We start from the raw sequence: 230686 nt of genomic DNA, 5'->3' as shown, positions 1-230686 counted from the left end.
GACTCGCATGCGCCCGGATACTGGTAATAATCCGATTTTTCAGCACATCTGCTTCACACAGTAATAAGGATGCATCACATAAACTGAAAATAGCTTTTTTGGCCTGATTGAAGGCATGGATGAACTGTAGCACCCGAACATCGTTAGAGAGAGAAACCGCAGATTCGCCCCCTGGAATCAGCAAGGCATCAAAGTCATCAATACTGATTTGTTCGATGCCACGGTCGATGGTCACGGCAGAACAGCCATGCAGCCCATAGACCACTTTGCCGGCGTTAAGTTCGATATTGCAGACGCTATGATGGGCAGCCAGCAAGGCAGCCACTGGCTCCAGATATTCTTGGTCTTCAAAATTATTTGTTATAAGTACTGCTATTCTTTTTGGCATGATTGATCCCCCCAACTCATGATTTAAATTAGACTAGCTGTTAAAGGTTGAAAAAACGTCTCTGCTTTGTAACAGAGTAGTAATTTCATGTAAAAAATCTAGGAAAATCAATATTAAATAAGAGAAATGAGCGTGAGGAGCGTGCATTTTATTGTGAAAGATATCTCAGATTTTAATAGGTCAAAAAAGACAAGTACAAAGCTATTATTTTAATTTTCTTATGCTTAAAACCGCTATATAGATTAAGAAATAGTGATATTTCATATTCATTAAAATCAGTTAAGATGGACAGGCTAAGTTTACAATTTGATAATGTAAATCAAGCCAAAATGCTGAACTAAATGTTACCAGATATGACTAAAAGCGATGAGTGGTTAAAACCAACTGTCTGTTTTTAAGACTTAATCTAGCAATGTCATATTGCGTAACATTTTAAAGCTCACTATTGTTATACTGAACAGATAAGGTTTATGAAGGGCGACATAACAATGATCAACGACGATCAAAACACCACGACTTCTCTTGATTTGGCAAAAATTCGTGAGGATATCGATTCTGTTGATCAGCAAATCCAGCAATTGATTAACCGCCGGGCACGTTTGGCTGAAGCAGTTGCAAAAGCAAAGTTTGCTTCAGAAGAAAGTCCGCTGTTTTACCGCCCAGAACGTGAAGCACAGGTGTTGCGCAATGTCATGGAGCGTAATGAAGGGCCATTGTCCGACACCACCATGGCACGTCTGTTCCGTGAAATCATGTCCGCTTGTCTTGCGCTTGAAGCTCCGCAAAGTATTGCGTTTCTAGGGCCAGTCGGAACCTATACCCATTCTGCGGTACTCAAGCACTTTGGTCATGATGCGGTGGTTCGACCTTTACCGACAATTGATGAAGTCTTCCGTGAAGTCGAGGCGGGCAGTGCCCATTATGGTTTGGTGCCGGTGGAAAATTCCTCTGAAGGTGTAGTCAATCATACCCTGGACTGTTTTAAAACTTCGAACCTGAATGTGATTGGCGAAGTTGAATTGCCGATTCATCATCAATTTCTGATTTCTGAAAATACCCGTAAAGACAGTATTAAACAGATTTATGCACATCAGCAGACTTTGGCGCAATGTCGTAAATGGCTAGACGCGCATTATCCGGGTGTAGAACGTGTGGCTTTAAATTCTAATGCTGAGGCTGCGCGCCGTATTCAAAATGAATGGCATTCTGCTGCGATTGCTTCTGAAATTGCATCAAGTATTTATAATCTTGAAATTATGCATGGCAATATTGAGGACAATCCGGAAAATACCACACGTTTCTTGGTGATTGGCCGTGAAAAAGTGCCTCAAAGTGGCAATGATAAAACCTCATTACTGATTTCTGCACATGACCGTGCTGGTGCATTGCTGGAAATTCTGGCGCCATTTGCCAAGCACAATATCAGCTTGACCAGTATTGAAACGCGTCCAGCACTTCCGGAAAAATGGGCTTATGTGTTCTTCATTGATCTTGAAGGTCATATTGAGCAGGAACATGTCAAAGCTGCAATTGCAGAAATTCGTCCTTTAGTTAAAGAAGTTCGCGTGCTCGGTTCATATCCTGCAGCTGTACTTTAAGTCAGCTATCCGTGGTCAGGGCGAGGGTGCTGACCACTGTTTTATACCTAAAATTGGAAGTCTAAAATGTCGTTTGTTCCAGCCAATTCAGGCATCTCAAAATTAAAGCCATATCAGCCAGGTAAACCGATCAGTGAGCTTGAGCGTGAGTTGGGTCTTACCGATATCGTCAAGCTGGCATCCAATGAAAACCCGCTGGGTTGTTCAGATAAAGTCAAAGAAGCAGTCGCTGCGGAAATTGCTGAAATTGGCCGTTATCCAGATGGAGGTGGCTTTATCCTGAAAGATCAGATTAAAACTCAGTTTGGTTTTAATCATGATCAGATTACGCTGGGCAATGGTTCAAACGACTTGCTAGAAATGTTTGCCCGTGCCTTCGTTTCTTCAAGCGATTCTGTGGTATATAGCCAGCACGCATTTGCGGTTTATGCACTGGTCACTCAAGCCATTAATGCACAAGCGATTGAAGTACCTGCCAAAGGTTTTTCACATGACCTTGAAGCGATGGCAGCAGCAATTCAGGACAATACCAAACTCGTCTTCATTGCCAATCCGAACAATCCGACCGGAACCTGGTTCGAAGAAGCCGAATTTGAAGCTTTCATGCAAAAAGTCCCTGCAAATGTAATTGTGGTGCTAGACGAAGCGTATGTGGAATATTTCCCGGAAAATTTCAATAGCCTGAAATTCCTGCAACAATATCCAAATCTGATTGTCAGCCGTACTTTATCGAAGTGCTATGGTCTGGCTGCACTGCGTGTCGGTTTTGCCTTGGCATCGGTTGAAGTGACCGATTATTTAAACCGTATTCGTCAGCCATTTAACGTCAATCATTTGGCCATGGTCGCTGCGGTGGCTGCACTGAAAGATGAAGACTTTATCGCGCGTTCTCGCGAAGTAAATAAAGCCGGTATGGCGCAACTTGAAGCAGGTTTTAAGGCTTTGGGTCTGAACTATGTGCCTTCTCGTGCTAACTTTATTCTGGTTGATGTACAGGCAGACCCCGCAGCAACCTTTAACGGTTTGCTGAAACAAGGGGTCATTGTACGTCCGGTCGGTATTTCCAGCCACATTCGTGTATCGATTGGTACTGAAGCAGAAAACGCGAAATTCTTAAGCGCGCTTGCTACAGTATTGGGTTTAGAGGCAAAAGCTTAATTCATGTCGCAGCCATTGTTTGAAAAAGTTGCATTTATTGGGCTTGGACTGATTGGTTCAAGTCTGGCGCGTGTCATTCAAGCCGAGCACTTGGCCAATGACATTGTGGCATCGACACGTTCGTCCAAGACTTTGGAAGATGCCAAGGCACTTGGTCTGATTTCTGCAGGCTATGCCGATCCTGTAGATGCAGTCAAAGGTGCAGATCTGATTGTTCTGGCTTTGCCGGTACGTGCCACACAAAAAGTACTTGAGCTGATTCAGCCGTATTTGACGGAAAATATCATTATTACTGATGTGGGAAGTACCAAAGGTAATGTGGTCGATGCGGCTAAAGCGGTCTTTGGTGACCAGCTTCCAGCAGGTTTTGTGCCGGGTCATCCGATTGCAGGTGCAGAGCATACCGGTGTACATGCAGGAAAAGTCGATCTATTTGCCAATCACAAGGTAATTTTGACGCCACTGCCAAGCAGTAGCGATTGGGCCGTGGAGAAGCTGATTCAACTGTGGCAAGCGGCCAAAGCCGAAGTGATTTGCATGGATGTGGACAAGCACGATGAAGTGCTGGCACATACCAGTCATCTTCCGCATCTCATGGCATTCAACTTGGTTGAACAGCTGGCCAAACGTGAAGACAACTTAGACATATTTCGTTATGCTGCCGGTGGCTTCCGCGATTTCTCGCGGATTGCCGCCAGTGATCCACAAATGTGGCATGACATCTTTTTTGCCAACAAAAAAGCAGTTCTGAATGCCGTAGATGGCTTTGAACAGCAGCTCGCGATTATTCGCAAATTGATCGAAGATGAAGATTCCCAAGCATTGATGGGCTTATTGGGTCATGCGCAGGCAGCTCGCCAGCATTTCAACCATATGCTCGCCAAGAAACCTTTCATGGAGAAAAATAAAGTGACACAACAATTTACCATTCAGCCGGGTGCCAAGACATTTCAAGGTAAATTTACCGTGCCAGGTGACAAATCTGTGTCACATCGCTCGATCATGTTTGGTGCCATCGCTGAAGGTACAACACATGTGACTGGTTTCCTTGAAGGTGAAGATGCACTGGCAACTTTGCAGGCTTTTCGTGATATGGGCGTCAGCATCGAAGGCCCTAAAAATGGTGAAGTCACCATTCATGGCGTCGGTATGCATGGTCTTAAAGCGCCACAGTCTGCCATTTATATGGGCAACTCAGGTACTTCAATGCGTTTGCTGTCCGGTATGCTGGCAGCGCAGAAATTTGATTCAGTGATGACCGGTGATGCATCCCTATCTAAACGCCCAATGGAACGTATTGCCAAGCCTTTACGTGAAATGGGTGCACTGATTCAGACCACGGGTGAACGTGGAACTCCGCCTGTCTCGATTACAGGCAACCAGCAACTACAAGGCATTCAGTACGATTTGCCAATGGCATCAGCGCAGGTAAAATCAGGTATTTTGCTGGCGGGCCTATGGGCAAATGGCGAAACCGCAGTGACTGAACCTGAACCAACCCGTGACCATACTGAGCGTATGTTGCGTGCATTTGGTTATGAGGTGAAAACCGAAGGCAATCGTATTTCATTACAAGGTGGTGGAAAGCTGGTCGGAACCAATATCCAGGTGCCATCTGATATTTCTTCTGCGGCCTTCTTTATGGTCGGCGCTGCGATTACTGAAAATTCGGATGTGACCTTAGAGGCTGTTGGTATCAACCCGACCCGTACTGGCGTGATCGAAATCCTGAAACAGATGGGTGCGGACATTACCGTTGAAAATGAACGCATTGCTGGCGGTGAACCGATTGCAGATATCCGTATTCGTGGTACGCGTACGCTTAAAGGCATTCATATGCCTGAAGATCAGGTGCCATTGGCGATTGATGAATTCCCGGCGCTGTTTATTGCTGCTGCCTGTGCCGAAGGTCAGACGATTTTGACCGGTGCTGCCGAGCTTCGCGTAAAAGAATCGGACCGTATTCAGGTGATGGCAGATGGCCTGCAAACCATGGGCATTGACTGTACCCCAACTGAAGATGGCATTATTATCGAAGGGAAGGGCAAATCAGGTGACTGGTCGCCAATCTTTACCGGTGGTGAAATTGAATCGCATCATGATCATCGCATTGCAATGAGTTTTTCGATTGCCGGTTTACGTAATTCGGAGCAGATCAAGATTGTCGGTACGGAAACGGTAGCCACCAGTTTCCCGACCTTTACAGAACTGACCTCAATTGCAGGTTTGCCTATTCAAGTTTCAGAATAATTTTTAAAATTATGTGAAACAGCCAAGCTTTTGCTTGGCTGTTTTGTTTATATTGCTTATGCTAAACCCATACAAGAAAAAAGCCATTAGGATGTAGCGATGCGAAAATTAAAATTCATGGCCAATACACAAAGCCAGCAACCCCGGGATGGTCAGGAAACCCAGGAATATGTAGCGCATTTTCTTGCCGAAACATTAGGTAAACATGGCTTTCAGACCTTAAGTCAAAGTGGTGCTCAGGTTGCGGTGAGCGTGGATGAACATGCATTGCCCTTATCTGTGAGTTGTGAAACCAGAGATGAACAAGGGCATCTGGTCTGTGAAATTGCCTCATATCCTGAAGAAGAACAGGACTGGCTGGATCGTATCACCGAAAGAAGTTTGCTTAATCAGCTTGCACAGGCAGTGGAAACCTCTCTAAAAGAGCAGGAAAGCTTTAGCGAGTTTGAATGGAAGAACTAATTCATAACTCCACTATAATTTGATCTCAACGCCAAAGTGAGTGTCTGATACTCAGCTATTTTCGTGCATCAGATGCATGAGAAGCTTATGCCGCGATTATCCCAAGTCTGATGCCCTTTATGACATGGGGGCTGCTAGAATCTGAACAAGCATTTGCAACAGGATGGCAAAAATGGCTAGAGAATATGGCAGCTCATGAAGAATATGTGTTTTTGACAGCCATGCGGAAAGTCTGGAATTTATGGGGCTTTGTGGTTTAGATCGTTTAATGGATGAAGTGCCACAGCTTGGAATTTGGATCAAGGAAAGCCCGCATGGTCATAAATATGGTTGTGAAGCGGTTGATGCTCTGGTTGGTTATGCCCTTGATGACTTAAATCGTCAGCGATTGATTTATCCTGTAGCCGAAGAAAATTGGGCGAGTCGAAAAGTCATTGAACGTTTGGGTGGAAAGATTGTTGATGTTGATATAGTACAACAAGCTAAATGTCGGGCAATGATTTATCACTTAGCTGAAAAACTGCTGTGAGAAGCATAAAAAAACCCATCATCTGACGGGTTTTATTATTTAGCCAAGCGCTAAGTAGCGGGTCATTGCAATCCGCAATTGCTTTAAATAGCCAGTAAAGAAATGATTGGCACCAGGCAATACGGTCACTAAATGACGCTGTGGTTTTGCCCATTCAATCATATCCGACAGCAGGGTTACTTCATCACCCTCACCATGAATGAACAGAATATCACCTTTAATTGCTGGCGTAACATAATGGCGAATACCGGCAACTGTTGCAGTTGGCAGTCCACATAAAATAGTTTGTTTGGGTTGCAGTTCTACAGGTAAGGCTGCATAGCTCTTTGCCATGACATGCGCACCAAAACTAAAGCCGCCCGCATAAAAAGACAGCCCAATATGCTGACTGCGAGCAAACCGAATGATTTCTAATACATCATCCGTCTCACCGAAGCCCTCGTCGTGTATACCTTCACTTTGACCAGAACCGCGAAAACTCGGACGATACACAACACAGCCACGTTCCATATACATTTGTGCCAATAGAACGGGAACCTTGTGTTGGGGCGTACCACCTTGCAAGGGATGGGGGTGACAAACTACCGCGAATCCTTTCACTTCACCCTGAGGATAATCCACAAAAACTTCAATCTGACCCGCAGGTCCTTGAAGGAAAATTTGCTCGGACATATAAATACCGATGATTAACAGGAGAATCGCGCATTTTAACGATTATGGTGAATAAAAACATGAATTGGAATTAAAATAAGCAGACTGATATAGTTTGATTAATCATTTTTTGACCAGGTTGCCATGCTCGCTTTAATTTCTCCAGCCAAAACGCTCGATTACGATACCCCATTACCCACTGACCAATTTACTCAAGCCAGATTATTAGAACATTCGCAGGATTTGATCAAAGCTTGTCGCACACTTTCTGCAACAGAAATTTCCAGTTTGATGAGTGTCAGTGAAAAAATTGCCAATTTAAATACAGCACGTTTCCAGGACTGGCAACCAGATTTTAATTTAGCCAATGCACGTCAGGCTATTTTTGCCTTTAAAGGAGATGTCTATACCGGTCTGGATGCTTATAGCTTAAAGCAGGAAGATCTGCACTTTGCACAACAGCATTTGCGTATGTTGTCTGGTTTATATGGGCTTTTGCGTCCCTTGGATCTGATGATGCCCTATCGTCTGGAAATGGGAACCAAATTGGCCAATTCTCGCGGGCATAACTTATACGACTTCTGGGCACATCACATCACTGATCTGATCAATCAAGATTTAGCAGCAGCCCAGTCTGAGATCTTGGTGAATATTGCTTCTGATGAATATTATAAATCGGTGAACGAGCGCAAAATTCAGGCAGAGATTATTAAGCCAGTATTTCTGGATCAGAAAAATGGCAAATATAAAGTGATTAGTTTCTATGCTAAAAAAGCACGTGGTTTGATGGCACGTTTTATTGTTGAAAATAGAATTGAACGTGCCGAAGAACTCAAAGCATTCAATACCGATGGCTATTATTTTGATGCCGATAGTTCACTTAAAGGTGAATTGGTATTTAAACGTGATGAACAAATCAGTGCATAAATAACGTTATTCCGCTACCGCATAGAATAATTGGTTTCTAGGCGGTATTGGGAGCTATGAGTATTGAAATTTTATTTATCCAGCTTTAATCGTTTTTTAAATATTGAGTGCCAGGGGAGTTGATTGGCTGCACTTCGGTACAAATATGGTTTTTAGCGTCTTTCCCAAATTTTAAGTTAGATAAAAAATTAGAATTATCGCTGAACTCATTGAAATAATGCGTAAAATCTCATCTATTGAATTGTTTTTTACAGAAAATTGAAACTGATATTTCTGGGAAAAGCTGAATAAAATAGCTCAAGTTAATATATTTTAAATCAGGGAATTTTCATTAATTTTTATATTTTTCTTTCCAATAGAAATTTTTATTTAAATAAATAAGTATTTAATATTCAAATATTTAATTTATTAACTTTGGGGAGTATTTAGCGCAAGAGATTTTTTGAGAAAGAATGAAAAATTAATTAAGTAATAATAAATAAAACGATAGAAAAATATCGCTAAACGGTTTAAGAAGTGCATTCTATCGGGTTAAATGTAAAGTAAGTCACAAGTTTATTAGGTTTTTTGTTAGCATAATTGCACAGTGTTACAAAGCAGAATAATAAAAATGAAAATACATGCTATTCCTGTTTTTGTGTTAATGGTCAGTGTATTAGGATTCTGCGTGCATAAACAGGCAGAAATCAGAAAATACGAAAAAATCCGTCATGTCTTGAATGAAGCGCGTGACTCCAGCAAATTGTTAGACTCTAATCGGCATCGACATTAACACATGCATCAATTTTCTTTTTTTTCAATTTAGCGTAATTAATAAAATTAACTCAATAATAAATATAATAAAATATTAAAAATATTCGAATTAAATAGATTGATTTTAAATAAAGTATAAAATCAAAGAAGCAATCAGAAATCAATGTGTTATAATTTGCCACCTATAAAGATGAAGCAAACTTCATCTTTCTAAGCATTTGATTTATATCATTAAATAGAGCTGCATAAAAGTTATGCAGCTTTTTTGTTTAGATTTTTTGGGGTTTTTATAGCATAGCCCTGGGGCTGTAAGCTGTTCAAACATTTGAACCCGTCAAATGGCTATACTGGCATATTCGTTGCTAACACATCCTCAAAATAAATGAATTTTTTGTGAAATTTCATTTATTTGACGGCGTGCTTGAAGCATAAAGTTTACTCAATAGGGGCTAGGTCATGACGACTCCTAATCCATCTTCAGAAAATATGCTTGAACGTCTGTTTAAACTGAGTGAAAACAAAACCAGTTTCCGTACAGAAGTTCTGGCTGGTGTAACTACATTCTTAACCATGTGTTACATCATTATTGTCAATCCAATGATCTTGTCCGAAACAGGGATGGATCATGGGGCTGTCTTTGTAGCAACCTGTCTTGCAGCTGCGATTGGCTGTTTAGTCATGGGCCTGATTGCGAATTATCCAATTGCGCTGGCGCCAGGCATGGGCTTAAATGCCTTCTTTACCTATTCTGTATGTCTGGGAATGGGGGTGCCTTGGCAAACCGCCTTGGGTGCAGTTTTTGTTTCAGGTCTGGTCTTTATTGCCATTAGCCTGTTTAAAATACGTGAAGCCATTGTCAATGCAATTCCAATGTCGCTCAAGCTCGCGATTGGTGGTGGTATTGGCTTGTTCCTGGCATTGGTGGCACTGAAAAATGCCGGAATTATTGTGGATAATCCAGCCACACTGGTGGGCTTGGGTGATCTGAAACAACCTTCTGTATTATTAGCACTTTTTGGCTTTTTGTTGGTTGTGGTAATGCACCAGTTTAAAGTCCGTGGTGCAATTATCATCAGTATTCTGGTGGTGACTGCCATTGCAACGGCACTAGGTTATAACGAATTCCAAGGTGTAGTGGGTCATATTCCATCGCTGGCTCCAACATTCATGCAAATGGATTTTGAAGGCCTCTTTACTGCCAGTTTAATTGGGGTGATTTTTGTTTTCTTCCTGGTCGATCTGTTTGACTCTACCGGGACGTTGGTCGGTGTTTCGCATCGTGCAGGTCTGTTAAAAGACGGGAAATTACCACGTTTGAAGAAAGCCTTATTTGCTGACTCATCAGCGATTGTTGCTGGTGCGGCACTGGGTACTTCTTCAACTACGCCTTATATTGAATCTTCTGCGGGTGTGGCAGCAGGTGGTCGTACCGGTCTAACCGCCGTGGTGGTTGGATTACTATTTATTGCCTGTTTATTCCTGGCACCGCTTGCACAATCAGTTCCGAGTTTTGCCACTGCGCCAGCATTGTTATTTGTTGGTGTGTTGATGATTCAGGGTATCGTCCATATTGACTGGGAAGATATTACTGAGGCAGTACCGGCATTTTTAACCATCGTATTTATGCCATTTACCTATTCGATTGCGGATGGTATTGCGATGGGCTTTATCAGCTATGCACTGATCAAGTTGTTGACTGGTAAGGCTGCGACTGTACCGTATATGGTCTGGATTATTGCTGTTCTATGGACGCTTAAATTCGCACTGTTTGGTGGCTAATTTTTCTACATTCAGAAAGGGTGTAAACTGAGTTTGCGCCCTTTTTTATTATTTAAAGGTTTCACGAGGAGAAGTGATGAACCGTCTTGAGTTGATTCGCGCTTTGCCAAAAGCCGAGCTTCATGTTCATATTGAAGGCACTTTTGAGCCTGAGCTAATGTTTGCAATCGCTCAGCGTAATCAGATTGCCATCCCGTATAAATCTGTCGAGGAAGTTAAGCAGGCTTATAATTTCCATAATCTTCAGTCCTTCCTGGATATTTATTATGCCGGGGCCAATGTACTGATCCATGAACAGGACTTTTATGACCTGGCTTGGGCCTATTTTGAAAAATGTGCCGAAGACAATGTGGTGCATACAGAAATGTTCTTCGATCCGCAAACGCATACCGACCGTGGAATTGCTTTTGCGACCGTCATCAATGGCCTGCAAAAAGCCTGCGATGATGCCAAGGCCAAGCTTGGAATCAGCTCACATTTGATCATGTGTTTCCTGCGTCATTTAAGTGAAGAGGCGGCCTTTGAAACGCTGGAGCAGGCATTGCCCTATAAAGACCAGATTATTGCGATTGGTCTGGATTCAAGTGAAGTCGGGCATCCACCTTCTAAATTTGAACGTGTCTTTGCCAAAGCGCGTGAAGTAGGGTTTTTGGTCGTAGCACATGCGGGCGAAGAAGGCCCGGCAGAATATGTCTGGGAAGCTCTGGATTTACTGAAAGTTAATCGTATTGATCATGGGGTGCGTTCAGAAGAAGATTCTGAGTTAATGCAACGGTTGATTCGCGAAAAAATGCCCTTAACGGTGTGCCCGCTGTCAAATCTGAAGCTTTGTGTGGTCGAGGATATGCAGCAGCATAATATCCGTCGTCTCTTGCAGCAGGGTGTCCATGTTACAGTCAACTCAGATGATCCATCCTATTTTGGTGGCTATATGAATGACAACTTTATTGCCATTGCTGAAGCGCTAGACTTGAGTAACGAGGAATTAAAGCAGTTGGCAACGCACTCCTTTGAAGCGTCGTTTATTCCAGAGGCTGAAAAAGAGAAATGGATCAACCAGATCCGTGCCTTGGTTTAAGTTTTTACAAAAGGCAGAGTTCGCTCTGCCTTTATCATTTTTATAGGCCAATATGAAATTGAAAAGTTTACTTCTGATCCTCAGCATATTGTTGATTTCTGCCTGTTCTAGTGCGGATATGACATTGACACAACGTACTTTAAAACCTTTGATTGAATATCAATGCAGTAAAGAGCTGCAAAATTCCAAAGTTTGGAAAGTTTCGACCTACTTAATGCAGGACACCAGTAAAGTTGAACTTGAGAAAAATGTGTGTTCATGTGTAGGTGAGCATGCGTTAAAAGATGTGCCTGCCAAAACTTTGTTAAAAGCCACAGTTGATGAAGCAGCCAAAAAAGAACTGACGCAAAAAGCGATTGCAAACAGTCTCAGAAGTTGTCTCAAGGAATTTATTTAATGAAACAGCCTGCAAGCACAGACTGGGAACATTATTTAGCCCATATTAATGGTCTAACTATTTATCCTGTTGGGTCATACTTTTTAATACATGATCTTTATCGATAAAATGATGTTTAAAGGCTGCGGCAATATGGCCAACCAGTAGAATGCCGACTGCCCAGGAAAGCCAGATATGCAAGGGCTTAACAATAGCGGTCACAGCCGAGTTTTCGGCAATGAGGGGTGGCAGGTTAAATAAATACAGCACCGGTGCTGGATAACCCAAACTCCAACTATACAAACAACCTGTAAGGGGTAGGGCAATCAGCATGAAATACAGCGCCAGATGACCAGCATGTGCCAACGTTTTCATCCGCGGTGACATACTCTCAGGCAGTGACGGCGCCGGATGGGTATAGCGCCAGAAAATTCGAACAACGAGCAGGAAAATAATGGTGGTTGCAATATTTTTATGCAGTGAAATCACATCACCCTTAAAGCTGCCATCAACGTCATAACTTAAAAAATTACCACTATAAAAACCGATGAGCCAGGCCGCAATAAAAATAACCGCCATGATCCAATGCAGCCATTGCGCTGTTCGTGTGTAATACAGTGATTTATTCATCTAGATATTCCGTTGCTTTTCAATAAGGCCGAACCTTAGCAAAGGATGAATCAATTCAGCAATTCCAAATCTGCAACGCTATGGTGGCTTTCATGCAACATCTATTAAATTGGTTGGCTGTAGATTAAACATGCTTAGTGATTTTTAGATTTCTTATTCAGGTGAATTTCGGCACAATAGCGACAGTCTTCATCTATGAATGAAAATAAGGAATATATCTGTGAAAAAATTATTGGCTGTACTTGCGCCACTGACTCTGGTTTTATCAGCGTGTACAGCGACAGGCACTTCTGAGGCGCCAAGTACCACTCAACAACTGGGCGGCACTGCGCTTAAAATCGCGATCAATGCAAAATGCACTACTGAACTGAATAATATTCCAGCGTGGCAAACGGCAACACGTCTAATGACCACAACACAAAAGCAAAATATCCAGTCTGAAATTTGTGGCTGTGTCAGCGAAAAAGCACCGCAAAATGTGACAGCGGTTGATTTGGCGACTGCTGCGATTGATCCGGTGGCACGTACCACAATCGTGGGCAATGTGGTTGCAAAAACCATTAACGCTTGTGTGGCTGAAGCTGTAAACTAAGCCAGGATTAAATTGAAATAGGCTGACAGGTTCAGCCTATTTTTTATGGGAAATGACATGAAAATTGCTGGTGTAGATGAAGCAGGGCGTGGACCGCTGGTCGGTTCAGTGGTGGCGGCCGCGGTAATTTTAGATCCAAATAACCCGATTGAAGGTTTAAATGACTCTAAAAAACTGACTGAAAAGAAACGTGAAAAACTTTTTATCGAAATTCAGGAAAAAGCGCTGGCTTGGGCAATTGCTGAGGCGTCAGCAGCAGAAATTGATGAGCATAATATTCTGCAGGCATCCTTACTGGCAATGCGCCGTGCTGTAGAAGCTTTAGCGATTCAACCTGAGCATGTGCTGGTCGATGGCAATAAAGTCCCTCAGGGGCTAACGATGAGCTGTGACGCGATCATTGGGGGCGATGCTTTGCATGCAGAAATTTCTGCTGCCAGTATTCTGGCCAAAGTTACCCGTGATCATCAAATGATTGAGATGGATCTAAAGCATCCACAATTTGGTTTTGCCAAGCACAAGGGCTATCCAACCAAAGCACATTTTGAAGCGATTGCCTTGCATGGGGTGATTGATGAGCACCGTCGTAGTTTTGGGCCGGTAAAAAAGGTAGTTGCAGCATTGCTGGAACAGCAGGGCGCAGAACTTTAATTCTTATTTAATTTAAAGGTTCTGAATATTGAAATGTGTATTCATTAAAGTATAGATCAATTAAAAGCGGCTTCAAAGCCGCTTTATGATTTACACAAAAATTAACGGTTAAAGTTATTTTGTGTTTGGTTTTCATCTTCATACGAAGGTTGGAAATCCTGATCGATATGCTGAAGATGTTCATGCATTGCACGTTCATGCTGGATACGCTGGTAAATCTCTTCACGGTGCACAGAGACTTCTTTCGGAGCATTGACCCCAATACGAACCTGATTACCTTTTACACCAAGCACAGTCACGCTGACTTGGTCTCCAATCATTAAAGTTTCCCCGACACGTCGAGTCAAAATCAGCATGTTTCTCTCCTTGCAAAATGCAAAACCTGCAATCTATTGAATATAAAACAAAAACACAACCAAAAATTAAAAAATAAAATCTGGATAGAAATTCTGTCATCTGGGTGAAAGATTTTAATCTATCTCAGTTTTTTAAAAATCCTCAGGCTTAATATAACAGAGCCACTATAAAAAAAACTATAGTGGCTCTGAATTTTTGTAGAGATTTATAGAATACTGTCAAACAATGACAATATTTTGTCATTCCTCTTAAGCGCGTACGCTTGATTCACCTTGTTCGCGGTCTAGACCGAAGGCGGTATGCAGTGAACGAACTGCAAGTTCCAGATAGTTTTCTTCAATAATCACTGAAATTTTGATTTCAGAAGTAGAGATCATCAGGATGTTAATACCTTCAGCTGCCAGTGCGGTAAACATTTTGCTTGCAACACCTGCATGTGAACGCATGCCTACACCGACGATAGAAACTTTGACGATATCTGAACGGGTAGCGACTTCACGTGCACCAATTTCCTGAGCGGTTGCTTCGAGAATGGCTTTGGCCTTGTTCAATTCGCTGCGGTTGACTGTAAAAGTAAAATCAGTCGTACCATCTTCTTCAACGTTCTGGATAATCATATCCACTTCAACATTGGCATCACCAATCGGGCACAAAATTTTAGAGGCGATGCCCGGTTCATCAGGTACACCTAAAATCGTTAATTTTGCTTCGTCACGGTTAAATGCGATACCGGAGATAATTGGCTGTTCCATATTGTCTTCCAATTCAGTCGTAATAAGTGTACCCACGTTTTGCTTAAATTCTTCGTCGAATGCGCCATCATTGTCATTGTCGAAGCTGGATAATACGCGTAAAGGTACTTGATATTTACCGGCAAATTCAACTGCACGAATTTGCAGGACTTTTGAACCCAGTGACGCCATTTCAAGCATTTCTTCAAAGGAAATACGGTCAACTTTCTTGGCTTTGGGTGCAACACGTGGATCAGTGGTATATACGCCATCAACGTCTGTATAAATCTGGCATTCATCGGCTTTTAGTGCAGCAGCAATCGCGACACCTGAAGTATCAGAACCGCCGCGGCCTAAAGTGGTGGTATTGCCATGCTCGTCAAAACCCTGGAAACCTGCAACTACAAGTACACGGCCAGCATCCAGATTCGAGTTCAGGACTTCAGTATCAATTGATTCGATACGTGCCTTATTGAATGAGCTGTCGGTTTTCATGCCAACCTGGCGACCTGTCAGTGATTTTGCTTCAACGCCAATAGAGTTGAGCGCCATCGCTAACATAGAAATCGTAACCTGCTCACCCGTAGAGACCATCTGGTCTAGTTCACGTGGGTCAGGGGTTTCGGTAATGGCTTTCGCGAGAGCAAGCAGACGATTGGTTTCGCCACTCATCGCTGATACAACCACAACCACCTTGTGGCCATGGTCATGCCAGCGTTTCACACGACGAGCAACATTTAAAATGCGCTCGGGAGTACCCATAGAGGTACCGCCATATTTTTGAACGATTAGTGCCATAGTTGTTCCATATAAGCCATGACCCTGATAGTCCTATCAGGGTCAGTTACACAAAATTGAAGTTTTATTTTGCTGCCAGCCAGGCAGTTAAATCTGCCATCACCGGAGCAAACTTCTCGTTAAGTGGCGCGCCACCTTGTGCCAAGTCAGGTTTACCACCACCTTTACCACCCAGCTCGGTTGCCAGATGTTTGATGATGTCACCCGCTTTTATAGATGCAGTAAAGTCTTTTGCTACAGATGCGATCAAGCTCACCTTGTCACCCTCTACACCTGCAAGCACAATGACTGCATTTTCTAATTTTGATTTCACACCGTCATGCAGGTTGCGTAGTGCTTTCGCATCCATATTTTCAACGGTTGTAATCAAGGTTGCACGACCTGCAATGGTTTGAACTTGGCTTAGAAGTTCACCGGCTTGCAGGCTAGCAAGTTTCTGATTCAGTTGTTCGATCTGTTTTTGCAAGCTCGATGCAGTATCAACTAACGCTTCAACTTTTTCTAAAGTCTGGTCTTTTTGCGCTTTGAGCAAACCGTTAATCGTATTGATGTCACGATCGGCTTTTTGTGCAACTTCAACTGCTTTGGTGCCTGTCACTGCTTCAATACGACGTATACCTGCTGCAACACCACCTTCAGAAGTGATCTTGAACAGACCGATGTCACCGGTACGTTTTACGTGAATACCACCGCAAAGCTCGATGGAGAAATTTTTCTCTTCAATCACTGAACCCATCGACAATACACGGACTTCGTCACCGTATTTTTCGCCGAACAGCATCATCGCGCCTTTGGCTTTGGCAGATTCAATATCCAGCAGTTCAGTAGACACCGCAGTATTGGCAATTACTTCAGTATTGACCAGACGTTCAATTTCTTGCAGCTGTTCAAAGCTAACCGGTTGATCATTGGCAAAGTCAAAACGTAACACATCAGATGCGACCAATGAACCCTTTTGTTGTACATGTGAGCCCAGAATTTGACGCAGCGCAGCATGTAACAAGTGAGTCGCAGAGTGGTTGCGCGCAGTTGCTGCACGGATGTCTGCTTTCACAGTCGCTTCAACAGATTGGGTTGCTTTTAAGCTACCCATGGTCACGATGCCTTGGTGTACAAATGCACCACCAGATTTTTTCGTGTCCTGAACTTCGAAAATCCCGGTATCGTTTTTGAAAATCCCTGTATCACCGATTTGACCACCGCTTTCTGCATAGAAAGGAGTCTGGTTGAGTACGATTAAAGCTTCGTCGCCTTCAACGACTTCATCTACTTGCTCGCCATCTTTATAGATTGCGATGATTTGGCCTTCGCCTGCAGTTGCATCATAACCATCAAATTGAGTTTCGCCTTCAACTTTGACAACACTGTTGTAGTCGATTGCGAATTTGCCTGCATCACGCGCACGTTGACGCTGTGCTGCCATTTCAACTTCAAAGCCAGCTTCATCAATCGTTAATTCACGTTCACGTGCGATATCCGCAGTTAAGTCCGTCGGGAAACCGTAAGTATCGTAAAGTTTGAAAACCACTTCACCCGGAATCACAGAACCTTTTAACTGTGCCAATTCGCCTTCAAGCAATTTCAAACCTTGCTCAAGTGTTTTGGCAAATTGTTCTTCTTCTTTGAGCAGTTGAGCTTCGATACGTGCTTGTTGTGCTGCAAGTTCTGGATATGCTTCGCCCATCACTTCAATAAGCGGCTGCAACATTTTATGGAAGAATGAACCGGTCGCACCCAGTTTGTTACCGTGACGCACTGCACGGCGGATGATACGACGCAGTACATAACCACGACCTTCATTTGAAGGATTTACGCCATCAGCAATCAGGAATGAACATGAACGTGCATGGTCAGCAACCACTTTAAGTGAAGCAGGGTATTGTACAGGTGTGCCTTTTTCAGCCGCTTCAGCTTCAAGTGCAGTAGTATCCAGACCAATGATCTCAGCCGCAGCTTTAAGTAAATGCTGGAATAAATCAATTTCGTAGTTTGAGTTGACATGCTGTAAAACTGCAGAAATACGCTCAAGACCCATACCAGTATCTACAGAAGGCGCTGGAAGCGGATGAAGTACGCCATCACTCGTGCGGTTAAACTGCATGAAAACGTTGTTCCAGATTTCAATGAAACGGTCGCCATCTTCTTCAGGTGTGCCCGGCAGGCCACCCCAGATGTGATCGCCATGGTCAAAGAAAATTTCAGAACATGGACCGCAAGGACCGGTGTCGCCCATCGCCCAGAAGTTATCTGATGCGTATTGACCACCTTTGTTGTCACCAATACGGATAATGCGAGATGCATCTAGGCCGATTTCTTTGTTCCAGATGTCGAATGCTTCGTCATCGGTATGATAAACAGTGGCATAAAGCTTATCTTTAGGTAGCGCTAACCAGTCATCGCCCGTCAAAAAATCCCAGGCAAATTTGATCGCATCACGTTTGAAGTAATCACCAAATGAAAAGTTACCTAACATTTCAAAGAAGGTATGGTGACGCGCGGTATAACCGACATTATCCAAGTCGTTGTGTTTACCACCTGCACGTACGCATTTTTGTGATGATACGGCACGGACATAATCGCGTTTTTCTAGACCTAAGAAGCAATCTTTAAACTGGTTCATACCCGCATTGGTGAACAGTAAAGTTGGATCATTGGCGGGTACTAGTGAACTCGACGCGACACGTGTATGCCCTTGCGATTCAAAGTAACGCAAAAATGCTTCACGAATTTCAGCTGATGTCATAAAACGAGTACTCACAACCAAGTCACTCCATAATTTCCGATTTGGCTAAAACACCACAGTCTGACAAGCACATGAGAGCTCTGCTGCAATGCGGGGCTTAAAAATTTAAAACGCCAAATTATAACGGAAAAAGCGGTATGCACCAATCATTTTAAAACCAATTGCCAAGGAATTATTGACTCGGGTTTAGTGCTGAATTCATAAAATGAATTTTCTATTCAGAACAATTCGGTTATATCCATCTATTTACACAGCATCAGAATTTTAAAAGATCTGAATACTGGGCGATGTATCAGAAATAAAATAATCGAAAATCAATATTTTCACTGAAGTTTTTCATGTACTGCGCAAGAAATCCTTTAACATAGAGGAGTTTTAAAATAGGCATATAAAAGGTTGAGTCATGCAACGAGTGGCAATCAATGGATTTGGGCGTATTGGACGTAATGTATTGCGTGCCTGGTTTGAAAATCCGAAAGATTTTAAATTTGAAATCGTTGCCATTAACGATATTGCTGATGTTGAAACCTTAATTCATCTGTTTAAATATGACTCAACCCATGGCCGTTTTCCGGGACAGGTAGACGTCAGCTATGATGCCGAACATATTTATCTGCATCTCAGCTATCAGGATGCCAGCTTAAAAGTTCAGGTTTTGTGTGAAGCCAACCCGGCGCAGCTTCCCTGGCAAAAACTTGAAATAGATGTGGTGCTGGAATGTACCGGGCTGTTCCGTTCCCGTGCAGCTGCGACCCAGCATATTGAGGCAGGGGCGAAACGGGTGATTATTGGCGCAGCACCCTTTGATACTGTCGATGCTGCGATTGTGTATGGTGTCAATCATCACGAAGTTAAAGCCACCGACCAGATCATTTCCAGTGTGTCCTGTACCACTCAGGCCCTAGTACCGCTGGTCAAAATCCTCGATGATGCTTTTGGCATCAGCAGTGCGTTAATGACCGAAATCCATGCGGTGACCGCAGATCAATCTGTGCTGGATCAGGCGCATCGCGATCTGCGTCGTGCACGGGCAGCAGGACACAATATTATTCCCACCACATCCAGTGCGCTGGGTGCATTAAAGCGGGTTATGCCAAAAATGGAAGATCGGATTGACGGTTATTCAATTCGGGTGCCGACCATTAATGTCGCAGCAATTGACCTGACCTTTGTTTCCCAGTCACCGATTACCGATCATAAACTGAATGAAGTGTTAATTAAGGCGGCGCGACAGGATTTTGCCGAAATCATGTCAGTGACGGATGAACCTTTGGTGTCGAGTGATTTTAATCATTCCCCTTATTCCTTGATCGTTGACCTGACCCAAACCCTAGTGGTGGGACAACAGGCCAAGGTCTTTGCCTGGTATGACAATGAATGGGGTTATGCCAACCGCTTGCTGGATTTATGTGAATCTTTTCATTAAGTTTGACTTTGCTAAGCCTGAAAAGTGCCGATATACGGTGCTTTTTTTGCTTTAAACATTCTTGATATGCGTTGTTTTAATAGAATTTGCGCGTAATTGATCGAAAAGCAGCGCGAGTGTTTGAATTATTTGCATCATCTGCATGATTTTTCGTTAAGATAAAGCCAATAAAATGAAATAAGAGCAAGCATATGATGGTGGTTTGGGGATTTATTATACTGCTCACATTGGCAGTGATTTTTCTAATCTGGCTGCAGTTCAATCAGAATGATGGTTCAGGTGTCATGGAGGGCGTGCCGGTAGAAGAGAAAGTCGCGCATCTGGAAGAAAATTTAAAAAAGACCCTGGAAATCATGCAGGACTTGGCTAAAAAAATGCATGTACAGCAGGAAGTGCTGGATCAGACTACAACCAAACTGCAGCAGGTCGAGTTGCAAAATGCAGAGCTGGTCAGCCTGCTCACCAAGGTCGTAGACCCACAGAAATAAACAGAATCCCTTTAGAAATCATATAAAGGATTCTGTTTGAGGGCTAGACAAGAAAAGTTCTTAAGACGGCTGCAGACACCATGCTGATGGCAACTGTGGGGAGCAAGCCAAAACGCGTAGCGGCAAACAGGGTTAAAGCCAAAGCGATCAGATCTGCAGGGTTGTCGCGTACAAAATACGGTGCGATGACTGAAATCAGGACACAGCCGGGCACAACGTCCATGATTTTACGCTGACGTTGTGTCAGCGTTTTATTTTTTAATAAGACATAGCCCAGAATCCGGGTCAGATAGGTGGTTGCCGCAATCAGCAGGATGGCCAGTAATGTACTCATCTCAATCATGCTTCCTCCTCACCAATCAAGAAAAAAGCAGACACAATGCCGGCTAGGGCACCTATCGGCACATACCAGCCAGCAGGCAAATATAAATAAGCCAGGGCAGCACAGATCAGGCTTACTAGCCATGGCCGGGCTGCACTCAAGCCTTTCCACATGCTTCGCATCAACACCAGAAATACAGCAGGAAAGGCCATATCAAAGCCCCAGCGGTTGATATCGCCTAAAACAGGTCCAAGCATCGCGCCCAGTGTGGTAAAACCGACCCACATCAGATAAAGACAGAAACATAAACCGGCATAGTAGGGCATGCTAAAAGCAGCCCGATAACCCCACTGCGCCTGTTTTCTTTGCGCATCCGCCAGACTTAAGGCCCAGCTTTCATCAACCATAAAAAACAGGGCCGGCAATACTTTGCGATTCGGGAGATGTTTTAAATACGGGACTAGGCTGGCACCCATCAGCAAATGCCGGCTATTCACCAAAAAGGTAATAAATAGCAGCATGAATAAATTGGGTGGACTGGTCCAGACTTCCAGAATGGCAAATTCAGAACCGCCGGCAAAATTGAGTCCAGTCAGCAAAGGCACTTCCAGCACACTGAAATTTTTCTGAATCGCAGTCGCACCTAGCACCAAAGCAAAGGGAATAATTCCTAAAAGCATAGGAATAGAATCTTTCATGCCGCGCTGAAATTCGCTGAAATCTGTATGTGCGAGCGCGGGCGTGCTGCTTTGTCTGAGCAAAAGCATGTCAGTGACCTGAGGACTTCAATATTGAACCGTATTTTATAGCGATAATCGGGCTATTTGCTGTTGTAGTGCATGCAATTTAAATTTGATTTGGAATTAAATTGCGCTAAATTGGCTTAAAGGGGTTTTAAATACTAAAGTAACAAGATGGATCAAATTGATAAACGCATTTTGCATGAACTGCAAAAGAACGGAAAATTGCAAAATAATGAACTGGCTCAATTAATTGGCTTGTCGCCGTCCCCCTGTTTAAGAAGAGTCAAGCAACTGGAAGATGATGGGGTCATTGAACAGTATGTCGCCTTACTCAATCCGCAAAAAGTCAATCTGGCGATGAGTGTATTTGCACGGGTTTGGCTTAAATCTCAAGAAGCCGCCGTGGTCGATCAATTTGTTGAAGCCATCAAGGAGATGCCGGAAGTGGTGGAATGCCAGTTAATGGCGGGAGATTGTGATTTCTTTTTAAGAATTGTGGTGGCTGATCTGGATGCCTATCGTAAATTTCAGATTCATCATTTGACTCAAATTCCCTGCATCCAAAGTGTAAAAACTGAAATTCCATTGCAAACGGTAAAAAGTACCACCGCATTGCCATTGGTCTAAAATGATTTTTTGTTTATAGCGCGTGTTGGTCATACACGATAAAACGCTGATAGTTGACGCAATTGTGGCTCATTGCATAAGAGAGTAAAAATTATAAAATTTTGCGATGCACAGCCAAAACTATCGTGCTAGACTAGGAGGAATCGGGTGTGCTCCCGATTTTTTTATGCGGATTCGTTCCGCGCTGACAAGAATTTAGGTTTACAACATGCCCATTTCAGAGACATGGTTATTACCTGATGGTGTAGCTGATGTATTACCAGAACAAGCGCAAGTCATTGAAAGTTTGCGCCGTAAATCACTGGATTTCCTTGCATCTCGAGGTTATCAGTTGGTGTACACGCCATTCATTGAATACATCGAATCTCTCTCTTCTCTCTCAGAATCGAATCAAGATTTAGACTTAGCCACTTTTAAAGTCATCGATCAGCTTTCTGGTCGTTTGCTTGGTGTGCGTGCCGATATGACACCACAAGTGGCGCGTATTGATGCACATGTACATCCAGTGGAAGGTGTGGCGCGTTACTGCTATGCAGGTACCGTTCTGCATACCAAACCACGCGGTTTTAATACCTCGCGTGCGCCTTTGCAGTTAGGCGCCGAACTGTTTGGTTCAGACAGCATCGATGCCGATGTAGAAATGGTCGATTTAATGATCAGTCTGATTCAGGAAACAGGTCTGGCAGACGGAATCCATCTGGACTTAGGTCATGTCGGCTTATTCCGCAGTCTGGTGGCTCAAGCAGGTTTGAACAAAGTTGCTGAACGTAAACTGTCTGATTTATACCAACGTAAGGCCTTGCCAGAGTTGGAAGAATTTACGGCAGAACTGAAATTTGGTCAGGACTTTTATGCACTGGGCCGCTATGCCAGCGATCTGGACGCATTACAGGCAAATTTAAGTGCTGAAGTGTTGGCGAATCCAGCCTTCAAGCAAGCTTTTGATGCCTTACAAATTACCAAAGATCAAGTTCAAGCCCGTTGGCCAAACTTGAGTATTGGGATTGATGTGGTTGAATTGCGTTCATACCATTATCATACTGGTCTGATGTATGCAGTCTATGCACCGAATCGTGCAGCAGCACTGGCACAAGGCGGTCGTTATGATGGCATTGGTGAACATTTCGGTCGTGCGCGTCCTGCCACAGGTTTCTCTTGTGACTTATATGCGTTAAGCGCAGGTCAGTTTGACGCTGTACACGTGGTAGTTGCACCTAAAGGTGTCGATGCAGAACTTCTGAATGCGATTCAGAGTATTCGAGCACAAGGCTTAAGTGTAATTCAGTTACTCGGTAATGATGATTTAAACTCAATTCCATATGCGACGCACCAGCTGGTGAACGTCGATGGCGAGTGGACAGTCAAAACGATTTAAATTGCTTGGCTCAGTGTTCATGTCACTGAGCGGGGCTTTCAACTTTAACAGCATGATGCAATGAGGCTATTATGGGCAAGAATGTTGTGGTACTTGGTACCCAATGGGGCGACGAAGGTAAAGGTAAAATCGTCGACCTGCTCACAGATCAAGCGGCAGCGGTCGTTCGTTATCAAGGCGGACATAACGCAGGTCACACTCTGGTGGTGGGTGGTAAGAAAACTGTCTTACACCTCATTCCATCTGGTATTTTACGTGAAAACGTATTGTGCTTAATTGGTAACGGTGTTGTTCTTTCTCCTGAAGCGCTCATCAAAGAGATGGACATTCTTGAAAAAGAAGGCGTTCCTGTTAAAGAGCGTTTACGTATTTCTCCAAACTGTCCACTGATCCTTCCAAACCACATCGCACTGGACCAAGCACGTGAGAAAAAACGTGGTAATGCGAAGATTGGTACAACAGGTCGTGGTATCGGTCCTGCATACGAAGACAAAGTGGCGCGTCGTGCAGTTCGTGTTGCTGACCTGGTACGTGGTGGTGAACATCTTACAGCTCAGCTGACTGAACTTCTGGACTACCATAACTTCCAGTTAACTCAATACTACGGTGTTGAAGCAGTTAAACTGGAAGATGTGCTGGCACTGTGTGACGAATGGCGTAAGGTTGTTGCTCCACTGGTTGTGGACGTAACTACTGAGTTGCATAACTACCGTAAAAACGGTGACAACATCATGTTCGAAGGTGCGCAAGGTTCACTTCTTGACGTTGACCACGGTACATATCCGTATGTAACTTCTTCGAATACAACTGCTGGTGGCGTAAGCTCTGGTTCAGGTCTGGGTCCTTTGCACCTTGACTATGTACTGGGTATTACTAAAGCGTACACAACCCGTGTAGGTGCAGGTCCATTCCCAACTGAGTTGGTGTATGACGCTGCAAATGACACAGGTGATGCGATTGGTAAACACCTCGGTACGATTGGTAATGAATTTGGTGCCTCTACTGGCCGTCAACGTCGTTGTGGCTGGTTCGATGCTGAAATTCTACGCCGTTCAGTCGATGTAAACTCACTTTCTGGTATTTGCCTGACTAAACTTGACGTTCTAGACGGTTTGGAAGAAGTGAAAATCTGTGTAGGCTATGAAGCTGCAGATTCTGGTTGTGTCGGTTCTTCTGATGCGCTTGCATTCGAAACTTTAAAACCAATTTACGAAACAATGCCAGGTTGGTCTGAGTCAACTTTCGGTGCAAAATCGCTGGATCAGTTGCCACAAGCTGCATTGAACTATGTAAAACGTCTTGAGCAACTGATTGAATGTCCAATCGACATCATTTCAACGGGTCCAGACCGTGAAGAAACTATCGTTCTTCGCCACCCGTTTGATGCTTGATCTTCATTTGATTAAAGCTTGAATGATAAAACCCATCTCCGGATGGGTTTTTTATATCCAAAAACTATAAATTTGGCTCAAGACTAAAGTTGCATCGGTGCTGTGACAAAATGTGCTTTAACATAGCCATATATAAAGAAAGAAAAAATGAGCGAAAGGATGCAAAAAAATATATCGGCGACCATGTTTTATTCATTGTTGTTCGCCATGGGCGGGGCACCCACCATCGCTATGATGATTATTCGCGCGCAAACTCAAAATCCTGAGATTATTTATAATGCACTGGTCGGCCTGAGTGTCATTATTGCCTGTGTGCTGGTGCCTGTTATTTTATTGCAAAACGCCTATTTATTTTTTAAACGTAAAGATGAAATTCTGGAACAAAAAATAAAACCCTTAAGCCAGGTTTATCTGGGCTTGAACATTATCTGTCTGATTTATTGGTTGGCGATACAGTACTTGGCTTAAAAATTACAGAATTTATAAGAAGATGGAGTAATTAAGCGTTTAGCTCCTGTATGCTTTCACTTATAATTTTTACAATGTAAATTAAGCTTGGGCTAAGGTAGAGTTGATTATAATGAAGAATAAATTTTTATTGGGTATGGCGGCTGCCGCAGCCGTGACATTGTCGGGTTGTACCACTATTGCGGATATTGCCGGGGCTGATTCTGCGACCTTAAATGCATCTGCGACACAAAGCTATAATGCTATGGTGACTGATGCCAGAAATAAAGGTCAACTGGACACCAGTTCAGCGACCTATAAACGTATTAATACCGTATTTAACCGTTTAAAGCCGATTGCGAACCAAATGAACCAGACTGGTACAGCATTCCAGTGGCAATTGGCTGTGCTCAAGTCCGATCAGGTTAATGCCTTTGTTGCACCGGGTGGTAAAGTGGTATTTTATACCGGTATTGTGAATAAGCTGAATCTGACCGATGCTGAAATTGCAGCAATTATGGGTCATGAAATGGTGCATGCCTTAGAAGAGCATTCTAAGCAGAAAATTGGTGCTCAGGCGCTCACCGACCTGGCTTTAGGCATTGGTCTGAATGCAGCTGGTGTAGGCCAGGGTGGCGCAGCAGCAGCGCAATTAGGAAGTCAGATCGGGATTGGCCTGCCATACTCGCGTAATCTGGAAAGCCGTGCTGACCAGGGTGGCTTGATGCTGATGGCACGTGCAGGTTATAACCCGAATGCAGCGATTACCTTGTGGGAAAAAATGAACAAACTCGGTGGCAGCAATGGCGCAACCTTCCTGTCTACGCATCCATCGAACAGCCAGCGTATTGGACAAATGCGTCAACAGTTACCAGCAGCCATGCAGATTTATAATCAACGCAAATAATCCAGCGATTATTCTCTAAAGGGATCTCTTGATCGGATTGAAACAGCAGGGCTATGGTCCTGCTTTTTTATTCTCCATTTTAAAATGAATATTTTGGCGGCAATAAAAAAGGCAAAGTTTTCACTTTGCCTTTTTTACACTCGATCAGAAGATCTTAGTGCTGGTGACCACCTGCACCGTGTACATGACCGTGATCTAATTCTTCTTGAGAAGCTTCACGAATCGATACAATTTCAACTTCGAAAGTCAGGTCTTGACCAGCAAGCGGGAAGTTCGCATCTACAACAACATTGTCGCCTTCAACTGCTTTAACAGTTACGATTTGCACGCCGTCATCAGTTTGAGCTTGGAACTGCATACCTGCTTGAATGTTGTCTACGCCTTGGAACATTTGCGCAGGAACTTCTTGTACGAGGTCAGGGTTATATTCGCCATAACCTTCAGCAGCAGGAACATTAACAGTGAATTTTTCACCCACAGTTTTGCCTTCTAACGCGTTTTCTAAACCTGGGATGATGTTACCTGCACCGTGCAAATAGGCAAGTGGTTCACCTTGAGATTGGTCGAGAGTTTCACCCTCTGCGTTAGTCAATGTGTAGTGGAAAGAAACCACGAGGTTATTTGCAATAGCAGTCATGTGAATTGATCCATTCAATTTTTTAAGGGTACATCATAAAGTGAAATTGCATTTTTGTAGACTAAAATTAGCAAAAAAACGCAATTTGACAATTTTATTGACGATTTTTTCATTGATTGGGCCAAATTCTGGAATTTCAATGCAATTTCAGCTTTGGAGAGATTTTTCGTGTAACTAAATCTTTTGCAGTCAAAATACCGGCATGGGCATAACCATGAATGGCCGCCTGATGAATCCGGTATAAAGAGACATACATTGTTTTGGCGACAAAGCCTTGCACATTGACCTGACCCAGCAATTCCCCCACAGCTTTATTCTGACTTAAGGAAATCAGGGAGCCCTTGTCAGAAAATTTAAACATCGGCAAATAGCTATCTCCATTGACATGGGCTTTTAAAGCATTGGCCAGAAAGCTGGCTTGCTGGCTGGCCACTTGAGCACGCGGCCCTAATACCGGTTGATCTGCCGCAGGCTGGCAATGCGCACAATCACCAAATGCAAAAATACTTGGATCAGATTTGGTTTGCAGCGTGGCATAAACTTTGAGCCGATGAATATGGTCTTTTTCTATATCGTCGAGTTGTGCCAAGACTTCCGGTGCTTTGATCCCTGCAGCCCAGACTTTGATTTCAGCATCCAGACTGGAACCATCGGCAAAATAAATCTTGTCTTCATCGACCTTGGCCACTCGATGACTGGTCAAGACTTCAATACCGAACTGTTCTAACTGTTTCATGGTATTTGCAGCAACTTTAGGCGAGAGTGCAGTCAGAATACGATCCGCGGCTTCAATCAAGGTGATTTTGACTTTGTTGGGATCGACCTTGTTTAAGCCATATTGAAAGAAATTCTGTTTGGCTTCTACCAGCTCCGCTGCCAGTTCTACCCCAGTCGCACCGGCACCAATAATAGCAATATTCAGCTCACGACTTGAAGTCTCATGTTGAGCATTTAAATACAGGTGCAGCAGATCCTGCTGAAAGATATCTGCCTGCTGACGGCTGTCGAGAAAATGACAGAACTGTTTGACCCCTTCGGTATTAAAGTCATTTGAGGTTGAACCTAAAGCCAGTACCAGTGTGTCATAGCCAATACGCTGATTTTTCTTGAGCTCACTCTTTTTAGAGAAATATTCTGTTTCGACGATGATCTGTTTCGCTTCGCGATCCAGACTGGTGAATGTCCCCAAAACAAATTCATAATGATGCGCGGCAGAATGGGCAAAATAATTGGTTTCTTGCTGATGTGGATTTAAGGTACCTGCGGCGACTTCATGTAGCAGCGGTTTCCAGAGATGTGTCAGTTTTTGATCAATCAAAATAATCTGGGCTTTGCCGTTTTTACCCAGGCTATCACCCAGTTGTGTCGCCAGTTCCAGACCACCAGCGCCACCACCCACAATCACAATTTTATGTACTGTCATGCGTTCTTAACCTGTTTATTTTTTTAATAAAAATAAGAGAAATAGAGAGAAAATATACTATGGCATGTGCTAAATCGCGTCTTGATTAAAATTGTTATACACATTACAAAACGTAGCAATTCTGTGAGAGCGGGTAATAATTGCTGCGTTCCGGGCAGGGTGCCTCATTTGGGATAGATCATGAATCAGCTAGAAGGTTATATCAACGCTTCTAGCTTAAAGAATTACTTGATATTGAGAGGATTATTGATCTAGAGGATACAGTTTTACGCCGGGTGTTGAGTCTGAAAAGAAACTGAATAAACCTTGCAGCCAGCTAAAGAACTTCTGCAACGGGTTGGCTTCTTCAATTTCGACATGATCTTCAATTTGAATGGTGCGAATTAACTGATTATTTTGATAAATCTGAATCGTGGCCAAAGGTATCATGCTGGCTAAAGGCGCAATGAGTTCAGATGCCTTCATTTCAACATTGATATGGGTCTGGGTTTCCTGAAGTGGCTCGATACTTTTTAAAGCGCCATCACCTGTATTTAGCATGACGCGCTGATGGGCCTGATCAAACTGATTCAGGTCAATGCTATAGCTCTGATCATAAAGCGAGGTAGTAATAATCTGCGGCTGCTTGGTTTGCACTTTAAACATTTTTAAAGTGGATTTAATCACAGGCAACTCAGCCAACAGTTGCTGATCTTTGATCGCGACTTCATTGCGGGTATAGGTATAAGCCAGATTCATCAGTTTATGCGATATCTCAGCGCGCTTTGTGGCGCTTTTAGTGCCTAGCACTACCACAATCAGACGGCGCTTCGGCATTTCAAAGTCTGCTGTAACACGATTGGCTGTCAGCGCCAGGTTATAACCGGCCGCACGGGTAAAACCGGTTTTTAAACCATCTACGCTTGGGTCGACCTGAAGTACACGGTTGGTGGCACGATGAAAATGCTGGTTATAAGTGAAACTTGGCTGTTTGGAATAATACAGATAATCCGGGGTCTCATTTACCACCGCCATAGAGAGTCGGGCCAAATCGGCAGCAGTCGAATAATGCTCGGGCATGGTAATGCCGGCCGGATTCTGGAAATTGCTATGCTGCATGCCCAGTGCTTTGGCTTCCTGATTCATCCGTTCTACAAACTGGGGAACACTCCCCGAGATTTTCTCAGCCAGCGTCAACGCTGCATCATTGGCAGACATGATAATCAAACCCGCCAGAAGCTGATCGACTGTAATCAGATCACCTTCTTTCAGATACATCTGTGACTCATCCCACATGACATTTTTAACCACAGATGTGGCAGTTAAAACTTCATTTTTATCTAATTTTCCGGCCTCAATTTCCTTTAAGGCAATATAAGCCACCATCATTTTGGTCAGCGAAGCCGGCGCACGTTGCACATCGGCATTGTGTTCTGCAATAACTTGACCAGACTGTGAATCCAGAATAGTCCAGGCTTCAGCTTCAACGCTTTCAGGCAGAATATTGAGTAAGGCAGCATGTGAAAATGCAGAAATAAATAAGCTGAATACCGCAATCAGTGAGATGATGTATTTCAAGGATGTTCCTTAATAACCCGTCGGGCGTTGAACGATTAAATTTTCAGGCATGCTATGCCTTTTTTATACAGATAGCTAGTCGTAAATGTAGACAAATAAGACAGCTAAACCATCTTGGCTTAAAAAATGCTAAGCTAAGCTATACCTCATTTATTTTCATTTTATATCGCCCATTATGTTGCATTATCAAATCGAATTTGACGATTATCGTCAGCACCTTATTCACGTGACTGTTCGCTTTCTGGCAGACCCGACGCAGATCTTATCATTACCGACCTGGATTCCGGGAAGTTATTTGATTCGAGAGTTTTCCAAACACATTGAGGCGGTCAAAGCTTATGATGAAGATGGACGTCAACTGCAAATCCAGAAATTTGAAAAGAACAAATGGCGTTTATTCAATACCGATCATGAGCTGATTACGGTTGAATATGATGTCTATGCCTACGACCTGTCTGTTCGTGGTGCATATGTGGATCAAAACCGTCTCTATGTCAACCCGGCCTGTGCATGCTTGGGGCTAGAAGGTCAGGAAAATAAAGAGATTGAATTAGAAATCTTCCTGCCAGATGAGTTAAAGCATTTCCAACTGGCAACCGGCATGCAATCCAAAAGTCTGGTCAAGGGCCGTTTCACCCTGAAAGCCAAAAACTATGCTGAATTGATTGATGCACCGTTTGAACTGGCAGAGCAAACCCGTTTCAGTTTTGAAGCGAATGGTATTCCGCATGAGTTTGTGGTGTCCGGCAAGCATGCGATGAATGCAGCACGTATGCAGCAGGACATTGAGAAAATCTGTAGCACAGAAATCTCCATGTTCGGTTCAGCGCCATTTGCTGACTATACTTTTATGACCATGGCAACCGGAAATAGTTATGGTGGTCTGGAACATCCAAACTCGACCAGCCTGATTTCACCGCGCGATGACTTGCCGAAGGCCAATGAGCCTGAAGAACCTTCCAAAGATTATCAGCGTTTCCTCGGCCTATGTAGCCATGAATATTTCCATTCTTGGTTGGTGAAATTTATTCGCCCTGAAAATTTTGTCAATTATGATTTGAACCGTGAAGGCTATACGTCTTTGCTGTGGATCTTTGAAGGCTTCACTTCTTATTATGATGATTTGATTTTGCTACGCAGTGGCGTGATTAACCAGGAATCATATATTGCTTTATTAAAAGCGCAGATTGATCGTTACTTGCAGAATCCGGGTCGTGCGATTCAGTCGGTGTCTGAATCCAGTTTTGATGCCTGGGTGAAATTCTACCGTCAGGATGAAAACTCGAATAATGCCGGCACCAGCTATTACAACAAAGGTTGTTTGGTTGCATTGTGCCTAGACTTAGGTTTGCGTTTACGCGGTTCAAGTCTGGATGCCTTGATGCGCCGTTTGTATGAAAATGCACAAAAGGGTGTTCAGGTACATGAGCGGACGATCTTTGAATTATGCAAAGAGCTGACCGGTGATGATTGGTCAGAGCAGATTAATCACTTGATTAATACCACAGATGAATTGCCACTGGATCAGTTATTGCCTGAGTTTGGTATCGGTTATAACCTGAAAAATGACAAGTCATTGCCTTTCGGTTTAAAACTGGTAGATAAGCCGGAAGGTGTACTGGTTCAGTCGGCGCGTCGTGATAGTACTGCTGTAGTAGCTGGCCTTTCTGCCAATGATGTGATTATTGCAGTTGATGGTTTAAAAGCAACGATGAAGTTAATGGAAAGTTATGCAAAACAGGAAGGTGTTTATACCATGCATGCTTTTCGTCGTGACGAGCTGATGAGCTTTGACGTTCAGGCAGCTGGTTCTGAACTGACCGAAGTTGAACTGAAAATTGAAGATCAAGCCAAAGCTGAAAAGTGGTTGAAAGCTTAATTAAATTTCAAACTTTAAAAACCGATGCTTAGGCATCGGTTTTTTATTGCATCAAGTTTTGAAAATTATCTGATGATCAGTCGAGACGTACCGCGGAACTCTGCCACAATTTGATCATACTGATTTATCACCTGAATATCGTAAATTCCGCTACGGCCACTGCTGGCCCTATGTTCTGCTACAGCAGTCAATGTATCGCCAAGAACTGCCGGTTTTAAGTAATGAATTCCACAATGCTGACCAACAGCCGGATGTTCACCTGTATTACAGGCAATGGCAAATGCCGCATCTGCAAGCGCGAAAATCACTGCGCCGTTACAGGTCTGGTGACCCTGTAAATGTTGTTCAGTGACTTTCAGCGAAATTTTTGCGTGATTGTGACTATAAGCAACAAGGTGTGCACCAAGATGCTGGATTAATCGATCCTGATTAAACATCTGGTTGACTTGCTGATCCATTGCAAAGCTCCTTGTTTGAGATACGTTTTATTTTTAAATTCATTTAATATGAGTCATGAATAGCATTTCAGCATAATAATAACAAGTAAAAGAATAAGGCCCAATAAGATGGGCCTTAAGTGAAAGAGCTTAGTTACCGCGATAAGTCGAATAACCATAAGAGCTCAATAACAGTGGAATATGATAATGCTCTAAAGCACCATCAATCATAAAGACCACCGGTACTTCAGGGAAGAATGTCCGCTGATTATTGGCCTTAAACCAGTCACCCGTTTTAAAGGTCACTTTATAAATACCCTTTTGCAGATTGGTATCTTTTGGATATAGCTCTTTAATACGGCCATTTTGATCTGTTTCAGCTTCATTCAGCTTGACCCATTTCTCACCTTGCTGTGCTTCCAAAGTAACTGCAATATTTGCGGAAGGTAAACCTGTTTCCTGATTCAGAACATGCACACTAAGTGGATTCTGTGCAAAGGAAAGCGTGGCTGCGGTGCTCGCAAGGGTTGCTAGCAGGATTTTTTTCATGTTGTATTCCTCAGTAGATAGAATAAAAGAAACCAATAAGACTTATTTAAATAGATTAAAGCTGTTTTAAAGTGCTTTGAATGCCGCTATTGGCACATTGATGATCCTGTTCCGAACCGCCTGCACCCGCAACACCTACAGCACCTAAAATATGATTCTGGTACATAACAGGTACACCGCCGCCGAGTAATAGCAGTTCAGGTAGGCTATTCAGGTTCTGTGCGTCCGGATTGTTCTGGGCATTGCGCATAAAATCCAGCGTGCTGGTTTTCGTTGAATACGCGGTAAAGGCTTTGCGTTCTGCTGCGATCAGGTTGTGAATGCCGACAGATTCATGGCGCTGACTAGCCAGCAGATTACCACCCTGATCCAGAACCACGACTGCTGCGGGCTTGGCCTGTTTCTGGCAGGCCAACATGACATTGCTGGCCATAAGCTTTGCTGCTTCTAGCGACATGACTGGTGCTGTTTTTAATTCTGCATGTGCCAGTGAGCTGAGTAGTAATGAGCTACTGAACAAGGCTAGGGTTGTTTTGGCGATTGAATTTTTCATACTTGTCATTCATGCAATTGAATACTGTTGCTATTGTAGAAAGAAATACGCCAGTGCAGCATGACAATCAGATTACCAATTTGTAATCTAGGCATAGCTAAAAACAGCTAAACTACTGACATGCATATTTTAATTGTAGAAGATGAAGTCAAGATTGCTGAATATCTGGCAAAAGGACTGAGTGAGTCAGGTTATAGCACGGCCATTGCTGAAAATGGCGTGTTGGCATTGGCCTGTTTGCAGCAACAGTCATTTGATCTGGTACTGCTGGATGTAATGCTGCCAGATCTGGACGGCTGGCAGGTGCTGAAAACCTTGCGAACTTTTAGCCAGATTCCGGTATTGATGCTCACTGCACGCGATCATGTGCTGGATCGGGTGAAAGGCCTGGAGCTTGGCGCCGATGATTATCTGACCAAACCTTTTTCTTATATTGAGTTACTGGCCCGGATCAAAAGTCTGTTGCGCCGTGTGCCGCGACTGGAGCAGGAGGCCTATCAGGTTGCAGGTCTGGTATTGAACCGCCTAAAGCATGAAGTATATCGTAATGAACAAAAGATCGAATTAAGCCAGAAAGAATTTGCGCTGTTGCAACTGTTGATGGAGCATCAGGGGCAGGTGATGACCCGGAGCCAGATTGCCTCCATGGTCTGGAATATCAATTTTAATACCGATACCAATGTGGTGGATGTGGCCATTCGCAGGCTGCGGAGCAAAATTGATGATCATTACACGCCAAAACTGATTCATACCGTACGCGGTATGGGTTATAAACTTGATGAATACCCATGAACAATCCTATCTTATTACCGCTGGCAACACGCTTGAGTATTGCGTTTGCATTGGTGTCCTGCGTGGTTTTTTTGAGTGTGGCGTTACTGTCTTATCAAAATATGCAACAGATGATTCAGGCTCAGCAGGATCAGGCACTGGCTGCACGTATTTCCCGAATTGAAATATTTCTTGAAGATGCCCAGAGTTTCGAGCTTTTGGTTCAGCATCCCAAATTATATGAAAACATGCTGGGGCAAGAAGATAATCTACTGCTGCTGCAACATCAGAATAATCGCTTGATTGAAATCAATCCTTTGCAGATTCATATTCCGGCATTGCACTATACCTCTGCCTTACAGTTTCAGAATAATCAGGCTGAACAGCCTTCGACACGACTGGCTTTTAAACAGGTGCAGTTTGATGGTCGCAGTTATCAGCTGGTGGCTGGCAAGCAGCTGGCAGAGGGACAAAGGATACTGGCAAACTATTTATCAAAACTGGTGCTCTATAGTCTGCTTGGCATACTGCTCTCGACCTTGATGGCCTGGCTGGCAGGACGCTATATTCTCAAGTCCATGCGCCAGTTGATGCTGGCTACAGCACAGGTCAATATTCAGCAGCCCAATCAGCACATCGATGTTCAGAGTAATACGCTTGAGGTTCAAGAGCTGCGTCAGGCCATGAACGATATGCTCGCTAATATTCAGGCTGCGTATCAGCAGCTGGCACGTTTTTCTGAGGATATTTCACACGAACTTCGCACCCCATTAAACAATTTAATCGGGCAGACACAGATTCTGTTATCGCGGTCGCGCGAACCTGCTGAACTGGAAAATCTGCTCTATTCCAACTTGGAAGAATACGAACGCCTGAGCCAGATGATTGAAAGTATGCTGTTTATCGCCCGGGTAGAACATGGCGGATATGCGATTGAAAAACAGCATTTCAATCTAAATGACATGCTGCAAGAATTGCTTGAGTACTTCAGCTTTCTGGCCGAAGAGAAGCAGATGCATTTAAAAGTGGATGTTCCGCCAGATTTAAGTCTGACAGCCAGCACCGTATTGTTACAGCGCGCAGTCGCCAATCTGATCAGCAATGCCATTACTTATGGTCAGCCTGGGAGTGAGATTATTGTGTCTGCACAGCGACTCAACCACAGGATTAAAATATCAGTGTTGACGCCAGAAGTCTGGATTGCAGAGCAGCACCATCCGCATTTATTTGAGCGTTTTTATCAGATCGATGACAGCCGGCACGAAAAAGCCCAGACGGGTGGTCTGGGCCTTGCCATTGTACAGTCGATCATGCAGCTCCATCAGGGGCAGACAACTGTAGAAAATACACCGTCTGGCGTGATCTTTAGCCTGTCCCTACCTGATGAGCAGACTGGGTTTTAACCACGACCGCGTCCACGAGGTGCTTTGGTATTTGGACGAGTTGTACCATTGGTACGACGTTTCGGCTTTTCGCTTTCGTCCATTTGCCAGATACGTTTGGTACCTGATTTTTTCACTGAACCATCTTTGTTCTTGCGAACCATTGGCTTACCACCCGTACCACCCGGTTTTTTCACATAAGAACGTGAACGGTATGGCTCTTCAGCAGGAACATTCTGGAAGTCTGGGTAAAGTAAAGGTTCAATTTCCTTGGTTTCACCCGGTTTAATATCCATACGTACAAGGTCAATATCACCAATTTTAGTACGGATTAAACGCAGTGTAGGGAAGCCCACCGCAGAGGTCATACGACGAACCTGACGGTTACGGCCTTCACAAATTGAAATCTCAACCCAAGACGTTGGGACAGATGCACGGAAACGTACAGGAGGATTACGCTCCCACAACCATTCCGGTTCAGATACTTTTTCAGCTTTGGCTGGAAGGGTCATGCCATCTTTAAGTTCCACACCTTTACGAAGCTGCTCAAGTGCTTCTTCGGTGACATCACCATCAACCTGCACCATATAGGTTTTAAACTTTTTATTGGCAGGATTGGTGATGTACTGGTTCAGACCACCGTGATCTGTTAAAAAAACCAGACCTTCTGAGTCCATGTCCAGACGACCAGCAAGACGTAAATCTTTGTCGTCGATGAAATCAGCCATGGTTTGGTGTTTTTCATCTGGGCGGAATTGGGAGAGGACGTCATAGGGTTTGTTTAAAATGACGATTTTCATAGGAAATAACTTCTATAATTACATAAACTTAAAAAATGTAGAGGCTTATTTTAAAGGGAAATTTGGTTATTTCCCGTATAAATCTCAAAAACAACGAATCTGGATTAGAATATTATGCGTTAAGAACAGTTGAAAGTATTGCCTAATTGGCAATTATTTTTAGGTTTGTCAGTAGCATTCGGAAAAATATGAAGAATAGAATATCAAAAGATCGTAGTACCTGCGGATGGTGCCAAATTACCGTTAATGCAGACCTGTCACTCAACCTAGCAAATAATCCAATTGTCCCATGTATCAAAGGGAATGAAATTGGTGCTGATATTACACCAACAATACAGGCTGTGGTAGATGTTACAGTTTAAAAGTATAGAGTAGTAAGCCCTCAAATGCTTGGATCAGATAGATATCGAATCTGTCAGAAGTAAAAAAGGTTATTAAGTTAATCAAAGAGAAAAAATGGACATGACTAGAATCACCTTGAACTAAATTGTGCGTTAAACATGAACTACTAGAAAGAAGTCCTGACCTGATCATAAAGAAGATTTTAGCTATAAAAATAGCCAAAGAGCGAACATTCACGCAGTCTTGCGCTGGAGGTCAAGCGCAAGACTGCGAGCTTTTTTTGAATTTGATCATCCTACTATTGCAGATATACTTAACTCATTAAAGCCTGATTCTCCTAATTAAAACCTATATTAATCGCAGGTTTCTCAGGGGGATTAAATTTTCTTAAATTCTGATTGATAAACGCCCAAAAGTTAAAATGAGTATCAAGCTGCAACTTTGCGTAAAGATTGTAGTGAGCCAGAACAGGATTTGTTCTGAGTTGAATCACTTAGCCAACCTATTATTACATTGACGTATTTGGATACAGCTCGATGATTGGCATATTTTCCAAAAACGTTAGAGTGATCAATGGAACTTCCAGTGATAGAGACGTTTCTCCGAAGGAGTACATAATATGGCCAAATCTAAAGCGAAACATAAGCAGGTCCAACAAAAGGACAAGCAGGACAGCGCTCAGAATGAAGAGCAACAACAGCAACAGCAACAACCAGCCAAACCCTCCCGTGCAAAAAAACGTAAGTAATTCCTAGCTACCTTCCATAACAACGCCCTTACATAAGGGCGTTGTTATATCATTGATTTTATAAAAATATCATTCAAAAAATTACAAGATTACGACTTTAAATTGTGCTGTTCTGCTTAAGATAAAAACCATCTTTCTAAAATAAATGCGAATAATATTGGTGAAATTTTTTCGGATTTTAAGCTTAATTTTATCTGTATGCTTTGTCTTGACCGCCTGTCAGCCACCACCTTCAGGTGAAGCAGCAGGATGGAAAAGTCCTTATCTTTATTGGCAACTGAAAAAGACTCAATTAGAAGCACCGTTACAGATTCCGGTCGAAGGTATTACAGTCCGTCAAATTAATGATACGTGGGGAGCCGCGCGCAGTGCAGGCCGTAAACATGAAGGGACAGATATTTTTGCTCGACGTGGCACACCTGTCTTAAGTGCCACCCAAGGGATTGTACGTAAAATTGGCACCAATAATCTGGGTGGGAAAGTTATCTGGGTGACAGGGCCTGATATGAGTCAGCATTACTATGCGCATCTGAATGATTATGCTGAGCATATTCAGGAAGGCGACTGGGTGGAAGCGGGCGAAGTGATTGCCTATGTCGGCAATACTGGAAATGCCAAAAATACTCCGCCACATCTACATTACGGGATTTATCTGAGCGGGCAAGGGGCGACCAATCCATATCCTTATTTCGTGCCTTCTCCTTGAGCAGAAACTGGATGGGAGTGTGTTTCAGGAGTGAATCTGGCAGGACGGGTACACCAGAATAATTGCAATGTTCCTAATAAAAGAACAAATGCAGCTAATATGAACTGTTGATGATAGCTTAAGCCAAAATATTGCAGCGCACTAAAACTGAGTCCGCCAATCAGCTGAACAGAGGCGAAACACAAGGTGGCAATGCTCCAGAGTTTTTTATACGCCAGCCCATACAGTTGTAAAATGGTATAAGAGGTCAGGAAGACCACAGCAGGGTTTAGCATGCCGGTCAAAAAGGAAGAGCTCAACGTGAGCAATGCTTGGGTCTCTAGAGTCGCAATAAAAATAGCCACAATATAAAGACTATAAAGAATTTTCAGGGCAGCAAAATTACCGAATTTTCTGGCCAGTGCATAAGCACTGAAGGCGCCTAAAGCACTACCAAATCCATAAAGAATCCAATTGAAGTTAATCCAGAACAAGCTCAATTCCAACTGCTGGCTTAAATAATCAATCCAGAAGAGCGAATGCGGTATATAAGCAAAGGCGCTACACGCGTAGACAGCCAGTAAGCTATAAAAGACGCTATTCAAAGATATCTTGGAGGTAGTCGAAGGTGCTTGTACGGACAAATAAGGCTTAAATTTTTGGATAAGTCCACTTAAACATAGACAAATGAGCAGGGCAAAGCCACATAAGGTCAGCCAGGCAGTCTGTATGGAAATCTGATCCAGATAAGGCAGAAACAGGGTTGCAATTAATACACCTAATCCGATTCCGCTAAAACCGATAAAGTTGATTTTAAGACGATCCTGAAGCTCACAGCACTGCGCGACTACACTCGGCGATAAGATCATCATCAGCCCACCGCTGATTCCTGAAATCACGCGCCAGACGATATACCAAACTTCAGAGAAACCAGAAAATGCACAGCACATCAGACTGAACATCCCGGCAAAAGCTGAAATTTGAATATACCTGCTCATACTGCGGTCTTGAGGCAGACGCATGGCGGTATAGGCACCGATTAAATAGCCCAGTAAATTGGCACTGCCCAAAAGCCCGGCAAAATCTGTACTCCAGCCAAAGGCTTCTCGTGTGCCGGGTAACAGCGCAGTATAAGAGAAACGAAGAATGCCAATCCCCAAGCACATACTAAGGCAGAGAAACAGGCTGAGTTTAATTGTGTGTGAGGACATCCGTGTACTCATAAAGTTTTATATTTGGTTAAAAAATAACATGAATCTTCGTGATTAAGGAGAAATCACTTGATAAGAAACCGTTGAGTGCAGAAATTTGCTCAAAGAAACCGGTATGATTTTTAAGATTTCATCAGTCAAAAGCCTGAATTTTTTCAGAGAAATAAAAAACCGCGTATCAACGCGGTTTTTTATATTGTCTATTTCAAGAATTAACGCATCTTGGCCAGGAAACGGCCAACACGGGTAATGGCTTCACGCAGTTCATTTTCAGCTGGCAGGAACACTACACGGAAATGATCCGGTGTCGGCCAGTTAAAGCCTGTCCCTTGAACCAAGAGTACTTTCTCTGCACGTAACAAATCCAGCATCAGTTTTTCATCATCCTGAATTGGATACACATTCGGATCCAGTTTCGGGAAGCAGTACATTGCGCCTTCAGGTTTAACACAAGACACACCTGGAATCTCGTTCAGCATTTCCCAGGCAATATTGCGCTGTTCATATAAGCGGCCACCTGGGCGAATCAGGTCATTAATCGACTGATAACCGCCCAGTGCAGTCTGAATTGCATATTGTGCCTGATGGTTGGCACACAGACGCATCGATGCAAGCATATCCAGACCTTCGATATAGTCTGCTGCACGTGCTTTATTGCCGGTAATGGCCATCCAGCCGGAACGGAAACCAGCAATACGATAGGCTTTAGATAAACCGTTAAACGAAACACAGAGCTGATCGCCAGCCAGAGCTGCTACAGCAACATGCTCAATCCCATCGTAAATAATTTTGTCGTAGATTTCGTCAGCAAATAAAATCAGGTCATATTTCTTGGCCAAGTCGACGATTTGTTGCAACACATGACGTGGGTAAACCGAACCGGTCGGGTTATTCGGGTTGATAATCACAATACCGCGGGTATTTGGCGTGATTTTGCTTTCCATATCAGCAATATCTGGATACCAGTGATTTTCTTCATCACATTTATAATGGATCGCAGTACCGCCAGACAGATTCACTGCTGCCGTCCAGAGTGGATAATCTGGCATTGGAATCAGCATTTCATCGCCATCATCCAGCAGACCCTGCATGGCCATAACAATCAGTTCAGACACACCATTGCCGATATAAACGTCATTGACGTGCATATCCAGAATGCCTTTTTGCTGATAATACTGACAGATCGCCTTACGCGCCGGGAAAATCCCTTTGGAATCCGTGTAGCCAATCGCATTTGGCAGGTTTAAAGCCACATCGTTGATAATTTCTTGTGGGGCTTCAAAACCGAATGGGGCAGGATTGCCAATATTTAATTTGATAATTTTGTGACCGGCTTCTTCCATCTCGATGGCCGCTCGTAACACAGGTCCGCGAATGTCGTAGCATACATGCTCGAGCTTAGATGATTTCTTGATCTCGCGAGGGGTTTGGAAAGTGTTCGGCATTTTGATGTTCTCGGAAGGAGTGGAGGTCACTTTTGCATAACGATATAAATAACTTTTAAATGTCTCAGTTGTGACTAGATCGAGATGATGTTCATCTCTGAGTAAAGCAACAATTCTTTCATGGGTAAATCCTAGCTGTTGATACTGTTTAATCACAGGTAACAGATTTTTAAAAATCACGCTCTTTTTTTGCGACATTTTTTAATCCTGAGCAAGAATATGACTAAGCTTAACACTAAATTTGCTCACAAAAAAGCATTTAGTACATAAGTTGCTTACTTTGTTTTTGCATATTTGCTTACTTTTTGCTTTTTTGGCTATTATAGGTCTTTTGTAAATTGTTAAATAAACACTAGAATTTTTAAATTGAATCACGTAAATATAGGATTATCCTATTTTAAATAGCAAGATAAAAAGGTACGCAATCATGGGAAAACTCAATAAAACAGACAGAGAATGGCAAAGAGAGTTATCACCTGAAGAGTTCCGTATTACACGCCAAAAGGGAACCGAACCCGCATTTACCGGGAAATACTGGAATACCAAACAAGATGGTGTTTACGTATGTCGCTGTTGTGGTGAACCTTTATTTACTTCAGAAACCAAATTTGACAGTGGTTGTGGCTGGCCAAGCTTTTACCGTCCCCTGAGCAGTTCAGTCATAGAAGAATTACCTGATACTTCACACGGGATGGTCAGAACTGAAATTGTTTGTCATCATTGTGACGCACATTTAGGGCATGTTTTCCCTGATGGTCCAGAACCGACGGGCTTACGTTATTGTGTAAACTCGGCTTCTTTAGAATTAGAAACACAAGAAAAAAATGATGAGGAAACCTATCCATGACCAGCATTTATCAGTTTGAAGCTGAATTGTTAGATGGTAAAAGCAAACAGCTTGCAGATTATGAAGGCAAGGTACTTTTAATCGTGAATACAGCAAGTAAATGTGGCTTTACCCCACAATTCTCAGGATTAGAGAAGCTTTACGAGAAATATAAAGATCAAGGTCTGGAGGTCTTAGGATTTCCATGCAACCAGTTTGGCGGTCAGGATCCAGGTTCCAATGAACAGATTGGTGAGTTTTGCCAGAAAAATTACGGGGTATCTTTCCCGATGTTTTCCAAAGTGGATGTTAAAGGCCCTGAAGCGCATGCCATCTTCCGTTATTTGACCAATAATTCCAAAGGTATTTTAGGAAATGGGATTAAATGGAACTTTACCAAGTTTCTGATTGGACGTGATGGTAAGGTTTTGAACCGTTTTGCACCGACGACCAAGCCTGAAGATCTTGAAGTTGAAATCGAAAAAGTACTCTAAACTTTATTTTGAGACATGAAAGAATTTTTGAGTGCTGGATTAAAATTGATCGTATTGCATTTTTATAAAAAACCACTGTATTTACAGTGGTTTTTTTGATTATGACTTAAGTCTAGAGAATCGCTTTTAGACGTTGAATGACTTGTTCACATTGTGCCAGATCAGCAACCAGAGCTAAACGTACATGATTTTCACCCGGATTACCTTGTTGCGTATCACGAGACAGATAACGGCCCGGCAGAACTTTAATATGGGCTTTTTCCATCAGCATTTTGGCAAAGGCTTCATCATTGTCGACTTTGAGCCAGTAGTAGAAACCGGCATCCGGTTTTTTCAGTGGCAGCAGGTGACCGAGTTCTTGCTGGAACAAATCAAATTTGGCGCGGTATTGCACCCGGTTGTCTTCCACATGGGCTTCATCGTTCCAGGCAGCAATAGAAGCCAGTTGGTGCTGTACCGGCATCGCTGCACCGTGATAAGTACGATACTGCAAATACGGTTTTAGCAAAGTTGCGTCACCGGCGACAAAACCTGAACGCATGCCCGGCAGATTGGAGCGTTTAGACAGCGAGTGAAATACCACACAGTTTTTATAGTCATCACGACCGATTTCAGCACAGACTTCCAGTAAACCCGCGGGTGCCTGATCAAACCACAATTCCGAATAGCATTCATCTGAAGCAATGACAAAGTTGTATTGATCTGACAGCGCAATCAGCTTTTTAAACTGTTCTTTAGACAGCACCGCACCCGTTGGATTGCCCGGCGTGCAGATAAATAATAATGCGGTTTTTTCCCAGACTTCTGCTGGAACGGCATCAAAGTCACCGAGGTAATTATTTTCCTCAGTACAGTTGATGAAATAAGGTTTGGCACCTGCGAGCAGCGTCGCACCTTCATAAATCTGGTAGAACGGGTTCGGCATCACCACATAAGGTGCCTCTTCTCGGTTCACCAAGGCTTGTACAAAAGAGAAAATTGCTTCACGTGTACCGGAAACGGGCAGGATATTGCTGTCTGCACTGATGCTATTCAGCTTAAAGCGGCGGCTTAACCAGTTGGCAATACTTTCACGTAGTTCGGGAAGACCTTTACTGTTGGGATAAGTCGATAAATGTTTAAAGTTATCAATAATCGCCTGTTTCACAAATTCCGGTGCAGGATGCTTTGGTTCGCCAATCGACAGGGGAATTAATGGCATATTTGCAGGCTGGATATCCGCAAAAAGCCGATTTAACTTTTCAAAGGGATAAGGGTGCAATAAAGACAAGCTAGAGTTCATGAAATGTGTTACCGAGCAGAGTGTTAGTGTTGACCGCTGACCTGATGTGAAGCCTCATCCAGGGCAGCTTTGAGTGCAGCTGCAAATTCTTGAGACTCAGTCGGGCTCATCGGGATGCCATTTTTTTTGGTGACAAAGAAAATATCTTCAGCACGTTCGCCAAGTGTGGCAATTTTGGCAGAGTGGATATCCAGCCCTTGCATCATAAATAAACCGCCAATTTTGGCAAGTAAACCAGGATGATCCAGAGTCGCAATTTCGACCATATTCTGATCCAGAGCCGCATTCATCGTAATATCGACTGTATTTTCAATATCGAAATGACGGAGTTGACGCGGAATGCGGCGTTGCATCAGACCCGGATATTCATCTGAATGGCTCAAAGCGTCTTTCAGGGCTTCAATGACGGTGGCTTCCCGTTCAGGGTCGGTGAGTAAGGTACCAAAGCGATCCAGCACCACATAGGTATCCAGACTAAAAGCTTTGGTCGCGGTAATAATCCGCGCATCTTGAACATCCAGATTCATACGATCCAGAATGGCAACTGTGGTCGCAAACAGGTTCGGTTTATCCTGAGTATAAATAAAGATCTGTACCGCATCCTGAGCATATTTTCGATGCGCCCGCATCAGCACCAAAGGCGCAGGATTATCGCCATGTTGTAAAATGGCGCGGGTATGCCAGGCAATTTCATCCGCGGTTTCTTTCAGGAAATAATCATCACCCAGTTCCTGCCAGACTTTTTCAACATCATAGAGCGAGAAATGCTCGACCAGACGTTCACTGGCTTCAAACTTGGTGTCTTCAATCAGCATCTGATAATCGACCGGACGGCCGAGACCAGAACGGATCACATCACGCGCCTGCGTATAGAGCTGACGCATCAAGGATGCGCGCCAGGTATTCCAGAGCTTGGGATTGGTGGCATTGATATCCGCAACTGTCAGGGTATACAGATAGTCCAGATGCTCCATATCGCCCATTTTTTCTGCGAATTCTTTGACCACATCCGGGTCGGAAATATCTTTTTTCTGCGCAGTCACAGACATCACCAGATGATTCTGGATCAGCCAGGCCACCAGATTACTTTCGCGTTCGGTAAAGCCATGGCTACGGCAGAATTTAATGGCATCGGCTGCTCCAAGCTCACTATGATCACCGCCACGACCTTTGGCAATATCATGAAAAAGAGCTGCCAGATATACAATGTCACGACGGGTCAGGCGCTGGAACACTGAACTGACCACAGGAAATTCCTTGGCAAATTCAGGTGCTTTAAAGCGATTTAAATTGCGTAGCAACAATAAGGTATGTGCATCGACCGTATAGATATGGAACAGGTCATATTGCATTAGGCCCAGAATTTGCCCAAAGGCCGGGATGTAATTACCCAGTACGCCATAACGCTTCATCGTCACCAGGGTGTCGTAGAGTCGAGGCGGTGAGCGGATAATCGCCATAAACAGCGCCTGATGCACCGGATTATCACGAAAATCCTGATCAATGCGTTTTCCTGCCAAGGTCAGCAGGCGTAAGGTACGCGCACGAATGCCCTGAATTTCAGGACGATTGGCCAACAGGTAGAAAATTTCCAGAATCGCGCTTGGATTTTCCGAGAAAATCTTGTGATGCTGAACTGCTAACTTGCCATCGACCAGTTTGAAATTTTCATTAATTTCCTCAATCTGGCGTTCATATTGCGGTAAACGTGGGGTAATCACAGATTCATTGAAGTAGGCCAACAGCATTTCATTGAGTGTAGAGACTTGCTGTGCGCTGCGATAATAGCGCTTCATAAACTGTTCGATCGGATAGTTCGGATGATGCGCCTCATCACGCACATAGCCGAATTTAGCCGCAATATCACGCTGATAATCGAACAATAAGCGGTTTTCGTCACGCTTGGTCAGGCGGTGCAGGTGATGGCGAATCTCCCAGAGAAAACTTTCAGCTTCTTCGAGCACACCCAGTTCAAATTCTGAAATAAAACCCAGATGTACCAGATCATAAATCCGGTTGACGCGGAAATGTCGTTTGGCAATCCAGCCGATCTGGTTGATGTCGCGGATACCGCCCGGTGCATTTTTAATATCCGGTTCCAGATTGCTTTCGGTATTGTTGTGCTGAGCATAGCGTTTATGCTGCTCATCCATTTTGGCATCAAAGAAGGTTTTATCGGTCCAGGTGCGTGACACGATGCGCCGTGGCCATTTGCACAGGTTCTCATTGCCAATAATCAGGCGTGCTTCGATTAGCGTAGTGGCAACGGTGAGATCACTACTGGCCTGACTGACACAATCATTGATGGTACGCACGCTGATCCCCGGTTTGAAATTACCGACATCCCAGAGTAATGAAATGAAGGTAGAAATCAGCTGTTCCTGCTCTGGACTAATCTCGTCTTCTGACAGGATCATGAGGTCGACATCAGAATAAGGCAGCATTTCACGGCGACCATAACCTCCGACAGCAAACAGGGCCAAATCGGTTTGATCCAGTTCGGCATATTTCCAGAGAAATTGCAGTGCTTCATCAATCAGATTGGAACGTGCCAGAATAATATCCCGAATCGACTGTCCATTTTCAAAACTCTCCTGTAGCTGATTTTCGACATCACTACGCCATTGATTGATGGCTTTAATGTCATGGTTACTTTTAATGTAATTCAGCAGAGGTAAGGTATTGATCATGAACAGTGGTCCGTTGGTATTTCAGCTTAGTTTTGATTAATGCTAACTTGATTTGCGACCTGAAGTGCCAGTTCGCGTGCCTGTTCAATGCTTTCAGCACGTGCAGTCGCAACGCCCATGCGACGCCGTTCGAAGCCTTCAGGTTTGCCAAACAGGCGCAAATCAGTATTGCCGTCTGCTAAAGCAAGATTCAGGCCAGAAAATGAAAGATTACGATCATCTACCCCGGCATAAATCACCGCGCTGGCAGCCACACTATGCCGTGTGGTATTGACCGGCAGGCCTAAAATCGCACGTGCATGCAATTCAAATTCGCTTTGGAATTGAGAGGCAAGTGTTACCAGTCCGGTATCGTGTGGACGAGGAGAAACCTCACTAAACCATACTTGGTCGCCTTTGATAAAGAGTTCTACACCAAAGATTCCGCAACCCCCCAGTGCTGTGGTGACTTTGTGGGCAATGCGTTTAGATTCCTCTAGCGCTGCCGGAGTCATCGGCTGAGGTTGCCAGCTTTCGACATAATCGCCCGAGTCCTGACGATGTCCGATCGGATCGCAATAAGAGGCTTCGATCTCGCCGGTTGCCGGATTTTTTGCACGAACAGTCAATAAGGTAATTTCAAAATCAAAGTCAATTTGCGATTCGACAATCACCGTACCCTGATTGACGCGTCCACCAGTTTGCGCATATTCCCAAGCCGCGTCTACCTCTGCAAAGCTTTTTACCCGAGACTGGCCTTTGCCAGAAGAGGACATGACCGGCTTGACAAAGTTTGGATAGCCGACATCATCACAGGCAGCACGGAAGGACTCTAAAGTGTCAGCAAATCGGTACGCTGAAGTTGGCAGCCCCAGTTCTTCTGCGGCCAGACGGCGAATGCCTTCGCGGTTCATGGTCAGATTGACTGCTTTAGCCGAAGGAATGACGGTCGCAATATTTTGTTCTTCAACGTCAACCAGTACTTGTGTGGCAATGGCTTCAATTTCAGGAACGATTAAATGCGGCTGGATTTGATGGATCAATTGTTTTAATTCTTCAGCATCGGCCATATTCAAGGTATAGGAATAATGCGCGACTTGCATGGCAGGTGCATGCTCATAACGGTCAGCAGCATGAACTTCGACCCCAAGACGTTGTAGTGAAATCACCACTTCCTTGCCCAGTTCACCAGAACCCAATAATAGAACTTTATAGGCAGAAGCTTGCAGGGGAGTACCAATAGTCACGCTCATGTGTGTCATCCATGCTTGATTTTATGGACTTTTAGCATAGCAGAACTGAGCCGGCAGTTAAGCCAAGATTCATACAAAATTGTGATATTGTCCAACAGTTTTATTTATAAAGTTTTTCTGGAGGTAAGTAAGGCGTAATTGTCATGTCACTGATCTGTCAGACTGATTTGAAGACGGTATATCCTGTTTTGGCAATAGCTTTTTTCTATCTACAACTGGTCGAGTATTAAAAAAGTATAAAAGAATACGGAAATGATTTTATTTGAGCTTTTTCTTTCAGGAAAAATAATAGGGATCAGCTAATTATTTTTATATAATAAAGACCTATACTATTCCATAAGCATAAGTCTTTATCTTGATTGATCAGTCAGTTCAAGCTTAAAACGTCATCGGCACATAAGTATAAACCAGACCATAGGTCAGTGCTGCGGTCAGGGTCGCCATCACGATGCGTTTGAATTTAAAGTAAAGCGCAGTGAGTACGATAAATCCGACCAGCATCGCAATACTTTTATTCGGTGTTGCTAATAATGGCGGTAAGGTAGCAACTACCAGCATGGAGCTGATTGCCGCAATGCCGATTGAACCCAAGGCAATTTTTAGCCACAATGCTCCGCGTTTTTGTGAGCCTTGCTGAAATTTCTGAATCACAAAAAAAGGCCCGAAGCGTGAGACGAAATTGGCGATCCCGACGACAATGCCGACCAGAATAATCTCTAGATTCATGCTTGATCTCCTGCATGTTCAGGATCTGGCTGTTTTAAGATATAGTGCTTGAACAGGCCGGCAAAAATACCAGAACTGATGCCAATGAAAATCGCGGCAGACAGATCAATAAAGTAACAGGCCACAGCAGAAACCAGAATGGTGACAGCCACAACAAAAGTATGTTTCTTCTCAAAAGCAGCCAATAGGAAACTCAGGAACAGCGCAGGTAACAGGAAGTCTAGAGCCGCTTGCAAGAATTGCGGCAGATTGCTGACCTGATCGGCAAATAAACCACCGAGAAAAGATCCCAATGCCCAGGACATCCAGCTAAACAGGCTTAAACCCAGCATCCAGGATTCAGACCATTCCTGACGCCGTTGCGAGAGCTTGATCATGCCGGAAGCAAAAACCTCATCGGTCAGACCCCAAGACCAGATCGCAGTTTTCTTTAAATTCAGCCGGTCTTGAATCAGGTTTTGCAGCGCAGGGCCATAGAGCAAATGCCGAATGTCTAGGGCAATCACCGTTAATGCCGTCATCCAGATAGATGTGCCACTGCCTAAAAGTGCGACCACAAGGAACTGGCTGGCACCTGCATACATCGAGCAGGAAAGAAACAGCGCTTCCCAAGCCGTAAAGCCAAACTGAGTGGCTGAAACGCCAAAAGCAAACGACACTGGTAAATAAGTGAAGATGATCGCTTGGCTATCTTTTGCACCTTGCCAGAAGCCAGCAGGTTGCGTAGCGAGTTGATTCTGTTCAGACACGACACACCTTGAAGGAGAGTTGAACGATGGGTCAAATGAAGATTGTGTATTCTACGTGAATTTAATAGCATAGTGCCGAAATGTTTAAATTGGCGAGCCTGATATGTGGATGTTCAAGACACGTACGATGCTGACAGCTGCTTTAATGAGCACTGCATTGTTGTTACAAGCGTGTGGGAATGACAGTCAATCGACTGATAAGCCAGAAATTAAACCGGCACCTAAACTGACTAATGATGCGACCACCTATGCCAATGCGGCATGGCAACTGATCAATAAAGTCGATCCACTGGTTTATAATAAAGAAGTGGATCAGCTGGAAACCCAGGTGCGTCAACCGGCACGTAAGCTGAGCACAGACTGGCGTATTAATGTCAAAATGACCGATTCGGTGACTGAAGGTAAATATGCTCTGTGTCGTAAAGCCTTAACCAGTCTGGAAATCTGGGCGCGTACCGTGATCGACAATGGCAGCAGTCTGGAACAAAAGCAGGCGGATTATGAGCGGGATAAACTGCAATGTCAGAATGCGATTGATAATCCTGAATTGGGAAATACTGATCCCAAACAAAAAGGCACCGCGATTGCTAATATGCAATAAACCTTTAGCCATTTAGTTATAAGCATAAAAGCCAGTCATTCAGACTGGCTTTTTTAGGATGAGACAACAGCAAGACTCTAAAAAGAGGGTATCCACACATGTTCTAATAAAATCACAAATACACCACAGATCAGGAGTGTGCTGCCAATTATGCGCTTAATCAGAATAGGTGTAGACATGGTCGATCTCCTTAAATATTTAAAGCTAAAGCGTGTTCAATGCTTCCAGATAACGACGATTCACTTCTTGCCAGTTCACGACATTAAAAAAAGCCGAGATATATTCCGGACGACGGTTTTGATAGTGCAAATAATAGGAATGTTCCCAGACATCCAGACCTAAAATGGGAATATTGCCATACATCAGTGGAGAGTCCTGATTGACGCTGCTTTCTACAATAAGTGTTTGATCTGGCGCAACACTCAGCCAGGCCCAACCGCTACCAAAACGGCTCAGTGCTGCCTGGGTAAAGGTGTCTTTAAATGCCTCGAATCCGCCTAATTCATGTTCAATGGCCTTTGCAATTTCAGCTTCTGGATGGCCGCCACCGTCTGGACTCATGACTGTCCAGAACAGGGAGTGATTGGCATGTCCACCGGCATTATTGATCACGTTCTGTTTTAATTGCTGCGGTACTTCATTGAATTTGCTAATTAAGGCTTCGACCGATAAATCTTCCCATTCGGTTCCTGCGATCCCTGCATTGATATTATTAATATAGGTTTGATGATGCTTGCTATGATGAATTTCCATGGTCTTGCTATCGATATGAGGCTCTAGGGCATCATAGGGATATGGCAGTACAGGCAGGGTATAGCTCATGGTCAGGATTCCTTTGCTAGAATGAAGTCATGTTATTTTTCATTAGATTTAACATACGCCTGAATTTAATATTTTTATATGAGAATAATTATCATTATTGTTAATATGTGTGAATTATGCGTTGCCTGTAAGTTTTCTACGCTCGGTCATCTTATTTCCTAGGCCATAAAAAAGCCCCAGATGGAGCTTTTTCATACAGTAAATACTTAGACGTTAAAACGGAAATGTAAAACGTCGCCATCCTGAACGATATAGGTTTTACCTTCTAGACGCCATTTACCGGCTTCTTTTGCACCCGCTTCGCCGTTGTACTGCACGAAATCATCATAAGCAATACATTCTGCACGGATAAAGCCTTTTTCAAAGTCGGTATGAATTACACCAGCGGCTTGCGGTGCAGTTGCACCAATTTTCACAGTCCAGGCACGAACTTCCTGTACACCTGCGGTGAAGTAAGTTTGTAAGCCAAGTAGTGAATAACCTGCACGAATCACCACGTTTAAACCAGGTTCTTCCATGCCCATCGCTTCCAGGAATTCAGCACGGTCTTCATCTTCAAGCAATGAAATTTCCGCTTCAATCTGGTTGCAAAGAGGTACGACAATTGCATTCTCTTCAGCAGCCAATTTTCTCACTGCATCCAAATGCGGGTTATTTTCAAAACCATCTTCAGCAACGTTGGCAATATACATGGTTGGTTTAAGCGTCATTAAGCCAAAGCCACGTACCAGTTTACGTTCGTCATCATCCAGATCCGCTGCGCGAGCCGGTTTGCCTTCATCGAGTAAAGGCTGGATTTTTTCCAATACTGCTTTAGTAGCAATTGCTTCTTTGTCACCACCTTTGGCAGATTTAGTCAAACGGGTAATCGCTTTCGCCACCGCGTCGAGATCTGCAAGCGCGAGTTCTGTATTAATCGTGGCGATATCATCCAGTGGATCAATACGACCATTCACATGAATGACGTTTTCATCTTCAAAACAACGTACCACGTGAGCGATTGCATCAGTTTCGCGGATGTTGGCCAGGAACTGGTTACCTAAGCCTTCACCTTTAGAAGCACCAGCGACCAGACCTGCGATGTCCACAAATTCCATAGACGTTGGAATCACGCGCTGCGGTTTAACAATTGCTGTCAATTTGTCTAAACGTGGGTCAGGAACAGGCACGATGCCGGTATTTGGTTCAATGGTACAGAACGGGAAGTTTTCTGCAGCAATAGCAGCTTTGGTTAAAGCATTGAAAAGTGTAGATTTGCCAACGTTCGGCAAGCCGACAATACCGCAATTAAAACCCATGAAATAACTCACAAAAGCGTTATATAAAAATTGCCCCCGATTTTACATGAAAGCACGGCTAAAGTCAGGTCATGCACTTGTGGTTTATTGCAATCAAATGCTTCTTATAACTTAAAAGCTCCGCTGAGCTTTCCCGGATTTATTATGAGTCCGCCGAATATAGAGGAATAATCAGCCAGTATTGTACTTTTGGATAAAAATCACATTGTTTTTCTAAAATTGAGTGACTAAAGTATCTGAATAAAACAGCGGCCTATACGCCCTGATCCAATAACGATAAACATGGAGCATGCATGCGAACTTTATACCAGTTTCCTTTATCTCACTTTTGCGAAAAAGCACGTTGGATGCTGGACCATAAAGAGCTGTACTATGTTGCTCACAACCTGATTCCCGGCGTACATCGGGCTTTTGCCCGACTGAAAACAGGACAGAATCGTCTGCCTATTTTGCGCGATCAGGACAAATGGATTGCAGATTCAACCCAGATTGCGCTTTATCTGGATGATACTTATCCAGAACATCGTTTATTGTATGCTGAAGGACATTTTCGAAATAAAGCCTTAGAAATTAATGAAATTACTCTGGAGCTGGGTCGTCATGTCCGCCGCTGGATGTTATCTCAAGCGCTGACTTCCGATCATGAATCTCTCGATATTTTAATTGGTGAGCAGGGCTATTTGCGCCAGTTTGAAAAATTTTCTAAACCTTTATTAAAAGCGATGGTCGCCAAAGGTTATGCATTGAATGAGGAAACTGTGGCGGAATCCAAACAGCATATTGATGTCACTGTACAGCAACTCAATCAGATGCTGGTTAGTCAAGGTGGACATTATTTTGTCGGAAATCGTTTAGGTCTGGCGGATATTGCTGTCTGTTCTATGCTTGCTCCATTATTGGCGATTCCGGGGACGCCATGGGAAAAAGAAAATTTTGAAACCTTGTCCGAAGAATATCGTGATTATCAGCAGCATTTAAATGCGTTGCCTCTGGGTGAATATATTTGTCGTATTTACCGAACCGAACGCAATGCGCGAGTAGACTGGCGTGGTGTATAAGCTTCAAGGCAAATCCTAAAATTAAAAACGCGCATTTGCGCGTTTTTAATGAGATGATGATTAACCCCAAGGATTATTTGGGTCGATATCAATATTTTTACTAAAGTGATTGAACAGTGAACCAAAATCAAAGCTGGATGAACCACCACCACTGCTGATATTTTGAATCGTATCTTGAATGTCAGGCAGAATAGCAGACAAGTCAATATTGGAATCTGTGGCACCCACATCTTGGACCAGATCACCTGGATCGGGTAATTCAATCGAAGAGCTATTATCAATCAATTGCCCAATGCCTCCGGCAATGCTCCCTGGATCAAACCCGTTTGAAGCAGAGGAAATTCCTTCGATCAGAGTACCCAGATCCAGATCACTATCTAGATTGAGATGACCCAATAATCCTCCTAAATCTATGCCATTTGAGCCATTCGCGATCAGGCCGCTGAGTAAATCGGTAAAGCCATCGAGATCAAAATCCCCCGCTGCATTCTCACCGACAAAACCGCTAATTAAATCTGTGATAGCACCGATATCAAAATCATTGCCTGTATTGCCGCCGATTAAACCGCCGATCAGATCTGCAATCGCGCCGATGTCGATATCACCTAGTGCACCAGACCCACCAATCAGACCACCAACCAGCTGAACGATTTGTGCAATATCAATCTCGCCATTACTGCCGATGAGGTTGCTGACCAGATCTGCAATCGCAGCAATGTCGATGTTGCTTGAACCACCGATGAGACCACTCACCAGTTGGGCAATTTGTGCAATATCAATCTCGCCATTACCGCCGATGAGGTTGCTGACCAGATCTGCAATCGCAGCAATGTCGATGTTGCTTGAACCACCGATGAGACCACTCACCAGTTGGGCAATTTGCGCAATATCAATCTCGCCATTACCACTGATGAGGTTACTGAACAGATCTGCAATTGCAGCAATGTCGATGTTGCTTGAACCACCAGAACCGCAGATTATACCACCAACCAACTGAACGATTTGTGCAATGTCAATCTCGCCATTGCCAGCAATCAGGTTACTGACCAGATCTGCAATCGCAGCAATGTCGATATTACCTAAACCACCAGAACCGCCGATCAGGCCGCTGACCAGCTGAGCGATTTGTGCAATATCGATCTCGCCATTACCGCCGATGAGACCGCCGACGAGTTTGGAAATAGCACCAATATCCAGATTGCTGCTATTGTTCGCCATTAGGCCATTCAATAAATTGGTGATCTGGCCAATATTAAACTGCCCCCATTGGATTGGGTTAAGCTGCTGATCAGACTCTGAATATCTAACTTCGAAGCATTTGAACCAGACAACTGAATTAATAAATTGCTCAGATTTGCGCTGTTCAGACTATGTCCAGAGAGAAGGCTGTTTAATAATGAGCTCACGGAAGGTTGTGAATTAGAGCTGTTTAGACTGCCAATGAGATTGCTAAGCGTACCTGAGGCTGTTCCAGCGAATAAGCCACCTAACAGGCTTTTAGTTTGTGTTTCAGCCGTTAAGACAGGACTCACCTTGGTTTTAATCAAACTTAAAATTTTAGAAGCCATGAGCATTCCTTATTTAATATTTTTGAAAAATGCTATTTTTATTTTTAGTGCGGCTTTGTTTTAATCTATTTCTATACACTTGTAAAAGATAAGTGGCTGAACTGTGCGGGTACTTGAAGGTCTGGCTTATATTTTACTGGACTAATTAAACTTAAACTATTAAAAAATAAATAATTAATAGAAATTACCATTGGTCATTTTTTAGAATTATATGATTAACGGTTATCTGGTTCAGGATTGAAAGTTACTTTATAAAATGGCAGAAGATTTGGAAAATATTTTCAGAATATGAAAGCTTTGTGAAAAATAAATAAATATTGTATAACAGGGAGAGCGCAATATTTTGCTATTTTTATTGATTATTAAGAAAGAGTATAAAAATGGAACTGGATCGTTTCGATAAACATATTCTAGAAATATTGACCCATGAGGATGTCAATCTGAATGAACTGTCAGAGCGGGTAAATTTATCTGTGAGTTCAGTCCATCGCCGGATCAAACACTTGATCGATCACAATATTATCAGTGGCTTAAAGCGTGAAATTAATTATCAGAAATTAGGTTTCACGCTGCATGTACTGTTACAGGTGTCGCTAAGTAAACATGATAGTGATACTTTTGCTAAATTTCTGGAAGAACTGGAAAGTATTCCCGAAGTGATTAATGCCTTTTTGGTCACCGGCCAGTCTGCGGATTTTATTGTCGAAGTAGTGGCGCGAGATATGGAAAATTATAGTGAAATTTTACTCAAGCGTATTGGGAAAATTGAGCATGTGGTTGCACTGCATTCGAGCTTTGTCATTAAAGAATATAATGTCTTTAACTGTAGCGGACTACTCAATAAAGTTTGATCCTAGGCGAGAGTAGTAGACAACTATAAAAAACGCACCCAAGGGTGCGTTTTTAGTTTTGATCAAGCTTAAGCGTCTAATTGCGCCATCACTTCATCAGTAAACTCTACGTTGGTATATACGTTTTGAACATCATCTAAATCTTCAAACATATCGATCATTTTCAAAATCATTTTGGCTTGATCAACATCTGTAATTTCAGCTTTGGTTGAAGGGCTCATCACCACTTCAGCATTGTCAGACTTCAGACCTGCTGCAGTGAGCGCATCCTGTACATCACCAAAGCTTTCAGGCGTGGTAATTACCAGAATTTCATCTTCAGCAATTTCAATATCTTCCGCGCCTGCTTCCAAAGCTACTTCCATGATTTGATCTTCTAAAGAAACATCTTCAAAAGTGATCTCGCCACGTTTGGTAAACAGATAAGCCACTGAACCGGCAGTACCTAAGTTACCATTGGTTTTTGAGAAGCAATGGCGAACATCAGGAACAGTACGATTCAGGTTGTCTGTCATGGTCTCTACCAGAACAGCAACACCACCTACACCATAACCTTCATAGGTCACTTCTTTCAGGTCGTCGTTATCTTCGCCACCCGCACCACGTTGAATGGCACGGTTGATCACATCACGTGTCATATTTACAGATAATGCTTTTTCAACCACCGCACGCAGACGAGGGTTGCTACCTGCATCTGGACCACCGAGTTTTGCCGCAGTGGTTAATTCACGAATATATTTGGTAAAAAGCTTACCACGACTCGCATCTTGTTTTGCTTTACGATGCTTAATATTGGCCCACTTGGAATGACCCGCCATGCGAACTTTGCTCCTTGTAGATTGGCTGTATGCCTATCAGAATGCCGAAATTCTACCATAAGCTTTTTTTTAAAAAAAAGTGTCTGGATTTGAGATTTCAGGATAAAACAAAAAAATTGTATTAAATTGATAGAAAAGGGGAATGCTATAGTGCAGTTTTTGATTTTATTTTTCAAATTTATACAAATGCTTTAGGAGGACATGAACAGCAAAGGATCTGTTCATGTCGAGCACTGTTACTGAGCTTATTCCGGAATGACAATATCCAGATCCACTTTATCTTTATAGAGCTGTTTGATTAAGGCCAGATCTTGAGCCAGATCTGTTGGATAGATTTTGCCTAAAATGCCACCTTGTTTGGTTCTGGAATTGGCATATAGCAACACAATCGGCACATTGGCAGCTTTGGCAATATGCCAGAAGCCGGTACGGATCGGTTTACGTGCTTCACCTTGCTTGGCACGTGTCGCTTCTGGTGCAATCACCAGATTAAACTTTTCATTATTCTGAAAATGCTCCACCATCTGGGTCACGATATCTTTATTGGCCTTGCGGTCAACAGGAATACCGCCGACAGCTTTTAATAGCGGTTTGAAAGGTCCTTTAAATAGTTCTTTTTTGATTAAGGTATGAATTTTAAGATCATAAATCTGGAAGAGGGCAATCGACAGCACTGCATCCATCATTGAAGTATGTTCAAAGCCAATAATGACCTGTTTGTCTTCGAGTACATCTGGTTCGACATGATATTGCCAACCCGCAAGTTTAAATGCAGATTCGCCAATGAATTTATTTAGCATAAGCACAGATTAAGTAAAAGCCATATGTGGAGAATTGCATAATTTCTTCTTGTTCGACCATTCAGTCAATAGGCTGGCAAATAAAACGTGTAAATAATGTAGAAATCTATAATTTCTTGATCTTTTTAAACTGAAATATTAAGAGCTAAAATGTATAAATAAAAAAATATTGATATTAAAAAAGTATTATTAGATATAAAAAAAGTCTTAAAATGGTGAAAAAATGACTATCCAGAGCAAAGTTTAGTTATTAGACTTTTGTCGAAGAAGAGAAGGGGTGTTAATCCTTTCTATTTTGTTGTTCTTTCTACTCTGAGATTGAAAACTATGACATACATTACAGCCTTTGTAGTCTCTTTATTGATTTTAGTGCTTATAATTGTATGGTCTTTCATCGAAATTAAGCAGGATTTGAGTAAAGAAAAGGAAATGAAGTCTCAATTCTAATTTTTCTTTATTGTACAGCTCATATCCTTTTCCATCATTTTTAATATTTTATCAAATATTTTTTGATACTTTATAAATATACTGAGACGTCAAATCTATCAAATATATGCCTTATTCTATGAGGTTGACGTCAATATTTCAGGCTAGGCTGCCTTAAATTGATCTGTATATACCCCATTTTTCTGCATGTCTTTAGACTGAAGTCTTAAAGAACTAGAATTTCTGTCGAATCAAGTCATGATGATTGCTGTCTAAGTGTTCAAGTGGTTATAAAAGTACTTGTCTTTCAAAAAAATCTTAGCTAGTATTCATGACGCTTGAACTTATTGATAAATAAAGTTTTCAGCATGTAGGGCCTATAGCTCAGTTGGTTAGAGCAGCGGACTCATAATCCGTTGGTCGACAGTTCAAGTCTGTCTGGGCCCACCAAATTTTATATTTATATAGCTTTATATAAGATCTAAACCCTTAATTCTAAAAGAGTTAAGGGTTTTTTATTGCTTTGTTTAAACTTATATAACTTCGTATGGGAACACGCTCTGTGTATCCTTGTTTGTATCCTAAATTTAAAATATAACTCAGGGATACACCAAGGAAAAAATCACTGGAGATTCCATAAGTTATGAATGTTTTTGATGTTAATACTCACGATGATATTCGTCTAAGATCTGTATCGCAGAATACAAAGGTTCGCCGAAAAAAAAGTGTTGAAGAAATTTATAAAACACTTAAACCCAAAGCGAAAGAATATCGTGAGCCTACTGATATTCCAGGTTTGTATTGTAGGGTTAAACCGAATGGCAAAAAACATTGGCAATATCGATATAAGAATGATCAAGGAAAATGGGCATGGATAGGATTAGGTAGTTATCCATCTGTAAGTTATGCGCAAGCACGTGAAAAAGCAGAGGCCATGACGCTAGGTGAAATACTAATTCAAACACAGGTTGAGATTAAGAAAATTCAGCTTGAGGAGGAAAAGGCTTTATTCTCGCATCTTATTTATGAGTGGTTAGAGCGAAAAAAGCAGACTTGGGCTGCTGATACTTATAAAAAGGAAAAACAATCGGTTGAACGACATTTAATTCCTGTCTTTGGACATCGACCATATAAATCAATTACACCAGCAGAATGGTTGGAGTTTTTTACTAACAAGCAAATGAATGAAGGAATTTATAACAGAATTGAAAAGCTTATTTCATGTTGCTCAGGTGCTTATGGTTTAGCAAAATTTAAAAAAGGTATTTTATATAATCCATTGGAAGGGATTGGTGATTATTTAGCGAAAGGGGAATCTCAAAGTATGAAGCATGTAGCTATTCAACAGCTTCCAGAAATGATTTCATTAATTCGAAATTCCTCATCCAGACCGATTGCAATAGGCTTAGAACTTTTAATACATATGTTTCCTCGTCCAGGGGAATTGCGACAGGCGAAATGGGAGCAATTTGATTTTGATGAGGCGGTGTGGATACGTCCCTCAAATATAATGAAAAAAGGTATCGAACATGGGATTCCTTTGTCCAAGCATGTCATTAAATTATTGATGGAGCTAAAGAAAATTTCACCTGAAAGTGAATACTTATTCCCAAGTCGCGATAGCATTAATAAGCCAATTTCGAATTTAACATTTAATGCGGCATTGAATCGATTAGGTTATCGAGGAAAACAAAATCCACATGGATTTAGACATATTGCATCCTCCAATTTGAATAAACGCTATAGTGACAAATGGCAGGTGATCGAATCAGCATTGGCTCATTTAAAAACTGGGGTCAAGGGAGCATATGATAAAGAGGCACACTTAGAAGAACGATATGAAATCATGGAGTGGTGGAGTGGTTATATTGAGTCTTTACTTAAGCATTAACACAAAAACGTGATCACTTTTTTTGTGTTTTAGGACGGATGGGATTTGAATTATTTTTTTTTGATAGCATGGTTTCTCTATTATTAAACGAGGATCCTCAATTGGATCATTTTAGAGCACATACATCACATACTCGTCGTAGTATTGTACGTACTGTTAAAAATTTTGATGATTTAGATATACCAGTGGTTTGTCACAATATGAAGCCATTTCGCTTAAAATACAACCAAGTTTGTGAGTTGCTTAATGTAACACGAGATTGCTTACGTAAAATCATCGAAAATGATCTTTCATTTCCAAGACCATTGAAAGAATGTAGTACTCGTCAAGCAGCAGTATATTTTGATACAGCTGAAATTGAAGAGTGGTATAAAACTTACAAAGCTAAATGTAGGAGTGAATAATCACTATTTAAACAACCATCTAGGCAATACTAGATCATCAATTCCACATAGCAAACACACAATGTGTTTATATCCATTTCGGGGCTATGCAAAAAAACCACGTTAGGTGGTTTTTTAATTTTCAAGTCGTCAGATTTTATATGCTGGGTCGAATCTAATTATGACCTAAAGAAATAACGAATTTCTCAATCATTCTCCGCTCTACCTCAGGTAATTTTTGCAGGGTGCTCACAAGGGGATCAACACCTAACGCACTCATATCTTCACTTCGTCCTAGGATGTAGTCTGCTGATATATTAAGTACGACAATGAGCTTATAAAAATTTTCTAAAGAAGGTTTACGTGAGCCCGACTCAAAATGCGCAATAGAGGTTACGGGTATTCCCGTTTTTTCCGCCAGTTCTTGCTGTGTCAGCTTTCGTAGCTTTCTGACTTCTTTCAATCGAATCTTAAATTCATTCGAGTCTAATTCAAGTGTCATTATTACCGCCAAATAGACAATAAAAACTTGACGTTTTAGTCATGTTTTTATATAAATATAGATATAGTTTAGATGTTTACTTGTTAAACGAGAAGCAACTAAATCATTACTTGATAAAAATCTAAATCAATTGAAGGCCAAACGATCATGATGGATTATTCTTCGAGTCGAATTGTGACATCGATGCATCCTAGTATTCGCCATCTCAATATTCGCAATGTAGCTAAAATTGTAGCCTCAAAAATTATTTGTAATACGCAATTACAGTTGCAATATAATCCTGACTTTTGTCGGCAACTGGGCGTATCAACCTATCTCAACACGCACATAGGATTAGCTTATTTCATTGATGATCGCTATTTTGACCATTATGGTTTACAACCAGAAAACTTAATAAATTTTTCAGATGTCTATGCTCAATTGTTGCATGACTTTTATGAGTTTTCAGGTTATCAGCCAGATCAGCTATGATCTAGGTTGCGACGGCGTACACAGGATCAGTAAAACCAACATGCAATAGCGTAAGACGGTTAGTGCTTTTCCATTGTTTTGGGATACTAGCTCAAACTTAAAAGAATTATTTAGACTGCTGTTCATGCTGCAAGATAGAAATTTAAACTGCAGTCGTTCCATGAGCTTTTCCTCAGAGATTTCAGAAGATATAGCAATCTGCCAATATTTTTCTGGAAATAAAGAATAAATTCCTGTCAAAAATCGATTTGCTAGCCTTATATCAGCACTATTAAAGATTAATCCAGCATGTGAAATGTTGGCTTTCATTTCAAAAATATGTAGTGCATTTAAGATGTTTGCATCATCACTTTTCAATTTATTAAGCCGTTTAAAAAAATACTCTAAGACTATTTTTTCTTCCTTGGTTTCAATATGTGGAAGTATGCGTTGTGATTTATCAGCATCAATAATGAAGCGAGGTCGGTTCTTGCGATTTTTGAGTTGTTTGAGCTTAAGTATATTTTGTTGCCACAGCATGAGTGTCTTAATTGGAAAGTCATACTTTTGAGACAGAAGCTCAGGTGTATAAGATTGATCTAATGCTTTGAGTATTTTTATGATCAGTGCAGACGGATATTCTGATCGAGCAGTACCATAGATGCAATCATCAGTAGGTTTTTGCTGAATTTCTTTTTTATTGATTGGCATACTTGATTGTTTATCTATGCCTAATGGTATTACATGAGTCGCTTGAAGCATTTGAGTGTCAAAACTGCTGAGGTGGATCTCTTGAGCATGTTTCAACGGCGTTATTAAAGTTGGACAGATTTTTTGAATAATTTGGGTGGAAAGCATCAGATCAAATTGACGTAATTGAAAACCTGCCATCACATAGCTGAGATGGATATAGCTTCGGAAGGTCTCGTTTGGTTCAATATGACCGAGCAGGTGCGCAATTAAATACCAGCTGTCTTGTGGTGCTTTAGAGCGTAATAGATGACTTCTGATGAGGTTGTAATGATCGTTTGAATAGTCCGTGAATGCAACTACAAACTCGTAGTCCATAGTCAAAATTATAGCGAGGTTATTCGCTGCAGTATGCCGTAAAGAATGAAAAGAATAACGATGACCAGGCAATATTGCATCTAGGATGCGTTGAAAAGGAAGTGTCACCATATTAGGTTTAAGGCGTTCAGTACTGTTCCACATCGTGAACAAGTATTGACTGGGCCTATAAGCACGGCGCCGTACTTGACAGTAATGTTGAAATTTAAGATGCTCCTCTTGAGTTAGTAGAATTTGAACGTTGAGATTGCGTTCAGCACTATCTGTTTTAAGTAAATGTTGTTGATGCTTTGCACGATATGGACGTATCCAAATTGAACTGGCTTGAATACCTTCAACATCCTTGATTCGCATGCCGAGTATTTCATTAATCCGCATGCCCGTACGAAACGCTATCGTATATACGATACTGAGCATTTCTAAATCATGGGCTGTATAGCTTGGGCTTTTATAGTATTCAAGTCGCGCAAGCATCTGTTGGAATATTTTTGCAGAGATGATTTCGGCTTTCGGTGAGCTTAAATGAAACCTTTCATTCTGCATTGGGAACACATCAGCATCAAATATGACACGCTGAAAGTGATGAAAACGTTTTAAGAGATCAAATTTTTGTGATTTAGATTTACCGACGCCGTTTAACATACGCTTGTAGATCACTTCTAGGTGATCATTGAGATTGCATTCTTCTATAAAATCGGTGCTATGTAATAACCATGACTCGGCAAGTTTAGTGTAATAACTATAGATTGAAGAATGACGAATCTTCTGCTGATGATTGATATAGAGTAAGTACTTGTTTTGATCGAGCTGATAAAGCTCTGTGATTTGCTTAATATCTTCTGTAGTCGGACGAAATAAGCTAAATAGCCAAAGCCCAAGCCGTTTCGCATTTTCTGGAAGATAGGCATGTTGGCTGTGCAGCAGGTTACATAGATCCGAGGTAGTCTTATGCCTATTTTTAAAGAACGTCAAAATTTGTTTATGCAAAGCAGTAAGTGCCTCAAGAGGATCTTCAGTGTGTAATTTTTCCTCTTTTACTCTGTTGTTGATATTTTGGGGCTGTGGTTCTTCAGTTTGATCGGAGTGGTCAAGTATTAGCTGAGGTGAGAGATAGCGTTTAAAAGCACTTGGACTTAAGCCACAGCTTTCTATTTCTTCAGTTAAACACTGTGCAAGCGCAGGGCTTAATTTGACCTTGTCTAGTTGCATAAATGAATGACTGGAGGTTTGTAAAAGCTGATTAAATTTCTTCTGGTTAAAAGAAAGCTCTAAGGCATTAAAAACGTAACGGATATAAGTGTAACAATCGTGTTGGATATCTATTAATTGTGTCTTAAATCGAGTAATCCAGAGCTGTGTTAGCCGGTCTGGTACAAAATTTCGAGATTTCCTTAAGGTTTGTTTAGGATCATATAAATCACCATATTGCGGCGATTGAGGTTCTAAGAATAGAAGCGGAAGTTGTAAGGTCTGAAGATGGTAGATTGCTTCATCAGATTTGAGATGTTCAAGTAAAGCATTCAAGCTTGAATGATGTGAAAGTCCGCCGTACAGGATTGCACTTATAAGAAGATTGCCAACAATTTCATCATCCGAAAAATATTCTACAGTATGCCAATAACGCCAGAGTCGCTCTTTTAAATATGTGAGATATTTCGAATTCTCTAACCAAGATTCATTAAAGAGTAAAGAGGCTCGTTGAATAGAAGCGAGGTGCTGCGTAGGCAGTGGTAAGTCTGCATCATTGGTGCGATTGTATTGAATGATGTGTTTGCGGAAGTGCTGATAAAAGCTCTTTTTTAAAGAAAAGCTTACTTTTTGTTGCTCTAAGTGCTGAATCACTTGGTTATAGAGATCTGGGAAATTTTGTGATTGTTGTGCCTGTTGTAATTTTTCTTGGGAGAGAAACTCCTCAATAATCAATTGAATATGTAAGCGCTCTTTCATTTGTTTTTTATTTCTATCTTTAGCACGGCGCTCATGTGCATAATGTTTTTGTTTAAGCATGTTCATACATCCCATCAATTTGGTAAGCGTGCTGCATATCGTTGAGGCAGTTGGCGAGTTCTTTATATTGTTGAAGCGAAAGACTTGAGAATTTTTGCCCCATTTCTTGTTGGTTTTGCTCATGCCCAAACAAAGCCAGAATGAAGTTTTCATCTGCTTTTTCGGTGAGATATGCACGAGCTGTGTGCCTAAGCCAATTGGCATGATCAAGTTGCATAATACGAGTGAAACTGTTGACTAAATGAGGGCTGAGGGCTTGCCATTGACCATGTTGATAGACACTGAGAAGGGGTCTTTTACTGCTTAAAATTTCTTGAATATACGGTTGATGCTCTGGGTGTAGTTGTTTAAATTCATTTAAGTAGGTAATGAATAAGCGGATTTCCTTCACAACAAAATCACATAATGGGATTAAACGCCCATCATCCGTTCTTGAGTGAATTTCTTTATCAGAAATCCAAAGCCACTGTTGTTTTAAATCGAAATTTTTTAAGAAACCCGGGAACTCGCTGACAGGTCGAGCAGCACTGAACAATAATAAAATATGCCACAGCCAGACATTGTAATGATTGAACATCTCAAGCATTTGCCCATGGTGTTTAGCTTGAATAATCTGATGTTGTAAATATGCAAATATCGCCGTCACTGTTGCAGGTTTCGGCGCTTTACAGCTACCAAATCTTTCTCGATCATCATCAATGACATGGATTTCTTTTGCTAAATCATTTGATAGTTGTTGTACTGTACCCTGATAGCTTTGCTGCAAACGGTAGATTGGATACGAACAATATGAAATAGAAACTGATCGATTTGCATCGATGCCTGTAAGAATGTCGGCTAGTTGTTCATTTTGAGTGTAATGGTAAATACAGTGATGTAATAAAACACTTATTTTTTTAGTTGATAACGACGGAATGAAGAGTTCTTCACGGCATTTTTTTAATGCATGTGCGACCTGTTCTTGCTTCACTGTTGGCGGTTGTCTTAAACCCTCTACCAGCTCTTTTACTAAAGGCAAATCGAAATGGGTCACCTGATTAAGCAATTGGTCTTTGTATTCAAAAGCAGAGTCCTCAAACAGTGTGAATTTGGAACGTAGAAAATATTGATCGTTTTCAAAAATGACCTTCTGTCGTTTATTGAGTGCATAGCGTTGTCTGGATTGTAGATATAGCCATTGCTCAATAGGAACACCACTCAAGAAACTGAGTAAGATAAAAAGATATGCTTTGTTTTTTTCTGGATGATTTAAATAGAGTTGATGACAATGTTGTACAAGTAAGCTCAGGCTATTGAAGTCTGGATAATGCTTGCTACACATAAAATCATGCTGCTGTCTAATAATGTGTTGTTGTGTGAGCTGGCTAATTTTATGTTGTAAAAAACTAGATTGGCTTGTTAATGGCGATACCTGTGCTGTATTGATGGAGTATTGCTGATTTGGCTGTTCATCCTGTAATTTCTCGTAATATAGAGCAGGATCTTCCTTTTGTAGTATGTCTTGTGGGCAGCATAAAATTGCGCCGTACTCATCTAGATAATGTGGTTCATCTATGTGTTTGGGCGGTGCTGAATAATTTTTTTTAGGTTTCAGTGCCAACACATAATCATAAAAACGCCGTAGATCAAGAATCAATAAATATTGAAAACGGTTCAGATTAGAATTGGTTTCTAAGCTGCGTAAGCTCTTTACAAACTCAGCTAATGGTGTTTTATCGCTAGGAAGTTGTTGCCATAGCCATAAATATTTTTGTTGAGACTTACTGAGCTGTGTTGCTTGCTGCGATGCAGCATAAGCTTCATTTGCTAACCTAAATCGATCAAGTACTTTAATAATCGTTGTTTGATGGTCTTTTTTACCTGCATTTGGAATAGATTTAAGAATGCAGACAGCATGTAAATTGTGGACTGACCATCGCTGTATAACAGAATGCTGGGAGTGCTGTTGTACTGAATAAATATACGCACAAATAGGATGTGCTGAAACAGAAGGTGGAGCAGGTAGAAACAGTGATTGGTGATTCTGCTCTATCTCATTATCGAGCTTTAATAACTGCTTCAGTTCAGGAATATCAACTGTGCGATTTAGGTATTGCTCAAGTACTTCAGCATAATGATCGTGTATGAACTCTTGCTCTAAAAGGCGCTGAATTAATTGCTTAGCCTGCATGTTGCGCTCTCCAAAAAAGGTTTGGGCTCGGTTCAGAATGTTTGAGTGCTTCGCATTTTTCAGTGAGTTGCTGGATTTTTTCGGTGTAACTAGAATGGATTTTTTTTTGTTGATACAAGAGCTGATTACGACTACAGTCGATAAGTTTTGCGAGCAAATCGAGCGATAACTCACACCGTGGTTTTTCATGATGAAGAGCGTTTAAATCGTAAATTGCTTGTTTTGAGAGTGATGTATTGAGTGCACTTAATAAGCTATTTGGTTGGATAAGGTTAATCTTAATTTTAAGCTCAGTGATTAATTTGAATAAGTGCCAGCTCAATTGATATTCAAGCTTGGGTAAATCAATGTCGGTGAGCACAACGTAGCTTGCGTCTATACGCAGATTTTGCTTTTTGGAGGCGTATACAAGCAGAAAGTTATCTAATACACAGAATTCACTCCCTGAAATTGTTGAGAGACAAAGTAACTTGATATCTGGCTGAATAATTGAAGGCAGCCGTGCCGCCCTAAATATTTGTGCATAGCAATTGTAAATTCCACTTAAAGGTGGATATGGAGCAAGGATGACCTGATGTGAGTCAAACTTTGCTTTAGCGTTTTTCTTCTGACCTGATTGTTTAGATGCCATATTCATGCTCCTTATTTTTTTAATGTATATAGAGACATGCTTAAAAAGTTAATTTCAAAAAAAAGATCAAGAAAATGGTTATAAATGTGGGTGGTTTTTGATGAATTTGAATTCTTTTTAAACTAGGCTAAGGGTTTGCTTAGATAGATTTTTTTATTTAAGTTATTGATTCTTTGTTTTTGAATGTGGCTGGTTTAACTGTGTTTTGTATTTTTCTTATTTTATTTATACGGAAGAACGGCCAAGATTGCGTCCATCGGAAACTGATGATGGGACGTTCATTATGTTCAGTTTTAGCTAGGGTAAATGCGCATTTAGTTAGGCATAGATATTAACAAAGAACTGGCAACTAACATGAGAGCTGTGCCATATTTGGATCTAAAGATTTTGGTATTTTGACTAGGTTTTTATATGACGGTGGCACAACACATAGCTAGATGAGGATAATAAATAATGAATTATTCTGAAAATGATAGTCCGATATATATTGCGTCAGTAATAGGTGAGCGCTTAAAACGCATCCGATTGAATCAAGATATGACACAAGCGGAGATTGCTAATAAAGCTTGGATTAGTCGGAGAGCTGTCCTTAATGCGGAGAAAGGCGACGTTCGACTAGTAGAGCTGATCGCTATTTTAGGTGCGCTCAATATGTTGGGTAATCTAGATCAATTGATACCTGAAGTATCATTTTCACCGATACAGTTGCTTAAGCTCAAAGGTAAAGTTCGCAAAAAAGCCTCAGGTAATAATAAACGAACTCAAAAACTGGTTATAAAGACCGCAAAGCCAGAATTAGATTGGTGATATACCTTCACGATAAAGAGCTTGATAGGTTTGAGGGAGTACCAAAATGGTATGGACAGACGTGAAGGGCTTACTAGAACAAACTTTTAATGATCGGTGTATTTTATATCAACCTTCAATCTGCCCCATTGCTCATTATTGAGCATAAAGCTAAAAATTTCTTTATTTTCAATAATACTTAAAAAACTCATAGGCATACTAATTAATATTCTTTTGTACAGTCTATCTCTAGCAAAACATGTTGTAAATCAGGCACAATGAAACTATAAATTTCAAGTTTTTATAGCCTGAGTGCTAGCGGTATTTTTTAATGACAAATAATAATTTTTCACAAGTAGCAGCTTTTATCTGGTCGGTTGCCGATCTTCTGCGTGGTGACTTCAAACAATCGCAATATGGTCGTGTGATTTTACCGTTTACGCTGTTGCGCCGTTTAGAGTGTGTACTTGAAGTCAGTAAGGCAGATGTATTAGCAGCCAATGAAAAAGTGAAACTCATGCCACTGCCAGAGGAAGCTAAAGAAAAGATGCTGCTGAAGGCAACCAATGGCCTGTCATTTTTCAATACCTCAGAGCTGGATTTAGGCAGCCTGGGTCAAAAAGACATCCGTTCAAACCTCAATACTTATATTCAAAACTTCTCCAAAGATGCACGTGAAATCTTTGAACACTTCAAGTTCGATGAATTTATTGGTCTCCTGGATGATGCCAACTTGCTTTACAAAGTCGTTCAATATTTTTCAGACCCTAAAATTGATCTCAGTCCAAAAAATATATCTAACCATGAAATGGGCTTGGTGTTTGAAGAACTGATCCGCCGTTTTGCCGAAGGTTCAAATGAAACCGCAGGGGAACATTTTACCCCGCGTGACATCGTTCGTTTAACCACAGGCCTGGTATTCAGCAAGGATGATGACGTTCTGAATGGTGACGGTATCATCCGCACAATTTATGACCCGACGGCGGGTACGGGTGGATTTTTATCATCAGGTTCGGAATATGTGTATGAGCATAATCCTGATGCGGTGATGCGGGTTTTTGGTCAGGAGTTAAACCCAGAGTCTTATGCGATCTGTAAAGCAGACATGCTGATCAAAGGTCAGGACGTGCGTAACATCAAACTCGGCAATACGCTGTCCAATGACCAGTTAGCGTATGAGAAGTTTGACTACATGCTATCGAATCCGCCATTTGGGGTGGACTGGAAGAAGATCGAATCAGATATTAAAGACGAGCATGAGCAAAAAGGCTTTGAAGGTCGTTTTGGTGCAGGCTTGCCACGTGTGTCTGATGGATCTTTGCTGTTCCTGATGCACCTGATTAGCAAGATGCGTGATACTGACAGCAATGGTCAGGGTAGTCGTATCGGCATTATTCTGAATGGTTCGCCTTTGTTTACCGGAAGTGCAGGTAGTGGTGAAAGTGAAATCCGCCGTTATATCTTAGAAGCCGATTTGTTAGAAGCGATTATCGCGCTACCAACCGACATGTTCTATAACACTGGTATTGCGACCTATGTGTGGGTACTGAGCAATAAGAAAGATGCTGAGCGTAAAGACAAAGTGCATTTGATTAATGCTACTAGCCTCAGTTCAAAAATGCGTAAATCTTTAGGCTCGAAGCGTAATTATTTAACCGATGAAGAAATCCGTACTATTACCCAAAACTACGGCGCATTTGAAGCGGTAGATACCTTAGCCCATGATGGTGAAAGTGATCAGAAAAAGCCTTTCTCAAGCAAAATCTTTAACAGTTACGAGTTTGGCTACCGCCGTGTGACCATCGAGCGTCCTTTGCGTTTATCGGCTCAGGTGAGTGACGACGCCGTCGCATCCTTACGTTTTGCCCCGAAGCCATTTAATGCGGTGATGCAAAAAGTGTATGCGCAATACGCTACGGACTGGACAGAAGACACTTATGGTCAGCTTGACGAGTTTGACGTGGAAATCCGTGCGCTGATTAAAGCTGAATTTAGCGAGCTGAAAGAAAAAGATATCAAGACCGTGCTTGAGCCAAAATTGTGGTTGGAACAGCGTAACTTATTAAACAAAGCGAAATGTTTACAAGCGAAGATCGGCACGGCGCAGTTTGATGACTTTAATGCTTTTGATGACGTACTCAAGCAAGCTTTAAAAGATGCCAATGTGAAACTTGAAACTAAAGAAAAGAAGCAATTCATTGATGCCATCACCTGGAAGAATGCCGATGCTGAGCCAGTGATCAATAAAGTGGTGAAAGGTGCAGAAAATCCGCTGTATGGTCAGTTTAGTTATAAAGGCAAAGTGGTTGAGTTTGTGCAGGATGGTGATTTGCGTGATGCGGAAAACATTGCGCTTGACCCAAGCCAAAGCACCAGCGATTTAATCGAGTCTTACTTTAAGCGTGAAGTACAACCGCATGTGCATGATGCGTGGATTAATGCCGATAAGCGTGATGCACAAGATGGCGAGATTGGTATTGTGGGTTATGAGATTCCGTTTAACCGTCATTTTTATGTGTATGAGCCACCACGTGATTTAACCGAGATTGATGCGGATTTAGATGCGGTGAGTCGTGAAATTATGGCACTTCTTCAAGAGGTGCATTCTTAATGGCAAAGTATCAAAAATATGCTGAGTATAAAGATTCAGGTATTGAATGGTTGGGTGAAATTCCTAGTCATTGGACAGCAACAGCTTTAAAACGATATTCAAGAATTACGGATGGGAGTCATCATTCTCCAAAAATTGAAATTGAAGGATTTCCATTTGTATCCGTTACTGATGTAGGCATTAATAATATTAATTTTTTTGATGCAAAGAAAATTACAGAAACTGACTATTTAAGGTTGGTCAAAGAAGGGTGTAAGCCTGCTGTAAATGATGTGTTATTGACTAAAGATGGAACAATTGGTCGTGCCTGTATTGTCACAGAAGATATGCCTGACTTTGTTATTTTGTCGTCTTTAGGCTTAATTACTCCAAATAAAGAAATTAGTAGTCATTTTCTTTACTATTATCTAGTGTCGGGTATTAATGTAGATCAAATGAATAGTGTTATTCATGGTTCTGCATTAAAACGTATGACAATCAATAAAATAAATGACTTAATTCTTACTTTTCCTGATTTTTACGAACAAGAAAAAATAGCCTCTTTCCTCGACCATGAAACCGCAAAAATTGATACCTTAATTGCTAAACAAGAAAAGCTGATTGAACTGCTAAAAGAAAAGCGTCAAGCAGTGATTAGCCATGCAGTCACCAAAGGTTTAAATCCTGATGTAAAACTGAAAGATTCAGGCGTGGAATGGTTGGGGCAAGTGCCTGAGCATTGGGGTGTTTCAAGACTTAAAAATATTATTCGTTCTTTAGAATCAGGTTGTAGTGTAAATGCTGCTGATATTCCTGCTCAAAGTAATGAATTAGGGGTATTGAAGACTAGTTGTGTTTATACTCGTAGTTTCCGAATCGAGGAAAATAAGACAGTAGTCCCTGAAGATATTCATCGTGTGAAATGTAAAGTCCGTAAAGGGGCGATTATTATCAGTCGTATGAATACACCTGAATTAGTTGGAGCTAGTGCATTAGTAAAAGTCGAGGCTGATAATATCTACTTGCCAGATAGACTCTGGCAAACAATATTTTTTGAAAATATTGATATAGATGCTGAGTATTTATCTCATTTTATGACTGTTCAAGGGTTTAGGGATCAGATTGCTTTAGGGGCTGAAGGTGCCAGTAGCAGTATGCAGAATATTGCAAAAGAAGATTATCTAAATATAAATTGTTTAGTACCTCCTTTAGAAGAACAAATTCAAATTCGAGCCTTTATTGAACAGAAACTTGCAGTATTGAGTAACTTAAATATGAAAGCTCAAGAAGCAGTGGAACGACTTAAAGAACGCCGTACAGCCCTTATTTCATCTGCGGTGACAGGCAAGATTGACGTTCGTAATTGGCAACATCCCAATGAGGCTAAAACGGAGTTTAGCGCATGAATATTCTCAGTTGCCTCAAACAAATGTGGAATCAAGCAGATACAAAAAATCATTGCATAAATAATTGCAATGATTCACTATATGCTCAACAACACCCGACAAGGCTAGGCAAGCAATTGCATCCTCAAACTGTCGGGTTACTTGTTTCTGGAGCCCTAAAAAATATAACAATCAGGGCAGCGATCTATGAAATCTTTTAACAAGCCTGCCAAAACCTTTGCTGAACAAATTGAGCTATTAAAAGCTCGAGGTATGCAATTTGCCAATGAGCAAGATGCACAATTTTACCTGGAGCAAATCAATTATTATCGCTTAGGTGCCTACTGGCTTCCGTTTGAATACACCCATTCACCACATTGCTTTAAACCAGATACCAGTTTTGAACAGGTGTTAGCGCTGTATGTATTTGATCGTGAATTAAGGTTACTCATCCTGGATGCCATAGAACGCCTGGAAGTTGCCGTTCGCACCCGTTTTGCCTATGAACTGGCACATCGGCATGGTTGTCACGCCTATCTGCAAGGGCAGTACTTTAAACCCGCCTTTAGATGGCAAAGCTTACTCGAATCACTGAAAACTGAAGTGTCCCGCGCAGATGAAGTCTTTATAGAACACTATAAACGTACCTATGATGATCCTGAATTACCACCGATTTGGGCCACCTGCGAAGTCATGAGTTTTGGGCAACTGTCCAAATGGTATCAGCTCTTGGCACCGATTCAGACACGTAAAGCCATTTCCAGTCATTTCGATTGCGATGAAAAACAGTTTGAAGGCTTATTACAGCATTTTGTCTACTTAAGAAATACCTGTGCTCATCATTCAAGACTATGGAACCGCAAATTCACCAAAACCATTGCCAAGCCGCGCAGTAAGCCGATGGGGCTTCGGGTGCAATGCAATTTTGAAAATACCAACGCATCAGATCGAAAAATTTATAACAGTCTGGTATTTCTACTCTATTTCATGGACAAAATCGCCCCGCAGCATACATGGCGTAAACGTCTGGTTGATCTGCTTTTGACACATCACAACATATCAAAAACAGCGATGGGCTTCCCTGAAGATTGGCAAAGCTATCCAGTTTGGCAAATAGAACAGTAATAAAGAAATTTGAGTATTTAGGGGTAGGGGAAACATGAGATCGGATGCAACTTTAGAAACTATTTTCCAGCAAGATATTATTGCGCAAATGCAAAGCCATGGTTGGCTTGTTGGTTCAGGTATAGGCTACAACCGTGAAAAAGCGTTGTATGAACAGGATGTTTTAGGCTTTGTGCAAAAGACCCAAGACAAAGAGTGGCAGAAGTTTAAAAACATCTTTCCCAATGATACCGAACGCCATTTTTTAGATACCGTGGTGGCTCAGCTTAAAAAAGCTGACATCAATGCCACCGATGTCGAATCTCGCAGCTATGGCACATTGGGCGTATTACGGCATGGTATCCGTACCCGTGGGGTACGTTTTTCATTTTGCCAGTTTAAACCTGAACATGGCTTAAACCCTGAACTGAATCAACGCTATCAGCAAAACATTTGCCGTGTGGTGCCTGAACTGGTATATAGCCCATACGCCAGCAAAGCCGAACTAGAGGCAACAGGCAAACAAGCTAAGAAATGGCGGATCGATCTGGTCCTGTTTATCAATGGCTTTCCTGTGGCAACCATGGAGCTGAAATCCGAGTTTAAGCAAGCTGTGCAAAATGCCATGACACAGTATAGAAAGACTCGCTTACCCAAAGACCCTGAAACCAACAAGCCTGAACCCTTGCTCATGTTTAAACGTGGGGCATTGGTACACTTTGCCGTGAGTCAGTATGAAGTCTATATGGCGACGCATTTGAATGGTGATAGCACCTATTTCCTGCCATTTAACAAAGGCACCAAAGAGCAGGGTGCAGGCAATGACATTCCTGAAGATGTGAATGAATATGCCACAGGCTATTTATGGAATGAAGTCTTAACCCCAGATAGCTTGCTGAATATTTTGGGTAACTTCATTCATTTACAGATTGAAGAAAAGGAAGACTGGGAAGGGCGCAAATACAAAAAGGAAAGTCTGATCTTCCCCCGTTATCACCAATGGAAAGTGGTGAATAACCTAGTTCAAGATTCATTGGCAGAAGGCACAGGGCAAAAATACCTGATTCAGCACAGTGCCGGTTCGGGTAAATCCAACTCGATTGCATGGACGGCGCATCAGCTTTCCAGTCTCTACGATGCTAATAATAAAAAGATGTTTGATTCTGTGATTGTGGTGACAGACCGAACCATTTTAGATGCGCAACTACAAGACACCATTTATCAGTTTGAACATGCAGATGGCGTCGTGGGACGGATTAACAACAAGGAAGGCGATGGCTCCAAATCGGAGAAACTGGCAAAAGCCTTGGAAATGGCGCAGCCGATTATCATCGTCACCATTCAGACTTTCCCGTTCGTACTGCGTGCCATTGAAAACAGCACCAGTTTAAAAGAACGTAAATACGCCGTCATTGCCGATGAAGCCCATTCATCGCAAAGCGGTTCCACGGCGCGTCAGCTCAAAGAAACTTTGATGATTGAAGAGCGTGGAGAAGATGAGCAGCTTTCTTCGGAAGATGTACTCGATGCGGTGATGGCATCACGTAAGGGCAGTGCAAACCTAAGCTTCTATGCCTTTACCGCAACCCCAAAGGATAAAACCTTACAACTGTTTGGACGCTTGCCCGATCCAAGCATGCCGCCGTCTAAAACCAATATTCCTGTGGCATATCATGTCTATTCGATGCGTCAAGCGATTGAAGAAGGATTTATTCTGGATGTGCTGAAAAACTACACCAACTATAAAGTCATTTATAAGCTCAAGCAGAAGATCGAAGAAAAAGATGCTCAGGTCGATGCCAAGAAAGCCAAGACCAAGCTGAATCAGTGGGTACGCTTACACGATCATAATATCTCGCAAAAAGTGCATATCATCATTGAGCATTTCAAGAAGAATATTATGGGCTTACTCGGTGGACAAGCCAAAGCCATGGTGGTGACCAGTTCTCGTAAAGAAGCGGTACGTTATAAACAGGCCTTTGATAAATACATTGCTGAACAGAACTATGCCAACATTCAAGCCATGGTGGCATTCTCAGGCGATGTAGAATTTAATGCCAATGATGCAGACAGTAGCCATCTGTTAGGTCAAAAATTTACTGAAAGCAATATGAACCCAAACTTGAAAGGTCGTGAGATGCGTAAGGCATTCGACAGCGATGACTTTCAGGTGATGATTGTGGCGAATAAGTTCCAGACCGGCTTTGACCAGCCGAAATTGTGTGCCATGTACGTGGATAAAAAACTCGGTGGGGTGGAGTGTGTACAGACCTTATCACGCTTAAACCGTACCTATCCTGCGAAATCTGAAACAGGCACCTTTGTGCTCGACTTCTTTAACGATCCACAAGACATTCTTGATGCTTTCCAACCGTATTATCAAACGGCGGAACTGGCGGATGTATCCAATCCCGATCAGGTTTATGATCTGTTTGAAAAGCTGAAAGCCTCAGGTATTTTCCTCTGGACTGAGGTAGAACAGTTCGTTGAGGCCTTCTACAGCAAAAATAAATCCAGTGCAGCCCTCGCAAACATCTGTAAGCCCGCTTTACAACGCTGGCAGCATCGCTACACGACAGCCATGAATGATTATGATGTCACCAAGAGCCGTTTAGAACGCTGTAAACAGACAGCTGACGCCGTACTGATAGCTAATGCTGAAAACGAATTTGCAGAAGCGAAGAAAGCCCGTGATGCTTTGGAAATCTTCAAAAAGGACTTGGGTAGCTTTACCCGGTTCTATGAATTTATGTCTCAAATCGTAGAATATGACGATCAAGAACTTGAGAAGCTCAGTCTTTTTGCACGTAACTTACGCCCAATGCTGCGTGAACAAGCTACGGATGAAGATGAGATTGATCTGAGCAATGTGGCGATGAGCCATTACCGCTTGTCTAAGTTACGTCAACAGGATATTCAGCTTAAAGCAGACAGTACTGAGCATAAATTGGAGCCTGGGAATGATTTGGGTACAGCCAAGGCGAAAGACAAGAAGGAAGACTTCCTGTCGGTGATCTTAAGCCGCGTGAATGAGATCTTTATCACGGATAAGCTGACTGATAAAGACATGATTAATTATGTTCATACCGTGGCAGATAAGATGTCTGAAAACGTGCGGATGATGAAGCAGATTCAAAATAACACCCGTGAGCAGGCGATGCTCGGTGAGTTTGATACGGCGCTTGATGACGCCGTATTGGATAGCAATGATGCACATACTGAGCAAATGACACAGCTGATGAGTGATCCTGCGAAGATGAAGCAGTTTGCACATATTATTTATGATGTGTTGGTCAATAGAGATCATCAATAGTAAGTTCAAAGTTAAATTTTAAATGGTCATTTTTGCAGACTTATTAATTCTGAAGTAATTTAGGGGTGTTATGGCATATTTCTTGGGTTTTTTATATCTAGCGGCATATATAGTGATTTACTTGTCATTGTTATTGCTACCTTATTATGTTGCTTATTCTATTATTGAACCTCATAGCTTTTTGGGAGTAGTGGGCGTATTTATTTTAGGTTCTGTCATTGTACCTTTAACTTTAGGGTTGGCATTTTTAGTATTTGGAAGTTTTTTTGTTGCTTTTGATAAATTTAAAGAAAAAATAGCTCAAAAACCTCAATCGCAACCTTTGTCTCCATACCGTAGTGAAAGTTTATCTAGTAATGACAGTTCACCGCTAGATGTAACTCCAAAACCTAAAAAAAGAAGAGTGAAGGAAGCTATATTTTTTACAATTTTGGGGCTCGGTGTCATAGGGACAATATTGTTTGTAGCTGCTAATAATGGGGGTGGTAGCACGGAAGAGGCTAGTGCTGATTATGATACGGCTTCCTATGAAGAATCTGCAGATAATACTTCAACACCTTATCTTTACACCGATACATCTAATGATGAAGTCACTGATTCTTATTTAACTGATAGTACGATTACAGATAATTATAGCTATATGAGTGATGCTGTAGATGAATTTTTAGAGATACTGTCAGATTCTGGAATTTCTGGAGTGGCTAGAAGTGTTCGTGATTGTTATGTAAATACAGAAATTGATAATCTCTACTGCCTTTATCTAGATAATACTGCACGACTCATGGATGATGCTGTTTCTAAGCAGATGGGTTTTAATCGGAATGAATATTTAAAAGAGGATAGAGTTCAAGCACGAAATCAAAAGTATTATTATATTCCTACTAACACACGTCACTTGGCATTTAATCATCAAAAAATAATTGAACCCCAATTAATCGGCCTACTTCAGAGGAAAATACAAGAGAAAAATTATTTACCTCAAAATGAGAGTGATGCATCTACAACAAATTCAGACTTATATTCGAATAATAATTCTGATGGTTCGCGTTTAGGTGTCGAGATGAGCCAAGATTTTAATAACAATACCAACAACGATATACCTGAAGAGCTAGAGTCGGATTTGATAGCCAATGATAGTGAAACTGGGACAGAAGAGAGTAATGAAATAGAGGTTGATTATGAGTAGAGTATTTCTAGCATTAATACTATGTAGTGTTTGTTCTGTTCAAGCATCAGAGTGGGAATATTTAGGTGAAACTAATGAATTTAAATATGAGTTGGATAAGCAGACTATTAGAAAGGTAGCAACGGGTTATTCGACAGTTGGTAATAATGTGACTCAGTTTTGGGTTAAAAAGGTAGTTATTAATGATCTATCAAAAGATGGGTTAGGAATTGGAGAGGTGGTCCCACTTGTTTGAATTCGCCGTGATATTGATATTCCGCTCTAGTTAAGCCACCTTGTTTTGTTGGGGTAGCTGATCATAGTAAAATTCATTTGGTGTCATTTTGTCTAGACTCGAATGAGGTCGTTTAAAATTATAAAACTCAAAATATGCACTCAATTGCTTTTTCGCATCTGTGACACTGCTATAAGCTTTGAGATACACCTCTTCATATTTAACGCTCCGCCATAATCGTTCAACCATCACATTATCAACCCATCGACCTTTACCATCCATACTGATTTGAATGCCATTTGATTTCAATACATCAATAAATGCATCACTGGTGAACTGACTGCCTTGGTCTGTATTAAATATTTCAGGTGATCCATATTTTTCAATCGCTTCATTTAAAGCCGAAATACAAAAATCCACCTCCATACTAATCGATACCCTATGTGCAAGTACCTTGCGGCTATGCCAATCAATCACAGCACATAAATAAACAAAGCCTTTTGCCATAGGGATATAGGAGTTGTTCAAATTTCCGGATCCATCTCTATACGAATAATTATCTTTCAATCTTTGCGCTATTTCTTTATATTTATGAAGTTTTGCCTAACTATATAAATATTGAGGGATTTTTGTGAAACATTTTTTTCTTATACTAACTTTTGGGTTGTTAATCACTACACTTTCAGGATGTGCAACATCTCGTGGACTTATCCAAGTTCCAACCCCTAATCAAGTTTCTACACAAGAGGTCAGTAATTCTAAAAAAGTGATTATTGCACTTGTTGAAGATGAAAGGTCTTTTCAAGATAAACCACCAACTGCTGATATCCCATCTTTAAAAGATGGTTTAGCAAAGGCTACGGCTGAAGAAAAAGCAAAAGCTGTAGCTCGAAAGCGTAACGGTTATGGAAAAGCTTTAGGTGATATTCTTTTAGAGAAAGAAACGGTTTCTGAATTATTAAAGAAACGTACAACTCTAGCACTTAAGAAATCAGGCTATGAAGTTCTTGAAGATAATGCTGCCAATCGGGCGAACGCAGACCTAGTTTTGAATATTAAAATTAATAAATTCTGGTCTTGGTTCCAGCCAGGATTTGCATCTATTAAAATCCATTCTGAAATTGATACCGATATCATCAATACGAAGAAATCGCCAGCTGAACCTATTCACGTTTACAGCAAAGTTGTTAGATCAGCACAGGTAGCCAATGGTACAAAATGGATTGAAAATATTGATAATGTTTTGAATGACTATGAAGCTAAATTAATTTCATCTTTGCCTAAAGTAACCCCCTAATAAATCATTTTAAATCCAAGTTATAGACTCTTAGAATAAAGCTCTTTTAGAAGAGCTTTATCATTTTATCTATCTGTTAGATTTACCAGCCTACATTCAACTTCACATAGGCTTTGTTGCACAAACCTATCTGTAAAGGCTTTTTCAGCAATATAATTTTCAAATGAAGAAGCTTACACAAAAAATCTACCACATAACCAATTGGTCAGCATATAACCGAGCACTCTTTAATCGTGGGAATATTGCCATTTGGTTCGATCCAAAAACACAATGGTATGCAGAACCGCAAGGCAAACAAGGTCGAAATAAAACTGGTGGTGTTTCAAAAAGTATGTTGGCGTTAAACAAATCCGTTATTAAGGTAAAAGAAAGTCAAATCAAAGGCTTTAAAATGATTTTCGAGCTTTTTAGAAAAGTTGCAACTTCTCCTAAATCCACGCCTGATTCGATGACGAATTCTGCAATTGTTACCTTCAATACCGACGGGGCTTTGTTGCATAAATATGTAAGCATCTGATTTAAATAAATTTAATTTTGGATCAAAAAATAATCAAAACTTTTAAAATCATATAGTTATGAAATCTTTGTGCAACAAAGCCTTTTTGAAAACAACGTAGTTTTGTTATTTTTTGTGAAAAACTTGACTCGGTGTTATAATTACGCACCTGATAATTGTCAATTTTTTAAATACTGATCATGATGATGCAACTCCACGTATCCCGCTTAAATCTAAGTTCGATTGATCAAGAGTTATCAGCTATACAACACATTCCTGCGATGCAACGCCGGCGCTTATCTCGTCTGGCAAAGCTGGCTTTGAATAGTGTCCTACAAGCTTTAGATGCCTGCAATGTCGATTCTATTGTTTGGGTATCGCAATATGGCGATGAAGCCAAAACGCTGAATATATTAGAAGATGTCTTGAGAAATCAAACGCCTTCACCGACACAGTTTTCAACCTCGGTTCATAATGCAATTTCAGGTTTGTACTCTATTTTATGTCAGGATGCGACAACTGCGACCAGTTTGGCAGGCTCGTGGAATGACGGGTTGATTGAAGCTTACGCGTGGTTAAAAACACAGCCCGAAGCCCGTCAGGTTTTGCTGGTGTATTATGATGATGCGCTACCTGAAATTTATATCGAGCATCATCCATTTTCTGCTTTTGCGATGGCAGCAATGATTTCATTAGCGCCTGCAAATTTGATACTTACGCCAAAGCATACGAATGCAACGCCAGCCTATCAGCAAGCTTTAGCATTTAACACGTTTTGGACTAATCCTGAGCAAACTGAATCTGAAGCGTGGACGAAATGCTGAAATTAAATCGAATCAAGCAAAAAGCCAACTATGCATGGCGCGTTGGAGTGACAGGATTTAGCTTTGCCAGCTTTGCCTTAGGCGGCGTGGCGATTGGTAGTTTGATTGCACCAATGGTCAAGTTGAGTTCACAAGACCCTGAAGTTCGCAAGCAACGCTCTCAAAAAGTCATTAAGCACAGTTTCAAAGGTTTTACCGAGATGATGGTAAAACTGGGCATTATGACCTATACGGTTGAAGGTTTAGATAAGCTACAGTACAGCCAACAAGAGCTGGTGATTGCCAACCATCCGACATTGATTGACGTGGTGGTTTTAATTGGTTTAATGGAAAAGGCGAATTGCGTTGTGAAACAGGCGCTGTGGTCTAATCCATTTACTAAAGGTCCTGTACAAAGCGCAGGCTATATTTTAAATGCAGGTTCCGAGCAGTTTATTCAGGACTGTGTACATAAATTACAACAAGACCATGCTGCCTCGTTGCTCATCTTTCCTGAAGGAACAAGAACGGCCAAAGGTGAGAAGTTGAATGAGTTTCAGCGTGGCGCAGCCAATATTGCACTAAGAGTAGGGGTGCCGATTCGCCCTGTGCTAATTAGCTGTACGCCCTCGACACTCACAAAAAACGAAAAATGGTATCACATTCCAGAACAGCCTTTTCATATCCATGTAAAAGTCTTGGATGCGATCCGTGTGGAAGACGTATTGGATGACGTAACGGTTAATCCAAAAAATGTACGTCAATTAAATCAACAATTACAGTGGTTTTTTAACCAAGAGTTATCCCTAAATGACTAATCTTGCTGATGAATTAAAGCAAATGATTATTGATGTCCTTGCCCTTGAAGACATCAGTATTGAAGACATTAATACAGATGCGCCTTTGTTTGGCGATGGTCTGGGTTTGGACTCGATTGATGCCCTTGAATTAGGCTTGGCATTGAAAAAACGTTATGGCATTCATTTGAATGCAGAGTCTGCAGAAACCAAAGAACATTTTAAATCAATTCAAAGCTTAGTGGCTTTGGTTGAAGCACAGAAAACAGTATAAGAGGTTGCTATGCTTGCACAAGAAACCGTGTTAGAAAAATTACGTGAATGGATGGAAGAGCTGTTTGAAATTGCGCCTGAAGATGTGCAATTAGAGTCAAACCTAGCTTCAGACCTCGATGTTGATAGTATTGATGCCATTGATTTGGTCGTAAAAATTAAAGAGTTAACAGGCAAACAAGTCAACCCTGAAGACTTTAAAAATGTGCGCACCGTAGAAGATGTGGTGGTCGTCATTCAAAACATGTCAGTTGCATGAACGACATCTTAAAAGGGGTAGCAGGGATCGGATTGATCCTCTATCCTTTTTTTGTTGCTTATGCTTTGGCACATGGACAGTATGTCTGGGTCAGTGCTGTATTGATTGCCCTGGGCATTTTACGTCTCTTGAGTAAGGGTAATGCCCTACTGTGGCCATTGACATGTTTTGCCATTTTATGTGGCGGGCTGAGTTTGATTTTAAAAGATCATGCGTGGCTTAAACTCTATCCTGTCTTTATGAGTCTTGGGGCGCTGTTTATTTTTGCCAGCACCTTGGTTCGACCGCCTTCAATGATTGAACGTTTTGCGCGTTTGGCAGAGCCTAATCTGCCCGAAGAAGGAGTAGAATGGACCCGTCAAGTGACCAAAGTTTGGTGTGGTTTTTTTTGCATCAATGCGGTCATTGCCCTGATCACTGTTTTCTTTGCACCGATGAAGATTTGGGTGCTGTATAACGGTTTGATCTCTTATGTCTTGATGGGTGGACTGTTACTGGGTGAGTTTGTGTTGCGTAAACGCCAGCAACGACTGCATCAGGTACAGAAATAACAGCATTTCCGTCAGGGCAACTGAAACAGTGGCCTCGAACTATAGCGATTAGAAATACGGTTTTTAAAAACAAATTTTATGTCTTGTCATTTTCAACACCATCTCCATTCATCGCGTTCCTTGTGTATTCAGGCGGACTCAAGTTTGGTTTCCTTTCACACTTTTTGGTTGGATGTAGCTGAGCAGGCTACGCAAATTCAGCAGTTGGAACAGCCAGTATGGGCGCTTTGGGAACAAGACAGTTATGAGTTTTTGGTATTGTTGTTTGCAGCCTTGCAAGCAGGTAAGCAAGTGCTGTTGCCGCCGCATCGGGTCAGTGACTTAGAAAAAGAATTGGCTGAACAGCAGATTTATTTTTTACAACGTTTGCCGTCGACAGCATCGTCAATCTTTGAGCTTCAATTTGATGCAGTCTTTCTCAATCAGGCACAGCTGTATTTCTATACTTCGGGTTCAACAGGGCAACCGAAAAAGATTCCGCGCACCTTGCAACAATTGTTCAATGAAGTCTGTGGTTTGGAAGCCAGTTTTGATTTGCCTGAGCAGGCAGTTGCGATTGCCACGGTGAGTCATCAACATATTTATGGTTTGTTGTTTAAGTTGTTGTGGCCCTTAGCCAGTGGACGTAGTTTCTACCAAAAACAACTGGCTTTCCCTGAAGATGTGGTCGATCTTCAAAAGAAAATTGCCCATTTGCAACTGCCCAATTACCTGATTTCAAGTCCTGCATTGTTGAAGCGCTGGACCACAGATGTAGTGTTGCAAGACTGCCATCGGGTCTATTCCTCTGGTGGAAAGTTGGATGCAGGCGTACGTCCTTTGCTGAACCGTCCCATTACCGAAGTGTTTGGTAGTTCTGAAACAGGCGGGATTGCTCACCGTCAGGCGGATGATGCACTATGGACACCCTTTGTCAATGTCGAAATTAACTGCGCCGAGCAGCAAGAGTTAGCCGTTAAAACCAACCATGCCTATAGCGAGGATTGGATTCTGACGGGAGATAAAGTGCAGGTTATGGATGCAGATAATCCCAAAAGTTCGTTTCAGTTGTTGGGGCGTTTGGACCGCATTGTCAAACTCGAAGAAAAGCGGTTAAGTCTCGATGCGATTGAAGCAAAAATCGCTGAATTGGTCGAAATACAACAATGTCATGTCCTAATTCACGAAAAAGAACATCGTCAGATTTTGGCGGTGGTAGCTGTGCTGACAGAGGATGCTAGGGCGCTACTCATTGAAAAGGGCAAAGCTTCCTTTACCGCAAAGCTGAAAAAACAATTACAACAGAAACTGGAAAGTATTGCGATTCCGCGGCAGTGGCGGTTCTTAACGCAAATGCCACAAAATGCACAATCGAAGCTGAACAAACAGTATTTAAAATCACTCTTTCTGCCGATGACCTTGCCTGTGGTATTGACACAGCAGTCTCAGGATATGCAGATCAGTTATGCTTTGGAGTTTGTGCCTGAGCTGGAATGCTTTAAAGGGCATTTTCCGAACTTCCCGATTTATCCGGGTGTAGGGCAAATTGGATTTATTCAACATTTTGCCAAACAAAATTGGGCAGATTTACTGTGGTGTAATGGTTTTGAGCAGTTAAAATTTCAGGGACTGATCCAGCCCTATCAAGCGGTGGAACTGGTGCTCAGCCGTAAAGCGCATAAGCTCAGCTTTGAGCTGAAAAATCATGACAAAATATTGGCATCAGGACGTTTGCTGTTTGCTGTCCCTACAGACGTTTAAGCCGAGAGATAAAAATGAAATACTGCTTTGTGATTCCTGTGTATAATCATCCACATTATTTGGCTGAGTTACTATCACATTTAAGCGCTTTTGAGTTACCGATCATTATGGTGAACGATGGCAGTAATGCTGCTTGTACGGCGGTGTTACATCAGCTCGCGCATGATTACCCAAGGGTCGATTTGGTTGAACATACCCATAATCAGGGTAAGGGACAAGCAGTGATCACAGGTCTTAAACATGCCTTTGAATGTGGTTATAGCCATGCTTTGCAACTGGATGCCGATGGACAACATGACTGGCCGGATGTGCAACGCTTTTTAGACACCTCTATCCAGCACCCCGAAGCCATGATTATTGGTCAGCCGATCTTTGATGCGACTGTTCCGAAAAAACGTCTCTATGGCCGTTATGCAACACATATTTGGGTGTGGATTAACAGTCTGTCTTTTGATATTAAAGACAGCATGTGTGGCTTTCGGGTTTATCCTTTGGCGCAGACGGTGAACATTCTAAACACAGCTAAGTTTCAACCGCGGATGGGCTTTGACTCGGAAATTTTGGTGCGTTTGAAATGGGAAAATGTACCGTTTATCAATCTGCCTACGCATGTGATTTACCCTGAAGGCGGCATTTCACATTTTGATGTTTGGCGTGACAATTTGGGCATGGCACGCGCGCATAGTCGCTTATTGGGTGGCATGCTGCTGCGGTTCCCCAAGCTGATTTATCAGAAAGTCAAAGGCTAAGGCGGTCAGAGAAGCATATGCAGAAATGGAGCGCCGTGAAAGAGCGGGGTGGGATGTTACCGCTGATGCTGATGCTGGGTTTCTACCGTTTAGGTGGGCGCTGGCTGTGCCGAGTCATCTTATACTTTGTGATTTTATGGTATTGGCTTTTTTCCAATACTGCGCGTCAGGCTTCCCTGTTGTACTTAAAAAAACTGCATCATTTTGCAGGTGCACAGTCGCCATTTCAGACTGAGCCACAGCTGTGGTACAGCTATACGCATTTGATGCAATTTGGCGAATGTATTTTAGATAAAATTGAGGGCTGGCTCGGGCATATTCCTGAGCAGAACTTAAAGCTACATGGTCATGCGCACTTTCGTTCGCACTATCAAAAAGGTGCGGTGATTGTGGTGTCACACTTTGGCAATATTGAATTGTTACGTGCCATCAAAGCAGAGCATCCGCAGAAAATTAATGTGTTGGTCTATCAAAAGCATGCCACCAAGTTCAATGCATTTTTGAAAAAACTGAATGAACATGCCGATGTCAATTTGGTTTCGGTGGACGAGTTAGGAATCGAAACAGCACTGATTTTGCAGGATAAATTGGATCAAGGTGAATGGGTGATTGTGGCAGCAGACCGCGTACCCGTGCAGTCAGATCGGGTACAATCGGTTGCTTTTTTAGGAGAGCAAGCGCTGTGGCCGCAAGGCGCTTGGATCTTGGCCAGCTTATTGAAAGCTCCTGTGTTGGCAGTGTTTTGCTATCGAGTTGATACACATTTTGAAGTGCATATTCATCAAGTGGCGGAGCAGTTGAACTGGCCGCGTAAAGAGCGTTTACAGGCCATGCAACAGACCACAAGACAGTATGTGCAACTGTTGGAACAGCATTGCATACGAGCGCCCTATCAATGGTTTAATTTTTACAATTTTTGGAATAAAGGATAAGTCTTGTGTTAATTGTTGGGGAAAGTCCGCTCAGTATTGAAGATGTTGTGGCTGTAGCGCGTAAAGAAAAACAGGTGGCATTGCCTGCATCTGCTGAATGGACAGCATTGATTCAACGCGGCGCAGATTTCCTCGATCAGCTGTTGCAAGACGAAGGCGTCATTTATGGGGTGACCACGGGTTATGGCGACTCGTGCTTAGTCGGAATTCCAGCCCACCAAGTGCATGAGCTGCCGCTGCATTTGTCGCGTTTTCATGGTTGTGGCATGGGGCAAAACTTAGACCTGATTACGGCGCGTGCTGTCGTGGTGGTGCGTTTATGTTCTTTGGCACGTGGCTATTCGGGTGTCTCTCATGCCTTATTGCAGCGTTTGGTCTGGATGCTGAATGAAGATGTGACGCCTGTGATTCCCTCGGAAGGTTCGGTTGGTGCCAGTGGGGATCTGACGCCTTTGTCTTATATCGCTGGGGCCTTGGTTGGTGAGCGCGATGTGTACTATCAAGGTCAGATCGTGCCGATTGCGCAAGTGTATGCCGAAAAAGGTGTGCAGCCTTTGGTGATGCGTCCTAAAGAAGGCTTAGCCCTGATGAATGGTACAGCGGTCATGACCGCGATTGCCTGCCTGAATTATAAAAAAGCCGAACAGATTTCTTTTGCCAGTACTTTGATTACTGCACTGAATGTTTTGGCTTTAGAAGGGAATCCAAGCCATTTTGATGAAGTGCTGTTTGCGCAAAAACCACATCGGGGACAGCAACATATTGCAGCGCAGTTACGCGACTGGTTAAACAGTGAAGTACAAACCGAACACCAAAGTTCACGCTTGCAAGACCGTTATTCATTGCGCTGTGCACCGCATGTGATCGGGGTGTTTGAAGACTCTAAACTGTGGCTGCGTCAGTTTATTGAAAATGAGCTGAACTCAAGTAATGACAATCCATTGATTGACCCAGTGAACCTACGGGTACTGCATGGCGGACATTTCTATGGCGGACATATTGCCCAAGCCATGGACAGCCTGAAAATTATGATTGCGAATATTGCTGACCTGATGGATCGTCAGTTGGCACAGTTGGTGGACTATAAAATGAACAATGGTTTACCGCGTAATTTAACTGGTTCAAGTCCTGAGCGGTTACCGCTGAATCATGGCTTTAAAGCGGTGCAAATCGGGGTTTCGGCATGGACGGCAGAAGCCTTGAAACAGACACTCGCTGCGTCGATTTTCTCACGTTCAACCGAATGTCATAATCAAGACAAAGTCAGCATGGGTACCATTGCCGCACGTGATGCTAGCCGTGTCATTACTCTGACCGAACAAGTGATTGCAGCACTCAGTTGTGCAGCAGTTCAAGCAGTTAAACTTAAAGGTGTAGATACAGAACTCAGCCCTGTTTTAACAGCATTTCAACACTGGGTGCTTCAGAGCTTCACCTACGTAGCGGAAGATCGTCCTTTGCAACAAGAGCTTCAAACGCTGGTCAATCGTTTTGAGCATTTAGAACTGTTAGACAGCATTGCTGTTCAATATTCATAGGAAATGAGCATGTATGCTGATGTAATTATTGAAGTGCCTTTTCATGACGTCGACACCATGCATGTGGTGTGGCATGGGCATTATTTAAAATATTTTGAAATTGCACGTTGCAAACTGTTAGATCAATTTCACTATAACTATAACCAAATGCGCGACTCGGGCTATGCATGGCCTGTCATTGAAAGCTATGTGCGCTATGTACAAGGCATCGAATTTGAACAGAAAATTCGTGTGCGCGCTGTTTTGAAAGAATGGGAAAATCGCTTGAAAATTGAATATCTGATTTTTGATGCGGTCACGGGTAGAAAGTTGACCAAGGGCTTTACTTCGCAAGTGGCAGTTCATATTGAAAAACGTGAAATGTGTTTTCAATCTCCACAGGTGTTGTTGGATTGTTTAAATGCATGGCCTGAGTTTAAGGCGGAGTAATGCAAGCATGATTCGATACAAATTCTCTAAGATGATTTTCGTTGCGTGTACAGCCAGTGTGATGACTTTGCTTGCTCCCACAGCGAATGCACAAAATACTGAATTGAAGCAGGTGTTTGCTCAGCTTGGTGCAACGCCTGTGGTGCGTGCCCAATTTGAGCAGCAGAAAAAACTGGCAGCATTGAATAAAACCTATGTGTCCAAAGGTACTGTGCTGTTCAGCAAAAACCAAGGCGTGCTGTGGCAGATTCAAAGTCCAGTCAAAGCCGATTTGGTGGTGACACCGCGTAAGTTGGTACAAAAGACGCAGCGTACGTCCAGTCAAATTGAAGTTGATAAGACTCCCTATGGCTCTGTAGCAACGATGTTTTTACAGTTGATGTCGGGCAATGAAGCGGCGCTCGCTAAAAACTTCAACGTGGTGTCTGCCAACTACAGCCCGACGCAGTGGAATGTCAGCTTAACGCCGAAAAGCAATCTATTTAAAAAGCTTTTTGTCCAAGTCGATGCGCACGGGCAGCGTTATGTGGACCGTATCACGATTTTGGAACAAGCCAATAACCGCACCATCATTCGTTTTAGCCAGCAAACGGCTCAACCTCAAACTTTAACGGCTGCGGAAAATGCGCTTTTCCAATTGGCAAAATAAATTTAGCGCCCTGTGGCTGTTGGTGCTGTGTGTCATTGCTTTGGCATTGGGCATGGCTTGGCTGAATAAAGGCATTAAGATTGAGACTAATATTTTTGCTTTGCTGCCTGAGGCCCATCAAGATGCACATTTGGAACAAGCACAGCAATATGTCAGTCAGCAGTTAAATGACAAAGTTTTTGTGGTGTTGGATGCCAAAACTGATCAGCAACTTGAACAGGCAACGCAAGCACTCAAGACTCAAGCCGACCAAAGTCAGCTGTTTTTACCTGTGCGTCCACAGCTTGATCCTGATCAATTTGCCCAAGCGCTGTATCAACACAAGGCCGGGCTATTATCTAAGACCGATCAGCAGATTGTGCAAGGGCAAGATGATGTTGCTTTGATGGAGCAGGGCTTATTGCAACTGATGAGTCCGGGCATGCCGATTACGGCTGAAATGCTCAAGCAAGATCCTTTGCTGTTGTTTCCGCGCTATGCAGTGGGGTTAGGTGCTTTACAAAGCAATGCCGATATCAATTTAGAGCAGGGCTTTGCCACAATTCGTGATGCGCAAGGCATCTCACGCCTGATGGTGCTTCAGCTCAATAACAGCCCTTATAATATTGCCTACCAAGAGCAGACCGCTGCGTTTATCCAAAATATCAATCAGCAGCTCAACCAGTTGCAAGTTAAACAGTACTGGACAGGTACGCTGCTGTTTGCACAGTTCGGCACTAACTCTGCCAAAGAGGAAATCTCCACCATTGGCGTGGGTTCGACCATCGGGATTTTGCTTCTAGTCTGGTTTGGCTTCCGTTCGATACGACCGATGCTGACGGAAATGGTTGCAGTCGGCACAGGCAGCTTAGTGGCCTTTGCGGTGACCTATTGGGTTTTTGGTGAAATTCACCTGATGACACTGGTCTTTGGCGCCAGTCTGATTGGGGTCTGTGTCGATTTTTCATTTTACTTTATGGCCATGCAGTCTCAGCACCGACAGATTGATGGATTTGCTGTTTTAAAACCATTATTGCCGAGTTTATTTGTGGGGCTAATGACCACGCTGTTGGCCTATGTGGTGCTGAGTTTTACCCCATTTCCGGGTTTTAAACAAATTGCAGTCTTTTCCATGGTTGGACTGAGTGTCGCATGGGTGACCAGTATTTTACTGCTACCACGTTTGCCTGCGCTGAATGCGGAACCTGCGATACGTGCACTGGGCTTTATTGGCAAAGCACGCAGTTATGTGCAGAGTCGAAATACACTGCGTTATGGCATGATTGCACTAATTGTACTGGTGACAGGCAGCAGCCTCGCCTTCCTGAAAAGCAATGATGACATCCGCAATTTGCAAAGTATGGATGCCACCTTAAAGCAGGGAGATCAATATATTCGTTCACGTTTTATGCAACAGCAAAGCAGCGAATATTTTGTGGTACAGGGCAGAACCCCAGTAGAGTTAGAACAGTATGAGCAGCAACTACTTGCAGAGCTTACGCCCTTGCAACAGGCTGGAAAGGTAGATGCTGTGCAGGCTTTAGGGCAGTGGATTCCCTCGCTTGAGCAGCAAAAACACAATATTGCGATGTTACAGGCGATTCCTCAATCCGCTTTGGTGAAATATGCGCAAGCACTGCAGCTCAATACAGCCGATGTTTTAAACTGGCAAGCCCATTTAAAAGACCAACCATTGCTGACCGAAGCCGTCTTTAAAGATCATCCTCTGCATTTTTTGCAGATGAGTCCGACACAACGTTTGGTGATGCTGCAAAATGTGCATGATGTACGCGCTGTGCAGCAGCTGGAAAATGAACATGTACAACTGTTACGCCCAGTGCATCAACTGTCTGAGCTATTTAAACAGCATCGTGTGCAAGCACAGTGGCTATTGCTGAGTGCTTTGCTGATTTTAGCCATTGGCTTAGGGGTACTTTATGGCAAAAAATCCATTCTGCCTTTGGTGTTGCCTGTCAGTATGGCCTTAATGACCACGTTTGCGATTCAAGCCTGGCTCGGTGTTGAGATTAATTTATTCAGCATTATGGGTACCTTCCTGATCATTGGAATTGGAGTGGACTATGCGATTTTCTACCGCCACGGACATGATCACCCGCAGGTGGTGGGTATGGCTTTGTTCCTGTGCATGATGTCGACGTTCTTTAGTTTTGGTTTGCTGTCCTTTAGTCATACTTATGCTATTCACAGTTTTGGCTTAACGGTGTTGCTGGGCGTTATTTTTTCATTTATTTATGCCACACTTTTTACATCCTCCGATGCAAAACATGGGGTGGTTCAACAATATCAGCCAAAGAGTACAGTGCAATGAGCACCATGCAACAGACAGATGTTTTAATTATTGGGGCGGGACCATCAGGTAGCTCTGCCGCGGCTTTGCTGCGTCAAAAAGGCCATCAGGTCACAGTCATCGAAAAGCAGTATTTTCCACGCTTTTCCATCGGTGAGTCTTTATTGCCGCAGTGTATGGTGTTTTTAGAAGAAGCGGGTTTGTTGGAGACAGTGCGTGCCCATGCCGATGAATATGCCTTTCAGTTTAAAAATGGCGCGGCTTTTTTAAGAGGTACGCAGCGCAGTTTTTATGACTTTACCCAAAAGTTTAGTGAAGGCCCGGGGACCACATGGCAGGTACGACGCGCCAACTTTGACCAACTTTTGGCACAGCAAGCCGAAAAAATGGGCGCGGACATCCGTTTTGGCCATGAAGTTTTGACGGTCGATGTTGCATCTACACAGCCGATTTTGACGGTCAAAGATGCGCAAGGCGACAGCTATCAAATTCAAGGCAAGTTCCTCTTGGATGCCAGCGGTTTTGGCCGCATTTTGCCAAAGTTTCTCGACTTAGAAAGCCCGTCGGACTTTCCTGTACGCCGTGCAGTCTTTACCCATATTGAAGATGGTTTGTTGGATGACCCTGAGTTTGACCGTGAGAAAATTTTAATTACCGTGCATGAAAAAGACCACCGTGCGTGGTATTGGCTGATTCCCTTTGCCGATGGGCGCTCTTCATTTGGTATTGTGGCGGAGCAGGATTTCTTTGAAAAATACGGTTATGACGGCAGTCCGGACTATGACTTAGAAGCCTTGCAGAAACGTATTTTGGCCGATGATGCCAGCTTGTCGCATGTGCTGCGTCACGCCAAACATGATACTCCTGTACGTACTTTGGTGGGCTACTCTGCCGATGTGAAACACTTGGCATCTGAAAACTATGCACTGCTGGGCAATGCTGGCGAGTTCTTGGACCCTGTCTTTTCTTCAGGGGTCACCATTGCCTTAAAATCTTCCAGTCTAGCAGTGCCATTGGTCGAGCAAGTGTTGCAAGGTCAGACGGTAGACTGGATGGGGCAATATGAAAAGCCGCTCCGTAAAGGCATTCAAGTGTTCCGTGCCTATGTCGAATCATGGTATTCAGGTGAGTTTCAGGATGTGATATTTTCGACTCAGCAGGATGAAAAAATTCGCCTTATGATTGCATCTTTACTGGCAGGTTATGCATGGGATACGAGCAACCCGATTCATCGCAATGCCAAGCAACGTTTGAGCACTTTGGCCGAATATTGCCGAGAAGAACAACCTGAAAAAGAGTCGCTGACCGATGAAACTTAAGCTGCGTTTAAAGACCGTCAGTTGGGTTTTAGCCAGTGCGCTGCTCTGTAGTGCCTGCCAAAGCTGGATCCCCAAAGCGCAAGGGCTGGCGACTCCGCAGTGGGCTGCGCAGAATTACCAGCGCCAAGACCAAATTGAAGTACAGTGGAAAACCCAGAGTTTCAGTTTTTTACTGTACCAGCAGCAACGAGGGCAGTCGCTTGATATGCTGGTGCTCAGCCTCACCGGACAGCAGTTGTTTAAGCTCAGTTTTGATGGCCAAAAGGTAGACGTTGAACAGCGGATTGATCCAATGAAACGGTTGCCTTTTGATTATGTGGTGCGCGATATTCTGTATGCAACTTATCCAAATTTTGCTGCATTACATGCTGCTCAAAATGCTGTCGTACAGAAAGACGATACCATTTATATGCAGCAGCAGCCCGTGTTGAAAATTCAGCAAAATGAGGGGGCAATTGAGCTAGATAATCTGCAAGTGCCTTATCAGATGGTGATCAGCGCGGTGAGCAATACGTTGGAAGATGATCAAGGTGACCATCATGACTAAAAATCTACAGCATGTTTCAGCCGTTGGTATTCAGTTCAGTGCGGCGCTGTCGGCTTTGGGACACAATACTGCTGAGCTTCAACATGCCTTAACCAACACCAAAAATACCTTATCCCAACGAGAGGATCTGATCGCGGGGCGTACAGTATGGGTCGGTGCATCGGATCAAGCCTTGCTTCAAGCAGTGCCTGAAAGCTTGAGTGGTGCAGATTCACGGAATCTACGCTTTGCCCTGACGGCTTTGGCGCACATTGAAACTGAAATTCATGCTTATACAGCACAGTTTGCTAAACAACGTCTTGCTGTGATTATCGGCACGTCAACCTCAGGCATCGCGGATAATGAGCCTGTTTTAAAAGTCCAGTTTCAACAGTCTGTACCGCAGTTTGTACAGCACCAAAAGCAAGAAATGGGCAGTTTAGCGAAAGCCTTACAACAGTATTTGGGCTGGGAAGGGCCTGCCTATACCATTTCTACCGCTTGTTCCTCGGCAGCTAAAGCGCTGGCGGCGGGGCAACGTCTGCTCAATGCCGATTTGGCCGATGCTGTCTTAGTGGGTGGAGTCGATACCCTCTGCAAGCTGACCTTAAATGGTTTTGATAGTTTAGAAAGCTTATCGAGCGGAATTTGTCAGCCCTGTGGTGCCAACCGTGACGGTATCAATATTGGTGAAGCCGCAGGACTGTTTTTACTCTCTAAAGCGCCTGCCCCTGTGATGTTACTGTCGAGCGGCGAGTCAATGGATGCATGGCATATTTCAGCACCACATCCAGAAGGGAAAGGGGCTGCGGAGGCGATGCAAAAAGCTTTAGACGCTGCACAGCTGCAAGCAAGCGATATTGGATATTTGAACTTACATGGAACTTCTACACCGCAAAATGATGCGATGGAAATTAAGGCGGTACAGACCGTTTTCTCAGATGCAGCTGTGGCCTTGAGCAGCACCAAACATAAAACGGGACATTGTCTAGGGGCAGCGGGTGCAATCGAAGCCTTTATTTGCCAGCAGGTTTTATTAGATCAATCCTGGTTGCCGCTGCATCATGCAGGTGAATTGGATGAAACTTTGGCTAAGCAAAATTATGTGCTTACACCGCATTTGAATACACCGATTCGCTATGCGATGAGTAATTCTTTTGCTTTCGGTGGCAGCAATATCAGTTTAATTTTCGGGACGGCTTTGCCATGATGGATGCAGTACAGTTTATTCCACATGAAAAACCAATGGTTTTCGTGAGCCATTTGATTGAAGCCAATGATGAATTTGCTATTGCAGAACTTCACATCACACCTGATTTGATGTTTTGTGAGCCAGAAGGCTTGCCCACATGGAGCAGCATTGAGTTGATGGCGCAGACCATTAGTGCCTATGCCGGTTATAAAGGACAAACTCAGGGCTTGCCACCGAAAATTGGCTTTTTATTGGGAACGCGTAAAATGCAGTTGCCTTGTGCTTATTTTAGTTTGGGCACAACCGTACGTATTCGAGTAGAACAAAGTTATCTGCACGAAGGTCTGGGGCAGTTTAATTGTGAAATTGAATATCAAGAACATCGGTTCAGCGCCATGTTGAGCGTATTTGAGCCTGAAAATATGAATGAAATCATTGGAAAATTAGTGTGAACAGAAGAGTTTTAGTCACGGGTTCGAGTCGTGGAATAGGTAAAGCGATTGCTTTGGAGTTGGCAAAGGCAGGCTTTGATGTCACGGTCCATGCTCGTTCAAGACAGTCTGAGGCCGAAGCGGTGACTCAGGAAATTCAAGCGCTTGGACAGGCCAGCCATGTACTGATGTTCGATGTGAATGAGCGTGAAAATATTGCCGCTATTTTAGAGCAAGATATAGCACAGCATGGTGCTTATTACGGCGCTGTGTTGAATGCAGGATTAACCCGTGATGGTGCTTTCCCCGCACTGACTGATGAAGACTGGGATGACGTGGTCTCGACCTCTCTGAACGGTTTTTATAATGTGCTGAAACCCTTGATGATGCCGATGATTCGCTTGAAAAAGGGCGGACGTATTGTGACCTTGTCTTCAGTGTCTGGAATCATGGGTAATCGTGGTCAGGTGAACTATAGTGCTGCCAAAGCAGGCTTGATTGGTGCGACCAAAGCATTGGCACTGGAATTGGCCAAACGCAAAATCACGGTGAATTGTGTGGCTCCGGGCTTGATTGAAACAGAAATGGTCACCGAAGAAGTGAAAGAACACGCCTTGAAAATGATCCCGATGCAACGCATGGGGCAGGTGGAAGAAGTCGCCAAAGCGGTGAAGTTTTTATGCAGTGATGATGCCAGTTATATCACCCGCCAAGTGATTTCAGTCAATGGAGGCTTGATCTAATGAAACGTGTTGTTGTGACAGGCATGTCTGGGATTACCTCTTTGGGGGAAACCGCAGAGCAAATTTTTGAGCAGTTTGCACAAGGGAAAAGCGGTATTCGCTATATGCCTGACTGGGAAATTTATCCTGATTTACGCAGTAAATTGGCTGGTCCAGTAGAGTCATTTACTGTACCGAAGCACTTTAACCGTAAGGTGACCCGTGGCATGGGGCGTGTTGCTTTAATGTCTGCTGTATGTGCTGAAAAAGCATTGGAAGATGCAGGTTTACTACATGCGGATATCTTAAAAAGTGGCGATGCAGGCGTGGCTTTTGGTTCCTCTGCAGGTAGTGTCGATGCCGTACGTGAGTTTGGCGCCATGCTGATTGAGCACAATATGAGCCAACTCAATGCCACGACCTACATTCGTATGATGTCGCATACCAGTGCAGTCAATATGACCGTGTATTTCGGCCTAAAAGGTTTAACGCTGCCGACCTCAAGTGCCTGTACTTCGGGTTCCATGGCAATTGGTCAGGCTTATGAAGCGATCAAATATGGTAAACAAACCGTGATGATTGCAGGTGGGGCAGAAGAGCTCAGTGCAGCAGGTTCAGCCGTGTTCGATGTGCTGTTGGCGACCAGTGTGCAAAATGACCATCCAGAGACAACCCCGCGTCCGTTTGATGCAAACCGGGATGGTTTGGTGGTCGGTGAAGGCGCAGGTTGTTTGATTTTAGAAGAATATGAACATGCTCAAGCACGCGGGGCGACCATTTATGCCGAGATCGTTGGTTATGGCAGTAATACCGATGGTCAGCATGTAACTCGACCTGATTCTGAAATGATGGGACGTTGTATGCAGTTGGCACTGAAAGATGCACAGCTTACTGCCGCGGATATTGATTATGTCAATGCACATGGTACTTCGACCGATCAGGGGGATATTGCCGAATCACAAGCCACTGCACGGATCTTGGGTAAAAAACCGATTAGCTCATTAAAAAGTTATTTTGGGCATACGCTGGGGGCGTGCGGCGCCATTGAGGCATGGCTGAGCATTGAAATGATGCGACGCAATCAGTTGGTGCCTACGCTGAATTTAGATCAGATTGACAGCGCTTGTGGTGATCTGGATTATATTGTTTCAGACATGCGTTCAGCAGAAACGCAAATGATGATGAGCAACAATTTTGCTTTTGGGGGGATTAATACCTCCTTGATTTTTAAACGTGTCTAATAAGATAAGGGTAGAACAATGTTATTCAAAAAAATCTGTGCAGTCGCTGTGTTGTCTTTAGGTGCGATTGCATCAGCTCAAGCTGCAGACAGAATGTATGATTTTAAGTTTCAAGAAGCTGTAAACCGTGCTGTTGCAGATGGGGTACTCGATGGTTCAGTGAAGTTTTATTTGGCTGGAACCAAGTCGGGCGGCAAGGTGATTGAAAAGGGCTTAGTGACCAATAAAAAGACCAATGGTTTTGCCAAATCTGCGGAAACTTCATGTGATCATGTACTTCGTTCAGCATTGATTCAATTCCAAAATACTGCCAAAGCCAATGGTGCAAATGCTGTGACTAATCTGGTGAGTTTCTATAAGTCGAATGAAACACGGAGTACCACCACCTACCAATGCGCGAAAGGCACAGCTATGGCGGGTGTGGCGTTGAAAGGGGATTTGGTAAAATTCTAATGTGATCTAGTGGGCTGGGTCTTTCTATAAACAAGAGAAAGACCTTATCTGACTGGATAGGTCGCTGCGGTGTGGAACTGGAACCTCTGGCCAATGCTTTAAAAGAGGTGGTGCTGCAACAGCATGTGCTTGCATGCAGTTGAAACACCGGTCACCATCATTCGGATGGGTGTGAATGATAAAAAAACGAAGAAAGGTTATGTTTGGGCTTATGCAACAACCCAATATAATCTAATTCAAGTCGCGATTTATGACTTTTAGGATAGCCGTTCTGGCCAGCATGCTGAAGAGTTCCTGAATGGCTGGCAGGGCCATCTGGTCTGTGATGATTACAGTGGTTATAAAGCACGCTTTAAATCAGGCCAGGTCATTGAGACGGGCTGCATGGCCCATGCGCGTCGTAAATTCCATGAACTGCATGTGACTGGGAAAAGTCAGGTCGCTGAACAGGCATTAGTGCTGATTCAGAAACTGTATGCGATAGAAGCCGAACTCAGGAAAAAGACCGATGGTACAGCAGAACAGCGCAGCGAATATCGACAACAGCACAGTCAAGCGGTGATGCAACAACTGTATGAATGGCTCAACCAACATTATCTGACGGTGCCATCGAGTTCTCCCACCGCTAAGGCGATCAATTACACTTTGAAGCGTTGGCCAGCTTTAAGCCGCTATCTGGATGATGGCAATTTGCCTATAGACAATAATTGGATTGAGGTGCGACACGAAGTCGCTTAATGAAGTTATTCCCCCTGCGGGAACCACCCGTGTCACCGGGTGAATCTAGATGGCTGAATAAAGAGTGCCTTCGACAATGTAACGAGGCACCGCAAGGTGCGGGGTATCAATCGTGAGAGGCATACCCTTCTGGCAGCCATAGCCGGACAAGGGCTAGATAATCGGTATGGTGAACACATGTGAATCTGCGTAACGATCGTTAAGTTGAACGAGCGGAAACACCACCCAAAAATTAGGTAAAATGATACTTTCGCAAGAGGTCTAATGATTTGCTCATCTGCACAGGAGATCTCATCGACAGAGGTACTGAAAATTTAGAATGTCTTTCATTACTCGATCAAAAATGGTTTTTGACTGTGCGCGGTAATCATGAAGAAATGTGTATTCGAGGACAGCATGATCCTAAAATGAAAGATATGCATGCAATGAATGGGGGAGCATGGTTTTATAGACAATTTCAAAAGACACGACAGCGAATTATTGATTAGTTAGCAAAGTTACCATTGGTGATTGAAGTTGAGCTGAAAAATAAAAAGGTAGGTATTGTTCATGCTGATATTGATATTCATGATTGGAATGCCTTTAAGCACGATATTGCACAAGGTGACTACAAGATTTTAGGTGTCAGTTCTGCTTATACGAACGCGCTGTGGGGGAGAGGACGAATTCGTCAGCATTCCGCTCACTATGATGTTGTCGAAAATATTGATGAAATATATTTAGGTCATACCATTGTAAAAGAGCATACTCAAATCGATAATTGCCATTATATTGATGTTGGTTCCTTTTTTACCAAAAAACTTTGTATTGTAAAAATCCAATGAATCTGACGATGTGGTAGGGGAGTTTGGTGGTGAAAAAAGTTCGATTGATCAAAAAATAAACACTTGAATCATGTATCCTAGCTTGTATCCTGTAATTTTTTAATATTAATTAGTGTAATAAAAACAATAGGGTAGGAGAGTGTTGTTGTCCGTCTGGGCCCACCAAATTTTATATTTATATAGCTTTATATAAGATCTAAACCCTTAACTCTAAAAGAGTTAAGGGTTTTTGTATGTCTTAAGAATACTCAGGTAGACTCGTAGAAAAACACCCTATTCGTATCCTTGTTTGTATCATAAATTTAAAATATAACTCAGGATACAGGAGCCTAGTTTAATCTAGGAAAATCATAATTTTATTGCTAAATCTAAATTGCTCACAGATACCCAATTTGCAGTGTTAAAACCTAAAGAATTAGAGTATAGGGTTTCGGATATTATGGGTTTGTATTTAAAAGTCGTTGTAACAGGTAAAAATCATGGCAGTTGCGGTTTAAGAATACACTTGGTAAATGGACATAGCTTGGGACTTATCCAGTAATCTCAGTCAGAGAAGCATGTTCAATGGCCATTAAGTATTAAAATGGTGAACTCATTTTAAAAACTAAAAATGAGAAGTTATTGAAAGCTCAACAAAAAGAGAACCTATTGTTTGGTAATTTACTGATTAAATGGATGAAGACAAAGCAAGCTGTATGAACTGATAAAACTTATAAGAAAGAGTATCAGTCGATAGAAAAGCATATATTGCCAGTATTTTGTTATCGTCTATTCAAAGACATACCTGCTTCGGAGTGGAAAGGATTTTTCCAATAAAAACAATTAAATGAGCAGATATTCAATCGATTTGAAAAACTAATTTCGTATTGTCGTAATGCTTATGATTTTACCATTGACGATAATTTAACTATTACACTTAAATAAAAATTAGGCAATATTTGCATCAACTTATAAAAAAGAGGTCTGGCTTCAATAGATGAGTTTTATGAGCCATTCTTGAGGATTTTTTATCTAGAAGAATTTTACCTCAGGAAAAAAGTTTATATTTATGAATGGACTGTGATGCACTTCAAAAAAATATCAGGAAATAAGATGAAAAGTAGATGAAATGCATTTTACAACTGAGAAAATTATGCTAATAAATAAGAGATGATTTTTTAGTCAGAAATCATGATGTTTCAGGAAGGAATATCTTAAGAAGCGTATTAAAAAAATGATTAAACAGGAGTTTCAAGATGCTTCAGCTATTAAGAAAATTATTTTGCTTGCATATCTATGAGTACGAGCAAATGCAGGAAATCGGGGAACACAGGGAGTGTCGTAAGTGTGGGATCAATAAGGACTGATGTTTTACAAAAAAAAGTGAGCGAGGGCTCACTTTTTTTATGCTTATACTTGGCTAATTTCCGTTAAAATTAGAGTGAAATTCCAAGCTGATGATCGGGCATATGAGCAAAAATTTTCATGCAGATACCTATATCGTAGACAGCAATCTGGCAGATACGCTGCATTGGCTTAGTCTGCATCAAGACAGTTATGAGTCTTTTAGCTATGATGCAATCACTCAGGAGTTGGTGGTGCATCATGCCAATGGAATGGATCAAATCAGAGTTGGAGATTATCTGAATGCCCGCTATGGCATACTGATTACTGCACATAACTTTTCAGCGACTTAATTCACTCCTATTGTTTAGCCTGCCATCGCATCGGTCGCCAATGCACGTACACTTGGTTTAGGCTGCTCTGCAACCAGACCTAATTTCTCAAATAGCTGCTGGTCACGACCTTGGGCAGTATTTGGGGTGGTCAAAAGTTTTTCACCCGAGAAAATGGAATTGGCACCGGCCATAAATGCCAGAGCCTGATCTGAATCGGTTAACGATTCACGGCCCGCAGAGAGGCGGATGTAGCTTTTTGGCATCAAGAGGCGCGCCACTGCAATGGTACGAATCCATTCAATGACATCCAGTTTTTCTACATCTGCCATTGGTGTGCCTTCAATTGGAACCAGCATATTGATCGGTACAGATTCAGGGTGAATGACCAGCGTGGCAAGTTCATATAATAAACCAATCCGGTCATTACGGCTTTCGCCCAGTCCGACAATACCGCCACTACATACTTTTAAACCGGCTTGACGCACATGATCCAAAGTATCGAGACGGTCATCAAAGCTTCGGGTACTGATGATATGTGAATAATATTCACGAGAAGTATCCAGATTGTGGTTGTAATAATCCAGACCGGCATCTTTCAAACGTTCTGCTTGGGATGCATTCAACATGCCCAGTGTCATACAGGTTTCCAGACCGAGTGCTTTAACTTCCTGCACCATTTCCAGAACATAAGGCATATCGCGCTCATGCGGGTTACGCCATGCAGCGCCCATACAGAAACGAGAGCTTCCAGAAGCCAGTGCCTGTTTAGCCTCCTGAATGACTTTATCGACCGCGATACGTTTTTCAGCTTCTAGCTTGGAATCATAATGCGCAGATTGTGAACAGTATTTGCAGTCTTCAGGGCATTTGCCTGTTTTGATCGAGAGGAGGGTGCTGACCTGAACTGTATTGGCATTGAAGTGCTCACGATGAACCTGTTGCGCCTGAAACAATAAATCCATTAAAGGCTGCTGATACAGTGCCTGTATTTCTTCACGTGACCAATCATTGCGTACTGCATTACTCGTGTTCATATATCTGTCCTTGTTTGTGCTTATTTATCATTCACCTCATCTTAATAAAAATGTGTGTCTGCCTCACTAGCAAAATATGACCTTCTATAACAAACAAAGCCCACACGGGGTGGACTTTGTCATTATACCTGAAATTTTTTATTCACGATGACCCCCATGAATATTCTGATTTTGCAGATCGTCACGATGCTGCTTGTTCAGCACTCGTTCATCCTGCTCATGCTGATTGTTCTTAGGAGAATCGATTGGCCCATGTTGGGGCTGCTGCTGTTGTTGCTTCTGCTGTTTAAGCTGATCTAGCTGTTCGTGCTGTTGCTGTTTTTTATCTTGCTCTTGCATCTTCAATCCCTCTCGTCATTTTTTCATCTCTTTCTTTATGACATAAAGTGATCAAATATTGTGTAAGCCTTATAAGAGATCGAGTGAGCCGAAGTAATAAATTGAAAATTTATGCTGTTTTGGTCAACTGTTCCTGAATCGCCCAATCAATATGCACCTGCACAATTTCGTCATGTAATGCCCGTTGATGTTGTAAAGCGTAAACAATCTTTTCATCAAAAGGTGCATTGCCCAGACCAATTGCGATATTGCGCATGAAGCTTTGATAACCTGTACGGCGCATTGGACTGCCTTCGGTCGCACTTAAAAAGGTGGTTTCATCCCATTGCCATAAATCTAGCAAGCTGACCTGATCCAGACCATGTCGTGGATGAAAATCTTCTACCGGGGTGATTTGGGCAAAACTGTTCCAAGGACAAATTAGCTGGCAATCGTCACAACCAAAAACCCGGTTACCAATTCCGCGGCGCAAATCTTCTGGAATAATACCTTTATATTCAATGGTTAAGTAAGCTATACATCGCCGTGCATCCAGCATATAGGGCTCGACAATGGCCTGAGTTGGACAGATGTCGATACAGGCCGTACAGGAACCACAATGTTTACTGGCAGGCGCATCAAAAGGGAGGTCCAGAGAAGTAAATAGCTCTCCAAGCACAAAGAAAGAACCAGACTTTTTATGAATCAGCAGGGTATGTTTACCTGTCCAGCCCATGCCAGCACTTTCAGCCAGTGATTTTTCAAAAATGGGTGCAGAATCGGCAAAAGGGCGTGATTCAAAATCGCCAACTTTTTCTCGGATTTTTGTCGCCAAGGTTTTTAGCCGACCGCGCATGATCTTGTGATAATCCCGGCCACGGGCATAACGCGCAATAATCGCGGAATTGGGTGCATACGGAACGTAACGTGGCTTTGGAGTCTCGACCAGATAATCCATACGCACGCAGATAATGCTGCGCGTGCCGGGGACAAGTAAGGCAGGATTGGCACGTTTTTCCAGATTATCTTCCAGAAATTTCATGTCGCCATGATAGCCACGATCCAGATATTCCTGTAAGCGCGCTAATTCTGCTTGAGCATCTGGTTTGGCAATGACACAATCAGAAAACCCCAATTCTAGCGCCTGCGCTTTAATCCAGGCTTTTAGCTCGGCTGGATCTTGTTGATAGACTTGAATTTGTGCGTAAGAATCGGGAGTTGTCATAAACCAAAGACAGGGAATAAAAAATGCAGCAACAAGTTTACCATAGCCCTGTTTATCATAGCCAAAGTATTCAAGCATGGGAGCAGCGTTGGTTTCAGCAGCAAAATAGTTCCTATGGTTTGATGCAGCAGGTGGCTTGGTCAGTCACACAGCGTCTGAGCGTGCTATTTAAAGAAAAAAATATACAGAAAATAGCGGTGTGTTGTGGTCAGGGCAATAATGCTGGTGATGGTTATCTGATTGCAAAATATTTAAAACAGGCCGGTTTCGATGTAGATATTTATGCGGCTGAAAAAGGTCAATCAGTGGACTTGGCCAAAGCTTGGCAAGAAGCGCTGGATGCTGGATTGAAAGTAGGGCCGCATTTTCAGTTTAAGCATGAATATGACGCTTATATCGATGCCTTATTTGGCATTGGTTTAAATCGTGAGCTGGATGCGAACTGGCAATCCATCATCCAATTGATCAATGACCAGAAAGGTCTCAAAATCGCGGTTGATATACCGAGTGGACTGCATGCCAATACCGGTCAGCCTTTGCCTATTGCGGTTAAAGCGGATTTTACGTATACGGTTTTGGGCTTAAAGGCAGGACTGTTTACCGGACAAGCTAAGGAATATGCCGCTAAGGTTGAACTGATTTCTGCCATTCCAGTTGATGCCGAACTGCAACCAGTTGCCAAACTTTCCTCACAGCAGATTAAATTACCGAAACGTGAAGCCTTTGGTCATAAAGGCAGTTATGGTCATGTGCTGGTGGTGGGGGGGCATGCTGAAATGGGCGGAGCAGTGATTATGGCAGCAGAAGCGGCATTTGCTGCCGGAGCAGGTAAGGTCACCATTGTCTGTGATGCGAAACACCATACCGCCATTTTGTCTCGTGCGCCGAATATTATGCTGCGTGATATTAATGCTCTCAACATAGAGCAGCGCACAGCCTTAATTCAGCAGGTCGATGCAGTCTGTTTTGGTATGGGCTTGGGACGTGATCAATGGGCAAAAGACCAATATCAGGCATGGTTTAATCTCATTCAAAATTCAGACTTAGACATTGTTTTAGATGCAGATGCATTGTGGTTTTTAGCCAAACAGCCGCAACAATTAAATTCTAAAACTTACACTACACCGCATCCGGGTGAAGCGGCAACTTTACTTGATTGTAAAACCTTGGACATTGAAACAGATCGGATTCAAGCGATTCATGCCTTAAGGCAGAAGTATGGCGGGCAATGGGTGCTAAAAGGTTCAGGCAGTCTGATTCTGGAACAACAGCTGTATATTTGCACTGCCGGGAATGCGGGTATGGGAACAGGCGGCATGGGGGATGTGCTGGCCGGGATGATTGCCAGTCTAAAGGCACAATTTGCTCAATCGATTCATTTGCATGAAATTGTGACGCTGCATGCACTGGCAGGGGATGAACTGGCCAAAAACGGCGAACGTGGTTTGCAGGCGCAGGACATGAAACATGCAATTTATCAGGTGGTTAATCGTGAAGGCGGCTAATCTGTCTGCAATCAAGCTGAAAATTTCAGGCCAAGTGCAAGGTGTGGGTTAGCGCTACTGGTTTGCTGAGCAGGCTGTGGCACTCGATTTAAAAGGCTAGGTGAAAAATTTAAGTAGTGGCGAAGTTGAGGCTGTTATTGTTGGCGCAGATTCACCGCTTCAGGAAATGATTGCACGAAGTTGGCAAAGGGCCTGCTTCTGCAATCGGACAAGCAATTATTCCAGAGCATCTGCAATCCGACTTAGGTATTCAAGGCTTTAAAATACGGCGCTAAACATTAACGACGACGGCTGCTGACCCGACTGCGGCCACGTGCCATGCCGCCCAAAGCATTGAGTACCGCCATTTTACTCATACTACCTGAGGCATGTGCATGACAAATGGCAGCCGCCAGTGCATCGGCGGCATCCTGTTGCGGTTTGATGCTGAGTTTTAAAATATTCATCACCATCATCTGTACCTGCTCTTTATCGGCAGCGCCATAACCCACTACAGACTGCTTGATCTGGCGCGCCGTATATTCAGCAACTTTTAAATCCAGATTGACCAGCGCGGCAACAGCAGCACCACGGGCCTGACCCAGTTTCAAGGCAGAGTCCGGGTTTTGTGCCATAAAGACCTGTTCTACCGCGGCTTCTGTTGGGCCATAAAATTTTACAATCCGCTCTACACCGGCAAAAATTCGTTTTAAACGTTCAGGCATTTCCGTGGTTTCTGTGCGGATCGTACCGGCATCGACAAAAGTCAGTTTGGAGCCGTCTTTTTCGATAATTCCGTAACCGGTTAAACGAGAACCGGGGTCAATCCCAATAATTAATGACATGCCTGCACTTTAAAAATAGAATAATGCCCATATTGTTACATAAGCGTATCAAAAAAGCTTGATCCTGATGAAGCAGTTGATTACATCATCCTATTATTTATTTTACTGAGATTAGATTAATTTTCATGAAATTATTTCTTATTATCCTTGCAGGCTTAATCCTAGAAGTATTTGTCTGGATTGGCGTGGGTGACCTCGTCGGGAGCATGTGGTACGTATTTTTCTGGTTTGTCGCTGCATTTTTTATTGGTATGAACCTGATCCGTAAATATTCGGCCGGTGTGATGCCACAGATGCAGCAAATGCAAATGGGGCAGATGAATGCAGATCCTGCATTAACAGGAAATTTACCTAAAATTTTAGCAGGCTTCTTCCTGCTTCTTCCTGGCTTAATTAGCGATGTACTGGCGGTATTAATGCTGATTCCAGCCGTGCAGCAGGTATTTAAAGCTGCCATGATGAAGGCGATGATGAAACGTCAGCAGGCCATGATGGAAAAAATGATGGGTGGCATGATGGGCGATATGGGGGGGGCGCAAGGCCAGAACCCCTTTGCCGAGATGATGCGTCAAATGCAGGATATGCAAAACCAGCAAGCAGGTCGTGGTGATTCAACCATCATTGATGGTGAAGCGCGTGAAGTGAAGCCTGAAGCGAAAAAAATTGAAATGAAAGATATCAATCCAAAATAAGATATCCATCTGCAAAGTTCAAAAGGTTGTATTTAAACCGAATCTGATGATTCGGTTTTTTATTGGAATATTCTCATTAGTTTGAACAAACGTTATAATCATTTTTTATAATTTAACGCTATTTTAATGTCTCTGCTTTTTACCATCTGCCTTCTACATTTTGTTGCTCAACTAAGTCCTGGCCCTGATATTCTACTGATCGCCAAAAGTGCTGCATCTACCACACGCCAAAATGCCCTGAAAATTATTGCAGGTATTTCGGCCGGTATTATCGTGTGGGTGGTACTGACACTGGCCGGATTTACCGTTTTAATCGAGCAATTTCCATGGGTCCAGCAGGTCTTGATGCTGCTCGGTGGAATATTTCTGGCAAAAATGGGCTGGACAATGCTCAAGGGTGGTGTGCGCAGTTTTAGGAATAAACATCAGCCCGAAGATGATTCCAATGAACTGGCACAACCCGAAAATTACTTTATGTTGGGTCTATGGACCAACCTCTCTAATCCTAAAACGCTGATCTATTTTAGCAGCGTATTTTCACTGGCACTGAGTTCATCAGCCTCGGAATATCTGAAAGCACAACTCGCGGTGATTATTCCCTTGCAGACTTTTATAACTTTCGCTTTACTCATGTTGCTGATTTCACAGCCGAAAATTAAAGCTCTGTATCAGCGTTCAGGGAGTTATATTGATATCGTTTCAGGCGGGCTATTTTTACTCTTTGCGTTATGGTTATGGTATGACGCGCTTATTTTGATGAATTAACTGGATGATCATCCAAAGTGGATTCGGTGGGTTTAAGTGAAGAAGACACTAAATTTTCTTGTGTTTTAATCGCTGTTTGATAGCGGTTGGGTCTTAAGCTGGTTTCGGTATTTTCAGAACCCTGATAGCTAAGGCTACGGTTGGCACGCTCGCGTAATCCACCTTTTTTAATTAACTGAACCATTGCATATCTCCCATTCCAAGAATTGCTATTGTAAATCAAATCTGGCAGCTATGAAGCTGTTTTTCTGCATAGCGATATTGGTATTAAAGCACCATAAAAAAAGACCTGTTTTTCGGAACAGGTCTCTCAATCAGAGCTAAATAAAATTAACGAAGGCCTTTATTTTCTTCTTGTAAAACATCGAGTATAGAGTGTTGTACGGGAACTTCTTGTTGTTGTGATTGCACATAGACGTGCACCACTTTAAATACGATCGCTGTAGCAAGACAGGCCACCAGACACAAAATCCAGAAGCCAAAAGGACTGCGAATATGATGCGAACCGCAATCTGGACATGATTTTTCTGTAGATTCCACTACTTTTTCGCAGCAGGCACATTGATATTGGTAGTGCATTGTTCTTCTCCCAGGATGTTATCCTTTTTTATTCTTCGATCATGAAAGATGATTTATCACCCTATCATAGGAGAGCTTTCACAGGCTTGCAATACGAGATTATCGACAGTTACAGACCATCTATACAGAATCAAAATTAATGACATGCTTATGGCAAGATTAGCAAGAAGATGAATGGACGCAGTGCTTATAAAATATACTGAATCTAAACCGGTAGTTATTGAAAAATAAAGCCCGCTTCAAGCGGGCTTTATTAGGGTTTTGTTAAGGATTACTGACCTGAACGGATGATATAATCAAATGCAGACAGTGATGCTTTCGCACCTTCACCGGTCGCGATGATGATCTGCTTATACGGAACAGTGGTACAGTCACCGGCAGCAAATACACCTTTCACATTGGTTTCGTTACGCTCATTAATCAGGATCTCGCCACGATTTGACAATTCAACCGCTGTTGCTTTTAAGAAATCGGTATTCGGCAACAAACCAATCTGTACGAAGATACCAGCCAATTCAACACTGTACTCTTCATCTGTTACACGGTCTTTGTATTTCAGTGCAGTCACTTGTGAACCGTCACCCACCACTTCAGTCGACAAGGCATTTTTAATCACCGTGGTGTTTGGCAAGCTTGTTAATTTGTCTTGCAATACCTGATCCGCACGAAGCTTGCTATCAAACTCAACCAAAGTCACATGCTCTACAATCCCTGCAAGATCAATCGCAGCTTCAACACCAGAGTTACCCCCACCGATTACCGCAACACGTTTGCCTTTGAACAATGGACCATCACAGTGTGGGCAGTAGGCCACACCACGGGTTTTGTATTCCTGCTCACCCGGAACGTTCATTTCTCTCCAGCGTGCACCTGTAGACAGGATGACGGTTTTCGATTCAAGTTTGGCACCATTCTCTAAAGTGACTTCTACCAGACCATTCGTTGTTTCATCTGCACCTTTGATGTTAGATACACGTTGCAGGTTCATGATGTCAACACCGTATTCTCGTACGTGTGCTTCCATTTCAGCAGCAAACTTAGGTCCTTGGGTTTTTTGAATCGAGGTATAGTTTTCGATGTCCATGGTGTCCATGACCTGACCGCCCATGCGCTCAGCTACGATACCGGTTTTAATGCCTTTACGTGCAGCATAGATCGCAGAGGTATTCCCGGCGGGGCCACCACCAATCACCAGTACATCAAAAGCGTCTTTGGCATTGAGCTTTTCAGCCTCTTTTGCTGCAGAGTTGGTGTCCAGTTTTGCCACGATTTCTTCCAAAGTCATACGACCTTGACCGATATGCTGGTTGTCCTGGAACACCATTGGAACTGCCATGATTTTGCGTTCTTCCACTTCATCCTGGAAGAAGGCCCCATCAATCATGGTGGCTGTTGTGCCCGGGTTGTAAATTGCAATCAGGTTTAAGGCTTGAACCACATCCGGACAGTTATGGCAGCTGAGTGATACAAATACATCAAAATCAGATTTGATTCCTAAGCCTTTAATCGACTCTAAAACTTCAGCAGATACTTTCGGTGCATAACCAGAGCTTTGCAGTAAAGCCAGAATCAGTGAGGTGAATTCATGCCCCATTGGCAGACCTGCAAAGTAGACCCGTGGCTCTTCACCTGCTTTGGCAATACCAAAGCTTGGAGCACGTTGGTTTGTACCGTCAAAGCGTGCAGTGACTAAATCAGATAATGCAGCCACTTCCTCAACCAGTTCTTTGATTTTTGCAGATTTGTCGGAATCATTTAAAGTCGCAACCAGTTCAATCGGGCTTTCCAGACGTTCGAGTAGTGTTTTTAATTGGGCTGAAGTATTTTGGTCTAACATTGCTAAGCTCCAAAGGAATAAATATTTATTTGATAAAGCGATATTAGTGCATAAATCAAAATAGGTGAAACAGTTTGTTTTTATAGTATCGATCGGAATTACTGATTTATTGAAAAATGTATCATTAATTTCAGATTTTTATATGGCGTTAGAATAAGAATTTTCAAGTAATTTAACTTGATATTTGCTTAATCCAGTTAGTATTAGGCATCTATAACAGGAGGGCTGAATCATGGAATTACAGCGCGGAATTTATCAGCATTATAAAGGGCAGCTTTATCAGGTATTACATGTCGCCACGCACAGTGAAACTGAAGAAAAGCTGGTGGTTTATCAATGTCTCTATGGGGATTATTCGATTTGGGTGCGCCCTTTAACAATGTTCACTGAAACCATTACCACCAACGATGATCGTGAAGTGGAACGCTTTAAATTAATTCAGGCGCTTTAAGCTAAAAGGCTCAGGGAGGGGCTATGCTAAATCCAGATGAATTTGAAAAATTCATGCATAAATTATATGAAAAATTTCATATGCATGATCTCAAGCAGACAGATCGACTGCAACGATATCGCAATATAGAACCAGAATCAGGTCGATTTTTATCCATGTTGATTCGTGCCCAGCAAGCCAAAGATATTTTGGAAATCGGTACATCCACAGGCTATTCGACTTTATGGTTAGCTGAAGCTGCTCAGCATACCCAAGCAGTGATAACCACACTGGAAATAGATAAAGCACGTGTCACTCAAGCGAAACACTATGCAAATACATTGGGTTTTGAACATCTTATTGATTTTAAAGTGATGGATGCGCAGCAATATCTAGAAGCTTCACAGCAACAGTTTGATTTTATTTTACTGGATGCAGAGCGCGATGCCTATCTAGGCTATTGGAAGCATTTGGCTCGATTACTCAAGCCAAAAGATGGGATACTTCTGGTGGATAATGTCATTTCACATGCAGCAGAAGTGGAAGAGTTTATTCAGCTGATTCAGCAAGATCAGCGTTTTATCATCAGCACTGTACCGGTCGGTGCGGGTCTGCTGATGGTCGGATATCGTGAATCGCATGAGTTTTAATCCATGCAGACTTTATTGAAATGTAAATTATATTCAAGATATTTATGTACGAAAGCAGCTTTATCTTCACGTCTGAGCAGGTTGTCATAAATAAATTCAGGTACAGGATGATAGAGCTCTGTATGGCCATTACTATAAACGATTTTCAGGTGGCGGCTTGAGGGATTATATTTCCATGAAATCACTGTAAGCAGTTTTTGCATATGCGTTCCTCCACTGAATATTTATTTTCTTATCATTTGAACTTATGCCATGCCGTGCTGTAGATGTATAGCTATATTGTAAGAATGGGCAGAGGATTGTAAGAAAATAGCTGCAGCGAGAAATTGAAACTTATTTAGCGCAGTTTGATAGATCGCAAAGAAATAGACGATTCAAGCAATTTCGGGATAAATACACACACTCAATCTGCGTGTAAACACTACTTCTAAAATAAATCAAATCAAAAGTTATAAAAAACCACGCTAAAGAGCGTGGTTTTTTTGAGTCAGTTTAATCTAATTAAAATTAGATTTTACCCACTAGGTCGATTGAAGGAGCAAGAGTTGCATCGCCTTCTTTCCATTTAGCTGGGCAAACTTCGCCTGGGTGAGCATGTACATACTGAGCTGCTTTAACTTTACGAAGAAGTTCTTGAGCATCACGACCGATACCACCGGCGTTGATTTCAACGATTTGGATTTTACCTTCTGGATCGATGACGAAAGTACCACGATCAGCAAGGCCGTCAGCTTCGATTAATACGTCAAAGTTTTTAGCAAGCGTCCAGTTTGCATCACCAACCATTACATACTGGATTTTTTTGATTTCTTCTGAAGAATCGTGCCAAGCTTTGTGTGTGAAATGTGTGTCAGTAGAAACTGAGTAGATTTCAACGCCTAATTTTTGGAATTCAGCGTAGTTGTCAGCAAGGTCACCCAGTTCAGTTGGGCAAACGAAAGTGAAGTCAGCTGGGTAGAAGAATACTACAGACCATTTGCCTTTAAGGTCAGCTTCAGTTACTTCAATAAATTGGCCATTTTGGAATGCAGTTGCTTTAAATGGTTTAACTTCAGTATTAATTAAGCTCATCATTGTCTCCATGATTGAGGTTTGTTTTGAATTTCAATTAGCTTATAGAAATTTACTTTATTGGTGAAATGGTATTTTTACATTACAAAAATCGGAAAAACCGAATCATATAAAAATTCTCCATTTTCACAAAATAGCTTTGTTCATTGAGCAGCATCAAGATGATGGCTTCATGACAAAATTATCTCTTTTTCCTCGTGCTAACAAACATGATGCTGAAACTGAAAAATTCAAGGGCAGATCAGGAAAAAAATCCTATTTCCCTCAAAATACTCTCGATATCAATTTGAAAATTAGGCTTATGCTTAAACTTAATCATGTGGACAGGTGATAGTAGCGGGATAATTTGCTCGATTTGCTACGCCGAATTAAGGGAAATGAGACGAGTAAAGCCAATTTGTCCGGCACTTAACAGAACTACGACTATCTGAAAGCCAATGAACCAAGTAAAATAAACTTTTCCGGTTTTTTGATGTGGGTGTTTTCTCTGTGCAGAGTCATTTAAATGTAGATCAATGGATAATGGCGCGTGACCGTCACCGTTTAAATCGACTGAAGAAGGGGAAAGATGCCAATGCCAAGCAGTATCAGGAACTATTTGAAAAATCCAATCTGAAAGTGCGGCAACGGCTGGAACGTCTTCCAGACATCAAGCTGAATCAAGATTTGCCCGTTACCCAATACGCTGACAAGCTGATAGCCGCGATTCAAAGACATCAGGTGATTATTGTGGCTGGCGAAACCGGTTCTGGTAAAACCACACAATTACCGCAAATTGCCATGCTGGCTGGACGCGGCCTGACTGGTCTGATTGGACATACCCAGCCACGCCGACTGGCGGCTCGAAGCGTATCACAGCGTATTGCTGAAGAAGTTGGCGAAAAACTCGGGGAATCAATTTCCTTTAAAGTGCGTTTTACTGAACAGGGTTCCCAAGATTCAATTGTACGCTTGATGACTGACGGTATTCTGCTTGCCGAACTGACGCATGACCGCTACCTAAGCAAATATGACACCATTATTATTGATGAAGCACATGAACGTTCGCTGAATATCGACTTCATTATGGGCTATCTGAAGCAGTTACTGCCGCGTCGTCCAGACCTGAAAGTCATCATTACGTCTGCCACACTGGATGTAAACCGTTTTAGTAATTACTTTAATGGTGCACCCATTTTTGAAGTAGAAGGCCGTAGTTTCCCGGTTGAACTGCGTTATCGCCCGATCTCGGAAATGAGCATTGGCGGCAGCGATGATGATGAATTTGATGACTTCGAAGAAAACTTGCCGCGTGCTGTGGTTAAAGCGGTAGAAGAATGTTTTCAGGATGCACAAGAAAAAGGCCATCCCGAACATGCCGATATCCTGATTTTTGCCAGTACAGAACAGGAAATTCGCGAGCTACAGGAAACCCTGATCAAGCATGGACCACGGCATACTGAAGTCTTAACCTTATTTGCCCGTTTAGCCTTGGCAGAGCAGCAAAAAATCTTTAATCCTTCCGGTGGTGGGCGACGTATTATTATTGCCACCAACGTCGCGGAAACAGCGTTGACTGTACCGAATATTCGTTATGTAATTGATAGTGGTTTTGCGCGTATTTCACGTTATAACTATCGTTCACGGGTGCAGCGCCTGCCGATTGAAGCCGTTTCTCAGGCTGCAGCCAATCAGCGTAAAGGTCGTTGTGGTCGTATTGCGCCCGGTGTTTGTATCCGCCTGTATTCAGAAGACGACTTTCTGAGCCGTCCGGAATTTACTGAACCTGAAATCAAGCGTACCAATCTGGCATCGGTGATTTTGCAGATGCAGAGTCTGGGTTTAGGTTCGCTGGAGGACTTCGATTTTATCGAACCACCGGATCACCGTCTGGTGAATGATGGCCGTAAGTTGCTGATTGAGTTGGGGGCAATGGCCGAGAAAAATTCTCCTAAAACTGAAGATGATCAAGCAAATCCCTCTAAATCTCCCTTTGAGAAAGGGAGACTTCAAAGCAGTGGATTAACCAAAATCGGTCAGCAAATGGCAAAAATGCCGATTGACCCACGTCTGGCCCGTATGATTTTGGGTGGCGCACATTTTGGTGTTTTAAACGAAGTCTTGATTATTGTTGCGGCGCTCGCGGTGCAAGATCCGCGTGAACGTCCTGCAGACAAACAAATGCAGGCCGACCAGAAACATGCCTTGTTCCGTGAAGCTGATTCTGACTTTTTGTTCTATATAAAACTCTGGGAAACATTGCACGGCAATCGCGAAAGTATGAGTGAGAATAAACGCCGTACATTTGCGCGGAATCATTTCTTGAGCTGGCTGCGTTTACGTGAATGGAAAAAAACCCATGAACAACTGGTGGACTTGGCTCAAGGTCTAAAACTGTCATTTAATGACAAAGCTGCCAGTTATGAAAATCTGCATCGTGCATTACTCACCGGCTTATTGTCGTTTATTGCCAACAAGACCGATGAACGTAATGTGTTTATGGCGGTACGTCAGCAGAAAGCCCGGATTTTCCCGGCATCGACTTTGCATAAGAGCAATACGCCGTGGGTCATGGCTTTTGAGATGGTGGAAACCTCGCAAGTGTATTTACGCACTCTGGCCAAGATTGAACCGGAATGGATACTGCTAGCCGCCCGCGATCTGCTCAAGCATCATTATTTTGAACCGCACTGGTCGAAAAAAGCCGGTGTGGTGAACGCTTATGACCAGATTTCATTATTTGGTCTGATCATTGAGCCAAAACGAGCAATCAATTATGAAAAAGTCGATCAGGCTGCGGCGCATGAAATTTTCTTACGCGATGCTTTAACTACGGGTCATCTCGGTATTAGTCCACCATTTTTAAAGCATAACTTGCTTAAACTGGAAGAAGTCGAACGGGTTGAGGATAAATTGCGTCGTCGTGATCTGGTGGTAGACGAAGAAACCATTTACCAGTTCTATGCATCTAAAGTGCCAGCTGAAGTGGCCAGCCGCCGTACTTTTGAAGATTGGCGGGCTACGGTTGAGCCTCAGCAGCCACGTTATTTATTTGTTGATGATGATGCATTATGGCTGAATGACCGTCCAACCACACAGCAATTTCCTGACTATTTACGTAATGGTGAACTTCGTCTGGCAGCGACCTATCGCTTTGACCCGAGTCATGATGAAGATGGCGCGACAGTTAAAATTCCACTGCAAGCCTTGGCTCAGGTAGATGAATCAATCTGGTCCTGGGGAATTCCAGGCTGGCGTCTGGACCTGATTGAAGCATTGCTAAAAGGCTTGCCGAAGGACAAGCGCCGTAATCTGGTGCCAATTCCAGATACTGCACGAAAACTCATGGCAAAAGTCGATGTACAGGATCTGCAGAAACATATCTTTGGTTTCCTGGCGTTCCAGTTACGTGGCGATCAAATCACTGAGAAAGATTTCAGCTTTGACCGGGTCGAACAGTATCTGTTACCGTTTATTAAAGTCACTGATGAAAAAGGTCGTGTCATTGAACAGGGTCGTGATTTGTCAGAGCTGAAAGCACGTTGCCGGGCTGAAACCCATAGTCCGGTCAAGCAGCTGAAAGGTGAATTTAAAACCTTCCCGGAAAGTTTTGTGTTTGAAGCCTCACAAAAAGTCACGGGTGTCGTGGTCAAGCAGTATCAGGCGCTGGTGCCGACCAAAGCCTTTGCTGCACTGGAGCAAAAAGATGAGTCGGGCGTGGTGATTCAGACCTTTAACGATCAGGCGGAAGCGATCAAAAAACATCGTGAAGGGGTGATCCGACTGGTACATATGCAACTGGGAGACCTGATTCGCCAGTTAAAAAAACAGATATCCAAACCTTTGGCACTGGCTTATTCGCCACTCGGTGACAAGGCCCACCTAGAACAAATGTTAGTTTATGCCACACTACAAATGTCCATGAATGAGCTACCTGTCAATGCGCAAGAGTTCCAAAAACTGGTTGAAGATGTAAAAAAATCTTTCTTAAGTCATGGGCAAGTTACCCTGAAAGAGATCACAGATATTTATATCCAGTGGCAGGAAATCCGCCGGAAATTATTGGTTTTAGACCATTCTGTGTTTGAGAAAAATATCAATGATATTGAAGATCAACTTGATTTAATGAGTCTTTCTGACTTTGTATATCGTAAACCATCCGATGTATGGATCGAATTTCCACGTTATTTGAAAGCCTTGATCTTGCGTTTAGACCGCTTGCCCAATAATCTACAAAGGGACAATTCCGCCATTGACCAAATTGATCAATGGATGGAAAAATTGTTCAAGTTTAAAGATGACCCTCGTCTGAAAGAATTGTACTTCATGGTCGAGGAGTTAAGAATCTCATTGTTTTCACAACCGATGAAAACAAAAGCACCCGTGTCTCCAACTCGCTTGCAAAAAGTATGGGATCGTCTTGGAATCAGTTAAGATATAGGTAATTCAGAGAAGGAGTTTTACATGGGCATCCGCATTACGGGTACTGGCTTGTTCCATCCGGAAAATGTCATCACCAATGAAGAATTAGTTGAAAGTTTAAATGCTTATGTGGAACTGTTTAATCACGAAAATGCGGACAAAATCGCTGCAGGCGAAATTGAAGCGCGTCGTGGTTCTAGTGCAGAATTTATTGAAAAGGCATCTGGTGTCCAACGCCGTTATGTTGCGGAAAAAAGCGGTATTCTAGATCCGAAACGTTTACGTCCGAATTTACCTGAACGTGCAGATGATGAAATTTCACTGCAAGCAGAATGGGGTGTAATCGCAGCCAAGCAGGCGATGGAAAATGCAGGCGTAACTGCTGAAGATATTGATATCGTGATTTTGTCATGCTCGAATTTGCAACGTGCTTATCCTGCCGTTGCCATCGAGATTCAAACCGCTTTAGGAATTAAAGGCTATGCCTATGACATGAATGTAGCCTGCTCGGCAGCAACATTTGGTCTGAAACAGGCCTATGATGCGATTAAGGCTGGTGCGCGTCGTGTGTTATTGGTTAATGTGGAAATTACCTCTGCACATACCGATTTTCGTTCACGTGACTGTCACTTTATTTTTGGTGATGTGGCAACCGCTTCAATTATTGAAAACACTGAAAGCAAAACCGGTTTTGAAATTCTGGATTCCGAGTTGTTCACCCAGTTTTCGAATAACATCCGCAATAACTTTGGTTTCTTGAATACCTCTGAAAATGCCGACATTGATGACAAGCGTTTCCGTCAGGATGGCCGTAAGGTCTTTAAAGAAGTCTGCCCACTGGTTGCGAAAATGATTACAGCGCAACTGGAGAAGAATCAGATTGCACCGACTGGCGTGAAACGCTTCTGGCTCCATCAAGCCAATGCCAGTATGAATGAACTGATCCTGAAACTGGTGGTTGGCAAAGAAAATGCCAAACCTGGTCTGGTGCCGATGATTCTGAACGAGTTTGCCAATACTTCTTCTGCAGGCGTGATCATTGCATTACACCGCACTGCCCATGAAGTGGAAGATGGTGAATACGGCGTACTTTGTTCATTCGGTGCTGGTTATTCAGTGGGTTCGATTCTGGTTCAAAAACGTGTGGCATGATCCGCAATAAATAGAGAGTAGACAGATTGCAGGCCAAGCATGACGGGCAGTGGATCAGGCGTTTAAGTGCCTTCTCCAAGTTATATTTTACCCCGACATTTTTAGGGGCTGAGTATATGGATGCCAGTCGACCTGCAATGTATGTCGGTAATCATTCCATGTATGGCATCTTTGATGCGCCGATGCTGATTGATTACCTCTACAACGAACATAAGGTGGCTGTGGTCAGTATTGCAGATCATAGCCATTTTTATGTGCCGCTGTGGCGTGAAGCCGTGAAAAAGTTTGGTGCCATTGATGGAACACAAGCCTATGTGCGTGCTGCAATGCAGCAAGGCTATTCCATTCTGGTCTTTCCGGGTGGCGGTCGTGAAGTGCTCAAACGTCAGGGTGAGCAGTATCAGCTGATCTGGAAGCAGCGTTACGGCTTTTTAAAGCTGGCGCAAGAATTCAACTATGATCTTGTCCCTTTTGCCGCTCTCGGTGCGGATGAGGTCTATGAGATTGGCTTTAATGCCAATAAGATTATCCAGCATAAGTATTTTCAAACACTACTTAAAATACCACAACTCAATAAATTACTACGTCAGGGCGATGTGATTCCTTCTCTGCCCAAACACCTGTTGCCAAAACGCTTGCCCTTTTATTTTCAGTTTATGCCACGACTATCGATTGCTCAGGTGCAGACGCAAGAAGAGCTGGTTGAGTTTCGGCATAGCTTGCAACAGCATATTTATACGGGGTTGGCAGCGCTCACTGTGCAGCGTCAGCAAGACCAGCAGGCAACCGAATCCTCGTTGTAAATCCAAGTTGTGACATATTGAGATGCGCTATATTTAGAAGTCATCCTGCAGTGCTGTTTTATTGTGCGAGTACTGCCATAATGTATGGTCAAATAGTCACTGATCGATGATCGAGGGCTCAACATGATTCAATATAAAAATAAAATAAATAGGTGCGTATATGGAACAGGGTGGTTGGGTAGCGCCGTTAAAATTGCTGGCACAACAATGTTTGCGGATTTCTCCGGAGTTGAACCAGCTTTATCTGGATCAGATGGCGATGATTGGTCATCTGACTGCACAAAATCTATTAAAAATTCAGCAGGGTCAATACCGGATTGAATTGCTGGACGGGTTGTTCTATATCCAGTTTTATACTGCATATGCACTGGACTCCGGAACTGCACCCGTTTTGGTCGAGAGTCATTTTTATTTTCAGCAATACAAAGCAGAAGCGCTAGAAGAATTTTTTTTACAGGATATCTATTTCCTGACTGGGGACTTGAAACCGCAGCATTCGCTGTATTTACGTGACAAAGCCAAGCAATTACGCAAACTGATTCTGAACCAGGTCTATGAGGCGGTAAATGGCCCAGCACGGGTATTGGCATTCCTGCAACAGATGTCGGTGGTTCAAGCTGAGATTATTGATCATCATTTAATAGAGGCCGGGTTGTATACAACACCAGTCATGCAAAACGTTGTTCTGGACGAACAGGATATTCCCCCGCAAATTCTTGAAAGCTTGCAACAGGCTTTTTCTTTGGCATTTCTACAGCAGGATGAGTTCCTGTCCATCCAGTCCTTAATGGACACTCTGGATGAATTCTGTTTTAGTGCCGCACAGTTTTTGCATCCGGCGACGTTTCGGATTATGTCCTTGTCTTTTGAAGAGCGTTTTAATTTACATGAACTGAATGATCACAGCGATGATATTCGGCTGTTGTATCGACATGCCGAGGAGCAGAGCCACCTGCTCGGTTTTGTCCGTTTGATGAACCGTGAGGTCTGGCATCGCGATGACTTATTAGCCAAACGAAATTTTCTGGAAAATCATCCCTATTTATGGCAAAAAAAGGTGGCCCGATTACCACTATTTGACTGTCATCGTGCAGTGAACTGGATTTTCAGGCAACCAGCCGAAGTACTGGACTGGATCAGTAGCAATATTCAGCACAGCAGCGTGCGGGTGGCAGTGACGGCCTTAAGTTTTGTAGACAGCCATCATATTCATCCGCAGATTATTCTGGCGACCTTACAATATTTTCAATATGTCTCAGCGCGACTGTTTATTCATAGCATGCATGAATATGCAATCCAGCATGACTGGTTTCAACATCAGCATAATCAGGCGGTGGTCTTAAAAGGCACACGCCAATCGATGGATGATCAGCGGATTGCCATCACTCCCTCGATTCTGTATCTGGACGAATGGATAGAACTGCTGCGTAACGTGGTCAAAATGGATGATCAGATCACCAAGAAAGTCTATTTGCAACTGAGCCGGGTGATGCAGGCATATATGCAGCATCTATATAAAATTACCACACATCTTCCAGAAGAAGTCTTGACCTATATTCAGCCTCAAAGCCAGCAGAATCGGGATTTCTATCATGTGTTGCAGCGCTATCGGATTCCTTTTGTCGAATTTAGACAGCTGTTTTATTTACACAGTGGACATGTGCGTGAGTCTGTATTTGACAGTTATGTGCGTGACTATCTGGTGGAATATTTTTCCAGTCATAACGAGATTCCGAAAAACCTCAGCTGGAGTGGATTATTCGCTCAGGCCGTGATCTGGCATGATCAGATTCAGAAGCAGGAAATGATGGCCAAGCTGAAAAAAGAGTTTGCGCTCGTAACTTGGTCACCTTTGACGCAGGCCTCATTTTTATTATATTTCAACTGGCGTTTTGAGGAGCTTAAAAATCTGGATCGTATTCTGGAAGAATCCAAGGTTTTCAGGAACTGTCTGGCTGCCAGTTATGCCCAGCAGATTATTGAAGGGCAATATGTGGCCTTTCGCATGTCGCATCCGGATGTGCGTTTACCTTTAATTCTGGGCTGTCGAATCGTCAATGGGCAAGTGATCTTCGATCAGTTGGAATATCCGAACAATCAAAAGGCAGAAGCTGAATATAGCAATATCGCGATGCATTTTATCAACTGGCTCAACTTGCAGGCTTAAGTGCAAGATTAAGTGGTTTTCCGCCATGACGCTTAACTTTTCTGCCAAAAATCGTTAGGCTATAACCGTTCTTTCACGGTATTGCTCTTATGAAACAGGAAACTGCCCTTAAGTTACTCAAAGCAGGAGAAAATGTCTTTTTAACCGGTTCTGCGGGTGCAGGAAAAACCTATACGCTGAATCAATATATTAATTATTTAAAAGCGCGTAAAGTCGCCGTCGCGATTACGGCATCGACCGGTATTGCAGCCACGCATATGAATGGTATGACCATTCATACCTGGGCCGGCATTGGGATTAAAGACTTTTTGTCCGAAGATGACTTAAAGCGCATGAAAGAGCGTAAATACTTAAAAGAACATCTGGAAAATGCCCAAGTTCTGATTATTGATGAAATTTCCATGCTGCATGCCAAGCAGCTGAATCTGGTCAATCAGGTGCTGAAATATTTTAAGGACAGTGATGAAGCCTTTGGCGGTATTCAGGTAATTGTGGCCGGGGATTTTTTCCAGTTGCCGCCAGTCGGTAAGAATGACGAGCGTAATCGCGATAAATTCTGCTTTATGTCGGAAGCCTGGGTAGAAGCCAAGTTTCGGGTCTGTTATCTGACCGAGCAGCATCGTCAGGGCAATGATTATCTGAATGACATCCTGAATGCGATCCGTGCGCAGGCGATTAGCCATGAACATCGCACGGCTTTACAGGCAACCCGACATCAAGAAATCGGCGATACCTATACGCGTCTGTATACCCATAATATGGATGTGGATAGTCTTAACTTTAAACATCTGAATGAAATTGACAATGATCCGCGCCAGTTTGATGCCCAGTGTGATGGCAATGAAAAGCTGATTGAAACTTTAAAATCTTCAGTACGTGCACCAGAAGCCTTAACCTTGAAAAAGCATGCCAAAGTCATGTTTGTAAAAAATAACTTTGATATGGGCTATATCAACGGCAGTCTGGGTGAAGTGATCAGTTTTGAAGAAGACGATGAATATGGTGTGCTGCCCAAAGTAAAACTGACCGATGGCACGACCTTGGTGGTGGAGCCGGAAACCTGGTCGGTAGACAATGAAGCTGGTAAGACTATTGCCAGTTTCCAGCAAATTCCTTTACGCTTGGCCTGGGCGATTACCATTCATAAATCTCAAGGGATGACCTTGGAAGCAGCAGAAATTGATCTGAGTCATACTTTCGAGAAAGGTCAAGGTTATGTGGCGCTGTCACGGTTGAAAAGCTTAAATGGCTTACGTTTAAAAGGCTTTAATGAGCAGGCTTTGGAACTTGACAGTTTAGCGATTAAAGCTGATCGTCGTTTTCAGGAACTTTCTGATGAAGCCGAAGCGAATTTTGAAAATGTCGATTTGACTGCGCAGCATAAAGCCTTTATTCGTCACTGCGGTGGCACATTGAATGAAGCAGAAATCCAGCGCAATGAAAAGAAAATTTCCAAGAGTGGCACGAAGCAGAGTTATGCCACTGCCACACTGGATGAAACCCGAGCACTGTTTGAAGAAGGCTATGAAGTTGCGGATATCGCGACTGAACGTGGTCTGACGCCAGCGACAATCATTAATCATCTAGGCCGTTTACACAAAGAGCAGGGACTGGATATTTCGGTGGCTCATCCGGGTGAGGAAGTGGTGGAGCAGGTGCGTAAAATTTATAAACGCTTAACCAAACGTCAAAGTGCTGAGCATTTTAATGATGATGGCTCGATTAAGTTGCGCCCGATTGTAGAACTCACCACGCCTAAAATGGCCTATGACCAAGTCCGTCTGGCACTGTTATTTGTAGAGTAATCCCCGAAATGATCCTTCAGAACTTTTAAGATGCATAGTTTATTCGTATACGGCACGCTTCGTCCGCAGCAACCCAATGCCCATGTCATGGAGCGGATTGGGGGAAGCTGGAAAGCCGCTTATATCCGTGGGCATTTGCAACAGCGTGGCTGGGGGGCTGAATTTGGTAGCCCGGGCATTCAGCTCAGTGATTCGGGCGAGACTGTTCACGGTTATGTATTTATATCTGAGCATCTTCCCCAATATTGGGAAGAGCTGGATGCGTTTGAAGGTGATGAATATCAACGGATTCCGGTTAAAGTGTATTTGGAAAACGGCGAGATGATAGAAAGTTTGGTTTATGCCTTAAAAGATTAGGCTCGGATTTGTCATGCAGTAAATTTCAAATTTTTATCAGGTCACAGCTTGTTAAAGATCATTCTATTTTTTTGTATCGCTTTTATTTTAGCTTGGAAAGCTTACAACCAAGATGAATCTTCCGTTGATCTGATGACATATCCTGAGCAAGCTTGAAACACTGCTTTAAAGCTTGGTGCAAGGTAATCAATAGATGACCTGCATATTATAGGTCATGTGATGTATTTTTGTTATAGGTCATGTGATGTGTTTTTGAGAAATCTTTGCATACTGGTGATGCGTGCTGATGATTTGAATCTATTGTGTACCAATCAATAAAGATAAAATCCCGGCTGCAATCAGCGGCCCAACAGGTACGCCGCGTAACACCGCCACACCTGCTACAGTACCAATCAATAAGCCCGCGACAATATCCGGTTGATTCGACATCAGTTTCACACCGCGGCCACCGAGCCAAGCCACAAAAACACCAATGGCAATGGCCAGTAAAGATTTCCAGCTGAGAAATGACTTGAGAATACTTTCTCCGGCAATTTTGCCACTCGCAATCGGTGCCAATACCCCGATGGTTAAAATAATAATTCCAATATTCAAACCATGTTGTTGTATATAAGGCAACAGGTCGTGTAGCGGGGTAATTTTAAGAACAATCAGTACCGCTGCAGCGATGGTGACAGCACTATTGTGACTGAATATACCACAGGCCAGTAATACCAAAAGAACCATCAAATTTAAATCGAGTTGTGACATGGGCGGGAGAGGAAACATGGAAAATGCCACCATTGTAGAGCGTTTCAGCTGGTGATACGAAGAAAATAAGCGAAGCAATCAATTTAGGTGTGTTTCAGGATAGAATGCACAACTCTTCACGCGATACAGGTTTAAGCAGATGCTATTGGAAAAAATGTTGCAGTCACAAGGTTTCGGTTCCCGCAAGCATTGTCAGCAATTGATTAAAAATGGTGCTGTTTCTATCCAGAATGAAGTGATTGATCATCCTAAACATAAACTGGATTTGAATGATTTAGACTTCGAGGTCTATGGCAAGGCCCATCGCTATCGAGAGAAAGTCTATATCGCTTTAAACAAACCGCAGGACTATGAGTGTTCGCATCAGGCCACGCATCATTTTAGTGTGTTTGATCTGTTTGATGAGATGCTGCTGAATCGTGGCATTCAATGCGTGGGTCGTCTGGATCAGGACACCACCGGACTGTTATTGTTGACTGATGATGGCCAGTTTCTGCAAGCGTTAACACATCCGAAAAAACATGTGGCCAAAGTTTATCAAATGCAAACGGCAGATCCAGTCACTGATGCTCAGCTACAGCAACTGGAACAAGGCGTTGAGCTACGCAATGAAAAAGGTATTTTTGCAGCCACTGAAGTGATACGTCTGTCTGAAAGCCGTCTGCAAATGAGCATTCATCAAGGGGTATATCATCAGGTGAAACGCATGCTGGCAGCCGTCGGAAATAAAGTCGAGCAATTGCATCGTGCTCAAATTGGTGCTTTGGCTCTGCCTGAGCTGGCTGAAGGAGAATGGATCTATTTAAATGCAGAACAGGTGGCTTTGGCAAAATTCCGTTCAGAAGAATAATTGAGTTATTCTTCTCAAGTTTATTTGAACGATCAGATTTTATCTCAGGAAACAATGATAGGTCTGAAACTCATTATCCTTAATAAATCCCATAGATTCATACAATTCATGCGATTGGTAATTGTTCTTTTGGGTTTCCAGGGTAATTCTTAAGGCCTGTTCATGTTTGGCAAATAAAATTGCGGTATCAATCAGTTGTCTGGCTGCACCCTGACGCCGAAATATCGGGGTGATATAGACATCATCCAGAATATAATAGGTCGAGCAGGCCACCGAAGAAAAACCCAGATACAGGATAATAAAGCCGGTAAAAGTATCATCTTTGGTATTAATGAAAATGACGGTCTGTCCATCTTCAAAACGTTGTTTTAAAAATTGGTAGGAGAGTTCGGGGTTAGAGGAGGTGCCATAAAATTGTCGATATTCATCGAATAATATCGCAAGCTGATTCAGGTCTGCTGATTGAGCGCGTCGTACGAGCATTGCATCCTCCATGCTAATTTTTTATTCATTATCAGCATCAAGCATAGCGAAGTTTTTCAGTGGCCGGCTTTAGAAATTGTTCGGAAATGCAACAATGTTAAATTTTGTCGCTTTCACCTAAAATGGCATTCAGTTCTTCAAATAAATCCAGATGATCATCATCGAGCTGGATTTCCTGATCATCCAGAGAATTGAGTGTTGAATTTGGCAAGCTGCTTTGCCCATTCTGGATCTCATTTTGCTTCAGTTTGCGCAGTCGGATCAGTTGTTCCAGATTAATATTCTGGTTTTCAATCGAGAAGGGGATCGATTTGGTAATCACCACCTGTTTGAAAAAAAGACGCACGGCCTGAGCTGGCGTAATCCCCAATTGCTTAAATACCGCAAAGGCTTGTTTCTTCTCTTGCGAGTCCAAGCGAATTTGATAAACTTCAGTTTTTCTCATAATATTTTTAAAGCTTTAAATTACTTAACTTTTCGCCTTTATTCTAATCAATTACGTTTGAAATTCAATCTTAAAGCGACCGATTTTAGAAAATAATCTGTAATGACAAGCGATTTACAGTGTCAATTCAAGTCTGGAGCTGAAATTCATGCTTTTCTGCGTGATCGGATCGATGAATTGAATATGTTGGGCCAATAAGCTTAAAGGGGCAGAAAAATCATCTTCGGCTTTGTGCGCTATCCGTGGATAAAACGGATCATTCTGAATTGGAATACCGAGATGATTCAAGTGCACGCGTAATTGGTGCTGTTTGCCAGTGTGTGGTTTCAGTTCATATTTGGCCCATTCTTTATTATGTTCTAACAGCTGGATTGCCGTTTCGCTATTGGCTTCGCCGTTGACCACCTGCATGGTATAGAAGGGCTGACCTTTTTCCATTCTTAATCGTGTGATCAATGGAAATTCTAAATCAGCCTTGTATGCTGCAATCGCATGGTAGGTCTTCTGCACTTGCCGTGTGGCAAACATCTGTTGATACAGGCCACGAGATTCTACATATTTTGAAATGAGAACCACGCCGGCCGTTTCACGGTCTAGCCGGTGAATCGGTGTTAAATGTTCATTGCCTGTTTGTTTTTTGAGACGAACCAGCAAGGTTTCCTGTACATACTGACCGGTCGGACTCATGGTCAAAAAGTGCGGTTTATCGATCACCATGAAATGCTCATTTTCAAATAAAATCTGATGTTGAAAAGGAACATGCACTTCATGTGCCAAAAATCGATAATAAAAACAATGACTATTGGCCTGAAATGGACTTTCTGTGCTTAATTGATGGCCCTGCGCATCATAGACCAGACCTTTGGCGAAACGGGCTTGCCATTCATCTGCTGCGATATGCGCAAATTGCGTGCATAAATAAGCAAAAACTGTCGGGGGTGCATCTAGACTATCCTGCAAGAACACTTTACTGGCACTGACCCCATTTAACATGGGCGGATTAAACTCAACAGTCGGATGCATGGCAGGCAGATCAACCTCTCAGAAACAGAAATGGTGAAAAAATATAGTTTCTCACACAGGTGAATAGGCTTTTAAAGCGTGGCGATGCTATCATATTTATTCTTTTGCATCATGTCGTGAGTAATATGCCTTATTCATTTAATGTCACTTTAAATCATGAAGACGATACCCAGAAACTGGCCAAGGTTCTGGCCGAAAATTTCCCTGCGGGAGTCGTATATCTGATCGGTGATTTGGGGGCAGGAAAAACGACCTTAACGCGCTATTATTTGCAACAGCTGGGTCATCAAGGTTCGGTGAAAAGTCCGACTTATACGCTGGTCGAACCGTATCAGATCAATGGGCAGGATATTTTTCACTTTGACCTGTACCGTCTGAATGACCCCTATGAACTCGAATTGATGGGAATCCGGGATTATCTGGAAACTCCGAATGCGCTATTTTTATTTGAATGGCCCTCCAAAGGTGGCGATGAAATTCCGCAAGCTGACCTGATTATTGAAATTTTAAAATCTGAAGATGAACTGACCCGTACTGCAAGCCTGATTTCCTCTAATCTTGCTTTGCGAGAGGCTTTGGAGCGTCAATTTTCACATGTCGAATGATTTAAGCCTACGCCGTATCCGTGCCCTTGATCCTGCGCTGGCCAACCAGATTGCTGCAGGTGAGGTGATTGAACGTCCGGCATCCGTGGTCAAGGAATTACTGGAAAACTCGATTGATGCGGGTGCGACCGAGCTGATCATCCGGGTGGAACAGGGTGGCAGTACCTTAATTGAAATTATGGATAACGGCCGTGGTATTCATGCTGAAGATCTGGCATTGGCCGTCATGCGTCATGCCACCAGCAAAATCCAGAGTGCCGATGAGCTGTATGCGATCAGCAGTTTAGGCTTTCGTGGAGAAGCGCTGGCATCGATTGCAGCAGTCTCACGCCTGACCATGATCAGCAGTCAAAATGAGGATGGCATTGGTTATCAGGTAGAAGTAAACGGTACGGCTTTTGATCATCAGCAGATTCAAGCGGTCGCGGCTTCGAAAGGGACGCATATCCGGGTTCAGGATTTATTTTTTAATGTGCCTGCGCGGCGTAAATTCTTAAAGAAACCGGGCACTGAATTTGGCCACATTGAAGAAATTGTACGCCGTATGGCACTGACGCATTTTGATATCCGGTTTGTGCTGGAACATAATGAAAGCATCAAGCTGAATTTACCCGTGGCGGACAGCGGTGCTTTACGTTTCCAGCGGGTACAGCAGTTATTGGGTCGTCAGTTCACTGAAAATGCTTATTGGATCGATGCTGACAGTATAAACATGCGTTTATCAGGCTGGCTTGGTCATCCCTCAGATGCGCGTGCACAGGCCGACTTGCAATATGTCTATGTCAATGGCCGGATTGTCAAAGACAAAACCATTTCTCATGCCTTGCGGATGGCTTATGATGGCATTTTGCATGGCCATCAACATGCGGCTTATTTGCTGTTTTTAGAAGTTGATCCTGAAAATGTTGATGTCAATGTCCATCCCACTAAGCATGAAATTCGCTTTCTGAATCAGCGTGAAGTACATGAGTTTGTGCGGCATTATGCCAAAGACACTCTGGCACAATTCCAGACGGCAACTGCGGATTTAGCAACTGCGATGAAAGTTGATGATGAATCTGTTGCACTTGTACCGCAACCGCGTTATCAGGAACAGTTTAGCCTGCACCAGACTGCGCATGCGCAGCAGCAATTATCCTCTAACCTACCTGTAGCTGCTAAAGATGAAAATGAGGCATCGGATGTCCTGACCGACTTTGAATCTTCGCGGCCGCAAACGGTACATTATGCGCGAGACTATAATGCGTCTTATGCAGGCTCGCAGCAGCTGAATAATGCCCTGCAAAGCTATCTGGCACCGCTGCGTGATCAAGCGTCTGCCTATGAGCCACAAGTTGCAGAGCAAGCCTTGCAAGGTCATATACAGGCCAAAGTCGATGAACATCCACTCGGGATTGCGATTGCCCAGTTACATGGGATTTATATTCTGGCACAAAATACCGAAGGGCTGATCATTGTGGATATGCATGCAGCACATGAGCGGATTGTCTTGCAGCAAATGAAATCGGCTTGGGATAAACCTGAATTCTGGACATCACAGCAATTGCTGATTCCCAAAGTGGTCAACATCACTCGAATGCAGGCGATGCGGGTCGAAGAACTCAAAGAGCAGTTAATGCGTTTGGGGCTTGAAATTGACCAGTATGGTGATGAACAGGTGATTGTGCGTGGCGTACCTGCCATTTTGCACAAAGCAGATTTTGATGCACTGATTCCCGAGCTGTTAAATGATCTGGATCCGAATGATCAGATACAGGGTCTATTGCAGAAACGTGACCAGATTCTGGCAGGTATGGCCTGTCATGGTGCAGTACGTGCGCATCGCATTTTAAGCCTGTCTGAAATGAATGCTTTACTGCGTCAGATGGAACACACTGAATTTGCCAGTCAATGTAATCATGGCCGTCCGACTTGGCGCGCTTTTCCATTGAATCAACTAGACAAACTTTTTGCTCGAGGAGAGTAGTTTTACATGTCCAATCAATTGCCGGTCATCAATTTAATGGGGCCAACTGCAAGTGGTAAAACCGCTTTGGCATGTGAACTGTATGAGCAGGGGAAATTCGAGCTGATTTCGGTCGATTCTGCGCTGGTTTATCGGGAAATGGATATTGGTACAGCCAAGCCTTCTAAAGAGGAACTGGCGCGCTATCCGCACCATCTGATCGATATTATCAGTCCACTCGAAGTCTATTCTGCGGCAAACTTTGTTGAAGATGCTTGCCGGTTAATTGATGATATTCATGCACGTGGTAAAACACCGATATTGGTGGGTGGAACCATGCTGTATTTTAAAGCCTTACTTGAGGGGTTGTCAGATAATCTGCCCAGTGCCGACTATACGATTCGTGCTGAAATTGAAGCCAAAGGCGAGCGAGAAGGTTGGGAGGCTGTTTATGCAGAATTAAGTGCCGTAGATCCCGTTGCTGCGGAGAAATTCAAGGTTAGTGACAAGCAGCGTATTATTCGTGCCTTAGAAGTGTTTAAACTGACCGGTGAGCCGATTACAAAACTACAGGCAGAGCAACCTAAAAACTTACCATATCGTTACAGTTTTTATAACTATGCACTTATGCCAGATCGGTTAGAATTACACGGGCGTATTGAACAACGTCTGCAAATGATGTGGAAAAACGGTTTTTTAAATGAAGTTGTTAGTTTAATTGAAAAATACGATTTTAATGAAAATCTACCTTCTATGCGTTCGGTAGGTTACCGTCAAGCTATAGAATTCTTAAAAAATGTTGACAAAACCAATGAAAAGCAACAGGAAATGGAGGATAAAGCTTTATTTGCGACACGACAACTTGCAAAACGTCAATATACGTGGCTGAGGTCTTTGCAAGAAAAGCATAAATTTACAACATATTTTACGCTACAGCAGGCTCAACAAGACTTGCGAAACTGTCACGGATAAAGCAAAATTTAGGGACTATCTTTTTTATAATTTTTAATTGAAAAATAGAGATAGTTTTTGCGCTGATTTTTAATTTTTTTTTGGAGTTATAACATGTCTAAAGGTCAAACTTTACAAGATCCATTCTTGAATTCTCTCCGTAAGGAACGTATCCCAGTATCTATCTTCCTGGTAAACGGTATTAAATTACAAGGTCATATCGAGTCTTTCGACCAATACGTGGTTTTATTAAAAAATACAGTAAGCCAAATGGTTTATAAGCATGCAATTTCAACTGTAGTGCCTGCACGTAATCCTCGTCCTGCTGGTGCGCCTGCTGGTCCACAAGGTGCTGGCTTTGGCGGTCAAGGTGCTACTGGTGGTTTCGGTGGCGGTCAAGGCGCTGGCTTCGGTGGTCAAGGTGGCTTCGGTGGCGGTCAAGGTGCTGGTTTTGGTGGTCAAGGTGGCTTCGGTGGCGGTCAAGGCGCTGGCTTTGGTGGTCAAGGTGGTGGCTTTGGTGGTCAAGGCGGCTTCGGTGGCGGTCAAGGTGCTGGCTTCGGTGGTCAAGGTGGCTTTGGTGGTCAAGGCGCTGGCTTTGACAACGATACTAAATTTGAAGATACTCAAGACGACGAAAATAATCGTTAATCGAGTCTGAAAATTAAAAAAACCTCTCATCGAGAGGTTTTTTTATGCCTGTAAGTTTTGCATGGATAAAAATTAAAAAGCCAGCAATCTAGCGCTGGCTTTTTAAAATGGATCTGGGCTTAACGATTACGTTTAGGATCCAGTTGTGGATCTTTGATTTCTACATAGGCATTGCTACGTGTTTCACGTAACCAGCTGTCCAGCTCAGCATCAAACTGACGTTCACCAAGTAATTGACGGGCCATACGTTCTTGATATTCCTCTGTCATATCCTGTTGACGTGTTTCGCTGACTTGCAGGATATGCCAGCCAAACTGGGATTGAAACGGTTTACTGAACTGCCCCACTGGGGTGCTTTTCATTTGCTGTTCAAACTCAGGCACCATTACCCCAGGGCTTACCCAGCCAAGACTGCCACCATCACGTGCTGAACCGGTATCATTGGAGAAGGTTGAAGCTAAAACAGTAAAATCTTCGCCTTGTTGCAGGCGGCTATATAAACTGTCAATCATCTGTTTGGCATTTTCCGGACTGACTACTTCAGAGGGTTGAATCAGGATGTGACGGGTCAAGTATTGAGGAACCAGGGCTTTTTGTTCGCCACCTTTACGTTCTAGTAGCTTGAGTACATGTACCCCATCAGCAACCGGAATGAGTTCAGAGGTTTGACCTGGCTGTAGGGTCGTGACACGTGCAGCCAGTTCTGCCGGAATTTCTGACAGGCTTCTCACGCCCATGTCAGCAGCTTCGACTTTAACGCCGCCAGTGCTGTATTTTTTGCTGATCGCCTGAATATCATTGCTGTTATTCAGCTCTTGCTTTACCTGTGTAGCAATCTGTTCAGCATTTTCGCCGCTTACACGTAAATGCAGCACATGTACCTGACTGCCGAGTAAAGCCTGACCTTGCGGGGTATTTAGGAAGTTTTTAACATCCTGGTCTGTGATTTGAATCCTTGAAGTCACGACTTGTTGACGTAAACGATTCAGCGCTAAATCTTCCGCAATACGGTTGCGTAAAGAAGCATAGGTATTGGGCGCCATGGCATCCAGTTTTTGCTGAAAAGCTTCCAGACTGGTTGAGCCCGAATCGCGTGCAACTTTCAGTACTGCGTCATTCAGGGATTTTTCATCGGGACGAATATTGTAGCGTTTAACTTGTTCAAGTTGTGCCTGACGAATAATGAGCTGCTCTAAGGCTTGTTGCTCAAGAAATTGTTGGGGTGGAACTGTCTGATTTTGCTTTTGCAGCTGATGAGAAATCTCGGCCACACCTTGAGCCAGATCACTACGCAGAATGATACTATTGTCGACCACAGCTACAACTTCATCTTTAGGTTGGGCAACAGCAAACGTCGTCATCGCTGAAGAAAGGCATAGCGCAAGTGCAGTCGCTTTAAAAATTTGTTTTAACTGTTTTGTCTTCATTAACGTTCTGTCCAAGTTTGATTGATATTGTTAAAACCTAGAATGCGATTTTCTAGTAATGAGGTGAGTTTGCTGCTTAACCCACCTAAGCCTTTCAGGCTGACCTCGGCCATAATTGCGCGTTTGGCTTTGACGTTTGAATCATTAACGTCGTCTAAGTCATTGTAATATGAACGACCATATACAGAAACTCCCCAACAGCATGACTCATAGTTGACCCCAAGTAAATATTCTCGTGCGACACTATTGTCGAGGTCAAACTGCGCATGTCCTACCAGACGCCAGTTGTTGGCAAGCGGCTGAATAAAGGAGCCGACGATATGATCATAACGGTCTTGACGGTTCGGAATGTCTTTACGATAGAAATAGCCGACGTTGTATAGATTGCCCTGATCGCCAGTATAATAAACCTGCACATCACGCTGCGCATTTTGACCATTCGACATCCAGCTGGAGTTTAAATTGACATGGACATTATTCGATAGCTGACTGGTGAGCTGAATGACAGGCCCTGTATGGCTTTCACGGTCATATTTGTCTGCATCCTGTTCCAGTGTGACACGGCGATCTTCAAAGAAGAAACTTTGACCGACACTCGCACGTAGGCGTTCCAGACCTTCTTCATTAAACAGGCTATAACTCAGGCCTAAAGAGGCAAAGTTGTTGTCTTCCAGGCGGTCGTTGCCATAGAAGCGACGTGCACTGAAAAGCTGATCATAATTAATCGAAGCGACGACTGAGTCAAAGTTAGGTTGATTCTGCTGGTTTTCATAAGGTGAATAGGCATAGAACAGACGAGGCGTTAAGGTCTGTAAATAGGTGCCTTCTTTTTCGAAAATTAAGCCGGTGTCCAGCGTGAATTGTGGCACCACAATGGACTGGCTTTCACTAGAACCACCACGGTCTCGGGTTTTCTCATCATAGAAGGTATTGATGTTGCGTACAGATGCTTCCGGAATAAAAAACGACCACGGGTTATAGTGATTATAACGCACCGAAAAGTCGTTATAGATGCGGGTGCCACTTGGTTGATAAATCTTGTCATTATTTTGAGGGATATCAGCAAAATTTCTCAGGTCCTTCTGGAAATAAGCAGTATCGTTATTAAACTCAAGCTGTAATCCGAGTGGATTGCCAGTTTTATAATTGACTAAAAGCTGCGGCAAACGTGCATAAGGACGATCTTCATCCAGTACAGTGGGATCGAGTGTCTGGAAATCTTCGACTTTGAATTGTGCCTTTAAGCCGGGAATACCATTTTTATAATTGACTTCCCAGGCGCGGCGCAGGTTCAAGTCAGTTTTTGAGTTCGGGTTATTGTCCAGGTCGGCAAAGTAATCTTTGTCTGAGGCGTAATTATATTCCAGATTGGTCGAGAACTGATCGTTGATCTGCCAATTATGCAAGTAATGTAAGCTTTTACGATCCTCATTATCATAACTTTCATCCGAAGGTAGATAGCCACCCCAGATACGACCTTCACCATAATTTTCTGTCAAATAACGGAACTCGCCATCTAGCATGGCACCACGATCACCAATATAGCGCGGAGTGAGGGTAGCATCGTACTGTGGAGCCAAATTCAGATAAACAGGAACACCGAGTTCAAGTCCGCCATCATTGGTAAAACCAAAAGTTGGCGTCAGAATGCCAGTAGTACGGCGGTCATCAATCGGGAAGTTGAAATAAGGGATTGCCAATACCGGAACGTCTTTGACATACAGTTTGGTATTGCGGGTTTCACCGCGTCCGGTTTCCTGATTCAGCTTGATCTTTTCTGCCTGTATTTTCCAGGTCGGCTTTTGCTCAGGCGGGCAGGTAGAGTAAGTGGCATTTTCCAGTTCTACCGTCTCGGTCGAGGTTCTGGCGATCTTTTCTGCCCGACCATGCGCATGTTGCTGCTCTGCAATATAGAAACTGTTGTTTAAATCGCCCTGTTGGGTTTTTAAATTATAATTAATATCATCACTTTGTGAGATCAGACCGCCTTGTGCTAACTGTACCCGACCTTCTGCTTTGGCATAGGTCTGGGTTTGATCAATCGTTACGCGTTCAGCACGAATCTGGCGACCTTGCTGGTCAATGATGACATTGCCTTCTAAATAAGAGTCACCTGCTGGATTGTAGTGACCATAATCTGCAGTAATGGTGGATGTAGCCTGATCTGGCGCAACGGTTGCTGCATCTGGAGCAATCGGGGTCACCCAGGTGCCTTCACAATAAGTTGAACTTAAGTATTTTTCCTGCCGCTGCTGTGCCTCAGCTGAGGATTTGTCGACATAGTATTGCGAAAAGAATGCTTCACCTGGATAGGTCTCATTTATGCGCTGTTTGAGTTGTTCTGCATTTACATCGGACGAGACATTTGATGCAGCATAGCCGGAGGCTGAGCTGCCACATAAAAGGGTTAAGATCGCAGTCGCTAGAGGGTTGATTTTAAAGTGATGCTTCATTTGTCTCATTAACCAATCATGCTTTTATCGCAATTAATTATTGTCGCATCATAGAGAAAAAGTTGATAAGTAGCTACACTTAGCACTTTAAAAACTCAGCCTGTATTAGAATTAATTGCAAATGAATACACAACGCGAACAATTGATACAATCTTGGATTGCCTCTGTACTCGGTTCAGATCAATTTGAAACTCATTTTTTAGCAGGTGATGCCAGCTTCCGTCGTTATGCACGAATCAAACTGAATAATAAAACATTTATGCTGATGGATGCACCACCAGAAAAAGAAGATTGTGTGCCTTTTGTGACGATTGATGAATTTTTTGATGCGCATGGCGTGCGTGTTCCGCATATTGTCGCCAAAGATCTGGAAAATGGTTTTTTGCTGCTCGAAGATTTTGGCGATGTCCTGCTTTCCAATCTGCTGAATGAAGAGACGGTGGATGCTTATTATGAGCAAAGCTTTAAGCAGCTGATTCAACTGCAATCAATTGCTGGAGAAGGACATTTTCCGGAATACTCTTATGAAAAACTGATCTCGGAAATGCAGCTGCTGACTGACTGGATGTTACCAGCGTTAAAGGTTCAACTGACTGAATCAGAAAGCGCCTTGATCAAACGCACTTTTGCGATTTTGGCGAATGCCGCATTGGCACAGCCACAGGTGATCGTGCATCGGGATTTCCATAGTCGTAACTTGATGAAAATCGACAATGAAACCGAACTCGGTGTGATTGATTTTCAGGATGCTGTGATTGGTGCGGATACTTATGACTTGATCTCGATTACCCGTGATGCCTATGTACAGTGGAATGCCGATCGTGTGTATCGCTGGTTCAAAAACTTTTATGACTTGTTGCCAGCATCTGCTAAAGAAGAGCGTGACTTTGAACAGTTTAAAAAAGACGCCGACATGATGGCGATTCAGCGTCATATCAAGATTTTAGGTATTTTTGTGCGTCTGTTTGAACGTGATGGCAAGTCAGGTTATCTCAAGGACTTACCACGTGTGATGTGGTATCTGCTTGAAGAATCTAAGGCTTATGCAGAACTAGAGCCATTCATGCAGTTTATGCGTGACAGAGTGATGCCTGCATTTGAAGCTAAATATGGCTCATATGAGGTGGCTGCCTGAATGAAAGCGATGATTTTGGCCGCAGGACTCGGTAATCGTATGCGGCCGCTAACGCTGCATACGCCAAAGCCTTTGCTGGAAGTTGGGGGCAAGCCCTTAATTGTCTGGCATATAGAGAAACTGGCTGCGATCGGTGTTACTGAAATTGTCATCAATACGGCTTGGCTCGGTGAAAAACTCGCAGAAGCTTTGGGCGATGGTTCACGATTTGGCATTAAGATCCTTTGGTCACATGAGGGTGAAGGTCTGGAAACCGCTGGTGGAATCATTAATGCCTTGCCGCTACTCGGTGATGAACCTTTTATTCTGTTAAATGGTGATGTCTGGACCACGATGGATTTTGCACCTTTACTGGATATTGATCTAAAGGATAATTTGGCGCATCTCGTACTTGTGCAGAACCCTGAACAACACCCAGAGGGTGATTTCACGCTTGCAGAAGGTAAAGCTTATACCTTTGATCAGCAAGTCGGAGGTGAGAACCTGACTTTTAGTGGTGTATCCGTACTTGATCCGAAGATGTTCCAAGTCTTAGAGACTGGCAAACGTCCTTTGGCTCCGTTGCTAAAAGCAGCAATGCAGAATCAGCAGGTTGCAGCTTCTAAACTGGCAGGCATTTGGGTTGACGTAGGAACCCCAGAGCGTTTAACGGCACTGGATACGGCGATCCGTGAAGGGAAGTTTGCTTAAGTGAATATTCGCTAAGCACTGCCTACTGTGCCAATATAGAGAAAACGGTATACTTCCACCTAACTTTTTCGAGCGTAGATTGTTTATGCACATGTTTTTTCAAGAACTAAAGCAGGGTAGCCAGGCTTTGGGTTTAGAGCTATCTGATGAAGCTTTAAATTTATTACTCAAGTATCAGGACGCTTTGGTGCTGTGGAACAAAGCATATAATTTAACTGCAATCCGTGATCCGAAAGAAATGCTGGTCAAGCATCTGCTGGACAGTCTCAGCATTCTAAAAGATCTGCCAGCGGGCCGTCTGCTCGATATCGGTACGGGTGGCGGTATGCCAGGTATGATCATTGCTTTATGTCAGCCTGAGCGTGAATGTGTATTACTCGATTCAAACGGTAAAAAAATTCGTTTCCTGAAGCAGTTTATTGCCGATCTGAAACTTAAAAATGTCATTGCGGTGCAAACGCGTGTAGAAAATGAAGACAGCATTAACGAGCTGGGTCAATTCGATGTGATTACCAGTCGTGCATTTGCATCTCTGACTGACTTTGTGGATGCCTCTAAACCGTATATGCATGAACAGACCATTATTGCCTCGATGAAAGGCTTAATTCCTGAAGATGAAGTCACTGCTTTAAAAAATGAATTTAGTTGTGAGATTATTGAACTTAAAGTTCCGCGCTTAGACGAACAGCGTCATTTACTGCTATTAAAACGTATTTAAGAATTTTAAAGGGATTGGGGGCAACATGGCACAAATTATTGCGATTGCAAACCAAAAAGGTGGTGTTGGTAAAACCACAACCGCAGTAAATTTGGCAGCATCTTTAGCTGTGTTAAAAAAACGCGTTTTGCTGGTCGATATGGATTCGCAAGGCAATGCAACCATGGGGTCGGGCATTCAAAAGAATGACTTGCTCTATTCGGTCACCGATGTATTGCTGGGTGAAGTGCCGATTGAAACGGCGATCGCCAAGGCAGAAGTCGGTTATAAGGTTCTGGGTGCCAACCGTGATCTGGCTGGGGTTGAGCTGGCAATTGCAGATCAAGAAGGACGTGAATTCATCTTGCGTGATGCATTGCAAGAAGTCGAAAAGTCATTTGATTATATTATTGTTGATTGTGCGCCAAGTCTGAGCCTGATTACAGTGAATGCTTTGGCAGCGGTTGATGGTGTGCTGATTCCGATGCAGTGTGAATATTATGCACTGGAAGGTCTGGCTGATTTGACCCAGACCATTGATCGGATTCAGCAAGCATTGAATCCAGACCTGCAAATTGTTGGTGTATTACGTACCATGTATGATGCGCGTAATGCCTTGACCCGTGATGTCTCTGAAGAATTAGAACAATATTTCGGTAAAAAACTGTATGACACCGTGATTCCACGCAATATTCGTTTGGCCGAAGCGCCAGCACATGGTTTGCCGGTGATTTATTTTGAGAAAAGTTCAAAGGGTGCAGTTGCTTACTTAAATCTGGCAGCTGAAGTATTAAAGAAAAGCAAAGTGAAAAAAGGAAGTAAAGCATGACCGTCAAGAAACGTGGACTCGCCAAAGGTCGTGGCTTGGATGCCTTGCTAGGTTCAATTCAAAAAGAAAAATTACAGATGGAAGCTCAAGGTCTTGATCATGGTCAGCTCAAACAGATCGATGTGAACCTGCTCAAGCGTGGTGAATACCAGCCGCGCCGTTATATCAACGAGCAAGACTTGCAAGAGCTGGCGGCATCGATTGAAAAACACGGCATTATGCAGCCGATTGTGATTCGTCCGGTCGATGACGAACGCTATCCTTATGAAATTATTGCCGGTGAACGTCGTTGGCGTGCAGCGCAGTTGGCGGGTCTGACTGAAATTCCTGCGATTGTGCGCGAACTTCAGGATCAGGTCGCGATTGCATTGGCTCTGATTGAAAACATCCAACGTCAGGATCTGAATCCGATTGATCAGGCCATGGCTCTGCAACGTTTCCATGAAGAATTTGGTTTAAGCCATCAGGAAATTGCAGACACAGTCGGCAAGGCACGTACTACGGTCAGTAACTTACTTCGCCTGCTCAGTCTGGCTGAAGAAGTGAAAGACTTTATGCAGCAAGGCCTGCTGGATATGGGGCATGCACGTGCGATTCTAACGCTGAAGGCAAAAGACCAGCTCAAAGTCGCTGATATCGTGATTGAAAAAAGTCTATCTGTTCGTCAAACCGAGCAGTTAGTCCGTGATTTTAATGCACCTAAACAAGAAAAAGTAAAACAAGCGCTTGCACCGGATATTCAGCAATTGACCCAGCGCCTTTCAGAGCGTTTCAGTGCTGATGTGAAAATTGACTATAACAAACAAGGTAAAGGAAAATTAGTCATTAGTTATCATTCTTTAGAAGAGCTGGATGGCATTCTTTCTATTTTAGAAGATGAATAATTTATATATTTTTTTTATTGGGGAATAAATTAGATGTGGGAATTGGTTAAAGCGGGTGGCTGGCTCATGCTGCCACTGGTCTTGTGTTCTATCTTTATGCTGGCGATTTCGATCGAGCGCCTGATTCGCCTGAAAAAGAAAGCGGTACTTCCGTCTACACTTCTGATGAGTCCAGTGCAAAATGCATCACAAGTCATGCAAAAAATTCAACAAAGTACAGAATTGAAGCACAGTACTTTAGGCCGGGTATTTGCAGCAGGCTATGCCAGCAAGCCTCAGGGCGAACAGTATGCCCGTGCACAAATGGAAGTGATGGCATCGCAGGAAATTGGTTATCTGGAAAAGAATATTAACTTTCTGGGAACCTTAAGTGCTGTGGCGCCATTGCTGGGTTTGTTGGGGACTGTGCTTGGGATTATCGAATCTTTTCTGATGATCGATGTGGGGACTGGGAGTGATCCGGTATTGATGATGCCAGGTATTTCCAAAGCCTTGATTACCACAGCAGCCGGGATGCTGATTGCGATTCCGGCACTTTTTGCCCATCGTTACTTCCAGCGACTGGTTCAGGAATATGTGGCGGAGCTTGAACAGCAGGCGACCTTGTTTCATGCGGATCTTTTTTATCGCAATATTGCAGATATAGACCAAGATATGCAAAAAGCCAGCTAGGAGGCGGATGATGAAATTCAAACGCAACCAGGTTGAAGATGTGCATATTAATCTGACCCCTATGATTGATTGTCTGCTGTTTATTCTGGTCTTTTTACTGTTATCGACAACATTTAGCCAAATGAGCCGTATGAACTTGACCTTACCAGATGCGCAGGGTGTTCCGCCTAAAAGTTATGATCAGAAAGTTGAAGTGATTGTGGATGCCAATGGTCATTATGCAGTCAATGGTCAATCCTTGGCCAGTAAAGAAGTCGCAGATTTAAATACTGCAATTAAACAGATTTCTAATGAACGCCGTGATTTAATGTTCGTCATTGCCGCTGACGCGAAAGCCAGCCATCAGGACGTGATTCGCGTTATGGATGTGGCCGGGCAGCTCGGCTTTGTCAATATTAATATCAGTACCAAAGTACCTACCCGAGGTTATTAGTGAAGCACGATTTTAAGGTCTATCTTCGCCTTTTAAGTTATTTAAAACCCTTTTGGGGCATCGGATTGCTTGTCCTGCTCGGTTTTTCTATTAATGCGGCTACAGAAGTTTCTGTGGCTAAATTACTGGAATATATTATTGAGGCCATTCAAGACAAAGACCAGAGTTTCACTTCGCTTTTCCCGTTTTTAGTGGTTGTCCTGATGTTCTTTCGTGGGCTGGGATTATTCATGGGGGGGTATTTTACTGCGGTGATTTCCCGTAATCTGGTGTTCAATATCCGTCAGGAAGTTTTTGCAAAACTGCTGCGTTTACCGTCTCAGTATTATCTGGACAATACCAGCGGGCATATTACTGCCAAGATCATGTATAACGTGGAACAACTGACCGCTGCCTCAACAGAAGCGTTAAGAACCCTGTTGCAACAAGGTTTGATTACGATTGCGCTATTAGGCTATCTGCTATATAGCAACTGGCGTCTGACCATGTGTATCCTGATTTTTGCACCCGTTATTGGCTTTGTGATCAGTAAGGCGGCTAGACGGATGCGTAAACTGTCACAGCAAGTGCAAGACACCATGGGGGATGTCAACCATGTGGTTCAGGAAACGGTCAATGCCAACCTGATCGTCAAGGGTTTTGGCGGCCAAAGTTATGAGCAGGAACGCTTTAAACAGAACTCGCTGGAAAACTTGCGTCGTGGCTTGAAAATGGTCGCTGTGCAGCAGTTGAACAGTCCTGTGGTTCAGCTGATCATGTCTATTTCACTCAGTATTGTCATGTTTATTGCCTTGCGTCCACAGATCCTTGGCGATACCTCTGCCGGTGAATTTGTGGCTTATATTACGGCTGCGGGCATGTTGGCAAGACCGATCAAAGCTTTAACAGATATCAACGAAAAAATTCAACGGGGTATGGCCGCAGCGCATTCGGTATTTGAATTGCTGGACATGCCCGAAGAAAAAAATACCGGGACTTTAAGCGATAGCTTAAAAGGTAATATTCAGTTTAAAGATGTCAACCTGTTTTATGATGATGGTCATCATGCCATTCGTGATTTTAATTTAGAGGTAAAAGCTGGTGAAACGGTTGCTCTGGTTGGGCGTTCCGGTGCCGGTAAAAGCTCACTGGTGAACCTGCTGGTACGTTATCAGGATACAAGTTCAGGTCAGCTTCTACTGGATCAGAAACCGATTGAGGACTTTGAGCTGACTGCCTTGCGTACCCAGATTGCGATGGTGAATCAGCAAGTGGTGCTGTTTAATCGGACTGTGCGGGAAAATATTGCCTATGGTCAGCTCGAAGGTGCGACTGATGAAGACATTATTGCAGCAGCAAAAGCCGCTTATGCACATGATTTTATTATGGCTCTGCCAAAAGGTTATGATACCCAACTGGGTGCTCAAGGTTTAAATCTGTCTGGTGGTCAGCGTCAGCGCATCGCGATTGCACGTGCGATTTTGAAAAATGCCTCTATTCTGATTCTGGATGAAGCAACCAGTGCCCTGGATAATGAATCCGAATACTTTATTCAGCGTGCCTTTGATCAGGCCATGCAAGATCGTACAACCATTGTGATTGCACACCGTTTATCGACGATTGAAAATGCGGATCGTATTGTGGTCATGGATCAGGGGTGTATTGTCGAGCAAGGGACTCATGCAGAACTGATTGCATTGCATGGGGCTTATTATCAGCTGCATCAACGTAATTTTGAGGAACAATAAGTTATGGCATTGGCGCAAATCATTCAGGATGCTTGGAATGCACAGGCAAAGTGGCTGATGGTGCTGCGTCCTTTGTCATGCTTGTATCGTTTAGGTTTTGTCAGCAATCGCTGGCTGTACCACAAAGGGATCAAGACAAGCTATAGTGCTCCGGTTCCGGTCATGGTGATTGGCAATATCACTGTCGGTGGTAGTGGTAAAACCCCTTTACTGATTCATCTGGTTGATTATTTAACTCAACAAGGTGTAAAAGTTGGGGTTATTAGTCGTGGTTATGGCGGCAAAGGTCCATTTCCGGCTTATGTGGATTTTAATACCTTGCCTGAGGTCGTCGGTGATGAGCCTGCCTTGATTGTACAGGCGACGGGCGTGCCGATGGCCGTAGGGCCAAACCGGCAAAAAAGTATTGAACTGTTACTGCAAAGACATCAGCTGGATCTGATTATTTGTGATGATGGTTTGCAGCACTGGGCTTTAAATCGTCAGATTGAATGGATTGTACTGGACAATAATCGCGGTCTGGGCAACCAAAAACTGCTTCCGGAAGGCTATCTGCGTGAACCGGTGACACGCTTGGAAACTGGAACGGTAATTGAGCATTCGGCAAGTCCAAGTTCTGAGCTGCATATGCATCTGGCTGCATCACAGCCCTATCTGCTCAATCAAGACAACAATAAAATCTTCGACCCTCAGTCGGCTTTTTATGCAGTGGTGGGAATCGGTTTTCCGCAGCGCTTTTACCAGACCCTGAAAAATCTGGGCATAGAACAATTCCAGTGTCATGAATTTCCCGATCATCATGATTATGACATTGAAGATCTACAGTTTGATGATGCCAATCCGATCATTACCACGGAAAAAGACGCAGTCAAGATTATGGCATTACTGAAACAATATCCCGATTTTAAGCAGGATATCTGGGTGGTGCCAGTCGATGCAGTATTATCGCCAGCCTGCTATACGGTCTTGCAGCAACAGTTACAACAATACGGTATTCAAATTTCTTAAGGCTTATTCAGTATGAAACACATTGTTATTCCTGCACGTTTTGCCAGTTCACGTTTGCCGGGTAAACCCTTGCTGGACATTCATGGTCGTCCCATGATTCTGCGTGTGGTGGATCAAGCCAAAAAAGTACAAGGTTTTGATGATTTGTGTGTGGCGACCGATGATCAGCGTATTGCTGAGGTTTGTCGTGCCGAAGGTGTTGATGTGGTGATTACTTCGGTGGATCATCCTTCTGGGACAGACCGCCTCAGTGAAGTAGCGCGGATCAAAGGCTGGGACAGTCACGATATTATTGTCAATGTGCAGGGTGATGAGCCTTTATTGCCGGCACAACTGGTGAAACAGGTGGCACAACTTCTAGAAGATCAACCGGATTCTTCGATGTCGACGCTATGTGAGCCGATTCATCAACTAGACGAATTTAAGCGTGACAGCATTGTTAAAGTGGTGATGTCCAAACATAATCAAGCTTTGTATTTTAGCCGTGCCACCATTCCTTATGACCGTGATGGCGCGAAACTGGCTGAAGCAAAACTGCATAATCAGGCCTATCGTCATTTAGGTTTATATGCTTACCGTGTAAAACTGCTTCAAGAATATGTCACTTGGGAGATGGGGGGTCTGGAAAAACTGGAATCCCTAGAGCAATTGCGGGTACTGGAAAATGGTCACCGTATTGCGATTGCCGTGGCTGAAGCCAATTTGCCACCGGGTGTGGATACTCAAGAAGATCTGGATCGATTGAATCAAATGGATCTTTCTCATTTTGCTTAAGAAGAGTTGAATACATGCCTTTTGATGTCAATGCACAGATTTATCCATGGCAGCAACAGGTTTGGGAAACGCTGACCGGACGTTTTCCCAAGCTTGGGCATGGTTTATTGTTTTATGGCAAAAAAGGCTGTGGCAAGGAGGCATTTAGCCAGCAGTTTCTGGCTTGGGTCTTGTGTCTGAATCGGCAGTCTTCTGGTGCATGTGGCGAATGTGGCAGTTGCCAATGGCTCAAGGCTGATACGCATCCCAATTATGTGCATATCAGCACCGACGAAGACAATAAAAAACAGAATGCCAAAATCAAGATTGAAAAGATTCGTGATCTGTTGCCTTTTGTGCAGCAGACCGTCGATGGCTGGCGAGTGATTGTAATTGAACCTGCGGAAGCCTTAAATATCTCCTCTGCTAATGCATTATTGAAAACGCTAGAAGAACCCGGTGACAATACGGTCATTATTTTGCTGGCAGATCATTATTTAAAATTGCCTGCAACGATACGGAGTCGCTTGCAGCATTTTGCCTTAGACCGGATTTCTGCAGAACAATTTAGTGATTATGTTCAGGCACAGTTGCCGGATGCAGGTTCTAGCCAGCAACAGTTATTGATGAACCTGTCCAATCAGATGCCCTTACAAGCACTCGAGGTTGCACAAAGTGCCTGGCTGCCACTGCGTCAGGAATTCCTGCAAGACTGGCAAAAACTGGTGATGCAAAAAAATATGCCGCTTGCAATTGCGACCAAATGGAACAAAAGCCTGAGCTTTGGTGAATTTGCTCCCATGTTTGAATACTTGTTGTCCGATTTAATTTGTGTCAAGCTCAATCAAACGGTGAAAAACATTGATCTTGAGTTTAATGTGCTTGCCGAACAATATTCATTAGCAGCACTTTTTAAAATTTATGAAGATTTTCAGCGTTCCAAGCAATATCTCGAGCAGAATGTTCAAAGCAATCTGGTGATCGATGAGCTGTTTATCAAGCTGATGAATCTTTAATTAAGGGGAAATCACATGCAACCACGTATGGGCGGTATTATTCAGGCCAATATTCCTGACATTGAAACACTGTTTGCCAGCTATATGCCTTATGTTGTGGGTGGTGGGCTTTTTATTCCTTCCAAGCAGCCGGTCAAACTGGGCGAAGAAGTTTTTGTATTGACCACTTTGCCTGACCAGACCCAGAAAATTCCTTTAACTGGTAAAGTCATCTGGGTCTCGCAAAAGCAGAATGGCATCAAGCCACAAGGCTTTGGCATCCAGTTAAGCGGTGAAAAGGGTGTTTATTTCAAAAATGAAGCAGATCGTCTGGTTGCAGGTCTTAAATCTGAAGGGCGTAAAAGTTACACTATGTAGTTCATTTAGCTGTGGTAGGAACGCATTGTGTTTGTAGATACTCATTGTCATTTAACGATGCTGGATTTAACGCCGTATAACGGTGATCTGGATCAGGCACTCGCACAGGCCCGTGAAGCGGGTGTATCCAGATTCATGAGTATCTCGGTCGATCTGGATGATCATATCGCGCTGGCGAAAATTGCCGCGCGTCACCCGGATGTCGGTTATACCGTCGGGGTACATCCTTGCGAAGATGCTGCAACTATGGCGCGTGCCACGACTGAATATCTGGTCGAGCTGGCACAACCAGAAAAAGTCTGGGCGCTCGGTGAAACCGGTCTGGATTATTATCACAGTACAGATTTTGTCGAAGAACAAAAAGCCTGCTTTGCCCGTCATATCCATGCTTCGCAAATCACTAAGAAACCGGTGGTGGTACATACCCGTGCTGCCAAGCATGATACCGTGGATATTATCCGTGCGGAAAAATCCACGCATGGCATCTTGCATTGCTTTACTGAAGATTGGGAAACTGCCAAATCGGTTTTAGACTGCGGTTATTATGTCTCATTTTCCGGGATTATCTCGTTTAAAAATGCCCAGGATCTGCGTGATGTGGCCAAACAGGTTCCGCTGGATCGTGTACTGATTGAAACCGATAGTCCTTATCTTGCGCCGATGCCATATCGTGGTAAATCTAACGAACCTAAATACGTTCCTTATGTAGCCAAAGCGCTTTGTGATGTATATGATAAGTCGCTAGAAGAAATGGCTTCTATCACAAAGCAGAACTTTGAAAATCTTCTAAATTTAAAGTAAATAAAGTTATATAAAGTACAAGAGAGTTTATAGGGTGAAGATGGATCGTCAGGCTCAGTTTCGAGCAAGAGAAACCTTGATTTTTCAAGTCGCAGAGCAGCTCCTGCTGGAAAATGGTGAAGCAGGAATGACGCTAGATGCGCTTGCTGCTGAACTTGATCTGGCCAAAGGGACACTCTATAAACATTTTCAGAGTAAAGATGAACTGTATATGTTGCTGATTATCCGTAATGAGCGCATGTTGCTGGAAATGATTCAGGATAGTGATAAAGCTTTTCCTGAACATCTGGCCTTCTTTATGTTGCACCATTTACATCATCCAGAACGTACGGTGCTGTTCCATCAGATTGAAGAACGTCTGTCAACGACTGGCGTGGGAATTCAGCATCTATTCAGTGAACTGTATCAGGTACGCAAACAGCGTTTACGCCTGATCATCCGCATGACAGAAACTTATCTGGTTTCAATTCATAGCCGCATGTCGGTGCGTGACTATCTGGCGTCGATCTGGTCACTGACCCATGGCGCCGCTGCAATTCTCAATTCCAGTTTTTATCAGCGTTATCTGGGTTCACGCGATACCTTGCGCGTGGCCTATATCGATCAAGCACTGGCTTTGCCAAAGCAGGTGCATTCTGCCGAGCAGTTTGCCTAAGGTTAGAGCTTAGTATGATCAGATCATCTCACAGCGCAGTTCGTGGCTTTACCCTCATCGAATTGATGGTGGTGATTGTGATTATGGGAATCATGGCCTCACTGGTATTGCTGAATACCAGTGGTGTCGATCAGCGTAAGGCCATGCAGGCACGCGAGATTTTGTTATTAGACTTGCAGCGGGTCATGCGTGAGGCGAATGACCAGTCCAGGATACTGGCGCTTGATATGCAACCCGCGACCGATGTCTCGCCATTTCGTTATGGGATTGTAGAATATCGTTCAGCAGCGCAGACTGAACAGAACCTGCAAAATGAAAAATGGCAGAGTTATACAGAATTTAAATTACGTAAGCTGCCGGATCATGTGTCTTTTCGGATTCAGGGGCTAGAACAACAGCGTTATGCCCGTGCGCAAAATCGTGATCTGACGCAGGTGAATTCTCCTCAATTGATCTGGCTGGGGAATGGTGAGGTCAAGCCGGTACGGATTCAGTTCTTTTTAGAAGATCGCGAAGTCGGCTCTGCGATTGAGGTGGATCATCTGGGTAAAATCAATGAAATCTAGATCTTTCAAGCAAAGTGTGTGCTCCAGGCTGATCAAACCATTTAAATCGAGTGCTGATCGATTGCATTGTGGGCACTTAGAGCAGAGCTCTTCGTCTTGCGCAGCGGTGAAACAGCATTTCACTCATCGCAGCTCAGGCTTTACCTTGCTGGAAGTTATGGTTGCACTGGCAATTTTCGCCACCGCAGCCATGACGCTGACCAAAGTCGCGATGCAATATACCCAGTCAACCTCGAATGCCATTCTGCGCACCAAAGCACAGTTTGTTGCCCTGAACGAAGTGGCTCAAATGGAAATCAATCAGCAATGGATGGATGGTACGGCCTCCAAACAGCTGACCCAGCAAGGCGAAACCTGGCAAATTGACAAGCGCAGTGAACCGACGATCAGTCCCAATGTGCAGCGTATTGAACTACAGGTCAGTCTGGTCAATCAGGAGACTGGTCAAGTTGCATCCGGGATCAGCAGCTTGATGTTCTTTAATCATCGCATGAACAATACGCCATGAAGCCTAAAGGATTTACCCTGGTCGAATTATTGGTTGCCATTGCAATCTTTGCGGTACTGTCTGCTTTGGGCTGGAAAGTTTTTGATTATATTGTCAAAACCAAAGATCAAAATGCAGTACATGAACAGCGTCTAGGTCAGCTACAGGAAACCTATCAGCAAATTTTACGGGATACGGTACAGGCAGTCCCTTTAACGGCCAATATCAATAGTGATATTCAACCGGCTCTGGTTTTGCAAAATGGCCGTTTTAATTTTAGTAAAACTGGCGTGACTGATCCTCTGGAGGAGGGTATTTCGCCAGATGAACGCATTGAATATCAGTATCGGGCCGATGAACAAAAACTGTATCGACTGAAATATCGCAACCTGAATCAGACCGGTCGTGATCAACCTGAATCCAGTATTTTATTATCGGACGTTGAGCAATTTCAGGTTGTGGTGCTGAATCCAAATGAACTCACACAGTGGCCTGATTCTTCTATGGATTTAAATCAGCTAGAGCAGAAACAGCGCTTGCCCAAAGGCATTAAAATCAATTTAACCGTGAATGGCGTCAGCTATGAGTGGCTGTTTAGTTTATTAAATACGGACTTTTTGCTTGATAATCAGAATACAGGTCAACCCGGCTAAGAATCATAAAAAATGAAAATGAATAAACAGAGGCTGAAGCAGCAGCAGGGCATTGCACTGATTACCATTCTGGTGATGGTGGCATTGGCGACTATTCTGGCAGCCACGATTGCCCAGCGTCAGGCTGCAACTGCTGAAAGTACCGCCTATCTGATGCGGCAAAATCAGTCGCTGATGTATGCCAAAAGTGCCGAAGCCTTTTTTTCTGAATTACTGGTGGATGATGCTGAAAATGCCGCAGAGGTTGATCATCTACAGGAAACCTGGGCGCAGCCGATGCCGGCTTTTCCGGTCGATGACGGCTATGTTTCCGGAATCATCCAGGATGAATCGGGCAAGTTTAATTTAAATAGCCTGATCACTGCTGAAGATAGCGTCAATGAAAATGCCAAAGCATGGTTCGAGCTGATTTTAAAACGTGCAGGTTTGCCAGCGCAGCTCAGTGAAGCCGTAATTGACTGGCAGGATGAAAACGAGCTGGTGAGTGGAGGTATGGGTGCCGAATCTAATTATTATCAAGGCTTACCGAATGCCGCTTTACCACCGAATGCAAAATTTCATAGCGTAGAGGAATTAAAGCTGGTACGTGGTTTTGAAGAAAATAAGTACAAACGGATAGCACCTTATCTGAGTGCTGCACCGATGCAGGAAAGTCCGGTCAATATTAATACAGCATCTGCTTTTCTGTTGGCCAGTATGGATGAAAAACTGGATGTGAATGCAATACAACAATTGCTGGATCAGCGACAGGCCAATTTGGAACACTTTTCTAATGTGTCTGAGTTATGGTCACTCGAACCGTTTGCGCAAGTCGATGCTGCCAAGCGTAATCTGTTTAATAGCTTGCTCGGAGTGCAATCCAATTATTTTAAAGCTCAGATCGAAGTGGTCTTGAGTGAACGCAAGCGCCAGTTCAGTAGTGATCTGGTTCGTCAGGACAAACAGGTATATGTGGCTTATCGCAGTATGGCACCCTTTTAGTCAGGGCTTATTCAGTTATACTGTCAGTCTAAATCTGAACAGCAGCTTGATCCCTTTTCCCTATCAGGCTGAACAGCAAAATTAATCCTCAAAGCTGTAGTTTTGCTTTATAATCAAAATCAATTCACCTATTTTTTGACGACATTACGGCATATGTTAATTCGTAAGTTATTTAAGTTTGAGAATGCTCATATTGTGCGTAACTGCACGTCAGATCGCTGTAAGCGTTCGATCCATGGCCATAGTTATAAAGTCGAGCTACTGTTAAAAGCCTCGAAATTAGATCATGGGCAAATGGTCTATGACTTTGGTCTGCTTAAAGGTGTGATTAAGGATTTCTTTGATTCTTTCGATCATGCGATCTGTTTCTGGCAAAATGACGACCCGGAATATATTCAGGCTTGCAAAACTTTCAGTGCGCGATGGGTGTCGTTACCGGTATCACCATCGGCAGAGCAGTTTTCACGTATCTTTTTCTTTCTGGCGCAACAAGTGCTGGCATCGACCGTGACTCAAAATGGCGAAGGTGATGTCGAAGTCTATTCTGTGATTATGCATGAAACCGATACCGGTTATGCACAAAGCTTTTTAGAAGATATTCAAAATGAACAGATGGGCATTCTGAGTCTGGATCAAATTGAGTTTTCTGAACAGGTGCAAGCTGAATGGACCGATCCGGACATGTTGAACAAGCTGAAACAGGGCACAGCATTTCATAACCCGACTGTAGATTTACAGGTACAGATTTAAAGTCTGCGTGACTTGAAATCCATTGACATAGATTTAGGATTGAAGAATGTCTTTAAATGAACAGCAACTGGCCAAACTGAATAAGGTTCAGTTGGATGAAAGCTGGAAATATGGATTGAGTGAGTTTTTACTCAGTCCGAAAATGGACGAATTAAAAGCTTTTCTGATTGAAGAAAAAAAAGCAGATAAAACAATTTATCCTCCCAATCATCTGATTTTTAATGCCTTGAATACCACGCCGCTCGATCGGGTTAAAGTGGTCATTTTAGGGCAAGATCCTTATCATGGCCCGAATCAGGCGCATGGATTAAGCTTTTCGGTGCAAAAAGGGGTTGCATTGCCGCCATCTTTGCGTAATATTTTTCACGAGTTACATGCGGATGTCGGGGTTGAACGACCAAAGCATGGTGACTTGACGCATTGGGCGGAGCAGGGTGTGCTTCTGTTAAATGCAGTACTGACCGTAGAAGCAGGTCAGCCGACTTCGCATCAAAAGCGCGGTTGGGAAGAATTCACCGATCACGTCATTGATGTTTTAAATGAGCAGCGTGAACATATTGTCTTTATTCTTTGGGGCGCATACGCACAGCGTAAAGGACAGCGCATCAATCAGGACAAGCATCTTGTGTTAAAGGCCGCACATCCATCGCCTTTGGCCGCAAACCGTGGTGGTTTTTTTGGTTGTAAAGTATTTTCAAAATCGAATAACTATCTCAAACAACATGGCATTGAGCCTATAGATTGGCAGCTGGACGCATGACATATTCTCCCCTTAATAAAACTTATCATCCGGATTTGATCGTTGAAGAAGCGCATAATGGCTGGCGTATCGTTCGTTTAAATCGTCCAAAGTCTTTGCATGCTCTGGATGAATCGATTGCTTCTGCACTTTTGGAAGTATTTCAGGATTTTCATACGGATGACAGCGTAAAAGCGATCTGGTTAGATTCAACCACACCGAAAGCATTCTGTGCCGGCGGCGATGTGCGTAAATTACGTCAACTGGTCATTAACGATGAAGTGGCGGCTGCCAATAAGTTTTTTGAACAGGAATATGCGCTGGATCTGTTATTGCATAATTATGCCAAACCGGTTTTGGTCTGGGGTGAAGGTTATGTGATGGGTGGGGGCCTTGGTCTGTTTATGGCGGCACCTTTCCGTTTAGTGACGCCGTATTCGCGTTTGGCGATGCCTGAAATCAATATCGGTTTATATCCCGATGTGGGTGCAACTCGCTTCCTGGCCGATCGGGGCGCGATTGGTTTATTTACCGGCTTGACCGGTTCAATCATGACCGCTGCAGGCGCTTATGGGATTGGCTGGGCAACACATATTTGTGATGCACAGCGTGATTCAGTTTTAGATAAAGTGATTAATATTGACTGGGATCATTATCCTGCCGGTGACTTCCGTGCCATTGATGACACTTTAAATAGTATGCATCGTCCGGTAGGGCCAGGACCACTGCAAAACTCTCTGGATGTGATTCATAGTGTTTGTCGTGGTGTCAACTTCGAGCATGATTATGAATCGATTATCGGTCTGAGTGATGCGCGCAGTGACTGGTTGCGTCAAGCCAGTGAAAATCTGCAAAAAGGTTCACCAACTACAGCTGCATTGACCTGGTTGCTCTGGCAATGGGGTAAACAGGTACATTCCTGGAATGAAATTTTTGAACTGGAAACCCAGATTTCTGACTGGAAAATCCGTCATCATGATTTCGTTGAGGGGGTACGCGCGCGTCTGGTGGATAAAGACCTTTCTCCTGCATGGAAAAAGGGTGCAGATATGAGCTTAAAAGGTATTTTGTCTGCAAACCCTCCGGTGACCAATATTGAAAGCTGGAATGCCTTGTTAAAACAGTATGGTGTGATTTAAGTCTTACATGTCCGAAACACAATTGAGTCATGAATACTGGATGCAGCTTGCCTATGCGCAGGCTGCACTTGCTGCCGCACAGGGCGAAATTCCGGTGGGTGCGATTATTGTTAGTCAGAATCAGATCATTGGTCAGGGCTTTAATGCGCCGATTTCCTTAAATGATCCGACCGCGCATGCCGAGATTGTGGCGCTGCGTGATGCCTGTCAAAATATCCAGAATTATCGACTACCTGACGATGCAGTGCTGTATGTAACCCTTGAGCCGTGCACCATGTGTGTTGGTGCTTTGGTACATTCACGGGTTTCACGGGTAGTATTTGGCGCATTTGAAGCGAAAGCGGGTTCACTGGTCAGTGCACGTCAATTATTTGAAACGGGCTATTATAATCATGTATTTTCCTTTGAAGCAGGCTGCATGCAGCAGCAATGCTCCGAACAGCTTAGTGCATTTTTCAAGTTGCGTCGTGAGCAGAAGCGGCAACTCAGGTTACAAGAAAAATTATTAAATACGCAGAAATAAATCTACTTTATCGCTAAAATTCCTTAGTTTCGAATCTATAATTTCAGGAAAAATAATGCATAGCATTCAAGTAAAAAAAGAATTTCCGGCATCGATTGATGAAGTCTTTGATTTAATGTCTAAGCATGCCACCTATAATATTGCCTTTGCGCCGATGCAGGTTGAACGAATCAAGGATTCTGCAGATGCTGAACATCCGGATGGACTAGGTTCGGTACGTGCTATGGGGGTGGGGCCGCTCAAGCCGCTGAAAGAACAGATTACATTGTTTGAGCCGAATGCTCGTATTGAATATCAGATTATTAAAAATCCATTGATCAAGCATCATCTGGGGATTATCGAATTTGAAGCGCTGGCCGATGATAAAACCCTGGTCACCTATACGATTGAATTACAGGCGCGTGCGCCTTTTGTGAGTAAATTAATTCTTGCACAGTTACAGGCAGCGATTAAACTAGGCCTGACGAAACTCGCAAAATCTGTTTAAACAACAACGGGAAAGCAATGACAGTTCAAATTATTACCATTGATGGTCCAAGTGGGTCTGGCAAAGGCACGTTGGCAGCAAAACTGGCTGCACATTATCAGTTTCACTTATTGGATTCTGGCGCGCTCTACCGACTTTTGGGTTTGTCATTGCATCACCATGATTTACTGGATTTAATGGATATTAAGTTGCCAGAATGCGTACAAATCGCAACAAATCTGGATATCCAGTTTGTCAGTAGCGAAACCGGGGTGCAGGTATACTTGGATGGCGAAGATGTTTCCCAGACCATTCGAACTGAACGCGTCGGAGAATTTGCTTCAAAAGTTGCTGCAATTCCTGAGCTTAGAATGGCAATGGTTTCACGTCAACATGCTTTTGCACAGGCACCTGGTCTGGTGGCAGATGGCCGCGATATGGCCACAAGTATCTTCCCGCAAGCTCAGGCTAAAATATATTTGACTGCATCGGCTGAATCGCGCGCGCAAAGACGTGTAAAGCAGTTGCAGGGTATGGGGCTGGATGTTAAAATAAACGATATTTTAGCTAATATCATCGCGCGTGATAAACGAGATATGGAACGCACTGTCGCTCCACTCAAGCCTGCCGACGATGCTTACATTATCGATAGTTCAAATTTGAACATTGATGAGGTATTCCAGTTGATGACCACTTATGTGGACCAGCAGTTAGCCAATTAACCTGATTTTATCAGCAAACGCATAGCTTGATCAGTTTTATATGGACTATGTAGATGCTTAATTAAACCGGCCTTGTCTGATCCAAGACCGCTGACTTTATCGGAAATATCATGACCGAATCTTTTGCAGCCCTCTTTGAAGCAAGTGAATTAAACCTCAACGTTGAAAAGGGTGCAGTTATCCAGGGCGTTGTAGTAAGCATTGACTCTGATTGGGTAACTGTTGACACTGGCCTTAAATCTGAAGGCGTTGTTGACCGTGCTGAGTTCTTAAATGAACAGCGCGAACTTGAAGTTCAAGTTGGCGACACTGTAGACGTAGTTGTTGAAGCGCTTGACAACGGTATGGGTCAAACTGTTCTTTCTCGCGAAAAAGCTAAACGCGCTGAGACTTGGACTAAACTTGAAAAAATCTTTGAAGACGGCGAAATCGTTACTGGTGTTATCTCTGGTAAAGTTAAAGGCGGTTTCACTGTTGACATCGGTCCAGTACGTGCGTTCCTTCCAGGTTCTTTAGTTGATACTCGTCCTATTCGTGATACGACTCACCTAGAAGGCAAAGAGTTAGAATTTAAAGTAATCAAACTTGACGCTAAACGTAACAACGTTGTTGTTTCACGTCGTGCTGTTATGGAAGCTGAATCTTCAGCTGACCGTGAAGCTCTTCTTGCTCAGCTTGAAGAAGGTCAAACTGTTACTGGTACGATCAAAAACCTTACTGACTACGGTGCATTCGTTGACCTTGGCGGTATTGACGGTCTTCTTCACATCACTGATATGGCTTGGAAACGCATCAAGCATCCTTCAGAAGTTGTTGAAGTGGGTCAAGAAGTTACTGTTAAAGTACTTAAGTTCGACCGCGAGCGTAACCGTGTTTCTCTAGGTCTTAAACAACTTGGCGAAGATCCATGGTTAGCGATCATGAACCGTTACCCTAAAGGTTCAATCGTTAAAGCGCGCGTAACTAACCTGACTGACTACGGTTGTTTCGCTGAAATTGCTGAAGGCGTTGAAGGTTTAGTACACGTTTCAGAAATGGATCACACGAACAAAAACATCCACCCATCTAAAGTTGTTCAGATCGGTGATGAAGTTGATGTTATGGTTCTTGAAGTTGATGAAGAGCGTCGTCGTATTTCTCTTGGTATCAAACAAACTCGTGCTAACCCATGGGAAGAGTTTGCTAAAGACCACGACAAAGGCGAAAAAGTTTCTGGTACGATCAAATCTATCACTGACTTTGGTATCTTCATCGGTTTACCAGGCGGTATCGACGGTCTAGTTCACTTGTCTGATATTTCTTGGAACGAACAAGGCGAAGAAGCGATTCGTCGTTACAAGAAAGGCGACACTGTTGAAGCGGTTATCCTTTCTGTAGACGCTGAAGGCAACCGTATCAGCCTTGGCATCAAGCAAATGAACAACGATCCGTTCAATGACTTCCTTGCTGCTAACGAACGCGGTGCGTTGGTTAAAGGTACTGTAACTGCAGTTGATGCGAAAGGCGCGACTGTTAAGTTGGCTGACGAAGTTGAAGCGACTCTGAAAGCATCTGAAATCAACCGCGATCGCGTTGAAGATGCAACTAAGTTCCTTGAAGTTGGTCAAGAAGTGGAAGCGAAGATCATCAACGTTGATCGTAAATCTCGCGCAATCAACTTGTCTATCAAAGCGAAAGACGAAGCTGAAGAGAAAGAAGCAGTTGCTAACTTGAAAACAGCGCCAGCTGCTGGTCAAGACAATGGTCCTAAGACGATTGGTGACCTGATCAAAGCTCAAATGGGCAACTAAGTAGACGTTTGAATTGTATTGTTAATGTAAGTTAACTAATACTTTTTATACAAATACTGTAAACGGTAGCGTAGTATTTAATTATTGCGCTACCGTTTTGTATTTAAACAGGTTATTATCGGGAAATAGATCCCAAGTAGCTTGATAATTAAAGAGGTCGCAGATGACTACTGAAGCACTTAATAAGTCTGACTTAATAGAGCGCATTGCATTAAAAAATCCGCATTTGGCCGAGCCTTTAGTGGAAGAAGCGGTTAAAATTATGATTGATCAAATGATAGAAGCTTTATCATCTGACAATCGTATCGAGATTCGCGGATTTGGTAGTTTTGCATTGCATCATCGTGAGCCACGCGTGGGTCGTAACCCTAAAACTGGTAAATCTGTAGAAGTGGCTGCAAAAGCAGTTCCGCACTTTAAGCCAGGTAAGGCCCTTCGGGATGCTGTAAACGAATCTGCAAATAAATAATTGTAAATATTTACGGGGTGTTCATGCGTTACGTTCTGGTCGTTCTTTTATTGGTGCTGTTTGGCTATTCATTGGCTTTGGTTTTGCAAAATGGTACCGAATTGTCCGTGGACTTGTTATTTACTCAAGTTCCTGCAATGCGTCTAGGATTATTGCTGCTCCTTACCCTATCTCTAGGCGTCGTGTTAGGCCTGTTATTGGGCGTTCAAATCTTCCGGGTTTTCCAGACCAATTGGGAAATCAAGCGATTACGTAAAGACATTGAACATCTGCGTAAGGAACAGTTGAATACAGCCAAGTTAATGGCCGCTGAAGCAGCAGCCCATACCCGGCATGAAAAAACTGTATTAGATATTACCAATGAAAATCAAAGCCCATTATAATGGGCTTATTTTTTGCCTATTTGAAGGGATAATCTCTTGAGTATCATTGTTGCACTAGATGCCAAAAGCCAATTTGATGCCTTAGCCATTGCAGAACAGCTAGATCCTGCCTTGTGTCGACTAAAAGTGGGCAAAGAGTTATTTACCCATGAAGGTCCAATCATTGTCAGAGCACTTCAAGACAAAGGTTTTGATGTATTTCTGGATCTGAAATTTCATGATATTCCAAATACGACTGCACAGGCAGTCTGCGCGGCAGCTGATTTGGGTGTATGGATGGTGAATGTACATGCATCTGGTGGCCGAAAAATGATGGAAACCTGTGTGGAGCGTTTACAAGCAGGCAACTATAAAACTCAACTCATTGCTGTGACAGTGCTGACTTCAATGGGTCGTGAAGACCTCAAAGATATTGGTCTGGATATTGAGCCAAATGAGCATGTCAAGCGTCTGGCTCAACTGACCAAAAACAGTGGCCTGGACGGGGTGGTGTGTTCAGCTCAAGAAGCAAAAATGTTACGTGAAACATTAGGCCAAGACTTTGCTTTGGTAACACCCGGTATTCGTCCTGAAGGCTCAAATGCCGATGATCAGAAGCGTATTGTGACACCGAAACAGGCGATGCTGGACGGCTCGACTCATTTGGTGATTGGCCGTCCTATTACCCAGTCTAAGAATATGCGTCAGACTTTAAAAGATATTTTGGCAACGCTTTAATATGGTTTGAATGACAAAAAGCCTTTCAGTCGAAAGGCTTTTTTTATATATTGAAAAAAATGGTTATAAAATAAAAAGGAAAAATGATGACTTCATCTGAACCACAATTAGAAAAAGAACAGAATGACGTGATTCAAAATGTTCAACAGGCGGAACAGCTTAAGCAACAAGAACAGCAACAACAGCAGGCAAGCTCAGCAGATTGGACAGCAGGGATCGATGTGGTCAGTTTGGCATCTGATGCCATCAGCCTTGCTTCGGATGTTATTGAAACAGTAGGCGATGCCTTAAGTGATATTGATTTAAGTTTTTAGTCAGCCCTTCTTGCTTGTGCTTCGTTTTAAAATCCTGCTTTAGAACTTAGTCAGGAAGGAGAGTTCCTCTTTAGAAAAGAGAGATTTAGGGAGATTGAGAAAGCAATAAAGCAATTAAATCGCTGCCAGTACACTCACCATGACTGGTGCTAACAGTGACAAAATAAATCCACTGACCATAGCATGCGGAATAAAATCGTGACCGCAAGCCTGCTTAACCATCGGTAAAGTCACATCCATTGCAGTTGCACCTGCTGCGGAAATGGCAGATCTCGGGTATCTCCAGCCCATACAATACATCAGTAAGATGGCAAAAATTTCTCTAAACAGGTCATTCATTAGTGCAATGCTGCCGAGTTCTGCATTTCGAAGCTCGGTCACGACAACGCCTGACATTGAGTAAAATCCATAGCCTTGTGACAGCATGATCAAATCTTTCAGGCCAATCTGTGTGTTCCAGAATGAATACAGCATAACTGCGAATAATGAACCGAAGATACAACCGATCGGAACCAGAAGAATTTTGATATTTAACCAAGAACGATCCAGTGGCGAATAAGCCAGATCTAAACCAATGAAAAACATAAATACCAGTAACAAATGCCAGGTGCTAATGTGTAAGGACAGATCAAACAGACTCAAGCCAGCATGTAAAAAGTATCCGCCTGCGAGTGCCAAAAAAGCATAACTCATATTCACTAAGGATTTAATTACCAGATCAAGGGATACTCTGCCTGAACTGGGAAGAAAACCAGCCCACTTGAACAGCAAATAGCAAATAGCAAAAGCACCGAGTGATGTCAGAAAGGCAATGCTGATGGATGTACTCAGAATCTGTAGGGGATGCTGTAATTCATCCACAAGCTGTGAGAATTCAAAGGAAATCGCAATCAGTAACACATAGCTAAAATAAGGTAAGAGCTTGAAACAGATTTTAATCATCGATACTGGAATCCGTTTCGCCAAAGCAAAACCGAGTGCCAAACAGAGAAGAAGCTGAAAGATGAGCCAAAGCGATTGCATAAGTTTAATAGATTGAAAAAATTATCTTTAAATTATGCCATCGCTTGATGCTAGATGGTGAAAAGCTTTTAGCTAACTTTATTGAATAATCGATAATCTGCGGTATTGGGTTTCTTGGTTTTCAGCCAGTATTTCCAGGTATAAGTCGGCCATAGGGCAAAATTCTTGCCACCTTCCTGCTGATACCAGCTTACACAGCCAGATTGCCATACGGTCTGTTCAAACATATGTTGCACCTGCTGATTAAATGTATCTTGCGCCTGCTCTTTGACCATAATGGCATCGCTATGTGATTGATCGACCCGCTGCATGAGCTGCAAGATATAGTCAACTTGTGCCTCAATCATAAAAATCACAGAGTTGTGTGCCAATAGGGTATTTGGGCCCAGTAATTGAAACAGGTTTGGGAAACCTTTCATGCAAATTCCATAATAACTTTCAGCCCCCTGTTTCCAGACCTCATTGAGCTGTAGATTATCCAGCCCAGTACATTGAAAATTCTTCATATAGATGCGTGGATCGGTAATGAACCCGGTGCCATAAATCAGACAGTCAATTGGCCGCTCCTGACCATCTTGGGTAATGATGCTATTTTCAGTGAGTTCCTGAATCTTTTCAGTCACCAGTTCTACATTCCTGCGGTTAAAAGTCGGGAAATAGCTATTGGAAACCAGAATACGTTTACAACCCATGATGTAATCCGGAGTGAGTTTTTGAGCTAACTCAGGATCTTTAATCTGGTATTTGATGAACAGTTCTGCCAGTTTCTGGGTGTATTTCATGATGCCGGGTTTAACGATGGGGATGACCCGCGATTCATTTGGCCAATATAAGCGGGCACGGTGCAGTTTTCGGAACCAGTCATATTTTTCAAATAGTGTCTTTTCGAGAGGGTGATAGACACGTTCATCGCGAGGAATGATCCAGGCTGCAGTACGTTGCATGACATAGAGTTGTTTGCATTGTGGGGCAATTTCCGGAACATATTGAATGGCGCTGCCACCTGTGCCAATCGATGCGACATTTTTGCCATTTAAATCATAAGCATGATCCCATTGTGCAGAATGAAAGACTTTCCCTTGAAACTTCTCAATACCGGGGATAGGTGGAATCTGGGGAATATGTAAAGGCCCTGAAGCAAATATGACAAATTGGGCTTCCAGGATACTTTGATCTTGTAACTGCAATTGCCACAGACAGCGCTCTGCCTGGTAATGCGCTGAAAGGACTTCAGTATTTAAGCGGCAGAACGCACGCAGCTTATAATCGTTTACCAGATCCTGAATATAGGAAAATATCTCGGGTGCTTCGGCATAGCGTTTTGACCAGTTACTTTTCGGAGCGAATGAGAGGGAATATAAATGTGACTGCACATCACAGGCTGCGCCAGGGTACTGGTTGTCTCGCCAGGTTCCACCAAATTCATGGCCTTTTTCCAGCAGAATAAAATCATGGATGCCTTGCTGCTGTAAACGTATTGCCATGGCAATACCGCCAAAACCGGCGCCAATAATGGCGACTTTGGTAAAGGGTGGCGAGCGGGTGGCACTTGTATTTTCCAGCATCATTGCATTCCTTGCTTATTTTAATAAGAGATTATTATCATCATTCACTGATAAAAGATTAGACCTAAAATTGATCTAAACGGCAATAGCAGTACACTTATTTTTATAGTACAACTAAGACTATCACATTGTATTTGTATGGTTATGAAACGTTCTGTTCTCAGTCTAATGTATTTGATTCAAGGGATGCGCAAGGCGGGCATAGACGTCGATCAGAAGCTGCAAAACATTGGACTGCGTGTCGATGCCTTTGATCCTGGCTCGATTATTCATCCGAGTTTGGAACATGATGTACTTAAGGTGGTAGGGCAGGAAATCGAAGCTGAGCAGGGATTATTGATTGGCCAGCATTATGCATTGGCAGGTTATGGTCCGTTGTTGATGTTACTGGTTACCAGTCCGACGGTACGTGATGCGCTGCATCAGGTGATCCGCTTTCAACAGTTGACGCATTTGACAGGACAATTGGGTTTGCAACAAAGCGAGCATCATAGCGCGCTGTGTTATCGACCGAAAAATCTGGAAGATGGTTTGGGTGTGTTGCTGGCACAGGCGGAGATTTCGGGAACTTTCAAGTTTATCCGTGATATTTACAAAATGATGGGCCTGTCCAAACCTGATTTACGGATCGAGTTACCATTTGCCCATCCGCAAGAGCCGAATACCTTAAAGGTCTATCATGATTATTATGGGACACAGGTTCAGTTCGATGCACCAAGTGCGGCATTCTGGTTTGATGAAGCAGTTCTGGATATTAAAATTCCGTCTGCGGATACGGTGACCTTTGCGCTGTATGAAGCCAAGTGTTTTGCTGAACTGCAACGTTTGCAACAGGATGAGCAGACACCGACAGTGGTGCAGCGCGTTCAGGATTATCTGGAAATACAAAGTGGTTTGATGCCGAGCATGGCCGAAACTGCGCAGGCGCTAAATATTCCGGAGCGAACCTTGCGGCATCAGTTACAGCAGTGTGATACCAGTTATAAACAGATTCGCGAAGATATTATTAAAGATAAGGCTTTGCGATTGATTGAATATAAACAGTATTCAATTGAAATGATTGCAGAGTTGTTGGGCTATTCCGAGCCGGCTGCTTTTAACCATGCCTTTAAACGCTGGTTTGGGCAAAGCCCTCGGCAATATGTAAAATAGCCTAAGCCTGTTTATGCCAAAGTGTTATAGTGTGTTGATTAAACTCCGCTATAATTAAATTGATCCCAAATAGTACGAAACTCTATGTCCGATTTTAATTCACAGCACAGCACCGCCTTTAGTCCGATTTCTCCTGCAGAACGTTATGCACAAGCAATATCTTCGGGACAGTTTATGCCTGATGATGCACAGGCAATGGCAGTACATGAACTGAATCGTGTCTGGCTGGAATTGATTCAGCGTTTTAAGGCCTCGAAAAAAGCCTTTCGCCGTTTTCGCCGTCAGACTTCTCCCAATGGCGTGTATATGTGGGGTGGTGTGGGTCGTGGCAAAACCTGGTTAATGGATCAGTTTTATGATTCGATTCCATTTCGCCGTAAAACCCGGATGCATTTTCACCACTTTATGCAGCATGTGCATCGTGAATTAAATAAGCTCTCTGGGCAGCGTAATCCGCTGGATCTGGTCGCGGATCAGATTTATAAAGACGCGGTGATTATCTGTTTCGATGAGTTCTTTGTATCCAATGTCACCGATGCCATGATTCTGAGTGATCTGTTCCAGAAACTATTTGAACGCGGGATTACTTTGGTTGCAACTTCGAACATTGCCCCAGATGGTTTGTATAAAAACGGGATTCATCGTGACCGTTTCCTGCCGACGATTGAACTGGTCAAGAAAAACTGTGTGGTGTTAAACGTCGATGCCGGCGTCGATTACCGTTTACGCGTATTAAAACAGGCGCAGTTATTCAAATTCCCATTAACCCATGATCATAAAAACTGGATTGCGCAACGTTTCAGCGCTTTGACTCAGACGCAAACCTGCTCTGAAGAGCCGATTATCATCAATAACCGTATTGTGGAAACTGTGTCACATACCGAAGATGTATTGTGGTGCGAGTTTTCTGAGCTGTGTCTAAAACCACGTAGCCCGGCTGACTTTATTGAAATTGCCAATATTTATAATACGGTTTTAGTCAGTAATGTGCCGCACCTGACCGATTTCCTCAATGATGGGACGCGCCGTTTTATTTATCTGGTCGATGAGTTCTATGACCGTGGTGTCAAACTGTTATTGACCTCGGAAGACAATATTATTGATATTTACCAAGGTGAAAAACTGGTCTTTGAAATTGAACGGACGCGTTCACGTTTACTGGAAATGCAGTCGGATGAATATCTGAATTCTGAACATCGTCAGATTCAGAAAACTATCTCGAGTGAGTAGGAAGCAGAATAAAAGCGCTGGTCATTGACTGGCGCTTTTTTATAAAAATAAGCAGGTAATTGATCGACAACTAGGGCCAAACATGGCTTAATCTTGATCTAAATATGATCGTGTATAACTAGAATGCATAATTTTTACTCGAAAATCTGAACTTAAGTCTAATTTCTACATTTCGAAAACTTTATACACTGTCATTAGGGTATTTAGCAGAATGATATCTCAATGCGGCTGAGCGACGTCTGATATGTTTATGAGGGTACTCATATTATGAAAAATGCTCAGTATTTAGCAATTTGATAATACTATTCAGCTAGATTTTAATCGGTATACTAGAATCTCTTGTATAAAAAGTAGCAATATCAGGAAAGACAATGACTGCACGTATTCAAAAAGGCAAGTTAGCGATTGCTAAAGAACTTTACGATTTTATCGAAAATGAAGCACTACCAGGTTCTGGTTTGGATAGTGAAACTTACTGGAAAAACTTTGAACAAGTCGTTGTTGATCTTAGCCCTAAAAATAAAGCACTTTTGGCTAAGCGTGATGACATTCAAGCGAAAATCGATGAATGGCACCGCAATAACACATTTGAATTACAAGCTTACAAAGCTTTCTTGACTGAAATTGGCTACTTGTTACCAGAAGTAGAAGATTTTCAAATCAGCACTGAAAATGTAGACGAAGAAATTGCCGTATTGGCCGGCCCACAGCTGGTGGTACCGGTACGTAATGCACGTTACTGCCTCAACGCAGCCAACGCACGTTGGGGTTCTCTCTACGATGCACTTTATGGTTTCGACGTGATCTCTGAAGAAGATGGTGCGGAAAAAGGTAAAGGCTATAACCCGAAACGTGGTGAGAAAGTTGTCGCATTTGCGAAAAACTTCCTTGACGAAACTTTCCCATTGGCACAAGGTTCGCACGCAGACGCAACTCAATATGCAGTTGATGGCAACGCACTGGTTGTAACATTAAAAGATGGTTCTACAACGACTGTTGCGGATAGCGCTAAATTTGTTGGCTTCAATGGCGAAGCGTCAGCACCGACTGAAATCGTATTTAAAAATAACGGTCTGCACGTTATTGTGCAAATTGATGCAACGAGCCCGATTGGCCAGACTGATGCCGCTGGCGTAAAAGACGTAGTTCTTGAAGCTGCGGTTACCACCATTCAGGATTTGGAAGACTCGATTGCAGCGGTTGATGCTGAAGAAAAAGTGGAAGGCTATCGTAACTGGTTAGGTCTGATGAAAGGCACTTTAGAAGAGTCCATTCAGAAAAATGGTAAAACAGTTACCCGTACACTGAATGCAGACCGTACTTTCAAAAATGTGGAAGGTGGTGAAACCAAGGTTCATGGTCGTTCATTGATGTTGCTGCGTAATGTCGGTCATTTGATGACAAACCCTGCCATTTTGGTCGATGGTGCAGAGATTTTTGAGGGCATCATGGATGCCTTGATTACACCATTGTTGTCTTTTGCCGACATCAAAGGTGAAAATACCATCAAGAACTCGCGTCAAGGTTCAATGTATATCGTTAAACCAAAAATGCATGGTCCTGAAGAAGTGGCATTTGCCGTTGAATTGTTTGAACGTGCGGAACAGGTACTGGGTTTGCCTGCAAAAACTTTAAAAATCGGGATTATGGATGAAGAGCGCCGTACTTCTGTAAACCTGAAGAACTGTATTGCACAAGCCAAAGACCGTACTATTTTCATCAATACAGGCTTCATGGACCGTACCGGTGACGAAATCCATACCTTTATGGAAGCAGGCCCATTCGTACGTAAAGGCGAAGTCAAAGGTCAGATCTGGTTCCCGGCTTATGAAAACCGTAACGTGATGATCGGTCTGCAAGCAGGTTTACGTGGCAAAGCGCAAATCGGTAAAGGCATGTGGCCAAAACCAGACATGTTGCTCGACATGTATAAAACCAAAACTGAACATCCGGAAGCAGGTGCGAGCTGTGCATGGGTGCCATCACCAACAGGTGCGGTAATTCACGCGATTCACTATCATCAGATTAATGTTGCGGATCGTCAGCAAGAGTTATTGGCAACTGAAGCCTTGTCACTAGATGACTTGTTAACGCCACCATTAGCAACAGACACTAACTGGTCTGAAGAAGAGAAAACCAAAGAACTTGAAAATAACTGTCAGGGGATCTTGGGCTATGTAGTTCGCTGGGTAGACTTAGGTGTAGGTTGTTCTAAAGTACTCGACATCAACGATGTCGGTTTAATGGAAGACCGTGCGACTTTACGTATCTCTTCGCAGCACGTGGCGAACTGGTTGCGTCATGGTGTGGTAAGCCATGAGCAAGTAGAAGAAGTGATGCAGCGTATGGCGAAAATTGTAGATCAGCAAAATGCCAATGATCCGTTGTATACGCCAATGTCTGCAGACTTTGCCAACAATATTGCATTCCAGGCAGCGTCTGACCTGATCTTTAAAGGTGGTGAACAGCCATCAGGTTATACCGAGCCACTTTTACATGCAGCACGTTTAAAGTTAAAAGGTTATACAGGTGACTAATCCCGTCTAACTTAAAAAAGTCTCTTCGGAGGCTTTTTTATTGTCTAATGGTAAGCGGCTGTCTTTCTGACTAGAAATTTTTCAGCTGAACTCTTAAAGTGGAGCAAAGCTTGCGAGGAACAATAAAATGATGACGGTATATCAGGACTTAGACCAGCAGTTTATTCATGGTCAGTGGCAACATGGAACTTCAACCAAAATCATAAAAAATATCAATCCTTTTACCCAAACCGAAATTATGAGTCTTGCAGCTGCCAGCTCTGTCGATGTAGACAGTGCGTATACGGCAGCAGAACAGGCTTTTCAACAGGGTGTTTTGAATTCCATTGGAGTCCGTAAAACAGTATTGCAAAATTTAATTAATATTATTCAGCAGCGCCGTGCAGAAATCATTGACTGGCTGATTATTGAATCAGGCAGTACGCGCATTAAAGCCGGCCTTGAAATGGATGCTGCCTTGGGGATTATTCAGGAAAGTCTGGCATTTCCAGATCAGCTGAAAACTGAACAGCTCGAAAGCAAAGATCCAGTACGGAAAAGTTTGGTCTTGTGTAAACCTTTAGGCGTGATTGCAGTCATCAGTCCATGGAACTTTCCATTTCATCTGTCCTTGCGTTCAGTGGCGACAGCGATTGCCTGTGGCAATACGGTTGTCTTGAAACCAGCCAGTGATACGCCGGTGACTGGCGGTACATTAATCGGGAAATTATTTGAAGAAGCCGGTTTGCCTCCAAGTGCATTGAATATTGTTGCCGGTGCTGGCAGTGAAATCGGGGATTATTTTGTCGAGCATTCAGTGCCGAAAATGATTTCATTTACCGGCTCGACTGAAGTGGGGAAAAGTGTCGGCAGTAAAGCTCTGGCCAGTTCCAGAATCAAACGTTTGGCACTGGAACTGGGCGGCAATGCACCCTTGGTGATTCTGGATGATGCCGACCTTGATCTGGCGGTTGAACTGACCTTGATGGGGCGTTTTATGCATCAGGGACAAATTTGCATGAGTACCAATCGGGTCATTGTCGATGTATCTATTCATGATGCTTATGTGGATAAGCTTCTGGATCGGGTCAAAATGATTCCAGTGGGCGATCCGAATCTGGAAGATACCATCATCGGGCCGATCATTAATCGGAGTCAGGTCAAAAAGCATCAACAGATCATTCAGACAGGCAGCGAGCAGGGCGCACAGCTGGTATATGAGGGCGGAATTGAAGGAAATCTGGTCTATCCGCATATTTTCATTAACGTCGCAGCCGATTCTGATTTAGCACAACAAGAAAGCTTCGGTCCGATTTTACCGATCTTAAAAGCACGTGATGAGGCCCATGCTTTAAATCTGGCCAATGCAACAGAGTTCGGTTTGTCCAGTGCAGTCTGTACATCAAATATCGAACGCGGCAGCGCTTTTGCGGCACAACTGGATATTGGCATGACCCATATTAACGGGATCAGTGTTGCAGATCAGTCTAATGCACCCTTTGGCGGCGAGAAAAACTCAGGACTCGGACGTTTTAATGGTCGCTGGATTTTTGAGGAGTTTACCCGGACACACTGGTTGACCATACCGAATTCATGATACTCAAATCTATATCAATATTACAGGTTTGGCTCAAACATCAGGTTATAATCGAGTGGTCGAATGATTTACATTAATCCGCCATGTGTGCCAACTTTAAACCTTTAAGCTTAGAACAATTGCATAATCTGGGGTTGCCCGAAATTCCCTTTGAATATCCGGAAGAGGTCTATCCCAATTATGCTACACCGCTGTTATTTCATTCAGCTCAAGGACTGGAATGGCGGTCGGTAAATTTTGGCCTGATTCCAAAATGGGCAGAAGATAAAAGTATAGCTACCAAGACCTATAACGCCAGAAATGAAACTTTATTGCAAAAGCCAACCTTTACTGAAGCCACTGCCAAATGTCATTTTGGGGTCATTCCTGTTGCCGAGTTTTATGAGTCCAAATATTTTGACAATAAACCACAGCGTTGGGGTATAAGACGTCAAGATGGTCAGGCGACTTTTATTGCGGCAGTATATGAGATTACACGAGTACAAGGGGAAATTGTACGATCTGCCAGCATGATCACCATGGATGCCATTGACCATCCGATGATGAAAGAATTTCATGAGCCTGGAAATATCAAACGTTCGGTGATCGTAATTCCACATGAGCGACTACAAGAATGGCTGACACTGAGTCATCCGGATATTCGGAGTTTTTTACACGGCTTTCCGGAAGAAGAGTTTGAATGTTCACATGTCCCCAAAGAAAAAATCAAAAAAGCCAGCCCACAACTGAACTTTTTTGATTCTTAGAAAGCTCCGGTGAATTATTTATTATTGAAAGTATGCCAATTCGCCAGCGTCTATTTAAAAATAAAAAGTAGGGCTTTTAACGAGCCAGGTTTTTAAAAATATGACGTAAACTTTCCATGGTTTTTTCAATTTGCAAAGGCGTCAAGCCTTCAAATGACTGCTCTAGTACTATATTGGTCAGATCATTGATCTTATGTGTCATTTGCATGCCTTTTTCGGTCAAAAATACCCGGGTAATTCGTGCATCATCTTCACATGAATAAGTCTCAACCAGACCCTCATCTTTTAAGCGATAAACAATTTTAGTGGTGGTCGACATTTTAGATACGACCATCTCTGATAAGTCGGATACACTCGCATACGGTTTGGATTTTAAGGCAAGAAGGATACGGCGGCGCGAATTGTCGACACCATATTTTTTAAGTGCGTGATCGACATTAAGTACATATTGAGCATGAACCTGAGTAACCCAATAATAGGGAAAGTTTTCTAAATTAAATTCTTCCGTACACGGTAAAAATTTTGCATATTTCTTAGTCATGAAATGTTCCTTGTATTTATTTTTCTAGGGCCCGTCCATTTTATGAAAAAGTTTATGCATGTTTCAACCTTTATTTTAAAAATGTTAAAGAGATTGCACTTTTTAGTTTTTCTTAATAGCCCCAGAAGTCGAGCAGTTCTGCATATGCGCTGATTCAGGACAGAGAATGGCCATTTTAAATCGGATGAAAGGCAATAATATTTTGTGTAAAATTAATACTTAATTGTATATTTCTGAGGCGGAATCATTTTCCGCAATGGTTTGTCATTCGACAGCATGATTCGCTTATCGGCCAAAATGCAATCACTCTGATTTTAATCAACCAGACAATTTTGCTGATGGATCTATGCAGTTATGCGGAGGAATTTCCCCATCAAAAAATTCAAGCCCTATTTTAACTGATTGCTTTTTTAATCGGTATATATTTGATGGCTGAATTTTTAGTTCACTTTAAAAGTGGTTGAGCTAATGAATGGTAATTACTGCATATTTTTAATTAAAGTAAAATAATTTGTGAAGAAAAAATTAAGTTTAATGCGTTTTATACACACTGATTAATGAAAAAAGTCTAAGGAAAATCATAATCATGTAATTTTTTTATAAATTAATACATTACAAAATACTCAGTTTATGCATAATGGAATGGTCTTAAGTTACATAGGTTAAATTTAATGGATCCCTCGCCGTGCGTTGATCTTCCATCTCTATTTCTAGCTTACTCGAACGGGGTAGTTCTCTAATGGAATTTTTATTAGATCCCGGAATTTGGGTAGGTTTAATTACTCTTATTATTCTTGAAATCGTTTTAGGTATTGATAACCTAGTCTTTATTGCCATTCTGGCTGAAAAACTTCCTCCTGAACAACGTGATAAAGCTCGTGTCATCGGTCTTTCACTCGCATTATTGATGCGTCTGGGCCTGTTGTTTGCCATTGCTTGGCTGGTCACTTTGACTCAGCCGTTGATCACCCTGTTTGACTGGACCTTCTCCGGTCGGGACTTGATCTTGTTATTTGGTGGCTTGTTCTTGGTGTATAAGGCCGTCACAGAGTTACATGAAAAGATAGAAGGTAAGCCTGAAGTCAAATTGACCACTAAGGTGGTTTATGCAAGTTTCACTGCTGTTGTTGCCCAAATTGTTGTTTTAGATGCTGTATTCTCTTTAGATTCAGTGATTACTGCAATTGGTATGGTCGACAATATTTACGTCATGATGGCTGCAATGATTGTTGCGATGGGTGTAATGCTACTGGCATCGAAACCATTGACCAGTTTTGTAAACCGTCATCCAACTGTGGTGATTCTGTGTCTAAGCTTCCTGCTTTTGATTGGTATCAGTCTGATTGCAGAAGGTTTTGGTTTCCATATTCCAAAAGGCTATATCTATTCAGGTATTGGTGTCGCGATCTTGATCGAAGCGTTCAACCAGTTCGGCCAGCGTAATGCAGCAAAGCATGAATCTAAGATTCCTTTGCGTCATCGTACGGCTGATTCTATTTTGAAGTTAATGGGCGGCAAGCTGGAAACCACTGATACTGACAAAAATGAAGCTCAAGAAGCCTTTGCAGATGAAGAACGTTACATGATTGGCGGGGTATTGACCCTTGCAGAGCGTTCAGTCGCTTCGATCATGACACCGCGCAGTCAGATTTCATGGGTCGATCTAGAGGATAGCCCGGAACAGATCCGTGAAAGAATTCTATCTGTTCCCCACAGCCTGTTTCCGGTATGTCGTGGCAGCCTGGATAAGGTGATTAGCATCGTACGTGCCAAGGAATTACTGGATGTGCTGGAAGAACCGGAAGAGTTAAAAGCCCTGATCAAACGCCATCGTCCAATTTATATCTTTGAAAAGATGAAAGTTATTGATGCGATCAATACTTTGCGTACATCTAAAGGCTCTTTGGTCTTGGTGAGCGACGAGTTTGGTAATGTACAGGGTTTGATCTCACCACTAGATGTATTTGAAGCCATTGCCGGTGAGTTCCCGGATGCAGACGAACAACTTGATTTGGTCAGAATTGACGATTCCCACTGGATCGCTTCAGGTATGCTGGATCTGTATCAGCTTGAGCTTGAACTCGGCATGATTGATCTGATTGATGAAGATGCTGGTTATATCAGTGTTGCGGGTCTGATTCTGGATAAAACCAACAGTGTGGTCGAAGTCGGTACTGAATTGGATTATCAAGGTGTACAGTTCAAAGTCACTGAAATTGAAAGCAATCGTATCAAATCAGTTAGTATTCATTACGCGGCTTAAACGCCTGTTTTAAACACTTGCTTTGTTCAAATCTTGAAGGTCAGTTGCTCTAGTGGCAGCTGACTTTTTTTAATGCATCTTTTCTCAATTGTCCTTATTAAAACAAAGTGAGGTCATTGTTCAGACAGATTTTTTATCATTCGATGCAGACTATCACTCAAGTTGGATATTGAGCTGAATGGCTTGATATTGCACTAGAGTTTTAAGTCTAAAAGCAAGATTCGTAATGCAGCATAAGCAGAATCACATACTGGATATTGATCAATAGAGCCTGTTAATTAAAGCTTAAAAGTAACATTCAAATCCTGCTGAATAATTAAATTATAATTCACATGATTTCAGCTGGGATCATGTGAAAACAGATCAAACAAAAGTTTGATTCCTTTGGTGGAAATCGGTAGTTAAGTTACATTAAGTTATATGAAGCCTACTCAGTTAACCACCGATCATGCTCAAAATAGTTTCAGCGTAGGATTCAGAAGCAACCTATCTCTTCAGAAATTAGTAGAAGATGTGAGCGATGTACAGCTAAAAGTGGGGTGTCAGGTCTATGCAAACCTGCAAACACCCCTTAAAGCTGCTAGCAAACTAAACTGCTCCCGGCAAAATTTGAAAGTTGGCGTATTGTCGAATGCTTTCAGTATTAAGTTGATGGACTTCATCCAGAAAAGCCACATTAAAACGGCCAAGCTGTGGCGCACGTTCAAAAGCCCGTTGACCTGCAATTGCAAAATGCACATGTGCAGCGAGTGCCGCGATTGCGGGAGAACTTACAGCACTATAGGCTGCAATCAGTGCACCAAGTGCACAACCGGTGGCCGTGACTCGCGGTTGTAAATATGATCCGCCTGATACTTGTATTACCGGATAATCTCTGGAAATGATGTAATCAGATTCACCGGAAATCGCGACACAGTCACAATGCGCCAATAAGCTTTGTGCCTGTAAATAAACATCGGCACTATTGATGGTACTGTCCACACCTTTGGATTCGATCCGCTTGCCGGCCAAAGCACCAATTTCAGAGGCATTGCCCCGTAAAATTGTCGGATGGGAATTGAGTAACTGATCTACCGTATTCGAGCGCCAATGCAGTACCGTTCCATAACCAACCGGATCCAGTACCCATGGTTTTTTCAGACGATGTGCCGTTTCCGCAGCAATGTGCATGGCCTGTACTTGTTCGGTGGTCGGTGTACCCAGATTGAGATTGATCGCAGCTGCAATTTTGGCAAAACTTTCGGCCTCAAAAGGATTATCGATCATGGCGGGGGAAGCATTGGCAGCCAGCACCACATTGGCCACATAATTACTGGCCACGGCATTGGTCATGATATGCACCAATGACTGATGTTGCTGTAACTTTAACCATGCCTCGCAGATTTGATCCAGAAGCGTGTGCTGTAGTGCTTGCGTAGAAGTATTCATAATGATCATCTGTCAAAAAGTAATCTAAGTCGTATCTTCGCTCAGCGGGTAAAATAATGGTCCTGATGCTTACAGCTACGGCAGAACAGGCTGACATAGTCACTGGCATCATAATCCACCGAAAGCTCCTGTGAACCGCAGTGCATACAACGTTTCTGCGAATAAAATTTCAGGCGCGGTTCAATTTTATGCCATGAGCGCCAGACCGGCTGAAAGAAAATATTCTCATCATAACCCAGGAAGCGATAAAACAGGATTTCACTCATCTTGCTGAAGGCCAGTTGTGGCGGGCGTGGCAGGGTAGAGGTTTCCCATTTTTCCGTGACAGAACGTTCCCGATACTGTTGTAAGGTTTTTTTCAGCAGATTGGTATTAATAAAATTTTCATTGCGTGGCTTAAGCGCTTTTTGCTTATATAGATATTCCAGGGCGGTCTGTACCAGATAATAAATCTGTCCCACTGCCAAGACATCTAAAAGGCGATAGCAAAAGGTCTGAAAGCTCTGATTTCCGGCAATCTGCACATTCCAGCTACGACAGTAAAATTGCGCAAACTGAATGATCTCCTCATATAGCAGACAATACAGGGCATCTTTGACTTCATCTGCACTTTTAAAGGGCACACCTTGACTCAGGTTCTGATAAAACCAGTTGCGTAGTTGCTGGGTAATGCTGAACAGGCTCGGTTCAGAATAGCCATCCAGACGTACATTAATATAATAGTGCTGATTTTCCTGTTGAACATCTTTGGGAATTAAAATCTGTTCTCTGAGCATATTTTTGATCAGACCATGTTGAAACAGATAGTTCGGACTGATGGAAAAATAGCGAATATGATGCCAGTCGATATATTCGCGGTGCTGGCTATATTCCTGTACTTGTTCATCTAAAATCGAAAGTAAAAACAGTTTATTGATAAAACTGAGCTGATTGAGCTCAGGAACCGGCCGGTCCTGTTTTTTATGATAGAGACGATTTTCCTGTAAACGGACTTCCTTGAGCATGCGTTTACGCTGCGCCAGACATCGTTCACAATAACAATTGTGCTTTTGATCAGAATAAAGCTGATGCTGGCAATGGCTGCATTCATGATAGCTCAGTTCCTGATCATATTGCTCTGCCTCAATCCAATACATCGATGCCTTACACAGCGGGCAGTGGGTACTTTCATCAAGCTGTTTTTGCAGAACACTGAATACCATGGTCGCGGGCAACTCTAGAATGGACGGGCATTTGATTATACACGGCTGATGAGATGCAAACGTAGTGGACGGGTGCAATTTTTCTAAATCAAAAATAGTCATCCAAACAGGAGAAGAGCTACCGAAGTAGCTCTGATTTTAAAAACATGAAATAACGGGTTTTAGACTGGGCAGGGTAATGTGTCGTCCTCCTCGCCGCGATGTTTAGCATGAATTAAGGCCTGAACCTTTTTAGAGGGCACTTTTTTGGCACCGAGTGCATCGTAGGTGTTGAGAATGGCAGTTACTTCATGGGCCTGAAGCGGAATTCCTTCACAGCTCATCAACAGTGCAATCACTTTATGGTCAATATTGGCCTGATCCAGGGTCTGCAAAGTTTTGATATTTTCGATCCGTACAACATGCTGTTTTAAATACATGGCTCACCTCATCATCGTTATCATTATTCTTTCATTGGAAGTGTGGAAAAACACAGTTTAACTGTAGCAAGAAGTGTGCTCATTTTTTAATCAGCATTTATGCGGTACTCTGCAAATAAAATTATATATTTTTAAATCAGTAATTTATTAAAATGTAAGAAATTATGATCCTGACTATTTTTATGGCATAGATATTTCTTATGTAGAGCCGGGTGCTGCTCAATTAGGCAGAATGCATTGAAAGTGGTGCACGAAATGCCCATATTAGATCTAACAATACAAATGCACAGACAGCGTTTCAAACTTGGCGTATGATTTTGACATGAACAATGTCGAACACGATAAAAGATTAGGACAGGACATGAATATTGCGGCAAACCCGGTGATCGAAGCGGATCAAACCATTTATTTAAAAGACTATCAAAAACCTTCCTTTGTTGTTGATTCCATCGACCTGAATATTCAAGTCTACAGTGACCACAGTCTGGTCAGCAGCAAGCTGGAGATGCAGCGTCAGACTGCTGGCGATCTGGTTTTGCTTGGCCGCGATCTGGAACTGCAATCGATCCGGTTAAATGGTCAAACCCTGAATGCAACTGACTACAGTCTTGATGCTGAACAACTGGTCATTGCCAATGCGCCTGATCAAGTGTCGCTTGAAATTGTGGTTAAAATCCATCCTGAAAGTAATACTATGCTGGAAGGTTTATATCAGGCCAGTTCAGATCTGTTTGTGACCCAAAATGAACCAGAAGGGTTCCGTAAAATTACTTTCTATCCAGACCGTCCGGATGTGTTGTCGGTCTTTACCACACGTGTAGAGGCAGACAAGAAATATCCGGTCTTGCTCGCAAATGGTAACCTGCTAGAAACCGGTGAAGTGGATGAAAATCGTCACTATGCCGTGTGGCAGGATCCGACCAAGAAACCGAGCTATTTGTTCGCCTGTGTCATTGGTGACTTGGCAGTGATGAAAGATTCCTATGTCACATCGGAAGGCCGCAATGTAGCTCTGGAAATCTACGCAGAAGAAAAAGATATTCCAAAATGCAAGATCGCCATGGAAGCGCTCAAACATTCTATGCGCTGGGATGAAGAGCATTATGGTCTGCCTTATGATCTGGATAATTACATGATTGTGGCAACCAGTGCATTCAACATGGGTGCCATGGAAAATAAAGGTCTGAATATCTTCAATACTTCATGCGTGCTAGCCGATGAAGAGTACACCACTGATGCCGCCATCATGCGGGTGCAGTCAGTCATTGCGCATGAATATTTTCATAACTGGACCGGTAACCGGATTACCTGTCGTGACTGGTTCCAGCTGTGTTTGAAAGAAGGCCTGACTGTATTCCGTGACCAATCTTTCTCGGAAGATTTACAGTCGGCTGCGGTACAACGTATTGATGATGTAGCAGTTCTGAAAGCACATCAGTTCCCGGAAGATTCAGGGCCGCTATCACATCCGCCGCGTCCAGATCATTTTGTAGAAATTAACAACTTCTATACTGCCACTGTTTATGAAAAAGGGGCTGAAATTAACCGCATGATGGCGACCTTGCTCGGTAAGGAAAAATTCCGTCAAGGAACCGATGAGTATTTCCGCCGTCATGATGGTCAGGCGGTAACGGTGGAAGACTGGGTATCTGCACTCACCGCAGGTTCAGGGGTGGATCTATCCAACTTCCTGACCTGGTATAACCAGCCGGGTACGCCTAAACTTGAAGCAAAAGCTGAATATGATATAGAGACACAAATTTATCGTCTCAGCTTGAAGCAAAGCCTGAAAACCCATGCCAAATATCCGAATCTGAAAGCGGTACCTATTCCAGTGGCTTTGGCGCTGTTTGATGCCGAAACCGGTGAGCAGTTGAAGCTAAACTCTGAAGCACTCTTTGAAAATGGCGTGAAAGATGGGGTGTATCTGTTTGATCAGGAACAAGCCACGATTGAATTTAGTGGGGTAACAGCAAAACCGGTGGTATCCTTGCTGCGTAATTTTTCTGCGCCAGTCAATCTGGACTTTGACTATTCAGAACAAGAATTGGCCTTCCTGCTGCAATATGAGACCAATGGTTTTAACCAGTGGCAAGCCACTCAAACGTTATTAGAGCGTATCTTGCTGGATGATCAGCCTGCGGATATTTATATCGCGGCGATGTTGAATACCTTGCCGGGTGTGATTGAAAAAGATCCGCTGTTGGCATCACGTCTGTTTGATGTGCCGTCTGAAGGTTATTTGGGCAGCCGTATTGATCAGGACTATAATCCGGTCATGATTCAGGAAAAGCGTGAGGCTTTGCTGCATACGCTGGCACGTGCCTTTGGTGAAACAGCCAAAGAGACGTATCTTGATCTGGATCCTGATCTGCAATCTGAATTCTCGCAAGCGATGGGTGTACGTGCTTTAAGAAACATCATGTTGACGATGATCGCCCGTCAGGGAGATACATCTGCCTTTGATTTGGCTTATGAGCAATATCACACAGGTAATATGTCTGAACGTTTGGGCGCCCTGAAAGTTCTGGTCTGGAACGATGCACCACAAGCAGAAGAAGCTTTGGCAGACTTTTATAGCCGCTTTGAAGACGAGGCTCTGTCTTTAGATCAATGGTTTATGGTGCAGGCAGCGCATCCAAAAGCAACCGATGCAACCATTGCCTATCTGACCCAGCATCCTGATTATGATCTGGCTGTACCAAACCGGATCCGTGCTGTGAGCGGCGGTCTGAATGCCAATCCGGTGAATACCTGGAGCTTTGGTGTGCAGCATTTTATTGGTCTGGCGAAATATCTAGATCAGAAAAACCCAATTGTGGGCTCACGTCTGCTGCAAGTATTGTCACGCTGGTACACCCTTGCTGAGCCGCAACGCAGTGAAGTCAAGGCGCAACTTGAAGTATTGAAGCCACTGGTCAAATCTAAAAATGTGTCTGAGACATTAAATAGTATGCTAAGTATATAAAATTCAGTCTCTATCAAAAAACCGGATCATCAAGATCCGGTTTTTTATCTGTTTTGATTTTAAATGGCCGGTTTAGATACATTTGAAATACGCTGATGCACTATGTGGCAACCAAAGCGTGTACAGTATTGCTATACGGACAAGAGTACTGATTTATTAAGCTGTAAGCAGGGTAAAAGGATCTTAGAGATCCACTTACTGGAGGTCATTTAAGATATGTTAGTGAAAATTGAAGATGGTTTTTATTTAAATAGCCAGCATATTATTGCCGTACATGTCAGCAAGAATCCTGAAAATGGCTTACTTGAAATCTCGATTCAATATACACCTCATTCTGTTCAGCAGGTCGGGGAATACAAGAAAGTATTTCAAAGCCAGCTTGATGCAGAAATCTTCTTGAGTGAGCTGAATCAAAAGCTTCGCTAAAAGCCTGCTCAGCTCAGGCTTTCATCAATACCTGTTATTGTCTGACCACCAGTACTGGAATATCAGCAAGTGCCAGCACATTTTGCGCCACACTGCCCAGCATGAGTTTTTGCAAACCTTTACGGCCATGTGAACCCATAATAATGACATCAGTCGGTGATTCATTTGCAGCCTGTAAGATTCCTTCTGAAGGTGCCATACCATGCAGGATTTTTGTCGTGACCTGTATGCCTTCACGAACAAAGCTCTGTTTCAGGTCATTTAAGCGATCAAGCGCATTTTGTTCTGCATGCATAAAGTAATCTGTGACTGCTGGAGCAACTTTATAAAAATCTACGCCCTTAAAAGGGTCAACCGCAATGACACTGAGTAAGGTGACATGGCTATGAAATACTTTGGCCAGTTCGAGGGCATGTTCTGCGGCAGCATAGGAAATCGAGGACTCATCGAGTGCTACGAGAAGATGATCATAATTATTCATGGTGCTTCCTGATATTTATTATTGCAGTAAGGAGAATAGGGGTTAGGTGGGTGAATCTCCATAACGTACGGTTTGGTTTGAAATCAAATATAGAAAACCGAGTAATGCGCACCTTGAAGATGCGCAAAGCTTTGATTATTTTTTCACGATCAGAACCGGAATTTCACTGGCACCTAAAACATCCTGTGCAAAGCTGCCCAGAATCATTTTCTGGAAGCCTTTACGGCCATGAGAACCCATAACAATCAGATCTGCTTTTACTTCATCAGCAGTTTTGGCAATGTGTTCGGCATTGACCAGACCTGTGACGATCCGTGACTGAGCTTCAATACCTTCAGTCGCTGCAATCGCAGTGGCTTCTTTCAGGGCATTTTTGGCATTGGCATGTGCCTGTACAAAATATTCCTTCATGATAGATGAGCTGTAATAGAAATCAGCTTCAGTAAAAGGATCTTCTGCAATCAGGCTGATCAGGGAAAGCTGGCCACCAAATGCTTTGGCAATTTTTGCAGCATGTCGTACTGCGGAAAAAGAAATTTCTGAGCCGTCTACCGGAACTAAAATATGCTGATAGGCCATGATTTTTTTACTCCAAATGTTTATTGTTCGCTTCTGATTCATTGATAGCACAGTGACTCTACAGGTGCAATTGCAAAACCTAAAAAAATGAAAAAACTCATTAAATTACAACTATTATTCACATAAAACTGTAAAGAAATGGGCAAATAAATCCGAGCAAAAAACTGGGGATTTTCACCTCTGCTGCCAGAACGAACTGGATTAAGTTTTTGGTTTTTGAGCATTTCAGTTAAACTGCCTGCGCTTGATTTTTATCAATATAGGGAAATTGAAATTGTGAGATATATCGCGGTAAATCTTGTGCTGGTCAGCTCGATGATGTTAGCGGGCTGTCAGAATACCGTACAAAATAGCAGGCTAATTGCCAGTGCCTTCAATATGACTACGGGCCTACAACAAAAAGTGATGGATCGTTATGCCCCTAAAACTGTTCGGGTACAAAACAATATTGTGTACCAGCCGCTACAAGATTTAAGCTTCGATCTGTATCAACCGCAAAATATTCAGAATCTAGGCCCGAGACCGACCATTGTCTGGATTCATGGCGGTGGCTGGATTTCAGGTTCCAAGGCACATGCCCGCGGCTATTTTAAGCTATTGGCGGCGCAAGGCTATAACGTGATTTCTGTACAATATCAGTTTGCGCCTCAGGTGACTTATCCGAGTCAACTTCAGCAAATCAATCAGGCGTTGGCATTTATCAACACGCATGCCGAGAACTACTACATTGATGCAGCACAACTGTATTTAGCCGGAGATTCTGCCGGTGCCAATCTGGCCAGTCATTATGCCGCATTGTTGACCAATCCAGAGTTTTCACAACAATCCAATTTCAGTCCAAATATTCAACCAATGCAGCTCAAAGGCTTGATTTTGCATTGTGGTATTTATGATCTACAGGCCTTTGTGCAAAAAGCACCGGCTGAAATCAAAATGGTCGAATGGGGCGTTTATAATCTGGTACAGGCCTATACGGGCGACCAGAAAGATGATGTCGAATTTTTAAAGCAGATTTCCCCGATCCAGCATATTTCAAATGCTTATCCGCCGGTGTTCATCAGTGGCGGTAATAAAGACTTTCTGACCGATACTCAATCCTTACCTTTTGTAGAGACACTCAAGGCCCGGAATATTGCAGTGACCGAGGTATTTTATCCGGAATCTAAAGCCTGGCTGATTCATGAATACCAGTTTTTTATGGGCAAAAAAGAGAGTCAGCAAACCTTTATTCGCACCCTTGATTTTCTGCACCAGCATTCATTGTAAAATAAGCATTATTTAAAGTTTAATTTTCTATTTTAATTGGCTTGTTATTCAAAGCATGAACACTGAAATTTTGGAGATGGAAAAATGAATCCTGTATCGTGGGCCTACCTGTTACTGGCACTGGCGATTGTCGCCGAAGTCACAGGCTCTACATTTTTAGTAAAATCTGAAGGCTTTAGCAAATTATGGCCGTCTTTGGCAGTCGTGGTTTTATTCTGTATTGCATTTTATTTATTGTCCCAAGTGATTAAAGTCATTCCATTGGGAATCGCTTATGCCATCTGGGCCGGTGTGGGAATTGTTCTGACTGCAATTGTGGGCTATGTACTTTTCAAGCAGACGCTCGATGTGCCTGCACTTATTGGCATTGCACTGATTATTTCCGGTGTACTCGTCATCAACCTTTTTTCCCAGACCGCAGGACATTCATAAAAGGCAGACATGATCGCTGCCCTTATTTGTCATTTTATTCTAATGATCAGTCATCAATTTTAAGTGACTTGAGGCTTGAGCTTAAATAGAAAATAAACCATTAATCCCAGTAATAGGCCCCAAAAGGCTGAACCAATCCCGAAAAACTGAATATTGGATGCGCTGAATAAAAAGGTCATCAGTGCCGCTTCACGTTCATGGCTTTGCTGAAAAGCCAGCGCGATGTTATGCCCAATGGTGCCGAATAAGGCAATTCCGGCCAGAATAGTAATCAGGATTGCTGGAAATGCCATCAGGACACTGGTCAAGGTCGCTGCAAATAGTCCCATCAAAATATAAAACAGCCCACAACTCATGCCAGCAATATAGCGTTTCTGTGGGTCGGGATGAGCTTGAGTATCCAGACTCACTGCCGCACTGATCGCAGCAAGATTGACACTAAAGCAGCCAAAAGGTGCCAGTATCGCCTGACTTATACCGGTCCAGCCTAAAATACCGTTTACCTTGGGTGGATAGCCATAGCTTTTAATTACTGCCAGTCCGGGTAGATATTGCGAAGCCAGATTGATCACCAACAGTGGTAAAGCCAGCCCTAGAACAGCTTGTAGACTAAATTCAGGTTGGATCCAGACCGGCTGGGCCATACTCCAGTTTAAACTCGGGATTGTAAAATCGATAAAGAAAGGGCAGAGCGCAATTGCGGTAAATACGGTAATCACGATGCTATAGCGTGTGCTGATTTTTTTTGAGATCAGATAAATGGCCAGGACACTGAGTACAAATTTCCAGGACTGTTGCAGGCTACCAAATACTGAAATACCAAATTTTAGCAATACTCCAGCCAGCATGGCACTGGTTAAACTTTGTGGAATAAAATGAAAAATACGCTCAAAAATTCCTAAGAATCCCAGCGCAGCAGTCAACAGTCCACAAATCAGAAACGCACCAATCGCTTCACCGAGGCTGTAATGACCCGCAGACGCAATGATCAAAGCTAGTCCCGCCGTTGACCAGGCAGTAGAAACAGGATACTGATATTTCCAGGACAGCCACACACCAGAGATACCTATGCCGATTCCCAGTGCCCATAACCAGGAACTGATTTGTGCCGCATTGGCACCTAAGCTTTGTGCAGCTTCAATCACCAGTACAGCAGAAACACTAATGCCAATCAGGCAGGTAATCAGGCCGGCAATGACCGCAGTAAGAGACAGATCTTGTAATAGTTTTGGCATCGTCCATGACACAATTTTAAAAAGCGTTTAAATCATACGCTTTTCACGTATTTAGACAATATCTGTTTCAAGCTTTTATAAGGTAGAGCTGGCTAGCTTCATCCCAAAACCACAGAATAAAATGCCGACTATGGCCACACAACTGGCTGTCAGTTTGTAATGCTGGTTGAAATAGGAGGCCAGTTTTACCCCTGAGAAAATCAGAATGGACAGATAGGTCATGCTAATCAATTGCAAGATCAAAGCCAATAGAATGAAAGTCAATGCCGGATAAGGATAGCGAGGATCAACAAATTGCACAAAAAATGACAGATAAAACAGAATCGCTTTTGGATTTAAAATACTGATGGTCAATGCAGTACGAAATGGCTGAATAGACGAAGCTTTAGCATCAGCCGCATTCATCTGCGGAATCGTCACTTTTTCTGTTGGAAGAATGGTTTTATAGGCGGCAATTAATAACTTCATCCCCAGATAACTCAGGTAGATGGCGCCGATAATCTTCAAAGTAATAAACAGGATTGGAAAAGCATGCAATAAAGATGCAGCCCCCAAAGCAGTACATAAAATCAGAATCATGTCACCGGTATACACTCCCAGAGCACCTAAATAACCTGTCTTGATACCAAAACGTGAGGCAATGGACATGACATAAAGGGAATTGGGGCCGGGCAAGAGCACAATTAAGGTGGTACCAATGATAAAGGTACTGAGATCTGTAATACCAAACACGAAGAATTCGCACAAGAAAAAGCCGATGCGGCATTATAGCAACATCGGCTGGTAAAATTTCTAAGATTTTAGCTTAGCTTTCAACGGGATTGAGAAAGGTTTGACCTAATAGCGCAGCCAGTTGCTCACGCGCTTTGATGAAACCCTGAATACCGCCTTGTAACAGTTCACTGGCCATTTGATCCTGCTTCAGCTGTTCCAGAAATGCTGCCTGACTGATCGGACTCAGTTCACCCTGCACAGTAATAGCTGTCGCTGAAAGTTGCGGCTGAACTTTACGTTGATCATGGTTCAGTTCTGCCAGTAGATTTGGTGCAACGGTAAGAAGGTCACAACCGCTCAAGCCCAAGACCTGATCGATACTGCGGAAGCTGGCGCCCATAATTTCGGTTTGAATGCCATGGGCTTTATAAAACTCATAAATACTTTTAACCGATAACACGCCAGGATCTTTTTCGATTGGATAAGCATCCACACCTTCAGCCTTCTTGTACCAGTCCAGAATCCGGCCAACAAAAGGTGAAATTAAAGTAACTTTGGCATCAGCGCAGGCATGGGCCTGATGCTGGCCAAATAACAGGGTCAGGTTGGTATGAATGCCTTGTTCTTCTAAGGTTCTTGCGGCCTGAATGCCTTCCCAGGTTGATGCAATCTTGATCAGGATGCGATCGGAGTCAATCCCATACTGCGCATATAGTGCCAGTAACTCTTTGGCTTTTGCGATGGTGGCAGCAGTATCAAAAGACAGGGACGCATCGACTTCAGTCGAAACACGCCCTTCAATTAATTTCAAGATTTCAACGCCGAATTTGACGGTCAAAATATCAATGGTACGTTCAATTAGGGCATCATCCGCATAGCCTTCCTGCTGCGCCTGCTGATAGGCCGCTTCAATCAGGGCCTTGTTCTCAACTTGACTGGCCGCTGCTGTAATCAGTGATGGATTGGTGGTTGCATCCAGAGGACGAAATTTTTCAATTGCGCTCAAGTCACTGCTATCCGCCACAATTGTGGTCAAGTTTTTTAATTGGTCTAATGCGGTTAATGTCATTACGATCTAGTTCTATGGTTATTGCTTATGCATACTTTTATATCATAAACCCTGTATTTACCAAGTAGACTGAAGTGGTGTTTCTGTGATTATTTGCTACTTTTACGCTGATTTCGCAGATGATTAATCAAAAAATGAGCAGCTGTGCCCAAGTTGCTTTCCCGACTCCAGACCAGATCGATAAAATATTCAAACTTTGGGGTGAAATCGAGCAGATTCAGCACTTGCAGATTTTGCTGTAAATTCGGCTGTTTTTTTAGCATTTCCTGCGGGAGAACACCCCAACCCAAACCCTGTTGAATCATGCTACAGGCAGAATGATGATTGTCAGTGCGCCAGTAATGACGGGAATATAATAATTCAGGTTTAATATTACGGTCACGGCTCGCCACCACAATTTGACGGCTATTTAGAATCTGTTCAAAGCTGACCTGATCGTATTGACTCAGTACATGCTGCTTGGCTGCGACAGGAATCAAGACTTCACGCTTTAATTCCACAAACTGTTCACGTGCATCGAGTTGTTCCCGCTCAAACATTAATGCCAGTTGTGCGCTACCATCCAAGAGCATCTGTTGCGCATCTTCCTGAGGTGCACCAAAGACATTAATCTGAAGCTCGGGAAATTGCTGTTCCACCAGAACGACATAATCAGTCCAGCGCGTATGCAGTAATTCAGAAACGATGACGATATTCAGTTCAGACTCCAGGCCTGAACTTAGGGCAAGCGCATGCTGTTTCCACTGATTCATTTCGATTAACAGCTGTTCTGTTCTTTCATACAGTGTCTGTGCCTGCTCCGTTGGCACAGGTTCACGCCCAATACGCTGGAACAGTTGCAGATTCAGATCAATTTCTAAATTCGCAATTGACATGCTAATGGCAGAGGGAACTTTTCCCAATTTTCGTGCAGCTGCAGAGAATGAACCGGTTTCCATCACAGTTTTAAATACAGTGAGTTGTTCCTGATTAATATTCATGTAATCTTATCTATCAATTTTATTGAAATATTCTAACTCGATTAATCAGTTTAAAGAACATAATATGCGCGATTATTGATAAAAAACCGAGTAATGAAAATGTTGATTTCCAAAAGACGACTTGTGCATGCGCTTAGCTATGAAGTCATCCTGTTGGTGATCATTGCGATAGCTTTGAGTCTTATTTTTAATATGCCGCTAGAAGTCACAGGTGCACTGGGAATTGTGATGGCCGTGACCTCTGTCATCTGGAATATGCTGTTTAATCATTATTTCGAAAAATTTGAAGCGAAACGTCAACTGAAACGAACGATTCGAGTGCGTATTTTACATGCGATTGGCTTTGAAGGTGGTTTAATGCTCGCCACCATTCCAATGGTGGCCTATGCGATGAACATGGGACTATGGCAGGCGATTGTGCTCGATTTTAGCCTGACCTTGTGTATTCTGGTATATACCTTCATTTTTCAGTGGTGTTATGATTCGATAGAAGAAATGCTTGGATATCAGCCTGAGCATCGAAAAATATAATAAGAAAAGCATAGAAAAAAATAAAGCACAGCTAATGTTACTTGTGCTTTATGTGGGGAATCTAGTAAACAGCAGTATTTCTTTGACACATAGCACACTTATTCGACTTTATATTCATCTTAAACCCCTTTATAAGAGCAGAAGTTTTTATGCATTTGCATCTAAGGGGAATTATGAAGTTAAAATATAGCTTGTTGAGTTTAAGCATTGCCTTACTCATGACTGCTTGTGGCGGCGGTGGTGGTGAGAATGACAGCCATGCATCTAAGCCTGGGTCAGGTACGGTTGGCTCTAATCCATCAACAGGAAATAATGCTCAATTTACCAAAATTTCAGAATTTAAAGTCTTGGATGTGGGTTCGGAACTTACTGCTCAAGATTTCGGTTTAAGTACATGGAATCCTACAGCCCTGGTACGAACTGGTGATGTATTGTATATCGCCAATAGCCAATCAGAATCAAAAATTTTACGTTATGATTTAAAACAAAAACGTGCGCTGAGTGCAATTGACCCATTAAAAATTGAAGGCTTAGCAAAAAAATGGGACAGTCTTGCAGATATCGAAATCCATGCAGAACGCTTATATGTGGCCAGTTATGGTTCTAACCGTGTCGATATTCTAGATATTTCACAGCCTCAACCGAGCTTTGTGATGGCGCTAGGAACTGGCGTTTGGTGGGGCGATACAGTGAACCATGCTTTAGTTCACAGTAATGCTGTTACCGCAGATGACCGCTATATCTATGTCCCCGATATCGAAGGTCGTATTAATGTCTGGCGTCAAAGCGATGCTATTGCACAAAACCATTTAAAAGCGAAAAAGTTTGCTCGGCTCAGTCTTCCTGATTGTGGTCGTAACTGTAATGCACGTATGGAAGTCATGCGAGATCATCTGTATACCAGCCTTCCAAACGGTAAAACTTATGTGCATGACATTAACCAAATTCGTGAAAATGACACTCACATTGCACCTATTTTGACAGAGTCAAATCTTGCGACCCTTTTACACCGTCATGATGACGGTACTGTGTATACCGCAAGGAATGATGGTTCGATAGCAACATATCCTACTCAGGAATTTGGCTTAAAATCAATTCTGCCAAAGCACAATATCGACCAATTCAAAAAATATATCCTGAAAGGGCAAGCTGAAAGCAGTCATATCGAAAGAGCAGGTGATGTTGCGGTGTATGGCCAACAGTTGATTCATTTGTCTAATCAAAGGGTTAAGCTCTTGCCAATGGTCACATTACAGCAAAATAAGACCAAACAGCTGAGTTCTGCATTATTGTTGACTGAATCTAAAGCACAAAATCAAACACTTGTATTGCAAGATGGTGAATCTTGGGAGGCGCTGACCAATAGTGCTGAACGTCATGTGTATATGAATCGGATTTTATCGGCAGAGCTGAGTAGCAACGCTTTAACGCTTAAAAGTTATAGCGCTGTTCCTGTTCGAAATTTACAAATTCGCGCCAAAATCCGTCATTCAGATGATTGGGTTATACTTGCAGATTTAGATGAGCTTACGCCATTTTCCACTGCAAAATTTAATATTAAATTGAATGATCAATCCCGCTTCCCGCTTGCAGATGGCAGTGGTTCAATTCAGTTGGCAGGTTTAAGTCAGACCACGCTGATACCAAGTGATATTTTCGATTTACATGTGACTTCTGAAACAGACGAGCATGTGAAAAAGCTCAATAAAATTCAGGCAAAATGGAAAATCTATTTTGGTAAATATGACGAACCAGGCAAATGGTGTCGAGTAACGCCTGTCTATGCGCGTGAATGGGTCATCATGATGACGAACTTAGCATACATGCTCAGTACCCCTGAATTTGAAAACCTCTGGTTTAATCATAAAGCAGTGATGGGCCATGATTTCTTTGGTAATGCAGGTCAAGTCGATGGGCCAAACGGTATTTATATGCCTGAAGACTATGTTCGTATCTACAAAGAGATTTTAAATCGTAACGAGATTAATCTTGGTATTACCAATATGGGGGGGGGCTTGGTGGCGGTGCCGTGCTAGGTGTCGATACTTGGCTATTCTATGGTCACTATCGTTTATCAGGTTTTCGTATTATTGCGCATGAATTTGGACATCATTGGGGGGGACATAATAGCGCATGGGCGATGTCATCACATGGCTTCGAACCGATGGTGGATTGGTTGAACTTCTACTTCCAGCGCCGTCCTGGTTCACTGCCTTATATGGACCCAAATGTTAACACATTCCACCTCACTCCCGATGCAGCGCTGTGCCAGGGGGTTAATCAAAACATTGTGAGGGGGGTAGCATCAACAGCACCTTGGAATAAAGTTGACGAATACTTTAAAAATAATCCAATGCCAATACAGTAGGTAAAAGGTATAAAAAAGCTCCTCAATCGAGGAGCTTTTTTGAATCAAGGTAGCAGCTTATTTTTCGATAATCGCTGTAACGCCCTGACCACCGGCAGCACAGATCGATACCAGTACACGACCTGAACCTTTTTGAGCAATCAGTTTGGCTGCCGTCGCAATAATACGACCACCAGTTGCTGCAAAGGGATGACCGGCTGCAAGTGATGAGCCTTTCACGTTCAGTTTTGCACGGTCAATTGAACCGAGTGGCGCATCCAGACCTAAACGCTCTTTACAGAATGCTGGATCTTCCCATGCCTTTAAAGTAGACAGCACTTGAGAAGCAAATGCTTCATGAATTTCATAATAGTCGAAGTCCTGAAGTTTTAGGCCGGCACGTTCCAGCATGCGAGGAACAGCATAAGCAGGTGCCATCAATAAACCTTCTTTCTTCTCGACGAAATCAACTGCTGCAGTTTCCTGAAAAGTCAGATAAGCCAAAACTTCATGACCATTGGCTTTTGCCCATTCTTCAGACGCTAGCAGAACGCAAGAAGCACCATCTGTCAGTGGGGTAGAGTTACCCGCAGTCATGGTACGCGCATCGCCCTTACCAAACGCAGGTTTAAGCTTCGCCAGTTTCTCGACTGAAGAATCAGCACGCAGGTTATTGTCACGCTCTAAACCCAGGAATGGCGTGATCAGATCATCAAAGAAACCTTCTTCATAAGCTGCTGCCATTTTCTGGTGTGAAGATGCAGCAAGTTCATCTTGCGCTTCACGGGAAATACCCCATTCCAGTGTGGTAATCGCCTGATGATCACCCATAGACAAGCCAGTACGTGGCTCACCATTTTTAGGTGCGTCCATCAATTCTTTGACATTAATTTTGGTCAAGGCTTTTAAACGGTCTTTGGCAGTTTTGGCAATGTTCAATTCAAGCAGCGCTTTACGCAAGCCGTCACCCAATGCAATGGGCGCATCAGAGGTGGTATCTACACCACCGGCGATTCCTACTTCAATTTGGCCCAGTGCAATCTTGTTTGCCACTAAAAATGCAGCTTGTAAACCCGTACCACACGCCTGCTGGATATCATAAGCTGGGGTTTCTGGTGCCAGTGCCGTATCCAGAACACATTCACGAGTCAGGTTAAAGTCACGGCTATGCTTCAGGACAGCACCTGCAACCACTTCACCGACACGTTGACCTTGCAGATTAAAGCGCTCTACCAGACCATTTAATGCTGCGGTCAGCATGTCCGAGTTAGAGGCAGTAAAATAGGCACCATTCGAACGTGCAAATGGAATACGGTTGCCACCAAGAATAGCAACGCGGCGAACTGTGTTTTGGCTCATATTATTATCCTGTTGAACAGAAGGCTGTGTTTTTGAAACTGAATCTGTTTGAGTTGATGTCGTCTGACTGCTACTGCTCGCTGTACGACGGGTACGCGGAGTTTTAGCCGGACTTTTAGCTGCAGCAGCGGCTGTATCCGTGTTTTTAGTGCTACGCTTAGCACGCGTTGATGATTTTGACACAGCTGGAGATGCGGAATTCTCGACTGCTGGATTTTCTTGAGTTGTTTTGCTCATAAGGCTTTTCCAAGCAAATTGATCGTCTTCTTGTGGCTTACATTAGCATAGATGAGTATATGCTGTATTGACTACAATGACATTGCAGACTGCGCTCAGGTCAAGTCATCTGCCAGATATCTCAAGTATGATTGGGTAGAATCTGGTAGATCTATTGCAATATAAGTATCTGGCATTATATTGAAGTTAAAGGATAACTTTAGATCGATCAAAAATTAATTTGTATGAGAGATAATAAACATGACTGATCAGTACCAAAATTTCGCAAAATCTCCTATTGGTAAATTTGTCATTAAAAATCTGGGCCTGCCATCCCCAATTTCCCTAGACCGTTTCGAGTCTGCAACGCCAGTGGTAAAAGGCGCTGTGTTATTCGGTGCTGCACCTGCGAGTGTATTGACCGGTTCTATTGCTCAGGTGCTGGCAAATATTCATGCCAATAGCTATGCAGGCAATAATGCGGAACTGCAACAGGCAGCGGCGAAATCGGGTCTGAACCTGAATGCATTTAATACTGGCGATAAAGAATCCAAGTTTAAAGTGGTTATTTTTGATGCTTCTGGTATTGAAAATTCAGAGCAGTTGAAATCACTTTATGAATTCTTTAATCCGATTGCGCGTCAGATTCAAAGTTCTGGTCGTGTGGTCGTGATCGGCACAACACCTGAATCTGCAAAATCTGTGAGTCAGGCCATTGCACAACGTGCGCTCGAAGGTTTTGTCAAATCTGTGGGCAAAGAATTTAAAAAGGGTATTGCAGCCAACCTGATTTATGTCGATGCAGGTGCCGAAGCCAATCTTGAGTCTGTGCTACGTTTTGCAATTTCTCCACGCTCTGCCTATGTGTCTGGTCAGGTTATTCGTGTATCGGCAGCAGCACAAGTAGACTTGGACTGGAGTAAGCCACTGGCAGGAAAAACGGCAGTAGTAACTGGAGCAAGCCGTGGTATTGGTGAGGCGATTGCTCATGTGCTGGCACGTGATGGCGCACATGTGATTTGTCTGGATGTCCCACAACAGCAGGCGGATCTGGATCGTGTCGCTGGTGAAATTGGCGGCTCTACACTAGCGATTGACATTACTGCAGCCGATGCGGGTGAGAAAATCAAACAGGCGGCAGCGGCGCAGGGTGGTCTGGATATTATCGTGCATAATGCCGGGATTACCCGCGACAAGACTTTGGCCAATATGAAGCCTGAGCTTTGGGATCTGGTCATTAACATCAACCTGTCAGCAATTGAACGCGTCAATGATTACTTGCTCTGCAACGATGGTCTAAATGCAAATGGCCGTATTATCTGTGTATCTTCTATTTCAGGTATTGCAGGTAATCTGGGTCAAACCAACTATGCAGCCTCTAAAGCAGGTGTGATTGGTGTGGTGAAATTCACAGCACCGACATTAAAAAATGGTATAACCATTAATGCTGTGGCACCGGGTTTTATTGAAACGCAAATGACAGCAGCAATTCCATTTGCCATCCGTGAAGCTGGACGCCGTATGAATTCCATGAGTCAGGGTGGTCATCCTGTTGATGTGGCAGAAGCGATTGCGATGTTTGCCTCGACTGCCTCTTCAGGTTTGAATGGCAATGTGGTGCGTGTGTGTGGTCAGAGCCTGTTAGGGGCTTAATTTAGAATCCCCCTAAATCCCTCTTTGCAAAAGAGGGGACTACTCCTCCCTTTGTTAAAGGGAGGTTGGGAGGGATTTATTTAAAAAGATATTCTTCCTTCTTTTAAAAAGAAGGACGTCATAAAGATAAATATTCCAAAGGTTCAGTATGAATACTCGCCATTTTAGTCAACTTCCAAAACCTTATTTAGCCTATCCAAAAGTGATTCAGGGCTTGATTTTAAAAAAGCCAAAAGCTGAAAAAGTTCTACCGCAAGTTGAATATGTGGTGGATTCATTCAAGGTCGATCAAAAGCATCTGAAAGCCTATAATGAAGTTTGTGGTTTTAAAAATAATGGCTATATTCCAGCCATTTATCTAACAGTTCTTTCACAAAGCCTGCAAATGCATATGATGACGGCTGAAGCTTTTCCTTTTCCGGTTCTCGGTCTGGTGCATATCCGCAATCAGGTCAAACAGTATCGTAAAATCGGAGTCAATGAATCTCTCACATTGTCTTGCAAGTTTGGTGAATTGCAGCCGCATGATAAAGGTGTACAGTTTGATTTCATCACCACAGTAAAAGTCGGTGATGAAGTGGTGGTGGAAGCCTTGACCACTTATCTGTCCCGTCAAAAGAGTAAAGGCAAAGCTGCAGCCAAAATCGTCGAAAACAAGACACCCGATTATGAGCTGAATGCTGAATGGGAAATTCTAGAAAATACGGGTCGCCGTTATGCCATGACATCCGGCGACTTTAACCTGATTCATATTCATGCCCTAATGGCTAAGGCATTCGGATTTAAACAGGCGATTGCGCATGGTATGTGGACCAAGGCTAAAGCTTTGTCCAGCCTGGCATTGCCCGATGCCTATGAAGCAGATGTCTGGTTTAAACTGCCCTTATATCTGCCTTCCAAAGTGCAGTTCTTAACCGCGAAAGCAGCTAATGATACGGAAATCCTGATTCGTAATAGCAAAAATCAGAAGCCGCATGTCACAGGAACTGTGACCGCAATTTAAAGTACGATAAAAGCCTGAACCTGATTTAGGCTTTTTTGTTTTTAAGAAATCAATATTCTATGGATAGAATGATGCAGCCACTCAAAGATTATTTATTTGCGGATACAGCCCATTACCAAGGAACGGTAAATGAAAATTTCCGTGACCTTGCCCGTCAGTTTAGTCGCCTACAGCATGCTCGCACAGAGCAGGGTGGTGCGGCACTTGTTGTCTATTTTCAGGGACAAAAAGTCGTCGATATTTATACCGGGAAAAAATCGGAATCTGAGGCTTGGCAAACCGATACCATGTCGCTGTGTTATTCGACGGGCAAAGGTGTGCTGGCGACACTGGTACATATTCTGGCCAGTCAGGGCCTGGTTGATTATGACCAGCCTGTTGCAGAATATTGGCCTGAATTTGCGCAAAACGGTAAAGAAAATATTACTCTGGCGCATATGCTGAGTCATCAAAGCGGATTGTTTGATATCCGTAATATCATTGCCGACGCCACTGAAATGGCCGACTGGCCGCAGATGCTAGACCGAATTGCCGCGGCTGAACCACGTTTTCAAGTTGCAACAGATGCGGCCTATCAACCGCTGACCTTTGGCTGGCAGGTCGGTGGTGCATTAGAAAAAGCGACAGCTAAAACTTTAACTGAACTGATGCAGGCATATCTGGTTCAGCCTTTGATGTTGAATGGTGCTTATTTCAGTGTGCCGACCAATGAATTAGCTCGGGTAGCACTGCCGATTTTTAAAGCTAAAGCAGCCAAGTCTCAATCGCAGCCTGCGAAAAAAACAGGATCAAGAAAACCGAATCTGATGGAGCGGGCTTTGATTTGGAGTGGACAAGATCCGCAGGATTTTCAGGATGCGATGATTCCCAAAGGAATGAGGAATTTCAGTTTCTTTAGTGAGCAAGGCCTGCAAGCAATCATTCCATCCGCCAATGGAGTATTTACCGCAGAGAGTCTGGCAAAAATTTATGCCATGCTGGCCAACCGCGGCGAATGGCAAGGACAGCAATTGATCTCGCCTGAAGTTTTTCAGCGTCTCAGTCAGATTCAATGCAAAAAACGCGATCGAGTCATGCCTTTGCCGATGCACTGGCGATTGGGTTATCATCGGGTGCTTACTTTAGGTAAAGCTTCGCAAGGTTTTGGTCATATGGGCTTTAATGGTTCGGGAGCCTGGTGTGACCCTGAGCGCAATTTAAGTTTTGCCTATACCCATAATTTCCCGACAGGTTCATTGACCGGAGATTATCGTCTGTGGGGTTTGACACAGGAAACCTTACGCTGTGCTGATGCCGTCCTGACTGGACGTAAAGGTTGGCGCTAAATATCCCTGATTGGGGAGTTTAGTAAAGTCCTTAAAATATGTTATTTTGGCGTGACTCCCAGTCTGTGGTATGAAGTGATGAAAAAAGTGCTGATGATTCCTCTGGTCGCAAGCAGTGCCTTGTTTGGCTGCCAGGATCAAAACCAATCGACGGCAAATACTGCTATTGAGGCTAAAGCTCAGATTCCTGCCTGGGTCGGGAATTATCAGGGCACCACACCCTGTATGGGATGTTTTTCAAGTTGTGACGATTGTCCGGGTATGGCTGTTGCTTTGAGCTTGCATGATGATCGGACTTTTACGTTATCACGTGAAAGCTTGAGTGGGCATAACCCGATTGAAACCATTACTGGGCCGATTCGTTTTCAGGATGATACGCAACAAAAGATTGAACTGCTGAATGTCGATACCCGCAATCTGGTTTATGTGGATCTGAAAAAGCAGGTTCTGGAAATTCGTGAAGATCAAACAGGCAAACGCTACCAGATGCAAAGTGACTTTATCCTGTTTGAATCGGTCTGATTTTAAGAAAATATATGTTTTATATCCCTTTTTCAATGATTTTGATCAAGAGGTTTTTATTGTTTATAAACCGGCATTCATTTCACTATTTACTAAAAAAACAGTATGCTTAGACCTGTAAAAAGGAGCATACATGTATCAAGTACTTGCGCGAAAATACCGTCCTCGTAATTTTAATGAATTGGTGGGGCAAAACCATGTTTCACGTGCTTTAACCAGCGCGCTCGAACGTGGCCGTTTGCACCATGCCTATTTGTTTACAGGAACGCGTGGTGTCGGAAAAACCACGATTGCACGTATTTTGGCGAAGTGCTTGAACTGTGAGACCGGTATCACCTCGACACCGTGTGAAGTCTGTGCGACTTGTAGCGCCGTCAACGAAGGACGCTTTATCGATTTGATCGAAATCGATGCAGCCTCACGCACCAAGGTTGAAGATACTCGCGAGCTGCTCGACAATGTGCCTTATGCACCGACCCAAGGTCGTTTTAAAGTTTACCTGATTGATGAAGTGCACATGCTGTCCACGCATTCTTTCAATGCTTTATTAAAGACTCTGGAAGAGCCACCTGCGCACGTCAAGTTCCTGTTTGCTACGACCGACCCACAAAAGCTGCCAATTACAGTAATTTCACGCTGTTTGCAGTTTACTTTGCGCCCATTGGCTGTTGATGAAATTACCGAGCATCTGGCCCAGATTTTAGGCCAAGAAAGTATTCAGTCGGATCAGGATGCCATCTGGCAAATTGCCGAATCTGCTCAAGGTTCTTTGCGTGATGCCTTGTCTCTGACCGATCAGGCGATTGCCTATGGTCAGGGTGCGATTCAGCATCAGGATGTCAAAGACATGCTGGGCTTGATTGACCGGACCATTATTTATGATCTGATTCTGGCGATTCACCAGAACCAGAAAGCACAGGTCAGTCAGTTGTTGCTGCAATTCCGTCAGCAGGCTTTGGATGTGTCACTGGTTTTAGATCAGTTAATTTCGACTTTGCATGAACTGGCTTTATTACAATATCTGCCAGATTTAAGTCTGAAATATAGTGCTGAAATCAATCAAAAGATTATGCAATTATCCGGTTTGATTTCGGCGCAGGATTTGCAACTGTATTATCAAGTCGCATGTAAAGGACGCGCTGATTTACAGTTGGCGGTGACTCAGGAACAAGGTTTTGAGATGACGGTGCTACGCTTATTGGCATTCCGTCCCTTACAGCCAAGCGAGGTTCCAGTCGTTCATGAAGCCGCAACTCAACCAATAGCAGCTTCTCCTACACGTCTACAACAGCCCATTCAGACACAATTGCAGTCTGAAACAGTCACAGCAAAAACATTTGAAGCGGAACCGACCTTCGATGATTTCTCTCTGGACGATGAGACGGATGAGGAAGCTTATACGCCATCAATGCCTGAACCATCTTCAGATGATTTTCTCCATGAAGAAAAGTCCACTAATGATCATGCACTTGAGCCTGTTCAACAGGGAGTAATTCAGACAGCGATTGAGGAAGTACAGTCTAGTGATCAGATCGTTTTTGATCCAAATGACGACAAAGGCCTGTTTGGTTTTGATGAAATCGAGAGTAGCGTAGAAGCACCGGCGACAAGCAGCAGCTCGGATGATTTCCTGCTTGAAGAGTTTATTCCTGTAGATGCTGTTACTCATGTCGAAGCAGCACAAGAAATATCTGCTGATGAGGAATTTAGTCTTGCCTCACCGGAATTGGAACTTTCACAGGAAACGATTGCTCAGCCTGTGATTGAAGAAGTCGCTCCGATTCAGACTGCGCTACCGGATGACATTTCCCAAGATTTAAATACGCAGAATCTGATGCCACAGGATATTTTAAAAATCCCTAAGCAAATGTTAGAGGGTGAGTGGAGCGTCGAAAAATGGGAATACTGGTTCCGTAACAGCCAGCTTTCTCCAGCAGTGCAGGAACTGGCACAGTATGGTGTCATGAGCGGACAGATTAATGGCCAATCCGTTTTTCATATCCCTGAGCAATACCAGCAACTTTTGACACAACTGCAACATACTCTGGAAGCTGCTTTACAACAGCAGTGGCCGCAAACTCATTTCCAGGTGAAATTTGAAAGTGTGGACCAGCTAACACCCTATACCATGCAGCATCAGCGGAAGGCTCGTGCCTTTAAACGCGCTGAAGAGCTGTTACAGGCTGAACCTGCGGTACGTGACCTGTTGCAGCAGTTCGATGGTGAATTGCAAAATATTCAGCTGAAATAGACTGGATTTTAAGGCACAACAAATCGAGATAAGGCATCCCGCATTGCGGCTGAAATCGGGGTGCTTTTTCGTGTCTCACGATCGACAAATACATGAACAAAATTACCCTGAGCTGCAGCTGTATCCGAATTGCGTTTAAAAATGGCCAGATCGTAGCTCAGTGATGAATTTCCCATGCTTTCAATGGCCACGCCCACTTCAATAATTTCCGGATAAGACAGTTCCTGATTAAACTGGCAGTTGGAGCTGACCACCAGCCCAATCATCGGAGAGTATTTCGGATCAAAGGCCGCTTCCTGAATCAGCAGGGCATTGGCTGCGGTGTCAAAATAACTGTAATAAGTCACATTGTTGACGTGGCCATACAGGTCATTGTCTGCCCAGCGGGTCTGAATGGGCAAGAAAAAGGCATAGTGTTCGCGTTGTTTGATCGTGGCTTTCATCAGGATTCTCTCTCAGCTAGACAAGGCTTAGTGTGGAAATAGATTTAGGCATAAATCGCCTGGTAAATCTGGTAAGCGTCATCCAACTTGAGTTCGCGTGGATTGTTCTGCAACAGCCGGCTTTGTTGCATGGCATCTTCTGCCATAACCATCAACATCTGTTCTGGTACATTTAACTGCTTTAATTTTAAGGTTAAGCCGCTCTGTATCAGATGATTATTAAAATGATCAATAAACAGATCGGTCAGTCCATCATGACAACCTTTACTGTGGGGATCTAACCAGGTCATCAATTCGGCATAGAGCTGTTTGGCTACAGGTGCATTAAATTTTAAGACTTCGGTCAGCACCAAAGCATTGCTATGTCCATGCGACAGATGAAAATGCCCACCGAGTGGATAAGCCAGCGCATGCACGGCGGCAACCGGTGCGTTGGCAAAGGCTTGTCCGGCCAGCATGGAACCGACCAGCATATTTTGACGGGCATCTAGATCATGACCATCTTGCAGAACACGTTGCAAATTGGCATTCAATAATCTTAAAGCCTGTTTGGCCAGCATATCCGAATAAGGATTTTTCTTGTGTTTTGAGGTATAGGCTTCAATGGCATGTACCATGGCATCGATTCCGGTGGCAGCGGTAATCTGTGCCGGCAAATTCCGAGTGAAAGTCGCATCCAGAATAGCAATATCGGCATAGAGAATAGGCGCGACAATGCCGCTTTTGGTGGTTTCACCTGTAGTAACAATCGAAATTGGTGTGACTTCGGAGCCCGTTCCGGCTGTGGTGGGAACCAGAATTAGAGCTAAACGTGGCCCGGTGGCATTATCGACGCCATACAGATCGGAAAGCGTCTGATGCTGCTCAGGATGCGCCAAAATCGCAATCAGCTTGGCCACATCCATCGAGCTGCCACCACCAAAGCCTAGCACCACATCAATCTTTTCCTGCTTTGCAAAAGCTGCTGCTTCAAGCACTACGTTATCGGGCGGGTCAGCCTGAACATCTGAGTAAATCACATAATCCAGACCGGCAGATTCAATAATATCCAGAATCGGCAGATGTAATTGCTGCTTCAGCATACCCGGGTCAGTCACCAGTAGAAGACGTTGATAACGGCCATTTTTTAGAATTTTAAATAATTCCTGAATCGTGCCTAGTCCGGCAATGATATTGGGGACGGTTTGAAACTGAAAACGATTCATGGCGATATCCTTGATTTTTTTATTGCAAATACGAGATTATTCTATGGTTGTGAGATAGGAATCAGTATATAAATAACTTAACATAAGAATCCTTAAAATAAAGTAGCTCTGAGGTTGTTTATGTCATCCAGAACGCCATACAAGGTGTTATGTGTTTGTTTGGGAAATATTTGCCGCTCTCCCACGGCAGAGGTGGTACTCAGACATTATTGTGATGAACAGCAACTGAATATTGTGGTCGATTCTGCTGGAACCAGTAATTATCATCCGGGCAAGGCCCCAGACCTGCGTAGCCAGCAGCATGCACTGAAACGTGGCTATGATCTGTCAACGCTTCGCGCACGTCAGCTGACCACGCATGATTTTATTGATTATGATCTGATTCTGGCAATGGATCTGGAAAACCTATCTAATATCCAGAATATACAGCGTCTGGCCGAAACTGAGTTCGGTCATTTACGTGCACGCGTTGCATTGATGAGTGAGCATGATCAGGATTATCCACAACAGGCCTTGCCCGATCCTTATTATGGCGAAGCGGATGGTTTTGAACGGGTGCTCGATCAGTGTGAGTCCAGCAGTCAGGCATGGGTTGAAATTTTCAAACAGAATGTACACAAGGTTTAAGCAATGCAGATTCAAACTCAGGTTCAACTTAAACCCTTTAATACCCTAAATTTAGAAGCCGTTGCTTCACACTATGCCCATATTCAATCGACCGATGATCTGCTGGTGGCACTGGATTTTGCTGAACAGCAACAGTTAAATGTGCTGATTCTGTCAGGTGGCAGCAATATGTTGTTGCCTGAACAGATTCACGCACTGGTTTTGCATATCGATATTCAGAGCATTGAGATGCTGGATGGCGATGATCAGTCGCAACGTTTACGCGTGGGCGGCGGGCAGGGCTGGCATGACTTCGTGCTCTGGACTACAGCACAAGGTCTGTATGGTTTACAAAATCTGGCCCTGATTCCTGGGCGTGTTGGTGCATCGCCGGTACAGAATATTGGCGCCTATGGCGTCGAAGTTGGCGAGTTTATCGATTCGGTTGCAGTCTATGATCGTCAGCTCAAACAGTTTGGCTCGATTAGCGCAGCAGATTGCCAGTTTGCCTATCGACATAGTATTTTTAAAGATGAGCCAAACCGTTATGTGATTACCCATGTGACTTTTAAATTACTGAAACAGCCAGATTTGAAACTGAATTACGGTGACTTAAAGACAGCCGTCGGTGATACGCTTACAGCAGAAAACCTGCAACAGCAAGTGATTCAGATCCGTCAAAGCAAATTACCTGATCCGCAAGAATTTCCCAATGTGGGGAGTTTTTTTAAAAATCCGCTGGTAGATCAGCCGGTCTTTGACCAGATTGCGGCATCTTTCCCGAATTTACCCCATTACCAGCAAGCCAATACTCAAGTTAAACTGGCGGCAGGCTGGCTGATTGATCAGGCTGGCTGGAAGGGCAAACAGTTGGGGTCTGTCGGCATGTTTCATAAACAGGCGCTGGTCTTGGTGAATTATGGTCAGGCCTCTCTTACCGATGTGCGTAAAACTTATCGTGCAGTACAGCAGTCGGTCTGGGAAAAATTCAAGCTGCTGCTGGAACCAGAACCTGTATTGTTTGACCAAAATGGATTGATCCGTTCTCATCAGGATGAAAAATGATATGAATAAAACCCACTGGATGGTACGTTTGCTACAAGTGGTCACTGGACTGTTTGTACTATTCGGCTGTCTACTGGTGTTGGTTTATACCCCTTTTTACTCGCAAATGATCGTCAAGGGCTTAAACCAGTTTGTATCTTTAGAACTTAATGAAGTAGCAGCGCAAAGCCAGAAAATGGCAGCATTGAGCGAGCATGAAAATCTGGAACCTGGCTCCGATTTATGGATTGCCCGTCAGGCATATTTAAAGGTCATGGAAAAGGATATCCAACAAAACAATTCTGCCAACCTGATTCTGATTCAGGCACGTTATAAAGCGCTGCAACAGGTCATTGAAGAACATCAGCGTGAGCAGCAAAGTCAAAAGGCAGAGCAAAGTCCGCCTGCTCAAGTTCCATTATTATATTCACAAGTACCGACAGAGCCGGTTGATCCGACTGCAAATGTTCGGAAGTTGCTGGACTGGGACAGCAATGAAAACAAAGAACGTATTGAACAATATATTGAGTTCCTGAGTACGCATCCTATAGAACAAGAAGAGGCCAGCTCGGTACAAGAAACCGCTGAAGAGGAAATTCAGCAGGACCTGGCTTTACTACAAGATCAGCAACAAGTGAAACCGGCGAATAGCTCCCAGCCTTATGCCATTGTGGTGTTGGGTGGCGGTTTAACGCTAGATGAAAAGGGTGAAGAGATTGTGGTCAATCACTATACGCGTTTACGTCTGGAAACCACGCTGGCGGTAGAAAAACATTATCAGTTACCGATTGTGCTGAGTGGTGTAGAAGCGCCGTATATGCAGCGCTGGTTGAAAAACCACGATGTTGATGCCAAATTGCTGGAAGATCGCAGCATGAATACCTGTGAAAATACCCGTTTCAGTTCATTATTATTACAAAAGAAAGGTGGAGCACCGACTGTGATTCTGATTACGGATCGTTATCATATGCCACGGACCCGCCGTTTATTTGCTTTAAATGGCATACAAACCATTCCGGTAGAGGCACCGATGCCGAAGCCTTTGACACGATGGCGTCCAAGTGCGCAAAATTATGATCATAGTCGTCGTGCCAATTATGAAATGTTGGCGACCATGCGCGATATGTGGTTTGGATCTAGTGACTGTCGGGAGGTGCCATAATGTCTGATATCCCATTTTTAAATCCCACGATCCTGAAGCAACTTGATTTACCCATCCCAAGCCGGGATATAACGCCACAACTCTTGCCGCCGTTAAACCTGAATCGTAGTGATGAGCCGCCAATTGATCTGCAATCCTATCGCAAGCTGTATGGCTTTGATTTATTGGACTGCAAACACTGGCAAGGCTATGTACAGATGCCATTGTTTAAATTGCATGTACAGGTATTTGAGCCAAACCTGGAAAATACCCGCTTTGACAAGATTCAGGGCACTGCTTTCTTGCTGCATGGTTATCTGGAACATAGCGGGATTTATCAGCCGATTGTCAAAGAGCTGCTGGAGCAAGGTTTTAGTGTGCTGACCTATGATCTGCCCGGACATGGTCTGAGTGATGGTTCACCTGCCAGCATTCAGAATTTTGATCATTATCAGCAGGTTTTGCATGCCGTACATCGCTATGTACAACATGCCTCGCAATTGCCCAAACCTTGGGTCGGCATTGGACAGAGTACCGGTGGTGCAATCTGGATGCATCACTTACTCGAATTTGCACAGCGCCGCGAAAATCCTTTTGTAGAACGGGTTTTGCTGTTATCGCCGCTGATTCGTCCTGCGAAAACAGCCTGGTGGCATAACTCGGTCGGGCTGGGCATTATTAGCCGGATCAAGCGTGAAGTTCCCCGGCATTTCAGACGCAATAACCATAATCCGGAGTTTCTGCGTTTTATCCGGCTTAAAGATCCGTTACAGCCGCGGATGATGGGTATGGACTGGATTCTGGCGATGTCGCGCTGGATGCTGGAAATGGAAGCGCGTCCGGCCTGTCGTATTCCGGTCTGGCTGGCACAGGGTGCACAGGATCAGACCGTAGACTGGCGCTATAATATCGAATTTATCCGACGTAAATTCCGTCTCCAGACCTTACTGATGCTGGAAGAAGGTTCGCATCAACTGATCAATGAACGCGCGGATATTCGTGCTGCATTGACCGGCTTGATTCCTGCCTTTCTACATGCACAGGGCAGTAAAACCTATTATTGATCTACAATTCAATGTGAAAAAAGGCGTTTGATTAAACGCCTTTTCTAATTTAACTGTATTGAGTTAAAATTTATCCAGTTTAGCCAGGTTCCACATCCGGAAGTAGAAGTTCTCCTCATCCTTATTTTCACAGGATAATAATTCTCCCTCTTTCAACCAAAAATGAATCTGCGCAAAGTTCTTTATTTCGTGATTATTCACACGTTGCGCCAGATGATGTGCCTTAATCGCCGAAGGGTGTTTCAGGCCTGCTGAAGCAATCAATTCAGACAAGGCGTGTAAGGTATTTTTATGATAATGAAACACGCGTTCTGCTTTGGTGGGCACATGTAAGGCCTTTTGACGATCTTTATCCTGTGTGGTGACACCGACAGGACACTGGTTGGTATGACAGCTTTGAGCCTGAATACAGCCGACGGCAAACATAAAACCACGTGCCGAATTCACCCAATCTGCCCCAATCGCGAGCGTGCTGGCAATATCAAATGCACTAATAATTTTACCACTTGCACCAATTTTGATTTTATCTCTTAAACCTGCACCAACAAGGGTATTATGCACAAATAGTAAACCTTCTCTTAGGGGTGCACCGACAAAGTCGATTAACTCAATGGGTGCAGCGCCCGTTCCACCTTCAGAGCCATCGACGACGATGAAATCGGGATAAATCTGGGTGTGCAGCATGGCTTTGACCATACTCATAAACTGCCAGGGCTGCCCCAGACATAGCTTGAATCCGACCGGTTTTCCGTTGGAAAGTTCACGTAATCGTTGGATGAAATTCATCATTTCAATCGGGGTGCTAAAGGCGGGATGACTAGAGGGTGATACGCAATCATGTTCACGGCTGATGCCCCGGATTTGGGCAATTTCTTCCGAGATCTTGCTTTTAGGTAAAATACCGCCATGTCCGGGTTTAGCCCCTTGTGATAACTTGATTTCAATCATTTTTACTTGCGGTAATTTGGCTTGTGCCGCAAAGCGTTCCGGATCAAACTGTCCATCTAAGGTACGGCAGCCAAAATAACCACTGCCAATTTCCCAGACCAGATCGCCCCCATATTCAAGATGATAGGGGCTGATACTGCCTTCACCGGTATCATGGAAAAAATCACCTTTTTGAGCGCCGAGATTCAGCGCACGGATTGCATTGGCACTCATACTGCCAAAGCTCATGGCTGAAATATTTAAAATGGAAGCAGAGAAGGGCTGTGTACATTGCTCATTGCCGATCAGGATACGGAAAGTTTGTGGATCGGCCACCTTACATGGCGTCAAAGAGTGACTGACAAATCTATAATTGTCTTCATAGACATTGAGAATTGAACCGAAAGGTTTATCTGAATTTTCATTTTTCGCCCGCTGGTACACCAGACTACGTTGCATACGGGAAAAGGGCAGTGCATCGCGGTCGGCTTCAATAAAATATTGACGAATCTCCGGACGAAATTCTTCGAAGATAAAGCGGAAATGTCCCATGATGGGGTAGTTTTTCAGAATAGAATGCTTGTTTTGCAGTACATCATACAAACCCAACAGGCTCAGGAGTATACTCAGAATCCACAGGGTATTCACCAAAGTTTGCGGCATAAAATAATAGATATAACGCGGCGAATAACCGATATGGAATGTGGTAAAAATCACTGCAATCAGAATGCAGGCAAACCAGACTGAATGGCGAGAAAAGAAAGTATTGAGCAGCTTGTGCCGTACTAATTGAGCAGGGTTAGCCATTGTAAAATTAAGTCCCTATTTCTACTTCTATAGGGCTTTATGATGTGCAGAGCCAGGTATCTTATGCAAGCATAGAATTGTTATTCAATTTTATAAACTTGCCAAAAATCATACCCAGACAGGCAATCAATCAGTAGCAATTGCAGATAAATTTTGCGGAAAAATTCCTATAGAAAAAATATGCAAAGCACATATATTCTATTTATTTCACAGGCAGAGTGAATGCTTTTATAGTCGATTTATCACCCATACAGGAGTTATAAACCATGACAAAAAAATCCATTCGCTTTAATAATGCCGAACTGGCTTGCTCATGTCTCAGTTCTGTTTAAATATTGAGGTTTCATCCAATCTGCATTTCGGGGTATTAGAGAAAAGCAGGTTGGTACAGCGGTAGACCACCAGAACAATCATAAAAATACAAGCATAATTCTCCAATCCCCAATCTGGGGATTTTTTTATTCTGGAATTACTAAAGCTGAATGAAATCCATTTGGTTAAGGGTTTTCCTCATCCATCTGGCTAACTGCATTGGACACCATACTGGGTTCAATATGTTTAATCTTTTTACCAAAGCTGCGCAGCCACCACACCAGTTGTGAAGTAAAAGGAACCGTCGCACTAATCAGCGACATACCATTGTCCAGTTTTTCAATCTTCTGATCTTTACTGAGCTGACTTTCCTCAAAATAATGTGCATCCGATTCCGACATGCTCAGTTTTAGCATGACATTTTCAGTAGGGTGATTGAAGTCCACCCGGAAGCCCAATGCACCAGAATCGATATAGTCATCAATATCAAAATTCACCGGATGCAGGGCACGTGAATTGAGAACCACTGCCGATTTAAAACGGTGCAGGGCAAAGGTCTGAATATCAGATTTGTCATGACGGGTACAGACCAGATAAATGATGGAGCCTTTTTGCACCAAAGCCAGTGGATTGAGGATATAAGTCTTTTCTTCGCTGTTGTGACCGCGGCCCTGATAGACACATTCCAGCTGTTTGTCCTGCAATAAGCCTTCATATACCGCCTGCTGTGCAGTCTTATCCACGAAAGGTGGAATGAGCGGTTGGGTGGCTGGCACAATCCGTACCCGATTGATCCATTGGCGGACATTGTTTTGCGAGGACAGACTGCGGCGTGCCAGATCAAACCAGGGATTCATTTCTTCAATCAGGCTCGGTGGCAACAAATGTTTTAAATGTTCTTCGACCATCATAAAGGTGACCGCCTGTGAACTGGTCATATGCGGCAAGCTTTGCAGCGGTGCATCTGAGCGCCAACGCCAGCCTTGTGGTGTGGTCTTGCTGCTTTCGATTGGAAAGCGCTGCGCAATCTGGTTCAGGTCACGCTGAATGGTACGCAGGCTGATATCAATTCCTTCGCGATTCAAGATTTCCTGTAATTCACGTGTTCCCATCCATTTGCCGGTAGAAAGACGCGACAAGATTTGCCATTGGCGATACAGGCTATTCGAGGTTTCTTTTTCTTGTGCTGACATAATTTATTTTGCTGGCGATAAAGAGGATGGGATTTAGGCTTAGACTAACACAATAAAAAAACTCTCATTTTTTCGCAAGTCTTTCTGCGCAACAATTGTCCTACAAACTAAAAACAACTTGGTAAGAAATGGCATTGAGTTCAGGGCGCATTTATTAGATTAATGGTAGTTGCAATATAGGTTCAATGGCATGGATATTGCTTTGATTTAATTATAATAGATGATAAGACGAGGTTTGTATGCTTAAAGGAAATCGGGATACAAATGTAATTGAAAAAATTGATAATTTTAGTTCCCCAAATCTTGGGAAAAATTTTATAGAGGCTAAAACAGCAACGGTATCTACTACAACGAATCCACAACTTTTACTGCAGCAGTTATCTTCAAAGTTCTTTAATGAAATGCAGGATGAACATGTGTTGTCCAGTCAGGCTGGTCAAAGACTGGAAGAATGGTTATCACAACATACGCTGGATGAACTCAATGCACTGAATCAGGTAGCAAAAGAACATTTTTTACATCACGGTATTACCTTTACCGTTTATGGCGATGAAGAAGGCGTAGAACGCACCATTCCCTACGATATCATTCCGCGAGTCATAGACCGGAAGCAGTGGAATATGGTGGCTTTAGGCTCGGCACAACGGATACGGGCGCTAAATTTATTCTTACATGATATTTATCATCAACAGGACATTTTAAAAGCCAATATTATTCCTGAGTTGCAGATTTTAACTCATGAGGCCTATCAGCCGCATATGTATCAACATAGCTTGAAAGGCGGGATTTATAGCCAGATTAGCGGGATCGATGTGATCCGTGATTCCAAGGGCGAGTTTTATGTCTTAGAAGATAATCTCAGAACGCCATCTGGTGTTTCTTATATGCTGGAATGCCGCAAGATCAGTGAAAAACTGATGCCGAAAGTATTCGAGCAGTCCAAGATTGCCGGAATCGAGCAATATCCACGATTATTGAAAGAAATCCTGATCGAAAATGCCTACGTCGACAAGCCATTTGTCGTGGTATTAACTCCAGGACGTTTTAATAGCGCTTACTATGAACATGCTTTCCTTGCAAGAGAGATGGATGTGCCATTGGTAACATCACGTGACCTTTTTGTTGATGACTCGAAGGTTTATGTAAAAACCATACGTGGTCGCCAACGAGTCGATGTTATTTATAGACGGGTCGATGATGCGTTTCTTGATCCCTTATGCTTTAAACCGGATAGCACTTTGGGTGTTGCTGGCTTGATGTCGGCTTATTTGCAAAATAATGTCGTGATTGCCAATGCGCCGGGAACCGGTGTGGCAGATGACAAATCGGTTTATCCATATGTCGACAAAATGATTCGTTTTTATTTGGGCGAGCAGCCAATTCTAAAAAATGTTCCGACTTATCAATGTCGTAATTCTGAAGAATTAGACTATGTCGTGGCTCATTTGGATCAGCTGGTGGTGAAAGAAGCGCAGGGTTCGGGCGGTTATGGCATGCTCATTGGACCACAAGCGTCTAAACAGCAAATTGAAACTTTCAGGGAGAAAATTTTAGCTGCGCCGCATTTATATATTGCGCAGCCAACTTTGGACTTATCGGTTAGTCCGACTTTGACCAATTTTGGTATTGCTGAACGTCATATCGACTTACGCCCATTTGTATTAAGTTCGCCTTATCGTACTGAAATCGTACAGGGTGGCTTGACACGTGTGGCGATGCAACCCGGCTCACTGGTGGTGAATTCATCACAAGGTGGCGGTATCAAAGATACCTGGGTAGTCGACAATTTACATTCATAAGATTCCAAAGAAGGAAAATGTCATGGTTTTGCTGAATAGCAATGCGCAACATATTTTTTGGTTAGGGCGTTATTTATCTCGCACTCATTTTTTATGTGCGCGCTTTCCATTTTTAGAAGACGAAGCGGCAGTGGCATATGCCCATGCTTTCTGTTTACCTGCCTTTGATGCCAGTTCCTTAAATGAGCTGGTACTTGATCCTACGCAAGTGGCGTCTTTTAGCCAGCAGTTTAAAGTGGCCAAAGACAATATTCAGGAATTGCGTGGGGTGCTGTCTGCTTCAGGCTATGCAGAACTGATGAAACTGATCAAAACCGCAGACAAAAATGCCGGTTATATCTGTGAAGTGATAACGGAATGTGAAGATATTCTGGAAGCCGAATCTTCCGATATCTTCCTGTTTTTCAGTTTAGGGCAATGTGTCGAACAGCTCGATCACCAGTTACGCCTGGGTGAAGAAACCAGTACTACACTGTGCAAGATTGATTATGTGGTCAGAATTCTCGTAGAAATGGGCTGGGATGATCTGGAACAGTACTGGGAGCAGTTACGTACAGAGCCGAATCGAATCCAGTTCTATCAGTTTAGCGACCATATTCATCAACTGTTTGAGGCAGATGTATGAAATTGATGGTGAATCACCAAACGCACTATATGTACACGGCCGAGGTAAGGAACAGTATTCAGTACATTAAAATGATGCCTTCGAGCAATGCGCATCAGCGGGTTCATTCTTGGGATATCAGTGTACCGGGTAATAAAGAAATCCGGAAAGATGCATTTCATAATCTGTGGATGACCTGTAGCCAGCGGGAGCCTTATCATTCCCTGACCATCATGGCGCAAGGGATTGTTGAGCTGAATCCTGCGCATCAGAGTGGACTGAATGATTTAATCAATCCCAATCTTTTTCTACAGCCGACCGAATCAACACAATGTAATGCAGCAATGAAAGATTTTGCACAACGTCATGTTCCTGCATTAACCCGTCAGCATTTGATCGGACTGGCGCAGGCCTTGCTGGAACATGTGCCTTATATTTCCAACAGTACTTCAGTGCAAGGCTCTGCAATAGATGCCTTTGAGTCCAGACAGGGCGTCTGTCAGGACCATAGTCATATTTTTATTGCCATGTGCAAATATCTAGGTTTGCCTGCACGCTATGTTTCTGGTTATTTATATGCACAAAATGCTTCGCATCTGGCCAGTCACGCTTGGGCAGAGGTGTTTGTAGACCAGACATGGTATTGTTTTGATGTCAGTAATCTGTTGTTTACTCCAAGTTCGCATGTTTATGTGGCGATTGGACGGGATTATTGGGATGTGGCACCGGTACGCGGTGTTAGAGAAAAGGGCGGTGTGGAATCCATGCATTCCATCGTTCAAGTGCTAGGATGTTAATAAGGACGAATGAATGACGTATTGTTGTGCACTACGTTTAGAGCAAGGTATGCTTTTTATCAGTGATACCCGGACCAATGCCGGAGTAGATCACATTTCTGTATTTCGAAAGTTGTATACCTTTGGTATTCCTGGGGAACGTATGATCGTCATACAGGCATCCGGAAACCTGGCAACCACACAAGCCGTAATTGGTCATATCAAAAATCAGCTCGAACTGAAGCAGGAACCCAATATCTTGAGTCTGCACACCATGTTTGATGTTGCTGAGCTGGTGGGAAGTATGCTGAAAAAAGTGATTGCGAATGTTACGAGCGATATTTCGGAACAAAGCAATTACTATTGTAATCTGCTGGTCGGTGGACAACTTAAAGATCAGGATATGCAGCTTTATCATGTCTATCCGCAAGGGAACTTTATCTGTGCCACACGCGATACGCCGTATTTCCAGATTGGTGAAAGTAAATATGGCAAGCCGATCCTGGATCGTGCGCTGACTTATGATATGCCGCTGGATGAAGCTTTGCGCTGTTCCCTGATTTCATTTGCATCGACCCTACGTTCCAATGTATCGGTCGGTATGCCACTCGATGTGCTGGTCTATAAAAAAGACAGTCTGATCATGCCACGAGGCAAGCGTATTGCCGAAGATGATGAATATTTCACGTCGATCAGCCGGCAATGGTCAGACACCTTGAAAAAAGGACTGGCAGCGCTACCTGTTCCATCGAATGAATATTTTCTGTAAAAGGTATTCTGGTCCAGTTTTTTCGCGTACAGTATGAACTTCTGTGCACCCGCATAATAAAAATAGATAAGTTAGCGCATGTACCAATTTTGTTACGCCAGTAAAAGTACGTCTTCTAAAGTTGATTTGCTTGAAGATCTGACCAATATCCTGAAAGAAGCACGTGATTTTAATCATCGCTATCAAGTCACAGGCGTGCTGTATTTTGCCGATGGTTATTTTTTTCAATGTCTGGAAGGTGAGTGTTTAACCTTAAAAAGTCTGCTGCTCGAGAGACTCAGTAAAGATCCTCGCCATCATGATATTAAATTGTTTGAGACCAAGGAAATCGAATATCCGAGTTTCCCCGACTGGTCGATGAAGTATATTTCTAAACGCAGTCAAATCCAGCAATTCTGTCAGGACATGGGATTTAATGACTTTAATCCTTTTGCCTTTCAGCAACATCATGTCGATGCTTTATTAGAGCAATTGAGTTTAGAGCAGGCTGAAGAACAAAAATCAGCTTAAATAAAAAGCCCAACTTCTACTGGACTTTTTTGGCTCTGAGGATCAACTCAAATAACTTTACGTAGCGGACGATGACTGAGTCTGCATAACAGTTCATAACCAATGGTGCCATTGGCTTCAGCAACATCATCGACCAAACGGGTATTCCCCCAAAGTTCGACTTGAGTACCAGGTTTTACCTGCACAGCAGTTACATCAATCGCGATCATATCCATTGCTACACGACCAATGACACGCGTTTGCTGGCCATTAATCGCCACATAGTTCTGTTTCGGGAAAGCACGAGGGTAGCCATCACCATAGCCAATTGAAACAATCGCAAGTGTCATGTCTTGCTCAGCTGTAAATGTTGAACCATAACCGACATGCTCACCTGCCTTGATATGGTTAAGTGCAATCACTTCGGCAGTAAAGGTCATGACTGGTTTTAAATCCAGATCATGCACATCACGATCTGCAAATGGAGTCGCGCCATAAAGCATGATCCCGGGACGGACAAAATCAAAATGCAATTCTGGATATTTATAAATGGCTGCTGAATTACAGCATGAACCCATCAATGGTGCGCAGTCATTTTTAATTTCTAAGAATTGACGGATTTGTTCATCATTCAGCGGGTGATCAGCATCGGCATTGGCAAAATGCATCGCCAAAACACAAGTAAAACCTTCAGCTTTGAGTTGATTGATCACGTCTTTAATTACATCAATTTTAAAGCCAAGACGGTTCATCCCGCTATTCAGCTTGACCCAGACTTTCAGGTCTTTGGCGATATAAGCATCTTTATGTGCCAAGAGCCAATCGACCTGTGCCTGCTGATGCACAATCACTTCAATATTCTGATCAATCACGATTGGCATTTCGTCTGCAACAAAAACACCTTCGATGAGCGTGATCGGCTGTTGATAACCCAGTTCACGAATTTCCAGGGCTTCTTGTAAGCATGCGACACCAAAAGCATCGCTTGCACTTAAGGCTGCCAGGCAGTCTTTAACTCCATGTCCGTAAGCATTGGCTTTGACCATACTGACGATTTTAGCGGTTGGGGCAAGTTGTTTGACACGGTTTAAATTATATTGCAGTGCTGCACTGTCAATATAAACTGTAGCTTGGCGCACCCTAAATTACTCCTGGAGGGACGATGGAAATCTGATGATTGAGCTTGTTTACTCTTCATCATCATACTGAGCATAAAACTCAGGTGAGAGATTACTAAAACGGGTATATTGACCTTCGAAAGCCAGACGTACCGTACCAATCGGGCCGTTACGCTGCTTACCAATAATAATTTCAGCAGTGCCGGCTTCCTTTGATTCCTTGTTATAAACCTCGTCGCGGTAAATGAACATGATCAAATCGGCATCCTGCTCGATTGCACCGGATTCACGTAAATCGGACATCACCGGGCGTTTATTGGGGCGGTTTTCCAGGGCGCGGTTTAACTGGGAAAGTGCAATCACAGGGCACTGCATTTCTTTGGCTAAGGCTTTTAAACTTCGTGAAATTTCCGAGATCTCGCCGACACGGTTGTCGCCCATACCGGGTACTTTCATCAACTGAAGATAATCGACCATGATACAGCCGAGTTTGCCACCATGCATTTTGGCAATACGACGGGCACGGGAACGTAATTCAGTTGGTGGCAGGGCAGAGGAATCATCGATATACAGGTTTTTTTCCTGTAAATGCACAATGGTACTGGTCACTTTTGACCACTCATCGCTGTCCATTTTGCCTGAACGCAAATGCCCCTGATGCACACGGCCAAATGACGAAATCAAACGCATGGCAATCGAATCCGCTGGCATCTCCATAGAATAGACCAGCGCCGGCAGGTTGTTATTAAATAAAACGCTTTCGACCAGATTCATGGCAAAAGTGGTTTTACCCATGGACGGACGCGCTGCGACAATAATCAGGTCGCCGGATTGCATGCCTGAGGTTTTATTATCCAGTTCCACAAAACCTGTGGTTAAACCGGTAATGCTACCTTCCATTTGTGATAATTCATTCAATTTATCAAAAACATCGGCAACGACAGAGTTAATCGGTTTAGGCCCTTGCGCCTTGGCATTGTTATTATGTTGTTCTGCAATCGAGAAAATATTGGTTTCAGCCAAGTCCAAAATTTCACTGACGGTACGGCCTTTGGTGTCATAGGCATTTTGTAAAATTTCAGAGCTGACTTTAATCATGTTGCGCAGGGTCGAGAATTCTTTAATTTTGCCTGCATAGGTTTCCAGGTTGTAGAAACTCGATGGCGAGTCTGCCATGAGCTGCATCAGATATTCTTCACCGCCAATCGCATCCAGTAAATTCTGCTTGATCAGCCAGTCATGCACCAGTACCGCATCATAAGGTGAGTTTTCTTTAGAGAGCTGATCAATGGCGCGGAAAATATATTTATGTCGGGTCGCATAAAAATCATTTTCAGTCAGCACATCACCGACCTGTTCAAAAGATTCGGCAACGGTCATTAATGCAGCAAGTACGGCTTGTTCAATCGCTAAATTGTGCGGTGGAGTACGAAATTCCTTGAGATTGCTGTTCTCAGTACTGATTTCGATATTAGCGCTGGTCGGCTTTTTGCTGGCATTCGCCTGTGACATATAAATCCCTGATTTTAAATACAATGGTTAAACATTATCGGAGATGAATAGCTTTTATTCACTACGACATGAAATCATACGCGTTCTGAAATCAAATGCGAAGGGTAAATTTTCATTTGTATGGGTAATAAAATAATTTTTAAGCAGGAGATACCTGTCATTTTTTTATAGATAAAAAAAGAGCATGCTTTCGCATGCTCTTTTTGAGGCGAGAAATTACTCAGCTACGATAGTAACCAGAACTTCTGCAGTAACATCATGGTGCAATTGGATTGCGATGTTAAATTCGCCAGTGTGACGAAGTGCGCCATTTGGAAGACGTACTTCTGCACGGTCTACTTCTAGACCAGCATTTGTCAACGCGTCAGCGATGTCACGAGTACCGATAGAACCGAATAGTTTACCTTCGTCACCAGCTTTCGCAGTGATTACGATATTTACTTCGTTCAATTGGTCAGCACGTGCTTGAGCAGCAGCTAAAACATCAGCTTCAGCTTTCTCAAGTTCAGCACGACGAGCTTCAAAAGCAGCAGTGTTTGATTCTGTTGCAGCAACTGCCATACCTTGTGGGATAAGGAAGTTACGGCCATAACCAGCTTTAACTGATACTTTATCGCCTAGTTTACCTAGGTTTTTAATGCGTTGTAATAAGATAATATCCACAGCTCAACCTCACTTATGATTGTCAGTGTAAGGGATCAAAGACAAGAAGCGAGCTTGTTTAATAGCTAGCGCCAATTGACGTTGGTAACGAGCTTTAGTACCTGTAATACGGCTAGGAACAATCTTGCCGTTTTCAGTGATGTACTGTTTTAAAGTGTCGATATCTTTGTAGTCGATGTACGTAACGTTCTCAGCTGTAAAGCGGCAGAACTTGCGACGACGGTAAAAACGTGCCATGTTATGTTCTCCTTAAGCTTCAGCAGAGTCTTGAGCGTGTTGTGCTTCTTCACGTTGAGCTTTACGCGCACGTTTTTCTTCAGCACTTTTCGCCAATAGTGACTCTTCAGTGATTGCGTTTTCACGACGGATGATAAGGCTACGAATGATTGCATCGTTATAACGGAACAATTCTTCAAGCTCATCAAGAGTAGTCTGACCACACTCAACATTCATAAGAATGTAGTGAGCTTTGTGGATCTTGTTGATTGGGTAAGCCAATTGACGACGGCCCCAGTCTTCAAGACGGTGGATTTGACCTTCAGCTTCTTTGATGTGAGTTAGGTAGCGTTCTACCATACCAACGACTTGATCGCTTTGATCAGGGTGTACTAAAAGTACGATTTCGTAATGACGCATTGTCAGCTCCTTACGGTTTGGACAGCCCCAATTTAAGTAAATTGAAGCAAGGAGTCACAACCAAGGTTGTGTCGCAGTGTTTGCGAGCCAAGAATTTTAGAGGGTTTAGGTTTAAAATACAAGTCATAGCTTTGAAATAGCTAAATTCAAATATTAAGTTATATTTATTCTTTTGTGTTTATTGAAGTTTTTTTGTGGGAACAATTATTTATAGTGATACTATTCACATAATTTTATTTCCTTTCCCTCTGTCATGTTAGATTTTCTTGATGTTTTTTCCAAAATTTTTCATTTCCTTGCAATTGTAGTTATTGTTGTTTTCTTTATTTATTTTATTCGTTTAGATCGCTTGCATGAAAAAGCTAATCCTGCTTACCCAAGTTTACTGATTACAATAGGGATTGGCTTTACCTTCTTTGGTGTTGCTTTGGGGCTTGCGGGCTTTGACACAGAGGATCCAACGGGAAGTCTATCGACTCTAGTAAATGGTATTAAAACTGCATTTTGGGGGTCATTTGCAGGTATTCTTGCTTCAATTTTAATTAAATTTCATGCACTTATTAAGTTTAAAGAAAATGATACTGATTTACAGGCAGATAAGCAGGTGCAGCAGTTTTATGAAGAGCATCAAATTTTAGCAAAGCAGAGCCAATTTTTAGAAAAAATTTATACTGATAATCAAAATCATCATCAGAATTTAGTAAAAGCCATTGAAAATTTTGGCCTAAATTTAGATAAAAATAATAAAAATAATATGCAAGAAATGCTTCAATCGATCAGTAGTAGTTTAGGTGGTATTGAGCAAATTCAACGCAGTACACAAGGTTATATTGCAGGTGAAATCGCAGAATTAAGAAACGAATTTGTTTCGTTTGCACAAAAGCAAGCAGAACAGACCACTGATATTTTCATTAAGGCCCTGGAACAAGCAATTCAACGTTTCAATGAAAATTTAACAGATAGTTTGGGTGAAAACTTTAAGCAACTTAATCAATCTGTAAACCGTTTAGTAGATTGGCAGGAGCAATACGCATCTCACGTAGAACAACAGACCACAAATTATGAGGGAATGTTGTCTCAGATTGAACAGGTGAAAAATGATTTTTCAACTGTGTTGCATAATGTGGATGGTTTTAAGCAAATTATTTTACAAGTAGAGCAAGCCATTCAATCCATTGATCATACCAACTATGAGTTTAACAACCGTATTGAGCATTTCTATGGCGCTTTGGATGCAAAACTTGTAGAGGTTGATCAAACGCGTCAATTGTTTGCAGAGAGTTTTAACAAGACTGAATCGCAAATGGATAAAATCAATCAACTGACCGAAACGATCTTTACTGAAATTCATGACTATTTGGAGTCTAGTCATGCGCGTGCGCTACAGATACAAACAACGTCTGCACAGCAAGCTGAACAAATGCAAAAGCAAATGAAGCAATCATTTGAACAGACGCAGCAGCAATTAAGCGATGGTTTAAGCACGATTGAAACTCAATTGCAGCAGACATTGAATCAGTCATTGATCACACTCGCTCAGCAATTAGGTGCACTTTCAACCAAGTTTGCACAAGATTATGAGCCAATTACAGAAAATTTAAAAAATATTATCGACTCGATTGATCAGGGAGTGAGATCTTAATGTTGCCCTTTATGCGTCAGCGTGCAACGAATTCTGATCAATGGATTAGTTTAAGCGATATTATGACTGCACTGATGATGGTGTTTTTGCTTATTAGTGTCATTTACATGATACGTGTTAAAGAATCAGTCGATATCCCACGAATTTTTAAGGCGGATGAACAACAATTACATTCGCAATTAGAGCAAAAGCTACAAAGTAAATTGACCAAGTGGGGTGCAACTCTAAGTCCTGACTTAACAGTGCGCTTTAATAATGAGGAAATTCTTTTTAAGGCAGGTTCAGCAGATTTAAGTGCTGAATTTAAGCAGGCACTGAATGAATATTTCCCTATTTATATTCGTTCGGTGATGCAAGATCGTTTTGTTGATAATATTAAAGAAATTCGTATTGAAGGGCATACGTCAAGTTTCTGGGCAAAAGGTGTTGGTGAGGAAGAGGCTTATATTCGTAACATGCAGCTTTCTCAAACACGTGCACAAAATACCTTAATTTATTTACTACAAAGTTCATTATTAACAACGGTAGAAAAAGCGTGGTTAAAACGTAAATTCAGAGCAATTGGATTTTCTTCGGCTGCACCTTTAGGTAAAAATGGGCAACCTGCGAGTGGCTCTAATAGAGAGCATTACGGTGCATCACAACGTGTAGAATTTAGAGTGGTGACAACCGCTGAAGATAGAATTCGTGCTGTTGCCTATGGTGATTCAAATGCAGCTCGTTGATTTTTTAACTAGTGACTTCTTAAATGAATTAAGAAGTCAAATGAAAGCAAAGCTTTTAGATATTACTGATTTACCCTTTCGCAATGGTATTACCTACGCAGATTTATATGATTTGCATGAAGGTGTCGAGGTTGATATTGGTGATATTACAAGCTCTCCTTCGGGTTTGCTTTATTATAAAGGCGTGATGGTTTCTCTGAATATTCAGGATGCTTTTCAGGGAAATAAGCAAGAAGAGAGTCTGCCTAAATTACACATTTGTCATTGTCATAAGCTCAAAGAAATGAAGGCTGCTGGGCGTATACAGCGTTATGTGTGTTCAGCACGCACAGATAAAATTCGTAAAATTCGCTTTATTTCAAATTATACAAACCAAATTAAAAGTGGTGAGTATGATTTGGATGTCTGTAAATACTGTCTAAGTCAATTAAAGTTAAACGGCTATAAAACTTCGATGACACCGATGGAAAAAAACCAGATATCCAAAAAATTAGACTTAAGTGATTTTTATCTCAAGTTTGAGCCACAATTTTATCAGGCGATGATTCAAGTGTTATATACAGACCAAAATGATATTGTAGTTAATCAATATCAAATGGACTGGAAGTATATTTCCTATAAATACAGAAAATCGAAACAATGGCGCTGTGAAGCATGTACAAAAGATTGTACTCACGATCATGCAAATTTACATACGCATCATATTAATGGTAATAAAGCCGATAACCGTTTAATCAATTTGAGTGCTTTGTGTTATGACTGCCATGCGATGCAACCGATGCATGAACATATGAGACGTTGATTCTGAAATAAAAAAAGATAGAGACGAACTCTCTATCTTTTTAAAAAAATACTATCTGTGTAGATGGCGCAGTTGAAGTAAAGCTAAATACAATACTGATCACGGTAATCAGGATGACAGAGAACAGAAAATATTTCTTTGCCCAAAGCTGATCATTTTCAGCTTTAAATCCAATGACACCGATATACAACCAGTAAATGCACAATAGATTTAAAATGACTGCATACAACCAATTGGCATAGCCATATACAAATAATGCATTCATGGTCAGGGTGAATAACACCACATACAAAAGTGATTCGATCTTGGTACGATGAATCGAGCGCGCCACAGGCAAAATGGGAATGCCTGCATTTTTGTAATCATCAAAGCGGTAAACCGCAATTGCCCATGAGTGAGGCATTTGCCACAACGCATAACCTAAAAAGATCAGTAATGCACCCAGGTCAAATTGATTGGCCACAGCGGTATAGCCAATGACAGGCGGAGCTGCACCAGAAATACTGCCGACTACAGTTTGATGAATTGTGGTTCGTTTTGTCCATAGGCTGTAGAAACCAACATATACAACAAAACCAATCACCGCGAAAAGAAAAGCGTACGCATTTACCCAGAACCATAAAATGCTAAAACCAATGAGGCCTAAGACCAGAGCAAAAGCCAGGGCAACAGGTTCAGAGATGGTTTTGATGACCAGAGCACGATTTTGTGTGCGCTGCATTTTTTGGTCGATGTCCTGGTCAATCACGTTGTTGACCACACATCCTGATGCTACGACAAGCGTAGTACCGAGAAGGGTAATAAGCAGGAGAAGGAAATCTACAGAACCTTGAGTGGCTACGAAGTAGCCACCCAAAGTGGTAACAAAGTTACCGAAGAGAATTCCTGGCTTAGTCAGGAATAAATACTTTTTCAACATGACGACCAGTTTAGATCATCATGTTGTAGTGTAGGTAATTCATGATCCATACAGAACCTACTAAAAGAATAGCGATGGTTAAGATGGTATACACGAACGCAATCACGTTCCAGCGTTGCTCTGAAGAAGAGTTCATATGCAGGAAGTAAATTAACTGCACAAGAATCTGAGCAACCGCAGTAATCGCAATTACTGCAATCAAGATACCGCGTTCAAAACCGCCTGCCATCACCATACCGAATGGAATTACGGTAAGGATGACAGAAAGTACGAAGCCAATTGTATATTGCTTAACGTTACCGTGTGATGCACCAGCTGAGTTGTGATCGTGACTCATTACAGAACTCCCATCAAGTAAACTACGCTGAATACACAGATCCAAACGATGTCAAGGAAGTGCCAGAACAAGCTTAGGCAAGCTAGACGACGCGTGTTTGCAAGAGTCAAACCATATTTCTTGATTTGAACCATTAACACGATCATCCAGACTAGACCAGAAGTTACGTGAATACCGTGCGTACCTACCAAGGTAAAGAACGCAGATAAGAACGCACTTGTGCTTGGACCGTGACCCGCATGAACTAAGTGATTGAACTCATATAGTTCCATGCCGATGAAGATAGCACCGAATACCCAAGTAATCGCTAACCAAGTCAGTACTTTTGCAACGTCTTTTTTGTATGCAGCAAGAACTGCAAAACCAAAGGTTACAGAAGAGATCAAGAGAGCGAAGGTTTCAGTCAGAACGAAACCTAAAGAGTCGCCAAACAGGTCTCTCGCACTTGGAGTACCCACAGGAATGTGGCTACTTAAAACAGCGAACGCAATGAAGAGTGTACCGAACAGGACAAGGTCACTCATCAAGTAAGTCCAGAAACCAAAGACGGTGATGTCAGTATCATCGTGATGATGCTCATCGTGTCCGTGGTTATCGTGATGAAGTACTTCAGCCATTGTCTTAGTCCTTCTTCAAGTGTTTTTCAAGAATCGCATAGCGTTCGTTTTCAATACGCTCAACTTCAGTAGCAGGAACATAGTAATCCACTTTCTTGGTGAAAGAAGACACGATGAAGCTAATGATAGAAGCAATGAACGTAACAACTACTAACCACCAGATGTGCCAGATTAAACCGAAGCCCATTACAGTGATGAACATCGCGATAACGAAACCAGCAGCACGATTCGTTGGCATATGGATATCTTCATACTTCGTTGGTTTTGCATACGCAACACCATTTTCTTTCTCAACCCAGAAAGTATCAATACCATTGATCTTTGGAAGATGAGCAAAGTTATAGAACGGAGCAGGAGAAGATGTCGACCATTCAAGCGTACGACCATCCCATGGATCGCCAGTCAAATCTAGACGTTGGTCACGTTGTAGGAAACCAACCACAATTTGCATCACGAAACATACAATACCAAGTGCAATCAGAACTGCACCAAACATTGCAATATTTACATACGGATCCCAGTCTGGGTTGTCAAATGTATTCAAACGACGAGTCATACCCATGAAACCAAGGATATAAAGTGGCATGAATGCAAAGTAGAAACCGAAGAACCAGAACCAGAACGCTGCTTTACCCCAAGTTTCATTCAGTCTCCAACCGAACATTTTCGGCCAGTAGAAGATGATACCTGCGAACATCGCGAATACTACACCACCAATAATTACGTTATGGAAGTGAGCAATCAGGAATAAAGAGTTGTGTACCAGGAAGTCCGCTGGTGGAACTGCCATCAATACACCTGTTAAACCACCGATACCGAAAGTCACAAGGAAACCAAGTGTCCATAGCATTGGGGTAGTGTAAACAATACGACCCTTGTACATGGTGAACAACCAAGAGAAGATCTTCACACCTGTAGGAATCGCAATAATCATGGTCATGATACCGAAGAACGCGTTAACGTTGGCACCTGCACCCATAGTAAAGAAGTGGTGAACCCATACAACGAATGACAATACTGTGATTGCTACTGTTGCATACACCATGGATTTGTAACCGAACAATGCTTTGCGCGAGTAAGTCGCAACAACTTCTGAGTAAATACCAAATGCTGGTAATACCAAGATATACACTTCTGGGTGACCCCAAGTCCAAATCAGGTTTACATACAACATTGGGCTACCACCCAGGTCATTTGTAAAGAAGTGGAAATCGAAGTAACGGTCAAGCGTTAGCATTGCAATTGTTGCAGTCAACACCGGGAAAGCAGCAATAATCAATACCGCTGTACATAAAGATGTCCAGGTAAAGATTGGCATTTCCATGAGTTTCATGCCAGGCGCACGCATTTTGATGATGGTAACAAAGAAGTTAACACCCGTTAATAGCGTACCTAGACCTGAAATTTGCAGTGCCCAGATGTAGTAGTCCATACCTACGCCTGGAGAATATTCGATACCTGACAGTGGAGGGTATGCCATCCAGCCTGTTGCAGCGAATTCACCTAACGCAAGTGAAACCATCATCAGACCCGCAGCGCCGGCAAATAACCAGAAGCTGAGTGAGTTCAATAATGGGAATGCAACGTCACGTGCACCGATTTGAAGCGGCACAGAGATGTTCATTAAACCAACTACAAGACCCATTGCCACGAAGAAGATCATGATCACGCCATGCGCGGTAAAGATCTGGTCGTAATGCTCAGGGTGTAAATAACCTTCGCCGCCACCTTTTGCAAGGAACTGCTGAAGACGCATCATGATCGCATCGGCGAAACCACGCACCAGCATGATCACAGATACGAAGATATACATGATACCAATTTTTTTATGGTCTACAGATGTGAACCATTCGTTCCACAAGTAGCCCCATTTTTTGAAGTAGGTAATACCAGCAACAACTGCGATAGCACCCAAGATCATCATTGCAACAGTTGCCAATACGATTGGATCGTAAGGAATTGCATCTGGACCTAACTTACCTAAGAAGCTCATGTCTTATTCTCCTTGAGAAGCAGTCGCATGTTCACCTGCTACATGAGCTTCAGAAGCAGATGCTTCCTGAGCAACAGCATCAGTCGCTGCAGCTTCTACAGGAGCTGTATGATCAGCACCGTGGTAGTTACTCATATAGTTGTGAATCACAGATTCAAACAAACCAGACTCGACAGAAGAATAATAAGTCACAGGATGTGGCTGAGTCTTATATGGGCCTTCTGCTTGTGCAGTTTCAGCAAGTCGTTTCTCTAAATCTGTTCTTGCATTACGAACCATTGCATCAATTTGTTTTTGTGAACGGTTGCCGTCACGTAAGGTCGCAAATTCAGCTTGGTCTAAAACAGTTTTTTGAACTGCAACAGGATTTACTGAAGTACCATTACCTGATTGAACTGCAGCAACCCATTCAGCGAATTGAGCATCAGTCACAGAATGTGCACGGAAGCGCATTTGTGAGAAGCCATAGCCTGAATAGTTTGAAGAGAAACCACGATAACCTTCAGCTGGACTCGTTTCATCAGCTAAGAAGTTAAGGTGAGTTTGCATGCCTGCCATTGCATAAATCTGACCACTTAACGCCGGGATGAAGAAAGAGTTCATCGTGAAGTTAGACGTGATACGAAGGCTTACCGGAGTTTTCTCTGGGAAACGCAATTCGTTAATTGTTGCAATGTTTTGCTCAGGATAGATGAAGATCCATTTAAATTGTTCAGCAATAACTTGAACAGTTAATGGTGCTTTATCTGCTTCAATTGGACGGTATGGGTCATACTTGTGGGAACCCCACCAAGTTAACCAAGCTAAAATACCAATAATAATGACAGGAATACCCCATACCACAATTTCAATCGCAGTAGAGTGTGTCCATGTAGGTTTATAGTCTGCGTCTTTATTCGATGCACGATATTTCCAACCGAACCATAATGCCATGATGATTGATGGAATAACCACCAACAGCATTAAGTAAATCGCAGTCATCATCAGGTTACTTTGACCTGCTGCAACTGGACCTTTAGAGTTCAGAAGTACCATATCACCACCACACCCGGTCAAGAGTGCAGTCATCGCAGATAAAGACAATACAGCTAAAATCGTTTGTCTCATTTTACAACCTCGGTGAAGAGTCCCATTCCCTAATTTAATATGGGATAGCGATTAAAGTGCACATGACGAAAAAGGCTGATTTTTACAAAACATCCTATTAATCATAATACACCGCTACGTTGTAGGGCATTATGCCTGAGATTGACGAACTAAGCTATATCTAAAGCCGCTTTAAATGCCTGTAATAAAAACCGATTTTGTTGCTCGGGATTTAGGAATATTTATAGGAATTTTATTTCAATTTCAAAGTTATGTAAGAAAGAATGGGATGAATATCATCCCATTTTAAGTGATTCAAAATTATTGTTTTACCACTTGAGTTTTTGCCAGTTTGTCGTGCAGGGTCTGACGTTTTTTGCCCAATCCGAAGGCCCAGTCAATCATTAAACTCAAGGGCATGAAGATGATATTCAGAAATATAAAGAATACGCTGCGAATGGTGAAGGCACGTAATAAGCTAACTTTCTCACCAGATTCAGCATCTACAATTTTGATTTTCGTCATTTTTTTGCCAATACTTTGCCCGGATTTGGCAATAAGATAGGCTTGAATCACCAGCATGATCAGTAAATAGACCGCAGTTGCAATCCAGGCTTGTTGAGAAAACATCTCAAACATCTGGGTTTGCAGTTGCTGCGCCATGGCAGGATCAGCATCACTGTTGAGTATCACATTCATGAACTCTTGGTTCAATTCTGCAAAGCGGACTTCCTGTTCAGGGGTGAAGAATCCAGTCAGAATAAAAGTCGCTGGTAACCAGAGTAACACGTCTACAATTTTGGCCAGAATACGGCTGGGAATACTGGCAAGTGTATTTTTTTGCGTAGTTGCTTGGGCGCGTGGTTGCGTACCAGACGCTGTTGCAGACGGAGTGTTCTGGAAAGGCGTGTCAGGTGTTGCGTTCGGTGCGACATAACCCTCAGGTTGATATACCGATTTTCCCTGGGTAAGCTCACCTAAAGCTTTCCACTCTGCCATGCCTTGATGCCATGCCAAATCAGTTAGCATGACTTGCTGATTGGCAAGCATTTGATTTAATTGCTCGAGCGTATATGGACCAGCTTGTTGATTGTTTCGTGCCAAGTAAATCTGCATATAGACTGAATCTCAATATATAAATTTGAACTGATAATAGGTTGAATTAAGATTGTATTGAATTCTATTTTGAAAACAAACACCATCTTATCGTTAAGATTATAGATAAATTGAGTATTTTCAATCCTATTTATGAAGAAAATGCTTCAAATCAAAAACAGTGTAACAAGGATCGGGTGGTTTGAGTGCATCATTCAACATATCCGATTCGCTTTAATTATTGCCCTTTAAAAATGATTTTACTGTTGGCATTTGTTTGTCATTACAATTTGAATGTGGAGAAACAAAATACAAAAACTTATATTTTTAAAACTTTCAGAAGAGCGTTTTGAAATATAAAAGAATATTCATCCCATAAAAAAAAGACCCTGCGAAAGGGTCTTTTTTTATTTAAAATCTATTATGCAGTTGCCACTTTTTCTTTAGCCAGGAAGAACCAGGTATCCAGGACTGAATCCGGGTTTAAAGATACAGACTCAATGCCTTGTTCCATGAGCCATTTCGCAAGATCAGGATGGTCTGAAGGACCTTGACCACAAATACCCACGTATTTGCCTGCACGGTGACATGCCTGGATTGCAAGGGCAAGAAGCGCTTTTACAGCAGGGTCACGTTCGTCGAACAAGTGCGATACGATACCAGAGTCACGGTCTAGACCAAGCGTTAGCTGGGTCAGGTCGTTTGAACCGATAGAGAAACCATCGAAGTGTTCAAGGAATTGATCGGCCAACAATGCGTTGGTTGGTAATTCACACATCATGATCACTTTAAGACCATTTTCACCACGTTTAAGACCGTTCAATTCCAATAACTCGATCACACGTTTTGCTTCAGCCACAGTACGCACAAATGGAATCATGATCTGTACGTTGGTTAAGCCCATTTCATCACGAACTTTTTTCAATGCACGGCATTCAAGCTCGAAGCAGTCACGGAAGTTGTCAGACACGTAGCGGCTTGCACCACGGAAGCCCAGCATCGGGTTCTCTTCTTCTGGCTCGTACAACTTACCGCCGATCAAGTTTGCGTATTCATTTGACTTAAAGTCAGACATACGCACGATCACTGGTTTATCTGCAAATGCAGCAGCAAGAGTAGAGATACCTTCAACCAGTTTTTCTACATAGAACTCGATTGGAGAAGCATAACCAGCAGTACGCGCCATCACAGCAGCACGTGTTTCACGTGGCAAGCTGTCAATATTCAACAATGCTTTAGGATGCACACCGATCATACGGTTGATGATGAATTCTAAACGTGCAAGACCAATCCCTTCGTTTGGAATTTGCGCGAAGTCGAATGCACGATCCGGGTTACCGACGTTCATCATGACTTTGAACGGAAGAGCAGGCATTGATTCGATCGAGTTGGTTTGGATTTCGAAATCCAGCGCACCTTCATAGATGAAGCCCGTATCACCTTCAGCGCAAGACACAGTCACTTCCTGACCGTCAACCAGTACTTCAGTGGCATTACCACAGCCTACAATCGCAGGAACACCAAGTTCACGTGCAATGATTGCAGCATGACAGGTACGACCACCACGGTTGGTAATAATCGCAGCAGCACGTTTCATCACTGGTTCCCAATCCGGGTCAGTCATGTCAGATACCAGCACGTCACCGTCTTGTACTTTGTCCATTTCTTTGATTGAAGTCACGATACGGACTTTACCAGAACCGATACGTTGACCGATTGAGCGACCTTCACAGATCACAGTACCACGTTGTTTGAGGAGATAGCGCTCCATGGTGCCGACATTTTCACGGCTTTTTACTGTTTCAGGGCGTGCCTGAACGATGTAGATTTTTCCATCATCGCCATCTTTTGCCCACTCGATGTCCATTGGAGAACCGTAGTGGTTTTCAATGATCAGTGCTTGTTTGGCAAGTTCTTGGAGTTCTTGGTCGTTTAGAGCGAACTGTTGACGCTCAGCTTTTTCTACATCTACGACAACCACTGATTTACCTGCAGAAGCTTCTTCACCATAAATCATCTTCTGGTGTTTAGAACCCAAGTTGCGGCGTAAAATCGCGTGTCGGCCTGCATTTAACAGCGGTTTAGAAATATAGAATTCGTCAGGGTTGACTGCACCTTGAACGACCATTTCACCCAAACCATAAGACGCGGTAATAAACACTGCATCACGGAAGCCTGATTCAGTGTCCAGGGTAAACATCACACCTGCAGCACCCGTTTCAGAGCGAACCATACGTTGGATCCCTGCTGAAAGGGCAACCACGTCATGCGCGAAGTTTTGATGGACACGATAAGAAATTGCGCGGTCATTATATAAAGATGCAAAAACTTCTTTGATCGCGATAAGCACGTTATCAATACCGCGAATATTCAAGAAAGTTTCTTGCTGTCCAGCAAAAGAAGCATCTGGTAAATCTTCTGCTGTCGCTGATGAACGAACGGCAACCGCGATATCAGGGTTGCCGTTAGAAAGTTCTGCAAATGCTGTACGAACTTCTTGTTCTAATTCAGAGGTAAGTGGAGTATCCACAATCCATTGGCGGATTTTTGCACCGGTTTCAGCAAGAGCATTCACATCATCCACATTCAGTGCTGCAAGCTCTGCATTAATTTTAGCGTTTAGGCCACTTTGCTCGAGAAATTCACGATATGCTTCAGCTGTAGTTGCAAAGCCACCTGGCACCGATACACCAGCATTGGATAAGTGGCTGATCATTTCGCCCAAGGATGAGTTTTTCCCACCCACGAGTTCAACGTCGTGCTTCCCTAATTTTTCCAGACCAATTACGCGCGCTTCCAAAGTTGTTACTCCACTTTTGCAGTATTAATCACTATCTTGGCATGAGAGTATAGCAAATCATCTAGGTTTTTGATTTTACTAAGCGACAGTCATGTAAGATCGGTTTACTATAAAGATTATATAGCACTAAGACAAATGGTGGAGGAGAATTTTAATGTCAGAAGGTAAACAAATTCAGCGTAGTGTTTTCTTTATCTCGGATGGCACGGCAATTACCGCTGAAACGCTTGGACACTCACTATTAGCGCAGTTTCCAAATGTAAAGTTTGACATTCATATTATCCCTTATATTAGCTCTGAAGAAGCCGCAACCAGTGTGGTTGCAGAGATCAATGCGCGTGCTCTGCAAGACGGTGAAAAACCACTGGTTTTTGATACTTTAGTCGACCCTTATGTGCGGGAGATTATTAATACCGCAAATGCCGTAAATCTTGATGTATTTGAAGGACTTATCAGTAAGTTATCGGATGAGTTGCAGGTGTTGCCTACAACTTTAGTCGGTCAAACCCATGCGGTGACTGATACTGCCTCCTATAAAGCCCGTATCGATGCGGTACATTTTGCCTTGGACAATGATGATGGCGCGCGTACGCGTCATTATGATAAAGCCGATCTGATTCTGATTGGGGTGTCGCGTTCGGGTAAAACACCTACCTCCATTTATTTGTCTTTGCAATTTGGTATTCGGGTGGCCAACTATCCACTAACAGAAGAAGATCTGGACGATAATCGCTTGCCAGCGGTACTGCGTCCGCATAAAAACAAGCTGTTTGGTCTGATGATTGATGCAGACCGTCTCGTCGCGATTCGCACTGAACGTAAGGCCAATAGTCGTTATGCCAGCTTTAGCCAGTGCCAGATGGAGCTGCGTGCCATTGAAGGAATCTACATTTCGGAAGGAATCAAGTACCTGAATGTCTCTGAAATGTCGATTGAAGAAATCTCGACACGTGTCTTGCAAATGACGGGTTTAAAACGTCGAATTGGCTAAAAAGCCAAACAGAGCCAAACTTTGATTTGGCTCTGTTTTATAGCTAAAAAATACCAATAAGTGCTTATTTATAGAAATAATATATGATTTTTATAAATTTAAAAAATATCAAGTATCATAATTAAAAATACAAAAGAGCGTTATTTAATCAATTTGTTGAATAAGTACACTATTAATCCTGGGTGTAGAGTTCTAGATTTCATCAATTTTTCATGTTGAGTTGCCAACGTAGCTTATTCTTCTGCTAAATAAGTATGAATAATAATATCGACCTGATGCTGATCTCCATTGATACAGCAAATACTGTTTTCAGTAATTTTTAGGATTGGCCAGGTAATCAGCTGACAATTTTCCCGCTGTAGCGCGGCATAATAATGATCTGACTTGAGATAGGTGTTAGGAGAAGATGCAAGATTTGGCATTAACTGGCGTCTTAGCCACAGGTTTTGTACCTGATTTTCCAGAAATCTGAGGGAAAGCAGACTCTTAATCCGGTTGTTAAATAGACGACGATTTTTACCAATTAAAGGATGATTAATAATGCGTTGCAGAATGCGGTCTGAACCTGGCAGCACAAAAGCAGGATTAATCTGAAAAACTTTCACCGAACCGGCATGCTGGCTAATTTTATCCAGCTGGGTAACGGTAAACTGGTCTGTGCCAATAATTGCAATATCTTTGTTTGAATAATCCAGTTTCATAAGCTCGGAAGAAGCGATATTTATTCCGGTAAACAGCTGGAAATGTTCGGGATGATTTTCAAAAATGCCAGCGTGTAGATCTTGCTTGGTGGCCATTAGACTTCCTTGAATTTATTTAATAATTGATTTTCTTTGTCCTAGATATAAACAAAAACCAGAAGCAGGGTAAAGGAGAAAATTTAACTTAGACAGTCATCTATTTGACAGAAATACAGCGGCTTATTTTTTTCTAAGTCAGGGGAGATAAATATGATTAAAAAGCGGTGGTGTTAAGTAAGAGAGAAGAATGAATAGAAAAAGTTTGGATGAAGGCGTTAAACAGGTTGTTGCTATTTTATTTGAAAGTTATACAACATCTACCCATTGCTGAGAATAGGTAGATGTCGCTTTCATTTATTGCCCGTTTTTAAGCTGCATCAACAGCTCAAAGTTATGCAGACGCTTGTCAGTGTCATAGATGTCACAAGTGAAGATAAACTCATCAACATCATATCTGGCTAAAAGTGATTCCAGCCCAGCTTTCACAGTTGCTTTGGAGCCGACCTGTGCCATGGCAAAGAAATTATCGACTGACATTTTTTCCGCAGGTGACCATAGACCGTCCATTGAATCTATCGGCGCTTTCAGTTTTAAGGTCTGACCACGAATCAATGACAAAACCCGCTGATAGGCACTGGTCGCCAGATATTCTGCTTCTTCATCGCTATCTGCCACACAGGTCGGTACACCCATTGAAACATAAGGTCGATCCAAGTATTCGGAAGGCTCGAAGTTTTCACGATACAGCTGAATCGCCTGACCGAGCATACGCGGGGCAAAATGTGAAGCAAAAGAATAAGGCAGGCCAAGTTTTGCTGCAAGTTGTGCACTGAACAGACTCGATCCGAGTAGCCAGACCGGAACATGCGTGCTTTGACCGGGAGTCGCAACAATACGCTGATTCGGCTCTGGATCTTTAAAATATTGCAAAATTTCCAGAATATCTTGCGGGAACTGATCTTCAGTTTCCTGACGGCCACGGCGCAGGGCACGCATGGTCATCTGGTCAGTTCCAGGAGCACGGCCCAGACCGAGTTCAACACGATCTGGATATAAGGTCGCTAAAGTTCCGAATTGCTCAGCCACCACCAGCGGCGCATGATTCGGGAGCATAATCCCGCCTGAGCCTAAAGTTAAGCTTTTGGTGTTCGCCAGTAAATAGCCTAAAAGAACGGCTGTGGCTGAACTGGCAATGCCATCCATATTGTGATGTTCTGCCAGCCACATTCGGCTATAACCCAGTTGTTCTGCTGCCTGGGCAAGCTCCAGCGCGTGGTTCAGCGCGAATTGAATAGTCTTATCGTCACGAACAGGAACCAGTTCGAGGATAGAGAACCGGGTATCGTTAAGTGTACGCATCGTATTACTCTTAAATAGACATGACTAAAAGCATACGACTTTGCATTGTATTTGTATATCGAAAAAAATCGATATAAGTGTAAACGAAAATAACAGGCAAAAAAATAAGCATCCGAAGATGCTTATTTAAGGAGGGAAGCTTAGAGAGTGCAGCCTTAACGACGACGGTTGTTGTAACGATAGTCATTCGTGCGGTAGTTTTTTGAACTGTAGCGACGGTCATAGCGGTCATCATAACGGCGATCCTCACTGACTTTTTTACCCAGTGCTGAACCACCCGCAGAACCTAGTGCTGCACCGATATAACCGCCATTGGTACCCGCCATGTTTCGGCCGACTGCATAACCCGCACCACCACCGAGGGCACCACCGATAATCGCACCATTACGGTCACGTTTGTTTGCCGCAACAGCTGCACCAGCACCACCACCAATCGCAGAACCGATGGTTGCACCGGTTGTACCACCCATTTTATTACCCACGGCTGCACCAACCACACCACCAAGTGCTGAAGCTAAAGCTGTATTGGTGGTATTACCGGCATTGGCTGCTGTCATACCCATGGCTGAGGTTGCTACAACAGCGATCATTAGAGATTTATAGTTCATGAGTACACCTTTTCGTATATCTAGCTGTATTTGTTGATAAGATCAATTTAATCTAGCAAGCGTCAAACAGCATGAAGGCCGTGTTGACGAATTGTGATTTTTATCTCCTTAATTTATTCATGATTTTGAGTGAATAATTTTATGTATTACATGAATTTGACTGTGTTTGAAAAGCATAAAAAAAGCACCCGAAGGTGCTCTTAATGACGAATGTCTGAGGTCTAACGCATTGATCAGTTATAACGGTAATGACGTTTTTTCTTGTAGTGGCGTGATTTGGCTTTTTCTGCAGTTTTGTCTTTGGAAATCTTGTTACCTAATGCAGCACCACCGGCAGCACCCAAGGCTGAACCGATATAACCGCCATTGCTGCCGCCCATGTTTTTACCTACGGTGTAACCTGCACCGCCACCCAAAGCACCACCGATTGCAGATTCAGTACGGTTCTTTTTGCTACTTGCCACTGCTGCGCCGCCTGCACCACCTAAGGCTGCGCCAAGTGTAGCACCAGTATTGCCGCCCATGTTTTTACCTAGGGCTGTACCTGCAACACTACCTAAGGCACTTGCTGCTGCAACACGTGCTGTACTGTCTGCATGTGCATTTACCGCCATCATTGAACCAGCAGCTAAAACTGTACTCATTAAAAGTGCGTTGAGTTTCATGTCATCACTCCGTGTCCATTAACAGGACTGTATTTATTTCGATGTGGAAAATGTAACAAATCATGCCCAGAATAATATGAAGATGTTTCTCCATAATTTACTGCTTTATTTGATGAATTGTAAAATCTGCAAGAAATAAGCATAAGATCGATTATAAAAAAGGCAATTCCACTATTTTTAATCTTATTTGTTAACAAATGCTGCCGAGAGAGAATGATAGCGGCGTGGACTTACTCAATAATGATGTTCATTAGAAGCCAGAATCGTTAAACTAGGCGCAATTTTTTGATTTCGCTGTGCTAAATCGGTTTTTAGTTGCAGCCTATGTTTTGAGATTTTTTAAAAAATGAAAGAATCGTTACGTTTACGATTAGACCAACTCTCTGACCGCCACGAAGAGCTGACAGCATTATTGGCTGATATAGAAGTAATTTCAGACAATAAACGTTTTCGTCAGCTGTCGCGTGAGCATAATGACCTGACAGAAATCACCAGCGTTTGGAGCAAGTACAGACAGGCTGAAGAAGATATTGAAACAGCTCAGGCCATGTTGTCGGACCCGGACTTTAAGGAAATGGCACAAGAGGAAATCAAAGAAAATAAAGCTTTGATTGAAGCGCTTGAATCAGACCTGAATATTCTGATGATTCCAAAAGATCCAAATGATGCCAACTCTGCTTATCTGGAAATTCGTGCCGGAACCGGCGGCGATGAAGCAGCGATTTTCTCGGGTGATCTGTATCGCATGTATAGTAAATATGCAGAAAATCAAGGCTGGCGTATTGAAATCCTGTCAGAAAATGAAGGTGAACACGGCGGTTATAAAGAAGTGATTTGCCTGATCAATGGTGACGGTGTATATGGTCGCTTGAAGTTTGAGAGTGGTGCGCATCGTGTACAACGTGTGCCAGCAACCGAATCGCAAGGTCGTGTACATACGTCTGCTTGTACCGTTGCGATCTTACCGGAAGTCGATGTCGATACTTCGGTAGAAATCAATTCCTCGGATTTGCGGATTGATACTTACCGTGCCTCAGGTGCTGGTGGTCAGCATATTAACAAAACTGATTCTGCGGTACGTATTACCCATTTACCGACAGGCACGGTAGTGGAGTGTCAGGATGAACGTTCGCAACACAAAAACAAAGCCAAAGCGATGGCACTTTTGGTGTCTCGTTTAGAAAATGCCAAACGGGCTGCTGCCGATGCTGCAACCTCTGAAATGCGTCGTGATCTGGTTGGTTCAGGGGATCGTTCAGAACGTATTCGTACCTATAATTACCCTCAAGGTCGTATGACCGACCACCGCATTAACCTGACTTTATACAAGCTGGATGCGGTAATGGAAGGTGATTTGACCGAATTGCTGGACAGCCTGCATCGCGAATATCAGGCCGATCAGTTGGCCATGCTTGCACAGCAGAATGGTGGATAATGAATATTTTACAAGCGCTGGCTTTACGCGGTGAAGCTGAAAGTTATGAGCGTCAGGAAAATGCCTGGTTGCTGGAACACATCACCAAGATTGATTCATTTGATCTGTTGATGAAAAAAGATCAGGAATTGACGCCTGAGCAGGAACAAGCTTATAAGGATGGTCTGGCACGAATTGCTGCCGGTGAACCTTTGGCTTATGTCACCGGTTCACAACCATTCTGGACTTTGGATCTGAAAGTCAGCAAAGATACGTTGGTGCCGCGTCCTGATACTGAAGTGCTGGTTGAAACCGTGTTAAAGTTAGATTTGCCTGAAGATGCCCGTGTGGTAGATTTGGGTACAGGCACAGGTGCAATTGCCTTATCGCTTGCATCGGAGCGTCCTGAATGGGTGATTGTTGCATCAGATATTTATGCGCCTACGCTTGAAGTAGCCAAATATAATGCAGAACAACATGATATTGAGAATGTAGAATTCGTTCTGGGTTCGTGGTTGAAACCATTTGGCCGTCAGTTCTTTGATGTGATTGCTTCAAATCCGCCGTATATCGATCCGGATGATGCGCATATGCAGCATCTGGCGACCGAGCCGCAACGTGCACTGGTTGCGGATAAAAAGGGCTTGGCTGATTTGGAAGACATTATTATTCAGGCCAAAAAGCATTTAACCGTCAATGGCTGGGTGGTGCTTGAGCATGGTTATGATCAGGCTGATGCCGTGCAGCATCTATTTAAGCAGGCCGGTTATAAAAAGGTCCGTACCGTAAAAGATTATGGCGGTAATGATCGGGTGACTTTGGGTCAGTGGCCGCATTAATTTTTAATCCTTCTTTATGAAAAGAGCGACCGATTTGGTCGCTTTTTTAGTTGCCTTTCACTTTATTTGCTTTTAATCACATCACGCCAACGTAGTAATCGAGTTTCCAGTATTTTCATTAGCTTATCTGTAATTTTTCCTAAAATTGCCAATAAAATAATCGCAATAATCACGATATCGGGTCTGGATGTTTCCCGGCCATCACTGAGTAAATAGCCGATACCTTGTGTTGCTGCAATCAGTTCTGCAGCAATCATAAACATCCAGGACAGACTTAAGCTATTCCTTAAACCTGTCAGTATGCCCGGGGACGCAGCCGGCAAAACAATTTGCTGAATCTGCTGCCAGTATTTCAGACGATACACTCGTGCTACTTCAATCAGTTTACGATCGACGCCCTGAATGGCCGCCACAGTATTGGTATAGGTGGGAAAGAAAGCACCAATCGCAATTAAGGTAATTTTTGAGGCTTCATCAATCCCCAACCAAAGCAGTAGCAGGGGAATCCAGGCCAAACTTGGAATCGATTTAATTGCAGAGAAGGAGGGTTCCAGAAACTCTTCTGCCTGTTTATTCAGACCCACGAAAATGGCAAAGATTAATCCTAGACCACTCCCGATCGCAAAGCCCCAAATTACCCGCCAGGTACTGACTCCGATATGTTGCCATAAATCGCCTTCTACCAGTTCAGCCAAAGACTGAAGCAGACTACTCGGTGCAGGCAACAGATAAGGTTCAATAACACCGCTGCGAACCAGTAATTCACATAGAACGATTAAAATGACAGGGAGTGCCAGACCTTTCAGCATCGAAAGACTGCGCGACAGAAAAATCGACTTGTGGGCTTGATGCTGCACGAGTTGTTCCGAGATGCTTTTAGGTAAAGCCATTATTTGCTCACAACCTTTTGTGCATATTTTGTCTCAAGCAGCTGGGACACCACTTGATTGACATTGGTGCCTTTACGCACCAGATTTTCTTCGGTCAGAATCGTGCCAGTTTTTTGTAAGGCCTTAATATGTTTGGTATTAGGGATATTTTGATCAAGATTGGTGCGGCTGAGCTGCAGTTTGGCAACGTTTAATGGCAGTTTTGTTTCACGTGCCAAAAGTTCAGCCAGTTTGTCCGGATTGGCTTTGGCCCATTGGCGTGCCTGTTCATAGGCTTTAAGCACGGCTTCAATTGCTTCCGGGCTTTGTTTGGCAAAGTTTTCCTTTACACTTAAAACGCTATAAGAATTAAAGCCCACATTGCGATATAGCAGTTTGGCACCTGACTGTACTTGTGCAGAGGCCATTAGTGGATCTAAGCCAGCCCAGGCATCGATCTGTTTACGTTCTAGTGCGGTTTTACCATCCGGATGCTGTAAATGTACCAGTTGAACATCACCTTTACTGAGGCCGACAGTATCCAGAGCTTGCAAAGTGAACAGGAATGGATCGGTACCTTTGGTTGCTGCAATTTTTTTACCTTTTAGGTCTTTCAGGGATTTTATCGGCGAGTCTTTTGCAACGACCAGTGCAGTCCACTCTGGTTGGCTTTGTACATATACAGTTTTAATCGGGCTGCCATTGGCACGACTGAGGACGGCAGCCAAACCTGCAGTCGAAGCAAAATCGACACTGCCACTGTTTAAATACTCTAGAGAACGATTACTGCCTTGGCTAAATACCCATTTGATTTGTGTTTTCGGAAGTGCTTTTTCTAAAAGTTTTTGCTCTTTTAGCACCAGACTGGTCGGAGCATAATAAGCATAATCCAGTTTTAGCTCTGCCGGAATGGCTGCGAACGTTATACCACTGATCAGGGAAGAAGAAACTGTCAGTACCACCAATCTTGTGGAGATCAATATTTTTTTCATGCTTATCTCAAAGTCATCATAATGAATTTTTCGACATAAATAGCGGGTGTTGAGTGAAGATGCAAAAGAGAAAAACAGATAAGAAAATCAAAAAATAAAATATTTAAAAAATCTTATTTAAGTGTTTGAAATTATAAAAAAATTAGTAGGGTTACTAACTAAGGAAAACTTATATGAAATTCTTTAAAATCTAGCATCAAACCGAATAAGCTGAATTTTATGTAAAACAAGGCAATAAATATAGAAAATAAATTGCATCAAGATAAACGCCACTCTCAACTTTTAATTAAGTTTTCCAACTGTAAAGGAGGACTACCTAATTGAGAATTTAAAACGACTGAAATTGTATGTGAAAGAATTTTTCGAGTGATACGATGAGATAAATGCCATAGATCTCTAGCCCTGACTTTTTGTATATTAAACTGCGCTGTTAGTTGTCCTATAACTGTTTCAATTTTCCTTCGGGCATTCATTAGTATTCTCATAGCTTCTTTCGGTCGATGATCAACCATATTTTTTCTAAATGGTGTTTGTAAGTCAACAGACTGTAAATCATAATATTTTTTTAGTTCAGGTCTTAAATACCCTTTATCAGCACCAAGCAAACCATGAATATTCTGTGTAATTTCAGGTGCAACATCTCGTTCATCGCAGTTTGCTGGAGCAAAAGTATAATCTGTAATCATTCCTGGGAAATTAATCACAATATGTCCTTTAAAACCATAATATTTTTCTTGTTTAGCTGCACAATAACTGAAGCCAGCATCGGTTTTAAAATTTCTATATTTTTTTGCTCGAGCATAGCGACAAACAGGAATAGGAAAACCATCAATAAAATGAATATTATCGTGCATAAAAGTTTTTCTAATCTTGGTCATAATTTGCTGATTGACTTGCCATAAATTTGCATAGTGTTTACAGAAATTAGGATAAGAACCTAATTTTGGAAACCAGTCCAAGTAATTGTGTTTAAAATATTTCCAGATATTTTTATCAGAATCCAATCCTAAAAATTCACCTACAATTTGTATAGTCATTATTTCAATATCGGTTAAAGCTGGAGGAAATCCTCTCGTTCTTAATGGCTTTGTGACGATAAGTGAATAGCAAGAATCTATGAATAAATACACAGAAATGATAAATTCGTAAATGGACATAACACGAGGTAGTTTTCTTGGTCGAAATCTAAATTGTGTTATGTCCTTTTTATTTCAATAGTCTAGAAAGTTGAAATTCGCGTAAGATAAATGAATAAGTATAAAAAAAGCGATACATCTGCATCGCTTTTTTGGGGTTGGTTCAATTTAGACCGGATAGTCTTGCAGGCAGTCATAGACTTCGACTTGATCTAAGCCACCGGTTTCCATTGCCAGACAAAGCGCTACAACTTTCACGGTATCTGCCAAGTATTGTTCATCTTTGAGCGCAATACCTTGTTGCAGGGCGACAATGCGATCTGCCGGAATTTCTAAGGCTGCGGCAGTTTCAGTTGCATCAACACGGTTAAAGAACTGAACCACAACATCTTTAAGCGCTGAGTCAGAGGCACTTAAAATAGCTTGATTAAGCTGTTCAGAGATTTGATCAGCTGAATGAACTAAAGCATTGGCGAAGTTTTGAACAAGATTCTGTTCAAGAACATCAGTCATCTTTAACATGAAAATACCTTCAACTTAGGAGAAAATTTGGGAGTACAGCCAATAGCAAAGTGCTATAAATTGAGTGAAAAATAATCTATTCTCAGTCGAATTGCAAAGCTTTCTGGATGACTGTGTAGTCCTGCTAATATATGCTGCAGGGCTTGAAATTTATAATCACAGTAAAAATATGAACTTAAGTTTCAATAAAATTTTATTAATATTTTTTAAGTATTAGTTTATATAAATTATATGCCAATCTCAACTTAAAATGAGTTTTTCGAGTTGAATTGGCGAATGGCCAAGCTTTTTATTCAAAACAACGCAGACGGTGTGTGACAGAATCTTTCTGATAAAGCGATGTGATAAATGCCATAAATCTTTTGCTCTTACTTTTTGGATATTAAAGCGATCTACCAACTGGCCAATGACGGTCT

The 230686-nt window shown here is 43.0% G+C and carries 219 protein-coding genes, 1 tRNA gene and 9 pseudogenes (1 of these 229 cut by a window edge); 143 read left to right on the top strand and 86 right to left on the bottom strand.

The annotated features are described in order from the left end of the window. A protein-coding gene (locus FTT73_RS02675; protein ID WP_100355680.1) for a DJ-1/PfpI family protein crosses the window boundary here: on the bottom strand, positions 1–388 show its 5' portion. The gene continues 131 nt to the left of window position 1, outside the view; 388 of the gene's 519 nt are visible here — the first part of the coding sequence; its start codon is at positions 386–388; its stop codon lies beyond the left edge, outside the window. Between the two features lie 488 nt (positions 389–876). Between FTT73_RS02675 and pheA the strand changes: the two genes are divergently transcribed. From pheA to FTT73_RS16280, 6 genes are all read left to right on the top strand, one after another. Further along, the gene (gene pheA, locus FTT73_RS02670) at positions 877–1986 is read left to right on the top strand and encodes a prephenate dehydratase (RefSeq protein WP_005170229.1); all 1110 of its coding nucleotides are present in this window, start codon (positions 877–879) and stop codon (positions 1984–1986) included. Positions 1987–2052: 66 nt separating this feature from the next. Then, on the top strand, positions 2053–3144 hold the full coding sequence (gene hisC, locus FTT73_RS02665; RefSeq protein ID WP_005170231.1) for a histidinol-phosphate transaminase: 1092 nt from the start codon (positions 2053–2055) through the stop codon (positions 3142–3144). A gap of 3 nt (positions 3145–3147) precedes the next feature. Continuing rightward, entirely contained in the window at positions 3148–5394 is a 2247-nt protein-coding gene (locus FTT73_RS02660; protein ID WP_180076317.1) for a bifunctional prephenate dehydrogenase/3-phosphoshikimate 1-carboxyvinyltransferase, read from the top strand. Positions 5395–5493: 99 nt separating this feature from the next. Then, positions 5494–5856: a hypothetical protein gene (locus FTT73_RS02655; protein ID WP_180190969.1), complete on the top strand. Its 363-nt coding sequence runs from the start codon at positions 5494–5496 to the stop codon at positions 5854–5856. Between the two features lie 119 nt (positions 5857–5975). After that, entirely contained in the window at positions 5976–6116 is a 141-nt protein-coding gene (locus FTT73_RS16285; protein WP_257232849.1) for a hypothetical protein, read from the top strand. An 8-nt stretch (positions 6117–6124) separates the two neighbouring features. Beyond that, the gene (locus tag FTT73_RS16280) at positions 6125–6385 is read left to right on the top strand and encodes a GNAT family N-acetyltransferase (RefSeq protein WP_257232848.1); all 261 of its coding nucleotides are present in this window, start codon (positions 6125–6127) and stop codon (positions 6383–6385) included. 39 nt (positions 6386–6424) lie between these two features. Here the strand turns inward: FTT73_RS16280 and FTT73_RS02645 are convergent, their stop codons facing one another. Further along, positions 6425–7057 carry an alpha/beta hydrolase gene (locus FTT73_RS02645; protein WP_005097454.1) on the bottom strand — a complete coding sequence of 211 codons (633 nt, stop codon included), beginning with the start codon at positions 7055–7057 and terminating at the stop codon, positions 6425–6427. Between the two features lie 123 nt (positions 7058–7180). Between FTT73_RS02645 and yaaA the strand changes: the two genes are divergently transcribed. The 5 genes from yaaA to FTT73_RS02620 all read left to right on the top strand — a co-directional run bounded on the left by yaaA (position 7181) and on the right by FTT73_RS02620 (position 11970). Beyond that, the gene (gene yaaA / locus FTT73_RS02640) at positions 7181–7963 is read left to right on the top strand and encodes a peroxide stress protein YaaA (RefSeq protein WP_005097452.1); all 783 of its coding nucleotides are present in this window, start codon (positions 7181–7183) and stop codon (positions 7961–7963) included. A 610-nt stretch (positions 7964–8573) separates the two neighbouring features. Next, positions 8574–8735, top strand: a complete 162-nt coding sequence (locus FTT73_RS02635) for a hypothetical protein (RefSeq protein ID WP_005097451.1) — start codon at positions 8574–8576, stop codon at positions 8733–8735. A 437-nt stretch (positions 8736–9172) separates the two neighbouring features. Continuing rightward, positions 9173–10495, top strand: a complete 1323-nt coding sequence (locus tag FTT73_RS02630) for an NCS2 family permease (RefSeq protein ID WP_005097450.1) — start codon at positions 9173–9175, stop codon at positions 10493–10495. Between the two features lie 76 nt (positions 10496–10571). Then, positions 10572–11573 (top strand): adenosine deaminase, encoded by a 1002-nt coding sequence (locus FTT73_RS02625; RefSeq protein WP_180190968.1) that lies wholly within the window; start codon positions 10572–10574, stop codon positions 11571–11573. Positions 11574–11625: 52 nt separating this feature from the next. Continuing rightward, positions 11626–11970, top strand: coding sequence for a hypothetical protein (locus tag FTT73_RS02620; protein WP_005097448.1), 345 nt, complete (start codon positions 11626–11628; stop codon positions 11968–11970). Positions 11971–12027: 57 nt separating this feature from the next. Here the strand turns inward: FTT73_RS02620 and FTT73_RS02615 are convergent, their stop codons facing one another. Next, on the bottom strand, positions 12028–12579 hold the full coding sequence (locus tag FTT73_RS02615) for a cytochrome b (protein WP_180075044.1): 552 nt from the start codon (positions 12577–12579) through the stop codon (positions 12028–12030). A 220-nt stretch (positions 12580–12799) separates the two neighbouring features. Between FTT73_RS02615 and FTT73_RS02610 the strand changes: the two genes are divergently transcribed. After that, positions 12800–13171, top strand: a complete 372-nt coding sequence (locus FTT73_RS02610; RefSeq protein WP_005097446.1) for a hypothetical protein — start codon at positions 12800–12802, stop codon at positions 13169–13171. A gap of 57 nt (positions 13172–13228) precedes the next feature. After that, positions 13229–13822: a ribonuclease HII gene (gene rnhB / locus FTT73_RS02605; RefSeq protein WP_005170243.1), complete on the top strand. Its 594-nt coding sequence runs from the start codon at positions 13229–13231 to the stop codon at positions 13820–13822. A 101-nt stretch (positions 13823–13923) separates the two neighbouring features. On the opposite strand, the gene csrA is transcribed toward rnhB, so the two are convergent. From csrA to alaS, 3 genes are all read right to left on the bottom strand, one after another. After that, complete coding sequence (csrA, locus tag FTT73_RS02600; RefSeq protein WP_005097444.1) at positions 13924–14178, bottom strand: carbon storage regulator CsrA; 255 nt, start codon at positions 14176–14178, stop codon at positions 13924–13926. Between the two features lie 249 nt (positions 14179–14427). Beyond that, a complete protein-coding gene (locus tag FTT73_RS02595) occupies positions 14428–15708 on the bottom strand; it encodes an aspartate kinase (RefSeq protein WP_005097443.1) in 1281 nt (426 codons plus the stop codon). 64 nt (positions 15709–15772) lie between these two features. Further along, positions 15773–18466 carry an alanine--tRNA ligase gene (gene alaS / locus FTT73_RS02590; protein WP_180190967.1) on the bottom strand — a complete coding sequence of 898 codons (2694 nt, stop codon included), beginning with the start codon at positions 18464–18466 and terminating at the stop codon, positions 15773–15775. A gap of 388 nt (positions 18467–18854) precedes the next feature. On the opposite strand from alaS, the gene gap reads away from it, so the two are divergent. Beyond that, positions 18855–19877, top strand: coding sequence for a type I glyceraldehyde-3-phosphate dehydrogenase (gap, locus tag FTT73_RS02585; RefSeq protein ID WP_180076315.1), 1023 nt, complete (start codon positions 18855–18857; stop codon positions 19875–19877). A 191-nt stretch (positions 19878–20068) separates the two neighbouring features. Continuing rightward, positions 20069–20365 (top strand): hypothetical protein, encoded by a 297-nt coding sequence (locus FTT73_RS02580; RefSeq protein ID WP_159138600.1) that lies wholly within the window; start codon positions 20069–20071, stop codon positions 20363–20365. A gap of 43 nt (positions 20366–20408) precedes the next feature. On the opposite strand, the gene FTT73_RS02575 is transcribed toward FTT73_RS02580, so the two are convergent. Together FTT73_RS02575 and FTT73_RS02570 are read right to left on the bottom strand one after the other, a co-directional pair. After that, positions 20409–20708, bottom strand: a complete 300-nt coding sequence (locus FTT73_RS02575) for an AzlD family protein (RefSeq protein WP_005170250.1) — start codon at positions 20706–20708, stop codon at positions 20409–20411. Continuing rightward, a complete protein-coding gene (locus FTT73_RS02570; RefSeq protein WP_074383298.1) occupies positions 20705–21454 on the bottom strand; it encodes an AzlC family ABC transporter permease in 750 nt (249 codons plus the stop codon). The genes FTT73_RS02575 and FTT73_RS02570 overlap by 4 nt, the downstream gene beginning before the upstream one ends. A 147-nt stretch (positions 21455–21601) precedes the next feature. Between FTT73_RS02570 and FTT73_RS02565 the strand changes: the two genes are divergently transcribed. The 5 genes from FTT73_RS02565 to FTT73_RS02545 all read left to right on the top strand — a co-directional run bounded on the left by FTT73_RS02565 (position 21602) and on the right by FTT73_RS02545 (position 26177). Next, positions 21602–22057 (top strand): Lrp/AsnC family transcriptional regulator, encoded by a 456-nt coding sequence (locus FTT73_RS02565; protein ID WP_004645552.1) that lies wholly within the window; start codon positions 21602–21604, stop codon positions 22055–22057. A gap of 208 nt (positions 22058–22265) precedes the next feature. Then, entirely contained in the window at positions 22266–23432 is a 1167-nt protein-coding gene (locus FTT73_RS02560; protein ID WP_005170256.1) for an ATP phosphoribosyltransferase regulatory subunit, read from the top strand. 71 nt (positions 23433–23503) lie between these two features. Continuing rightward, positions 23504–24823: an adenylosuccinate synthase gene (locus FTT73_RS02555; RefSeq protein WP_180076313.1), complete on the top strand. Its 1320-nt coding sequence runs from the start codon at positions 23504–23506 to the stop codon at positions 24821–24823. A 159-nt stretch (positions 24824–24982) separates the two neighbouring features. Next, a complete protein-coding gene (locus tag FTT73_RS02550) occupies positions 24983–25291 on the top strand; it encodes a hypothetical protein (protein ID WP_074383295.1) in 309 nt (102 codons plus the stop codon). Positions 25292–25403: 112 nt separating this feature from the next. After that, the gene (locus tag FTT73_RS02545; protein WP_005097433.1) at positions 25404–26177 is read left to right on the top strand and encodes a M48 family metallopeptidase; all 774 of its coding nucleotides are present in this window, start codon (positions 25404–25406) and stop codon (positions 26175–26177) included. Positions 26178–26331: 154 nt separating this feature from the next. On the opposite strand, the gene slyD is transcribed toward FTT73_RS02545, so the two are convergent. From slyD to FTT73_RS02530, 3 genes are all read right to left on the bottom strand, one after another. Continuing rightward, positions 26332–26814: a peptidylprolyl isomerase gene (gene slyD / locus FTT73_RS02540; protein WP_005097432.1), complete on the bottom strand. Its 483-nt coding sequence runs from the start codon at positions 26812–26814 to the stop codon at positions 26332–26334. A 136-nt stretch (positions 26815–26950) separates the two neighbouring features. Further along, positions 26951–28237 carry an NAD(P)/FAD-dependent oxidoreductase gene (locus FTT73_RS02535; RefSeq protein WP_180190966.1) on the bottom strand — a complete coding sequence of 429 codons (1287 nt, stop codon included), beginning with the start codon at positions 28235–28237 and terminating at the stop codon, positions 26951–26953. Positions 28238–28480: 243 nt separating this feature from the next. Continuing rightward, entirely contained in the window at positions 28481–29794 is a 1314-nt protein-coding gene (locus FTT73_RS02530) for a D-alanyl-D-alanine carboxypeptidase PBP6B (RefSeq protein ID WP_180190965.1), read from the bottom strand. Positions 29795–29969: 175 nt separating this feature from the next. On the opposite strand from FTT73_RS02530, the gene FTT73_RS02525 reads away from it, so the two are divergent. Further along, complete coding sequence (locus FTT73_RS02525) at positions 29970–31673, top strand: M61 family metallopeptidase (protein WP_180190964.1); 1704 nt, start codon at positions 29970–29972, stop codon at positions 31671–31673. A 65-nt stretch (positions 31674–31738) separates the two neighbouring features. Here FTT73_RS02525 and paaI read toward each other — a convergent pair whose 3' ends face one another. The 3 genes from paaI to FTT73_RS02510 form a co-directional block, all read right to left on the bottom strand. Continuing rightward, positions 31739–32131, bottom strand: coding sequence for a hydroxyphenylacetyl-CoA thioesterase PaaI (paaI, locus tag FTT73_RS02520; RefSeq protein WP_180190963.1), 393 nt, complete (start codon positions 32129–32131; stop codon positions 31739–31741). A 129-nt stretch (positions 32132–32260) separates the two neighbouring features. Further along, positions 32261–32659, bottom strand: a complete 399-nt coding sequence (gene uraH, locus FTT73_RS02515) for a hydroxyisourate hydrolase (protein WP_100355846.1) — start codon at positions 32657–32659, stop codon at positions 32261–32263. A 55-nt stretch (positions 32660–32714) separates the two neighbouring features. After that, complete coding sequence (locus FTT73_RS02510) at positions 32715–33212, bottom strand: heme-binding protein (protein ID WP_100355845.1); 498 nt, start codon at positions 33210–33212, stop codon at positions 32715–32717. A 120-nt stretch (positions 33213–33332) separates the two neighbouring features. On the opposite strand from FTT73_RS02510, the gene FTT73_RS02505 reads away from it, so the two are divergent. After that, a complete protein-coding gene (locus FTT73_RS02505) occupies positions 33333–34004 on the top strand; it encodes a heavy metal response regulator transcription factor (protein ID WP_005097421.1) in 672 nt (223 codons plus the stop codon). Next, positions 34001–35386 (top strand): heavy metal sensor histidine kinase, encoded by a 1386-nt coding sequence (locus FTT73_RS02500; RefSeq protein ID WP_180001306.1) that lies wholly within the window; start codon positions 34001–34003, stop codon positions 35384–35386. Before FTT73_RS02505 ends, FTT73_RS02500 begins: the two co-directional genes overlap by 4 nt. Here the strand turns inward: FTT73_RS02500 and FTT73_RS02495 are convergent. Then, positions 35383–36165: an rRNA large subunit pseudouridine synthase E gene (locus FTT73_RS02495; protein WP_180190962.1), complete on the bottom strand. Its 783-nt coding sequence runs from the start codon at positions 36163–36165 to the stop codon at positions 35383–35385. The two genes, FTT73_RS02500 and FTT73_RS02495, sit on opposite strands and share 4 nt — an antisense overlap. Before the next feature lie 195 nt (positions 36166–36360). Here FTT73_RS02495 and FTT73_RS16275 point away from each other — a divergent pair. The 3 genes and pseudogenes from FTT73_RS16275 to FTT73_RS02485 all read left to right on the top strand — a co-directional run. Next, positions 36361–36524, top strand: a pseudogene (locus FTT73_RS16275) (NADP-dependent isocitrate dehydrogenase); the annotation flags it as partial. Positions 36525–37126: 602 nt separating this feature from the next. Continuing rightward, entirely contained in the window at positions 37127–37255 is a 129-nt protein-coding gene (locus FTT73_RS16270) for a hypothetical protein (protein ID WP_005170281.1), read from the top strand. 145 nt (positions 37256–37400) lie between these two features. Next, on the top strand, positions 37401–37961 hold the full coding sequence (locus FTT73_RS02485) for a M23 family metallopeptidase (RefSeq protein WP_074383288.1): 561 nt from the start codon (positions 37401–37403) through the stop codon (positions 37959–37961). Here FTT73_RS02485 and FTT73_RS02480 read toward each other — a convergent pair. Both FTT73_RS02480 and FTT73_RS02475 read right to left on the bottom strand, forming a co-directional pair. Continuing rightward, positions 37940–39151 carry a YbfB/YjiJ family MFS transporter gene (locus FTT73_RS02480; protein ID WP_180190961.1) on the bottom strand — a complete coding sequence of 404 codons (1212 nt, stop codon included), beginning with the start codon at positions 39149–39151 and terminating at the stop codon, positions 37940–37942. The genes FTT73_RS02485 and FTT73_RS02480 overlap by 22 nt on opposite strands. Positions 39152–39363: 212 nt before the next feature. After that, the gene (locus FTT73_RS02475) at positions 39364–40794 is read right to left on the bottom strand and encodes a pyridoxal phosphate-dependent aminotransferase (protein WP_180190960.1); all 1431 of its coding nucleotides are present in this window, start codon (positions 40792–40794) and stop codon (positions 39364–39366) included. Positions 40795–41023: 229 nt separating this feature from the next. On the opposite strand from FTT73_RS02475, the gene msrB reads away from it, so the two are divergent. Next, the gene (gene msrB / locus FTT73_RS02470; protein WP_005097408.1) at positions 41024–41443 is read left to right on the top strand and encodes a peptide-methionine (R)-S-oxide reductase MsrB; all 420 of its coding nucleotides are present in this window, start codon (positions 41024–41026) and stop codon (positions 41441–41443) included. Next, positions 41440–41916 carry a glutathione peroxidase gene (locus FTT73_RS02465; RefSeq protein ID WP_005170286.1) on the top strand — a complete coding sequence of 159 codons (477 nt, stop codon included), beginning with the start codon at positions 41440–41442 and terminating at the stop codon, positions 41914–41916. The genes msrB and FTT73_RS02465 overlap by 4 nt, the downstream gene beginning before the upstream one ends. Positions 41917–42028: 112 nt before the next feature. Here FTT73_RS02465 and dapC read toward each other — a convergent pair whose 3' ends face one another. The 5 genes from dapC to FTT73_RS02440 all read right to left on the bottom strand — a co-directional run bounded on the left by dapC (position 42029) and on the right by FTT73_RS02440 (position 48595). Beyond that, positions 42029–43198, bottom strand: a complete 1170-nt coding sequence (dapC, locus tag FTT73_RS02460) for a succinyldiaminopimelate transaminase (protein WP_180190959.1) — start codon at positions 43196–43198, stop codon at positions 42029–42031. A gap of 23 nt (positions 43199–43221) precedes the next feature. Next, the gene (gene glnD, locus FTT73_RS02455) at positions 43222–45888 is read right to left on the bottom strand and encodes a [protein-PII] uridylyltransferase (RefSeq protein ID WP_180190958.1); all 2667 of its coding nucleotides are present in this window, start codon (positions 45886–45888) and stop codon (positions 43222–43224) included. Between the two features lie 26 nt (positions 45889–45914). Beyond that, positions 45915–47129 carry a formate-dependent phosphoribosylglycinamide formyltransferase gene (gene purT / locus FTT73_RS02450; RefSeq protein ID WP_180190957.1) on the bottom strand — a complete coding sequence of 405 codons (1215 nt, stop codon included), beginning with the start codon at positions 47127–47129 and terminating at the stop codon, positions 45915–45917. A gap of 369 nt (positions 47130–47498) precedes the next feature. Beyond that, positions 47499–47846, bottom strand: coding sequence for an L-valine transporter subunit YgaH (ygaH, locus tag FTT73_RS02445; protein ID WP_100328993.1), 348 nt, complete (start codon positions 47844–47846; stop codon positions 47499–47501). Next, complete coding sequence (locus FTT73_RS02440; RefSeq protein ID WP_159138591.1) at positions 47843–48595, bottom strand: AzlC family ABC transporter permease; 753 nt, start codon at positions 48593–48595, stop codon at positions 47843–47845. Before FTT73_RS02440 ends, ygaH begins: the two co-directional genes overlap by 4 nt. Positions 48596–48698: 103 nt before the next feature. Here FTT73_RS02440 and FTT73_RS02435 point away from each other — a divergent pair, with 103 nt between their 5' ends. Then, positions 48699–49196, top strand: a complete 498-nt coding sequence (locus FTT73_RS02435) for a hypothetical protein (protein WP_005170291.1) — start codon at positions 48699–48701, stop codon at positions 49194–49196. Between the two features lie 204 nt (positions 49197–49400). On the opposite strand, the gene FTT73_RS02430 is transcribed toward FTT73_RS02435, so the two are convergent. Further along, positions 49401–50018 carry a superoxide dismutase gene (locus FTT73_RS02430; protein WP_180190956.1) on the bottom strand — a complete coding sequence of 206 codons (618 nt, stop codon included), beginning with the start codon at positions 50016–50018 and terminating at the stop codon, positions 49401–49403. A 206-nt stretch (positions 50019–50224) separates the two neighbouring features. Then, on the bottom strand, positions 50225–51316 hold the full coding sequence (ychF, locus tag FTT73_RS02425; protein WP_005170292.1) for a redox-regulated ATPase YchF: 1092 nt from the start codon (positions 51314–51316) through the stop codon (positions 50225–50227). Positions 51317–51609: 293 nt separating this feature from the next. On the opposite strand from ychF, the gene FTT73_RS02420 reads away from it, so the two are divergent. Beyond that, positions 51610–52374 carry a glutathione S-transferase family protein gene (locus FTT73_RS02420; RefSeq protein WP_005170293.1) on the top strand — a complete coding sequence of 255 codons (765 nt, stop codon included), beginning with the start codon at positions 51610–51612 and terminating at the stop codon, positions 52372–52374. Between the two features lie 60 nt (positions 52375–52434). On the opposite strand, the pseudogene FTT73_RS02415 reads toward FTT73_RS02420, so the two are convergent. After that, positions 52435–53942 (bottom strand): annotated as a pseudogene (locus FTT73_RS02415) (hypothetical protein). 380 nt (positions 53943–54322) lie between these two features. Between FTT73_RS02415 and FTT73_RS02410 the strand changes: the two are divergent. Then, positions 54323–54793, top strand: a complete 471-nt coding sequence (locus tag FTT73_RS02410) for an Lrp/AsnC family transcriptional regulator (RefSeq protein ID WP_005097392.1) — start codon at positions 54323–54325, stop codon at positions 54791–54793. Between the two features lie 68 nt (positions 54794–54861). Here the strand turns inward: FTT73_RS02410 and FTT73_RS02405 are convergent, their stop codons facing one another. Both FTT73_RS02405 and FTT73_RS02400 read right to left on the bottom strand, forming a co-directional pair. Then, positions 54862–55611 carry a YebC/PmpR family DNA-binding transcriptional regulator gene (locus FTT73_RS02405; protein ID WP_005097391.1) on the bottom strand — a complete coding sequence of 250 codons (750 nt, stop codon included), beginning with the start codon at positions 55609–55611 and terminating at the stop codon, positions 54862–54864. A gap of 245 nt (positions 55612–55856) precedes the next feature. Further along, positions 55857–56411 (bottom strand): 1-acyl-sn-glycerol-3-phosphate acyltransferase, encoded by a 555-nt coding sequence (locus FTT73_RS02400; protein WP_159138589.1) that lies wholly within the window; start codon positions 56409–56411, stop codon positions 55857–55859. Between the two features lie 799 nt (positions 56412–57210). On the opposite strand from FTT73_RS02400, the gene FTT73_RS02395 reads away from it, so the two are divergent. The 3 genes from FTT73_RS02395 to FTT73_RS02385 all read left to right on the top strand — a co-directional run bounded on the left by FTT73_RS02395 (position 57211) and on the right by FTT73_RS02385 (position 59132). Beyond that, a tRNA-Ile gene (locus tag FTT73_RS02395) sits at positions 57211–57287 on the top strand. Between the two features lie 193 nt (positions 57288–57480). Further along, positions 57481–58728 carry a tyrosine-type recombinase/integrase gene (locus FTT73_RS02390; protein ID WP_004637174.1) on the top strand — a complete coding sequence of 416 codons (1248 nt, stop codon included), beginning with the start codon at positions 57481–57483 and terminating at the stop codon, positions 58726–58728. 38 nt (positions 58729–58766) lie between these two features. After that, on the top strand, positions 58767–59132 hold the full coding sequence (locus FTT73_RS02385; RefSeq protein ID WP_005265731.1) for an AlpA family transcriptional regulator: 366 nt from the start codon (positions 58767–58769) through the stop codon (positions 59130–59132). 154 nt (positions 59133–59286) lie between these two features. Here the strand turns inward: FTT73_RS02385 and FTT73_RS02380 are convergent, their stop codons facing one another. Next, on the bottom strand, positions 59287–59613 hold the full coding sequence (locus tag FTT73_RS02380) for a helix-turn-helix domain-containing protein (RefSeq protein ID WP_071851762.1): 327 nt from the start codon (positions 59611–59613) through the stop codon (positions 59287–59289). A gap of 147 nt (positions 59614–59760) precedes the next feature. Between FTT73_RS02380 and FTT73_RS02375 the strand changes: the two genes are divergently transcribed. Then, the gene (locus FTT73_RS02375) at positions 59761–60084 is read left to right on the top strand and encodes a hypothetical protein (RefSeq protein WP_082180568.1); all 324 of its coding nucleotides are present in this window, start codon (positions 59761–59763) and stop codon (positions 60082–60084) included. Here FTT73_RS02375 and FTT73_RS02370 read toward each other — a convergent pair. Genes FTT73_RS02370 through FTT73_RS02360 form a run of 3 tightly spaced genes read right to left on the bottom strand, consistent with a single transcriptional unit; the run spans position 60079 to position 65939 of the window. Continuing rightward, positions 60079–63138, bottom strand: a complete 3060-nt coding sequence (locus FTT73_RS02370; RefSeq protein ID WP_071851765.1) for a tyrosine-type recombinase/integrase — start codon at positions 63136–63138, stop codon at positions 60079–60081. The genes FTT73_RS02375 and FTT73_RS02370 overlap by 6 nt on opposite strands. Then, positions 63131–65308 (bottom strand): hypothetical protein, encoded by a 2178-nt coding sequence (locus FTT73_RS02365; protein ID WP_071851768.1) that lies wholly within the window; start codon positions 65306–65308, stop codon positions 63131–63133. Before FTT73_RS02365 ends, FTT73_RS02370 begins: the two co-directional genes overlap by 8 nt. Beyond that, a complete protein-coding gene (locus tag FTT73_RS02360; RefSeq protein ID WP_153566648.1) occupies positions 65298–65939 on the bottom strand; it encodes a hypothetical protein in 642 nt (213 codons plus the stop codon). Before FTT73_RS02360 ends, FTT73_RS02365 begins: the two co-directional genes overlap by 11 nt. Positions 65940–66392: 453 nt before the next feature. Here FTT73_RS02360 and FTT73_RS02355 point away from each other — a divergent pair, with 453 nt between their 5' ends. From FTT73_RS02355 to FTT73_RS02325, 7 genes are all read left to right on the top strand, one after another. Continuing rightward, positions 66393–66746: a helix-turn-helix domain-containing protein gene (locus tag FTT73_RS02355; protein ID WP_005103547.1), complete on the top strand. Its 354-nt coding sequence runs from the start codon at positions 66393–66395 to the stop codon at positions 66744–66746. A gap of 310 nt (positions 66747–67056) precedes the next feature. Next, on the top strand, positions 67057–69336 hold the full coding sequence (locus FTT73_RS02350; protein WP_180190955.1) for a class I SAM-dependent DNA methyltransferase: 2280 nt from the start codon (positions 67057–67059) through the stop codon (positions 69334–69336). Next, positions 69336–70721: a restriction endonuclease subunit S gene (locus FTT73_RS02345; protein WP_180190954.1), complete on the top strand. Its 1386-nt coding sequence runs from the start codon at positions 69336–69338 to the stop codon at positions 70719–70721. Before FTT73_RS02350 ends, FTT73_RS02345 begins: the two co-directional genes overlap by 1 nt. 186 nt (positions 70722–70907) lie before the next feature. Then, positions 70908–71825: an Abi family protein gene (locus FTT73_RS02340; RefSeq protein WP_180190953.1), complete on the top strand. Its 918-nt coding sequence runs from the start codon at positions 70908–70910 to the stop codon at positions 71823–71825. A gap of 34 nt (positions 71826–71859) precedes the next feature. Then, on the top strand, positions 71860–75117 hold the full coding sequence (locus FTT73_RS02335; protein ID WP_180190952.1) for a type I restriction endonuclease subunit R: 3258 nt from the start codon (positions 71860–71862) through the stop codon (positions 75115–75117). A gap of 70 nt (positions 75118–75187) precedes the next feature. Continuing rightward, positions 75188–76303: a hypothetical protein gene (locus tag FTT73_RS16265; protein WP_228722930.1), complete on the top strand. Its 1116-nt coding sequence runs from the start codon at positions 75188–75190 to the stop codon at positions 76301–76303. After that, positions 76296–76538 carry a hypothetical protein gene (locus FTT73_RS02325; protein WP_180190951.1) on the top strand — a complete coding sequence of 81 codons (243 nt, stop codon included), beginning with the start codon at positions 76296–76298 and terminating at the stop codon, positions 76536–76538. Before FTT73_RS16265 ends, FTT73_RS02325 begins: the two co-directional genes overlap by 8 nt. Positions 76539–76568: 30 nt before the next feature. On the opposite strand, the pseudogene FTT73_RS02320 reads toward FTT73_RS02325, so the two are convergent. After that, positions 76569–77036: pseudogene (locus FTT73_RS02320) on the bottom strand (IS3-like element ISAba14 family transposase); the annotation flags it as partial. Between the two features lie 112 nt (positions 77037–77148). Between FTT73_RS02320 and FTT73_RS02315 the strand changes: the two are divergent. Then, positions 77149–77814, top strand: a complete 666-nt coding sequence (locus FTT73_RS02315) for a flagellar biosynthesis protein (protein WP_180190950.1) — start codon at positions 77149–77151, stop codon at positions 77812–77814. 163 nt (positions 77815–77977) lie between these two features. Next, positions 77978–78127 (top strand): annotated as a pseudogene (locus FTT73_RS02310) (IS5/IS1182 family transposase); the annotation flags it as partial. Between the two features lie 27 nt (positions 78128–78154). Here the strand turns inward: FTT73_RS02310 and FTT73_RS02305 are convergent. After that, positions 78155–78301, bottom strand: a pseudogene (locus FTT73_RS02305) (IS1 family transposase); the annotation flags it as partial. Between the two features lie 212 nt (positions 78302–78513). Between FTT73_RS02305 and FTT73_RS02300 the strand changes: the two are divergent. From FTT73_RS02300 to FTT73_RS02195, 22 genes and pseudogenes are all read left to right on the top strand, one after another. Further along, positions 78514–79134, top strand: a complete 621-nt coding sequence (locus tag FTT73_RS02300; RefSeq protein ID WP_180190993.1) for a beta-ketoacyl synthase chain length factor — start codon at positions 78514–78516, stop codon at positions 79132–79134. Then, complete coding sequence (locus FTT73_RS02295) at positions 79128–79931, top strand: 1-acyl-sn-glycerol-3-phosphate acyltransferase (RefSeq protein ID WP_180190949.1); 804 nt, start codon at positions 79128–79130, stop codon at positions 79929–79931. The genes FTT73_RS02300 and FTT73_RS02295 overlap by 7 nt, the downstream gene beginning before the upstream one ends. Next, on the top strand, positions 79924–80184 hold the full coding sequence (locus FTT73_RS02290) for a phosphopantetheine-binding protein (RefSeq protein WP_180190948.1): 261 nt from the start codon (positions 79924–79926) through the stop codon (positions 80182–80184). The genes FTT73_RS02295 and FTT73_RS02290 overlap by 8 nt, the downstream gene beginning before the upstream one ends. 9 nt (positions 80185–80193) lie before the next feature. After that, positions 80194–80442, top strand: coding sequence for an acyl carrier protein (locus FTT73_RS02285; RefSeq protein ID WP_058868645.1), 249 nt, complete (start codon positions 80194–80196; stop codon positions 80440–80442). Beyond that, positions 80439–80993: a septation protein IspZ gene (locus FTT73_RS02280; protein ID WP_180190947.1), complete on the top strand. Its 555-nt coding sequence runs from the start codon at positions 80439–80441 to the stop codon at positions 80991–80993. Before FTT73_RS02285 ends, FTT73_RS02280 begins: the two co-directional genes overlap by 4 nt. 78 nt (positions 80994–81071) lie before the next feature. Continuing rightward, positions 81072–82733 (top strand): AMP-binding protein, encoded by a 1662-nt coding sequence (locus FTT73_RS02275; protein WP_180190946.1) that lies wholly within the window; start codon positions 81072–81074, stop codon positions 82731–82733. A gap of 14 nt (positions 82734–82747) precedes the next feature. Then, on the top strand, positions 82748–83482 hold the full coding sequence (locus tag FTT73_RS02270; protein ID WP_180190945.1) for a glycosyltransferase family 2 protein: 735 nt from the start codon (positions 82748–82750) through the stop codon (positions 83480–83482). A 17-nt stretch (positions 83483–83499) separates the two neighbouring features. Continuing rightward, positions 83500–84414 carry an acyltransferase gene (locus tag FTT73_RS02265; RefSeq protein ID WP_078426096.1) on the top strand — a complete coding sequence of 305 codons (915 nt, stop codon included), beginning with the start codon at positions 83500–83502 and terminating at the stop codon, positions 84412–84414. Between the two features lie 5 nt (positions 84415–84419). Beyond that, complete coding sequence (gene hutH / locus FTT73_RS02260) at positions 84420–85952, top strand: aromatic amino acid ammonia-lyase (RefSeq protein ID WP_180190944.1); 1533 nt, start codon at positions 84420–84422, stop codon at positions 85950–85952. Between the two features lie 9 nt (positions 85953–85961). Next, positions 85962–86381, top strand: coding sequence for a thioesterase family protein (locus FTT73_RS02255; protein WP_180190943.1), 420 nt, complete (start codon positions 85962–85964; stop codon positions 86379–86381). A gap of 61 nt (positions 86382–86442) precedes the next feature. Beyond that, a complete protein-coding gene (locus tag FTT73_RS02250; protein ID WP_257232850.1) occupies positions 86443–87030 on the top strand; it encodes an outer membrane lipoprotein carrier protein LolA in 588 nt (195 codons plus the stop codon). Further along, positions 87005–89338 carry an MMPL family transporter gene (locus FTT73_RS02245; protein WP_180190941.1) on the top strand — a complete coding sequence of 778 codons (2334 nt, stop codon included), beginning with the start codon at positions 87005–87007 and terminating at the stop codon, positions 89336–89338. The genes FTT73_RS02250 and FTT73_RS02245 overlap by 26 nt, the downstream gene beginning before the upstream one ends. Further along, complete coding sequence (locus FTT73_RS02240) at positions 89335–90636, top strand: NAD(P)/FAD-dependent oxidoreductase (RefSeq protein ID WP_180190940.1); 1302 nt, start codon at positions 89335–89337, stop codon at positions 90634–90636. Before FTT73_RS02245 ends, FTT73_RS02240 begins: the two co-directional genes overlap by 4 nt. Further along, a complete protein-coding gene (locus FTT73_RS02235; protein WP_180190939.1) occupies positions 90626–91183 on the top strand; it encodes a DUF3261 domain-containing protein in 558 nt (185 codons plus the stop codon). The genes FTT73_RS02240 and FTT73_RS02235 overlap by 11 nt, the downstream gene beginning before the upstream one ends. After that, on the top strand, positions 91176–92372 hold the full coding sequence (locus tag FTT73_RS02230; protein WP_159153437.1) for a beta-ketoacyl-[acyl-carrier-protein] synthase family protein: 1197 nt from the start codon (positions 91176–91178) through the stop codon (positions 92370–92372). Before FTT73_RS02235 ends, FTT73_RS02230 begins: the two co-directional genes overlap by 8 nt. Then, positions 92369–92806, top strand: coding sequence for a 3-hydroxylacyl-ACP dehydratase (locus FTT73_RS02225; protein ID WP_159153436.1), 438 nt, complete (start codon positions 92369–92371; stop codon positions 92804–92806). The genes FTT73_RS02230 and FTT73_RS02225 overlap by 4 nt, the downstream gene beginning before the upstream one ends. Continuing rightward, positions 92803–93528, top strand: coding sequence for a 3-ketoacyl-ACP reductase FabG2 (locus tag FTT73_RS02220; RefSeq protein ID WP_159153435.1), 726 nt, complete (start codon positions 92803–92805; stop codon positions 93526–93528). Before FTT73_RS02225 ends, FTT73_RS02220 begins: the two co-directional genes overlap by 4 nt. Further along, the gene (locus FTT73_RS02215; RefSeq protein ID WP_180190938.1) at positions 93528–94748 is read left to right on the top strand and encodes a beta-ketoacyl-ACP synthase; all 1221 of its coding nucleotides are present in this window, start codon (positions 93528–93530) and stop codon (positions 94746–94748) included. The genes FTT73_RS02220 and FTT73_RS02215 overlap by 1 nt, the downstream gene beginning before the upstream one ends. Before the next feature lie 18 nt (positions 94749–94766). Beyond that, a complete protein-coding gene (locus FTT73_RS02210) occupies positions 94767–95201 on the top strand; it encodes an excinuclease (RefSeq protein WP_180190937.1) in 435 nt (144 codons plus the stop codon). A gap of 35 nt (positions 95202–95236) precedes the next feature. Continuing rightward, positions 95237–95918, top strand: a pseudogene (locus FTT73_RS02205) (IS66 family transposase); the annotation flags it as partial. A 287-nt stretch (positions 95919–96205) separates the two neighbouring features. Beyond that, positions 96206–96763, top strand: a pseudogene (locus FTT73_RS02200) (metallophosphoesterase); the annotation flags it as partial. 1448 nt (positions 96764–98211) lie between these two features. Beyond that, positions 98212–98439 carry a hypothetical protein gene (locus tag FTT73_RS02195; RefSeq protein ID WP_074383544.1) on the top strand — a complete coding sequence of 76 codons (228 nt, stop codon included), beginning with the start codon at positions 98212–98214 and terminating at the stop codon, positions 98437–98439. A gap of 14 nt (positions 98440–98453) precedes the next feature. Here the strand turns inward: FTT73_RS02195 and bioB are convergent, their stop codons facing one another. The 3 genes from bioB to queG form a co-directional block, all read right to left on the bottom strand. Beyond that, on the bottom strand, positions 98454–99455 hold the full coding sequence (gene bioB, locus FTT73_RS02190; protein ID WP_180190936.1) for a biotin synthase BioB: 1002 nt from the start codon (positions 99453–99455) through the stop codon (positions 98454–98456). Positions 99456–99593: 138 nt separating this feature from the next. After that, positions 99594–99794 (bottom strand): hypothetical protein, encoded by a 201-nt coding sequence (locus tag FTT73_RS02185; protein WP_005097383.1) that lies wholly within the window; start codon positions 99792–99794, stop codon positions 99594–99596. A gap of 109 nt (positions 99795–99903) precedes the next feature. Continuing rightward, a complete protein-coding gene (gene queG / locus FTT73_RS02180) occupies positions 99904–100998 on the bottom strand; it encodes a tRNA epoxyqueuosine(34) reductase QueG (RefSeq protein ID WP_005097382.1) in 1095 nt (364 codons plus the stop codon). A 23-nt stretch (positions 100999–101021) separates the two neighbouring features. On the opposite strand from queG, the gene FTT73_RS02175 reads away from it, so the two are divergent. Then, positions 101022–102503 carry an NAD(P)H-hydrate dehydratase gene (locus FTT73_RS02175; RefSeq protein WP_180190935.1) on the top strand — a complete coding sequence of 494 codons (1482 nt, stop codon included), beginning with the start codon at positions 101022–101024 and terminating at the stop codon, positions 102501–102503. 278 nt (positions 102504–102781) lie between these two features. Here the strand turns inward: FTT73_RS02175 and ruvC are convergent, their stop codons facing one another. Beyond that, positions 102782–103327 (bottom strand): crossover junction endodeoxyribonuclease RuvC, encoded by a 546-nt coding sequence (ruvC, locus tag FTT73_RS02170; protein ID WP_004278925.1) that lies wholly within the window; start codon positions 103325–103327, stop codon positions 102782–102784. A gap of 125 nt (positions 103328–103452) precedes the next feature. Between ruvC and FTT73_RS02165 the strand changes: the two genes are divergently transcribed. After that, the gene (locus FTT73_RS02165; RefSeq protein ID WP_005170309.1) at positions 103453–104019 is read left to right on the top strand and encodes an FxsA family protein; all 567 of its coding nucleotides are present in this window, start codon (positions 103453–103455) and stop codon (positions 104017–104019) included. A gap of 126 nt (positions 104020–104145) precedes the next feature. After that, positions 104146–104784, top strand: coding sequence for a LysE family transporter (locus FTT73_RS02160; protein ID WP_159138587.1), 639 nt, complete (start codon positions 104146–104148; stop codon positions 104782–104784). On the opposite strand, the gene FTT73_RS02155 is transcribed toward FTT73_RS02160, so the two are convergent. The 3 genes from FTT73_RS02155 to ahpF all read right to left on the bottom strand — a co-directional run bounded on the left by FTT73_RS02155 (position 104768) and on the right by ahpF (position 107200). Beyond that, positions 104768–104968 (bottom strand): hypothetical protein, encoded by a 201-nt coding sequence (locus FTT73_RS02155; RefSeq protein WP_005170312.1) that lies wholly within the window; start codon positions 104966–104968, stop codon positions 104768–104770. The genes FTT73_RS02160 and FTT73_RS02155 overlap by 17 nt on opposite strands. Before the next feature lie 146 nt (positions 104969–105114). Further along, a complete protein-coding gene (locus tag FTT73_RS02150; RefSeq protein WP_005097376.1) occupies positions 105115–105363 on the bottom strand; it encodes a hypothetical protein in 249 nt (82 codons plus the stop codon). Positions 105364–105634: 271 nt separating this feature from the next. Further along, on the bottom strand, positions 105635–107200 hold the full coding sequence (ahpF, locus tag FTT73_RS02145) for an alkyl hydroperoxide reductase subunit F (protein WP_180190934.1): 1566 nt from the start codon (positions 107198–107200) through the stop codon (positions 105635–105637). A 232-nt stretch (positions 107201–107432) separates the two neighbouring features. On the opposite strand from ahpF, the gene FTT73_RS02140 reads away from it, so the two are divergent. Both FTT73_RS02140 and FTT73_RS02135 read left to right on the top strand, forming a co-directional pair. Beyond that, a complete protein-coding gene (locus tag FTT73_RS02140; RefSeq protein WP_005097373.1) occupies positions 107433–107651 on the top strand; it encodes a DUF1653 domain-containing protein in 219 nt (72 codons plus the stop codon). Between the two features lie 23 nt (positions 107652–107674). Further along, complete coding sequence (locus tag FTT73_RS02135) at positions 107675–108280, top strand: O-methyltransferase (RefSeq protein ID WP_159138343.1); 606 nt, start codon at positions 107675–107677, stop codon at positions 108278–108280. Here FTT73_RS02135 and FTT73_RS02130 read toward each other — a convergent pair. Together FTT73_RS02130 and ahpC are read right to left on the bottom strand one after the other, a co-directional pair. Then, complete coding sequence (locus tag FTT73_RS02130; protein ID WP_100329913.1) at positions 108277–108483, bottom strand: KTSC domain-containing protein; 207 nt, start codon at positions 108481–108483, stop codon at positions 108277–108279. The genes FTT73_RS02135 and FTT73_RS02130 overlap by 4 nt on opposite strands. A gap of 304 nt (positions 108484–108787) precedes the next feature. After that, positions 108788–109351: an alkyl hydroperoxide reductase subunit C gene (gene ahpC, locus FTT73_RS02125; RefSeq protein ID WP_005097370.1), complete on the bottom strand. Its 564-nt coding sequence runs from the start codon at positions 109349–109351 to the stop codon at positions 108788–108790. A gap of 489 nt (positions 109352–109840) precedes the next feature. Between ahpC and hrpA the strand changes: the two genes are divergently transcribed. The 6 genes from hrpA to FTT73_RS02095 all read left to right on the top strand — a co-directional run bounded on the left by hrpA (position 109841) and on the right by FTT73_RS02095 (position 120036). Continuing rightward, complete coding sequence (gene hrpA / locus FTT73_RS02120) at positions 109841–113764, top strand: ATP-dependent RNA helicase HrpA (protein WP_180190933.1); 3924 nt, start codon at positions 109841–109843, stop codon at positions 113762–113764. Positions 113765–113794: 30 nt separating this feature from the next. Next, a complete protein-coding gene (locus FTT73_RS02115; RefSeq protein WP_005170328.1) occupies positions 113795–114904 on the top strand; it encodes a beta-ketoacyl-ACP synthase III in 1110 nt (369 codons plus the stop codon). A 26-nt stretch (positions 114905–114930) separates the two neighbouring features. Beyond that, positions 114931–115707 (top strand): 1-acyl-sn-glycerol-3-phosphate acyltransferase, encoded by a 777-nt coding sequence (locus tag FTT73_RS02110; protein WP_100355380.1) that lies wholly within the window; start codon positions 114931–114933, stop codon positions 115705–115707. 160 nt (positions 115708–115867) lie between these two features. After that, positions 115868–117874 (top strand): hypothetical protein, encoded by a 2007-nt coding sequence (locus FTT73_RS02105; protein ID WP_180078305.1) that lies wholly within the window; start codon positions 115868–115870, stop codon positions 117872–117874. A gap of 89 nt (positions 117875–117963) precedes the next feature. Further along, complete coding sequence (locus tag FTT73_RS02100) at positions 117964–119679, top strand: AAA family ATPase (protein ID WP_005097360.1); 1716 nt, start codon at positions 117964–117966, stop codon at positions 119677–119679. Positions 119680–119709: 30 nt separating this feature from the next. Next, complete coding sequence (locus FTT73_RS02095) at positions 119710–120036, top strand: gamma-glutamylcyclotransferase family protein (RefSeq protein ID WP_180190932.1); 327 nt, start codon at positions 119710–119712, stop codon at positions 120034–120036. Positions 120037–120333: 297 nt separating this feature from the next. Here FTT73_RS02095 and FTT73_RS02090 read toward each other — a convergent pair whose 3' ends face one another. Continuing rightward, complete coding sequence (locus tag FTT73_RS02090) at positions 120334–120786, bottom strand: DUF441 domain-containing protein (protein WP_180190992.1); 453 nt, start codon at positions 120784–120786, stop codon at positions 120334–120336. Between the two features lie 139 nt (positions 120787–120925). Here FTT73_RS02090 and FTT73_RS02085 point away from each other — a divergent pair, with 139 nt between their 5' ends. Continuing rightward, positions 120926–121636, top strand: a complete 711-nt coding sequence (locus tag FTT73_RS02085; protein ID WP_005097357.1) for a pseudouridine synthase — start codon at positions 120926–120928, stop codon at positions 121634–121636. 39 nt (positions 121637–121675) lie between these two features. Here FTT73_RS02085 and FTT73_RS02080 read toward each other — a convergent pair whose 3' ends face one another. The 3 genes from FTT73_RS02080 to FTT73_RS02070 all read right to left on the bottom strand — a co-directional run bounded on the left by FTT73_RS02080 (position 121676) and on the right by FTT73_RS02070 (position 123587). Next, positions 121676–122119 carry an N-acetyltransferase gene (locus FTT73_RS02080; protein ID WP_005097355.1) on the bottom strand — a complete coding sequence of 148 codons (444 nt, stop codon included), beginning with the start codon at positions 122117–122119 and terminating at the stop codon, positions 121676–121678. Positions 122120–122216: 97 nt separating this feature from the next. Further along, complete coding sequence (locus FTT73_RS02075; RefSeq protein WP_005097354.1) at positions 122217–122564, bottom strand: type II toxin-antitoxin system RelB/DinJ family antitoxin; 348 nt, start codon at positions 122562–122564, stop codon at positions 122217–122219. A gap of 114 nt (positions 122565–122678) precedes the next feature. Further along, positions 122679–123587, bottom strand: a complete 909-nt coding sequence (locus FTT73_RS02070) for a pseudouridine synthase (RefSeq protein WP_005097353.1) — start codon at positions 123585–123587, stop codon at positions 122679–122681. 125 nt (positions 123588–123712) lie between these two features. Here FTT73_RS02070 and tsaE point away from each other — a divergent pair, with 125 nt between their 5' ends. The 4 genes from tsaE (at position 123713) to hfq (ending at position 127736) form a co-directional block, all read left to right on the top strand. Then, positions 123713–124192, top strand: coding sequence for a tRNA (adenosine(37)-N6)-threonylcarbamoyltransferase complex ATPase subunit type 1 TsaE (gene tsaE, locus FTT73_RS02065; RefSeq protein ID WP_005097351.1), 480 nt, complete (start codon positions 123713–123715; stop codon positions 124190–124192). Beyond that, positions 124182–126158: a DNA mismatch repair endonuclease MutL gene (gene mutL, locus FTT73_RS02060; protein WP_180078303.1), complete on the top strand. Its 1977-nt coding sequence runs from the start codon at positions 124182–124184 to the stop codon at positions 126156–126158. Before tsaE ends, mutL begins: the two co-directional genes overlap by 11 nt. 6 nt (positions 126159–126164) lie before the next feature. Next, entirely contained in the window at positions 126165–127109 is a 945-nt protein-coding gene (gene miaA, locus FTT73_RS02055; RefSeq protein WP_180078301.1) for a tRNA (adenosine(37)-N6)-dimethylallyltransferase MiaA, read from the top strand. Between the two features lie 93 nt (positions 127110–127202). Beyond that, positions 127203–127736, top strand: a complete 534-nt coding sequence (gene hfq, locus FTT73_RS02050; protein WP_074383259.1) for an RNA chaperone Hfq — start codon at positions 127203–127205, stop codon at positions 127734–127736. Positions 127737–127855: 119 nt separating this feature from the next. On the opposite strand, the gene FTT73_RS02045 is transcribed toward hfq, so the two are convergent. Together FTT73_RS02045 and FTT73_RS02040 are read right to left on the bottom strand one after the other, a co-directional pair. Beyond that, entirely contained in the window at positions 127856–129163 is a 1308-nt protein-coding gene (locus tag FTT73_RS02045) for a peptidylprolyl isomerase (RefSeq protein ID WP_180078299.1), read from the bottom strand. Continuing rightward, positions 129163–131616, bottom strand: coding sequence for an LPS-assembly protein LptD (locus FTT73_RS02040; protein ID WP_180078297.1), 2454 nt, complete (start codon positions 131614–131616; stop codon positions 129163–129165). The genes FTT73_RS02045 and FTT73_RS02040 overlap by 1 nt, the downstream gene beginning before the upstream one ends. A 121-nt stretch (positions 131617–131737) precedes the next feature. Between FTT73_RS02040 and FTT73_RS02035 the strand changes: the two genes are divergently transcribed. The 29 genes from FTT73_RS02035 to FTT73_RS01895 all read left to right on the top strand — a co-directional run bounded on the left by FTT73_RS02035 (position 131738) and on the right by FTT73_RS01895 (position 153972). Continuing rightward, on the top strand, positions 131738–132751 hold the full coding sequence (locus FTT73_RS02035) for an aminoglycoside phosphotransferase family protein (RefSeq protein WP_180078294.1): 1014 nt from the start codon (positions 131738–131740) through the stop codon (positions 132749–132751). Next, positions 132752–133441 (top strand): N-acetylmuramate alpha-1-phosphate uridylyltransferase MurU, encoded by a 690-nt coding sequence (gene murU / locus FTT73_RS02030; protein WP_180078292.1) that lies wholly within the window; start codon positions 132752–132754, stop codon positions 133439–133441. A gap of 85 nt (positions 133442–133526) precedes the next feature. Then, complete coding sequence (gene rsmG, locus FTT73_RS02025) at positions 133527–134159, top strand: 16S rRNA (guanine(527)-N(7))-methyltransferase RsmG (RefSeq protein WP_180078290.1); 633 nt, start codon at positions 133527–133529, stop codon at positions 134157–134159. A gap of 25 nt (positions 134160–134184) precedes the next feature. Next, on the top strand, positions 134185–134967 hold the full coding sequence (locus FTT73_RS02020) for a ParA family protein (RefSeq protein WP_005170377.1): 783 nt from the start codon (positions 134185–134187) through the stop codon (positions 134965–134967). Further along, the gene (locus FTT73_RS02015; protein WP_005097335.1) at positions 134964–135851 is read left to right on the top strand and encodes a ParB/RepB/Spo0J family partition protein; all 888 of its coding nucleotides are present in this window, start codon (positions 134964–134966) and stop codon (positions 135849–135851) included. The genes FTT73_RS02020 and FTT73_RS02015 overlap by 4 nt, the downstream gene beginning before the upstream one ends. A gap of 33 nt (positions 135852–135884) precedes the next feature. Continuing rightward, the gene (locus FTT73_RS02010) at positions 135885–136523 is read left to right on the top strand and encodes a MotA/TolQ/ExbB proton channel family protein (RefSeq protein ID WP_005170379.1); all 639 of its coding nucleotides are present in this window, start codon (positions 135885–135887) and stop codon (positions 136521–136523) included. A 10-nt stretch (positions 136524–136533) separates the two neighbouring features. Continuing rightward, positions 136534–136956 (top strand): biopolymer transporter ExbD, encoded by a 423-nt coding sequence (locus FTT73_RS02005; RefSeq protein ID WP_004278885.1) that lies wholly within the window; start codon positions 136534–136536, stop codon positions 136954–136956. Further along, entirely contained in the window at positions 136956–138683 is a 1728-nt protein-coding gene (msbA, locus tag FTT73_RS02000; RefSeq protein ID WP_159138335.1) for a lipid A export permease/ATP-binding protein MsbA, read from the top strand. Before FTT73_RS02005 ends, msbA begins: the two co-directional genes overlap by 1 nt. Before the next feature lie 3 nt (positions 138684–138686). Continuing rightward, positions 138687–139691, top strand: coding sequence for a tetraacyldisaccharide 4'-kinase (gene lpxK, locus FTT73_RS01995; RefSeq protein ID WP_180078288.1), 1005 nt, complete (start codon positions 138687–138689; stop codon positions 139689–139691). Between the two features lie 12 nt (positions 139692–139703). Then, the gene (kdsB, locus tag FTT73_RS01990) at positions 139704–140465 is read left to right on the top strand and encodes a 3-deoxy-manno-octulosonate cytidylyltransferase (protein WP_100329622.1); all 762 of its coding nucleotides are present in this window, start codon (positions 139704–139706) and stop codon (positions 140463–140465) included. A gap of 14 nt (positions 140466–140479) precedes the next feature. Then, a complete protein-coding gene (locus tag FTT73_RS01985; protein WP_100329621.1) occupies positions 140480–141460 on the top strand; it encodes a DNA polymerase III subunit delta' C-terminal domain-containing protein in 981 nt (326 codons plus the stop codon). Between the two features lie 15 nt (positions 141461–141475). Next, positions 141476–141817 (top strand): PilZ domain-containing protein, encoded by a 342-nt coding sequence (locus FTT73_RS01980; RefSeq protein WP_004278877.1) that lies wholly within the window; start codon positions 141476–141478, stop codon positions 141815–141817. A gap of 27 nt (positions 141818–141844) precedes the next feature. Continuing rightward, positions 141845–142618: a TatD family hydrolase gene (locus tag FTT73_RS01975; RefSeq protein WP_180078286.1), complete on the top strand. Its 774-nt coding sequence runs from the start codon at positions 141845–141847 to the stop codon at positions 142616–142618. A 40-nt stretch (positions 142619–142658) separates the two neighbouring features. After that, positions 142659–143273: a TetR/AcrR family transcriptional regulator gene (locus tag FTT73_RS01970; RefSeq protein ID WP_100355372.1), complete on the top strand. Its 615-nt coding sequence runs from the start codon at positions 142659–142661 to the stop codon at positions 143271–143273. A 14-nt stretch (positions 143274–143287) separates the two neighbouring features. Next, the gene (locus tag FTT73_RS01965) at positions 143288–143839 is read left to right on the top strand and encodes a type II secretion system protein (RefSeq protein ID WP_100329620.1); all 552 of its coding nucleotides are present in this window, start codon (positions 143288–143290) and stop codon (positions 143837–143839) included. A gap of 106 nt (positions 143840–143945) precedes the next feature. Then, positions 143946–144347 (top strand): type II secretion system minor pseudopilin GspI, encoded by a 402-nt coding sequence (gene gspI / locus FTT73_RS01960; RefSeq protein ID WP_252721253.1) that lies wholly within the window; start codon positions 143946–143948, stop codon positions 144345–144347. Continuing rightward, entirely contained in the window at positions 144344–144979 is a 636-nt protein-coding gene (gene gspJ, locus FTT73_RS01955; RefSeq protein ID WP_005170411.1) for a type II secretion system minor pseudopilin GspJ, read from the top strand. The genes gspI and gspJ overlap by 4 nt, the downstream gene beginning before the upstream one ends. A gap of 12 nt (positions 144980–144991) precedes the next feature. After that, positions 144992–145960 carry a type II secretion system minor pseudopilin GspK gene (gene gspK, locus FTT73_RS01950; protein ID WP_100355371.1) on the top strand — a complete coding sequence of 323 codons (969 nt, stop codon included), beginning with the start codon at positions 144992–144994 and terminating at the stop codon, positions 145958–145960. A gap of 153 nt (positions 145961–146113) precedes the next feature. Then, on the top strand, positions 146114–146710 hold the full coding sequence (locus FTT73_RS01945) for a 6-carboxytetrahydropterin synthase (protein ID WP_005097321.1): 597 nt from the start codon (positions 146114–146116) through the stop codon (positions 146708–146710). 46 nt (positions 146711–146756) lie between these two features. After that, positions 146757–147470: a uracil-DNA glycosylase gene (gene ung, locus FTT73_RS01940; protein WP_074383250.1), complete on the top strand. Its 714-nt coding sequence runs from the start codon at positions 146757–146759 to the stop codon at positions 147468–147470. Next, complete coding sequence (locus FTT73_RS01935) at positions 147467–148588, top strand: enoyl-CoA hydratase/isomerase family protein (protein ID WP_005097318.1); 1122 nt, start codon at positions 147467–147469, stop codon at positions 148586–148588. The genes ung and FTT73_RS01935 overlap by 4 nt, the downstream gene beginning before the upstream one ends. A gap of 7 nt (positions 148589–148595) precedes the next feature. Continuing rightward, the gene (gene tadA, locus FTT73_RS01930; RefSeq protein WP_100358124.1) at positions 148596–149111 is read left to right on the top strand and encodes a tRNA adenosine(34) deaminase TadA; all 516 of its coding nucleotides are present in this window, start codon (positions 148596–148598) and stop codon (positions 149109–149111) included. A gap of 55 nt (positions 149112–149166) precedes the next feature. Then, a complete protein-coding gene (locus FTT73_RS01925; RefSeq protein ID WP_005097315.1) occupies positions 149167–149598 on the top strand; it encodes an SRPBCC family protein in 432 nt (143 codons plus the stop codon). Between the two features lie 17 nt (positions 149599–149615). Continuing rightward, positions 149616–150299: a (d)CMP kinase gene (cmk, locus tag FTT73_RS01920; RefSeq protein ID WP_005170422.1), complete on the top strand. Its 684-nt coding sequence runs from the start codon at positions 149616–149618 to the stop codon at positions 150297–150299. Between the two features lie 110 nt (positions 150300–150409). Beyond that, positions 150410–152089 carry a 30S ribosomal protein S1 gene (gene rpsA / locus FTT73_RS01915; RefSeq protein WP_005097313.1) on the top strand — a complete coding sequence of 560 codons (1680 nt, stop codon included), beginning with the start codon at positions 150410–150412 and terminating at the stop codon, positions 152087–152089. Positions 152090–152252: 163 nt separating this feature from the next. Next, entirely contained in the window at positions 152253–152558 is a 306-nt protein-coding gene (locus tag FTT73_RS01910) for an integration host factor subunit beta (RefSeq protein WP_005097312.1), read from the top strand. Between the two features lie 23 nt (positions 152559–152581). After that, positions 152582–152941: a lipopolysaccharide assembly protein LapA domain-containing protein gene (locus tag FTT73_RS01905; RefSeq protein ID WP_074383247.1), complete on the top strand. Its 360-nt coding sequence runs from the start codon at positions 152582–152584 to the stop codon at positions 152939–152941. A 36-nt stretch (positions 152942–152977) separates the two neighbouring features. Further along, positions 152978–153658 carry an orotidine-5'-phosphate decarboxylase gene (gene pyrF, locus FTT73_RS01900; RefSeq protein WP_005097309.1) on the top strand — a complete coding sequence of 227 codons (681 nt, stop codon included), beginning with the start codon at positions 152978–152980 and terminating at the stop codon, positions 153656–153658. Positions 153659–153744: 86 nt separating this feature from the next. Continuing rightward, complete coding sequence (locus FTT73_RS01895) at positions 153745–153972, top strand: hypothetical protein (protein ID WP_100329616.1); 228 nt, start codon at positions 153745–153747, stop codon at positions 153970–153972. 114 nt (positions 153973–154086) lie between these two features. Here FTT73_RS01895 and FTT73_RS01890 read toward each other — a convergent pair whose 3' ends face one another. Continuing rightward, complete coding sequence (locus FTT73_RS01890; protein ID WP_005170429.1) at positions 154087–154995, bottom strand: lysine exporter LysO family protein; 909 nt, start codon at positions 154993–154995, stop codon at positions 154087–154089. Positions 154996–155063: 68 nt separating this feature from the next. After that, a complete protein-coding gene (locus tag FTT73_RS01885) occupies positions 155064–156563 on the bottom strand; it encodes a flavin-containing monooxygenase (protein ID WP_373686427.1) in 1500 nt (499 codons plus the stop codon). Between the two features lie 141 nt (positions 156564–156704). Between FTT73_RS01885 and FTT73_RS01880 the strand changes: the two genes are divergently transcribed. The 5 genes from FTT73_RS01880 to FTT73_RS01860 all read left to right on the top strand — a co-directional run bounded on the left by FTT73_RS01880 (position 156705) and on the right by FTT73_RS01860 (position 163801). Beyond that, positions 156705–157712 carry an AraC family transcriptional regulator gene (locus FTT73_RS01880; protein ID WP_005097302.1) on the top strand — a complete coding sequence of 336 codons (1008 nt, stop codon included), beginning with the start codon at positions 156705–156707 and terminating at the stop codon, positions 157710–157712. 84 nt (positions 157713–157796) lie between these two features. Continuing rightward, the gene (gene zapE, locus FTT73_RS01875; RefSeq protein WP_005097301.1) at positions 157797–158942 is read left to right on the top strand and encodes a cell division protein ZapE; all 1146 of its coding nucleotides are present in this window, start codon (positions 157797–157799) and stop codon (positions 158940–158942) included. A 371-nt stretch (positions 158943–159313) separates the two neighbouring features. Then, a complete protein-coding gene (locus tag FTT73_RS01870) occupies positions 159314–161479 on the top strand; it encodes a malate synthase G (protein ID WP_005097299.1) in 2166 nt (721 codons plus the stop codon). A 127-nt stretch (positions 161480–161606) separates the two neighbouring features. Then, positions 161607–163055: an aldehyde dehydrogenase family protein gene (locus FTT73_RS01865; protein ID WP_180190931.1), complete on the top strand. Its 1449-nt coding sequence runs from the start codon at positions 161607–161609 to the stop codon at positions 163053–163055. 83 nt (positions 163056–163138) lie between these two features. After that, positions 163139–163801 (top strand): SOS response-associated peptidase family protein, encoded by a 663-nt coding sequence (locus FTT73_RS01860; RefSeq protein WP_180190930.1) that lies wholly within the window; start codon positions 163139–163141, stop codon positions 163799–163801. A 76-nt stretch (positions 163802–163877) separates the two neighbouring features. Here the strand turns inward: FTT73_RS01860 and FTT73_RS01855 are convergent, their stop codons facing one another. After that, positions 163878–164342 carry a MarR family winged helix-turn-helix transcriptional regulator gene (locus FTT73_RS01855; RefSeq protein ID WP_180190929.1) on the bottom strand — a complete coding sequence of 155 codons (465 nt, stop codon included), beginning with the start codon at positions 164340–164342 and terminating at the stop codon, positions 163878–163880. A 739-nt stretch (positions 164343–165081) separates the two neighbouring features. Here FTT73_RS01855 and FTT73_RS01850 point away from each other — a divergent pair. Next, positions 165082–166605, top strand: coding sequence for a TerC family protein (locus FTT73_RS01850; protein WP_005097293.1), 1524 nt, complete (start codon positions 165082–165084; stop codon positions 166603–166605). A gap of 588 nt (positions 166606–167193) precedes the next feature. Here FTT73_RS01850 and thiM read toward each other — a convergent pair. The 3 genes from thiM to FTT73_RS01835 form a co-directional block, all read right to left on the bottom strand. After that, positions 167194–168042: a hydroxyethylthiazole kinase gene (gene thiM, locus FTT73_RS01845; protein ID WP_180190928.1), complete on the bottom strand. Its 849-nt coding sequence runs from the start codon at positions 168040–168042 to the stop codon at positions 167194–167196. Between the two features lie 32 nt (positions 168043–168074). Next, positions 168075–169235 (bottom strand): hypothetical protein, encoded by a 1161-nt coding sequence (locus FTT73_RS01840; RefSeq protein ID WP_180075010.1) that lies wholly within the window; start codon positions 169233–169235, stop codon positions 168075–168077. 161 nt (positions 169236–169396) lie between these two features. Beyond that, complete coding sequence (locus FTT73_RS01835) at positions 169397–169654, bottom strand: hypothetical protein (RefSeq protein ID WP_004278839.1); 258 nt, start codon at positions 169652–169654, stop codon at positions 169397–169399. A 361-nt stretch (positions 169655–170015) separates the two neighbouring features. Here FTT73_RS01835 and pepN point away from each other — a divergent pair, with 361 nt between their 5' ends. Together pepN and FTT73_RS01825 are read left to right on the top strand one after the other, a co-directional pair. Further along, positions 170016–172622: an aminopeptidase N gene (pepN, locus tag FTT73_RS01830; RefSeq protein WP_180078281.1), complete on the top strand. Its 2607-nt coding sequence runs from the start codon at positions 170016–170018 to the stop codon at positions 172620–172622. 216 nt (positions 172623–172838) lie between these two features. Next, positions 172839–173048 carry a hypothetical protein gene (locus FTT73_RS01825; protein ID WP_005097285.1) on the top strand — a complete coding sequence of 70 codons (210 nt, stop codon included), beginning with the start codon at positions 172839–172841 and terminating at the stop codon, positions 173046–173048. Between the two features lie 34 nt (positions 173049–173082). Here FTT73_RS01825 and FTT73_RS01820 read toward each other — a convergent pair whose 3' ends face one another. Beyond that, positions 173083–173529 carry a universal stress protein gene (locus tag FTT73_RS01820; protein ID WP_180190927.1) on the bottom strand — a complete coding sequence of 149 codons (447 nt, stop codon included), beginning with the start codon at positions 173527–173529 and terminating at the stop codon, positions 173083–173085. A 135-nt stretch (positions 173530–173664) separates the two neighbouring features. Beyond that, positions 173665–174108 carry a universal stress protein gene (locus tag FTT73_RS01815; RefSeq protein WP_005170452.1) on the bottom strand — a complete coding sequence of 148 codons (444 nt, stop codon included), beginning with the start codon at positions 174106–174108 and terminating at the stop codon, positions 173665–173667. A 315-nt stretch (positions 174109–174423) separates the two neighbouring features. On the opposite strand from FTT73_RS01815, the gene FTT73_RS01810 reads away from it, so the two are divergent. Continuing rightward, the gene (locus FTT73_RS01810) at positions 174424–175374 is read left to right on the top strand and encodes an alpha/beta hydrolase (protein WP_218955679.1); all 951 of its coding nucleotides are present in this window, start codon (positions 174424–174426) and stop codon (positions 175372–175374) included. Positions 175375–175458: 84 nt separating this feature from the next. After that, positions 175459–175806 carry an SMR family transporter gene (locus FTT73_RS01805; RefSeq protein ID WP_005097280.1) on the top strand — a complete coding sequence of 116 codons (348 nt, stop codon included), beginning with the start codon at positions 175459–175461 and terminating at the stop codon, positions 175804–175806. Between the two features lie 59 nt (positions 175807–175865). Here the strand turns inward: FTT73_RS01805 and FTT73_RS01800 are convergent, their stop codons facing one another. The 4 genes from FTT73_RS01800 to FTT73_RS01785 all read right to left on the bottom strand — a co-directional run bounded on the left by FTT73_RS01800 (position 175866) and on the right by FTT73_RS01785 (position 179804). After that, the gene (locus FTT73_RS01800; RefSeq protein WP_074383234.1) at positions 175866–177041 is read right to left on the bottom strand and encodes a benzoate/H(+) symporter BenE family transporter; all 1176 of its coding nucleotides are present in this window, start codon (positions 177039–177041) and stop codon (positions 175866–175868) included. 75 nt (positions 177042–177116) lie between these two features. Continuing rightward, the gene (gene leuE / locus FTT73_RS01795) at positions 177117–177773 is read right to left on the bottom strand and encodes a leucine efflux protein LeuE (RefSeq protein WP_180190925.1); all 657 of its coding nucleotides are present in this window, start codon (positions 177771–177773) and stop codon (positions 177117–177119) included. Between the two features lie 73 nt (positions 177774–177846). After that, on the bottom strand, positions 177847–178824 hold the full coding sequence (gene tal / locus FTT73_RS01790) for a transaldolase (RefSeq protein WP_180190924.1): 978 nt from the start codon (positions 178822–178824) through the stop codon (positions 177847–177849). A gap of 89 nt (positions 178825–178913) precedes the next feature. Then, a complete protein-coding gene (locus tag FTT73_RS01785; protein ID WP_005170459.1) occupies positions 178914–179804 on the bottom strand; it encodes a LysR family transcriptional regulator in 891 nt (296 codons plus the stop codon). A 99-nt stretch (positions 179805–179903) separates the two neighbouring features. On the opposite strand from FTT73_RS01785, the gene aceI reads away from it, so the two are divergent. Together aceI and FTT73_RS01775 are read left to right on the top strand one after the other, a co-directional pair. Further along, positions 179904–180335 carry a chlorhexidine efflux PACE transporter AceI gene (aceI, locus tag FTT73_RS01780; protein ID WP_005170461.1) on the top strand — a complete coding sequence of 144 codons (432 nt, stop codon included), beginning with the start codon at positions 179904–179906 and terminating at the stop codon, positions 180333–180335. Positions 180336–180508: 173 nt separating this feature from the next. After that, a pseudogene (locus FTT73_RS01775) lies at positions 180509–182703 on the top strand (beta-propeller fold lactonase family protein). 57 nt (positions 182704–182760) lie between these two features. Here FTT73_RS01775 and FTT73_RS01770 read toward each other — a convergent pair. Next, on the bottom strand, positions 182761–184278 hold the full coding sequence (locus tag FTT73_RS01770) for an acetyl-CoA C-acetyltransferase (protein ID WP_005097269.1): 1518 nt from the start codon (positions 184276–184278) through the stop codon (positions 182761–182763). Positions 184279–184518: 240 nt separating this feature from the next. Between FTT73_RS01770 and FTT73_RS01765 the strand changes: the two genes are divergently transcribed. The 5 genes from FTT73_RS01765 (at position 184519) to dnaX (ending at position 191011) form a co-directional block, all read left to right on the top strand. Next, entirely contained in the window at positions 184519–185910 is a 1392-nt protein-coding gene (locus FTT73_RS01765) for a 3-oxoacyl-ACP reductase (protein ID WP_005097268.1), read from the top strand. A gap of 148 nt (positions 185911–186058) precedes the next feature. Then, the gene (locus FTT73_RS01760; protein ID WP_100535292.1) at positions 186059–186913 is read left to right on the top strand and encodes a MaoC/PaaZ C-terminal domain-containing protein; all 855 of its coding nucleotides are present in this window, start codon (positions 186059–186061) and stop codon (positions 186911–186913) included. Between the two features lie 71 nt (positions 186914–186984). Continuing rightward, a complete protein-coding gene (locus FTT73_RS01755; RefSeq protein ID WP_373686426.1) occupies positions 186985–188238 on the top strand; it encodes a serine hydrolase domain-containing protein in 1254 nt (417 codons plus the stop codon). A 78-nt stretch (positions 188239–188316) separates the two neighbouring features. Then, complete coding sequence (locus tag FTT73_RS01750; protein WP_034608473.1) at positions 188317–188760, top strand: copper resistance protein NlpE N-terminal domain-containing protein; 444 nt, start codon at positions 188317–188319, stop codon at positions 188758–188760. A 133-nt stretch (positions 188761–188893) separates the two neighbouring features. Continuing rightward, entirely contained in the window at positions 188894–191011 is a 2118-nt protein-coding gene (dnaX, locus tag FTT73_RS01745; RefSeq protein ID WP_180190922.1) for a DNA polymerase III subunit gamma/tau, read from the top strand. A gap of 8 nt (positions 191012–191019) precedes the next feature. On the opposite strand, the gene FTT73_RS01740 is transcribed toward dnaX, so the two are convergent. After that, positions 191020–191454 (bottom strand): thioesterase family protein, encoded by a 435-nt coding sequence (locus tag FTT73_RS01740; protein WP_100329603.1) that lies wholly within the window; start codon positions 191452–191454, stop codon positions 191020–191022. A gap of 44 nt (positions 191455–191498) precedes the next feature. After that, positions 191499–192659, bottom strand: coding sequence for an iron-containing alcohol dehydrogenase (locus FTT73_RS01735; protein WP_005170476.1), 1161 nt, complete (start codon positions 192657–192659; stop codon positions 191499–191501). Between the two features lie 120 nt (positions 192660–192779). Between FTT73_RS01735 and FTT73_RS01730 the strand changes: the two genes are divergently transcribed. Genes FTT73_RS01730 through FTT73_RS01715 form a run of 4 tightly spaced genes read left to right on the top strand, consistent with a single transcriptional unit; the run spans position 192780 to position 196514 of the window. Next, entirely contained in the window at positions 192780–193286 is a 507-nt protein-coding gene (locus FTT73_RS01730; RefSeq protein ID WP_005170478.1) for a low molecular weight protein-tyrosine-phosphatase, read from the top strand. Between the two features lie 3 nt (positions 193287–193289). Then, the gene (murB, locus tag FTT73_RS01725; RefSeq protein WP_180190921.1) at positions 193290–194330 is read left to right on the top strand and encodes a UDP-N-acetylmuramate dehydrogenase; all 1041 of its coding nucleotides are present in this window, start codon (positions 193290–193292) and stop codon (positions 194328–194330) included. A gap of 1 nt (position 194331) precedes the next feature. Next, positions 194332–195471, top strand: a complete 1140-nt coding sequence (locus FTT73_RS01720; RefSeq protein ID WP_100535329.1) for a YdcF family protein — start codon at positions 194332–194334, stop codon at positions 195469–195471. Continuing rightward, positions 195471–196514, top strand: coding sequence for an alpha/beta hydrolase (locus FTT73_RS01715; RefSeq protein ID WP_180190920.1), 1044 nt, complete (start codon positions 195471–195473; stop codon positions 196512–196514). The genes FTT73_RS01720 and FTT73_RS01715 overlap by 1 nt, the downstream gene beginning before the upstream one ends. 63 nt (positions 196515–196577) lie before the next feature. Here the strand turns inward: FTT73_RS01715 and FTT73_RS01710 are convergent, their stop codons facing one another. Both FTT73_RS01710 and FTT73_RS01705 read right to left on the bottom strand, forming a co-directional pair. Beyond that, a complete protein-coding gene (locus FTT73_RS01710) occupies positions 196578–198248 on the bottom strand; it encodes an FMN-binding glutamate synthase family protein (RefSeq protein ID WP_005097253.1) in 1671 nt (556 codons plus the stop codon). A 497-nt stretch (positions 198249–198745) separates the two neighbouring features. After that, complete coding sequence (locus FTT73_RS01705) at positions 198746–199753, bottom strand: YafY family protein (RefSeq protein WP_005097252.1); 1008 nt, start codon at positions 199751–199753, stop codon at positions 198746–198748. Between the two features lie 239 nt (positions 199754–199992). Here FTT73_RS01705 and FTT73_RS01700 point away from each other — a divergent pair, with 239 nt between their 5' ends. The 5 genes from FTT73_RS01700 to FTT73_RS01680 all read left to right on the top strand — a co-directional run bounded on the left by FTT73_RS01700 (position 199993) and on the right by FTT73_RS01680 (position 204211). Continuing rightward, positions 199993–201552, top strand: coding sequence for a circularly permuted type 2 ATP-grasp protein (locus FTT73_RS01700; RefSeq protein WP_180190919.1), 1560 nt, complete (start codon positions 199993–199995; stop codon positions 201550–201552). A 22-nt stretch (positions 201553–201574) separates the two neighbouring features. Next, positions 201575–202177, top strand: coding sequence for an alpha-E domain-containing protein (locus tag FTT73_RS01695; RefSeq protein ID WP_180190918.1), 603 nt, complete (start codon positions 201575–201577; stop codon positions 202175–202177). Next, complete coding sequence (locus FTT73_RS01690) at positions 202174–202953, top strand: transglutaminase family protein (protein ID WP_180190917.1); 780 nt, start codon at positions 202174–202176, stop codon at positions 202951–202953. Before FTT73_RS01695 ends, FTT73_RS01690 begins: the two co-directional genes overlap by 4 nt. 13 nt (positions 202954–202966) lie before the next feature. Then, on the top strand, positions 202967–203701 hold the full coding sequence (locus FTT73_RS01685; RefSeq protein WP_180190916.1) for a proteasome-type protease: 735 nt from the start codon (positions 202967–202969) through the stop codon (positions 203699–203701). A gap of 78 nt (positions 203702–203779) precedes the next feature. Further along, the gene (locus FTT73_RS01680; RefSeq protein WP_180190915.1) at positions 203780–204211 is read left to right on the top strand and encodes a BLUF domain-containing protein; all 432 of its coding nucleotides are present in this window, start codon (positions 203780–203782) and stop codon (positions 204209–204211) included. Between the two features lie 47 nt (positions 204212–204258). Here the strand turns inward: FTT73_RS01680 and alr are convergent, their stop codons facing one another. From alr to rpsF, 5 genes are all read right to left on the bottom strand, one after another. Further along, positions 204259–205329: an alanine racemase gene (alr, locus tag FTT73_RS01675; protein ID WP_180190914.1), complete on the bottom strand. Its 1071-nt coding sequence runs from the start codon at positions 205327–205329 to the stop codon at positions 204259–204261. A 48-nt stretch (positions 205330–205377) separates the two neighbouring features. Continuing rightward, positions 205378–206820: a replicative DNA helicase gene (gene dnaB / locus FTT73_RS01670; protein ID WP_180078260.1), complete on the bottom strand. Its 1443-nt coding sequence runs from the start codon at positions 206818–206820 to the stop codon at positions 205378–205380. A 216-nt stretch (positions 206821–207036) separates the two neighbouring features. Next, the gene (gene rplI, locus FTT73_RS01665; RefSeq protein WP_004645413.1) at positions 207037–207483 is read right to left on the bottom strand and encodes a 50S ribosomal protein L9; all 447 of its coding nucleotides are present in this window, start codon (positions 207481–207483) and stop codon (positions 207037–207039) included. Between the two features lie 9 nt (positions 207484–207492). Further along, positions 207493–207720: a 30S ribosomal protein S18 gene (gene rpsR / locus FTT73_RS01660; protein ID WP_005097242.1), complete on the bottom strand. Its 228-nt coding sequence runs from the start codon at positions 207718–207720 to the stop codon at positions 207493–207495. A 12-nt stretch (positions 207721–207732) separates the two neighbouring features. Then, complete coding sequence (gene rpsF, locus FTT73_RS01655) at positions 207733–208119, bottom strand: 30S ribosomal protein S6 (RefSeq protein ID WP_004278789.1); 387 nt, start codon at positions 208117–208119, stop codon at positions 207733–207735. A gap of 253 nt (positions 208120–208372) precedes the next feature. On the opposite strand from rpsF, the gene FTT73_RS01650 reads away from it, so the two are divergent. The 3 genes from FTT73_RS01650 to FTT73_RS01640 are packed head-to-tail and all read left to right on the top strand — an operon-like array spanning position 208373 to position 211288. Then, positions 208373–209761, top strand: a complete 1389-nt coding sequence (locus FTT73_RS01650) for a hypothetical protein (RefSeq protein ID WP_180040161.1) — start codon at positions 208373–208375, stop codon at positions 209759–209761. 11 nt (positions 209762–209772) lie between these two features. After that, positions 209773–210486 carry an OmpA family protein gene (locus FTT73_RS01645; RefSeq protein ID WP_218944650.1) on the top strand — a complete coding sequence of 238 codons (714 nt, stop codon included), beginning with the start codon at positions 209773–209775 and terminating at the stop codon, positions 210484–210486. After that, complete coding sequence (locus tag FTT73_RS01640; protein WP_179999410.1) at positions 210473–211288, top strand: hypothetical protein; 816 nt, start codon at positions 210473–210475, stop codon at positions 211286–211288. The genes FTT73_RS01645 and FTT73_RS01640 overlap by 14 nt, the downstream gene beginning before the upstream one ends. 40 nt (positions 211289–211328) lie before the next feature. On the opposite strand, the gene cyoE is transcribed toward FTT73_RS01640, so the two are convergent. From cyoE to ppsA, 7 genes are all read right to left on the bottom strand, one after another. Further along, positions 211329–212207 (bottom strand): heme o synthase, encoded by an 879-nt coding sequence (gene cyoE, locus FTT73_RS01635; RefSeq protein WP_005097240.1) that lies wholly within the window; start codon positions 212205–212207, stop codon positions 211329–211331. A gap of 10 nt (positions 212208–212217) precedes the next feature. Continuing rightward, the gene (locus tag FTT73_RS01630) at positions 212218–212544 is read right to left on the bottom strand and encodes a cytochrome o ubiquinol oxidase subunit IV (RefSeq protein ID WP_005097239.1); all 327 of its coding nucleotides are present in this window, start codon (positions 212542–212544) and stop codon (positions 212218–212220) included. Next, positions 212544–213161, bottom strand: coding sequence for a cytochrome o ubiquinol oxidase subunit III (gene cyoC, locus FTT73_RS01625; RefSeq protein ID WP_005097238.1), 618 nt, complete (start codon positions 213159–213161; stop codon positions 212544–212546). Before cyoC ends, FTT73_RS01630 begins: the two co-directional genes overlap by 1 nt. A gap of 4 nt (positions 213162–213165) precedes the next feature. Further along, positions 213166–215154, bottom strand: a complete 1989-nt coding sequence (cyoB, locus tag FTT73_RS01620; protein WP_180190913.1) for a cytochrome o ubiquinol oxidase subunit I — start codon at positions 215152–215154, stop codon at positions 213166–213168. Positions 215155–215157: 3 nt separating this feature from the next. After that, the gene (gene cyoA, locus FTT73_RS01615; RefSeq protein ID WP_005097235.1) at positions 215158–216261 is read right to left on the bottom strand and encodes a ubiquinol oxidase subunit II; all 1104 of its coding nucleotides are present in this window, start codon (positions 216259–216261) and stop codon (positions 215158–215160) included. 300 nt (positions 216262–216561) lie between these two features. Continuing rightward, positions 216562–217356 carry an RDD family protein gene (locus tag FTT73_RS01610; RefSeq protein ID WP_180190912.1) on the bottom strand — a complete coding sequence of 265 codons (795 nt, stop codon included), beginning with the start codon at positions 217354–217356 and terminating at the stop codon, positions 216562–216564. A 400-nt stretch (positions 217357–217756) separates the two neighbouring features. Further along, positions 217757–220135, bottom strand: coding sequence for a phosphoenolpyruvate synthase (gene ppsA, locus FTT73_RS01605; RefSeq protein WP_005097232.1), 2379 nt, complete (start codon positions 220133–220135; stop codon positions 217757–217759). Between the two features lie 154 nt (positions 220136–220289). Here ppsA and FTT73_RS01600 point away from each other — a divergent pair, with 154 nt between their 5' ends. Further along, complete coding sequence (locus tag FTT73_RS01600; protein ID WP_005097231.1) at positions 220290–221126, top strand: pyruvate, water dikinase regulatory protein; 837 nt, start codon at positions 220290–220292, stop codon at positions 221124–221126. 233 nt (positions 221127–221359) lie between these two features. Here the strand turns inward: FTT73_RS01600 and FTT73_RS01595 are convergent, their stop codons facing one another. The 4 genes from FTT73_RS01595 to FTT73_RS01580 form a co-directional block, all read right to left on the bottom strand. Continuing rightward, complete coding sequence (locus tag FTT73_RS01595; protein ID WP_005097230.1) at positions 221360–221923, bottom strand: hypothetical protein; 564 nt, start codon at positions 221921–221923, stop codon at positions 221360–221362. Positions 221924–222220: 297 nt separating this feature from the next. Beyond that, the gene (locus FTT73_RS01590; protein ID WP_005097228.1) at positions 222221–223225 is read right to left on the bottom strand and encodes an LLM class flavin-dependent oxidoreductase; all 1005 of its coding nucleotides are present in this window, start codon (positions 223223–223225) and stop codon (positions 222221–222223) included. 155 nt (positions 223226–223380) lie between these two features. Continuing rightward, positions 223381–223833 carry a hypothetical protein gene (locus tag FTT73_RS01585; RefSeq protein WP_005097226.1) on the bottom strand — a complete coding sequence of 151 codons (453 nt, stop codon included), beginning with the start codon at positions 223831–223833 and terminating at the stop codon, positions 223381–223383. 233 nt (positions 223834–224066) lie between these two features. After that, entirely contained in the window at positions 224067–224498 is a 432-nt protein-coding gene (locus FTT73_RS01580; protein ID WP_005097225.1) for a glycine zipper 2TM domain-containing protein, read from the bottom strand. A 346-nt stretch (positions 224499–224844) separates the two neighbouring features. Between FTT73_RS01580 and prfA the strand changes: the two genes are divergently transcribed. Next, a complete protein-coding gene (gene prfA / locus FTT73_RS01575; protein WP_005097224.1) occupies positions 224845–225933 on the top strand; it encodes a peptide chain release factor 1 in 1089 nt (362 codons plus the stop codon). Beyond that, entirely contained in the window at positions 225933–226751 is an 819-nt protein-coding gene (gene prmC / locus FTT73_RS01570) for a peptide chain release factor N(5)-glutamine methyltransferase (RefSeq protein WP_005097223.1), read from the top strand. Before prfA ends, prmC begins: the two co-directional genes overlap by 1 nt. Before the next feature lie 62 nt (positions 226752–226813). Here prmC and FTT73_RS01565 read toward each other — a convergent pair whose 3' ends face one another. From FTT73_RS01565 to FTT73_RS01545, 5 genes and pseudogenes are all read right to left on the bottom strand, one after another. Continuing rightward, entirely contained in the window at positions 226814–227641 is an 828-nt protein-coding gene (locus FTT73_RS01565; protein ID WP_159516002.1) for an ABC transporter permease, read from the bottom strand. Beyond that, the gene (locus tag FTT73_RS01560) at positions 227641–228612 is read right to left on the bottom strand and encodes an aliphatic sulfonate ABC transporter substrate-binding protein (RefSeq protein WP_180190911.1); all 972 of its coding nucleotides are present in this window, start codon (positions 228610–228612) and stop codon (positions 227641–227643) included. The genes FTT73_RS01565 and FTT73_RS01560 overlap by 1 nt, the downstream gene beginning before the upstream one ends. A gap of 275 nt (positions 228613–228887) precedes the next feature. Continuing rightward, on the bottom strand, positions 228888–229769 hold the full coding sequence (locus FTT73_RS01555) for an IS982 family transposase (protein ID WP_180190910.1): 882 nt from the start codon (positions 229767–229769) through the stop codon (positions 228888–228890). 147 nt (positions 229770–229916) lie between these two features. Beyond that, positions 229917–230270, bottom strand: a complete 354-nt coding sequence (locus FTT73_RS01550) for a hypothetical protein (RefSeq protein WP_100355344.1) — start codon at positions 230268–230270, stop codon at positions 229917–229919. A gap of 240 nt (positions 230271–230510) precedes the next feature. Continuing rightward, positions 230511–230686, bottom strand: a pseudogene (locus FTT73_RS01545) (IS982 family transposase); the annotation flags it as partial.

Origin of the sequence: Acinetobacter sp. YH01006, assembly GCF_013420445.1 — a bacterium.
Taxonomy (GTDB): domain Bacteria; phylum Pseudomonadota; class Gammaproteobacteria; order Pseudomonadales; family Moraxellaceae; genus Acinetobacter; species Acinetobacter pseudolwoffii.
This window is presented reverse-complemented; position numbering and strand designations above follow the sequence as displayed.

Coding starts and splice junctions, on each gene's coding strand:
- pheA (WP_005170229.1), top strand. CDS start 877: ATGATCAACGACGATCAAAACACCACGACTTCTCTTGATTTGGCAAAA.
- hisC (WP_005170231.1), top strand. CDS start 2,053: ATGTCGTTTGTTCCAGCCAATTCAGGCATCTCAAAATTAAAGCCATAT.
- FTT73_RS02660 (WP_180076317.1), top strand. CDS start 3,148: ATGTCGCAGCCATTGTTTGAAAAAGTTGCATTTATTGGGCTTGGACTG.
- FTT73_RS02655 (WP_180190969.1), top strand. CDS start 5,494: ATGCGAAAATTAAAATTCATGGCCAATACACAAAGCCAGCAACCCCGG.
- FTT73_RS16285 (WP_257232849.1), top strand. CDS start 5,976: ATGACATGGGGGCTGCTAGAATCTGAACAAGCATTTGCAACAGGATGG.
- FTT73_RS16280 (WP_257232848.1), top strand. CDS start 6,125: ATGGATGAAGTGCCACAGCTTGGAATTTGGATCAAGGAAAGCCCGCAT.
- FTT73_RS02645 (WP_005097454.1), bottom strand. CDS start 7,057: ATGTCCGAGCAAATTTTCCTTCAAGGACCTGCGGGTCAGATTGAAGTT.
- yaaA (WP_005097452.1), top strand. CDS start 7,181: ATGCTCGCTTTAATTTCTCCAGCCAAAACGCTCGATTACGATACCCCA.
- FTT73_RS02635 (WP_005097451.1), top strand. CDS start 8,574: ATGAAAATACATGCTATTCCTGTTTTTGTGTTAATGGTCAGTGTATTA.
- FTT73_RS02630 (WP_005097450.1), top strand. CDS start 9,173: ATGACGACTCCTAATCCATCTTCAGAAAATATGCTTGAACGTCTGTTT.
- FTT73_RS02625 (WP_180190968.1), top strand. CDS start 10,572: ATGAACCGTCTTGAGTTGATTCGCGCTTTGCCAAAAGCCGAGCTTCAT.
- FTT73_RS02620 (WP_005097448.1), top strand. CDS start 11,626: ATGAAATTGAAAAGTTTACTTCTGATCCTCAGCATATTGTTGATTTCT.
- FTT73_RS02615 (WP_180075044.1), bottom strand. CDS start 12,579: ATGAATAAATCACTGTATTACACACGAACAGCGCAATGGCTGCATTGG.
- rnhB (WP_005170243.1), top strand. CDS start 13,229: ATGAAAATTGCTGGTGTAGATGAAGCAGGGCGTGGACCGCTGGTCGGT.
- csrA (WP_005097444.1), bottom strand. CDS start 14,178: ATGCTGATTTTGACTCGACGTGTCGGGGAAACTTTAATGATTGGAGAC.
- FTT73_RS02595 (WP_005097443.1), bottom strand. CDS start 15,708: ATGGCACTAATCGTTCAAAAATATGGCGGTACCTCTATGGGTACTCCC.
- gap (WP_180076315.1), top strand. CDS start 18,855: ATGCAACGAGTGGCAATCAATGGATTTGGGCGTATTGGACGTAATGTA.
- FTT73_RS02580 (WP_159138600.1), top strand. CDS start 20,069: ATGATGGTGGTTTGGGGATTTATTATACTGCTCACATTGGCAGTGATT.
- FTT73_RS02575 (WP_005170250.1), bottom strand. CDS start 20,708: ATGATTGAGATGAGTACATTACTGGCCATCCTGCTGATTGCGGCAACC.
- FTT73_RS02570 (WP_074383298.1), bottom strand. CDS start 21,454: ATGCTTTTGCTCAGACAAAGCAGCACGCCCGCGCTCGCACATACAGAT.
- FTT73_RS02565 (WP_004645552.1), top strand. CDS start 21,602: ATGGATCAAATTGATAAACGCATTTTGCATGAACTGCAAAAGAACGGA.
- FTT73_RS02560 (WP_005170256.1), top strand. CDS start 22,266: ATGCCCATTTCAGAGACATGGTTATTACCTGATGGTGTAGCTGATGTA.
- FTT73_RS02555 (WP_180076313.1), top strand. CDS start 23,504: ATGGGCAAGAATGTTGTGGTACTTGGTACCCAATGGGGCGACGAAGGT.
- FTT73_RS02550 (WP_074383295.1), top strand. CDS start 24,983: ATGCAAAAAAATATATCGGCGACCATGTTTTATTCATTGTTGTTCGCC.
- FTT73_RS02545 (WP_005097433.1), top strand. CDS start 25,404: ATGAAGAATAAATTTTTATTGGGTATGGCGGCTGCCGCAGCCGTGACA.
- slyD (WP_005097432.1), bottom strand. CDS start 26,814: ATGACTGCTATTGCAAATAACCTCGTGGTTTCTTTCCACTACACATTG.
- FTT73_RS02535 (WP_180190966.1), bottom strand. CDS start 28,237: ATGACAGTACATAAAATTGTGATTGTGGGTGGTGGCGCTGGTGGTCTG.
- FTT73_RS02525 (WP_180190964.1), top strand. CDS start 29,970: ATGTTGCATTATCAAATCGAATTTGACGATTATCGTCAGCACCTTATT.
- paaI (WP_180190963.1), bottom strand. CDS start 32,131: ATGGATCAGCAAGTCAACCAGATGTTTAATCAGGATCGATTAATCCAG.
- uraH (WP_100355846.1), bottom strand. CDS start 32,659: ATGAAAAAAATCCTGCTAGCAACCCTTGCGAGCACCGCAGCCACGCTT.
- FTT73_RS02510 (WP_100355845.1), bottom strand. CDS start 33,212: ATGAAAAATTCAATCGCCAAAACAACCCTAGCCTTGTTCAGTAGCTCA.
- FTT73_RS02505 (WP_005097421.1), top strand. CDS start 33,333: ATGCATATTTTAATTGTAGAAGATGAAGTCAAGATTGCTGAATATCTG.
- FTT73_RS02500 (WP_180001306.1), top strand. CDS start 34,001: ATGAACAATCCTATCTTATTACCGCTGGCAACACGCTTGAGTATTGCG.
- FTT73_RS02495 (WP_180190962.1), bottom strand. CDS start 36,165: ATGAAAATCGTCATTTTAAACAAACCCTATGACGTCCTCTCCCAATTC.
- FTT73_RS16270 (WP_005170281.1), top strand. CDS start 37,127: ATGGCCAAATCTAAAGCGAAACATAAGCAGGTCCAACAAAAGGACAAG.
- FTT73_RS02485 (WP_074383288.1), top strand. CDS start 37,401: ATGCGAATAATATTGGTGAAATTTTTTCGGATTTTAAGCTTAATTTTA.
- FTT73_RS02480 (WP_180190961.1), bottom strand. CDS start 39,151: ATGTCCTCACACACAATTAAACTCAGCCTGTTTCTCTGCCTTAGTATG.
- FTT73_RS02475 (WP_180190960.1), bottom strand. CDS start 40,794: ATGTCGCAAAAAAAGAGCGTGATTTTTAAAAATCTGTTACCTGTGATT.
- msrB (WP_005097408.1), top strand. CDS start 41,024: ATGGGAAAACTCAATAAAACAGACAGAGAATGGCAAAGAGAGTTATCA.
- FTT73_RS02465 (WP_005170286.1), top strand. CDS start 41,440: ATGACCAGCATTTATCAGTTTGAAGCTGAATTGTTAGATGGTAAAAGC.
- dapC (WP_180190959.1), bottom strand. CDS start 43,198: ATGAACTCTAGCTTGTCTTTATTGCACCCTTATCCCTTTGAAAAGTTA.
- glnD (WP_180190958.1), bottom strand. CDS start 45,888: ATGATCAATACCTTACCTCTGCTGAATTACATTAAAAGTAACCATGAC.
- purT (WP_180190957.1), bottom strand. CDS start 47,129: ATGACACACATGAGCGTGACTATTGGTACTCCCCTGCAAGCTTCTGCC.
- ygaH (WP_100328993.1), bottom strand. CDS start 47,846: ATGAATCTAGAGATTATTCTGGTCGGCATTGTCGTCGGGATCGCCAAT.
- FTT73_RS02435 (WP_005170291.1), top strand. CDS start 48,699: ATGTGGATGTTCAAGACACGTACGATGCTGACAGCTGCTTTAATGAGC.
- FTT73_RS02430 (WP_180190956.1), bottom strand. CDS start 50,018: ATGAGCTATACCCTGCCTGTACTGCCATATCCCTATGATGCCCTAGAG.
- ychF (WP_005170292.1), bottom strand. CDS start 51,316: ATGGGTTTTAATTGCGGTATTGTCGGCTTGCCGAACGTTGGCAAATCT.
- FTT73_RS02420 (WP_005170293.1), top strand. CDS start 51,610: ATGCGAACTTTATACCAGTTTCCTTTATCTCACTTTTGCGAAAAAGCA.
- FTT73_RS02410 (WP_005097392.1), top strand. CDS start 54,323: ATGGAACTGGATCGTTTCGATAAACATATTCTAGAAATATTGACCCAT.
- FTT73_RS02405 (WP_005097391.1), bottom strand. CDS start 55,611: ATGGCGGGTCATTCCAAGTGGGCCAATATTAAGCATCGTAAAGCAAAA.
- FTT73_RS02400 (WP_159138589.1), bottom strand. CDS start 56,411: ATGCTAAATAAATTCATTGGCGAATCTGCATTTAAACTTGCGGGTTGG.
- FTT73_RS02390 (WP_004637174.1), top strand. CDS start 57,481: ATGAATGTTTTTGATGTTAATACTCACGATGATATTCGTCTAAGATCT.
- FTT73_RS02385 (WP_005265731.1), top strand. CDS start 58,767: ATGGGATTTGAATTATTTTTTTTTGATAGCATGGTTTCTCTATTATTA.
- FTT73_RS02380 (WP_071851762.1), bottom strand. CDS start 59,613: ATGACACTTGAATTAGACTCGAATGAATTTAAGATTCGATTGAAAGAA.
- FTT73_RS02375 (WP_082180568.1), top strand. CDS start 59,761: ATGATGGATTATTCTTCGAGTCGAATTGTGACATCGATGCATCCTAGT.
- FTT73_RS02370 (WP_071851765.1), bottom strand. CDS start 63,138: ATGCTTAAACAAAAACATTATGCACATGAGCGCCGTGCTAAAGATAGA.
- FTT73_RS02365 (WP_071851768.1), bottom strand. CDS start 65,308: ATGCAGGCTAAGCAATTAATTCAGCGCCTTTTAGAGCAAGAGTTCATA.
- FTT73_RS02360 (WP_153566648.1), bottom strand. CDS start 65,939: ATGGCATCTAAACAATCAGGTCAGAAGAAAAACGCTAAAGCAAAGTTT.
- FTT73_RS02355 (WP_005103547.1), top strand. CDS start 66,393: ATGAATTATTCTGAAAATGATAGTCCGATATATATTGCGTCAGTAATA.
- FTT73_RS02350 (WP_180190955.1), top strand. CDS start 67,057: ATGACAAATAATAATTTTTCACAAGTAGCAGCTTTTATCTGGTCGGTT.
- FTT73_RS02345 (WP_180190954.1), top strand. CDS start 69,336: ATGGCAAAGTATCAAAAATATGCTGAGTATAAAGATTCAGGTATTGAA.
- FTT73_RS02340 (WP_180190953.1), top strand. CDS start 70,908: ATGAAATCTTTTAACAAGCCTGCCAAAACCTTTGCTGAACAAATTGAG.
- FTT73_RS02335 (WP_180190952.1), top strand. CDS start 71,860: ATGAGATCGGATGCAACTTTAGAAACTATTTTCCAGCAAGATATTATT.
- FTT73_RS16265 (WP_228722930.1), top strand. CDS start 75,188: ATGGCATATTTCTTGGGTTTTTTATATCTAGCGGCATATATAGTGATT.
- FTT73_RS02325 (WP_180190951.1), top strand. CDS start 76,296: ATGAGTAGAGTATTTCTAGCATTAATACTATGTAGTGTTTGTTCTGTT.
- FTT73_RS02300 (WP_180190993.1), top strand. CDS start 78,514: ATGATGCAACTCCACGTATCCCGCTTAAATCTAAGTTCGATTGATCAA.
- FTT73_RS02295 (WP_180190949.1), top strand. CDS start 79,128: ATGCTGAAATTAAATCGAATCAAGCAAAAAGCCAACTATGCATGGCGC.
- FTT73_RS02290 (WP_180190948.1), top strand. CDS start 79,924: ATGACTAATCTTGCTGATGAATTAAAGCAAATGATTATTGATGTCCTT.
- FTT73_RS02285 (WP_058868645.1), top strand. CDS start 80,194: ATGCTTGCACAAGAAACCGTGTTAGAAAAATTACGTGAATGGATGGAA.
- FTT73_RS02280 (WP_180190947.1), top strand. CDS start 80,439: ATGAACGACATCTTAAAAGGGGTAGCAGGGATCGGATTGATCCTCTAT.
- FTT73_RS02275 (WP_180190946.1), top strand. CDS start 81,072: ATGTCTTGTCATTTTCAACACCATCTCCATTCATCGCGTTCCTTGTGT.
- FTT73_RS02270 (WP_180190945.1), top strand. CDS start 82,748: ATGAAATACTGCTTTGTGATTCCTGTGTATAATCATCCACATTATTTG.
- FTT73_RS02265 (WP_078426096.1), top strand. CDS start 83,500: ATGCAGAAATGGAGCGCCGTGAAAGAGCGGGGTGGGATGTTACCGCTG.
- FTT73_RS02255 (WP_180190943.1), top strand. CDS start 85,962: ATGTATGCTGATGTAATTATTGAAGTGCCTTTTCATGACGTCGACACC.
- FTT73_RS02250 (WP_257232850.1), top strand. CDS start 86,443: ATGACTTTGCTTGCTCCCACAGCGAATGCACAAAATACTGAATTGAAG.
- FTT73_RS02245 (WP_180190941.1), top strand. CDS start 87,005: ATGCGCTTTTCCAATTGGCAAAATAAATTTAGCGCCCTGTGGCTGTTG.
- FTT73_RS02240 (WP_180190940.1), top strand. CDS start 89,335: ATGAGCACCATGCAACAGACAGATGTTTTAATTATTGGGGCGGGACCA.
- FTT73_RS02235 (WP_180190939.1), top strand. CDS start 90,626: ATGAAACTTAAGCTGCGTTTAAAGACCGTCAGTTGGGTTTTAGCCAGT.
- FTT73_RS02230 (WP_159153437.1), top strand. CDS start 91,176: ATGACTAAAAATCTACAGCATGTTTCAGCCGTTGGTATTCAGTTCAGT.
- FTT73_RS02225 (WP_159153436.1), top strand. CDS start 92,369: ATGATGGATGCAGTACAGTTTATTCCACATGAAAAACCAATGGTTTTC.
- FTT73_RS02215 (WP_180190938.1), top strand. CDS start 93,528: ATGAAACGTGTTGTTGTGACAGGCATGTCTGGGATTACCTCTTTGGGG.
- FTT73_RS02210 (WP_180190937.1), top strand. CDS start 94,767: ATGTTATTCAAAAAAATCTGTGCAGTCGCTGTGTTGTCTTTAGGTGCG.
- FTT73_RS02195 (WP_074383544.1), top strand. CDS start 98,212: ATGAGCAAAAATTTTCATGCAGATACCTATATCGTAGACAGCAATCTG.
- bioB (WP_180190936.1), bottom strand. CDS start 99,455: ATGAACACGAGTAATGCAGTACGCAATGATTGGTCACGTGAAGAAATA.
- FTT73_RS02185 (WP_005097383.1), bottom strand. CDS start 99,794: ATGCAAGAGCAAGATAAAAAACAGCAACAGCACGAACAGCTAGATCAG.
- queG (WP_005097382.1), bottom strand. CDS start 100,998: ATGACAACTCCCGATTCTTACGCACAAATTCAAGTCTATCAACAAGAT.
- FTT73_RS02175 (WP_180190935.1), top strand. CDS start 101,022: ATGCAGCAACAAGTTTACCATAGCCCTGTTTATCATAGCCAAAGTATT.
- ruvC (WP_004278925.1), bottom strand. CDS start 103,327: ATGTCATTAATTATTGGGATTGACCCCGGTTCTCGTTTAACCGGTTAC.
- FTT73_RS02165 (WP_005170309.1), top strand. CDS start 103,453: ATGAAATTATTTCTTATTATCCTTGCAGGCTTAATCCTAGAAGTATTT.
- FTT73_RS02160 (WP_159138587.1), top strand. CDS start 104,146: ATGTCTCTGCTTTTTACCATCTGCCTTCTACATTTTGTTGCTCAACTA.
- FTT73_RS02155 (WP_005170312.1), bottom strand. CDS start 104,968: ATGGTTCAGTTAATTAAAAAAGGTGGATTACGCGAGCGTGCCAACCGT.
- FTT73_RS02150 (WP_005097376.1), bottom strand. CDS start 105,363: ATGCACTACCAATATCAATGTGCCTGCTGCGAAAAAGTAGTGGAATCT.
- ahpF (WP_180190934.1), bottom strand. CDS start 107,200: ATGTTAGACCAAAATACTTCAGCCCAATTAAAAACACTACTCGAACGT.
- FTT73_RS02140 (WP_005097373.1), top strand. CDS start 107,433: ATGGAATTACAGCGCGGAATTTATCAGCATTATAAAGGGCAGCTTTAT.
- FTT73_RS02135 (WP_159138343.1), top strand. CDS start 107,675: ATGCTAAATCCAGATGAATTTGAAAAATTCATGCATAAATTATATGAA.
- FTT73_RS02130 (WP_100329913.1), bottom strand. CDS start 108,483: ATGCAAAAACTGCTTACAGTGATTTCATGGAAATATAATCCCTCAAGC.
- ahpC (WP_005097370.1), bottom strand. CDS start 109,351: ATGAGCTTAATTAATACTGAAGTTAAACCATTTAAAGCAACTGCATTC.
- FTT73_RS02115 (WP_005170328.1), top strand. CDS start 113,795: ATGGGCATCCGCATTACGGGTACTGGCTTGTTCCATCCGGAAAATGTC.
- FTT73_RS02105 (WP_180078305.1), top strand. CDS start 115,868: ATGGAACAGGGTGGTTGGGTAGCGCCGTTAAAATTGCTGGCACAACAA.
- FTT73_RS02100 (WP_005097360.1), top strand. CDS start 117,964: ATGAAACAGGAAACTGCCCTTAAGTTACTCAAAGCAGGAGAAAATGTC.
- FTT73_RS02095 (WP_180190932.1), top strand. CDS start 119,710: ATGCATAGTTTATTCGTATACGGCACGCTTCGTCCGCAGCAACCCAAT.
- FTT73_RS02090 (WP_180190992.1), bottom strand. CDS start 120,786: ATGTCACAACTCGATTTAAATTTGATGGTTCTTTTGGTATTACTGGCC.
- FTT73_RS02085 (WP_005097357.1), top strand. CDS start 120,926: ATGCTATTGGAAAAAATGTTGCAGTCACAAGGTTTCGGTTCCCGCAAG.
- FTT73_RS02080 (WP_005097355.1), bottom strand. CDS start 122,119: ATGCTCGTACGACGCGCTCAATCAGCAGACCTGAATCAGCTTGCGATA.
- FTT73_RS02075 (WP_005097354.1), bottom strand. CDS start 122,564: ATGAGAAAAACTGAAGTTTATCAAATTCGCTTGGACTCGCAAGAGAAG.
- FTT73_RS02070 (WP_005097353.1), bottom strand. CDS start 123,587: ATGCATCCGACTGTTGAGTTTAATCCGCCCATGTTAAATGGGGTCAGT.
- tsaE (WP_005097351.1), top strand. CDS start 123,713: ATGCCTTATTCATTTAATGTCACTTTAAATCATGAAGACGATACCCAG.
- mutL (WP_180078303.1), top strand. CDS start 124,182: ATGTCGAATGATTTAAGCCTACGCCGTATCCGTGCCCTTGATCCTGCG.
- miaA (WP_180078301.1), top strand. CDS start 126,165: ATGTCCAATCAATTGCCGGTCATCAATTTAATGGGGCCAACTGCAAGT.
- hfq (WP_074383259.1), top strand. CDS start 127,203: ATGTCTAAAGGTCAAACTTTACAAGATCCATTCTTGAATTCTCTCCGT.
- FTT73_RS02045 (WP_180078299.1), bottom strand. CDS start 129,163: ATGAAGACAAAACAGTTAAAACAAATTTTTAAAGCGACTGCACTTGCG.
- FTT73_RS02040 (WP_180078297.1), bottom strand. CDS start 131,616: ATGAAGCATCACTTTAAAATCAACCCTCTAGCGACTGCGATCTTAACC.
- FTT73_RS02035 (WP_180078294.1), top strand. CDS start 131,738: ATGAATACACAACGCGAACAATTGATACAATCTTGGATTGCCTCTGTA.
- murU (WP_180078292.1), top strand. CDS start 132,752: ATGAAAGCGATGATTTTGGCCGCAGGACTCGGTAATCGTATGCGGCCG.
- rsmG (WP_180078290.1), top strand. CDS start 133,527: ATGCACATGTTTTTTCAAGAACTAAAGCAGGGTAGCCAGGCTTTGGGT.
- FTT73_RS02020 (WP_005170377.1), top strand. CDS start 134,185: ATGGCACAAATTATTGCGATTGCAAACCAAAAAGGTGGTGTTGGTAAA.
- FTT73_RS02015 (WP_005097335.1), top strand. CDS start 134,964: ATGACCGTCAAGAAACGTGGACTCGCCAAAGGTCGTGGCTTGGATGCC.
- FTT73_RS02010 (WP_005170379.1), top strand. CDS start 135,885: ATGTGGGAATTGGTTAAAGCGGGTGGCTGGCTCATGCTGCCACTGGTC.
- FTT73_RS02005 (WP_004278885.1), top strand. CDS start 136,534: ATGAAATTCAAACGCAACCAGGTTGAAGATGTGCATATTAATCTGACC.
- lpxK (WP_180078288.1), top strand. CDS start 138,687: ATGGCATTGGCGCAAATCATTCAGGATGCTTGGAATGCACAGGCAAAG.
- kdsB (WP_100329622.1), top strand. CDS start 139,704: ATGAAACACATTGTTATTCCTGCACGTTTTGCCAGTTCACGTTTGCCG.
- FTT73_RS01985 (WP_100329621.1), top strand. CDS start 140,480: ATGCCTTTTGATGTCAATGCACAGATTTATCCATGGCAGCAACAGGTT.
- FTT73_RS01980 (WP_004278877.1), top strand. CDS start 141,476: ATGCAACCACGTATGGGCGGTATTATTCAGGCCAATATTCCTGACATT.
- FTT73_RS01970 (WP_100355372.1), top strand. CDS start 142,659: ATGGATCGTCAGGCTCAGTTTCGAGCAAGAGAAACCTTGATTTTTCAA.
- FTT73_RS01965 (WP_100329620.1), top strand. CDS start 143,288: ATGATCAGATCATCTCACAGCGCAGTTCGTGGCTTTACCCTCATCGAA.
- gspJ (WP_005170411.1), top strand. CDS start 144,344: ATGAAGCCTAAAGGATTTACCCTGGTCGAATTATTGGTTGCCATTGCA.
- gspK (WP_100355371.1), top strand. CDS start 144,992: ATGAAAATGAATAAACAGAGGCTGAAGCAGCAGCAGGGCATTGCACTG.
- FTT73_RS01945 (WP_005097321.1), top strand. CDS start 146,114: ATGTTAATTCGTAAGTTATTTAAGTTTGAGAATGCTCATATTGTGCGT.
- ung (WP_074383250.1), top strand. CDS start 146,757: ATGTCTTTAAATGAACAGCAACTGGCCAAACTGAATAAGGTTCAGTTG.
- FTT73_RS01935 (WP_005097318.1), top strand. CDS start 147,467: ATGACATATTCTCCCCTTAATAAAACTTATCATCCGGATTTGATCGTT.
- tadA (WP_100358124.1), top strand. CDS start 148,596: ATGTCCGAAACACAATTGAGTCATGAATACTGGATGCAGCTTGCCTAT.
- FTT73_RS01925 (WP_005097315.1), top strand. CDS start 149,167: ATGCATAGCATTCAAGTAAAAAAAGAATTTCCGGCATCGATTGATGAA.
- cmk (WP_005170422.1), top strand. CDS start 149,616: ATGACAGTTCAAATTATTACCATTGATGGTCCAAGTGGGTCTGGCAAA.
- rpsA (WP_005097313.1), top strand. CDS start 150,410: ATGACCGAATCTTTTGCAGCCCTCTTTGAAGCAAGTGAATTAAACCTC.
- FTT73_RS01910 (WP_005097312.1), top strand. CDS start 152,253: ATGACTACTGAAGCACTTAATAAGTCTGACTTAATAGAGCGCATTGCA.
- FTT73_RS01905 (WP_074383247.1), top strand. CDS start 152,582: ATGCGTTACGTTCTGGTCGTTCTTTTATTGGTGCTGTTTGGCTATTCA.
- FTT73_RS01895 (WP_100329616.1), top strand. CDS start 153,745: ATGACTTCATCTGAACCACAATTAGAAAAAGAACAGAATGACGTGATT.
- FTT73_RS01890 (WP_005170429.1), bottom strand. CDS start 154,995: ATGCAATCGCTTTGGCTCATCTTTCAGCTTCTTCTCTGTTTGGCACTC.
- FTT73_RS01885 (WP_373686427.1), bottom strand. CDS start 156,563: ATGATGCTGGAAAATACAAGTGCCACCCGCTCGCCACCCTTTACCAAA.
- FTT73_RS01880 (WP_005097302.1), top strand. CDS start 156,705: ATGAAACGTTCTGTTCTCAGTCTAATGTATTTGATTCAAGGGATGCGC.
- zapE (WP_005097301.1), top strand. CDS start 157,797: ATGTCCGATTTTAATTCACAGCACAGCACCGCCTTTAGTCCGATTTCT.
- FTT73_RS01870 (WP_005097299.1), top strand. CDS start 159,314: ATGACTGCACGTATTCAAAAAGGCAAGTTAGCGATTGCTAAAGAACTT.
- FTT73_RS01865 (WP_180190931.1), top strand. CDS start 161,607: ATGATGACGGTATATCAGGACTTAGACCAGCAGTTTATTCATGGTCAG.
- FTT73_RS01860 (WP_180190930.1), top strand. CDS start 163,139: ATGTGTGCCAACTTTAAACCTTTAAGCTTAGAACAATTGCATAATCTG.
- FTT73_RS01855 (WP_180190929.1), bottom strand. CDS start 164,342: ATGACTAAGAAATATGCAAAATTTTTACCGTGTACGGAAGAATTTAAT.
- FTT73_RS01850 (WP_005097293.1), top strand. CDS start 165,082: ATGGAATTTTTATTAGATCCCGGAATTTGGGTAGGTTTAATTACTCTT.
- thiM (WP_180190928.1), bottom strand. CDS start 168,042: ATGATCATTATGAATACTTCTACGCAAGCACTACAGCACACGCTTCTG.
- FTT73_RS01840 (WP_180075010.1), bottom strand. CDS start 169,235: ATGGTATTCAGTGTTCTGCAAAAACAGCTTGATGAAAGTACCCACTGC.
- FTT73_RS01835 (WP_004278839.1), bottom strand. CDS start 169,654: ATGTATTTAAAACAGCATGTTGTACGGATCGAAAATATCAAAACTTTG.
- pepN (WP_180078281.1), top strand. CDS start 170,016: ATGAATATTGCGGCAAACCCGGTGATCGAAGCGGATCAAACCATTTAT.
- FTT73_RS01825 (WP_005097285.1), top strand. CDS start 172,839: ATGTTAGTGAAAATTGAAGATGGTTTTTATTTAAATAGCCAGCATATT.
- FTT73_RS01820 (WP_180190927.1), bottom strand. CDS start 173,529: ATGAATAATTATGATCATCTTCTCGTAGCACTCGATGAGTCCTCGATT.
- FTT73_RS01815 (WP_005170452.1), bottom strand. CDS start 174,108: ATGGCCTATCAGCATATTTTAGTTCCGGTAGACGGCTCAGAAATTTCT.
- FTT73_RS01810 (WP_218955679.1), top strand. CDS start 174,424: ATGATGTTAGCGGGCTGTCAGAATACCGTACAAAATAGCAGGCTAATT.
- FTT73_RS01805 (WP_005097280.1), top strand. CDS start 175,459: ATGAATCCTGTATCGTGGGCCTACCTGTTACTGGCACTGGCGATTGTC.
- FTT73_RS01800 (WP_074383234.1), bottom strand. CDS start 177,041: ATGCCAAAACTATTACAAGATCTGTCTCTTACTGCGGTCATTGCCGGC.
- tal (WP_180190924.1), bottom strand. CDS start 178,824: ATGACATTAACCGCATTAGACCAATTAAAAAACTTGACCACAATTGTG.
- FTT73_RS01785 (WP_005170459.1), bottom strand. CDS start 179,804: ATGAATATTAATCAGGAACAACTCACTGTATTTAAAACTGTGATGGAA.
- aceI (WP_005170461.1), top strand. CDS start 179,904: ATGTTGATTTCCAAAAGACGACTTGTGCATGCGCTTAGCTATGAAGTC.
- FTT73_RS01770 (WP_005097269.1), bottom strand. CDS start 184,278: ATGAGCAAAACAACTCAAGAAAATCCAGCAGTCGAGAATTCCGCATCT.
- FTT73_RS01765 (WP_005097268.1), top strand. CDS start 184,519: ATGACTGATCAGTACCAAAATTTCGCAAAATCTCCTATTGGTAAATTT.
- FTT73_RS01760 (WP_100535292.1), top strand. CDS start 186,059: ATGAATACTCGCCATTTTAGTCAACTTCCAAAACCTTATTTAGCCTAT.
- FTT73_RS01755 (WP_373686426.1), top strand. CDS start 186,985: ATGCAGCCACTCAAAGATTATTTATTTGCGGATACAGCCCATTACCAA.
- FTT73_RS01750 (WP_034608473.1), top strand. CDS start 188,317: ATGAAAAAAGTGCTGATGATTCCTCTGGTCGCAAGCAGTGCCTTGTTT.
- dnaX (WP_180190922.1), top strand. CDS start 188,894: ATGTATCAAGTACTTGCGCGAAAATACCGTCCTCGTAATTTTAATGAA.
- FTT73_RS01740 (WP_100329603.1), bottom strand. CDS start 191,454: ATGAAAGCCACGATCAAACAACGCGAACACTATGCCTTTTTCTTGCCC.
- FTT73_RS01735 (WP_005170476.1), bottom strand. CDS start 192,659: ATGAATCGTTTTCAGTTTCAAACCGTCCCCAATATCATTGCCGGACTA.
- FTT73_RS01730 (WP_005170478.1), top strand. CDS start 192,780: ATGTCATCCAGAACGCCATACAAGGTGTTATGTGTTTGTTTGGGAAAT.
- murB (WP_180190921.1), top strand. CDS start 193,290: ATGCAGATTCAAACTCAGGTTCAACTTAAACCCTTTAATACCCTAAAT.
- FTT73_RS01720 (WP_100535329.1), top strand. CDS start 194,332: ATGAATAAAACCCACTGGATGGTACGTTTGCTACAAGTGGTCACTGGA.
- FTT73_RS01715 (WP_180190920.1), top strand. CDS start 195,471: ATGTCTGATATCCCATTTTTAAATCCCACGATCCTGAAGCAACTTGAT.
- FTT73_RS01710 (WP_005097253.1), bottom strand. CDS start 198,248: ATGGCTAACCCTGCTCAATTAGTACGGCACAAGCTGCTCAATACTTTC.
- FTT73_RS01705 (WP_005097252.1), bottom strand. CDS start 199,753: ATGTCAGCACAAGAAAAAGAAACCTCGAATAGCCTGTATCGCCAATGG.
- FTT73_RS01700 (WP_180190919.1), top strand. CDS start 199,993: ATGCTTAAAGGAAATCGGGATACAAATGTAATTGAAAAAATTGATAAT.
- FTT73_RS01695 (WP_180190918.1), top strand. CDS start 201,575: ATGGTTTTGCTGAATAGCAATGCGCAACATATTTTTTGGTTAGGGCGT.
- FTT73_RS01690 (WP_180190917.1), top strand. CDS start 202,174: ATGAAATTGATGGTGAATCACCAAACGCACTATATGTACACGGCCGAG.
- FTT73_RS01685 (WP_180190916.1), top strand. CDS start 202,967: ATGACGTATTGTTGTGCACTACGTTTAGAGCAAGGTATGCTTTTTATC.
- FTT73_RS01680 (WP_180190915.1), top strand. CDS start 203,780: ATGTACCAATTTTGTTACGCCAGTAAAAGTACGTCTTCTAAAGTTGAT.
- dnaB (WP_180078260.1), bottom strand. CDS start 206,820: ATGTCACAGGCGAATGCCAGCAAAAAGCCGACCAGCGCTAATATCGAA.
- rpsR (WP_005097242.1), bottom strand. CDS start 207,720: ATGGCACGTTTTTACCGTCGTCGCAAGTTCTGCCGCTTTACAGCTGAG.
- rpsF (WP_004278789.1), bottom strand. CDS start 208,119: ATGCGTCATTACGAAATCGTACTTTTAGTACACCCTGATCAAAGCGAT.
- FTT73_RS01650 (WP_180040161.1), top strand. CDS start 208,373: ATGTTAGATTTTCTTGATGTTTTTTCCAAAATTTTTCATTTCCTTGCA.
- FTT73_RS01645 (WP_218944650.1), top strand. CDS start 209,773: ATGCGTCAGCGTGCAACGAATTCTGATCAATGGATTAGTTTAAGCGAT.
- FTT73_RS01640 (WP_179999410.1), top strand. CDS start 210,473: ATGCAGCTCGTTGATTTTTTAACTAGTGACTTCTTAAATGAATTAAGA.
- cyoE (WP_005097240.1), bottom strand. CDS start 212,207: ATGTTGAAAAAGTATTTATTCCTGACTAAGCCAGGAATTCTCTTCGGT.
- FTT73_RS01630 (WP_005097239.1), bottom strand. CDS start 212,544: ATGAGTCACGATCACAACTCAGCTGGTGCATCACACGGTAACGTTAAG.
- cyoC (WP_005097238.1), bottom strand. CDS start 213,161: ATGGCTGAAGTACTTCATCACGATAACCACGGACACGATGAGCATCAT.
- cyoB (WP_180190913.1), bottom strand. CDS start 215,154: ATGAGCTTCTTAGGTAAGTTAGGTCCAGATGCAATTCCTTACGATCCA.
- cyoA (WP_005097235.1), bottom strand. CDS start 216,261: ATGAGACAAACGATTTTAGCTGTATTGTCTTTATCTGCGATGACTGCA.
- FTT73_RS01610 (WP_180190912.1), bottom strand. CDS start 217,356: ATGCAGATTTACTTGGCACGAAACAATCAACAAGCTGGTCCATATACG.
- FTT73_RS01600 (WP_005097231.1), top strand. CDS start 220,290: ATGTCAGAAGGTAAACAAATTCAGCGTAGTGTTTTCTTTATCTCGGAT.
- FTT73_RS01595 (WP_005097230.1), bottom strand. CDS start 221,923: ATGGCCACCAAGCAAGATCTACACGCTGGCATTTTTGAAAATCATCCC.
- FTT73_RS01590 (WP_005097228.1), bottom strand. CDS start 223,225: ATGCGTACACTTAACGATACCCGGTTCTCTATCCTCGAACTGGTTCCT.
- FTT73_RS01585 (WP_005097226.1), bottom strand. CDS start 223,833: ATGAACTATAAATCTCTAATGATCGCTGTTGTAGCAACCTCAGCCATG.
- FTT73_RS01580 (WP_005097225.1), bottom strand. CDS start 224,498: ATGAAACTCAACGCACTTTTAATGAGTACAGTTTTAGCTGCTGGTTCA.
- prfA (WP_005097224.1), top strand. CDS start 224,845: ATGAAAGAATCGTTACGTTTACGATTAGACCAACTCTCTGACCGCCAC.
- prmC (WP_005097223.1), top strand. CDS start 225,933: ATGAATATTTTACAAGCGCTGGCTTTACGCGGTGAAGCTGAAAGTTAT.
- FTT73_RS01565 (WP_159516002.1), bottom strand. CDS start 227,641: ATGGCTTTACCTAAAAGCATCTCGGAACAACTCGTGCAGCATCAAGCC.
- FTT73_RS01560 (WP_180190911.1), bottom strand. CDS start 228,612: ATGAAAAAAATATTGATCTCCACAAGATTGGTGGTACTGACAGTTTCT.
- FTT73_RS01555 (WP_180190910.1), bottom strand. CDS start 229,769: ATGTCCATTTACGAATTTATCATTTCTGTGTATTTATTCATAGATTCT.
- FTT73_RS01550 (WP_100355344.1), bottom strand. CDS start 230,270: ATGTTAAAGATGACTGATGTTCTTGAACAGAATCTTGTTCAAAACTTC.